Source organism: Williamsia sp. MIQD14 (genome assembly GCF_051025635.1).
Classification (GTDB): Bacteria; Actinomycetota; Actinomycetes; order Mycobacteriales; family Mycobacteriaceae; genus Williamsia_A.
Genome location: NZ_JBPFDG010000001.1, coordinates 1482392 through 1671004, shown reverse-complemented (window position 1 = coordinate 1671004; position 188613 = coordinate 1482392). Strand labels below are relative to the sequence as shown.

Here is a 188613-nt window from a genome sequence, read left to right as displayed (position 1 = left end):
CGGGCAGACCTGCCCGGGGAACACCGGATCGAAATGCCGGTTCCACCACAACCTCAAAACCCACACCGCCTTCCTCGACGACCAGACCACCAGCCGTGACGGCCGAACCGAGCGGGTGATCGTCACTCCCGAAGGCCTCACCGTCGATGGCCCCGCATTCGACGGCACCGACCTGTTCCCCGCGTTGAAAGACATCCGATTCACCGCCCCCGAACACGCCCCACCCACCGACACGACGGCCCCGGGCGACACCGAGCCTGCACCGACCAGACGCCGACCACGCCTGGCCGACAAACACGCCCGCCGACAAGCAGAACGCGAACACAACCGCCGCACCCGCGCCGCCGAACAGCAGGCCGTGCGCGAGGCGGAAGCAGACGACCCACCGCCGTTCTGACAAAGGCCGCCACGATGGTCGCCGACGGTTACCGTCGGGCGATGACCCCTGCCCGCCGTCGCCCACGCCGCGGATGGTGAACGTCGTCGCACTCTCGCGTGCCGGGCACCTGCCGCCGGCGGTCGCGGTCACCGCGTTGTCCACGGTGCTGGCGGCCACCGGTGACGTCGCACCGGCCGTCGTGGTCACCCTCGCGATCGCGGTGTTCACCGGGCAATTGGTGGTGGGGTGGACCAACGATCTGATCGACCGCGACACCGACATCGCCGTGCACCGGACCGACAAGCCGCTCGTGGTGGGCACCGTCACCGACAGGGTCGTCGGTACCGCCACGGTCATCGCGGCCGCGGTGTGCGTCATCGCGTCACTGCTGTGCGGCCTCGCGGCGGGAACCGTGCACCTCGTCGCCGGGGTCGGCGCGGCACTGGCCTACAACCTCGGCGTGAAACGGACCGTCTTCTCGTGGGTGCCCTACCTGCTCGCCTTCGGATCGGTACCGATCGCGGTCGGTCTCGCGTCCCGGTCCGGCGACCTCCCCCCTGCATGGGTGGTGGCGATGGCCGCGCTCCTGGGTGTCGGAGCACACCTGCTCAACGTGTTCCCCGATCTCGACGACGACGCGGTCACCGGGATGCATGGACTTCCGCATCGTTTGGGCCACAACAGGATTCCCGTGGTCGCGGCCGCGCTCCTCGTGGGCGCCACGCTGATCGGGGTGCTCGCCACCCAGCGCGGGGCATGGCAGTGGGTGGCGCTCGTCGTCGTCGTGGTGATGGCGGCGGTCTGCACACGCGCACCCGGCCGCGCGCCGTTCTACGCCACGATGGTGATCGCCGGCATCGACCTGGCGATCATCGTCATCCGCTGACCAGGCGCGACACCAGCAGCTCGACGATCGCCCGTCGACCGGCCTCGTCACCGGGATGGGTGAGCAGCCCCTCCACCACGAAGGCGATGATCGCGCTCGCCGCCTGCGCGTTCTCATCGGGGAGGTCGGCCCGGGTCAGCGCGTCGGCGAGATCGTGGAACGCGGTGTGCCACTGGTCGATCACCGGCGACGACGCCCGCCGCGCATGCACCGTGTCGACCAGGGCGTGCATCGACGACAACTCCGTGACGGCGAACAGAATCTTCTCCGACAACGGCTCGGAGACCACCGACTCGTAACGGGTGAGCGCGTCGGCCAACAACTGCTCGAGTACCGCCACCAGCAGGTGGTCCTTGTCCGCGAAGTACCAGTAGACCGTGTTGGTGGTGACGCCGGCCTCGGCGGCGATCCGGCTCACCGCGGTGACCTCGTAGCCGTCGGCGACGAACAGCGTTCGCGCGGCCGCCACGATCTCGTCGCGCTTCTCCGCACGGGCGCGCGGTCGACGGTTCGCAGGCATCCGGCGACCTTACTTGATCCACGTTCAAGAAACCGGTAGCTTCCCTTGAACTGCACTCAAGAAACGACCGAGAGGCGACGTCGTGCCCACCGAGACCGAGTACACCCGCACCGAGGAGACGTTCGTCTCGGCGGGCGTGACCTGCGCGGCCACCGTCTACCGACCGAACAGGGCCACCCCGGCCGGCCGCGCACCGGTCGTCGTGATGGCCCATGGGTTCGCCGGGGTCCGTGGGCTACGTCTGCCCGCCTACGCCGACGTGTTCGCCGCCGCGGGCTACGTCGTGGTGCTGTTCGACTACCGCTTCTTCGGTGACAGCGAGGGCGAGCCGCGCCAGCTCCTCGACGTCGCCTCGCAACTCGCCGACTGGCGCGCGGCGATCGCGTTCGCGCGCACCGTCGACGTCGCCGACCCCGACACCGTCGTCGCGTGGGGCACCTCGTTCGCCGGCGGTCACGTGATCACCACCGCCGGCTCCGGCGAACGGCTGGCGGCGATCATCGCCCAGGTGCCCCACGTGAGCGGGCCGGCCGCGGTGCGTGCCACCGGGATCCGACGAGCACTGCGGATCGCGCCCAGCGCGCTGGCCGACACCGTCGCCGCCGCGCTCCACCGAGCGCCGCGGTACGTCCCCTCGATCGGGCCGGAGGGTTCGCCCGCGGTGATGTCCGCCCCCGGCGCCGAGGAGGCCTTCGAGCGTCTCGTCACCGAATCGGGGCTGCGTCGCGGCGACCACCCCGAGACGGTGGCCGCCCGGATCGCCCTGCGGATCGGCCTCTACTCGCCGGCCCGCTCGGCGTCGCGTGTCCGATGTCCGGCGCTGATCCAGGTCGCCCTCGGTGACACCATCGCCCCCGCCGCCGCGGCGACGCGAGCCGCCCGCGCGATCCCCGACGCCACCGTGCTGAGCTACGAGGGCGGCCATTTCGACCCGTACGTCGAGCCGCTGTTCAGCTCCGTCGTCGCCGACCAGCTCGCGTTCCTGCGCACCGTCGCCCCTGCCGATTCGAGCGCCCCCGGCGCGTGAGCGCTGTTATATTCGTTCTGCTGAAGCCCCCGGCACCCGCGCACAACGGATTTCGACCCTGCATGATCGAAATCCTTGACCTGCGGTGACGTGCCTCGCGTCCCCGCTGGTGACGACACCGGTTCTCGCACACCACGCCTTGCCGCGCCGCCCTCGACGCGACGCAAGCGGCCCCGCGAACCCGGCGATGTCGGTTACGGTTGCGCAACTCGCCCACGGCACCCCACCGCCGTCCGTCGACCCCTGTCGGACGCGGCACGCGCTGCGGTCGCACGAACGATGGGATGCCAGTGGACCTTTGGGGTTACCTACGAGGCCGGGGTGAGCTCCTCACCTTCCTCACCTATCAACACGCATCACTCGCGTTGCAGACGTTGGTGGTCGGTTCGGTTGTCGCCGTCGTCATCGCGGTGGCCGTCTACCGCCTCCCGTTCGTCTCCGCCCTCACCCTCACCACGAGCCGTGTGGCCCTCACCATCCCGTCGCTGGCGTTGCTCGCACTGCTGATCGTCCCGCTGGGGCTCGGCGTGCTGCCCTCGTTCTTCATGTTGGCGTTCTTCGCCGCGCTGCCCGTCATCGGCAACGCCATCGTCGGGCTGCGGTCGGTGCCAGAGACGGTCATCGAATCCGCGCAGGGAATCGGGTTGTCGCGCTGGCGGATCCTGTTCACCGTCGAACTCCCCATCGCATGGCCGATCATCCTCATCGGCATCCGCGTGTCCACCCAGATGATCGTCGGCGTGGCCGCGATCGTCGCCTACGTACTCGGCCCCGGGCTCGGATCGTTGATCTTCAACGGTCTGGCCCGACTCGGCGGCGCCAACGCCCTCGAGATGGCCCTCACCGGAACGGTTCTCATCGTCGTCATCGCCCTGGTGTTCGACGCCCTGTTGGTGCTCCTCGGGCGCCTCACGATCGCAAAGGGACTCTCATGACAGCACCATCTGCCGGTAGCGAGCCGTCGCGAACGGTCACCGGGGTGCCGATCCGTCTCGACGGTGTCGTCAAGCAGTACCGCGGCACCGCGACCCCCGCGGTGCGCAAGCTCGACCTCGAGATCGCCGCGGGCGACATCGTCGCGTTCGTCGGCCCCTCGGGCTGCGGCAAGACCACCACGCTCAAGATGATCAACCGGCTGATCGAGCCGACCGCCGGCCGGATCCTCCTCGACGGACGCGACGTCACCGGCGAGAACCCCGACAAGCTGCGTCAATCGATCGGCTACGTCATCCAGTCCGGAGGCCTGTTCCCGCACTGGTCGGTGAAGAAGAACGTCGGCGCGCTGCCGCGGGTTCTCGGCTGGGACAAGAAGAAGATCGCCGAGCGCACCGACTACCTGCTCGACCTCGTCGGCCTCGACGCCGACGTGTTCGCCGACCGTCTGCCCAAGGACATGTCCGGTGGACAGCAACAACGTGTGGGTGTCGCCCGCGCGCTGGCCGCCGATCCACCAGTACTGCTGATGGACGAGCCGTTCGGAGCCGTCGACCCCATCACCCGAGTCCGGCTGCAGGACAGCCTCATCGCGATCCAACACGAACTCGGCAAGACCATCGCCATCGTCACGCACGATTTCGAGGAGGCGACCAAGCTGGGGGACAAGGTGTGCATCTTCTCCGAGGGCGGCCGCATCGAGCAGTACGCGACGCCCGAGGAGATCCTGGCCAGCCCCGCGACACCGTTCGTCGAAGAGTTCGTCGGGTCCGGCGCCACTCTCGCCCACCTCACCCTCTCGCGCGTGCGCGACGTCCCGCACAACCCGGTGCTGCGGGCACGGGTCGGCCAGGCGACCCGCGAGGTCGTGAACCAGGCGCGCGCCGAGGGCCACACCTGGGTGGTGGTGGTCAACGACGACGGCACCCCGCGCTCGTGGCCCTCGATCGACGAACTGCTCACCAAGGACGTCGTCTCCGACTACGTCGACCATCGCCTGCCGGTCGTCGCCCGGTCGGCAACCCTGAACGACGCGCTCGACTCTATGCTCGCCGCCAGCCAGGGTGGCGTCCTCGTCACCGACGGGCGCGGGGCGGTGCAGGGGACGCTGACCATCGCGGTGGTGATGGACGTGATCCGCAACCAACTCGCCGACGCCCGCGCGGACACCGACACCGAGAGCTACGTCGATCACGAGGACGGCGCGGCGTCGTGAAACGCCTGCGCCGCATCCCGACCGACGTCTGGTTCGAGCCGCTCATCATCGTCGTGGTGCTGATCGGCTACATCATCTGGTACCGGTCGACGACGTTCAGCACCACCGAGCAGGCATCGCTCGCGTGGTCGACACTGAAGTCGACGATCCTCGACCACATCGAGCTGACGCTCATCTCCACGGCGTGGGTGGTGGTGATCGCCATCCCTCTGGGCATCCTGCTCACCCGCGAGAAGGCCAGGCGTGTCAGCCCGTTCGTCGTCAACATCGCCAACATCGGTCAGGCCGCCCCCGCGGTCGGACTCATCGTCCTGTTCACGTTCTGGCTGGGCACCGGGTTCCGCACCGCGGTCCTGGGACTCGTGGTCTACGCGATCCTGCCGATCCTCCAGAACACGATCATCGGTCTGCGACAGGTCGATCAGCGCACCATCGAGGCCTCGCGCGGGATCGGCTACTCCGGGCTGCGCACCCTCGTACAGGTGGAACTGCCGCTGGCCGTGCCGGTGATCCTCAACGGCGTCCGCACCGCGCTGGTCATCCTCGTGGGTACGGCCACGCTGAGCACGTTCATCGGCGCGCCCAGCCTGGGCACGCTGATCACCACCGGCGTCACCCTCTTCCTGCCGAAACTGCTCGTCTCCGGGGCCATCCTGGTCGGCCTGCTCGCCATCACGATCGATTGGCTCGGCCGCCTCGTCGAGCTCGTCGCGACACCACGAGGACTCGCATGACCCCGACGATCCTGCCGACCCCGAAAACTTCTCTGGCCCAGAGCACACCCCGGGTCACCGGGCCGCGGAGACGGTTCCGCGCCGCGGTCGCCGTCGTCGCGGCGACACTGCTGACGGTCACCGGCTGCGGTCTCGTCAGCTCCTCGGGCACCTTCACCACCGGCAGCCTCGCCGACGGCGCGACGCCACTCGAGGGCGCGAAGCTGACCGTGACGTCGAAGAGCTTCACCGAGGGTGTGCTCCTGGGCAAGATCACCGCGTCGTACCTGTCGTCGGCGGGCGCGAAGGTCACCGACCTCACCGGCGCCCCCGGCTCGGCGTCGTCGCGGCAGGCCCAGCTCAACGGTGACGCCGACATCCTGTGGGAGTACACCGGAACCGGGTGGGTCACCTACCACAATCAGACCGAGACCATCGCCGACCCGACCCTGCTGTGGGAGAAGGTGCGCGACATCGAGAAGTCGACCAACGACCTCGTGTGGTTGCCACCCTCGAACTTCAACGACACCTACGCGTTCGCCGCCTCCGGCCCGACCGCGAAGCGGCTCAACGTGACGTCGCTGTCGGAGGTCGCGAAACTCCCCGTGGCCGACCGCACCTTCTGCGTCGACGACGAGTTCTTCTCGCGCTCCGACGGATTCCTGCCGATGCTCAAGAAGTACGGGATCCCCTACGGCACACCGGACGGCGTGCCGGCGGGCAACGTCACACGTATGGACGCCGGTGTCATCTACACCTCCACCGCCAAGAGCGCGCCCTGCAACTTCGGCGAGGTCTACACCACCGACGGCCGGGTGAAGAACCTCGCTCTCACGGTCCTCACCGACGACCAGAAGTTCTTCCTCCCCTACAGCGGCACCGCCGTGGTGCGCGCGTCGATCAACCGGGAGTACCCGCAGCTCGCGCCGCTGATCGCCGACATCTCGGAGCGTCTCACCGACGATCTGATGCAGGATCTCAACGGTCGCGTCGACATCGACGGCCAGGATCCCGCCGACGTCGCCTGGGAATGGCTGAAGAGCACCGGACTCGTGAAGTGACACAACCCATCACGTGACGAACGGGCGCCGGACGCTGTACGCGTCCGACGCCCGTCTGTGTGAGAGGTGCTGTGTCAGTTGACGAGCGGTCCGCTCTTGGCGCAGACCACCGGGCTCGCGGGGTTGAGTGCGTTCTTGACGATCGAGATCGCCCTCGTCGAGTAGGTCATCGACAGGTGATCGGACAGATCGATCGGGCACCCGTCCTGCAACGTGACGTTCTTGACCGTGGCTCCCGGGCCGGCGGTGAGGAACGTCGACTCCGACGGGGTGGTCACCTCGTCATAGGTGGTGCGGATGATCGTGTAGTCGATCCCCGGGAGGGTGTCGCCGCCGGCGTTGACCTTGTTGATGAAGTCCGATCCGACGACCTGCTGGATGCCGGAGACACCGACGGGGAGCTGCGCGAACCCGAGCACATCGATGCCGAGGTTGTTGATGCTGCGGCCGAGCGACCCGATACCGAGAAGCGTGGTGCCGTGATTGGTTGCGCCGAGGGTGATCAGCTTCTGCACCTTGGTGGCCCCACCGTTGAACTTGAGGTACTGGCGCGCGAGCACACCGCCCTGCGAATGCCCGACGATGTCGACCTTCGATGCGCCCGTGGCCGCGAGGACGCGGTTGACGAAGGTGGCGACCTGTCCGGCCGAGGTCGGGATGTCACCCGTGCCGTTGGCGCCCGGGATCAACGAGATCACGCCGCCGCCGTTGGTGATGTTGAGCTTGCCGTAGTTGAACGTGAAGACGCAGTAGCCCGCTGCCTTCAGATCGGGCGACATCCGCGCGAAGTTGTCGTAGGCGTTCTCCCAGGTCCCGTGCAGCAGGACAACCGGACGCTGCCCCGACTTCGGCTTGCAGCCGAAGTCGTTGGCGCCGGGGGGACCGGCGTTCGGGTTCTGGATGGCGTAGCCGAACGCGTTGCCGAAGTTGGTCTGCTGGGGACCGAAGCCGACGGTGTCCGACGCGGTGCTGGCGGTCCCATCGGGAACCGTGAACGGCCCCGCCACCGCGTTGGTGGTGATCGAGCGGTTCGCGGTCGCGCTCTGCTGCTGGACCTTGGGCGCGGCCTTGGTCGGCTTCTTCGCCCCCTGCTTGATGGTGTCGGTCAGTTGCTGCACCGACGGTGCCGCGGTGGCCGGTCCGGCCAGTCCCGCACCGAGTCCCGCGACGGCGGCGATCGACACGCAGCCGATCGCGAGACGGTGGAGTCCACGAGTGGTCTTCATGTAGAGCCTTTCAGGGAATTCATCCGGCGCCGTGGAAGCCGGGTGCCCCCAGTTCGTACGCCGTGCGAAAGGTATCCACGCCCCCCCGACCCCGCCGTCACATTCGCGAGGGTACGTTCGATCACGGCAACGAGTGAGCTGGCTCACTGTGATGTGTCACCATGGAGGCGTCGGGATCAGGGCATTTTCCTCAACACCGGTTGAGGGCGGTTGTGCGATGTCACCCGAGCCCCATGTCAGTCGAGCCCTATGGTCACCCCGCCGGCGCGAGCACCGTGACGGAGTTGTGGCCGCCCATGCCGAGCGACGGCTTGACCGTGATGCCGTCGACCATCGCCGTCGCACCGTCGAGCAGCTGCGGGTGTGCCGCGGCGACCTGCGGGGGAGCCGGGACCACGCCGTGTTCGGTGCCCAGCGCGGCCGCGGCGATCTCGACCGCTGCCGCCGCTCCCTGGCAATGCCCGGTCAGCGGCTTGATCGAATACACCGCGGGCCGCGACACGGCGAACATCTCGGCGAGGATCGCGGTCTCGGCGGCGTCGCACTGTGCGGTACCCGGACCGTGAGCGTTGAGATAGCGGACGTCGCGTGCAGCGACGCCTGCGTCGCCGAGGGCGTCGGCGACGCAGCGCATGATCTCCCGGTGATCGGGCGCGACCGAGGCGACGTGAAATCCGTCGTGCGACATCGCGCCCCCCAGCACGCTGAGGTACCCGCGCGCCGGACCACGCCTGCTCACGACGAACCCTATCGACGCCTCCCCCATCGCGAATCCCCGGCTGCCCTCCTGGAACGGGCGGCAGGCGTCGAGCGGTTCGGCATCAACGACCCCCGCCCCCAGACGCACGAAATGGTCGACGTTCTCGGGGGTGAGCGACAGATCGGTGGCGACGCACACGACGTCGTCGACGATTCCCGCGTCGAGCCACATCTTCGCGGTGATCAGTGCGACATTGCCCGAGCTGCACGTGGCCGACACATTCATCGCCGGACCGTGGAACCCGAATTCCTGCATGAGCGTCGAGATCGGCGTCGAGGGCAGCAGGCCCATGTAATCGCGGATGCGTCGGTGACCGTGATCGTCGAGGTGGAACGACCGCCAGTCCTCGGTGTCCCCGAGGACCACGCCGTGCAACAACCCCACACGTCGTCCGGGAATCCACCCGCGAGCGTGCGCGTCGTCGATCGCCTCGCGCGCCGCGGCCCGCATGGCCTGGGCGAATCGGCTGCCACCATCGGCCGGATCGCCGCCGTCGGGCACCTTCGCGAGCCAGATCCCGTCGTCGCTGGAGTAGGCGGAACCCTGATGGAGGACCGCGGCCGGCTTGCCGCCCGAGACGCCGTGCCAGAGCGCATCGGTGCCCCACCCGTATCCGGTGACGGCTCCGACGCCGACTATGTCCACATTGTTCGCGCCACTGTTCGTGATCATTTCGGTGACACCTTTCGTCGTCGCGGGTCGGGGAAAGACCTCCCCGACAACCATTGAGATACACAGGGCGCGACAACACAAAAGAAGGCATCAAGAATTCGATATCAACAATGCGCAATTATCCGGACTGCACATTTTTTGAGCACTGTCATCGCCTGTTGACGGTCGGATAGACTCCTCCGGTCGGTGGGACGAGCACCGGCACCAGGTGAGCGTGGCGCGACGGGGGAGACACGAGGGTGACCGATCCGGACCGTCACTACAAGATCCTGATCGACCACAGCCCCGACGCGATCGTCGTGCACGAGGGACGCCGACTGGTGTTCGCAAACCCCGCCGCCCTCCGTCTCGTCGGCGCGCAGTCCCCCGGCCAGGTCGTCGGCCATCTCTTCTCCGAGTTCGTCGACCAGGGGTCATTGGGCGCCCTGCGCGAACGCATCGCCACCCTCGAGGTGGAGGGTGTGCCGTCGACGCCGACCGAGATGACGCTGCGCTGCATCGGAGGCCGACAGACCCCCGTCGAGTCCCGCTCGGTGCTCACCCTGTGGGAGGGCCGACGCGCCTACCTCGCGGTCCTCCGCGACCTCTCCGCCCAACGCGCCGCCGAACGCGCCGCGGCGGCCGCCGAGCACCAGTTCGCCAGTGTCGTCTCCACTCTCGCCGAAGGTGTCGTCGTGCAGGACCCCGACGGCATCGTGCAGTCGATCAACGCGGCCGCGGCACGCGCACTGGGCGTCGACCCGGTCGCGGTGGTGGGTCGCGACCTGCCGCGAGAGTTGGTGGGCGCCATCACCGTCGTCGACGCCGGCGGCCGCCCGGTGTCGCACGCCGACCTGCCCCACGTGATCACCTCACGTACCGGCCGTCCCACGCGGTTCCTCCTGGGCGTCACCCGTCCCGACGGCACCCAGGTGTGGCTGCGCGGCACCTCGGCGCTCATCGACGACCACCCGTTGTCCCACCTGGTCGCCTCGTTCACCGACATCACCGCCGAGCGGACCGCCGCCGCGCAACTCGCCTATCAGGCGACACACGATTCGCTGACCGACCTGCCCAACCGGTTGCACGTGGTGTCGGTGCTGACCGAGACCGTCGCGTCGGCCGAACGCGGGCCGATCGCCGTCCTCTACGTCGATCTCGACAACCTCAAGACCATCAACGACACCTTCGGCCACTCGATCGGCGACGCCGTGCTGCGCGAGGTCGCGAACCGACTTCGTGCGGTGGTTCCCGAGGGATGCCAGGTCGGTCGGGTCGGCGGCGACGAGTTCGTCGTGCTGCTCGCCGGCGCTGCCGCCGACACCGACGTCGTCTCCGACGCCGTCCACGTCGCGCTCTCGCGCCCCCTCGAACTCGACGGATGGACAATGGGTGTTGGTGCGAGCATCGGTCACGTCCTGGTGCCACAGGGTGACGGTCGCACCATCGACGATCTGCTCCGCGACGCCGACCTGGCCATGTACGCCGCGAAGGAGGCGGGCGGGAACAGGACCGTCCGGTTCTCCTCCGAGCGCGCACACTGACGTCGGCTCCTCCCCGAGACGGGTGGTACGGGCGTACCGTCGAGATAGGGGCCACGCACGCAACGGAAGCGCACACCATGACCGACGACCACCGTGCGACCGAGGACCGGATCTCCGCCGCCCTCGCACAGATCACCGTCGACGATCAGGCCATCGGGATCACCATGGCGCGACACCATCTCTCACCGCGACCCGCGCGGGACCACCTCCTCCACCTCGCCGAGGTCGTCGACGTCCCGTTCTCCGTCGCCACGACGATGATCGTGCACACCCAGAGGCGCTGACCCGATCGCGGCGCGTCCTCCCGGTTTCGACGAGCCGCTCCTCGGCTACTCCACGACGACGAGCTCGCACACCGACACGAGGGAGACCGCGATGACCGACGCCGACACGACCGACCCGGGTACGAACCGGCAGGACCCCACGCTGGCCGGGCGGATGGCACAGATCACCTCTCGGTACCCCGACCGACCCGTGCTCGCGTTCGACGCCGACGGGAAGTTGATGGACTGGCGGGAGGACGACGCGTCGGACTGGGCCAACGGCTCCCACGCGGACGAGCGCATCTACGAGATCGACGGGGGCGCCGACGAGCAGGCGGTGAGTGCGGCCATCGCCGCCGCCGACTGACGAGTCGTCGGCGGGCCGGACGTTAGGCTCGGTTCGTGCATCCCGACGAGTCCTCGACCTCATCGCCCGCCGACGGCGACGCCGGCACCGAACCCACGCGGATCGAGGTGTCCCGGGTCATCACCGCGCCGCCTGCCGAGGTGTTCGCGGTGCTCAGCGATCCGCAGGGGCATGTCGCCATCGACGGTTCGGGCATGTTGATGGGCGCCGACGGAGACCGTGTTCGGGCGGCGGGTGACACGTTCGTCGTGCACATGGACCGCGAGGCCCTCGGCGACATCCCGATGGGTGAGTACGACGTCACCGTCACCATCGCGTCGTTCGAGCGCGACCGCGAGATCTCGTGGACGATCCTCGGCCGGATGCGCCCGCCCATCGGCCACGTGTACGGCTACCGCCTGAGCCCCGAGGGCGACGGCACGCGGGTCACGTCGTTCTACGACTGGTCCGACATCCACCCGGACTGGCGCGCGAAGGGCATATTCCCCGTGATCCGTCCCGACTCACTGACCGCGACCCTGGGCATCCTCGCGCGCACGGTTCTGCGCGGGTACCCCTGTGCGACCCCGCTGAGCTGATCTCAGCGCTCGAGGCGATCGCGATCGGTCGGGTCGAGTGCGCGTCGGGTGACCGACGTCGACCGACCGTAGATCGCCTCGTACGCGTCGCGGTCGGCGACGGCCTGTCGGCGACGGCTCTCCGGCAGCAGGTCGGGGTCGAGTCCGTGCTTGCCGAGACGGTGCCTGCGGTTCTGGTCCATGTAGGCCGCGCAGTAGATCAGCCCGAGAACCGCTGCGAGCGCGACCATCTGCGCGCGCAACCACCACGGTCCCGGGAACATCATGAACACCGCGAAGATGGGCAGGAACGGCACCATCCCCCGCACGAGGTGTCGGATGTAGAAGTTGCGCCCCAACAGGTCCCGCCGCACCCAGTCGCGGAGATCGTCGTCGAGGGTGCGTCCGAACGCATAGCCGATCCACTGCCACACCGTCGGTCGTGTCCGTGCGCGCGTCGACCCGCTCATCGGCCCATCCCCTTGTCACCGGTCGTCTTGTCGCCGGTCGTCTTGTCACCGGCCGCCTTGGCCGCGGTGTTGATCCGCCAGAGCACCTCGCGGAGATCCTCGAGGTCGGCCAGGGACACCCCGAGGGTGTCGACGACGGCCGGCGGGATGGCGAGCGCCTGCGTACGCAGTTCCGCGCCGGCGGTGGTGAGTGTGACGTCGAGTTGACGCTCGTCGGCGCTCGAACGCTCGCGGGTGAGGAGCCCGGCGGCCTCGAGGCGTTTGAGGAGGGGCGACAGCGTCGCGGAATCGAGCATGAGCACCTCACCGATGGCGCGCACACTCCGCGGCGACGACTCCCAGAGAGCCAGCATCACCAGGTACTGGGGATGGGTCAGCCCCAGCGGTTCGAGCAGGGGCCTATAGATGGTCAGCACGGTGCGGTTGGTGACGGCGAGGGCGAAACACACCTGCCGGTCGAGCTGCAGGAGGTCGTCGGTGGTGGCCACATCGGTCATGACGAAGATCGTACGCTATTGAATAGTGCACGATCTATATTCCTCGTCACACGACGACAGATCCCGCCGTCGGGGTCGACGGCGGGATCTGTGGTGCGATCGGTGATCGCGGGTGATCTACGGGTTCTACGAGCGGGTGCGGGCGCTGAAATCGAGGTCGTTGCCGCCCCACAGCAGGATTCCCGAGACCGCGACGGTGCCGAGCACGAACATGGTGATGAGCATGGCCTCTCCTTTTCTCGTCGGCGAACGCCTGGACTGGCACGTTCGTTCTGCTTCCCAGAATAGGAACGAAAAGGCCCCGTGCACAGGGAAAGTCGGCGACGACTCGTCAGGAGGCCCGAAGTGACGTGCGTCGCTGCGACTGCCGGCACGCGGCGCGCATCACCGGCGTCGACAGGTGGGCGAGTCGACGTCAGTCGCCGGAGCGGAAGATCCGACGACGACGCGCCCGCGCCGTCTGCCGCAGTTCGGTCTCGCTGGTGAGCTTCACGCGGGGACGGCCCGTGGGCGCCCCACGGCGCCGTTCGACGCGATCGATGGTGGCGATCCCGCGAGCCCTGACCGGCTGCACACCGCGCCGCCGCAGGAACGTGTCGAAGTCGCCCATCGCGTGCGGGCGGGTCTCGAGTCGACCCTCCGCGGCGTCGGAGATGAAGGCCTGCACCGTCTCCTCGGCGTCGGCGCGGTTGGCGCCGATCCCGCCGGTGGGTCCACGTTTGGCCCATCCGACCACGTACGAACCGGCGACCGCGACCGAGGCGTCCGATATCCGACCGGCCTCGTTGGGGACACGGCCCGCGACGTCGTCGAACGGGAGTCCGGGGATGGGTCGGGTGCGGTAGCCGATGGAGGAGATGAGGTTGTCGGCGGGGATGTCGCGCACCACGTCACCGGTGCGCACCCGGACGGCGCGCACGCGGTCATCGCCCTCCACACCGCTGCCCAGCACCTCGAGCGGTGTGGAGTCGTAGAGGAACACGATGCGTTTCGCCGTGCCGTCGACCTCGGCGGTGACGGTGATCGAATCCTGCACCGACGCATCGACGGTGACGATCTCGACCCCGGGGGTGTTCACCAGGGCGGTGTACTCCGCGGGGGTGTGGGCGCCGGTGTCGCGACCGCGGCGGCCGAGCAGCACCACCTCACGCGTGCGGTTGGCCTCGAAGAAGTCCAGGGCGCGGTCGGCGATGTCGGTGCGGGCGAGGTCGGCGAGATCGGTGTGGAACAGACGCACGATGTCGAGCGCCACGTTGCCGGTCCCGACGATGACCGTGCGACCGACGGTCGCCGGCTGCAACGGGTTCGGGGCGTCGGGGATGCCGTTGTACCAGGCGACCGCAGCGCTCGCCGACGTGCTGCCGGGCAGGTCCTCACCGGGGATGCCGAGACGACGGGGCTCCGACGCCCCGATGGCGTAGAACACCGCATCGAAGTGGTCGGCGAGATCCTGGGGCGAGACGTCGCGACCGACCTCGACACCGCCGAGGACGGTCACCCGGGGATCACGCAGGTGCAGATCGAATCCGCGCGTGATGTTCTTCGTCGCAGGGTGATCCGGGGCCACACCCGATCGGACGAGTCCGCCCGGCGTCGGGAGCTTGTCGATGACCGTCACCTGCACGTCGGTGCGCATCAACAGCGTCCGCAGGGCGTACCCCGCGGACGGTCCGGTGCCGACCAGCGCCACCCGCATGCCCTCGGGCAGGCGCAGCAGCGGAACGTATTCGGTGGGCTTCTGGTCCTGGGAGACCTCACGGTCGCGGTAGTACGCCGCGTTCACCTCGGCGAAGTGCAGATCCCGCGGACCGAGGCGGTCGACGGGGAAGATCGCGTCGACCGGGCAGGCGTCCGAGCACGCGCCGCAGTCGATGCAGGTGTCGGGGTCGATGTGCAGGATGTCCGCGGTCCCGAACCCCGGCTCGCCGGGCGCGGGATGGATGCAGTTGACCGGGCACACCGACACGCACCCGGCGTCGCTGCAGCAGGACTGCGTGATGGCGAAAGCCATGAGATGACCGTTGTTTCGATTGAGGCCGCCCGCGTTCACGGGCGGGTGACGTCAGAGGAGGTTGGCCTTGCGGTACCACCGCGCGGCCGGACGCGTCAGCAGGCCGACGCTGTCGAGGAACTCCATCAGGTGGACGCAGCTCTCGCGCATCATCGACTTGAAGTGGCTGTTGTTCTTCTTCGCCGCCATCGCACGCTTGCTGTCCAGTCCGGCGTTCGTGTAGAGGTGCGGCGAGTGGAGGCTGGTGACGATGAGGAAACCCGCGATCGCGATGATGAGAGCGCTGAGCTGGCGACGGAACCACCCGACACCCTCCATCGACTCGCGCACCTCCTCGCGGGCGAACTTCATGTGCCGCGACTCCTCGAGCACGTGGATCTCGTTGACGGTGCGCACCAGCGGCAGCACACGGTCGTCGTTCATGCAGCCGCGCTGGAAGACGTCGAGGACCTCCTCGGCGACGAGGATCGCGCTGTAGGCGACCTCGTTCTTCGCCAGCGCCATGAAGGCCTTGCCGGCCCAGCCGACGAACCGCGACGGCCGGTACGACGTCCCCACCATGACGTCGGCTCCCTTGGCGAACATCAGCGAGTGACGGCACTCGTCGGCGATCTCGACCAGCGACCACTGGAACTCGGGCGAGTGGTACTCGCCGAGGTACTGATCGCGGATCACCATCTCCTGCAGGATCATCTCGAACCAGATGCCGTTGGTGGAGATCGAGGCGAACTCGTGCCGGGTCAGCTCGATGCGCTGCTCCTCGGTCAACTCGTCCCACATGTCGGTGCCGTACAGCGACGACCACTCCGGGCTGCAGCCGTACTTGGTCGGGTCGAGCGGCTCGTTCCAGTCGATCTCGGTCATCGCGTTGCGCGACATCCGTGCCGCGGATGCGATCAGACGATCGGAGACCTCGTTGGAGCCCTGATCGCGACGGGTCTCGTCCGTTCCGGTGCTCTCGACGGTGATCGTCATCTCGCGTCCCTTCTCCGTGACAACTGACGTTGTAGTCAATGAGCGTTGTAGTCAACGCTCGTTGTCACGATACGTGTTCGGAGTACACCTGTAAACCCTCCGCCGAGAGCCCCGAAACGCAGAACGCCCCCGTGGGGAGTCACGGCGGACATGGAGTCCACCGCTCCCCTCCACGGGGACGATCTCTGCACTTCAGGCGGGTCCGAGCAGACCCTGCGACGTCAGTCGCGCCGTGTCACTCGCGCGGGGGCATCGAGACGCGCACACCGTTGTCGCCACCGTGCTCCGGACCCGCGTCGGGGTGATCGGCGGGCAGGCGGCCACGGAAGCGAGCGGCCTCCGAGTCGCGGACGTCGGAACCCGAGTGCGCCGGACGGTGGTACGGGCCGGGCTTCGGCCGCACCTTGCCACCGGGGAACGCCAACCGCAGGATGGTGCGCTGCACCTGTCCCCACTGGGAGAAGAACGGACCGGTGTTGTACGGCAGGTCGTAGCGCTCGCAGATGTCCTTCACCTTCGGGGCGATCTGCGAGTACCGCGAGCTCGGCATGTCGGGGTAGAGGTGGTGCTCCACCTGGTAGCTGAGGTTGCCGCTGGCGATGTGGAACAGCGGGCTGCCGTCGATGTTCGCCGCACCCACCAGCTGACGGGCATACCAGGCACCGCGACTCTCGTCCGACGCCTCCTCCTGGCTGAAGGTGTACGCCTGGTCCGGGAAGTGGCCGCAGAAGATGATCGCGTTCGACCACACGTTCCGGATGATGTTGGCGGTGAAGTTCGCCCAGAACGTGGCGACGAAGGTGTCCTCGACGCCCGGGAGCATGCGGTCGGCGACCGAGGCGGCCGACTTCGCCGACCGACCGTTGAGCTTGCGCAGCTGCTTGCCGAGACGGGAGGTCTTGCTCTGCGGCACCCGGCCACCGGTGACGACGGCGGTGAGCGCGAAGGCGCCCGCGCTGATCGCCGGCCAACCGATGTAGTCCTTCACCACCTGACGACGCATCTTGTACGCGCTGCCCTTGAGGTCCTTGAGGACCGCGGCCGGCGACTTGTCGCCCCGACGCATGGCCTCGAGGTCGAGGTCGTGCAACGCCACGCCCCACTCGAAGAATGCGATGAGAAGCAGGTTGTAGAACGGCTGCGCCAGGTAGACGGGGTTCCACTTCTGATGCGGATCGATCCGCATGATCTCGTAACCGAGATCCTTGTCCTTGCCGCGGATGTTGGTGAACGTGTGGTGCACGTAGTTGTGCGAGTGCTTCCACGACTCGGCGGTCGAGGCGGTGTCCCAGTCCCACACCGACGAGTGGATGTTGGGGTCGTTCATCCAATCCCACTGGCCGTGCATGACGTTGTGGCCGATCTCCATGTTCTCGAGGATCTTCGCCGCGCCGAGGGCCGCCGTGCCGACGAACCACGCCGGCTTGGACCGCGAGTTGAGCAGGACGACGCGGCCGAGCGCGGCGAGCTGGCGCTGCGCGGCGATCACGGACTTGATGTAGTTGCGGTCCTTGTCGCCGAGGTCGCTGTAGACCTCGTCGTGGATCGCGTCGAACTCCTTGCCCAGGCGCTCGATCGTCTCGGCGTCGAGATGAGCGATCGGGTTCCCGGTGGGGTTACGTCGTTCGGTGGTGGTCATGCTGGTCCTCCCTGATGGATCGCTGTGGTGCGCTGCGATTCGCTGGTGTTGCCTGCCGCGCGGGCTGTGGTGGTGGAGCCTCTGTCTGTTTACAGATCCACTTCCACGTCGCCCTCGGCGCTGTTCACGCAGATGCGGATCGACTGCCCCTCGGGTGAGGAGACGTCTCCGGTGCGCAGATCACGGATCTGTCCCTTCTTCAATACACCCGTACAGGTGTGACAGATGCCGATGCGGCACCCGTACTTGAGCTCCAGCCCCGCCTCCTCGCCTGCCTGCAAGATGGGAACGCCTGGCTCACACTCGAAGTCGCTGTCACTCTTGAGCATCGTGACGTGGCCACCCTCACCTTCACCGGGGTCTGCACCGAAGGTGGGTTGGAATCGTTCGAGCAGGATCTGGTCGCCGATGTCGTTGGCCTTGTAGTGCTCGACGAGATCGTCGAGCAGTTCGGCCGGTCCCGACGCCATCGTCGTGCGCTCTCGCCAGTCTGGGCACAACTGGTCGAGGTCCTCGGGCTTCATGCGGCCCTCGTCGCCGGTCACCCGCAGGTTCAGCGTGAAGCCGTCGTGCGCCTTGTCGAACCGCTCGAGCTCGGTCAGGAACATCGTCTGCTCGCGGCGATGGATCGAGTGGATGGCGACGACATCGTTCATCTCGTCACGGTGGTCGAGGGCCCGCATCATGCTCATGATCGGGGTGATGCCACTGCCGGCGCTGATGAACAGCATCTTCTCGGGCAGCGGGTCGGGCAGCAGGAACGTACCCTCGACGTCGCTCAGGCGGACGATCTCTCCCGGGCGGATCGCTCGCACCAGATACGGCGAGACGGTCCCCTCCTCCACGAGCTTCGGGGAGACGCTGATGAGCCCGTCACGGGGTTCGGGGTCCGACGTCAGCGAGTAGGCCCGCCAGTGGAACTTGCCGTCGATGACCAGTCCGAGCCGGACGTACTGACCGGGCGCATGACCGGGCCACTCGTAGCCGGGGCGGATCCACACGGTCGAGGCGTCGGTGCCCTCGGGACTGACCTCCTCGACGCGACCGCGCAACTCCTTGGTGGTCCACAAGGGATTGATGAGCTCGATGTAGTCATCGGGCTCGAGCGGGCTGAACAGAGCCCGGATCCCCTTGAGGAACCCCCGCCGCAGAGGCGATACCTGAGGTGTGGCGCCGCGTTCAGCCATCGAGGCGCCCGCCGGGATTCATAGGTGACACGTGACCTCACAAGGTTCTCGATCGAGATGGCTGCTGTCCGCACCCCCGGTTACCCCCACGCCTGGCGTTCAGCGAGTGTGATCCGGGTCTCTCGGGCCAACAGTACGTTGCTGCACGGCACAGCGCGCACGCTTGCGATCACAGAACAGACAATGCAGTCGAGTGCAAGGTCACTGTCAGGTCACGGCCCGCCCGATCCGTGGTGACGCCGCCCAGATCGTCGATCCGCGATGTGTGGTGAGCGACAGCGACCGAACACTCGCTCCGTTTCGTGCCTGGTCAGTCCAGTGCCTTGACCACCTTCATCGTCTGGTGCGACACGATCCGGTGCAGCGCCGGGTGCGCCGCCAGCTTCTCGGTCTGGAAGCGTTCGTAGGCGGCGGCGTCGGCGACCTCGACCCGTATCAGGTAGTCCGGCACCCCGAACAGACGCCGCATCTCGGTCACCTCGTCGTAGCCGGCGACCGTCGACTCGAACTCCTCGACGGTCTGTCTCCGGGTCATGCTGATCTCCACCGACAGCAACACCGTGAGAGGACGGCCGCTCGCCTCGGGATCGATCCGCGCGCGATAACCGGCGATCACCCCGTCGTCCTCGAGTCGCTTCACCCGTCGCAGACACGGGGCCGGCGTCAGCCCCACCCGCCGGGCGAGCTCGACGTTGCTCAGACGGGCGTCCGCGCGCAACTCCAACAATATTGCGCGATCGAGGTCGTCGAGCCGCTTTGCGTTGCGCATGGGGGAACGATACCGCCACGATGCGCAATCCACGGCACCCGGTTGCTCGATATTCTTGCTCCCATGACCGTCCTCGACCGACCACTCACCCGGCGGGCCACCGAGACCGACATCGTCGCCGGTGTGCGCACCGTCGCCCCCGCGGCGGTGTCGGTGCTCCCCATGGGCCTGGCCTTCGGCGTGGTGGTGTCGCAGTCGGTGCTGGCCTGGTGGTGGGCGCCGGTGTTCGCCGGGGTGATCTTCGCCGGGTCGCTGGAGATCCTCCTCGTCGGCATGGTGTCCGCGATGGTGCCGCTCGCCCAGATCGCCGTCGCGGCACTGCTGGTGAACATGCGCCACACCTTCTACTCCCTGTCGTTCCCGCTGCATCGGGTGCACGGCCTGGCAGCGAAGACCTACAGCACCTTCGCGCTCACCGACGAGGCCTGGGCGCTGACGTCGGAACCAGAGGCCCAGACGTGGGGGCGCGGACGGATCCTCACCGTCCAGTCGGTGTTCCACCTGGCGTGGGTCGGATCGGTGACCGTCGGCGCTGCGCTCGGCAGCGTCGTGCCGGCCTCGATCGTCGGTCTCGAGTTCGCCGCCCCCGCCTTCTTCGTGGTACTGGCGATGGAGGCACATCGCACCCGTCGCCGCCTCGCCCTGCCCGCACTCGGTGTCGGATGCGCGGTCGCCGCCTACACCGTGCTCGGCGGCGGCATGCTGATCGCGGCGATGAGCGCCTACGTCGGCATCGTCGTCGCCGGGGGCGTGCTCGCCCGGCGTCGCACCCCCGCCTCACCTCTGCGCCCGGGTGAGCGTTCGCCGGTCTCCGACGAGGTGCACCGCTGATGCCGTCGACGCCGTACCTCCTCGCCGCGATCGCGGTGTCGGCCGCCATCACCTGGACCCTGCGGGCCGCACCCTTCGCCGTCCTCACCCCGCTGCGGAACAGTGCCGTCCTCGCCCACCTCGCCGTCGACCTGCCGGTCGGGATGATGACGATCCTCGCCGCCTACACCGTCGTGCACCAGGCGCCACCCGCCCTCGACAGCCGCACGGTCGCCGCCGCGGTCGCGTTGGCCGCCACCATCGCCGTCCACCGGTGGCGGCACAACGCCATCCTCTCGGTCGTCACCGGCACCGTCATCAACGTGGCGATCGCCAGCCTCGCGCCGGTCGTCCTGTCGTGAGATCACCGTCCCTCGATCCGGTTGCCGCGCAGGCGGAGTCATCGCGCACCGGCTGGTTCGGTCCCGACGGTGTCGGACGCCGGGTGCGATCTGGGGCACACTGAGAGCCATGAGAACCGGGCACCACCGCCGGCGCAGACGCATCGGGGTCGCCCTCGGTGCCGTCGATCGCGCCGTCTACGACGCGGTCGCACGATCGGACAGCCCCCTGCTCGACGCCACGATGCCGCGGCTGACGAACGCGGCCAACTATTCGCGACTGTGGTTCGCGATCGCGGCCGGTCTCGTCGCGTCGCGGTCGGCGTCGGCGCAGCGCGGCGCGGCGCGTGGGGTGACCAGTCTCGCCGTCAGCAGTGTCGTGACCAACCAGATCGCCAAGCGCGTGTGGTCGCGGCGGCGCCCCATCCCCGACGCGGTTCCGCTGGCCCGGGTCGTCCGCACGCCGTCGTCGACGTCGATGCCCTCGGGGCACTCGGCCAGTGCGGCCGCCTTCGCGGTCGGTGTCGGGCTGGAGAACCGGAAGTTCGGTGCCGCGCTCGCCCCGCTGGCCGCGCTGGTCGGCGTCTCCCGGGTCGCCACCGGCGCGCACTACCCCGCAGACGTGGTCGTCGGATTCGGCATGGGCGCCTCCATCGCGCTGCTCATCGGGCGCGTGTTCCCGCCGATGTCGGTGTACCGCCCGGTCGACCATGCACCGCGATGGGTGCCGACCCGTGAGCGCAGCGACGGGGCCGGGGTCGTGCTGGTCATCAACCCCAACTCCGGCAGTGGCAGCGGCGAGCGGATCATCGACGAGATCCGCGCCCACCTGCCCGCCGCGGAGATCGTGACGTGCGGCGAGGGCGACGACACCACCGAGTTGCTGCGTCGCGCCGCCGAGCGCGCCGAGGTCCTCGCCGTCGGTGGCGGCGACGGGACCGTCGCGGCGGCCGCCGACATCGCCCGTACCTCGGGTGTGCCGCTGGCGGTGTTCCCTGCGGGCACCTTCAACCACTTCGCCAAGGACATCGGCTGCGCCACGGTGGCCGACACCGTCGCCGCGATCCGCAAGGGCCGCGTGGCGCGGGTCGACCTCGCCCTGCTCAACGGCGAGACGGCCTTCATCAACAACGCCAACATCGGCGCGTACCCCCAGTTCGTGCGGTTCCGCGAGCGGTACGAGAACACGCTGGGCAAGCCCGTCGCCAGTGTCTACGCCATGCTGCACACCCTGCGCCGGGAACGCCCGGTGCGACTGCGCTACCGGGACACCGGCAACGAGGACACCACCGTCACCACGTCACTGTTCTTCCTGGGGACGTCGGTCTACGAGACACCGGGTTTCGCCCCGGCCCACCGCCCACGGATGGACGACGGTCTCCTCGACGTCCGCATCCTCGAGGTCGACAAGCGGTTCGCGAAGATCCGCATCATGTTCTCCGTCCTCACCGGGCAGCTCGCACGGTCGAAGCTCTATCACGAGATGCGCGTCACCGACTTCACCGTGACCTCGCTCGACGGACCCACGACCATCGCACTCGACGGGGAGATCCGCACCCGCGCCACGACGGCGTCGTTCACCGTCGATCACGAGGGTCTGGCGGTGTTCGGGAGTTTCGAGCGTGAGTGAGAGCCACTCGGTCGTCGCTCGCGACGGTACGCGGCTGGCCGTCTCCGTCCGCGGCAGCGGACCCGCGCTGCTCCTGCTGGCCGGGCAGTCCAACGACCACACCTGGTGGGACGGGGTGCGCGACGACCTCGGCGCCGGTCGCACCACGATCGCCGTGGACTACCGCGGGACCGGCGGCAGCGACTCACCCGAGATGCCCTATTCCACAACGATGTTCGCCGACGACGCGATCGCGGTGCTCGACGACCTCGGGATCGGCGACGCGGCGGTTTACGGCACGTCGATGGGTGGTCGCGTCGCGCAGTGGGTCGGCGCGCTGCACCCCGACCGCGTGACGCACCTGATCCTGGGGTGCACCACACCGGGCGACGCCCACGGCGTGCCCCGCAGCGCCGAGGTCCGACGTGCACTGGCCCACGACCGCTCGCAGGAGGTGCTCACCGACCTCATGTACACACCGCGGTGGCGCGCGAACCATCCCGGCCCGTATCGCACCCTCGGTGACCCGTCGATGACGAACCACGCCCGGCACCGACACCTGCAGGCGAGCAACAACCATGACGCGTGGGATGCGTTGGGCGACATCACCGCACCGACGCTGATCCTCCACGGCGACGACGACCGGATGGCGCCGGTCGGCAACGCCGCACTCCTCGCCGAACGCATCGCCGACGCGACGGTGCGGGTGTTCGCCGGTGCGCGGCACGCCTACTTCGAGGAGTGCCACCGCGAGGCCGGGCCCGCCGTCACCGAGTTCCTCACCCGCTGAGCGATCCCCGGACGCCCGCCGGGGGCGTCAGGGAAAGTCGATGTGGTCCAGGGCGAATCGCCGGACACTGCCCGGGATCGTGGCGTCACACGTGGAGAGCAGCGGCGGCGACGCCGACACCCGCAGCGTCACCTCGGCACGACGACCGTCGCCGGCGTCGAGGACGACGCGCGCGGTCTCCCCGTCGTCGAGCACGTCGATCGGTGCGAACGCCTCGATCCGATCGTCCCCGGTGTGTTCGCGGGCGAAGTGTTGCGCAGCCTGCACCACGTGCGGGACGCAGGTCCTCCCGCGCAGCAGGTCCGGGGCGACGCGACCCCGGGCATGTCGGGCCATGAGGTCGACCACATCCCCGGAGTCGACCCGCCCGTAACTCAACCCGTCGGGCAGCACGATCATCGTCGCCGCGAACCGATCACCTCCCAGATGCGAGCACTCCCAGGTGATGTCGGGGTTCGCGGCGGCCAGATCGGCGGTGGCGGCCCGGCCGCGCACCGCGCAACAGCGGTCGTGTCTGCCGTGGGCGCACACGGCGGCGAGCGGGCCGTCGACGACAAATCCGGCCGAGCCGTCGAGGGGCAGATCGAGATAGTCCTCCGGACCGGAGACCTCGCCGCCGTGCAGAACCGAACCGACGGGCCGGGTCTGCGCGATGAACCACCGCCACCGCGGGGTCGGGGCGCGACGTCCCGGGCGGCGGATGGCCACGATGCGCATCGACGCCGCCTCGGCGCGCCGGACGATCGCCCGCCCCAGTGCGGGCTCCAGGATGCGCGGCGACTGCAGGAAGGCCGAGTGCCCCCACGGTCCGGCCACCTCGAGGAGGAGCCAGTCGTGGCCGAGAGACGCCGTCGCGAAGAGGGGTTCGTCGGCCGCCAACGACCGGTCACTGCACGGCGGCAGCGCCGGGTCCCGTTCGCCGACGGTGACGCTCGATCGGCCGTTGGGCGGGTTCACACCCCCGCCGGGACCACGACGGACTCGCGTAGGAGGCGCCGGATGAGCACGGTGCCGTCGGCGGCGTCGAGTCCGGGAAGTGTTGTCGCCGTGGCCGCAGCGGTGTCTCCGGACCCCTCGGTCGAACGCAGATGCCGCAGCGCCGGCGCGCAGGAGCCGGGGAACGAGATGGTCCGGTCGGGCAGCTGCACGCGGACGCGTCCGGTCGTCGGGTCGTCGACGACGGACCCGAGGAGACCGTGTCGCCAGCGCACGCCCACCGACCCTGCGGCCGCGATGGCATCGAGGGTGGCCAGGGGCCGGACCGCGGCGGGGCGGGTACGGCTCGCGAAACTGCCTGCGAGGTCGTCGGCCACGGCCGATCCCCACTCGTCGGCGCGGTCGCGGATCTCGTCGGCGAAGGCCAGCAACGCCTTCGTCGCGTGTGCGGCGACGGCGTCGTGATCGGTGGGGTCGATGCCGACGGGAAGCGAGGTCCGCAGGTCGGTCACCGCACCGGCGACACGGTCGACCGCGGCCCGCACCACGTCGACGCGCGTCAGCGCGGGCACGCCGATGGTCAGGTGGATGGCGGTCTCGTCGGTGGTCCGTGCGGAGTGCAGCCAGCCGCGCGGCAGGTAGAGCGCATCGCCGGGGGCGAGATCGGTGTCGATGACCGGGGCCTCGGTGACCCGCCGGGCGATCGCGTCGCGGTGACCGGTCCACGCGTCGGTGGGCAGCGGGCTGGTCACCACCGGTTCGTGGACCGTCCAGTGTTTGTGGCCGGCGACCTGCAGCACGAAGACGTCGTGCACGTCGTGGTGGGAGTCGAAACCCTGGCTGCCGGGAGGGGTGATGTAGGCATTGGCCTGGACCGGGTGTCCGAGGTCGTCGACGAGGCGTCGGACGAAATCGATGACCGGGGGCCAGAGGCGATGGAGTCCCTGCAGGACGATCGAGGCGCCGTCGGCGAACTGCGCCAACGCCTTCGCCGAGTCGACCTGGTCGCCGATCTCGGCGCCGACCCCGGCCGGCCCGAGGAACTCGTCACGCGAGAGCAGGGCGCCGTCGCGCGCCATGCGGATGAACGGCGCGCGTACCCCGCGCTCGGCGAGCAGTTCGTCGACCGCGGAGGCCGAGAGCAGATCACCGAAGTCGCGGGGCAGCGTCGTCGAGGTGCTGAGCAGTGGTCCACGACCCCAGTACTCGCGCTGGAAGGTTCCCAGATCGACTGAGATACAACGGCTCAGCATCTTCTGGTGTCGGTCAGGCCGTGCCGTCGGCGCCGCCGTCGTGGCCACCGGGGTTCGAGCCACCGTCGGCCGGGCCCTCGCCCGCACCCGCGGTGCCGTCGGCGCCGCCGTCGTGACCGTCGGGGTTCGAACCACCGTCGGCCGGGCCCTCGCCCGCACCCGCGGTGCCGTCGGCGCCGCCGTCGTGGCCACCGGGATTCGAACCGCCGTCGGCCGGGCCTTCTCCGCCGCCGGTGGAGGTGGTGATGTCATCGTCGTCGAGCGCCATGATCTGCCTTTCGTCGAGCGTGAACGTGCGCGTGATCCAACGTCTCCTGTCTACCACCCGAGCGGTGGTCGTCGTGGGGCTCCCGGCACCTCGGATCACCGCGGTTGCGAAGATGTTTCGGTCGAGGGAGTCGGTGGTATCCGGCTCCGGCGGTCTCCCGACATGTGCGAGTTCTGACCATTCGGCGTCCGACGCGGGATAATCACCCCATGCGGTCGCGACAGAAGGTCATCGACGCGACGCTCGATCTGGTCGCCGAGGGCGGGTTCGCCGCCGCCAGCATCGCAGCCGTGGCGTCGCGGGCAGGCGTGTCCCGTCAGACGGTCTACTCGATCTTCGGCAGCCGCGAGGACATGGTGTCGCAGGCGGTGATCAGCGTGACCATGGAGGCGACCGACGAGATCCGGTCCGGCGTCGACGCCGCCGAGGGTCCCGCGGAGTACCTCGTGGAGTTCGTCATCGCCGGCCGGGCGGTACTGCACCGACACCCGGTGCTCGCCACGTTGCTGCGCGGCGAGGCCCTCAACCCGCTGTTCGACACCGGCATGCTTTCGCGCGCGCGCCCGGTCGCACGGGAGATGCTCGCCCCCATGGCCGTCCGCTTCCCTCAGATCGAGTCCCGGATGGACGACATCGTCGAGATGGCACTGCTCATCGGACTCTCGGTGATCCTGTTCGACGACCCGGCCGACCGTCCCGACGACGAGCTGCGGGCGTTCCTGACGCGATGGATCGCACCCTCCCTCGATTAGTTCTTGACACTTTTCGCAGTCACTGTCTAGTTTCAGAGGGCGTCACCGTCAGCCGGTGGTCGGGGGACCGCGTACCGGCGGTGGCGCATCATCTGTCACCGCGCATCCGTCCGCCCGTCGGCCCACGGATGTGTCCACTCCCCCGGCCACGACCCGTCCTCGTCCACGACCGCTCTCCCGGGGGATCTCTCATGACCGATGTCAGTCGCCGCTCGTTACTCGCGGGCACCGCCGCCGCCGGCGTCGCCGCACTCGCCACACCCGCCCTGGCACAGGCACAGACCGCGGGGTCCCGTCGCTCCCCATCCCCGGCCCGCGTCCGCCTCACCCGGGAGAGCCACCGCGTGGTGGTCGTCGGCTCGGGATTCGGCGGCGGCGTCACCGCGCTGCGGCTGGCGCAGGCAGGCGTCCCGGTGCTGGTGCTCGAACGCGGGAACCGCTGGCCCACCGGTCCGAACGCGAAGACATTCCCTCTCGCGACCTCGCCGGACAAGCGGCTGCTGTGGCATCGCGGTGCCCCGCAACTGTTCGGCAAACCCGTCGCGTTCGATCCGTACACCGGCCTGCTCGACGCCGTCGTCGGGGAGAACATGACCGCGATCTGCGCGGCCGGTGTCGGGGGTGGCTCCCTCATCTACCAGGGCATGACGCTGCAGCCCGCCGAGGACGTCTTCCTCACGCAGTTCCCCGAGCAACTCGACTACGCCCGCCTCGCCCGCACCCACTACCCGCGGGTGGCGCGGATGCTGCAGCTCGAGACCGCGCCCGACGCCCTCGTCGACAGCCCGCAGTATCACGCGCCGCGGGTGTTCGCGAAACGTGCACGGGCGGTGGGACTCCCGGTCTCCAAGATCCCGATGCCGATCGACTGGACCTACGCCTTGCGCGAACTGCGCGGCGAGATGACCCCGTCCTACACGAACAGCGCGGGCAGCATCGGGGTGAACAACGGCGGCAAGCACAGTGTCGACGTCACCTACATCAAGCAGGCCGAGGCGACCGGTCGCGTCACCGTCGCGGTCCGACACGAGGTCCGCGAGGTCTTCCGAACCCGCAACGGGCAGTGGGAGGTCCACGTCGACCGCACCGACACCTCGGGGCGTGTTCTCGAGAACAAGATCATCACGACACCGACGTTGGTGATGGCGGCGGGCACGATGAACACGACACGCCTGCTGATGCGCGCCGCGGCCAAGGACCAGATCACCGACATGCCCGACGGTCTGGGACGCGGGTGGGGAAGCAATGCCGACCGAATCTATTCCTGGACGAGCCTCACCGAGGACTTCGGCGCCGTCCAGGGTGGTCCGGTCGTGTTCGGATCGCTCGACTGGTCACGCCCGACCGAGGCCATCACGGTGATCCAGGCGTCGATCCCGTCGGTGGCGGGTATCGACTCGCGCACGACCATGATGGTGGGCTACGGAGTCAGCGACGGCCGCGGCCACTTCACCTACGACTCCCGCGCCGACGACGCGATCCTGCGATGGCCCACGAACGGCGACGCGCGCATCCAGAACACCCGTATCGGGCCCACCGTGCGCAAGATCGCCGGACCCGACGTCCTCACCGACACCACCGGTGTCTTCCCCAACACGTGGCACCCGCTGGGCGGTGCGTCGATGGGCTCGGTGTGCGACCTCGACGGCCGCGTCCGGGGGCAGAAGGGGCTCTATGTCCTCGACGGCGCGCTGATCCCCGGCAACTGCGCGGCGTGCAATCCGTCGATGACCATCGCCGCGATCGCCGAGCGCGCACTCGACAACCTGGTGGCGAACGACGTCGGGACGATCATCTGACCCGCGGCGTCACCGATCGTCTGCAGGACTCCTCGGATCGGGGTCGCCGCCTCCGGGCCGACTAGTCTGGACGGCGATGAGACCGGGTGCGACGAGTGTGCAGACGACGGGCCGCCGCTATGGCGGCCAGGATCCGGCGGCCCGACAGGCGGCGCGGCGCGAACAGCTCCTCGACGCCGGTCTCGAGTGTTTCGGCACCGATGGCTACCAGCGGACCTCGGTGAAACAGGTCTGCGAACGCGCCGGACTCACCCAGCGGTACTTCTACGAATCCTTCGACGACCGTGAAGGATTGCTGCTCGCGGTCTACGACTCGGTCGTCGAGCTCGTCCGCGGCCGGACCGAGGCGTCGATCGCCGACGGCGGCAGCAGCATCGCCGACCTGGCGCGAGTGGCGCTGAACGAGTTCGTCGACTGCCTCACCGAGGACGCACGCCGCGCCCGCATCATGCTGCTCGAGGTCGTCGGCGTCAGCCCTGCGCTCGAAGCGCGTCGCCACCGGGTCATCCACGATTTCGCCGAGGTCATCGTCGCCGCGGGGGCCGCCCACGCCGGCCTCGCAGAGGTGACCCATGAGTTCCACCTCGTCGCCGTGGGGCTGGTGGGTGCGGTCAACCAGCTGCTCACCGACTGGGTGCTCGGCAACGGGTCGACCGACCCCGATCACATCCTGGCGGTCTGCGTCCGGCTGTTCGCGGCCGCGTTCGACGACTTCGTCCCGGACTGAGCCGCGACCGGGTTACGGCCGGTCAGCATGCGCAGTTCGGCGTGGATACGCGCCGCGTCGGGCCCGCTGGAGAACGGCACCCGATCGAGATGGGCGGTGTCGCGCTGGTTGCGGTAGACCGCGACGAAGGCGATGAAAAGAACCGGTACGAGGATCACTGCGAGAGTCATGTCAGAAAGTGTGTTCTCGCTGATATCGTGCCACCAGCGGCAGAATTGCCGATGTTCACAAAATTTCTGCCACACTGGTCGACATGCTGAGGACTGTCGCCGTGATCGTGCAGGAGCCCGTCGCGCTCTTCGAATACGGCGTGGTGCACGAGGTCTTCGGGCTCGACCGCACCGATGACGGCGTGCCGCCCTTCGAGTTGCTCATCTGCTCGCCGACGCCGAACGTCCCGCTCGCGAGCGGCAGCGGGGCGTCGATCATCGCGCCCCTGCCGCTGTCGGCCGCTCTCGACGCCGACCTCGTCGCCATCCCCGGCGGTCCCAGCGACGGGGATCCGCTGCCCGAGGTGCTCGACGTGCTCCGCACCGTCGCCACCCGTGGTGGCCGCCTGCTGTCGGTGTGCACCGGCGCCTTCACGATCGCGGCCACCGGCCTGCTCGACGGGAAGCGCTGCACCACGCACTGGCGCCACGGCGAGAAGTTGACCGCGCGGTATCCGAACACCGTCGTCGACACCGACGTCCTTTTCGTCGACGAGTTCCCGATCGTCACCAGCGCGGGCACAGCGGCCGGGATCGACGCCTGCCTGCACATCGTGCGGCAGGAACACGGACCCGTCGTGGCCAACGCCATCGCCCGTCGCATGGTGGTGCCGCCGCACCGGGACGGCGGTCAGCGACAGTTCGTGTCGGCGCCCGTCCCGGACTGTTCGGAGGACGGGTTCGGCGCGGTGCTCGCGTGGATGCTCGAGAACCTCGCCGACGACATCTCGGTACCCGCCCTGGCGGCGCGCTCACACATGTCCGCGCGGACGTTCGCCCGGCGATTCGTCGACGAGGTCGGTACCACCCCTCACCGCTGGCTGACCGAGCAGCGGGTGCTGCATGCGCAGAACATGCTGGAGGCCACCGACATCGGGATCGAAGAGGTCGCCGAACGCGCCGGCTTCGGGTCGGCGACGCTGCTGCGCCACCACTTCTCGGCCGTCGTCGGCGTCTCCCCCACCGCCTACCGGCGACGCTTCGGCTGCGTGGTCGCCGCCGAGTGAGGGGGCGGCCCGCCCGTGCTCAGCGCGCGGCGGTGGGCGGATCGGTGTCCGCCGAACCGCTTGTCGCGACAGCGCCTTTCGCGGCAGAGCCTTCCGCGGCATCGTTTGTCGCGGTGTCGGCGAGCGGCTCGTCCCCGTCGTCGAAGGCGATGCGCGGGACCACGGTGGCGGCGAGGGCCGCTCGCACGGCGTGGACGATCAGCGCGACGCCGAATCCCACGGCCGCGGCCAGTGCGAGGTAGTACGCGACGTCGACGAGCGCGCCCGATCCCGGTTCGGTGACGAGGGCGGCGGCGAGGGCCAGGACCAGACCACCCGCGGACCATGCGGTCGCCACCAATCGCGGTGCGGTGGTCGATGCGGCGAACAGTCGGCGGTAGATCGTCGTCTCGAACTCGTCGACGGCCGCCAGTCGCACCGGATCGCCGTCGGCGAGTGTGCGCAGCGACGCCGCGAGTGCCGCGTCGCGACCGAGGTGGTCACCCTCGCGCCGCCGGTGGTGGGCGTAGGCGATGACCACCCCGATCGCCGCCACGAGTCCGAACGCCGCCACCACAGAGCTGTCCACGGCGCTCACGCTACCGCCCGACCACGGCCGCGACGGCCGACAGCGATTTGTCCGTTTGACCGCCCGCCCGCGCGCCGTGCGCCCTACGATTGCCCCGGACATGCGCCCGGCCGTACCGGCCGGAGACGCATCGGGCATCGTCCTCGAGGAGCACCGATGGCTGAACTGGTCGAACACTCCGCGCGCATCGTCGCCGCGCGTCTCGACAACACCTCGGTCCGGGCGATATCGGGATCGATGGTCTCCTACCAGGGCACGGTGGCGTTCAAGTCGGCCGGCTTCGGCGGCGGATCGGGCGTCCTCGCCGGGCTCAAGCAACGCGCCACCGGCGAGAGCCTGTCACTGATGGAGGCCACCGGTACAGGGGTCGTCCACCTCGCCGTCAACGGGCAGTACGTCAGTGTGCTGCAGCTGAACAACGAGACGCTGCAGGTCGAGTCGCAGCAACTGCTCGCGATGGCGGGTGCGCTGCAGACCAACGTCACCTTCGCCGGCCTCGGCGGCATGAGCAGTGGACAGGGACTCTTCACCACCACCGTGACCGGCACCGGTCAGGTCGCACTGCTGTCGTCGGGTGGCCCCCTGATCCACCTCGAGGTCAACCCGAACCTCCCCCTGGTGGTCGACCCCGACGCGTTCGTATCGGCGAAAGGTCAACTGCAGCAGTCGTTCGTCACCGACGTCAGCTGGCGCGACATGGTCGGCGCGGGCGGCGGGGAGGCGTTCTCCCTGCGCTGGCAGGGCCAGGGTGTCGTCTCGATCCAACCCGCGGAACGGTGAGCGCCATGGTCTTCGAGAAGGTCAACAGCAAGGTCGTCTCGGTCGACATCGCCCGAGCCGGCGGGGTGATCGCCCGCAAGGGCGCCATGCTCTTCTACACCGGCCAGGTGATGTTCTCGCCGCACATGATCCCCGGTGCCGTCGGCGCGGGCCTCGGCGCGGTGGCGGGAATGGCAGGTCGGATGATGGCCGGCGAGCACGAGAAGACGATGCTCGCGCAGGGAAACGGTCTGGTGCACTACGGCTTCGCCGGCCTCGCGGTCCACGTCGTCGATCTTCCCCAGGGTGGCACGGTGACCGCGGACGCCTCCCGACTGCTCGGACACACCGCCGGCATGCAGGCATCGGTGGTGATGATGCAGTCCCAGTCCGGCGGTGGGGGTGGCGGACTGCGCAACGCGCTGCGCGGTGCCGCGACCGGAGCCCTCACCGGCAACGGCCTGATGACCACCCAGTTGCAGGGCCAGGGCGCGGTGGTGTTGCTCGCCCACGGCGAGGTGATGGAACTGCGCGTGGGCGGCGAGCCCGTCGTCGTCGACCCGCAGGCGTTCGTCGGGACGTTGGGACACGTTCAGACACAACTGAAATCGGCGCTGAGTTGGCGTGACGCGGTGGGACGCGGCGCAGGCGAGGCCATGCAGTTGCACTGCACGGGCGACGGCATCGTCTTCGTGCAGGCATCGGAGGAGAAGCTGTGAGCGACATCCTGCACCCCGGGGTCCTGGTGGGCGACGACAACGTGCCGCACAACTCCTACGCGTACTACATCACCCTCGACAAGCCCTGGATCATGTCGAGGGGCGCGATGATCGCCTACTACGGGCAGATGCAGTTCCGGACACTGATGCAGGGCCTGCAGTCGGGATTGCTCTCCTCCATCGCCGGCACCATCAGCGCCCCGATGTACATGGGGAACTTCGTCGTCGCCGAGGGCCAGGGGACGTTGATCATCGGCGACCGCGGCTTCGACATCAACTCCTTCGACCTCGACGACGGCAATCTCACCGTGCGCGCGGCGAACCTGCTCGCGTTCGAGCCGGGCCTGCAGCTCAACCAGTCGATCGTGCCTGGCTATCTCACGCTCATCGGGACCGGGAAGTTCCTGGCCTCGTCGAACGGCCCGGTGATGTTCGCCGAGCCCCCGGTGCGCGTCGACCCCCAGTCCCTGGTGGGGTGGGCCGACTGCCCGTCACCGAGTCATCACTACGACCAGAACTGGGTGAACGGCTTCATGGCCGCCGGTGCGGCCATGATGGGCGCGGGCAGTGGCGAAGAGCAACAGTTCGACTTCACCGGCGCCGGAACGGTTCTCATCCAGTCGAGTGAGAAGGTCCGCAACGACGCCGACATCGTGCGCACCATCGAGACCCAGATCCCCGGGTTGTCGCAGGGCGGCATCCGCCGGATCATGGCCACGGCACAGGCACACATCAGCCAGCAGTGACGCCCCCGGCGACCGCGCGCCGTTATCGTTCCGTTACCGACGCCTCGAATGAATACCGATGCGTCCGGGGATTCTCTGTTCGAGCAGGTAACGGTATAGCGTCCTTTTCATAGCGATCAAAGAAATGGGTCGTCGTGTCACACGTGCTTAGCTGCGCGTTGTTCGAAAGGCCCGCCATGGACCAGAACATTCTCGAGCACCACACCCTCGCCCCCGCCGGCGTCGAACCCGCTGCCACCATCTCGGCCGCCCCTCTCGCCGACGCGGACACCACGTCGGATTCCGTTCTCGCCGACGTCGCCGACAAGGCGGAGAACCTGCTCGGCGACATCGCCGACGCACTTCCCGGCGCGCCCGAGAACCTGTTGCTCGGTGAGCACGGCGGCGTGATCATGCTCGCCGCCCTCGTCATCGCGACCATCGTGATCCTGGCCGCCTCCGCGGCCACCGGAGCCCTGTGAGCACGGGCCCCGCACCCATGGGTGTCGGTCCCGACGAGCGCGGCCGTGACTGGCTGACCCTCGCCATCGAAGGTGTCCTCGTCGCCGTCATCCTGGGCACGCTCATCGGCGCGGTCGTGACCGCGCTGCCGCTCATGGGCCTGCTGTCGACGATCGGTGTCGTCGCCGCGCTGGTCGTGATCGTGCTTCTCGTCGCGCTGGCCGCGTTCCTGGGCCGCAGCGCCGACGACGAACCGCTCGAGTCGATCGGCGACGTCGAGAACTTCTGACCACGGTCCCCGACGTTCTCAGCGCAGCGCGGAGACGATCCCGAGCCCGGCGGCGCACGCCGCCAGCGACACGATCAACGACACTGCGGCATAACCGATCCCGGCGCCGGTTCGACCCGCACGCAGCAGCGACACAGTCTCGACGCTCGCCGTGCTGAACGTGGTGTACCCGCCGCAGAACCCGGTACCGATCACGGCCTGCCAGTCGGCGTCGACCCCGGCATCGGTCACCAGCGCGGCGAGCACGCCCAAGGCGAACGATCCGGTGACGTTGATGATCGTGGTCTGCCACGGCGTCGACCACCCGAACCGGTGACGCAGCTCGCCGTCGACGGCGAACCGGGCGACCGCACCAAGCGCCCCGGCCAGGATGACCAGCGCCGCGATCATCGAGTCGCCACCCGTCGTGCACCGATGAATCCCGCTGCAGCGCAGCCGACTCCCGCGACGACGGTCGCCACCACATACGACAAGCCCAGCGCGCGGTGGGTACCGGCGAGCAGACGGTCGGACTCCAGCGCGAACGCGCTGTAGGTCGTCAACGATCCACAGAAGCCGACCCCGACGAACAGCCGGACACGTTGTCGTACACCGACGTCCGGGCCCGACACCGCCAGCCACCCGACGAGTGCGCCGAGGATGGTGGCGCCGACGAGGTTCACGATGAAGGTGGCCCACGGCCACCCGCTCGCCGCGGCCGGATCGACACGCTCGGCGGCGTAGCGGACTGCGGTGCCGACGAGTCCGCCGACGAAGACCGCGAGCATCGCGCGCATCTGGCGATGCAGCGGGACGGGAGCCGGGGTGTCGGGGTCGGTCACCCGCTCACGCTACAACCGGCCCCGAAGACGCCGACAGCGTGCATCTCTCGCTCGTCCCCTCCACGAGGGGCGGGAGTGATGCACGCTGCAGCGCAGTCGATGCCCTGGCGGGCGATCAGACGTGTGCGGTGACCTTCTGGTCGATGTTGCCCTTGGTCGCCTTGGAGTACGGGCAGAACGAGTGCGCGGTCTCGGCGACCTTGTCGGCGGTCTCCTGGTCGAGGCCGGGCAGCGTGACGTCGATCGCGGCGGTCAGGCCGAACCCGCCGTCGGCGGAGTCCTTGCCGATACCGATGGTCACCTTCACCTCGGTGCCCTCCGGCGGCTTCACACCCGACTGCTCGGCGGTCGCGCGCAGGGCGCCGAGGAAGCATGCGGCGTAACCGGCCGAGAACAGCTCCTCGGGGTTGCTGCCCTCACCGCTACCGCCCATCTCCTTCGGCGGGCGCAGATCGAGATCGATCTGACCGGTGTCGGAGTAGACCTGTCCGTCGCGTCCGCCGCCGGTGGCCTTGGACGTGATCGTGTAGACGGTGTCGATGCTCATGAGCTCCTCTTCCTGAAGGGACAGTGGGGTACGCGAACGAACACGTACGCCCAGCACAACGGCCCCGCGGAACGGATTGTTCCGCGGGGCCGTCGGTGACGGTGTCTGCCCAGATCAGCCCTGGGCGCCCTCGCGGACCCCGGCCTCGACCTTCTTGCCCAGGTCGGGATCGACGTTGGTCCAGTACTCGAAGACACGGCTGAGCACGGGCTCGGTCACCCCGTCGAGCACGTGGCCGACGATGTTGTCCACGAGGCGGTCGCGCTGATCGTCGTCCATGACCTCACGGACGAGCTGACCTGCCTGCCCGAAGTCGCCGTCCTCGGGGTGCTCGACGTACCCGGTGCGCAGGGCCTCGCCGTCGAAGTTCCACACCCCCTCGTCGCCGGCGGCGTCCGCCGACGCGTGCGGGCCGCCGTAGGAGTTCGGCGCGTAGACCGGCACCTCGGGTCCGTGAGAGCGGTACGACATCGACCCCTCCTTGGAATAGGTGTTGATCTCGGCGTTCTTCGCGTAGTTGACCGGCAGCTGCGAGTAGTTGGTACCGATGCGGTAGCGGTGGGCGTCGGCGTAGCTGAACACCCGGCCCAGCAGCATCTTGTCGGGCGAGAACCCGATGCCCGGAACGACATTCGACGGTTCGAACGACGACTGCTCGATGTCGTTGAAGAAGTTGCGGGGGTTGCGGTTGAGCGTCAGCCTGCCGACCTCGATCAGCGGATAGTCCTTCTGCGACCAGACCTTGGTGAGATCGAAGGGGTTGACCTTGTATCCCGCGGCCTCGTCGACCGGCATCACCTGGATCTTGAAGGTCCAGCTCGGGAAATCACCGGAGTCGATGGTCTCGTAGAGATCCTTGCGGTGGTGATCGGGGCTGCTGCCGGCGAGCTGGTCGGCCTCGTCCTGGGTGAGGAAGTCGATGCCCTGGTCGGTCTTGAAGTGGAACTTCACCCAGAAGCGTTCTCCCGCTTCGTTCACCGTCTGATAGGTGTGCGAGCCGAAGCCGTCCATGTTGCGCCAGGTCTTGGGGATGCCGCGGTCACCCATCAACCAGGTCACCTGGTGCGCACTCTCGGGGCTCAGGGTCCAGAAGTCCCACTGCATGTTGTGGTCGCGCAGCGCGGAACCGGGGAGGCGTTTCTGCGAGCGGATGAAGTCCTGGAACTTGATGGGGTCCTTCACGAAGAACACCGGGGTGTTGTTGCCGACGAGGTCCCAGTTGCCGTCGGTGGTGTAGAACTTCAGCGCGAAACCACGGGGGTCACGCCACGTGTCGGGGCTGCCCTGCTCCCCGGCGACGGTCGAGAACCGTGCCAGCGCTTCGGTTCTCGCGCCCTGCTGCAGGACCTTGGCCTTGGTGTAGCGCGAGATGTCGTGGGTGATCTCGAGTTCACCGAAGGCGCCACCGCCCTTGGCGTGGACGACCCGCTCCGGCACGCGCTCCCGGTTGAACTGGGCCATCTTCTCGATGAGGTAGTGATCGTGCAGCAGGATCGGTCCCTGCGCACCGGCGGTGAGCGACTGGTCGTCGCTGGCGACGGGGATGCCGGTGTTGGTGGTGGTGTGCGGAATGGAAGCGTGCTGGGTCATCGAAGGTCTCCTTGCGATTGCCGTGCGGCTCGCCAGGGCTCGAAGAGTCGCGCTTGTCGGTCGGGCTGCATTCGTTCACGGCCGGAGATGGGACCAACGGTACGGCATCATCTGGAACGAATCCAGATCTCGCCGACACTCAGCCGCGGCGGGACCGCATCTGTCCCGGACGCAGACGCATCGGCTCGGGCAGCCACTGGTTCACGCTGCGACGCAGAGTGAACAACGCCGAGAGCAGGAGCAACGCGAACTGCACCCACGCGACCACCGTCATGATCGGCGAGACCTGCGGATAGTCGAAAAGGAGGTCGATGCCGACGGGTATGCACAGCAGCATCAGCACGACCGCGGTCACGTAGAAGCTGCGGCAGTTACGGCTGTGGTGGCGCGAGACGGCGATCAGGAGCGGGTACTGGATGGCGAGCAACACCACGATGGCGATCAGCATGATCACCGGATACGTCGACGACAGCGAGTCGACCTGGGTCGCCGGGGCGGATTCACTCGGGTCCGTCGCGATGCCCTCCTCCAGTCGCCCGCGCAGGGCGTCGGAGATGGTGCCGAGGTTGATCAACCCGTACGCCGTGCTGATCAGCGCCGCGACGGCGCCACCCACCCACAGCACGAATGCGTGCTGCAACGCGCGGGGCGGCGGGCCGACGTCGTCGGCGCGCAGATCCTTGTCGGCCGAGGTCCGACCGGCCGCGATCTCGGCCATGTCCATGGCGTCGAGTTCGGCGAGGCTGGGGATGGGCTCGGGATCCGGCGGAGTGCTCACGCACTCCAGTGTGGCACCCGAGGAATCAGACGAGCAGTTCGGCGATCTGGATCGTGTTCAGCGCGGCACCCTTGCGCAGGTTGTCGCCGGCGACGAACAGCGACAGGCCGCGGCCGTCGGGCACACCCTCGTCGACACGGATGCGTCCGACCAACGACTCGTCGATACCGGCCGCGTCACGCGGTGTCGGCACGTCGACCAGCCGCACACCGGCGGCGTCGGCGAGGATCTCGCGTGCCCGCTCGACCGACAGCGGCCGATCGAACTCGGCGTTGATCGACAACGAGTGGCCGGTGAAGACGGGGACCCGCACGCAGGTCCCGCTGACCAGCAGCTCGGGCAGATCGAGGATCTTGCGCGACTCGTTGCGCAACTTCTGGTCCTCGTCGGTCTCGAACGACCCGTCGTCGACGATCGACCCGGCCAGCGGGATCACGTTGTAGGCGATCGGCGCGACGTACTTGACCGGCGCGGGGCCGGTCACCGCCGAGCCGTCGTGGACCAGCTTCTCGACGTCGTCGATGCCCGCGCGCAACTGTCCCGCGAGCTCCTCGACGCCGGCCAGACCGCTGCCCGAGACCGCCTGGTAGCTCGAGATGATCAGCCGACGCAGACCGGCCTCGGCGTGCAACGGTTTGAGCACCGGCATCGCGGCCATCGTGGTGCAGTTCGGGTTGGCGATGATGCCCTTGGGCGGGTTCGCGGCCAGGTGACCGTTGACCTCGGAGACGATCAGCGGGACATCGGGGTCCTTGCGCCAGGCCGACGAGTTGTCGATGACGGTGACCCCGGCGGCGGCGAATCGCGGCGCCTGCTCCCGCGACATCGTCGCGCCCGCGGAGAACAGGGCGATGTCGAGGCCTGCGGGATCGGCGGTCGCCGCGTCCTCCACGGTGATCTCACCGTCGAGCCACGGCAGTTTCTTGCCCGCCGACCGCGACGACGCGAAGAACCGCACGTCGTCGGCGGGGAACTCCCTCTCGGCGAGCAGGGTGCGCATGACGGCACCGACCTGACCGGTCGCGCCGACGACTCCGATGCGTGTCATCGCGTCACCGCCCCGATCCGGCGTGGACGGTCGCGACCTCGTCGCCACCGAGATCGAAGGCGGCGTGGAGCGCGCGGACGGCCTCGTCGAGTTCGGTGTCGCGGCAGAGCACCGAGATGCGGATCTCCGAGGTGGAGATGAGCTCGATGTTGATACCCGCGGTGCTCAGCGCCTCACAGAACGTGGCGGTCACGCCGGGGTGGCTCTTCATGCCCGCACCCACCAGCGACACCTTGCCGATGTGGTCGTCGAACAGGATCTCCGAGAACCCGATCTCGCCCTTGAGCTTCATCAGCTTGTCGACCGCCACCGGGCCGAGTTCCTTCGGCAGCGTGAAGGTGATGTCGGTCTTGCCGGTGTCGACCTTCGAGACGTTCTGCAACACCATGTCGATGTTGATCTCGGCGTCGGCGACGGCACGGAACACCTGCGCCGCGTAGCCCGGCTTGTCGTCGAGCCCGACCACGGTGATCTTGGCCTCGCTGCGATCGTGTGCGACTCCGGTGAGAATTGCGTCTTCCACTGCGATGTCCTCCATCGAGCCGGACACGATGGTGCCGGGCTTGGTCGTGTACGACGAGCGAACGTGTACGGGAACGTTGTAGCGGCGGGCGTATTCCACGCACCGCAGCATGAGGACCTTGGCGCCGCACGCGGCCATCTCGAGCATCTCCTCGAAGGAGACGGTCGCGAGGTGTCGTGCGTCGGGGACGATGCGCGGGTCGGCGGAGTAGATGCCGTCGACGTCGGTGTAGATCTCGCACACGTCGGCGTCGAGCGCCGCGGCCAACGCGACGGCGGTGGTGTCGGAGCCGCCGCGGCCGAGGGTGGTGACGTCCTTGGTGTCCTGCGAGACGCCCTGGAACCCGGCGACCAGGACGATCTTGCCCTCGTCGAGGGCGCTGCGGACGCGGCCGGGGTTGACGTCGATGATCTTGGCCTTGCCGTGGCTGCTGGTGGTGATGACGCCGGCCTGCGACCCGGTGAACGACTGCGCCTGGGCGCCCATCGAGCTGATCGCCATCGCGACGAGCGCGTTGGAGATGCGCTCACCGGAGGTCAGCAGCATGTCCATCTCGCGGGCGGGCGGCGACGGGCACACCTGCTCGGCGAGGTCGAGGAGTTCGTCGGTGGTGTCGCCCATGGCCGAACACACGACGACGACGTCGTTCCCCTGCTTCTTGGTGGCGACGATCCGCTCGGCCACGCGACGGATCCGCTCAGCCGATGCGACCGACGATCCGCCGTACTTCTGCACCACGAGCGCCACGCCGGCCTACCTCCACCTGTCCTGGTCGTCTGAGTACCGCGATCTGAGACTCGCCATACCCTACCGGCCGACCTGCACCATGACCGATTCGAGCGGTGACCTGGCCGGATCAGTTCGATCGCTGGGCTTACGATCTGTAGTCGTGGCAGGAACCCCCTCGGCGAGCACCCCCACCGCGACCGACCGTCCCGGGTCGAGCACCGATGACCGCGATCCCGCGTCGACCGACCCCGCGTCGCCGGTCGAGCCCGGATGGGCCGGGCGTCATCAGGACTGGCTGGCGCCGATCGCGATCTATCTCGCCATCCGCGCGATCGGACTGCTGACGCTCGCGCGCTTCGCCGATCTGCGCGGCGGTTCGGTCGGCTACTTCCTGTCGTCGTGGGACGGCAGGTGGATGCTGGCCATCGCCGAACACGGCTACAACGGTGTGCCCTTCACACAGGCCGACGCGCACGGTTTCCGTGACGCCAACACCCCGTACGCGTTCTTCCCCGGGTACCCGATGCTCGTCGGCGCGGTCGCCAAGCTGCCGGGCGTCACCGCCTTCGGCGCCGCGATGGCGGTCAACATCGTGGTCGGTTGCATCGCCGCGGTCGGCGTCGCGCGCCTCGGCGCACTGTGCTGTCGCCTCATGGGCGAACGGCCGCGTGGCGGGTCGGGGTGGTTCACCGACAATCTGCGGATCACCTCGCGGGTCTCGATGTTCCTCAACTCGACCACCGGCTCGACCGACGCACCGACGTCGCAGGTGGTCCCGCGTCGCGTCGGGCTGATCCTGGTCGTGCTGTTCGCCGCCGCGCCGATGGGGATCGTGCTGTCGATGGCCTACACCGAGGCCCTGTTCTGCGCGCTCGCCGTGTGGGCGCTCGTCGGCGTGCTGGAACATCGCTGGTTGCTCGCCGGGACGATGACGATGCTGGCCGGGCTGACCCGACCCACGGCCGTCGTCCTCGTCGGCGTGGTGATGCTGGCGGCCCTGCTGGCGCGCCGCGACGGGCCCCGGGCGTGGCTCGCGATAGCCCTCAGTCCGCTGGGCTACCTCGGTTACCTCGGGGTGGTGTGGCACCAGACCGGCAGTCCCACCGGATGGTTCACCATCCAGACCCAGGGCTGGGGCACCGAGATCGACTGGGGCAGGGCCGCCTGGCAGTTCGTCAACTACTCGCTGGTCAACGCCGACGAGGTCGCCGTGGTCGCGACGGCGTGGATCATGGTCGCCACCATCGCACTCGTCGCGGTGTGCGTGTGGGAACGACTGCCGTGGCCGGTGCTGCTCTACGGCACCCTGGTGATCGTCTCGATCGTCGCCTCGAGCGGGCTGATGATGAGCCGACCGCGACTGTTGTTGCCCGCCTTCGTGATGCTGATCCCCTCGGCGATAGCGCTCGCCCGCGCCCGCCCCTTCACGCAACTGTGGGTGTTGGCCGCGGTGGTCACGTTGAGCTCGTGGTTCGGCGCCCACATGCTGACGGTGTACCCGCACGCGATCTGAGCGCGCGGGCCCGATCAGGCGCGGACGAGCGCGAGTTTCTCGATGCGTGGCAATGCGATGGCCATGATCGTCAGGTAGGCCGGTGCCCACAGGGGCACACCGAAACTCAGCACACAACGGTCCTCGCCGCGCGGGATCACCTCGTGGCGCGTCGCGGGGATGCCCGCCACCCGCCACGCCCACGCGCGCCCCGGCGTGAACTCGGTGATGGTGAACGGCAACGGCACGCCGACCGGGGTCCACACCTTGCCCTGCGCTCCCGCCGACAACGGGCCGTCGGTGTCGAGCTGCGCCCCCGACACCGAGGGACCCCACTGCGGCCAGGCCGTCAGATCGGTGATCACGTCCCACACCGCGGCGGCGGGTGTGTCGATGGAGAGTTCGACCGAGGGCATCGCGTGTCGCAGTCCCAGACGCATGTCCTCGACAGTAGGTGTCGGAGCCGATCGGTGTCGGGGGCATGACCGTCCGGGTCACATCCGCGGGGCTCACCGCACCCCGAGCCACCGCGGGCCGGGAAACCCGGTGTCGGCGTCGGTCCCCGACCGCTCGTGCGCGGCGAGTCGATCGCGCGCGGCGCGGATGATCACCTCGTCACGGATGCCGTCGGCGTCGGGACCGAGGTCGGTCAGGACACCGGCGTAGGAGTCGAGTGTGGGCAGCCCGGCCTCGCGATGCCGGCGTCGATCGACGACCGACAGCGTCAGGACGAGAGCAGGGGTCAGGATCAGGATCAACGTGAGGGTCATGGCACTGACTCTGCGGGCACAACGATCCTGCCACCAGTGGCAGTCGTGACACTCTTCGCAAAGATCCCGCCAGTCAGCGGGCGGCGGCCTCGAAGCCCACGCAGAGCAGTTCGACACCGTGGTCGAGTCGGCGGCGCGAGTCGGTCAGTCGACGCTCACGGCCGACACCACGCAGCGCGGCCACCCGGGGCGGCGGCTCGTCGGTCTCGTCGCCGTCGAGCACGTCGTCGAGACCACTGCGTGTGGAGACCTGCTCGGCGTTGGTCCGCAGCAGCTGGTCACTGACGTCGGCGAGGGCCACCCCCTGGATGTAGCTCCACAGGGTCAGCGTCATCTCGGCCGACGTCACCCGGTCGACGCCGAGCTGCGAGAAGCCGGCCATCATCCAGTCCAGACATCCCAGACTCGACGCCCCCATGCTGTGCCGGGGTGACGAGTAGGCGAGCACGACCCACGGGTGACGCTGGTAGAGCGCCCAGTCGATCTCGACGGCGACCTGCACGCACTCGCGCCACGTGCGGTGGCCGACCACGGCCAGATCGTCGCTGCGGGTGTCGCCGGCACCGTCGGTGCGCGCCATCTCGTGCGGATACGGGAACCGGCGACCGACCTCCTCGGTCATCGCCATCAGCAGCGCGTCCTTGTCGGCGACGTGGCGGTAGAGCGACATCGCACCCACCCCGAGGCGGTCGGCGATCTTGCGCATGGTGACCGCGGCGAAGCCCTCGGCGTCGGCGAGATCGATCGCCGCCTCGACGATCGCCGACCGGGTCAGGCGCGGCGATCCCGTCGATTCGGTCATCACCCACCACCTCCCGTCGACGGTGGCGCAGAGCACCACGGAATTCATTTGCGTACAGCGTACCCACATGGGTATCTTTGCCGGAGCAAACCATCCGCGTACGCCGTACGCGCCATGGTTGATCACGGCAGTGCCCGCCCATCGAGCCGGCAGAGGAGGACAGCAGCATGAGCACCATCGCGCAGACAACAGGAGGCGCCGACCCGCGAGGGACGCAGCCGCGCACCGACCCCCGCGCCTGGCTGGGCCTCGCGATCATGTCGCTGCCGGTGCTGCTGGTCGCCATGGATTTCTCGGTCCTCTACCTCGCCATCCCGACGATCACCGATCAGCTCGAGCCGACGGCCGCCGAGCAGCTCTGGATCGTCGACATCTACGGCTTCCTCATCGCCGGACTGCTCATCACGATGGGCAACATCGGCGACCGCTTCGGACGCCGCAAGATCCTGCTGACCGGCGCGACGCTGTTCGGTCTGGCGTCGGTGATCGCGGCCTTCGCGCCGAACCCCGAGGTGCTCATCGGCGCACGAGCGCTGATGGGTGTCGGCGGCGCGACGCTGCTGCCGGCGAGCCTGTCGTTGATCAGCAACATGTTCCCCAACCTGCGCCATCGCTCGCTGGCCATCGGCGTGTGGACCGCATGCTTCGCCGGCGGCTCGGCCGTGGGCCCGGTCATCGGCGGTGTGGTCCTGCACCACTTCTGGTGGGGCTCCATCTTCCTGCTCAACGTCCCGATCCTGCTGGTGCTGCTGGCGCTCGCACCGCGGTTCGTACCCGAATACCGTTCGGGCACCACCGATCCCTTCGACGTCGTCGGCGTCGTGCTGTCACTGCTGGGCATCCTGCCGCTGGTCTACGCGATCAAGCACGTCGCGGCCGACGGCGTCGACGCCGTCGGGATCGTCTCCGCCGTGGTCGGCGTGACCGCGATCGTGGCGTTCATCCGGCAGCAGCGGAGCGCGAAACACCCTCTGCTGCAGATCAACCTGTTCCGCCTGCCCGCATTCACCTCGGCCATCCTGGCCGCGTTGACCTGCATGATGACCCTGGGCGCCCTGTCGTATCTCACCGGCATCTACCTGCAGTCGGTGCTGGGTCGCGATGTGCTCGCCGCGGCACTCGCCGGCGTCCCGATGGCGGTCGCCGTCGCGGTGTTCTCGCTGGGGGCCTCACGGATCAGCTCCCTGCTGGGAAATCGCGGCGCCTTCGTGACGGCGTTGTTGTTCGCCGCCGCGGGCAATCTCGGGTTGCTGGCCCTGGGGACCGACACGCCGCTGTGGATCTACCTCGCGGCCACCACCGTCGCCGGCGTCGGCTACGGCATCGTCTTCAGCCTGGTGTCGGAGGTCGCGGTGGCGTCGGCACCGCCCGAGCGTGCGGGCGCGGCGTCGGGGATCTCCGAGACCAGCTTCGAGCTCGGCACCTCGCTGGGGCTCGCGCTGATCGGTTCGCTGGCCACCCTGGTGTTCCGCGGCAATTCCGACGGACGCGACTTTTCCGACACCCTCGGCGAGACCCTGCGTCACGCATCGCAACTGGGGTCGGGCCAGGGTGGTGATCTGGCGCAGACCGCTCGCAATGCGTTCGTCGACGGGCTGCATGTCGCCGTCGGCGCCAGCGCAGGAATACTGGTGGTGATGGCCGTGGTGATCGCGGTCGTGCTGCGCCGCCGGCCGGCGCGCTGACGGTGCCCGCGCTGCGGGTGCAGGAGGGGACGACAACTGTGCACGAGCTCTTCGAGAAGCGCTGGAGCGCGCGAGGCCTCGACGCCTCGGCGACCATTCCCCCCGACGACCTGACCTCGATCCTCGAGGCCGGGCGGTGGGCGCCCACCTGGGGATCGACCCAACCGGTGCGGTTCGTCGTCGGTGTGCGCAATGATGCGACCTTCACCGCACTCACCGAGGTGCTCAGCCGCGGGAACACCTGGGCCACAGCGGCATCGGCGCTGATCCTGCTCACGACCCGCGACGACGCCACCGACGCGAACGCGACCACCTACGGTGCCGTCGATCTCGGACTCGCGACCGCACAGATGATCCTGCAGGCCGTCGATCTCGGTTATGTGGGTCACCCGATGGCCGGATTCGAGGTCCCCGCCACCATCGAGCGTTTCGAGATCCCCGCGGGTGAGCGACCGCTGGTGCTGCTCGCCGTCGGGACCCTCGCCGACGCGGCCACGCTGGAACCGAAGATCGCCGAGAAGGACGCCCGAGAGCGCACGCGACGGCCCCTGGGTGAGATCGCGTTCGCCGATCGCTGGGGCCACCCCTTCGGCGGATGAGCCCGGACGACGGCACCGCGCCACACCCGCCGCCCCCGCGGCCGTCGGTGCGTGCCCTGTTCTTCGGGGTGTCGGGCTTCGGCACGCGCTGGCCGGCCGCGGTGCGCGCCGCAGCCGCGTTCGCCCTGCCCGCGGTGGTGCTGCTCGCCGTCGGGCTCGGACACAACGCCCTGTTCTCCGCGCTGGGTTCGTTCGCGGTGCTCTACGGCGAGAACCGCCCCTTCCGGATCCGATGGCGGGTCATCGGCGTCGCCTCGGCCGCGCTGCTGGCCTCGGTCGCGGTGATGGGTTCCCTCGGCCACCTCGCCGATCTCGACGCCTCGGCGGCGGTGCGCTCGGGACTCGTGATGGCGTCGGTCGCCATCGCCGGTGTCGCGGTGTTCGTGGGCAACGCCCTGCGCATCGGTCCGCCCGGACCGCTGTTCTTCGTGCTTACCGGCGGTATCGCCGCCACGGTGACCCAGCACGGCGTGAACCCGTGGGTCGTCGTAGGGTGCACCGCGGCCGGGACCGTGGGCTCGGTGATCGCGGGGATGACCCCGGCGCTGATACACCGCTCACGACCCGAGGAGTCGTCGGTCACCGCGGCCGTCGCCGCGATCGACGACTACCTCGCCACCGACGCACCACCGGAATCCGCACTGCGCCAGGGCGCGTCCGGCCAACTGCTGCACGCCTGGAGCGTGCTGCACGACGCCGCGCAGACCGACGGCGCACTGGCACAGCGACTCTGGCGCTCACACCACCGGCTGCACGGCGCCGATGACGACGTCGCCCTCGCCACCGCCCCGCTACCGCGCCCCTCGGTGACGCAACGCCTCCGGGCGGCCGCACACCCGCACAGCCACGCGGTGGTCGCCACGACGCGCGTGGTCGTCGCCGCCACCGTCGTCGGGTTGGTCTCGGTCGCGGTCGGGCTGAGCCGACCCGACTGGGCGATCGCCGCGGTCGTCCTGGTCCTGCAGCTCGGGCCCGACCGCATCCGTGGTGTGCTGCGCGGCGCCCATCGACTCGCCGGAACCGTTGTGGGCGTAGGTCTCTTCGCCGTGATCCATCTTCTCGAGCCGGGCAGCGTGGCGCTGGTCGCGATCCTGACCGTCCTCACCTTCACCATCGAGATCAGTGTGGTGAGCAACTACGGGCTGGCCGTTCTCGCCATCACCCCGCTCGCCCTCCTCATGTCGCCGACCACGGCCGGACTCGCGGTGATCGCCGGTGACCGGGTCATCGAGACGGCGCTGGGCGTGGCCGTCGCGGTCGCCTCGTTGTGGGTGGTGAGCCCCGGCGCGCACCGGCGCACCACACGGTGGTCCCGGTCGGCCGCGGTGGGCGACATGCAGCGCCTGCTCGACGACGTCGTCGTCGCCTCACCGCACAGCGACACGGCGCGGGCCGGGCGCCGAGACGTGCAGTGGGCGCTGATGGAGGCCGAGCTCGCCGCGACCGAGAGCGCCGTCGACGAGCCCGGATGGGCCCGCACCGACTGGCCCTCCCACGTGCGACTACGCCACCTCGGCCACGATCTGCTCGCCGCGTGCTGGACCGCGCCGCGTGACCGTCCGCTCGACGCGGACGTCGTCGCCGACCTGCGTGCCCGAGCGACCGCGGTCGGGTGAGTGTTTGGCCCATCACGGGGGCGGGGGTATCGTCTGCCACCATGCGGCGCAGCCTCCTTCTCGGGTGCCGCGGCGGGGTCTGATCAGACCGGCTCCCCGTCGCGGGGGTCGATACTGCGCCGGTCACTTCATCCACGACCACGGAGAAATGACCCTCAATGCCTGCAGCAGACAGTTTTCGTTCCGGAGCCAGCCGCATCGTGTCGCCCGGCGGCCCCGTCCCCTCTGACCAGCCGAGCTGGAACACCCAGCGCGCGTCGGCGATGCCCGCGCACCGGTACAAGCCCTTCGCCGACGAGGTCGAGGCCGTCACGCTGGCCGACCGCACCTGGCCCGACCACGTCATCGACCGCGCACCGGCGTGGTGTGCCGTCGACCTGCGTGACGGCAACCAGGCCCTCATCGACCCGATGAGCCCGGCGCGCAAGCGCCGCATGTTCGACCTGCTTGTCCGCATGGGCTACAAGGAGATCGAGGTCGGTTTCCCCTCGGCCAGCCAGACCGACTACGACTTCGTCCGCGAGATCATCACCGACGGGGCCATCCCCGACGACGTGACCATCCAGGTCCTCACCCAGTGCCGCGACGAGCTCATCGAGCGCACCTTCGACGCCTGCCGCGGTGCGCGGTCGGTCATCGTGCACTTCTACAACTCCACCTCGGTGCTGCAGCGGCGCGTGGTGTTCCGTGCCGACAAAGCCGCGATCACGAAGATCGCCACCGACGCCGCTCACAAGGTGAAGTCGGAGGAGAAGAAGTATCCCGACACCCATTGGCGCTACGAGTACTCGCCGGAGTCCTACACCGGCACCGAACTCAGCTACGCCAAGGAGGTGTGCGACGCGGTCACCGAGATCATCGCGCCCACACCGTCCGACCCGATGATCCTCAACCTGCCGGCCACCGTCGAGATGGCGACACCGAACGTGTACGCCGACTCGATCGAGTGGATGCACCGCAACCTGGCCCGACGCGACTCGGTGATCCTGAGTCTGCACCCGCACAACGATCGCGGAACCGCCGTCGCCGCAGCCGAACTCGGCTACCAGGCGGGCGCCGACCGCATCGAGGGTTGCCTGTTCGGCAACGGTGAGCGCACCGGCAACGTGTGCCTGGTGACCCTGGGCATGAACCTGTTCAGCCGCGGTGTCGACCCACAGATCAGCTTCTCCGACATCGACGAGATCCGCCGCACCGTCGAGTACTGCAACCAGCTCCCGGTCCCCGAGCGGCACCCCTACGGCGGCGACCTGGTCTACACCGCGTTCTCCGGCAGCCACCAGGACGCGATCAACAAGGGTCTCGACCAGATGAAGGTCGACGCCGACGCCGCCGATTCCGACATCGACGACCTCTACTGGCAGGTGCCCTACCTGCCGATCGACCCGAAGGACGTCGGGCGCACCTACGAGGCCGTGATCCGCGTGAACAGCCAGTCGGGCAAGGGCGGTGTCGCCTACATCATGAAGTCCGACCACGGTCTGGCCATGCCGCGTCGACTGCAGATCGAGTTCAGCCGCGAGATCCAGAAGATCACCGACGGCGAGGGCGGCGAGGTCTCGCCCAAGGAGATGTGGGACGTCTTCGCCGACGAGTACCTGCACCCGCTGCGACCGCTCGAGCGCATCAGCCAGCGCGTCGACGCCGCCGAGACCGACGACGGCGAGGACCGCATCAACGCGGTCGTGAAGGTCGACGGTGTCGAGAAGGAGATCGCCGGCCGGGGCAACGGACCGCTCGCGGCGTTCGTCGACGCCCTGGGCACCGTCGGGTTCAACATCCGGATCCTCGACTACAGCGAGCACGCGATGACCGCGGGCTTCGACGCCAGCGCGGCCAGCTACGTGGAGACCGAGATCGACGGCGAGGTCGTCTGGGGTGTCGGCATCGCCACCTCGATCACCACCGCGACGCTGCGCGCGGTCGTCTCGGCGGTCAACCGCAACCACCGCAAGCGCTTCGGAACGGGCACCGGCGACGACGTCGCCGCCGGTCCCGCACCGCGCACCTGGGCCCCCTGACCCGAGGGCGGCGGGTGCTGAGACCTGCTCACGGACCTTGACGGTTCGGCGCCACCGCGCGAGACTCCTCGGGTACGTGTAACTGCGTGTACCACCTACCTGAGGGGTCGACGATGACACCACAGTTCGACGCGATCATTGTCGGCGCGGGCTTCGGCGGCATGGGCGCTGCCATCGCCCTCGCCGAGCTCGGTCTCACGAACGTGACGATCCTCGAACGCGAGGACGACCTGGGCGGGACGTGGCATGTCAACCACTACCCCGGACTCGCGGTCGACATCGCCTCGGTGACCTACTCGTACTCGTTCGCGCCCAACCCGTACTGGTCGCGACTGTTCGCACCGGGTGCCGAGCTGAAGCGCTACGCCGAACACGTCGCCGAGCGCTACGACCTGCGTCGGTCGATGCGGTTCGGGGTCGTGGTGGAGCGCGCCGAGTGGGATGACGCCGCCCAGCAGTGGGTCGTCACCACCGCCGACGGCGAGACGCTGCGCGGTCGATTCCTCGTCACCGCCACCGGCTTCCTGTCGCAGCCGTACACGCCGGACTTCCCCGGTATCGAGGAGTTCGCCGGGAAGATCATCCACACCACACGGTGGGACGACACCCACGATTTCGCCGGCGAACGCGCCGCGATCATCGGCACCGGCGCCACCGCGGTGCAGCTGATACCCGAGATCGCGGCCCGGGCAGACGATCTCACCGTGTTCCAGCGGACGCCGATCTGGGTGGTCCCCAAGATCGACTTCGCGATACCGCGGTTCGTCCAGCGACTGTTCGCCCGCATCCCCCGCACGCAGCGGGCGGCCCGCACGGTGAACAACGCGATTCTCGAGGCCATCATGGTCGTCGGTGTGTTGCACTTCCGTCAGGCCAAGGCGGTCAACCGGATCGCGGCCGCGGTCGCCCGCGCACACCTGCGGGTGTCGGTGCGCGACCGCGCCACCCGCCGCGCCCTCACCCCGCACTACGACTTCGGCTGCAAGCGACCCACGTTCTCCAACAAGTACTTCCGCACTTTCAACCGCCCGAACACCCGGTTGCAGACCTCGTCCATCGAACGCTTCACCACCGACGCGGTCATCACCGCCGACGGCACCCGCACGCCGATCGACACCCTCGTGCTGGCCACCGGATTCAACCTGTGGGATGTCAATTTCCCGGCCCTGCAGATCATCGGCCGCGAGGGCCGTGATCTCGGCGCGTGGTGGCGGACGAACCGTTTCCAGGCCTACGAGGGCATCACCGTGCCGCGGTTCCCGAACCTGTTGAGCCTCAACAGCCCGTACTCCTACAGCGGGCTGTCGTACTTCACCACGATCGAGTCTCAGATGGCCCACATGCAGCGACTGCTGACAGAACTCGAACGTCGTGGCGCGGCCACCTTCGAGGTCACCGACGAGGCGAACTCCACGTTCCTCGACGACGTGACCGAGAAGCTGGGCGACTCGGTCTTCTACGGCGGACAGTGCTCCACCTCGCGCAGCTACTACTTCAACCAGCACGGCGAGGCGGCGCTTCTGCGCCCCACCTCGACGTCGGCGTCGTTCGCGGCCGCCTCGACCTTCCCCGTGAGCGACTACCAGTTCAGCTGACCCACAGGGCATTGTCGACCCGCAGGTCGACGGGCGGAGATTCAGCGCCGGATGAACCGCCGCCACACGAGGCGCGGTGTTGACGACCGCGATCCACGGCGCGTACCCGCCTCGATGCCGACGTTCGCGGAGACATCGGCCGCGGCGGCGAGTATCGCCGCCCGGAGGAGCGACCGCTCGCTGGTGGCGCGCCAGTAGGAGAGGAGACCCGTTCCGCCCCGAGGGGCAACGGGTCCACGCGCACCGGCGGTACGGACTTCGATGGCGTCGGACGGGTGCGGCGCGACCGACACCAGCCGGAGCGCTGTGGGCGGGCGACGTCGGAGATCGGACGCCTCGCCCGCGCCCCTGGTTTGCGCTCCTGCCGAGTAATCCTGTGCCTGCTCCACGCGATGTTCCCCCTGAACCCGATTCTGGACGCGGGAATCTGCCGAGGAAAGGTGATAAACCGCCCCCCGACAGCCGCGCCCACGAATAGAAACACGACAAGTCGAGCACATCAAAATCTACGAACAACGATTGCGCCCGTGTGTGACGAAGAATCATGAATTGCGGCCCTGACAGCACCGTCAGCCCAGGTGAAGAGCACGATTGGTGATGCGGCTCACCGTGCGACAATGCGACGACGCGGCGCAAACAATCGGATATCAGACTACAGCTATGTGCAATAAATCGTGAACAAAGCCACCGTAAATATACGCGGTGGAAAGAATTATTTGACCATTTGTGTCGTCATCGCCCCGAAGTCCGCGCACGCTGCCGACAGCGCGTTCAGCACCGATGCGTTGACACGGCGGTCGAGCGCCGTCGGACGATGGAGGATCTCGTAGACGCGCGCCGCGCGGACGCCCGAAAGCACGAGCCGATGCACCTGCGGATGTCGTACCGCGTGTCGGGACATCAGGGCGATGCCGTGGCCGGCGGCCACCATGGCTTCGATGACCGCGAAGTCGTTGATCCGGTGGATCACTCGCGGCGCGACACCGGTCACCGTCGCGAGCGACAGCAGGACGTCGTCGACGGGGAACCCACCGCGCACGCTGATCCAGTCCTCGTCGTCGAGGTCGTCGAGACTCACCGACGCGCGCTCGGCGAGTCGATGATCCGGCGGGACGACGAGGTCGACGGGCTCACGCATCACCACGGCGGAACGCACGCGGGGCGAGGTGATCGACGGCGCACGTTCGTCGCGGTGGGTGAGCACGAGATCGTGATCGGCGAGGGCGTCGGGCGCCGACGGATAGGGCACGTCGACGTCGGCGGCGACGAGCTCGATCCCCGACGACCCCGTCGCCGACAACAGATCCGGCAGCAGCAGCGCTGCGGCCGAGGGGAACATCGCGAGCCGGACCGTGCCGACGGTGGTGCGTGAGCGGGCCGCCATCTCCTCGGCGGCCCGGTCGACAGCCGCGATCACCTCGTCGGCGCGCAGCACCAGCGCCCGGCCCGCGTCGGTGAGACGCAATCCGCGTCCCTGCTGCTCGAGGAGCTCGATACCCGCCTCCCGGGCGAGGATCTTGAGCTGCTGCGACACCGCCGAGGGCGTGAGACGCATCGCATCGGCGACCGCTCCGACGCTGCCCCGGTCGGCGAACTCCCTGAGCAGGCGGAGTCGGTGCACGTCCATGTAGGAAATCTACATCGTCAATCCATCACAATTCGATTGTTCTGAAGCTGTGCGCCCGCCGACGATGAACCCCATGAGCACTCGCCACCGTCTCATCGGGCTGACCGTCGTGGTCCTCTGGGGACTCAACTTCATCGCCATCCACGCCGGGCTCGAACACTTCCCGCCCTTCTTCTTCGCCGCGCTGCGATTCGCCGTGATGGCGGTCCCGGTGATCCTGTTCGTCCCCTTCCCGAACGTTCCGGTGCGATGGCTGCTGCTCTACGGAACCGGTTTCGGGATCATCCAGTTCGCGTTCCTGTTCCTGGCGCTGGCGAACGGCATGCCCACCGGCCTCGCGTCCCTGGTGCTGCAGTCCTCGGCGCCGTTCACCGTCGTCCTCGGCGTGCTGCTGCTCGGCGAGCGGATGACCCGGCGGCAGGTGCTCGGCATCGGCGTCGCGATCGGGGGCATGGTGCTGATCGGGGTCGACCGGGCCGAGGCCGGCGCGGGGATCGGCGTGCTCCCGATGCTGCTCACCCTTGTCGCCGGCCTGGGTTGGGCCTTCGGCAATCTCGGCAGTCGCCTCGCCAAGCCCGACAACCCCATGCGACTCACGCTGTGGATGTGCGTGATCCCCCCGATCCCCCTGTATCTCGTGAGCCTGGTGATCGAGGGCCCGTCGGCAGGCGTCGATGCTCTGTCGACGGCGTTCACCCACGAAGGTCTCGTCGCCCTCGCCGGACTGGCCTACGTGATCGTGTTGGGGACCGTCGCCGGCTCGGGACTGTGGACCTACCTGATGAGCAAGCATCCCGCCAGCACGGTGGCACCGTTCTCGCTGCTGGTGCCCGTGGTGGGGATCACCGCCTCGTGGTTGGTGCTGGGTGAGAACCCGTCTGCGCTGCAGCTCATCGGGGCCGCCGTGGTCATCGTCGGCTGTCTCGGCGGGATGATGGGCGCCGCGGGCAGAGCGGTCCCTGTGACAGACTCATCGGCATGTCCGACGCCCCCAGAGAACGCCGGGAGCACGCAACTCCCCGGGCGCGCCTCCCGTTCCGTACGCGGACGGCGCTCGCGGCGGCCGCAGGAGCCCGCTGGGCCTCCCAGAGAACCGGTCGCGGCAAAGGCTCCATGATCGGCGGCCTCATCGCCGCGAAGATCGACCCCTCGATCATGGGCCGACTCGCCGGCGGCAAGGCCACCGCTCTCATCACCGGCACCAACGGCAAGTCCACGACGACGAAGATGACCGCGGCCGCACTGGCCTCGCTCGGAAGCGTGATCAGTCAGGCCGACGGCGCGAACATGGACGCCGGCATCATCGCCGCACTCACCCTCGGCCGCGACGCCCCGTACGCGGCGATCGAGGTCGACGAACTGCACGTGCCCCACGTGTCCGACGCCGTCGACCCCGATGTGCTTGTGCTGCTCAACCTCTCACGCGATCAGCTCGACCGTGTGGGCGAGATCAACATCATCGAACGCCGGCTGCGCGAGGGCATCGCACGGCACCCGGACATGACGGTGATCGCCAACTGCGATGACGTGCTCGTCGCGTCCGCGGCGTACGACGCGGAGAACGTGGTGTGGGTCGCCGCCGGCGCCGGATGGGCCAACGACTCGGTCAGCTGCCCCCGCTCGGGCGAGCCGATCATCCGTTCCGGTGACGTGTGGTTCAGCAGCGGCACCGACTTCCGACGTCCCACTCCCGCATGGTGGTTCGACGACCACTCCATCCACGGACCCGACGGGTTCACCGCACCGATGACGCTCACGCTGCCCGGGAAGGCCAACCGCGGCAACGCGACCCAGGCTGTGGCCGCCGCGGTCGCGATGGGTGCCGACCCCTACACCGCCGTCGTCGCGGTGTCCGAGGTCGGTGAGGTCGCCGGACGGTACGGGGTACGGACCGTGGGCCCGCACTCGGTGCGTCTGCTGCTGGCCAAGAACCCCGCGGGATGGCAGGAGGCGCTGTCGATGATCGATCCCGACGCCGCCGGACTCGTGATCGCGGTCAACGGACAGGTCCCCGACGGCGAGGACCTCTCGTGGCTCTGGGACGTGCGTTTCGAGCACTTCGAGAACACGACGGTGGTCGCCGCCGGCGAACGCGCGTCCGATCTCGGGGTGCGACTGCTCTACGCCGGCGCCGAGCACCAGACCATCCCGGATCCGTTGATGGCCATCGCCTCCTGCCCGCCCGGACGGGTCGACGTCCTCGCCAACTACACCGCGTTCCGCGACCTCGGCGTCGCGATCGATCGGATCGACCGCTCAGAGGGGGTGCGACGTGGCTGACTCCACCCTGCGGATCGGTCTTGTCCTGCCCGACGTGATGGGCACCTACGGCGACGGTGGCAACGCGCTGATCCTCCGACAGCGCGCACGAATGCGCGGTGTCGCCGCCGAGATCGTGCAGATCACCCTCGACGACCCCGTGCCCGAGTCGCTCGACGTCTACACACTCGGCGGTGCCGAGGACTACGCGCAGCGTCTCGCCACCCGACACCTGTTGCGCTACCCGGGTCTACAGAAGGCGGCCGAGCGCGGCACACCCGTGCTGGCCATCTGCGCAGCCATCCAGGTGTTGGGCCACTGGTACGAGACCTCGGCGGGCGAGCGGGTCGAGGGCATCTCGATGCTCGACCTCACCACCACGCCGCAGACGACCCGCAGCATCGGCGAACTGGTGACCACCCCGACCGTCGCCGGTCTGACGCAGCAGCTCACCGGCTTCGAGAACCACCGCGGTGGAACCGTTCTCGGCGCGGATTCGGTTCCCCTCGCGCGTGTCGACTCCGGCCACGGCAACCGCGCCGGCGACCGGGCCGACGGCGCCGTCACCGGGTCGGTCATCGGGACCTATCTCCACGGTCCGGTGCTCGCCCGCAACCCCGAACTCGCCGACCACCTGCTGTCGCGGGCCATGGGCGGCGCGGCGCTCACACCACTCGACCTGCCCGAGATCGATCAGCTCCGCCGCGAACGGATCGCCGCGGCGAAGCGGTAGCACCGCCCCGCCACTGTCGGTGTCGCGTGCGACGGTGATCCGATGGTCCCGGGCGTGCGACACCAACTGTTCCTCACCCTCCGCGCCGACAGCGACCGCGACGTGGGCGAACTCGACACCCACGCATGGTCATCGGTGACCGCGCTCAGCCGTGCCCTCGACTGGACCGTTCTGGATCACCGCACCCGGACAGGTCATGCGGGCGTCACCGTCACCTCCGTCGCGACCGACCGGGACTCCGGCCCCATCACCATCACGACTTTCTGGCGTCACGCCTGCGCACTCGTCGACATCCCACCCGCGGCGACATGCGATCCACGAGTGACCGAGGTCGTGGTGGAGAACGAGTTCACGGGACCCGACGACATCACCGTCGTGGCCGGCGCCTCACACCCGGTGGGCGGGCACATGACGTCGGTGTACGAGGTGCTGTGGTGCGAGAACACCCGGCGTCACTGGGAGCGAGCCGACCTCGGGGCGACTCTCGAAGAGCTCGACTGAGTCAGCCGACCACGCGGCACCGTTCGCGGGTGCGGTCGACGGCGAACCAGCCGACCTCGAAGTCCTGCCAGCGTCGAAGGTGCTCGCGGGTGCTCTCACCGTCGCGCGCCACCGCACGCTCGAGGCGCTCGGGCGCATCGGGACCGTCGAGCCACAGCGCGTGATCGGCGCGGTCGGCCATCGCCGTCCGCGCACTGGAGACACCCTCGATGATCAACAGCGGCTCCCACCGGATCCACACGCGCGGACCGGGTTCGGCGACCTCGCCACGCCAGATCCGGGGTCGGTGTCGGTAGTCGTGACGGCGGGTGTACGCCTGCAGCACCTCGTGTTCGAGTTCGGGCCACCAGCCCACCGGGTCGTCCCACGTGGCGAACTCGTCGGTGCGGATGAGGACCGCACCGCGGCGACGATCGTGCAGCGCCGTCATCAACTGATCGGCGAACGACGACTTGCCGGCACCCGACGGTCCGTCGACGACGACGATGCCCGATCGGAGTTCGTCAGCGAGATCCGATGCCACCGAGGCCGACTCGCGATCTGAGGTCATGGTCACGTCAGGACGCGGCGACCCGACATCGCGCGGCCGAGGGTCAGTTCGTCGGCGAACTCGAGATCGCCCCCCATGGGCAGACCGGAGGCGAGTCGGGTGACCGACAGGCCCGGGAAGTCCTTGAGCATCCGCACGAGATAGGTCGCGGTGGCCTCGCCCTCGGTGTTGGGGTCGGTGGCGACGATCACCTCGGTGACGTCGACGCCATCGGCCTGATTACCCAGGCGCCGCAACAGTTCTCGAATACGCAGTTGATCGGGACCGATACCACCGAGGGGGTCGAGGGCACCGCCGAGGACGTGATAGCGGCCCTTGAACTCCTTGGTCCGCTCGATCGCCTGCACGTCCTTCGGTTCCTCGACCACACAGATCTTCGTGGTGTCGCGGCGGGCGTCGGAGCAGATGCGACAGAGCTTGTCGGCGGAGACGTTGCCGCACTCGGCGCAGAACGTCACGTCGTCGCGGACGTGTCCGAGCGCGGCGATCAGCCGGTTGAACTCCTGGTTCTCGGAGCCGAGCAGGTGGAACGCGATACGCTGTGCGCCTTTGGGTCCCAGACCGGGGAGCTTGGCCAGCTCGTCGATCAGATCCTGGATCGGTCCCTCGTACACGGGCCTGTCACTGACCGATGCCGGGGCCGCCGAATCCGGGCAGCCCACCGCCCAGACCGCCGAGGCCACCGGCCAGCGGACCCATGGTCTGCGAGGCCAGGGCGTCGCGCTGGGCCGCGAGATCGGCCAGCGCGCCGACGACGAGATCCTGCAGCGTCTCGACGTCATCGACGTCGACCACCTTCGGGTCGATCGTCACACCGGTCACCTCACCGGTGCCACTACCGGTCACGGTGACCAGGCCGCCGCCGGCCGAGCCGGTCAGCTCGGTCTCCGCGATCTGGTTCTGCGCGGCGAGAAGCTGCTCCTGCATCTTCTGCGCCTGCGCCAACAGTCCTGCCATCGGGTTCTCGGGATCCACGCGCTCCAGAGTAGTGGGCGCGACGGCGTGGTCAGCGCAGCAAACGCTCGACGTGCTCGGCGATCTCGTCGAGGGTCACGCCATCGGCGGCCTCGGCATCGAACGACAGGACGTCGGTGCCCCCGAAGATCCGCGACGCACGGGCGGTGAGCGCGAACTCGAACCGGTCGCCGACGCGACGCCACTGGGTGATGCCATCGGGGACCGGAGCGCTCATACCGGTGCTGACCTGGTACGTCGGCGCCGTCGTGGTGACCTGGGTCAGCAGGTCGCGCTGGATCTGGAAGCAGTCGCTGCTCTCGGTGTCGAGGAAGACGACGGCCTCGAACGCCAGATCGGCGATGCGGTCGTACGACGCGACGATCATCGGACCATGGTCGCACCCACCGCGCCACGACGGCCGACCCGACGCGAACGAGGGCCCGACCGGCGCACATGACGGCCCCACTGCGGGTGGGGCGGGGTCGGTCGGGGTCGGGGGTCAGGGGTCAGGGCCGGCGGTCGGTGGTGAAGGTGCGGGTCCGCCCGGTCAGGGGGTCGTCGAAGGTCAGTTCGGCTGCGACGAGCCGCAGGGGGCGGGAGAAGTCGCCGCGGGTGGGACGGGCGGCGAGGTCGTCGTCGATCTCGGGGTAGAGCGGATCACCGACGATCGGGGTACCCAGACCGGCCATGTGCACCCGGAGTTGGTGGGTGCGGCCGGTGATCGGGGTGAGCCGGTAGTCGACGAGTCCCTCGGCGCTCGCCTCACCGGCCACCTCGATGCGACTGCGTGCGTTCACCTCACCCGCGACCACGCGTGCCCGCAGGTCCGTGGCGTCCTTGACGATGTGGTCGGCGATCTCGACGGGCATCGCCACCCGCGGCGGCGGTGCGACCGCCCGATACACCTTGTGCACGCGTCGTTCGGCGAACAACCGCTGGTAGGCGCCCCGCACCTCGGGTCGCAGGGTGAACAGCAGGACGCCCGCGGTCAGCCGATCGAGTCGATGCGCGGGACTCACCGCGTCGTCGTCGAGGAGACGGCGCAGGCGGACCAGGGCGGTCTCGGTCACATGACCGCCCCGAGGCATGGTCGAAAGGAAGTGCGGCTTGTCGACCACCACGATGTCGTCGTCGAGGTGCAGGATCTCGAGTTCGAACGGAACCGGAACCTCGAGGGGCAGGTCGCGGTACAGATAGAGCGGCAGCAGCGCGGGTACCGTCTCGTCGGCGGCCACCGCCCGACCCGACCGGTCGACCACCTCACCGCCGTCGAATCTGGCCATCAGGGCCGCATCGTCGATCTCCGCCGGCGCGCGAGCGGCGCGCACCGCATCGAAGGCCCGGCCGGCGGTCCGCGGCACCACGCGGGTGGCATCGACACCTGCGCGCGCCGGAAGCGGCCGGGGTCGCCGGCGGGGCATCGGGTACTACGTCTCGAGCCGCGTCTTCAGGTTGCCCAGCAGTGCGGCCTGGATCCGGTTGAGGCCCTTGGGCGCGAACGTCTTCTCGAAGAACCCTCCGATACCGCCGGCGCCCTGCCACTGCGTGGTGGTCGACACCTTGGACCCCGGGCCGGCGGGCGTGACGGTGTAGGTGGTGACCATCGTCGAGTTCGCGTCGGTCTCGGTGATCGAGTTGCCGCCGGTGGTGACGGTCGCCTTCACGTTGCGTGAGCGCTTCTTGGTGGCCTGCAGCGTCCACTGCGCGACGGTCCCGGCGCCGGCCGAACCGCTGACCACCTGGTAGTCGAGGTACTGCTCGGGCAGGATCTGCGGACGGACCACCGTGTAGTCCGACAGCGCCGAGAGCACCGCATCGGGTGCTGCGTTGATGTCGATCGACTGGGTCGCCGAAACCTGTGCCACGAAACTCTCCTCGTTGTCGATGTCCGCGACGATGCGCGGATGGTCACCGGACACGTTACGGACGATCAGCCCCCGCCGGAGGCGGGACCTCATGCCCCTCGCCGGAGGCGGGACCTGTTACCCCCGTCGGATCGCGACCGGCGCGGACCCGGCGAGGGTGCGGGCGACCACGCAGTAGCGCTCGGTGAGTTCGAGCAGCTTCGCGACCTTGGAGTCCTCGGCGTCGGTGTCGAAGGTGAAGGTCAACGCGATGTCGGTCATCCCGACGGGCACGTCGCGGTCGATGCCGAGGGTGCCGCGGGCGTCGAACGCGCCTTCGGCACGCACCTGCGCGTTGCGGATGTCGAGCGACATCGCCGTCGCGACCGAGCGGAACGTCACGCCGGCACAGGCCACGAGGGCCTGCAGCAACATGTCGCCCGAGCAGGCCTCGCTGCCATCGCCGCCGGTCGTGGGGTGCAGACCTGCGGTGATGGGTCCGGCCCAGGTGTCGACGGTGCAGGTGATGTCACCGTCGGTGAACGTCCCGACGGCGTGCAACGGCGCGAGGGCGGCCTCGGGCTGTTCCTTGTACTTGTCCTTCAGCGGCTTCTGCAGTTCGCGCAGTGCGGTGGCATCCATGCACCAATCGTGGCACGCGGCGGATGCGTGTTCACCCACACGCCATGAGCTCGTGTCCGGTGGCTGGTTGGCGGGGCGCAGAGCGGAGTCCTAGTCTCATCGGGATGACTTCAGACACAGCGACGGGTTCGGCCGGGGAGTTGAGGCGACAGCCATCGCGCGCGGGGTCGAACGGCAGCGAGATGGGGCCCGAGGCCTTCGCCCGAGGTGTCGAGACACTTCTCGCGAGCTATCGCGCGATCCCCGACCACGCCACCGTCCGGTTGGCGAAGAAGACCTCCAACCTGTTCCGGCGTCGCGAGAAGAACCCGTACCCGGGGCTCGACGTCTCCGGCCTCGACCGCGTGATCTCGGTCGATCCCGAGGCGATGACCGCCGACGTCGCCGGGATGTGCACCTACGAGGATCTCGTCGACGCGACCCTGCCCTACGGTCTCGCGCCGCTGGTGGTCCCGCAGCTCAAGACCATCACCCTCGGTGGCGCCGTCACCGGTCTCGGCATCGAGAGCACGTCGTTCCGCAACGGGCTGCCGCATGAGTCGGTCCTCGAGATGGACATCCTCACCGGGTCGGGCGAGATCGTCACCGCTACGCCCACCAACGAGAACGCGGATCTCTTCCACGGTTTCCCGAACTCCTACGGGACACTGGGATACAGCACCCGGCTCCGTATCGAACTCGAGCGCGTCGACCCGTTCGTCGAGCTCCGCCACCTGCGGTTCACCGACATCGCGACGCTGCAGGACACGATGGACCGCATCATCACCGACGGCAGTCACGACGGTGAGGTCGTCGACTACCTCGACGGCGTCGTGTTCACGGCGACCGAGGCCTATCTGACACTCGGTCGTCGCAGCGCGGTCGAGGGACCGGTCAGCGACTACACCGGGTCCGACATCTACTACCGCTCGATCCAGCACGCGACCGCCTCGACGCCGATCCACGACCGTCTCACGATCCACGACTACCTGTGGCGGTGGGACACCGACTGGTTCTGGTGCTCACGGGCTTTCGGCGCACAGAACCCGCGGATCCGTCGTCTCTGGCCGAAGAAGCTCTTGCGCAGCAGTTTCTACTGGAAGCTGATCGCCCTCGACCACCGTTACGACATCGCCGACCGGCTCAACGCCCGCAAGGGTGAGCCGCCGAACGAGCGTGTCGTGCAGGACATCGAGGTCCCCATCGAACGCACCACCGAGTTCATCGAGTGGTTCCTGGACACCATCCCGATCGAGCCGATCTGGTTGTGTCCCTTGCGTCTCCGAGCCCAGAGCGCATCGAACGGGTCGGGGTCCGACCGGCCGTGGCCGTTGTACCCGCTGGAGCCCGACCGCACCTACGTCAACGTCGGGTTCTGGTCGGCGGTGCCGATCCAGGAAGGCGCCGTCGAGGGCCGCGCCAACCGGCTCATCGAGGCCAAGGTCTCCGAGCTCGACGGCCACAAATCCCTGTACTCGGACGCGTTCTACGACGAAGAGCAGTTCGACGAGTTGTACGGCGGAGACGCGATGAGGCGTCTGAAGAAACAGTTCGACCCGGGAGCTCGGTTCCTGGATCTCTACGCGAAGGCGGTGAAGCGTCGGTGATGGCGAATCACGGAACATCCACCAGCGGCGGTTCGCCGTCGATCATCTCGGCACCGAAGATGTCGCTGGCCGAGATCGTCGAGGCGATGGCCGGAGGTGACCTGCAGGTGCGGGTCACCGCGTACGACGGCAGCGCCGCCGGACCGGCCGACGCCCGGTACGGCCTCGATCTGGTCACCCCGCGCGGCACCACGTATCTGGTGACCGCCCCGGGCGACCTCGGGATGGCGCGTGCCTACATCTCCGGCGATCTCGATCTGAAGGGGAGTCCGCCCGGCGACCCCTACGACGCCCTGAAGGCGTTGTCGGCCAACGTGAGCTTCTCCCGACCGAGCGCGATCACGCTGGCCAACATCACACGGTCGCTGGGACTCGAGCACTTCAAGCCGATCGCCCCGCCCGTACAGGAGGCGCAGCCGCGGTGGCGTCGTATCGCGGAGGGGTTGCGGCACAGCCGGACTCGTGACGCCGAGGCGATCCATCACCACTACGACGTGTCGAACACGTTCTACGAGTGGGTTCTCGGTCCGTCGATGACGTACACCTGCGCCTGCTTCCCCGAGCGCGACGCGAGCCTGGAGACCGCGCAGGACAACAAGTACCGCCTGGTGTTCGACAAGCTGGGCCTCAAGCCGGGTGACAGGTTGCTCGACATCGGTTGCGGCTGGGGCGGGATGGTTCGTTACGCGGCACGCCAGGGCGTGTACGCGATCGGCGCGACCCTGTCGGCCGAGCAGGCCGACTGGGCGCAGAAGGCCATCGCCGAGGAGGGACTCGCGGAGTTCGCGGAGGTCCGCTTCAGCGATTACCGCGACGTCACCGAGACCGGATTCGACGCGGTGTCGTCGATCGGTCTCACCGAGCACATCGGTGTCCACAACTACCCCTCGTACTTCGGGTTCATGCGCGACAAGTGCAAGCCCGGCGGGTTGATGCTCAACCACTCGATCACCCGCCCCGACAACAAGGGCAAGCACAAGGCGGGCGCGTTCATCGACCGCTACGTGTTCCCCGACGGGGAGCTGACCGGATCGGGCACGATCATCGCCGCCATGCAGGACGCCGGCCTCGAGGTGGTGCACGAGGAGAACCTCCGCGAGCACTACGCGATGACGCTGCGCGACTGGAACCGCAACCTGGTGGCCCACTGGGACGATGCCGTCGCCGAGGTCGGCGAGTCGACCGCACGCCTGTGGGGTCTCTACATGGCCGCGTGCCGAGTCGGCTTCGAGCGCAACATCATCCAGCTGCACCAGGTGCTCGCGGTGAAGCTCGACGAGAACGGCGGCAACGGACTCCCCCTGCGACCCTGGTGGAACGCCTGACCCGACCCCGCGGGTTTAGCAACCGGCGGGTCAGGTGCCGTCGATGGGGCGGGCGCCGAGTTCGGAGACGAGCAGCGCCATGGCGACCTGTTCAGGATCCATGCGCGGGTCCGGTTCGCTGTCGCGGGCGTCGGCGATCATCTCGTCACGATCGGCGTCGGTGAGGTCCTCGTCGGCGACCGGTGGCGCCGGTTCCGGGGATGGTTCCTCGGGCGGCGGTGGCTCGTCGGATGATCCGGCCACCGCGGCGTTCGACCCACTGCGCCCGCCGCGACGCGTGTAGGTCGTCTTGTCCGCGGTGCCGCCCTTGCGGCCGGGACCCGTCGGGTCGTTCACCGTCGCCGCCGACGCCGCGTCGTTCGCCATGTGCACGCAGCGCATCGACCACTCGCCGCCGAACACGTCGCCCATAGCGGCGCTGATCACCGTCTGACCACGCGGTTCGGACAGTCGTGCCACCAGTGGTGCGGCGTCGTGGCTGATCACGAGCGTCGAGCCCTCGACAGCGCGCACCGTCGCGGCCGAGAGCATCACCTGGATGATCTTGTCGCGCTCGCCGATCTTCGCGCGCACGTCGGCCCACCTCGCCCGCACGGTCTCGACATCGACCGCGGCCGCTGCGGGTGCCTCGGCCGCCGCGGGTTCGGGCTCCACCGGCTCGGGCTCGGGCTCCGGCTCGGGTTCGGGTTCGACGGGTTCGGGTTCGAGCAGGGGCGGTTCGGGCTCGAGCTCGGCGGCGGGCTCGTCGACCACCTCGGGCTCGGGCTCCGGTTCCGGTGCGGGCTCGACGACCGCGGGCACGGACACCGGTTCCACCGGTTCCACCGGCTCGGGCGCCGGGGTCAGGTCAGGAACAGCAGGCTCGTCGGGAACGGCCGCGATCGGCTCGGCAGCCGGCGCCGGGTGGGTGACCGGGGGCTCCGGTTCGGGCTCGGGTCGCGCTTCCGGCTCGACCTCCCGACGCTGCGAGGGACGGACGAACTTCGATCCCGCGTCGGTGTCGGCGGGGGCGGCGGGCGGCCCGGCGGGCCCGGGCACCACCGAGGGTGCGGGCGCTCCGACCTGTGCCGCGACCGCGGGTGCGCCGCCGGCGAGCTGCGCCTCGATGCGCTCGATGCGTTGCAGCACAGCCGATTCCGAATCGGACGCAGAGGGCAACAGCATGCGCGCGCACATCACCTCGAGCAGCAGACGCGGCGAGGTGGTCCCGCGCATCTCCCCCAGCGCCGCGTGCACGGTCTCGGCGAAACGGGTCAGCGTGGCCGGGCCGATGCGCTCGACCTCGGTGCGCATGTGTTCCACCTGGTCCTCGGGGACCTCGACGAGCCCGCGCTCCACCGCATCGGGCACGGCCTGCAGCAGGATGAGGTCGCGGAACCGTTCGAGCAGATCGACCGCGAACCGACGCGGATCGTGGCCGGCGTCGACCAGACGCTCGACCGCCCCGAACAGCGCGGCACCGTTCGACTCAGCCAGGGCGTCGACCGAGTCGTCGATCAGGGCGACATCGGTCACGCCGAGCAGCGCCAGTGCGCGCTCGTAGGTCACGCCCTCGGGTCCGGCGCCGGCCAGCAGCTGGTCGAGGACACTCAGCGAGTCACGCGGCGAGCCACCTCCGGCGCGGATCACCAGCGGGAACACCGGCGGCGCGACGGTGACGTCCTCCTTCGCGCAGATGGACTCAAGCAGACCGCGCATCACGGCGGGCGCCAACAGTCGGAAGGGATAGTGGTGGGTGCGCGACCGGATGGTCTGCAGCACCTTCTCGGGTTCGGTGGTCGCGAAGATGAAGATGAGGTGCTCCGGCGGCTCCTCCACCACCTTCAGCAGCGCGTTGAAGCCCGCGCTCGAGACCATGTGCGCCTCGTCGATGATGAACACCCGGTACCGCGACGAGGCCGGGGTGTAGGAGGCGCGGTCGCGCAGCTCGCGGGTGTCGTCGACGTTGCCGTGGCTCGCGGCGTCGAGCTCCATCACATCGAGGTTGCCGGGGCCGCCGGGCGCCAGCGCGACGCAGGAGTCGCACACACCGCACGGTGTCGAGGTGGGACCCTCGACGCAGTTCAGCGACCGGGCGAGGATGCGTGCCGACGACGTCTTGCCGCAGCCGCGCGGACCCGAGAACAGATACGCGTGGTTGATGCGGCCGGAATCGAGTGCCCGACACAGCGGCTCGGTGACATGTTCTTGCCCGACGACGTCGGCAAACGTAGCTGGTCGATACGTCCGGTACAGGGCCACGCGAGAAAGACTACCGGCGCCTACCGACGGGCCGAGCGCCCACCGACAGCACTGTCCACAGGCTCGTCGGCGACGTCACCCGCCGCCCCACGCGTCACGGTCGCGCGCCCACCGATCAGGTACGCGCCGACGGTCGCGATCGCGGTGACCAGCAGGACCCACAGGTAGGGCTGCGCCCCGAACCACCGGAACCAGCCGGGCACGGGGTTCATGAACAGACCGATCCCGTAGAACGGTCGCAAACCCAGGGCGCCCTCGGGCACGAAGAACTTCCACACGAACGTCGAGAGCACGAGAGCCACCGGCAGGACGATCAGCGCCACCGCGCGCACGTACGCCTCCCGCGTCCAGGCCCGCAACACGAGATCGACCGTCACCACCAGCAGGGGCACGAACCACACCCAGTGGTGGCCCCAGGAGAACGGCGACACCGCCGTCGTCGTCATACCCGTCAGCGACAACGCGAGAACGTCGTTGCCGTGGCGATGCGCGAGCGCCGCGGCGCCCAGACCGAGGGCGGCGACGACGACCACCGCGAGCAGCCACAGCGCCGTGTTCGGATCGCGCGTGCCGAACACGTGCGCGATCGCGCCACGCAACGACTGGTTCGCCGGGTTGCGGACGTCACCGACGCGCTGGGAGTCGAAGACCTTGTCGGTCCAGAACATCCACGACTGCCGCGGGATCACCACCACCCCTATGAGAACCGTGAGGATCCCGCTCGCCACGGCCACCGCAACCGCCCGCCACGAGCGGGTGAGCGCCAGGAAGAACACGAAGAACGCGGGGGTCAGCTTGATGCCTGCGGCGAGCCCCACCCCGAACCCGCGGAGTCGACTCCCGCCCGGCCGCAACAGATCCCACATCACGATCGCCATGAGGAAGACATTGATCTGGCCGTACCAGATGGTGGTGCGCACCGGCTCGAGCAGCAGCGCGACCGTCACCAGCGACGCCGCCACCACCACGAGCCGCGCATCGAGACGGTAGCCGAGCGCCCGGAAGCTCGCGACCACCACGTAGAACAGCGCGATCACCACCAGCGCCGACCACGCCGCGACGGCGACGTCCTTGCTCACCCAGGCGAGCGGCTGCATCACCACCGTCGAGAACGGCGTGTAGGTGTAGTCGAAGTGACCGAGCACCGGTCGGTCGTAGATGGGCCGGCCGTGCAGGAGGTGCTGGGCGCCGGCGCGATAGACCCGGAGATCGGCCTGGTTCTGGAAGAGCCCGAAGACGTGGGCGCGGAACGGGATGTAGCGATACTGCAGATACAGCGCGACGGCGGCGACGGCGACAGGTATCGCGTAGAGGGCGGGGTGTCGCGGGAGGGCCCTCCCGGTCACCTCGCGGTCAGACGACATCGCTCGCGCGGCCACATGTACTCCCGAACTCGATCGACACGGGGGTCGTCGATCGTCAGGAATGATATCCATCGTCGGCGAGCGCTCGGGAATCGAACACGGACATCCGAGCCGGTAGCAGGATCACCAGCGTGGTCACCGCGGCGACGACGAACACCCAGTTGTAGGGGTCGAGGGTGAACCACCGGAGCCACTCGACGCCGTGCTTGAAAAACAGTCCCGTGTAGCGGGCGTCGGGGTGGGTGTCGCCGACGAAGGTCATCGGGCCGTCGATCACCGTCCGCCACGCGAAGGTCACCAACAGCAGGGCGACGGCGGCCGCCGTCGCCACGACCGCGATCATCCGGGTTTTCGCCGCGAGCGCGTGATGGACGAGGATGACCCCGAGTGGCACCACCCACACCCAGTGGTGGCCCCACGACATCGGCGACACCGCGCACGACGTCATCCCCACCAGCGTGAGGGCCAGCAGCTCCTGCCCGTGTCGGTGTGCGACCACCGCCGCCCACAACCCGAGGCCCACCGCCAGCAGTGCGAGCACCAGCCACGCGGCGGTCGAGGGACTCTCGGTGCGGAAGTAGTTGGCCAGGGCCCCGCGGATCGACTGGTTGCCGACGGTGTCGGGAACCCCGACGCGATTCGAGTCGAAGAACGTCCCCGTCCAGTACTGCCAGGAATCGCGGGGCATCACCACGAACGCCGCGACGATCGTCCCGACGAACCCGATCATCACACCGATCGCGGCCCGCCACCGACGCTGCACCACCAGGTACACCACGAAGATCAGCGGGGTCAGTTTCACCCCCGCGGCGATGCCGGTGCCGACCCCGTGCAGTCGCGAGCCGTCGGCCCGCAGCAGATCCCACAGGATCACCGCCATCAGGAAGATGTTGACCTGCCCGAACCAGATGGTGCTGCGCACCGGCTCCAGCAGCGCCGCCACCAGCACCAACGACACCGCGATGACCCGCAGGCGCGGCGTGATCGGGCGGCCCAGCACCCGGAACGACAGCGTGATCACGAGGTAGAGCGCGACGAAGATCGCGACGGTCCACACGATGCGGGCGGCGAGGAACGACATCCACGCGAACGGGGTGAACACCACCACCGACACCGGGGCGTAGGTGTAGTCCATCTGCCCCAGCAACTTGGCGTCGTAGAGGCGGCCGCCGTCGAGGACGGTGCGTGCCCCGGCGCGGTAGACGTCGAGGTCGAGCTGGTTGTCGAACAGTCCCCAGAACGGGACGTCGTACCCGATGATCAGGTGCTGGACGTAGACGGCGAAGATGCCGAGGGCACCGAACCCGGCGACGATCAGCGTCCGGCGCGCGACCACCTCAGGACGTCGAGTCGGGAACCGCACCCACCGCGAGCAGCTTGTCGGCCGCGGCGAGCAGCACACACGTCGCGACGCCGTCCATCGCCGTGACCAGTTCCTCGGTGCCGGGGAAGGTGGGCGCCAGGCGGATGTTCCGGTCGTAGGGGTCGCGCTTGTACGGGTAGGTGGAACCGGCCGCGGTCAGAGCGATGCCGGCCTCCTTGGCCAGTTCGATCACACGCGCGGCGGTGCCGTCGATGACGTCGAGGCTGACGAAGTAGCCGCCGTCGGGCTCGGTCCACGACGCGACCTTGGAGTCACCGAGGCGGTCGGACAGGATCTGGGCGACGAGCGCGAACTTGGGCGCCAGCAACTCCCGATGCCGGGCCATGTGGGCGCGGACGCCGTCGGCGTCGCCGAAGAACATGAGGTGGCGGAGCTGGTTGACCTTGTCGGGTCCGATGGAGCTGATGCCGACGTGCTTCTGGTGCCAGGCGATGTTCTGTTGCGACGACCCGAGGAACGACACCCCGCTGCCGGCGAAGGTGATCTTCGAGGTCGAGCCGAGCACGTAGGGACGGTTCGGGTTGCCCTCCTGCTCGGCGATCTCGAGGATCGGCACCGGCGGCGGGAAGTCCTCGGTCAGCGTGTGCACGGCGTACGCGTTGTCCCAGTACACGCGGAAATCCGGTGCCGCTGCGGGCATGGCCATCAATCCGCGGACCACGTCCTCGCTGAAGGTGACCCCGGTCGGGTTGGAGAACGTCGGGACCGCCCAGAGACCCTTGATGGTGGGATCGTCGGCGACCAGGGCGGCGCATGCGTCGACGTCGGGGCCGTTGGGCAGCATCTCGACGGTGACCATCTCTATGCCGAGGCTCTCGCAGATCGCGAAGTGGCGGTCGTAACCGGGTGCGGGGCACAGGAACTTGACCGGATCACGGCCCCACGGACCGTCCGAATCCGGTGTGCCGTGCAGCATCGCGAACACGGTCAGGTCGTACATGATCTCGAGGCTCGAGTTGTTCGCCGCGATCAGCTGCTTCGGCGGGACGGCGAGCAATTCGCCGAAGATCTCGCGCAGGCCCGGCAGGCCGGCGGTGCCGCCGTAGTTGCGGCAGTCGGTCCCCGAGGGATCGGTGTGGGTGTCCCCCGGCAGCGACAGCAACCCGTTGGAGAGGTCGAGTTGATCGGGTGACGGTTTCCCGCGGGTGAGGTCGAGCGTCAGCCCCGCGGCCTGCAGCGTCTCGTAGAGTCCGGCCAGCTCGTCACGGGTGGTACCCAGTTCGGCGGCACTCATCGAGTGGTAGTTCACGCTGGCCTTTCGCTGACGATCTCTTCAGGTCCGACACCACCGCGCCGTGGTGGACACATAAAAAGAGGATCCCGCGCACCCGAGAGAGCCCGTTGACCCTTGCTGCCTTCCGGCCCTGGGGGAGTTCACAGGATGCACGCCGCGCGGGATCCGAGGTCGAGTGTAGACGGTGGGGCACCACCGGCTCCAACCCTCGCGCCGATCGGGCGGCTTTTTGGTGGTCACCGCGCCCACGGCTACTATCGCACCACTGGAGGATTCGCCTAGTGGCCTATGGCGCTCGCCTGGAACGCGGGTTGGGTTAACAGCCCTCAGGGGTTCGAATCCCCTATCCTCCGCCAGTCAGACCAGGTCCCGCCGCCGAGTGCGGCGGGCACACGGGTCAGCTGCTGCCGAACAGGATCAGCGGGCCGAGGGCCGCACTGCCCAACGCGAGTCCGCCGATCGCGAAACTCCCGAGAATGATGGCTGTCGGATCGCCGCCGGATGCGCTCGAACCCGAACCGTTGTCGATACCGCCGTGGTTCGAGCATGCGCCCTGCCGCGTCTCGGCGTGGCTGTATGTACCGTCCTCACAGCGGATGCCGGTCGGCGAGGAATCCGGTTCGGGGATACAGGATCCGCGAGAGTTCTCGTAGTAACCCGACCCGCAGCCGTCGCTGACGGTGTGGGCAGGACCGGGATCGGCGTGGGCCACGGTCGAACCGGTCGCCAACGCCCCGGTGAACATCGCAAGGGTCAGTGTGCCCGTGGCAGCAACTGCGGCGAGGGCTCGCCGCATCGTGATGGTCCGCATCGGGCGATTCTCGAACGTCGCGAGCCACCCGACCGAGATACGCGCCGAACTCATCCGAACAGCCGACGCCCGTACACACACGTCACCACTGGGCGTCGGCGCGGACAATGTGCACGTGCCACCGCTGAGCGGTGACGGTTGTGTACGCGAGCGGGTCAGTCGCCGCCCAGCAACAGCGGGAACACCGCCTGGGTGAGCAGGGGCGCGACATCGGCACGGTCCCCGTCGAACGGCGCGAGCCACCGCACCTCGTCGATCTCCGCGGCCGCACCGGGGATGTCGACCCAGCCGTGGGTGAAGACCGAGGCACGCAGGGTGTGTCCGTCCTCGTTCGCCGCAGGCGTCGCGAAGACGCCGAGATCGGTCAGCCGCGCCGGGTCGAGAACGGCACCGACCTCTTCGTGCACCTCGCGGATCGCCGCCTGCGCCGCCGACTCCCCGGGCTCGGGTTTGCCGCCCGGGAGCATGAACCGCGACGTCCCGCGTTTGCGGACCGTCAGCACACGCCCCGCGGAGTCGCGGATCACCACCGCACTCACCACGATCAGCCGCTCGGTCACACGAACGAGACTAGTTCGATCGCGGAGAAAACCGGAGGTGGCCGGGCGGGCCGGTGCGGCACACTGGCCCGATGTTCCTGACCATCGCGGCGCAACGCTCACCGGCGTTCGACGTCCCGAGCGACCTCGGATACCTGCTGCACAAGCACCCTGACCGGGTGCAGTCGTTCGACGTCTACGGCGGGATGGCGCAGGTCTTCTATCCCGAGGTCACCGCCGAGCGGTGCACCGTCGCGCTGCTGCTCGAGGTCGATCCGGTCGCCCTCGTCCGCGGACGGTCCGGAGCACGAGACGGTTTCGCGCTGGGGCAGTACATCAACGATCGCCCCTACGTGGCGTCGTCGCTCCTCGCCGTGGCGATGGGCAAGGTGTTCCGATCGGCTCTGGGCGGCCGCTGCCCGGGACACGAGGATCTCGTCGACCGTGCCGTCGATCTCGAGATGACCTTGCCCGCGGTCCCGGGGGATCCCGCACTCCTGCAGCAACTGTTCAGCCCACTCGGGTGGACCGTGGCCGCGACGCCGGTCGTGCTCGACACCACGCGACCGGAGTGGGGCGACGCGCCGTTCGTGTCGCTAACCCTGCGCGGGACGCTTCGCCTGACCGACGCGCTGAGCCACCTCTACGTCCTGCTGCCGGTCCTCGACGACGCCAAGCACTACTGGGTCGGCGAGAGCGAGGTCGACAAGCTGATCCGCACGGGTGGTGCGTGGTTGGCGACGCATCCCGAGCGCGACCTCATCACGCATCGCTACCTCGCGCGCCAGCGAGGTCTGAAAGAAGTTGCGATACAACGGCTCGTCGAACTCGACGACCGCCCGGTCGACGACGCTGTCGACGACGAGATGGTCACCTCCACCCGTCCGCTGGTGCGGGCCCGGCACGAGGCCGTACTGCAGGCGGTGCGCGACCTGCAGCCCACGTCGGTCGTCGACCTCGGATGCGGCCAGGGAGCGCTGCTGGCGTCGTTGCTCGAGATCGGTGGCGTGACCACGGTGGTCGGCACCGAGGTGTCGGATTCGGCGTTGTCGACCGCCGCCGTCCGGCTGCACGTCGACCGCATGACCGAACGACAGTCGGAGCGTCTGCGACTCCTGTTGTCGTCGTTGATGTACACCGACGACAGGCTGACCGGGATGGACGTCGCGGTGCTGATGGAGGTGATCGAACACATCGACCCCGAGCGGCTCCCGACCGTCGAGGCCACGGTGTTCGGATCGATGCGCCCGCGCTCGGTCGTGGTCACCACACCCAACGCCGAGTACAACGTCCGCTACCCCGGACTCGCGCCCGGCGCATTCCGTCACACCGATCACCGGTTCGAGTGGACGCGTGCCGAATTCGCCGCATGGGCGGCGTCGGTGGCCGATCGGCATGGCTACGGCGTGGACCTGCGGACGGTCGGCGATGTCGACGACACCGTCGGATCACCCACGCAGATGGCCGTTTTCCGTGTTCGCGAGTCGCCGGAGGAGGTGTCATGACCGAGTTGGCCATCCCGCGCCTGTCGCTCGTGCTGCTCATCGGCACCAGCGGTTCGGGTAAGTCGACCTTCGCCGCCGAACACTTCGCACCCACCGAGGTCATCTCGAGTGACGTCTGCCGGGCGATGGTCTCCGACGACACCAACGATCAGGGCGCCACCGGCGACGCCTTCGACGTGCTGGAGTACATCGCCGGAAAGCGGCTCGCCCGTGGACTGCTCACCGTGATCGATGCGACGAACGTGCAGGCGTCGTCACGGAGGTCACTGCTCGCGTTGGCGAAAGATCACGACGTCCTGCCGGTCGCGATCGTCCTCGACCTCCCCGTGTCCCTCGCCGTCGAGCGCAACGCATCCCGCGCGGACCGGACCTTCGGATCCCATGTGGTCAAGCGTCAGCACGACCAGCTGCGACGCTCACTGCGCAGCCTGAAGCGCGAGGGGTTCCGGACCGTCCACGTGCTCGATTCGGTCGAGGCCGTGGCACAGGCGTCGTTCACACGGACCCGTCTGTTCAACGACCGCAGCGATGACCACGGCCCGTTCGATGTGATCGGTGACGTCCACGGATGTCTCGGCGAGCTCCGAGAACTGCTGGTGCGCCTCGGTTACACGGTCACCGAGAACGCCGTCGGGCAGCCGGCCGGCGCCTCCCACGCCGACGGGCGTCGCGTGGTGTTCGTCGGTGACCTCGTCGACCGCGGTCCCGATTCCGTCGGGGTGTTGCGTCTGGCGATGGGGATGGTCGCGGCGGGTGACGCTCTGTGTGTGTCGGGTAACCACGAGGCCAAACTCGTTCGTGCGCTGGGCCGCCGGGACGTCACCCCCAGTCACGGACTGCAGGGCACGCTGGACGAGTTGTCGGCGGTCGGACCCGAGTTCACCGCCGCGGTGCGGGAGTTCTGCGACGGTCTCGTCGCCCACTACGTCCTCGACGAGGGCCGACTCGTCGTCGCACACGCCGGGCTGAAGGAGAAGTACCACGGACGTGCGTCGGGCCGGGTTCGCGCCTTCGCCCTCTACGGCGACACCAGCGGTGAGACCGACGAGTTCGGATTGCCGGTCCGCTACCCGTGGGCCGACGACTACCGCGGCGCGGCCACGGTTCTCTACGGCCACACACCGGTTCCGAGCACTGAGTGGGTGAACAACACACTGTGTCTCGACACCGGATGTGTCTTCGGCGGCAGCCTCACGGCTCTGCGCTACCCCGAGCGGGAGGTCGTCTCGGTACCCGCAGCGTCGACCTACTACGAGCCGGTACGCCCGCTCGCCCCACCCGAGCGCGACCCGCGGGTCCTGGCGCTCACCGACGTCCTGGGTCCGCGCGTCATCGAGACGCAGCACATGGGTCGGGTCTCGCTGCGCGCGGAGAACGCGGCCGGCGCGTTGGAGGTGATGAGCCGCTTCGCCGTCGCGCCGGCCGATCTCGTCTATCTCCCGCCGACGATGTCACCGGTGGACAGCTCGTCGCGGGACGGACTGCTGGAGCATCCCGACGAGGCGTTCGACTTCTTCGTGAAGAACGCGGTGTCGCAGGTGATCTGCGAGGAGAAGCACATGGGTTCGCGCGCGGTGGTGCGGGTGTCGGCCGAGGGAACCGGAGTCGTCCACACCCGGACCGGCCGCGCGTTCTTCGACGCCGGCACCCAGACCGAGGTGCTCGCGGCGGTCGCGCGCGCACTCGTCGCGGCCGGTGTGTTCGCCGAGCTGGGTGCCTCATGGGTCCTGCTCGACACCGAGATATTGCCGTGGACGGTGAAGGCCGAGGCCCTGGTCCGTGACCAGTACGCCCGCGTCGGTGCCGCGGCGACGACGGCGCTGCCCGCTGCGGTCACCGTCCTCGAGGCGGCTGCCGATCGCGGACTCGAGGTCGGCGACCTGCTGGCACGGACGCGTTCGCGCGCCGCCGACGCCGAGCGGTTCGTCGACGCCTACCGCCGTCACGTCGCACCGATCGACTCCCCACTGGGTATCGCCATCGCGCCGTTCCAGGTCCTCGCGAGCGACGGCGCCACCTACGAAACCCGTGATCACCGGTGGCATCTCGCGATCGCCGACCGTCTCGTCGAGGCGGCCCCGGAACTGTTCCGGACCACGCGTCGATGCGTGGTGGACACCAGCGACGCATCGTCGCGCGCGCAGGGGATCGCGTGGTGGACCGACCTCACCGGAGCCGGTGGCGAGGGGATGGTGGTCAAGCCGCTCGCCAACGTCGGACGCGGCCCGAAGGGGCTGGTGCAGCCCGGACTGAAGGTGCGCGGGCGCGAGTACCTGCGCATCATCTACGGCGCCGACTACACGACCCCGTCGACCCTCGAGGGCCTGCGTCGGCGCAACCTCGGGCAGAAGCGGTCGATGGCGTTGCGCGAGTACGCCCTCGGACTGGAGGCCCTCCGCCGCGCGACCGAGGGCGACCCGTTGTGGCGCGTGCACCAGTGCGTGTTCGGGCTCCTCGCCATGGAATCGGAGCCCGTCGACCCGCGACTGTGAGACCCCCGCACCACGCCCGCTCGTGGTGTGTGCACAGTCATGCGGTTGACTGGGCTCTCCTGACGTCGTTGCCGCCACCCGAGGAGTTCTGCCATGCCTGATCGGTCCGTCACCGCTGCCACCGTCGTCGGCGCAGGCCTCGCCGCCACCGGCGTGGCCCACTTCGTCGTGCCGCAGGCCTTCGCCGGGATCACCGCGCAGGCTTTTCCCGATGACACCGACACCTGGATCACCCGCAACGGCATCACCGAGACCGTGGTGGGGACGGCCATCGCCATCCCGGCAACCCGCAGACTCGGCTGGATCGGGCTCGGCGCCTACGTCGCGTTCCTCGGCGTGCAGGCCGTCCGGTCCGGGACACGCTGAGAACTGCTCCCTCACCGAGATCCTGCCGATCTCCGCACAGTTCGTGCCACGACCGTCCCGCCGGACCCTGGCGATGACGGGCTCTCGCTACCGTTCGATCATGCCGATCGAACGCGACACCGCGAACTGGACCTGGGTGCTGGAGAGACCCTGCCCGGCCTGCGGACTCGACGCGTCGCGAATCCCGTTCGACGCCATCGCCGACCTCACCGAGGACAACGTCACCCGATGGCCGCGGGCGCTCGACGTGGGCGATCCCGCGCTACGCCCGAACGATCACACGTGGTCGCCGGTGGAGTACGCCGCCCATGTCCGCGACGTCTTCGGTGTGTTCGCCCTCCGTCTCGAACTGATGCTGACACAGCAGGACCCGTTGTTCGACAACTGGGATCAGGACGCGACGGCGATCGCCGAGCGCTACAGCGAGCAGGATCCGGCCGTGGTCCTGGGCGAGCTCCGAGACGCCGGTCTCGCCCTGGCGAAGGACTTCCGAGCGGTCCCCGCCGACGCACTCCACCGCACCGGTCGGCGCAGTGACGGCAGCACGTTCACGGTCGAGACCCTCGGACGCTACTTCCTCCACGACCCGGTGCATCACCTCGTCGACGTCACCGGCGAACGGTTCACCGCCCGGTAGCCACCCGTCGGCGGGCGGCGATCTCGAGGGACATGGTGAGGACCGCGCCGTCGGGTGAGTCGAGCCGGCCGATCAGCGCGACCTTCGCCCGGTCGGGTCGGTGCAGTTCCACCGCGTCGACGGTGATCGATCCCGTCAACTCCACGTCGGGTCGCACCGGCCGCAACAACCGCACGTCCTCCATCCCCCGGCCCGCGATCGTGGCCCATCGATCGAACACCGCCGGCACCGCGAGACGTTGGAAGATCGCCATCGTGTGGATGCCGCTGGCGATGATGCCCCCGAAGAAGTGGTCGGCGGCGTAGGCCGGATCGGTGTGGAATCGCTGCGGATCCCACTGCCGCGCGAACTCGATGATCTCGACCTCGGTCGGCGTGTGGCTGCCCAGCGGCCACACCGAGCCGACCTCGAGGTCGTCGGCGTGGATCAATGCACTCATCGTCCCGATACTGCCAAGGCGTGTCCGAAACCGATCATCCGGCCGATCACCGCAGGTCACGACGTCGTGAAAAAACTTTCCCCTCGCCGGGAACATTCCCCCGATCCCGCCGCATCCAATGCTGTGACCGACAAGAACAGCCACAACGAGCATCGAGGAGAACATCATGAAGGTCAGCCAGAGCGACACCAACCACGACGGCACGAACGAGGTCTACCTCGTCGACACCGACGGGGACGGCCGCGCCGACGTCGAGGAGAAGGACACCGACTTCGACGGCCGCGCCGACGTCCGTCTCGTCGACAACAACGGCGACGGACGTTCCGACGTCACCGACACCGACACCAACGGGGACGGCCGCTACGACGCCCGCTCGATCGACACCGACCACGACGGCTACGCCGATGCCTCCGGGACCCCGTCGGGCGCGGCCACCGCGCACGCGTTCTCCGGGTCGACGGCCGGCTCGTCCTCGTCGGAGGGCACCACCCACCCCTACAGCTCGTCGGGTTCCGACAGCTCCTCCTCGTACGGGAGCTCGAGCAGCGAGTCGTCGACGAGCCCCTACTCGAGCACGAGCTCGTCGAGCCGGTACTCCGACCAGGACAGCTCCTCGGGCAGCAGCGACACCTACGGCTCGAGCCCCTCGGGGGTCGCCGGCAGCGACAGCTCCTACGGATCGGACTCGTCGGCGGGTTCGTCGGCGACATCGGGCATGCGGTGGAGCACCGACTCCCACGGCGCCGACGTGATGCTGGCCGACACCGACGGTGACGGCAAGATCGACATGGGGCAGAAGGACACCGACCACGACGGCAAGGTCGACGTGCTCGCCTTCGACACCAACCACGACGGCCGGATCGACATGATCATGCGCGACACCGACCACGACGGCACGCTCGACACCAGCGAGATCGACTCCGACTACGACGGCCACGTCGACTCGACGAGCGCGATGCACACCTCGGTGCCGTTCATCGAGGACCCGTCGTCGCACTCGGGCGCGGACACCTCGTATCACGGGCACTGACGACGAGACCGGCTGCAGGGCAGATGCTCTGCAGCCGGGGCCGGGTCGATCAGTTGGCGGTCTGGTCGGCCCGGGTGAGGATGAGGTACTGCGCGGAGATCTTCTGCGCGACGACGGCCGGATCACGATCGTCGGCCTCGCCGACATACCGCCCCACCGTCACGAAACAGGTGTTCTCCGCGCCGTTGTCGGTGTCGCGCGAGACGCACGACGCGATCGGCAGTCCCCTAGGGGAATCGACCTCGGTCGCGCCGTTCTGCACATCGGCGTTGACGAGATCGTTCATGATCGATGTCGCACCGGCCCCGGTCGCCGCACGGTAGACCGTGGTGTCCCACACCGCGTTGTGCGTCGACTTCGCCGCCGTGAGCGTCGAGAGCATCGTCGACGGCGACGACGCGATGTGCGCCATCCCCCGCGGACCGTAGACCGCACGGTCAGAACCGTTGACCGCGTTCTCATCCTTGTTCGGCAGGGCATAGAGAAGGATCTGATCTTGATCGACAGCGACCTCGACCGGCTTCCCCCCGTTCTGCGCCTTCGTGGGCGTGGCAGGGAACCCGTTCAGCAGACCCGGCTCGCGGGCGATCACCGCCCGAACGGTGTCCTCACTCCGCTTCTCCTGTCCTGCAGGGGCATCGGCCCACGCGTAGATCACGTAGTCCTTGAAGGGCGTGAAGGTCGCCAGCGTCGGCGCGATCGGTACCGCGGCGCTGCCGCCCAGATTCGTGCGGGCCGCCAGGGTGGTGCCGAGGCCGGCCAGCGGCACGGGGATCGACCTGTTCTGTCGCACCATGGCGTCGAACATCGACCGCGCCGCGCCCGTCGCCGTCGCGGAGTCGGTGTAGCGCACCACCATCAGGTTCATCCCGCGCGTCGGATCGCTCAGCCGCAGCTGCGGGGTACCGGCCGAGGTGACGAACCCGGCCACCAGTCTGTCGTTCGCGGGAACGAACGCCGCATCGCGGCCCACCACGTTGGTGAGGTTCGCGCGACTGCGGATGATGGACGTCGGGTTCTTGACGTCGGTGAACTCGGGATCGATCTCCGAGGGCGTGTAGACGAACTCCGCCATCCGCTGGCCCTCGTACTCGACGATCTGCGCGCCGGTGGCCATGCCGAACGCCGGCGACGGGGTCGTCTGATAGGTGCCCGGGTCGAGGGCGGCGAGATCGACCTCGCCCGGCGACAACGTCTGCGAGGCGGGGGTGGCCTGTCCGTCGACCGAGGTCGTGCACCCCGTCACCGTGGTCGCGATGAGCACGGCGGCAGCGCCGGCGAGAACTATTCTCGACCGCATGTGGTCTCCTCCTGCTGGGATCGGGCCCAGTTAACCAGATTCGGAAACGTGGTCATGAGCGATACAGATGCACGATCGACGCAGGTGACGCCCTCTGACCTGCGTGCCCAGACCGACTCGGTGCTCGCCGCCGCGGCCACCGTGCTGCGCGCCTACAAGATGGACGACGTCGCCGACCTCGCGGCCCGCAAGGCCGCGCGTGACGGCCAGGCCCGCACGGTGGTGGTCGTCGGGGAGGTCAAGCGCGGCAAGAGTTCGCTGGTCAACGCGCTGGTGGGCCGACGCGATCTGTCCCCGGTGGGTGTCGATGTCACGACCACGGTCGCGATCGGTGTCGCCCCCACCGACGATCCGCCGCTCGACGGCACCGCGACGCTGCTGTTCCCGGACCGCTCGGAGCAGATCCCGCTGACCGCGCTGCCCGACTGGGTGACGGTCGGGGGGCGTCAGGTGCGTGATCCGCATGTCGAGTCGCTTCCCACCCGCGCGAGCATCCCGGTCACCGAGACCGCGATGCCCGGGGTCACCATCGTCGACACCCCCGGCGTCGGCGGTCTCGACCCGGCCATGGCCGCACTCGCGGTCCAGAGCGCTCAGCAGGCGTGCGTGGTGGTGATCGTGTGTGACGCGTCGAGTCCGTTGACCGCGCCGGAGATGGACTTCATCCGCGAGGCCGGCGCCTCGGTCGACGCCCTCGTGGTGGCCGTGACCAAGACCGACAAGAACATTCGGCGCTGGAAGGCCATCGTGGCTGACAACCGTCGCCTGCTCACCACTCACCTGCAACGCGACATCCCGGTGATCGGCGTGTCGAGCCTGCGGGCGGTGCTCGCCGCCGATCTGCCGCCCGGATCCGATCGCGATCGTGCCGAGATGACCAGCGGTATCACCGATCTGCGCGCCGAGATCACCCGACGTCTCGATGCGGCGCAGGGCCTCCCCGCCGCGGATGCGTTGCGCACCACGCGGGAAGGGTTGCTCGCCGTCCGGCGGCGCGTCGACGCCGAACACGCCGCGGTCGCCGGCCGCGGGACCACCCTGCCCGACCTCACCGCGCAGCTCGACGCCCTCGAGGCGCTCAAGGACCGCAGCCGCGAGTGGGAGCAGTACCTCGCACGGGATCTCACCCAGCTGCGCCAGCAGGCCATCGACGACAGCGATCGGCGCCTCGACGAGATCCGGGCCCGCTGGACCACCCGCATCAACAAGAGCGGCATGGAGGTGTTGCGACGCAGCCCCCAGAAGTTCACCGCCGACATGCAGGACGAACTCGAGCGGGCCCTCGCGGTCACCGTGTCGCAGTTCCTCGAACAGCTCTACTCGACGATCGTCGCCCCCCGGTTCGACTCCGACGTGGTGTGGGAGCAGATCTGCGGCCGCATCGTCGAATCCCTGCAGGGGCCGCGCATCGAGGCCCAGCCGGTCGGCAGCCGCCGGCACGGTCTGTTCGATCCGACGTTGCTCAACATGGGCATCATGGGCTCGTCGATGATCGGCGGGGTGATCGGACTGTCGACCGCACTCGGCGTGGGCGCGGTCGTCGGAACCGTCTGGGTGGGGGTCAATCTCGGCTTCCGCGCCATGCGCACCGGCAAGACGAACCTGCTGTCGTGGCTGCGGGAGACGTTGGCCACCACCAAGACCGTCACCGCCCGACTGCTCGAACTCGCCATCGCCCAGGCCCGGCCCGAGATCGTGATCCGGTATCGCGAACACCTGCGCACCGCGATCGACGACCTCCAACGACAGATCGGTGTCGCACGCGACGCCGCCACCTCCGACGCCTCACGGCGCGAGAAGGACCTCGCCCGCCTCGACACCAATCGCTCGGTCATCGCCAAACGACTGGCCGAGACCGAGGCGATGCTCGCCCGCGTGTCCGTCCCGGTGACGCCGTGAACACGCCCTTGCCCTACCCGGACCCGGTCCACGTCGTGCTCGACAACGGACTCCGTGCCCTCGCCGCCCTCGGTGGTGACCTCGTCGCCCACGCCAACCAGATCGGCGCGACGTTGTGGGCGCCGCCGCGCCTGGTCGTCGTCGGACGCCTCAAGGCCGGCAAGTCCACGCTCGTCAACGCGCTCATCGGTGCGCCCGTCGCGGAGACCGCGGCCCTCGAGGCGACGCGCGTGGTCACCGTCTACTCCGACGGCGCACCCTCGCGCGCCGAGGTGGTGGCGCTCGACGGCGCGCGACACCCCGTGGCACTCGACAGTGGAACGGCGGCCGCTCCCGCGACCCTCCCACTGCCCGACGAGCAGATCGCCTACCTGCATCGATGGCTGCCGTCGGCGGCGATCCGCGATCTCACGTTCATCGACACCCCCGGACTCGCGACACTGACCGCGGGCAACGAGACCGCGACGCGCAGAGTCCTCATTGACGGGTTCGAGCAGACCCGGACCGCGTCGGTCGACGCCGACGCCGCGGTGTTCCTGTTCGACTCCGCGCCCCGCGCCGACGAACTGGCGTTCCTGCGCCAACTGCCGCTGTCGCCGCTGAACACCCTCGGAGTGCTGTCGCGAGCCGACGGGTTCGGTGAGGGCGCGCTGGGTCGGCGCGACCCGCTCGAACACGCCGCCGACCATGCACGCACGCTGGCGCGAGCGCTGGCCGACACCGTCTCGACGGTGGTACCGATCTCCGGCCTGATGGCGCAGACCAGCCACACCGGCGCGCTGGTGGAGGCCGACGCGCGCGCGCTCGCGTCACTGGCGTCGTGGGGACCACTCGATCTCGTCGACCACCTCGAGTCCGACGCGCCGGGCGCCATCGCCGCCGCGACCCGCGACCGACTGCTCGACCTGCTCGGTGAATACGGGGTGATCAACGGCCGCACGGTGGCCGCGCGCGGCGCGGCCGCTCTCAACGAGTGGCTCGTGGCGCACTCGGGGATCGCGCTCCTGCAACAGGTTCTGCGGACGTCACTCGGCGAGTTCGCATCGTTGAACCGCGCCCGACGCGTACTCGACCGCATCGACGCGCTCGCCTACAGCCACCCGGCGCGAGACCACATCCGCGCGATCGCCTACGGCGTCCGCAGCGACCCGGCGATGTTGCGGGTCGCGCTGCTCGCCGATCTGCAACGGCTGTTGGCCGCCGACCCGTTCGCCGCGATCGCCGAGGACCTGCGCACGCTGTTGACGGGGCGTACCGGCGCCCAGTGCGTGGGCCTCCCCCTCGATGCGACGCTCGACGAGGTGCGTGAGCAGGCGCGCGTCCGGCTCGCCGGCACGCAGGCGCACGCCCTGTCGACCGCGACCGCCGCCGAGGACGCCGCGGTCGTCGACGTGGTGCGGGCGTACTCCGCGCTGGCCTCGACCGGGCGGTGGGCGCCGTGACCGCACCGCGAGCAGGCGGCGGGATGACGCAGGGACGACCGGTCGGGGATGATCCCTCCATGGCACCGGCGGAGTGGATCCTCAGCGTCGACTTCGGCACGTCGAACACCGCCGCGGCGCACTCGGCCGCGGTGAGCGGCGCGATCGAGTCGCTGGCGCTGTCGCACGCGGGCAACCTGATGTCGTCGGGGGTGTTCGTCGACGCACCCGACCGCATCGCGGTGGGCGACCACGCCGTCAACGAGGCCCAGCGCAACCCGGCCGCGTTCATCCCCGCACCGAAACGCCTCGTGGGCCAGGACTCGATCGCGGTCAACGGCCACCTGGTCGGCACCTCTCTGCCCATCGGGGCGGTGTTACGCACCGTGTTCTCGCGAGCGGCCGCCGCCCATGCGGGACGGATGCCGTCGCACCTGGTGCTCACCCATCCCGAGGCGTGGTCGCCGGCGCAGGTCCGCGTCCTGCTCGATGCAGCGGGGTGGGCCGGGATGAACCCCGCGGCCATCACGACAATCTCCGAGCCCCGTGCCGCCGCAGCGCATTACGCGCGCGGTACCGATCTCGCGGTGGGCGCCACGATCGCGGTCTTCGACTTCGGCGGCGGCACCCTCGATGTCGCGGTCCTCATCCGCGACACCGACGGCGGGTTCTCGGTGATCGCCGCGCGGGGCGACAACGGGTTGGGCGGCAAGAACTTCGACGCGCTGATCCGGCGCTGGGTCGACCACCAGCTCGAGGCCCGCAACCCCGACCTCGCGCATTATCTGCGGCGCACGGCGCCGGCCGGCGTCCGACACCAGCTCGACGAGTCGATCCGTCGCGCGAAAGAACTGCTGTCCGAGGCGCCGTCGGCCACCATCACCGCCGCCGGGGGCGGATTCCACGAGACACTGCAGATCACCCGCGACGAGTTCGACGAGCTCATCGCCGCCCCTCTGGACGCGGCCGCGGCGCTCACGCGCGCGGTGCTCCACGACGCCGGCATCCGGTCGCGTGACCAGCTGACCGCGCTCTATCTCACCGGCGGCACCTCACGTATCCCGCTCGTGCAGCGCACGCTGCAGACCCTGGGTCCCGTGGCGACCCTCGACGATCCCAAAACCGTGGTGGCGCAGGGCGCTCTGGCCGCGGTGATCTCCGACCGGCCCCGGCAGGCCGTGCTCCCCGACGCCGCCGACCTCATGTCGCAGTGGAAGGCGGTTCCCACCGGCCCCACCGCAGCGATCGCCGCCGACACCGCGCGCACCGGACCGACGCCGACACCGGGCCGCACCGAGACGGCGGGCGGGAGCTCCCCCCGTCGCGGCCGACGTGCCCTGCTGGCCGGTGCCGCGTCGGTGGTGGTGGTCGCCGCCGTGGTGGCGGCCGTCGTGGTCCTCACCTCGGGTGGCTCCGACGACCCCGCACCGAATCCCTCCGCCGAGTCGACGGGGTCGGTGGCCATGACCGGACTGCGCGAGACCACACCGGAGGGGATCGTGGCGCGGCTACCGCAGAAGCTGGCGAGTGCCCTGACCGGGTGCGAACAGGCCAACGACGGCCCGTCGGGGATCCCTCAGATCACCTGCGCCATCTCGACCGACAGCGGACTGGTGACCGGACTGCTGACCCCCGGCGCCCGTATCACCGTCTCCGCCGACCGGACGCAGGCGCGGACCGACGTGGTCCGCATCCGGCGTGGCGACTCCGGTGGCACCACCACGGTGGTCGAGAACACCGCGCGCACCGCGGCCGCCGGCGTCGACCAGTCACCCGGCGGTACCGCCGACATCACCTACGCCAACTCGGGTTCGTACATCCGGGCCTTCGTCTCGGGGGTGGTCGGCACGAACGAGGCGAAGACCTTCCTGACCCGATCGGAGTTGATCTCATGACCGATGATCTCGGACGCGATGTGGGGGAGGACCATTCGGTGCTGACCGCACTGGGACTCGACGCGGACACCGATTATGCGGTGCCCGAGCATCTCTGGACGACCGCCCTGTCGGTGGCACTGGACCCCGACACCCCCGCCGTCGACACGTCGAACGTACCGATCATGGACGACCACGGCACCGTTCCCGACACCGACGACGCCCATGTCACGGATCACACCGTCCATCACGAGGTACCCGACCACGACACCGGACTCCACGATCCCGCAGCCCACGACGCCGATCACATCCACCTCGACACCGATCACGACATGGGTGGGCACGACGGAACAGGGCACGACGGTGGCGCGCACGACCCCGGAGGCCACGACCCCGGGCCGCACGGCACCGACTGGCACGTGTAGACCGTGACCGAATCCGGAGCGGCCGAGGCCGAGCTGCTGTTGCGCGCACGCGGCGGCGACCAGCAGGCGTTCGGCGAACTCATGTCGTTGCACCGCAACCGGGTGTGGGCGGTGTGCCTCAACGTCACCGGCAACAACCACGACGCCGAGGACGCCTTCCAGGAGACGCTGATCTCGACGTGGCAACACCTCGACCGATTCCGTGGTGAGGCCAAGTTCACCACCTGGCTGCATCGTGTCACGGCGAATTGCGCACTTGCCGTGGTTCGTCGACGCAAACCCCGCACCGACACCGTCGATTTCACCGACACCGATCAGCCCGTGGTCCTCACCGACGACACCGCGTCGCGTTTCGACGACCACGTCGCCGAGCGGGATCAGCTGCGCTCGGCTCTCGCCGAGCTGCCCGAGGACTTCCGCACCGCGATCGTGCTCAGGGAGTTCGGTGATCTGAGTTATGCCGACATCGCCGAGCACACCGGCGTGGGCGTACAGACGGTGAAATCGCGACTCAACCGCGCACGCAGCCACCTCGCCACGACCTTGCGCGGCTACGACCTCGTCGCCGACTGACGCGGCCCCACCGGTGTCGGCGACCGCTGCGAGGCGACGTCGCCGCACGTGGCGGCCGGCCCTGTGAGCAGACCTCCCCGGGTCGACACCGCTCCGTGTTCGCCTCGTGACCCGATCGACACCATGACGCGCCGTACACGTTTCCGGGGACGGTGACCATCGGTGGGACCGCCACCGAAGGAGACACCATGTCGACCACCGCCATCCGCCGCTTCAGCGCTCTCGGAGCCTTCACCCTGCTCGCCGGCGCCGGCATCGCCCTCGGCGCCGCTCCCGCCGCCGCAGCGCCGCTGGCCTGCCCGGCACTGCCCGGTCAGACCGCGACCACCCCCGACTGCACGGCGACATCGACCGGTACCGGCACCTCGGCCGCCATCGGCGACACCCCGGGCGCGGCCAGTGCGAACGGTGGCCGCAACGGGCTGTCGCTGGGTATCGGCCTCGGAGGCGGGAAGGCCACCTCGCAGGCGCAGAACCTCAACGCCGCGGCCGCCATCGCCAGCGGACGCGGCGCCGTCGCCGATCTCACCGGCATCAAGCCCGGCCTCTCGATCGGTATCGCGGGACCCGGCGCGACCGTCACGGTGAACGGCCGCACCGGTGCGACCTGCACCGGCGGGATCGGGTTCGCCGGCGACTTCCAGACGTTCTCGGGCTGCATCAACTTCGGCAACGGCGAGATCCCGCTCGGCAACCGCTGACCTCGGCGACACCCGTTCGCACTGGACACCACCTCGGCCGACCCGTACGCTCCGAACTGAGTTAGTCGTCATTAACCCAGTTGCCTCCGGAGTGTGTGCTGATGGTGTTCGATCGAGCGCGTAACCGGGCCGATCACGAGAGCCTCGTGGCCGACCTGTCCGAGCGCGTGTCCACCGCAGCGCTCGGCGGGTCGGCCTCGTCGCGTGAACGCCACATCGCACGCGGCAAGCTGCTCCCGCGCGATCGCGTCGACACCCTCCTCGACCCCGGCAGCCCCTTTCTCGAGTTGTCGGCGCTGGCCGGGACGGGCATGTATCTCGACGCCGGCGGGCGCGACGAATGCCCGGGCGCGGGCGTCATCACCGGCATCGGCCGGGTCTCGGGACGCGAATGTGTCGTGGTGGCCAACGACGCCACGGTCAAGGGCGGCACCTACTACCCGATGAGCGTGAAGAAGCACCTCCGTGCGCAGGAGGTGGCCCTGCACAACAACCTCCCGTGCATCTACCTCGTCGACTCCGGCGGCGCCTTCCTGCCAAAACAGGACGAGGTGTTCCCCGACCGCGAACACTTCGGTCGCATCTTCTTCAACCAGGCCACCATGAGTGCCCGCGGGATCGCGCAGATCGCGGCCGTGCTCGGGTCGTGCACCGCCGGTGGCGCGTACGTCCCGGCGATGAGCGACGAGTGCGTGATCGTCCGCGATCAGGGCACCATCTTCCTGGGGGGCCCGCCGCTGGTGAAGGCGGCGACCGGCGAGGTCGTCACCGCCGAGGAACTCGGCGGAGGAGTCCTGCACTCGACGGTGTCGGGCGTGACCGATCACCTCGCCGACGACGACACCGACGCGCTACACCGGGTGCGGCGCATCGTCTCGACCCTCGGCCCACGCACCGACACCCCGTGGCCGGTGCGCGAACCCCGTCCTGCCGCAGTCGACCAGACCGAGCTGTACGACGTCGTCCCCACCGATCTGCGCACACCGTACGACGTGCGCGAGGTGATCTCGCGGCTCGTCGACGTCGGTGACACCGCCGACGGAACCGACTCCACGACAGGTGAGTTCGACGAGTTCAAGGCCGGTTACGGCACCACCCTGGTCACCGGCTTCGCCCACATCGAGGGTCACCCGGTGGGCATCGTCGCGAACAACGGCGTGCTGTTCGGCGAGTCGGCGATGAAGGGCGCCCACTTCATCGAACTGTGCGACAAACGCAGCATCCCCCTGTTGTTCCTGCAGAACATCTCGGGATTCATGGTGGGTCGCGACTACGAGGCGGGCGGCATCGCCAAACACGGCGCGAAGATGGTCACCGCCGTCGCCTGCGCCCGCGTCCCGAAGCTCACCGTGGTGATCGGCGGGTCCTACGGCGCCGGCAACTACTCGATGTGCGGGCGAGCGTATTCGCCGCGCTTCCTGTGGATGTGGCCGAACGCGCGCATCTCGGTGATGGGCGGTGAGCAGGCGGCAGCGGTGTTGTCGACGGTGCGCGGCGACCAGGCCGACGCCGCGGGCAAGCCCTGGTCGGAGGAGGACGTCGAGGCGTTCAAGGCGCCCATCCGCGAGCAGTACGAGCACCAGGGCAACCCCTACTACTCCACCGCCCGGCTGTGGGACGACGGCATCATCGATCCCGCCGACACCCGCAGCATCCTCGGACTGGCCCTCGGTGCGTGCGCGAACGCACCCCTGGAGCCGGTCTCCTACGGCGTCTTCCGGATGTGACATCGATGACGGACAACACGATCGAGATCTCGTCGGTGCTCGTCGCCAATCGCGGCGAGATCGCCGTGCGCGTGATGCGGACCCTGCGCGACATGGGCATCCGGTCCATCGCGGTGTTCAGCGACGCTGACGCCGACGCACTGCACGTGACCGTCGCCGACGACGCGGTGGGCATCGGCCCCGCACCCGCCCGGGAGAGCTACCTCGACATCGACAGGGTCATCGCCGCGGCGATCGCCACCGGTGCCGACGCGATCCACCCAGGATACGGATTCCTCTCGGAGAACAGTGCTTTCGCCGCCGCATGCGAGGCGGCCGGCATCGTCTTCATCGGCCCCACGCCCGAGGCCATGACGGTGATGAGCGACAAGATCACCGCCAAGAACACCGTGTCCGCGCACGACGTCCCCGTCGTACCCGGCATCGCGCGTCCCGGTCTCACCGACGACGACCTCGTCGCGGCGGCGCAGGACATCGGGTATCCGGTGCTCGTCAAGCCGTCCGCCGGTGGCGGCGGCAAGGGCATGCGTGTCGTGACCGAACCGTCGGCGCTGTCCGCCGCCCTCGCCGGTGCACGCCGCGAGGCCGCGTCGTCCTTCGGCGACGACACCCTGTTCCTCGAGCGATTCGTGTTGTCGCCGAGGCACATCGAGGTACAGGTGCTCGCCGACGCGCACGGCGGCGTCATCCACCTCGGCGAGCGGGAGTGCAGCCTGCAGCGTCGACACCAGAAGGTGATCGAGGAGGCGCCCTCGCCGCTGCTCGACGAGGCGACCCGCGCACGCATCGGGGCGGCGGCGTGCGACACCGCGCGCAGCGTCGGCTACCGCGGCGCGGGCACGGTCGAGTTCATCGTCTCCGCCGACCGGCCCGACGAGTTCTTCTTCATGGAGATGAACACCCGCCTGCAGGTCGAGCACCCGGTGACCGAACTCGTCACCGGGATCGATCTGGTGGAGTGGCAGATCCGCGTCGCGCGCGGCGAGACGCTCACGATCGCCCAGGACGACGTGACGATGATCGGACACGCTGTGGAGGCCCGCGTCTACGCCGAGGACCCCGCCCGGGGCTTCATCCCGACCGGCGGCACGGTCATCGACCTCGTCGAGCCGCAGGGCACCGGCATCCGGGTCGATTCCGGCCTCGTCACCGGCACCGTGATCAGCAGTCACTACGACCCGATGCTGTCGAAGGTGATCGCCCGCGGCCCCGACCGCGGCACCGCGCTGGCCCGACTCGACACCGCACTCGCCACGACCGGCGTCCTCGGCGTCGGCACCAACATCGACTTCCTGCGCACCGTTCTCGCCGAGGACGACGTCCGCGCCGGGCGCCTCGACACCGGTTTCCTCGACCGCCTCGTCGAGACCGTCGAACCCCCCACGATCCCCGACGACGCGGTCATCGCCGCCGCGGTCTCCGGGTGGGCGGCGAGCTGGCGCGACGCCGGATCCGACCCCTGGTCACGACCCGGCGGCTGGCGAGCCTCACGACCCGATGCACCGACCGTCTTCCGCCTGCAGGCCGGCTCCGACGTCCGCGTGGTGTCGGTGACGGGGACACCGGACGCCACGCGTGTGTCGCTCGACCCCGGTGACGCCGTGGTGACCGCACCGCTGGGTGTGTCGGCGACCCTGTCGGGCGCCGACGTCGTGGTCACCACTGACGGGACACGGCGACGCTACCGAGTTGCTCGGAGCGGCAACGACATCTGGGTCCACCGCGCCGGGGGCACCTGGCTGGTGTCGACGATCCCTGCGGGCGCCGCACGCGGCGGGGCCGATGCGGCGACCGACGCGGACCTTCGCTCCCCCATGCCCGGATCGGTGATCGCGGTCGGCGTCGCCGACGGTGACGCGGTGACCGCGGGGACGGTCGTTGTCATCGTGGAGGCCATGAAGATGGAGCACGCACTGAGCGCTTCGGTCGACGGTCGCGTCGAACTGTCGGCCGCGGTCGGTGACCAGGTGGGCGTCGGTCAGCTCCTCGCCCGCGTGATCCCCACCGACGCCGAGACCCCAGACACCGAGACCGCAGACGCCACCGAGACATCCCCGGCTACGAAACCAGAGGAAACCGCATGACCATGACCAGTTCGGAAGCGATCTCGACGGCGAACCTGCCGGAGGACTACCGCGACCTCAAGGCCTCGGTGGCCGATTTCGCCCGGTCGGTGGTGGCGCCGGTGTCGGCGAAACACGATGCGGAGAAGTCGTTCCCGTACGAGGTCGTCGCGGGGATGGCGGAGATGGGTCTCTTCGGGCTCCCGTTCCCCGAGGAGTACGGCGGCATGGGCGGTGACTACTTCGCGCTGTGCCTCGCGCTCGAGGAGTTGGGCAAGGTCGACCAGAGTGTCGCGATCACCCTCGAGGCCGGGGTGTCGTTGGGCGCCATGCCCATCTACAGCTTCGGCAGCGAGGACCAGAAGCAGGAGTGGTTGCCGCGGCTGACCAGCGGACGCGCGCTGGGTGCCTTCGGGCTCACCGAGGCGGGCGGCGGCAGCGACGCCGGCGCCACCAAGACCACCGCCGTCCTCGACGGTGACGAATGGGTCATCAACGGCTCCAAGCAGTTCATCACCAACTCCGGCACCGACATCACCGAGCTCGTCACCGTGGCCGCGGTGACCGGAGCCGATGCGAACGGGCACAAGCAGATCTCGTCGATCATCGTCCCCACGTCGTCGACCGGTTTCGCCGCCGGCCCGTCCTACGACAAGGTCGGATGGAACGCGTCGGACACCCATCCGCTCACCTTCGACGACGTGCGTGTCCCGCGCTCGAACCTGCTGGGCGAGCAGGGTCGGGGCTACGCCAACTTCCTCCGCATCCTCGACGAGGGCCGGATCGCGATCGCCGCGCTGGCGGTCGGCGTCGCGCAGGGTTGTGTCGACGAGTGCGTGAGGTACGCGAAGGAACGGTCGGCCTTCGGGCGACCCATCGGCGACAACCAGTCCATCGCGTTCACCATCGCCCGCATGGAGGCCCGCGCCTACGCCGCGCGCACTGCCTACTACGACGCTGCGGCGTTGATGCTGGCGGGCAAGCCGTTCAAGACCCAGGCGTCGATCGCGAAGATGATCGCCTCGGAGGCGGCCATGGACAACTCGCGCGACGGCACACAGGTACACGGTGGCTACGGATACATGAACGAGTACACCGTCGCGCGGCACTACCGCGACAGCAAGATCCTCGAGATCGGCGAGGGCACCACCGAGGTGCAGCTCATGCTCATCGCCCGCAGCCTCGGGCTGTAGGAGACCCGGCGCTCGGGCCGATGTCGCACCACTCCCGTGCGCGTCCGGCACACTCATCGGGTGCTGAACTGGTTGGCGGTCGGGGTCCTGCTGGTGGTGGTGACGGCCGTGGTCGTCATCAAGTTGCTGGCGCGTCGGCGCGCACCTGACCCGGGCTGGTTCATCGACAGCACGCGGGCGGCGGGCGCCCTGACCGTGATCGGCACGATGTTCGCGGTCCTGTTGGCGTTCACCATCTTCTACGCGCTGCAGAACTACCAGAAGGCGCGTGACGGCGGCAGCATGGAGGCCATCGCGGTCACCGAACTGCACACCGTCGCCGACGTGCTCGAAGGGCACGACGGGACCCGCCTCCACGGCGACCTGATCTGCTACTCCCGGGCCGTCGTCTCCGACGAGTGGCCTGCGATGCGTCGCGGCGAGTCGTCGGCGACGGTGCAGCACTGGGTCGACGCGATGGGACGTGACTTCGCGGCGACGAACCCGACGAACGCCCGCCAGGAGGCGGCGTACAGCCAGTGGTTCGACCAGCAGGCCGAGCGTCGCGACGGTCGGCGCGCCCGCGCCGCGGAGGCAGCACCCTCGGTACCCGTACCCCTGTGGATCGTTCTCGGTATCGGGGCGAGCGCGATCCTCGCGTACATGTGTGTCCAGGCCGATCGACGCGAGAGCGCGGTGATCCAGGCCGTGCCCATCGCCTTCGTCTCGGCGCTGGTCACCTCGGCACTGCTCGTCGTCGCCTTCCTCGACCACCCGTACGACGACTGGTCGGGGAGCCTCCAACCCGGTCAGATGCGCGTGACCCTCTCGCTCATCGACGACGGACATCCCGTTCCCTGCGATCGACAGGGCGACCCGACCTGAGTGCAGGTTCTACCGCTGGCGGAGAACGCACGTTCTCAGGATGTGGGACGGACGGAAATAGACTCCGACCGACGACGTTGACGCTGGCATGACGAACCTGAGCAGCAAGGCCACGACCCTTCTCGAACTGCACAAGCCCGGTGACCCGGTGATCCTCCCGACCGTGTGGGACGCCTGGTCGGCGAACCTCGCCGTCGCCGCGGGCTTCACCGCCCTCACCGTGGGCAGCCATCCGATCTCCGACTCGATCGGCAAGTCCGACAACGAGGGGCTCACCTTCGACGAGGTGCTGACCCGCATCAAGCAGATCACCGCCGCGGTCGACGTGCCGATCTCGGTCGACATCGAGTCCGGCTACGGCGAGGACCCCCAGCGCCTGATCGAGGGCCTGATCGACGCCGGGGCCGTGGGCCTCAACATCGAGGACACCGTGCACAGCGAGGGTGGCCGGCTACGCGAGGCGCAGGAGCACGCAGACTTCGTCGGAGCGCTGCGTGCCGCGTCCGACGCCACCGACGTCCACGTCGTGGTCAACGCCCGCACCGATCTGTTCCTGAAGGAGGTCGGCGACGAGTCCGACCGTGTCGATCGCGCGATCGCCCGCCTGAAGCTCGCGGCCGAGGCAGGCGCCGACGTGCTGTACCCGGTCGGCTTCCACAGCGATGACGTACAGAAGCGCCTCACCTCGGAGCTGCCGCTCCCCGTCAACGCCATCGGCCACCCGGTCAACAGCGACAAGGCGACGCTGGCCGGTCTCGGTGTGGGACGGGTCAGCTTCGGTCCGATCTGGCAGATGGTGCTCGCCGAGCGGTCGAACGAGATCCTCGCGCGCTGGAAGTGAGATCCGACGCGTGAGGGTGGGGTCGGCGGGCGAGTTACCACGCGCTCGCCGACCCTGCTCGTCAGCACAGTGTGGCTTTTCTGACATGTATTTCACGACGCCCAACATCCCCCGCGCGAGTGGAGAGCCGTAACCTCTCGCGAAAGTAGCTCTTCAGTTCAGCAAAGAATCTCGGGGATTCGTGTGTTCAGAAAAGCTGTCATCGTCATCATCACGCTCGTTGCCGCTGTCGTGGCGTCCTCCGCGACGACCGCGTCGGGCAGCGCTGCACCCGACGTCGCGACACCGGCGCCGTCCGTCGGTGCGGTACCCGACCTCGACGTCCCCGGCCCGTACCGCGTGACCGCGTCCGCGCCGGTGTCGCCGTGTCGCGGCCCGGGAGCGGCCGAGCAGATCAGGAGTGTTCGCGAGCAGGGTGCGCGTTCACCGCTGCTGTGCACCGACGCCGCCCCCATCGGCCGCGGACCCGACCGCGGGGTCGATCTCTACCTCCCCGAAGGCGCTCCCGGCGCTCGCCCGCTCATCGTGTTCGTTGCCGGGAGCGGTGCCAACCCCGGCTACTTCGTCCGCACGGTGACCCACTGGGCAAGTCACGGGTTCGTCGTCGCCGTCGCATACGACGCCCGCGAGATCGCACCGGAGAGCACGTTCGCCGGCATCCGTCGCGCCGTCGCCGCCGACGCCGATCCGACCTCGCCCGCGCACGGGCGCATCGACACGGGTCGAGTCGTCCTCGCGGGGCATTCCGCCGGCGCCGCCAAGGCACTCGAGGCCGCGAGCCTCGTCGCCGCGCCGCCGCCGACGGCGATCACCGACCGCATCCCGCTCACCGTCCCCGCCGGTGTCCGGGTGGTCGGTGTGCTCGCGGTCGCTCCCGACATCTACACCGTGGTCGGACGATTCCACGTCCCCACCCTCGTCACCTCCGGTTCCGAGGACCGGACCGCGCGACCCGAGGTGCTGCGTCCCCTCCTCATCGACCGTCTCGCCGCCCCGACGTGGTTTGTCGTCGCCCGCGGGAACCAGCACCTCGTCGCGATCGATCCCGTCTCGGACTATCCGCTGACGCGCATCCAGCTCGCGTTCCTGGAGTTCGTGACGGGCGACAGCACCCGCTGTCCCGACTTCGTCGGCGATGCTCCCACCGTGCTCACCGACCCCGCTCTGACCCTGTCCGTCCGCACCGCCGCGGCACGTTCCCTGTCCTGCGCACGCTGAACGTCGATCGGAGACACCGTGTCCCGCATCCTGGTCATGACCTCACCCGCGCGCGGAGTGATGTATCCGATCGTCGAGACACTGCTGGAGCTGTGTGACCGCGGCCACGACATCCGCGTCATCACCCTCGCTGACGAGGTCGCGATGCTGCGGGGGCTGGGATTGTCGGCCTCGCCGCTGCCTGCCGAGATCGATGCCGCGCTGCCCGGTGACTGGCGGGGCGACGGCACACGAACGCCGGGGGCGCTCACCGACCGACTACTGGGCCGCATCGACGCCGAGTTCGCACACCTCACGTCGGTGATCGCCGACCACCGCCCGGACATGATCCTCACCGATGTGGTCGCCACCGGCGCGCAGTGCGCGGCCGAGGCGTCCGGTCTGCCGTGGGCGATCTTCAGCGCCACCTTCCTTCCCCTGTTCAGCACCGACGGACCTCCGATCGGCCTCGGACTCACACCCCGCGAGGGCCGTCTCGCCCACATGCGTGACACCGCCATCGCCCATGCTGCGCAGAGCCTCTGGGATCTCACGTTCCTGCGGAAGTTCAACCGCGCCCGCACCCGGTACGGGCTGTCGCCGCTACGCCACTGCGACGAGGTGCTGCGGCGGGCACCACTGCTGCTGAGCTTGTGCGGCGCACCGCTGGAGCGGGCACGCACCGACTGGCCGCCCACGGTCGAGATGGTCGGACCGTCGCTGTGGGCCCCGCCCGGCGATCGGGATCCCCGGATCGACGCGATCACCGCGCCCATCGCCCTGGTCACCTGTTCCACCGAACTGCAGGCCGACGAAACGCTCGCCGCGACCGCGCTCGAGGCGCTGGCCGGGACCGGCCTCCACGCCGTGGTCACCACGGGCGCGCTCGATCCCGACCGGTTCGTCGCCGGCCGCGACTCCACCGTCGCACGATTCCTGCCGCACGAGCAGGTGCTCGCGCGGACGTCGGTGGTGATCAGCCACGGCGGGATGGGCATCACGCACAAGGCCCTGGCACGCGGGATCCCGATGGTCGTGGTGCCGTTCGGGCGCGATCAGCGCGACATCGCCGCCCGCGTCGCCGCCGCGGGATGCGGGGTCCGCCTCGACCCCCGCCGCATGACCGCGACGTCGCTGCGGACCGCGGTGTCGACCGCCCTCGACCGGAGCGATCGGGCCCGATGTGTCGCCGATCTCGTACCGGCCGAGGGCTCTGCCGAGCGCGCAGCGGCCTACATGGAGAAGATCCTGGTCAACGGGGCAGGAGGTGGTACCAAAGGATTCGACCCGATCTGAGCGCACCACATCCGCAGGGACCACAGCGTCGAATATGCTGTGAACGGCAACTGCGGTTGTGGCCGCCCGGAATCTCCCGGCGGGCGCAGGCGTGTATCCCCCACGACCACACGATCCCGACCCAGGAGCGGCCGATGTCCGGTGAGCGGCGATCCGACGCCCGGCGTGCGATGCGCCGCGCAAACGCCCGACACCACCGTGGCGCGAACCCGCTCGAACGCGAGATCGACATCACCGAACGTCGCATGCACCGGCTGCTGGTACTCGTGGGCATGATCCTGCTGCCGCTGGCGATCGTGCCCGGCATCCTCATCTGGAGTTCCCACTCCGATGATCCGCCGCAGAAGCGCATCGACACCGTGAGCGCGACGACCGACCTCGGGTCGGCGGCCGTCACCCCGATCACCTCGACCATCGGGTCCGACGAGTCGAACAAGGTGCCCGCGCACTGGACCTACAAGGGCGCCGCCAAATCCGGCGTCATCTCCGTCCCGCCCGGTACCGCTGCGGGCAGCTCGCTGCTGCTCACCGTCGATCAGGACGGCCGCCCCACTCCGCCGATACCGTTGCGTGCCGACGCCGGCGTGACCGCGGTCGCGGTGGTGATCGTGCTCATCGGCCTGGTGATCGCCACGCTGCTGGCCCTGCAGAACTGGATCCGCACCCACTGTGATCGCAAACGCGACATCATGTGGGACAAGGCGATCCGGGAGTTCTTCGCCCCGGAGTGATCGACCTGCCGCGCGGCAGCCGTGAGCGCCGCCCGCGATCAGCTCAGCTCATTCGACCCTGTTGCCGTCGGAGTCCCAGTGCGACTCCACCTTCTTGCTCGGCTGCACCCGCGGGGGCTCACCCTTCTGTTTGGGGTAGTCCGGCGGGAAGTTGAGTTCGCCGCCGGGCAACGTCTCCCACAGCTCGAGAAGCGGTTCGATCGAGTGGGCCTGCGCGTCGATGTCGGCCCATGGATCACCGTCGGCGAGGTAATCGGGGATGGTCGTCAGGTTGAAGTCCCTCGGATCGGTGACCTCGGCGAGCCGCTCCCAGGTGACCGGTGTGCTCACCGGTGCCCCGGGCTGCGCGCGCAGACTCCACGCGCTGGCGATGGTCCGGTCACGGAGGTTCTGGTTGTAGTCGAGGAACAGGCGGGTGCCCCGTTCCTCCTTCCACCATGCGGTCGTCACGCCGTCGTCGCGACGTTCGAGTTCCCGACCGAGTCCGATCGCGGCGTGACGGACCTCGTCGAAGGTCCAACGCGGCTCGATACGCACGTAGATGTGGACACCCCGGTTGCCGCTCGTCTTGGGGAAGCCCCGCAGACCGTGCTCGGCCAACAGCTCTCTCAACACACCGGCGACCCGCTGCGCATCGGAGAACGACGTTCCGGGCTGCGGATCGAGATCGATGCGGAGTTCATCGGGGTGATCGACGTCGGGCCGCCGCACCGGCCAGGGATGGAACGTCAGTGCACCCATCTGGGCGGCCCACACCATCGACGCGGGCTCGGTCGGGCACAGCTCGTCGGCCTTACGTCCGCTCGGGAAGGCGATCGACACGGTGTCGACGAAATCGGGCGCTCCCTTGGGAAGTCGCTTCTGGTAGAAGCCGTCGCCCTCGCGGTCCTGCGGTCCGGTGGCCAGGCGCATGCCCTCGCGCCATCCATCGGGCCACCGCTCCATGGCGGTGGGCCGCTCGCCGATCGCCGCCATGAGGACGTCGCCGACGGTCGCGAAGTACTCACACACCTCGAGTTTGGTGATGTCGGGTGTCCGGTCGGTCGCCTCGTAGACGACGCGGTCGGGACTCGAGACGCGGACCTCCCGGTCGCCCACCGCCACCATCGCCGCCGGAGTCTTCGCCATCAGTCGCACCCTTCCAGCACATCGTGCAGGTCGTAGGTGAGCGGGACCTCGAGCTGGTCGTAGCCGCAGCTCTCGGGATCACGGTCGGGGCGCCACCGTTGGAACTTCACCGTGTGCCGGAACCGCTCCTTCTCCATCTGGTCGTAGCCGACCTCGACCACCAGCTCGGGACGGATCGGGATCCACTCGCCGGTGCCGGCGGAGTTCCACCGGTTGGGCTCGCCCGCGGCGGTGTGGTCGGGATCGAGACGCATGGGTTCGAACTGCTGCTGCAACTCGATGCGCTTGGCGTCGGTGAAAGCACTCGATCCGCCGACGCTGCGCAGCTGCCCGTCCCGGTAGAGGCCGAGCAGCATCGACCCGACACCGGTGCCGCTCTTGTGCACCCGGTAGCCGATCACCACGCAGTCGGCGGTGCGTTTGTGCTTGACCTTCAGCATCTCTCGTTTACCGCCGATGTAGGCGCCCTCGATGCGCTTGCTCACGACGCCGTCGAGTCCGGCGCCCTCGAAGGCGCTGAACCAGTCGATGGCGGTCTGCGAGTCGGTGGTCACGCGACTCACCCGTAGGAAACCGGTACCTCCGATCGCCTCGGTGAGCGCATCGCGGCGCACACGGAAGGGTTCGCCGGTGAGGTCGCGATCGCCGAGGGCGAGGGCGTCGAAACCGATGAACATGGCCGGCGTGCTCTCGGCCAGCATCTGCACCCGCGAGTCGGCGGGGTGGATGCGTTGGCTGAGCGAATCCCAGTCGAGGCGGCGGACGCCGCCGATCTCGGCCTGCACGCCGATCTCGCCGTCGACCACCACACGATCGGGCAGCTCCGCTCGTGCCGCCTCGACGAGTTCGGGGAAGTAGCGGGCCAGATCCTTGCCGCTCCGCGACCCCATCACGACCTCGTCACCGTCGCGAAAGATCAGCGCCCGGAACCCGTCCCACTTCGGCTCGTGCGACCAGGCGACGCCGTCGTCGGGCTGGGCGGGCACCGCGGTGACCGCCTTGGCGAGCATCGGCGCGACAGGTGGCATGACGGGGAGGTCCACCCCGCCATGGTCTCACCAACCCCACCCCACCGCCGCAGAAGCCCCGCAAACCGACGGGTCCAGTTGTGCTGACTGTGCGGAAACGGCCGGGCGAGGTTGTGCTGGTTGTGCTGACTGTGTGGAAACGCTCGTCGAGTGTGCTCACCACCTGGCGTGACCCGGCAGCGAGACAACGCACACTCGACGACCGGCTTCCGCACCGTCAGCGGTAGTAAACCGCAACCAGAACCCGAAATGCACCAGCGTTCAACGCTATTCACTGAAAACAACCTCCCAACCTTCGAACATCCGTGCTGACCTGGATGTACAGAACCACCTGGGGAGGGGGCAGGACGATGAATGACATCGAATCGGATTACGCTGCCCTGGAACAGATTGTGAGCAGAATCCTTTCTGCCGACTCCACCTCGTGCACTGACGAGGAGGTCGCGGATCTCGCCATCCGCAACGAACGCATCACCCGCCAATTGGAAGCCGCCGGCAATCAGCGCATCCTCGAGGTCTCCGACCGCGACGCGTACCGCGCCGTCGGGTGCGTGACCCTGACCGAGTTCCTACAGACGAAACTGCGCGTCACGCAACCGAAGAAGCGTCTCAAAGAAGTGCAGGCACTCGAGTCGATGCATGCGATGACCGGCGAGAAGCTACCGCCGGTATGCCCGAACACCGCCCGCGAACTCGCCGCCGGAACGATCGGCCCCGACCACGTCCACGCAGTGTTGGACGTGATGGCCAAGATCCCCACCGCGGTCGAGCCCGAGCACCGCGCCTTCGCCGAGCAGACCCTGGCCGAGTTCGCGACCACACTGACGCCGAAAGAGATCGCCGCCGCGGGCGTGCGGATCCTCGCTCACCTCGATCCCGACGGCCGGTTGACCGACGATCGAGATCGCGCACGGAACCGGAAACTGAACCTCGGCTGCCAGGACTCGCAGCTGATGTCGAAGTTGACCGCCACGTTGGATCCGATCACGCGAGCGCTGTTCGATGTGGTGCTCGCCAAGTGGGCGGCACCGGGAATGAACAACCCCGACGACGACCAGTCACCCACAGGCGATGGAAGCGAGATCAACACCGACCTGCTGCGTGAAGCGGCTGACCGTGATTGCCGCTCGCAGTCCCAGCGCAACCACGATGCCCTGAAAGCCCTGCTCGACGCCGCGGTCAACGGCGGACTGCTCGGTCAGTCGCATCGCGGACTGCCGCCGCAGATCATCGTGTCCATCACCGACGCCCAATTACGTGAACACGCCGGCGTCGCACGCACCGCCACCGGCAGCGACCTACCGATCTCGGACGTGGTGACACTGGCCGCGAACGCCCGGACACACCTCGCCGTGTTCAGCGACGTCACCAACGAGCCGCTGTTCTTCGGCCGGTCCCGCCGCCTCGCCTCACAGGCACAACGCTTGATGGCTTTCGCAAAGTATCGGGGCTGCAGCAAAGACACCTGCCACGTCCCGTTCGCGCACACCGAAATGCACCATGCCGAACGAGATTGGGCCGACGGCGGACTCACCGACGCCGCCGATCTGGCACCGGCCTGCGGACGCCACAACCGGGCCGTCGGCACCGAACCGCACCAGTGGACCACCGAGAAGATCACCGACGGCCCCGACAAAGGCCGCTACGGCTGGCGACGCAACACCGACCCACCCGATGCTCTGCGCGCCAACCAGCTACACCGGATCGACGAAATCTTCGAGCGATACCGGAACCTGCCTGACGCCGACCCTGCGTCGAGTTGGCGGTTCGATATTGCGTGGCCTCGGCATCCGCTTTATCCGGCGGCGTAGTGGTGGTTGCCTTATACCGCCGCTGACTGTGCGGAAAGTCGTCGCCGAGTGTGCGTTGTCTGATTGTCGGCTCGCGTGGAGTGCTCAGCACACTCGGCTTGGCTTTCCACACACTCAGCAGGACCGGCTTTCCACACACTCAGCCGTACCGGCTTTCCACACCTCAGCCGTACCGACAGCCGCGGTTAGGCTCGGGTGCATGGCAAACTCGATCCGGCCGATCGTGCTGGCACTGATCCGGCGACCGGTCGACGGCGCCCTCCTCGTCACCGGCCACGGCATCGGGACCGACGATCCGCGCGTCCGCCCGCTCGGCGGAGGCATCGAGTTCGGTGAATCCGCGCGTACCGCACTCGACCGGGAGATCACCGAGGAGCTGGGCATCACCGTCGCGTCCGCGACGTTGCTGGGGGTGTTCGAGAACCTCTTCACCGCCGACGGCGAGACAGGCCACGAGATCGTGTTCGCGTTCGACACCGACGTCCACGACTCCCCCGTCGACCGCGACCGGTTCCCCGTCCTCGACGCACCCCACGAGATCGCATTCTGGTGGCATCCCTCCGACACCACCGCCCGACTCGTCCCCGCCGAACTCGGCCAGTACATCCAGGAAACACCTCGATGATCCAGACACCCGGTGCGGGCCGGTACGCGCCGTCACCCTCGGGCGACCTCCACATCGGCAACCTCCGCACAGCGCTCCTCGCGTGGCTGTTCGCGCGCAGTACCGAACGCCGCTTCGTCCTCCGCATCGAGGATCTCGACGACCGCTCCCGCGACGGCGTCGCCGAGACCCAACTCGACGACCTCCGCGCACTCGGCATCGAATGGGACGACGAACCGACGGTCCAATCTCGACGCACCCACATCTACGACGCCGTGATCGATGACCTGACCGCCGCCGGCCGGACCTTCGAATGCTTCTGCAGCCGCCGCGAGATACACGCCGCGACCACCGCGCCCCATGCACCGCCGGGTTCCTATCCCGGAACCTGCCGCGATCTCGACAACACTCAACGCGCGGCCCGACGGGCCGCGGGTCGCGAACCCGCCCTCCGATTGCGGAGCGACACACACTCTTTCACCATCACCGACACCCTGTGCGGCGAGTTCTCCGGCGCCGTGGACGACTTCGTGCTCCGACGCGGCGACGGGACCGCCGCCTACAATCTCGCTGTCGTGATCGACGACGGCGCCGAAGGCGTCGACCAGGTGGTCCGCGCCGACGACCTGCTGACCTCCGCCCCGCGCCAGGCGTATCTGGCCACGTTGATCGGGGTGCCCGTCCCTCAGTACGCGCACGTGCCGCTGGTGCTCAACACCTCCGGCGTGCGACTGGCCAAGCGCGACGGCGCGGTCACGCGTGCTGACCTCGCCATGGTCGGCGTCGACGACACACGTCTGCTGTCGCTGCTGGCGTCGTCGCTCGGCCTCGGGACAGTTGGCGAAAACCTCACCGCCGCCGACGTTCTCCGTCGATTCGACCCCGCCGCCCTTCCGAACGGACCGTGGATTCTCGACCCCGACGATCTCTGGTGATCACCGATCATCGACCTGCGATCACGAACCCCCACGTCGTCGGTGATTCCACCGGTGTCCGATTGGTTCTGATTTAGACTGGCGGCCACGCGGACCATCCCCCGGCACGCGCCGAAACGAGAGGACGTCACATGACCGGACCCCAGTACCCGGGCCAGAATCCGGAGGGTCAGGATCCCCAGTACGGGCAGCCCCAACCCGGGCAACCCCAGTACGGACAACCTCAGTACGGCCAGCCCCAGTACGGACAACCCCAGTACGGGCAGCCGCAGTACCCGGCCCCCGACCTGTCGAAGGGCGGAGCCCAGGGCTCCTACCCGCCGCCCGGGCAGTACCCGCCGCCACCGCCGGTGGGCCAGCAGCAGTACGGCGAGCAGGGCATCTACTCGACGTCGGGCCAGCCGGCGGGCGCCGGAGTCCGACTCGGCGCGCGCATCATCGACGGCATCATCGTCGCCATCCCGGTCGCGATCATCGAGGCGATCGTCGGCGTGGCCGCCGGCAATGCCGCGTACTACATCGTGTCGGTGATCCTCAGCTTCGCTGCGATCATCTACTTCACGTACTTCGAGTCCCGCAAGGGCGCGACCCTCGGCAAGCAGTTGCTGAAGCTGCGCACCGTCGGACCCGACGGCAACATCCCCGCCCAGGACGTCGCGTTCAAGCGCAACATCTGGATGCTGCTGTCCGTGCTGACAGCGTTGCTCAATTTCCTGTTCATCCTTCCCGCGCTCGTCGGGCTGGTGACACTCGGAATCGTGATCGCGATCGGCGTGACCATCAGCAACGACCCCAACAAGCAGGGCCTGCACGACAAGTTCGCGGGCGGCACCCGCGTCGTGCGCGTCTGACGTTCTCCGCCCCTCACGCCCCGTAGGTGGTCACATCGACCACGTACGGGGCGTGTTGCGTCCGCGGAGCCGAACGGGCACAACCGTTGTGCCCGTCAGTCTCCGAGAACCCGCGGGTCCGGGCCCAGGCCCCGGGTCACCGACTGCCGGCGTAGTAGCGGGCGAGGAACGCATCGCGGTACTCGGCGTAGTTGCCGTCCTCGATGGCCTGTCGCGCCCGGTCCACCAGCGTCACGATGAAGTGTTCGTTGTGGATGGTGCACAGGGTCGCGGCCAGTCCCTCCTTGGCCTTGAAGAGATGGTGGATGTAGGCGCGGCTGTACTGCGTCGAGTAGTTCTCGAGCTCCGGTTCCATGGGCGAGAAATCGGCGCGGAACCGGCTGTTGGTGATGTTGTAGCGCCCATCGAACGAGTAGATCGCGCCGTTGCGCGCCACCCGCGACGGGGACACGCAGTCGAAGGTGTCGATGCCGTTCTCGATGGCGGTGAAGATGTCGTCGGGCTCGCTGATCCCCAACAGGTGCTTGGCCGTATCCCTCGGGAGCTCCTCGTTGACCCATCCGACGATCTGCCCGAGATTCTCCTTCTCGAGCGCCCCGCCGATGCCGTACCCACCGAATCCGCGGCCGCCGGCATCCTGGTCACGGCGGCTCGCCTCCATCAGTCCGCGTGCGGCCGCACGCCGCAGATCCTCGTACTGCGCGCCCTGCACCACACCCCACAGCGACTGCAGCGGCCGGTCGTGACGCTCGCGGGTCAAGCGATTGTGCTCGTCGAGACACCGGATGGCCCACAGCCGGGTGCGTTCGAGCGAATCCACCTGATACGCACGCGTGTTCATCAACGTGGTCAGTTCGTCGAAGGCGAAGATGATGTCGGCACCGAGCTGGTGCTGGATCTGCATCGACACCTCCGGACTGAACCGGTGGGTCGTGCCGTCGAGGTGGGACTTGAAGGTGACGCCGTCGTCGTCGACACGGGCCAGCCGCTCCTTGCCCGGCGCGATGACGTCGTCGTTCTCGGTCTCGCGCACCTCCATCGAGATGACCTTCTTGAACCCCACCCCGAGCGACATCACCTGGAAGCCACCGCTGTCGGTGTAGGTGGGCCCGGGCCAGTTCATGAACCGCCCCAGTCCCCCTGCGGCGTCGACGATCTCGGGACCGGGCTGCAGATAGAGGTGGTAGGCGTTGGCCAGCACCGCCTGCGCGCCGAGGTCGGCCACCGCCTCGGGCACCACGGTCTTCACCGTCGCCTTGGTGCCGACCGGGATGAACGCCGGCGTACGGATGTCACCGTGCGGGGTGCGGATGACCCCCGTGCGCCCCAGGGTCCCGGCGAGCTCGGTGCCGAACGCGAAGCTGTGGTCGGGGGTCGTGGCGGGGGTGTCTGCGTGGTCGGTGGTGTCGGGGTCGGTCACGACTCCCGATCATCCCAGACCGCGTAGATCTCAGACCTCCTCCTACCGCGGGGCGTCACACGGCGGCGCGGGGGCGTCCTCGAAGAACGGCTTGCCCGCGGGCAGCAGGTAGAGCACGTCGAGCACCACCGGCGACGAGGTGAGGTTGCGACCCACGTGGGTGTTCGTCTCGCCCTCGGGTTCGACGATCAACTGGCCCTGGCGGTAGACGACCGGCTTGCAGTCGGCGCCGGGGTGGGTGAGCGTCCCCTGCTTCACGATCCCGATGAGTCGGCCGTCGTGGAAATGCCACCCCGTGGTGCCGCCCGGGGCGATCGTGATCTCGCGGACCGTCGCCTTCCCCGGTCCTGTGATGAACGGCAGGAGCCCGGCAGGGATGTCGGCGCGGGCGAGTTCGACCGCACTGATGCCCGAGCTGGGTGTCGCGTGCGCCGTAGTCACGGGCACACCGAGCGCGACCAGGGCGACCGCAGCCGCCAGAGCGAGTCGCCGGGACGCAGATGTGATGCGGGTCACTGTCATCGGGTCAGACTAAACGCCGCAGCAACGACAACGGCGACGATCGCCGCGATCTCTCGCCGCAATCGTCGCCGTCCCCCGAGCTCACCGCGAGGGCAAGTCCACGTCTGGGGTCAGACGCCGACCTTCTCGCGATGCCGTCCGCCGTCCGGTGTCGTCTCGGCGAGGTACTGGCCCAGCTTCTCGCCCTCGACGTCGACGTTCGGCAGGATCCGGTCGAGCCACTTCGGCAGCCACCACGCCTTGTCGCCGAGCAGCGCGAGCGCCGCCGGGATCACGATCATGCGGATGATGAAGGCGTCGAAGAAGACCGCCGCCGCGAGGGCGAAGCCCATCGACTTGATCAGCGAGTTGTCCTGCAGCATGAAGGCCGCGAACACCGAGATCATGATCGTCGCCGCTGCGGCGACCACACGGGCGCTGTGCCCGAAGCCCTTCTTGATCGCATCCTTCGCCGAGGCTCCGTGGACGTACTCCTCGCGCATCCGGGTCACCAGGAACACCTGGTAGTCCATCGCGAGGCCGAACACGATGCCGATGAGGAAGATCGGCAGGAAGCTCACGATCGGTTGCGGGTTGCCGATGAGGCCCAGGTCGCCGTTCTGGAAGATGGCGACCGTGGCGCCGAAGGTGGCGATGATGCTGAGCAGGAACCCGAGCGCCGCGGTGAGCGGGACCAGGATCGAGCGGAACACCAGCATCAGCAGGATGAACGCGAGGCCGACGACCACCGCGAGATACGGGATGAGCGACTGCGAGAGTCGATCGGACACGTCGCTCTCGATGGCGGTCTGACCCGTCACGCCATAGGTCACACCGTCGGCACGGGTGATGCCCGACTCCGCCGAACGCAGGTCCTTCACCAGCTGCTGGGTGTCGCTCGAACTCGGGCCGCTGTTGGGCAGCACCGTGATCACCGCGGCGTCGCCGGCCTTGTTCACATCGCCCGGGCTCACGAGCGCGGTCTTCACGTCGGGGAGCTGCTTGATCTTCGCGACGACACTGCTGAACGCGGCGTTGCGCGCGTTCGGATCGGAGACCCCCGAGGCGTTCGCGACAACGATCAGCGGACCGTTCTGGCCCGGACCGAAGCCCTCGGCCACGAGGTCGTAGGCCTTGCGCGGCGATGTCGACGGATCGGAGGTGCCGTCGTTGGGCAGGGCCAGCTTCAGGCCGACCATCGGCGCGGCGAGCACGCCGAGAACCACGACGCCGAGCACGAGGGCCACGGCCGGGTGCTTCACGATCTGGTTCACGAACCGCGAACCGTTCGAGACGCGCGGCGTCGTAGAGCCCGCCGACTTCGGGGTGTCGGGTGCGTTGAGGAATCCGACCGAACCGGCGAACGCCTTCCCACCGAACAGTCCGAGCACCGCGGGCAGCAGTGTGAGCGCGACGAGGACGGCCACGAGCACCGTGACCGCGGCCGCGAGGCCCATCGCGGTGAGGAACGGGATGTTGACGATCGACAGCGCCGACAGGGCGATGATCACCGTCAACCCGGCGAACACGACCGCGGAACCCGCCGTGCCGACGGCACGGCCCGCCGCCTCGGCTCGCGTCTTCGACTCGAGGAGCTCGTGTCGGTAGCGGGAGACGATGAACAACGCGTAGTCGATGCCGACCGCGAGACCGATCATCGTCGCCAGGATGGGGGTCTCCTCGCTGAGGCTGAAGAAGCCCGACGCGGCGCTGACGCCCATCAGCCCGATGATCAGTCCGACCAGCGCGGTGAGGATCGGCATGCCCCAGGCGACGAACGAACCGAACGTGATGATCAGGACGACGACCGCGACACCGACACCGATGAGCTCGGAGGTGACACCGATGGCCGGCTGCGGGAGCGCGGTACCGCTCATCTCGACGGTCAGGCCGGCACTGCGGGCCGCGTCGGCGACGGCGGTCTGCTGGTCGTGCGCCTTGTCGGAGACGTCGGTGGCCTGCGTCGCCGTGTAGGACGCGCCGAGTTGGGCGACGGTCGCGTTCGCGTTGATCGGCGACGAGACCGCGGCGTCGGCACGCGCGGCGGCCTCGGACTTGCCGAACGTGTCCTTCTGGAAGTCGACCGAGGTCTGCACGACCTTGCCGGGGTCGCTCGGCGTGCCGAAGGCCTCCGGGCTGAACGGGTTGACGATGGAGTCCGGTGCCTTGACGCCGTCGAACTGCTTCATCGAGGTGACCATCGCGTCGATGGCGGGCTGGTAGTCCAGCAGGGTCTTGCCCTCGGGCGCCTTCAGCACGTACTTGATGCTGATGTCCTGCGAGAACTTCGGCTTCTCGGGGAAGCTCGAGACGAGGCTGTCCTGCGCCTTCTCCGACGGGATGCCGGGGATGGAGAAGCTCGAACTCGACGGACCGGCGAGGGTCGAGCCCGCGACGCCCATGCCGACCAGGATCAGCATCCAGATGCCGATGACCTTGAATTTGTTCGTGAACGCCCACTTGCCGATGCGGTACAAGTATGTGGCCATGGATTCTTTCCTGTTCGACGACGAATGCCGTTGGTGGTGACTCTGTTTCGGATGTGGGGGTCGGGACTCAGGGGTCGGGCGGTGAGTCAGGGATCGGGCAGCGGTACGGCCATCCCGTTCCGCATCTGCTCGAAGGTGCGGTGCAGCGTGGAACGCAGTGCGTCCGGCGACACCTCGCCGTCGAGGTGGTCCTCGAGGGCGACCCGGATGCCGACGGCGGCACATCCCAGGACGAGTCGGGCGTAGGTCAACCCGTCGCGACCGATGGACCGCTGCTCGCACAGCGCCTCGAAGCGGGCCACGATCGGATCGCTGTCACCCTCGCGACTCTTCTTCATCGCGATGGACGGTTCGGTGTCCATCAGCGTCATCAGGTGGGCCAGCGCCCGGGCGTCACCGTCGCGGTCGCAGATCACCTCGATGAACGCGGCGGTGGTCGAGTCCCAGAACCCCTCGTCTCCGGGACGCGCCTCCAGCGCGGTGAAGATGCGATCGATGATCTCCGTCAGATAGAAGCGCAGTGCGTCTTCCTTGCCGGCGAAGTAGTTGTGGAAGGTGCGCGGCGAGACGCCGACCTCGGCGGCGACCGCCTCCACCGAGACGTTGTCGAAGCCCTCCGTCTCGGACAGACGCAGGACGGCGGCGGCGAGCGCCTGCCGCGTCGCCGCCTTCTTCGTCTCCCGAAGTCCCGAGGTCATGCCATCGATCATGATCGAACTTGCGTCATCGCGCAATTTTTCCTACCCGCGCATTTTTGCGTGATCGCTCACTGTGGCCCCAGGTTGTGACCGGTGTCTCATCGGTCACGTTCGCTACGGTGACCGCATGCGAATCCACCGCGTCCGCGCCGCCGTCGTCACCGTCGCCGCGGCAGCCGTCACCCTGGGCCTCGCCGCATGTGGCGACGGGGACACGACCTCATCGGGCAGTTCGTCGGTCGCCGCGAACTCGGCATCGAACCCGTCCGCCGGGACGTCCGGGGGGTCCGACTCATCGGCGGCCATCGACCCGAACGCACCCGCCACCACCGATCCGAGCGCAACCGCGGTGCCTGGCCCCCGACTGCCCGCGGCCACCTCGATCCCGCCGTCCAAGGCGGCGCCCTCCATCGAGGGCACCCGCTGCGACACCGCCAACGGACCCGAGGGCGCGCTGCGGGTCGTCATCTTCCCGGGCGGCTCGGTCGACTGCGGCACGGTGATGCCCGTCGCCCGTGCCTACGGGCCCACCATCTCCACCGGACGCAACCGCACCGTCGACGGGTGGTCCTGCGGGCCGTCGCAGACCACCGGCGTCCTCGCGCGCTGCACCCGGGGCGAGTCGTCGTTCGGCTTCATCCCCCAGTGACCTGAGACGCCGGCCGACAACCAGAACGGGGTCGATCACCCCTCCCACGACAGATCCCCCGCCCGCGCAGTGCGCGAACGGGGGATCTGTTGGCGGTGGCGGGGGGATTTGAACCCCCGGTACGGGGTTACCGCACACAGCATTTCGAGTGCTGCACCTTCGGCCGCTCGGACACGCCACCGCCGAAGACACTACCGCAGGACCCCGGTGAGCCTAAATCCGCTGCTCAGGGGCCATTGGGCGCTGACCGGGTCACTTGCCGGTCAGCTTGTCCTTCACGTCGTCGATCTTGCCCTTGACCGCATCTGCGGCGTCGGCGATCTTCTGCTTGGTGTCAGCGGAGGCCTGGTCGCCCTTGCCCTCGGCCTTCAGCTCGTCGTCGCCGGCCACGCTGCCGGCGGCCTCCTTGCCGCGTCCCTTGAGTTCTTCGGCCTTGTTCTTGGCGTCGTCGGTGATGCCCATGGTTCATCCCTTCGTCGAGCGTGCGAGGACCTCTTCTTCGGCGGTTCTCCTACCGCCACAACCCTCGGGGTCGACGCGCGACCCGCCTCCACCGTGCCACGGCGCCGGACACGCGGCCACGAATGCGGTCATTCGGATCGGTGCGCTCGGAAGAACTCGTGCAGGAGATGGGCGCACTCGGACTCGCGGACACCCGCCCGGACCTGCGGTCGGTGGGTGAGACGGCGATCGCGGACGAGATCCCAGAGCGAACCGACCGCGCCGGTCTTCGGTTCCCACGCACCGAACACGAGACGACCGATCCGTGCCGAGGTGATCGCGCCGGCACACATCACGCACGGTTCGAGGGTGACGACGAGCGTGCAGTCCTCGAGGCGCCACCCGTCCCCGTGGACGGCCGCCGCGGCGCGCAACGCGCGGATCTCGGCGTGCGCGGTCGGGTCGCCGTCGTGTTCGCGCAGATTTCCGCTGCGGGCGATCTCGCGGAGTTCGGCGTCGAACACCACTGCACCCACCGGGACATCCTGTGCACCAGACGATCTCGCGGCGTCGAGCGCCACGCCCATGAGGTCGGCATCTGTCGGCGTCACGGCGCGGTCATCGCCGGCGGTCAGTGACCGAGCGAGTCGAGGACGCGGCCGAGTTCGTCGGCGAAGCCGAGACGGGCGGCGATCATCCCGATCTGCTCGTCGGCGTAGAGGTCGGTGTCGCCGACGATCACGCTCATCACCGAATCGGGCAACCCGAGGTCGGCGAGCACACCGAGGTCGCCCTCCTCCCACGGTTCCACGTCGTCGAGGTCGTCGGAGTCGATGTCGGGGACGTCGATGTTGATGGCGTCGAGGACGTCGGCGGCGATGTCGTAGTCGATGGCGGCGGTCGCGTCGGAGACCAGCAGCCGCGAACCCGAGGGGGCCGGCCGGATAACCACGAAGAACTCGTCGTCGACATCGAGCAGACCGAAGACCGCTCCCGCGCTGCGCATCTGCTTCAGCGACTTCTCGGCGTCGTCGAGGCTGCTCAGTGCTGCGTTGTCCATCGCGGAGACGGTCCACTTGCCCTCTTCGCGAACGACCGCGACGGCGAAGCCATCCAGATCGTCCGAACTCGCAGCAGCCATGTGCGACACCGTAGTCGCACCGTCGGAGTTATCCCAAGCGATGACCCCACCTGCGCCGAGGCGACTCTTTTCGCAGGTGCGACACGATGTGCCACGCTGAGGGCATGTCGGCCGACACCCCAGCACACGACACCTCGCCTGCCGATCCGCCGGCCACGACCGGGCCGGTGTGTGTGCTCGGCCTGGGCCTCATCGGCGGTTCGCTGCTGCGCGCGGTGGCCGACTCCGGACGCGTCGCGTTCGGGTACAACCGGTCCGCGGCGACCGTCTCCGAGGCCACCGCCGCGGGTCACGACGCCGACGACGACCTCGAGCGCACGTTGCGCCGCGCCGCGGAGACCGGTGCGCTGATCGTGGTGGCGGTCCCCGTCACCGCGCTCGACCCCGTCCTCGACGCCATCGCCCGCTGGGCCCCGAATTGTGCGGTCACCGACGTGATCAGCGTCAAACAGGCCGTGGCACAGTCGATGTCGCGCACAGGCTTGTCGACACGGTGGGTGGGTGGCCACCCGATGGCGGGCACGTCGCAGTCGGGGTGGGCGGCCACGGATCCCACCCTGTTCGCCGGGGCGAGCTGGGTCGTCGGCGCCGACGACGGAGTCGACCCGGACATCTGGAGCGCCGTCGCCGACCTCGCCCTGTCGGTGGGTGCGGTGGTGGTGCCGGTGGCGTCCGACGAACACGACCGCGTCGTCGCGGCCATCTCTCATCTCCCGCATGTCACCGCGGCGATCACCGCGGCGGTCGCCGGCGGCGACGGCCGCCTGGCCCTGCGCCTGGCCGCGGGCAGCTTCCGCGACGGCACCCGCGTCGCCGGGACCGCGGTGCCGTTGCAGCGCGCGATGCTCGAGGCGAACACGACCGCGCTGCTGGGCGCGATGGACGAGGCACTCGACCGGTTGACCCGCGCCCGCGACGATCTGCGGGACAACGGTTCGGTCGAGGTCGTCGTCGATGACGGCCACCGCGTCCGCACCCGCTGGGAGGCGATGACCTCGACGACGGCGCCACCGATCACCGGAGTGAGCATCGGCGCGACGGGCTGGGCGGCGGAACTACGCCGTCAGGCCCACCTCGGTCGCGTGTGGACGAACGAGTCGCGGACTCAGATCCGCTCGGCGAGTCCCTCGTAGTCGCGGACGAAACCGGTGTCGTCGGTGGTGACGGTCGACGAACCGACCGGTGACCGGACGGCGATCGAGTCGGCGCCCGAGTCGTAACTCACCGTGGCCGGGGCGACCGTCCCCTCGGGGAGGTAGAGGTAGACGACCGGGACCTGGGTCTGTGTGGGATCGCGGTGCAGGTCGAGGCGACGGATCGGCAGGGCGTTGAAGAACGGGCTCAGCACCAGGTCGACGTCCTGCGCTCCACCGAAGTCGCTGCGCTCGGTGCCCTGAGGGGTCTGCACCAGCCAGTTGTTCTCGCCGTCGCGGGTGATCGAGATCTGCGTCTCGCCGCCCGCCCTGGCCAGATGCACCGACAACCGCCGGGTGACACCCGCGTCGTTGGTGAGCAGATCGTAGGTGGCCGAGAACGCCTCGTGGGTGTCGGTGGCCGCGCCGATGATCTGTCCGAACGCCTTGATGCGCAGACCGGTCACCTGGACGCGGACCTGCTCGAGTCGGGTCGCGTCGACCCCGCGCCAGGTGAAGACCTTCTTGAAGTCGTCGCCGGAGGACGACACCTCGGTCACGTCACGGTCGGACACATCGCGGTCGGTCGCACCCGGGGCTGCAGGCGCGGATCCCGGCGTCGGGGAAACCTGTGGAGAACTCACCCCTCTACGGTAGGCGACCGAGGCCGCTCACGAACAACCGTCGGGCGAACCCATCCGACCGGGCGTGCCCCTCAGCGGCGACGTGCGGTGACCACCACGTAGGGCGAGTCGAAGGCGATGACGCCGTCGGTGTCGGTGTGCGGCGCGAGCGCCACCTCGAACGCCGACAGCAACCGGTCGTGCTGAATCTCGCTGACCCGGTGCAGCACGTCGACGTGCATCGGCGACTCCTCGGAGATGAAGTGCATCGCGGTCTCGAGGCTGCCGAACCGCCACGTGTGGACGCGGTGGTCGATCTCGACGGTGTCGAAGTCGCCGGCGAGGCGGGCACGGATGGTGTCGGGCACGCCCCAGTCGTCGGGCGAGTGGTCTCCGCCCGCGGGCGCGTCGGCGGGTCGCGGCGGTCCGAGCACCGAGACGATCGGGTCGTAGAACGGGTTGTGCGTCGCGCGCACCCACGAGGTGAAGCCCAGGGTTCCGTCGGAGCGCAGGAGTCGGGCGATCTCGGCGACCTGCGCCCGCGGCTCGACGAAGATGATGCCCATGCTCGAGAGGACGACGTCGGCGGAGTCGTCGGGCAGTCCGGTCGCCGACGCGTCGGCTCGCACCCAGGTGATCGGTTCCGATTGCGCGGCATCGGCTTTCGCCGCGGCCAGGCCGAGAAGGTCGGCGGTGATGTCGACACCGGTCACGCGGGCACCGGCCCGTGCCGCGGCCAGCGCGACCGATCCGGTGCCGCACGCGAGATCGACGACCTCGCGGCCCTGCAGCGGACGGAGATCGTCGACGGTCGCGACGAGTTCGGCGGCGACACCGGCTATCCGTTCACCGACCGCCTCGTATCGTCCCCGCGCCCACATCTGCTGCGTCACTCCATCGGCCGCCATGGGCCCACCCTAGTCGCGCGGTTCGATCGGTATGCGCACCTCGAAGGTGGTGGCACCGGGCTCGGATTCGACCCGGAGGCTGCCCCTGTGCTTCTTCACCACGATGCGCCAGGAGATGTCGAGGCCGAGCCCGGTGCCCTGCCCGACCGGCTTGGTGGTGAAGAACGGTTCGAAGATGCGGTCGCGGATGTCGGCGTCGATACCCGGCCCGGTGTCGCCGATCTGGATGAGAGCGGTGTCGCCCTCACGGCGCGTGCGGATGGTGAGGGTGCCCGCGCCGTCCATCGCGGCCACCGCGTTGTCGATGAGGTTGGTCCACACCTGGTTCAGCTCGGCGGCGTACATGGGGATCGCCGGGAGCGCGGGGTCGTACTCCTTCACGACCGTGAGGTCGCCGATCTTGCGGCCCAGCATCACCAACGTGCTGTCGAGCAGCTCCCGGAGATCGGCCCGCTGGTAGGGGGCGCGATCCATCTGCGAGTACTGCTTGGCCGCGTCGACCAGTGTCGACACCCGGGTCGTGGAGTCGGCGATCTCGTTCATGAGCAGCTCGGTCTCGATGGTGTAGTTCAGCCATCGGATGGCGCTGTCGAGCAGCGCGTCGTCGTCGACGCCGGCACGGACCTTGTCGAGCCACCCGACGTCCATCCCGGCGGCGACGAAGGTCGGCGCGAGGTCCCAGCCCCCGGCCACGCCACGGGCGTCGAACCAGTCGGCGAGCTCGTCCTCGCGGTCGGCGGCCTCCATCGGTGACAGCGTGGGCGCCTTGGCGACGAGCTCGGCCGCCTCGTCCTGCAGCCGGATGAGGCTGGTCATCGTCTCGTGGTCGTAGGTGCCCGACGCGATCATGCCGAGCTTGCGGCGCATGTGCGACACCCGGTCGCGCAGACTCGCCGTCGCGCGGACCGCGGCCGCTGCGGGGTTGTTCAGTTCGTGGGTCAGGCCCGCCGACAGCGATCCGAGCGCGAGGAGTCGCTCGCGCTGATCCATGATCTGCCGCGAGCTCTGGTTCCCGAAGAACAGGCCCTCCAACAGGTGGACGGCCATGGGGAACCACTCGCGGATCAGTCGACCGAACACGTCGGCGTCGAGGACGAAGAACCTCGACGGCACCAGCACCCGCGCCGACGCGGGGTAGGTCTGCGACGCGCGCTCCCCCAGATACGCCTGCCACGCACCGGAATACACGCCCGGCTGCGAGGTACGGCTGATCTCGATGTCCTCCCCGCCGGACAACTTGCTCATCACCATCTCGCCCTCGATGAGCACGTAGAAGCAGGTGGCGTCATCGCCCTCGGCGTACACCGGTCCCGGTTCGATGAGCTCGACATGACCGTTCTCGCACAGTGTCTGCAGCTGCGCCTCGTCGAGCTTCTCGAAGAGGAAGAGCATGCGGAGTTCGTCGGGGCTGCACGTGGTGGATGTCATGGTCGTCTGATTTCTGCTGTGTCGGTGGGTGTGATGATCGGATGGTGTTGTTGTGAAACGCTTTTCGTGGTCAGGGGTTGGCGATGTATCGGTGCACCAGCATGACCGCCATCGCTCCCTCGCCCACCGCCGAGGCGACGCGTTTGGCCGACTGCGACCGCACGTCGCCGGCGGCGTAGACCCCGGGAACGCTGGTCTCGAGATGGTGCGGCATGCGGTCGAGCGGCCACCGTCCGACACCGCTGTCGAGCAGATCGGGACCCGAGAGGATGAACCCGTGCTGATCGCGCGCGAGCAGGCCGTCGAGCCAGTCGGTGCGCGGCGCGGCCCCGATGAACAGGAACAGGAATCCCGCGTCGACCGAGTCGATGTCGCCGGTGGTGTTGTCACGCAGACGGATCGACTCCAGGTGGTCGGTCCCGTCGACCCCCACGACCTCGGTGCAGGTGCGCACGTGGACGTTGGGCGTCTTCTCGATCTGCGCGACGAGGTAGTGCGACATCGACGCCGCCAGCGACGGCGCCCGCACCACGATGGTGACCGACCGCGCGCCACGGGCGAGGAACAGCGCACCCTGGCCGGCCGAGTTGGCGCCGCCCACGATGTAGACGTCCTGATCGGCGCAGCGCGCCGCCTCGGTCACCGCCGATCCGTAGTAGACGCCGCGCCCGGTGAGTGCCTCGAGTCCGTCGGCGTCGTGCTGCCGGTACGAGACCCCGGTCGCGAGGATGACGGTGTGGGCGTCGACGCTGGTCCCGTCGTCGAAGCGGACGGTGCGCGCAGATCCGTTGGTCTCCAACGCCACGACGTCGCGGGTGGTGATGAGCTCGGCACCGAACCGTGTGGCCTGACGACGGGCCCGGTCGGCTAGCTGCGCCCCGGACACGCCGTCGGGGAACCCGAGGTAGTTCTCGATCCGTGAGCTCTGGCCGGCCTGGCCGCCGGTGGCGGTGCGTTCGACGAGGACCGTCCGCAGGCCCTCCGACGCCCCGTACAACGCGGCACCGAGGCCGGCGGGTCCGCCGCCGACGACCACGAGGTCGTAGAACTCGCCGGACGGGGATGTCTGCAGCCCCAGGTGGGTGGCGAGTTCGGAGTCGGTCGGCGTGACCAGGGCGGTGCCGTCGGCGCAGATCACCGTCGGCAGCGCGGTGGCGTCGAGACCGGCCGCACCGAGCAACCGTGCACCCTCGGGCTCGTCGGCCATGAACCACCGGTAGGAGAGCTGGTTGCGCGCCAGGAACTCCCGCACCTCCGACGACCGCGGGTCCCAGCGGTGCCCGATGACGCGGGTGTCGGTGGCGGGCCGGTTGTCGGTCTGCGACCACGCCTCGAGGAGCGCGTCGACGACGGGATAGAGCTTCTCCTCCGGCGGATCCCACGGCTTGAGCAGGTAGTGGTCGAGATCGACGAGGTTGATCGCGTCGATCGCCGCACCGGTGTCGGCGTAGGCGGTCAACAGCACCCGACGCGCCATCGGGAACAGGTCCATCGCCTGTTCGAGGAACTCGATGCCGCTCATCATCGGCATCCGGTAGTCGGCGAGGATCAGCGCGACCGCCTCACCGCGCAACGTCATCTCCCGCAACGCATCGAGCGCCGACCCCGGCGACTCGGCGCGGATGATGCGGTAGCGCTCGCCGTAGCGTCGACGCAGATCCCGTGCGACGGCACGCGACACCGACGGGTCGTCGTCGACGGTGAGGATGGACGGCTTCGCCGGAACGGCGTTCGGGACGGGTGCAGACACTGCGGACCTCTCGAGGGTCGGTTGCCGCGCATCCTCTGACACCGCGCGCGACGCAACGTCGCTCATTGTGCGCCGATCCTGCCCCCGATGGGGGGTCACCGACCGGTCTTCGCGCAGGGCGAACACGGTCCTCGCGGGGTGGCCGAACGCACATCCGGTGCCCGCCGGGGGCGTGCCACGATGGATTCATGAGCACGCTCGAGGGCTACCCGGTGACCGCACCCGACCTGCGGCGACCGGTGTTCCTCGACCAGCGCTGGGACGACCTCACCTTCGTGCACTGGCCGGTCGCCCCGGAGAACGTGGCGCACCTGTTCCCCGAGGGCACCCGCCCGGACGTGTTCGACGGCGTCACGTGGGTGGCCCTGGTGCCGTTCGTGATGAACTCGATCGCGCTGGGCCCGTCGACACCACCCGTGCCTTACCTCGGTTCGTTCCTCGAGACGAACATCCGCCTGTACTCCGTCGACGACGCCGGGCGGCACGGCGTTCTGTTCCGGTCGCTGGAGACCGAACGCCTCGCAGTGGTCCCCGCGACCCGCATCGGTCTCGGTATCCCCTACACCTGGGCGAAGATGCGAATGACCCGCGACGGCGACCGCATCACCTACGACAGCACCCGTCGATGGCCTCGGCGCGGTCTGCGCAGTCGACTCACCATCGACGTCGGCGAGCAGGTGACGCCGACCGATCTCGAGATGTGGCTCACCGCCCGATGGGGCGCACACACCCGCGTCGCCGGACACACCTGGTGGGTACCGAACGAACACGAGGCATGGCCCCTGCACGCCGCCGACGTGGTGGAACTCGACGACGACCTGCTCGGCGCGTCGGGGGTCATGCCCGCCGGTGACCGCCTGCGCGCGTTGTGGTCACCCGGCGTGCGGACCCGCTTCGGACGTCCGTCCCTCGTGGTCTGACCGCGACCCGTGCCGGATGGCGTGGTCGACGAGATCGCGCGCGGGCCCGCGTAACCCGCGATCGCGACCCCAGATCGCCCGCAGCGCCCGCGGCATCGTGACACCGTCGATCGCGACCGCGACCAGCGTCCCGCGGCGGAGGTCGTCGCGCACCGACAGCGACGACAACACCGCCGGTGACCCCGAGCTCAGCATGGCCGCACGGACCGCCGAGACCGAGTTCAGTTCGAGCATCGGTTCCTCCGGAGCGTGCCCGGCCGCGATCATCGCGTCGGTGAACACCACCCGCGTCCCCGAGCCGGATTCGCGCTGCACCAACGCCGTACGCGCGACGGTCGACGGCGCCACGCGACCTCGGCGCGTCCAGGGGTGGTCCGGTGGCACCACGAGCACGAGCTCGTCATGGTCGACGACCCGCGACGTCACGCCGTCGGCGGGGCCGGTGGTCTCGGCGGCGTCCTCCACGAAACCCACCGCACACTCCCCGGCCGCCACGCGGGCACGGACCTCGGTGCTGTTCACCGGCGACACGCGGACCTTCACCTCGGGGTGCGAATCACGCAGCCCCACCACCCATTCGGGCATGAGGTACTCGGCGATCGTCATCGATGCCGCGACGGTGAGGGTCGCCGACCGCTGACCCAGCAGACTGTCGACGCCGGCCGAGAAGCGTTGTGCCTGTTCGAGGATGGCCGCGGCCCACTCGAGCATCACGACCCCCTCGGTGGTGGGCTCCACCCCGGTCGTCGAGCGTCGGAAGACCGCCATCCCGGTCTCGCGCTCGGCGGCGTGCACGCGGGCGCTCACGGCCTGCTGACTCATCCCCAGTTCGCGCGCCGCGGCGTTCATGCTCCCGGCGCGGGCGACGGCGACGAGGACGTCGAGGGTCGCCAGCTCCGGGACGTGCGCGGGCACCACCATGTGCGCCGACGCTACAACCCCGGTTCGGTGGGTACAAGCTGCGTTTGTATCCCTACAAGATCGCACCGTCTACCCGCGGACCCCGTGCTGGGTGATCGTGAGGACATGACCGCACCGCTGATCACGTTCCCCACCCCGTCGACGGCGGTCGCATCGACCACGGCACGGCTCGCACACATCACCCCGAACTGGTTCACGACGGTGATGGGGACCGGCATCGTCGCGGTGGCGGCCGCCGAACTGCCGATCGACGGCCCCGGTATCCGCGTGCTCGGCACCGCGATGTGGTTGCTGTCGGTGGTGGTGTTCCTCGCGGTCTCGACGGCGTTCGCGCTGCACTGGTCGCGCCACCGCGGCTGTGCGCGTGCCTACGCCCGTCACGAGACCCTGGCGCACTTCTACGGTGCGCCGGCCATGGCGGCGATGACGGTCGGCGCGGGAACCCTCCTCCACGCCGCACCGATCATGGGCTCGACCGGCGCACTCCTCGCCGACGCCGTGCTGTGGACGGCGGGGACGGCCGCGGGAGTGGTGACGCTGCTCGTCGTCGGTGCCGGCTCACTACGGCGCCCCGGCCGGGGTGGGCCGGCCGCGCCGACCCGGATGATGTCGGTGGTCGCGCCCATGGTCTCGGCCTCGACCGGCGCGCTCCTCGCCGCGCACATCGCCGACGCCGCGGCGGCACACCTGATCCTCGTGATCTCCGTGATCATGTTCGCCGCTTCCCTCGTCGCCGGCGGGGCCACCGCCGTCGCCGTGGTCGGACGGATGGTGCGCGTCGGTGGGCCACGGGGTGCCGCGGCACCGACCGTGTGGATCCCGCTCGGGATGATGGGCCAGTCGGTCACCGCCGCGGTGGCCCTGGGCGCGGCATACGACACCTCGGCCGTGCACGCCCTCGCCCTCGGCGCCGGGGGCGTGTTCGCCGGTCTGGCCGCCGTCACCATCGCCGTCGCGATCACGGTCACCGCAGGTGCCGCACGGCGCGGACTGCCGTTCTCGATGACCTGGTGGAGCTTCACCTTCCCGGTCGGCACCTGTGTCACCGGCGCGAGTGCGCTCGGGAAGGCCACCGGATTCCGAGCCCTCGACGACATCGCCGTCATCGGGTTCGTGATCCTGTTCGCGGCGTGGGCCGTGGTCGCGACGCGGACCATCACTGCGGTGTCGCGCGGCGACCTGCCCGCCGCACCCTGACGTCCGCGCTCGCGGCATCGTCGGTCGACCGGCCGCATCTGCACGGGTTCCCGCGCGCGCCGTACGCACCTGCCCATAGAGTCGCCACGTGCCGATCGCCGCGACAAGTCCCCACACCGCGGCGCGGGCACTCGCCCTGCTCCTGATCTGCGTCGGCGTCGTCGGACTGGCCGGATGCGGTGACGACACGGCACCGGCTCCCACCGCGTCGAGCAGCTCGTCGGCCGCCCCGAGTGACCCCGCAGGCTTCAGCGGCGTCTACGAGGCACTGCTCACCACCTACCGGATCAACGGTCGACGTCCCGCCGCCGGCGAGCCCGAGTCGCAACCCACCACCCGCCGATGGATCGTGCAGACCCGGTGCGACGGCCCCGGCGACGGCTGTGTCAGCGTCGCCGCGGCGACCGCGCCCACGGCCAGCAACCTCAATCGACGGCGGATGGTCTTCGTCCACGAGGGCGAGAAGTGGACGCGGGTGACCGAGACCGTCACCCGCACATGCCGACCGACGGGAACCGACTCGGTGGTGAACGAACCGTGGGTGGGCATGCAGGAGAGCGAGTTCCGTGCGACGGGCTCGTCGGCGACGGGCTCGTCCCAGCCCCAGCAGATCACCGACCTCGACGGTGTCGTCGACACCTATCAGGGCGGCAGTTGCGCCCAACTCGTCCGGTCCCGTATCCGTCTGCACCGCGTCGGCGACCTGCCGGCAGGAACCGCGCCGCTGCCGAGAACCCCTGTCGTGGCCGCGCGCACCGACGTCCCGGGGGCCGGCCTCCGCGGGCGTTACGAGGTGGCGCAGACGACGGTCTCGGCGCGCCCGGCGAGTCTGGCCCGCCGGTTCCCCGCGACCAGCGGCGAGGCGAGACTCGCGCCGGTCTGCCTGCGTGACGGCAGCCGCTGCATCACCGCCCTCTACTCGACCGAGGGTCAGTACCTCTCCGCATTGTCTTTCCGCTCGAGGGGTTTCGAGCGCACCACGACCGGGGTGCCGGTCACGTGTACGAACGGTGCCTCCGGTGTCGCCCGGGCCAACGAACGTGTCGTGCCGCCCGCGAACGCGTCCCTCCCCCTGCAGTCGGTGGGCGGACCGGGCACCACCACCTACCTGACCGGATGCACCGGCTCGGTGTCCCGCCGCACCACGCTCACCCGCCTCGGCGACTGATCACGTCCGCACTCCGTCGGCGGCCGCACCACACACCGGCCCCGGAATATCGGGGGACGCGCGATGGCTGCACCTACCGGCCCGGCGCGACGCCCGGCCTCGCAGAACGAGGAGAACGCACATGAAGATCGGCATCATCGGCGCAGGACTCATCGGGGGAACGCTCACCCGCCGTCTGCGTGAACTGGGCCATCAGGTCAAGGTCGCCAACTCCCGCGATCCCCAGACGCTCACCGAACTGGCCTCCGAGACCGGTGCGCACGCCGTGTGGGCGCGTGACGCCGCCGAGGACGCCGACCTGGTGATCCTGTCGATCCCGCAGAAGAACGTCCCCGACCTCGCCGACGACCTGTTCGCGGCACGCAAGCCGGGCGCCCCCATCATCGAGACCAACAACTACTACCCGCAGCAGCGCGACGGATTGATCGCCGCGATCGAGGACGGGCAGCCCGAGAGCGCCTGGGTCGCCGAACACATCGGCGAGCCGGTGGTGAAGGTGTTCAACGGTATCTACTGGAAACACCTGCTCAGCAAGGGTGTCCCGGCCGGAACCGAGGGCCGTATCGCCCTGCCGATCGCCGGTGACGACGCCGATGCGAAGAAGATCGTGTCCGAACTGGTCGACGATCTCGGTTTCGATCCCGTCGACGCGGGCAGCATCGCCGAGTCGTGGCGTCAGCAGCCCGGCCAACCGGTCTACGGCAAGGACTTCGGCCCCGACGACGCGCGGAAGGCACTCGCCGAGGCGAGCCCCGAGCGCACCGATGAGTGGAAGGCGACGTAACCGGCTGTCGTGGAGCACAGTTGACGGCCGGGCCGCCGTCACCGAGGTGGGCCCGGCCGGCGGCAGATCGCCATCTGTACCGTTGACGACGATCATCCGACCGTTCGACGCGAAGGAAGGATCTACATGTCGCAGCCCACAAAGCTGCCGAAAGACCCCGACAAGGGGTACGTGGCACTCCTCGGATGGAGTCTCGCCGCCGTCGAAGCCCTCGAGGGATTCGATCGCCGATACGTCGTCGTCGCCCCGGAATGGGCGCAGGAGTACTGCACCACCCACGACATCCCGTTCCTTCCCTGGAACTTCGAACGACTCAACGACCGCTCGCTCGAGATCGCGGAGACGTTGCGCGACATGGGCGTCGACGTCGCGATCCCGCTCTACGAGGAGACCGTCGAGTGGGCCGGCGCCATCAATTCCGTTCTGCTGGACAACCCTCGCCTGTTCGGTCAGGCGATGCTGTTGCGCGACAAGGCCTTGATGAAGCGACGCGCCCAGCTCGGCGGTATCCGTGTCGGCATCTTCGAGGAGGCGCACGACCGCGAGGACGTCATCCGCTTCCTCCGGCGGGTCAACCAGACGCTGCTCAAGCTCGACGGCGACCCGAACGACCCGATCCACCTCAAGGCCTTCGACAAGGCCGGCTGCCTCGGGCACCGGGTGATCCGGACCCCCGACGAGGTCGACTCCATCCCCGACGAAGAGTTCCCGGTGCTGATGGAATCCCACCTCGACGGCTGGGAGTTCGCGGTCGAGGCGTGGATCCACAACGGCAAGATCAAGTTCCTCAACATCTCCGAGTACGTCACGCTGGGCTACTCGGTGTTCGTGCCGGCCACCCCCGAGTTGGAGAAGTACCGGCCTGCGATCACCGCGCAGATCGAGAAGCTCATCAAGACCTTCGACATCGAGTTCGGGTTCATCCACCCGGAGTACTTCGTGACCAGCGACGGCGAGATGTACTTCGGCGAGGTCGCCTACCGGCCGCCGGGCTTCAAGGTGTTCGAGCTGCTCGAGCGCGCCTACGGTTTCAACGCCTATCAGGGCCTCGCTCTCGCGTTCGACCCGAAGACCACCGAGGAGGAGATCGACGCCTTCTTCCCGAAGGAGGTCGTCGACGCATCCGGTGTCGCGGGATGTTTCGGCGTGTACCCACGCCGCCGCGTGGTCAGCAATCTGCAGATCCCCGAGATCACCGCCGAGGACGATTACTACGAGACGAACGACCTCGCGCCGCCCCTGGAGGAGACCGTCACCAAGCGCACCGCGTTCGGGACACACTGGGGTCTGCTGTACTTCTTCGGTGAGGACCCGTACCGGATGCGGGACCTGCTCAAACAACAGGAAGAACTGGACTTCTACGTGTGAGGCAGGAACTCGGGAGCGACCGCAGCGGACCGACGCAGTCGATGGACCCCCATCCCGACGCCGCCGGTGACGGGTCGGGTTCGGTCGACGTCGAGGCACCAGTCGACCCGGCGCTGACGTCGCGGCTCGCGCAGCTCGATCACGCGACCGCGGCTCTGCGCGACGCCCCGGAGTTCACCAAGAACACCAAGGTCCGTCGCGTCCTCGACGGGCTGCATCGCGTACTCGGCCAAAAGGGTGGCTGCGCGGCCATCCGTGACCGGGCGGGTGCGCTCGACGAGGCCGGGCTGTTCGCCGGGACCGATTGGGCCCACCCGGACATCCTGGTCCCAGGCTTCGTGGGCACCAGTCTGCGCAGCGGCCACGCCGACACCGTCACCCTCGAGGCGACGAGCGAGCTGCGGCTGGTCGCGATCGCGGCCGGGGAGTACACCCATCCCGCCGTCGACGCCGGAGACGCGAAACGGTTCCTGTCGCAGGTGTTGGCGATGAACCTCGAGGTGCTCTTCTCGCCGCCGTCGGAGGCCGAGCGGGTTCGACTGGGCAAGACGGCGTACGTGATCCGCGATCTGTTCGGCTACGTCGCCGAGCAGATCGGTTACGACAGCGTGCTCGACGAACTCGTCGACGAGATCTGGCGGATCCTTCGTCAGCGGCCGATCCAGGTCGACCAGGTGAAGGCGATCGTGACCCGCATCGCGATCTATCGCGACGACCCGTCGGTCGACCTCGGGGCGTCGGGGCAGGGACTCGACCGGTTGATCACCGCACTGTTCGGCACCACCGACGCGTGCCGCGAGGATCCGGGCGTCGAGGTGTACCGCTCACGACTCGAGGTGATGGACGCCGGCGGATTGCAGTTCGAGGCAGGTGGTTTCGCGCGCGCCATGCACGACACCGGCCTGGTGTCGCCGTACCACGCGACCCTCGTCCGCCACCTCACCGAGACCAACGCCCACCTGCTGCCCGAGGCGTTGGGGTTGTCGGAGGTGGGTCGCACCTCGCTGCAGCGACACCCGGAACTGGTGTCGCGGTTGATTATCGAGGCCGTGCACCCGGAGACCGCGCAATGCCTCTACGGCCTGGCGCTGATGCTCGACCGCGGCATCCTGCACCAGCCGCCGATCGTTCCCTCACTGTGGCGGCAGCTCGCACTCACGTTGTCGGACAAGGCATCCGCACGACTGCACGCGGCGTTCGGCTCGAACCCGAGCCCCGAGTCGCGCCTGTTGGGCGGGTTGCTGTCGATGCTGGGTCAGCCGCTCGGCGTCGGGCAGGGTGACAACCCGACGTGTCAGTCGGCCCGCGCACTGTCGATGTGGGCCTACAACGATCCCGACTACCTGTTGCAGATGGTGGTGTGGGCCGCCCGCGACGACGAGATCGTGATGCACTTCGAGGGCAAGGCGCTGTCGTCGACCGACAGTGTCAGCGGGGTCGCCACCAGCGACCCCATCGATCTCGACCCCGTGTCGCTGCTGCTGGTGCCCTACCTCGACCGCATCTACGCCGAGATGGTCCGCCAGTGCGCCGGCCGCCCGGGCGATCCGCACCGCTGGGTGAACCCGGAGTTCCACGGATGGTGGTCGGCCCGCGACTTCCACATCGATGTCGACGTCGAGACCGGCAAGCTCGTCGACCTCGACGGGTTCCTGCGGCAGTTCCACGCGTCGTACCACCCGGCCTACAACGGCGATCAGCCGCTGATCCACCCCCAGCCGGCCGGTGTCGCGGTGACCGACAGCGCCGCCCGCTACGTCGGCTGGCACGCGATCACCATCCTGCGCGTGGCCGCCGACCCCGACGGCGTCATGCGGGTGTACTTCTTCAACCCCAACAACGACAGTGGCCAGGACTGGGGCGACGGTGTCGTGGTGGGCACCGCGGGCAACGGCGAACGCCACGGCGAGGGGTCGCTCCCGTTCGACCAGTTCGCCTCGCGGCTCTACATCTTCCACGCCGACCCGCTGGAGAACGGCGAGCCGCAGAACGTCCCCGCCGAGGACATCGACCGCATCGTCGGCTTCATCGAACGCAGCTGGGGCGCCGACCGCATGCCCGACGACCACCCCGCGAGCACATGACCCGCCCGTGGGGCACGTGACACCCGCGGTTGAGCACGTGACTGCCTCAGTGGGGCACCCTCTGATCGCATGAATCTGGTCCCGAAGACCGGCGCCGGTACATCTGTTCGGGTAGACGTCGGTCCATGCACGCGATCGACACGAAGACACGTACCCGTGGCGTCGGGACAGGCGATCGCCTCGCCCGGATAGTCGTCGCGGCCGGTGTCGTCCTGTTCGTGGGCCGCGGCATCGACCGCGTCGTCCATCCGGCGTTCTGGGCAGAGGACGGGGCACAGTTCTTCTCCGAGCAGATCAGCCGCGGCGGCCTCGACGCCCTGACCATCCCCTACGCGGGCTATCTCCACGTCATCCCCAGGCTCACCGCCCTGGTGTTTTCGCCCGTCCCCTTCACGCTGGCGCCACTGCTGTACGCGGTCACCGCGGTGGTCGTGGCACTCGGACTCTTCTCGATCGTCCTGTCACCCCGCCTCGCGTGGCTCCTCCCGACTCCCCGGGCAAGAGCGGTCGCGTTCACCCTCCTGTGCGTATCGCCGGTCCTCAGCGAGGTGTACGGCAACATAGCCAACCTCATCTTCGTGGGCGGTGTGGGTCTGTTCCTCATCGCGATGTGCGACGACCCGACATCGCGCGGGGGGAGGGCGGCCGAGGTCGTCGTCGTCGCACTGTTGGCGACGAGCGGTCCTGTCGTCGTGCTGTTGCTCCCGGTGCTGATCTACCGGTGGTGGCGGGTGGGTCGGTCGGCCCAGTCCGCGGTCGTCGCTGCGGTGGCCATCGCGGGAGCGGTGATGCAGACGATCATCTACGCGTCGTCGTCGCGGACGACCCCCGGTGGTGGTTCCGTGGAGGTGGCCGTACGTGCGGTGATCGAACGGGTTGCCGGTGGTTGGCTTTTCGGGTTCAGCAGCCTGTTCCATCCCGATGGCGGACCACTGCTCCCCACGGTGGTCGCCACGGCGTGGATCGTCGCGGCGTTCGCCGTGACCGTGGTCGTGCTGCGCCGCGATGCCGTGGCACCGTGGTTCTCGCTCCTGGCGCTGACCGGCGCGGCGAGCTACGCCTACGGCGCGATCTTCGTGTCCGGCGCGCTCGCCGGTCAACGTCATCTGGTGACACCCGTGGCCATCGTGATCGTCCTGCTCGTCGCCGCGGCGAGCCGATCGGGCAGCCGAGCCGGTCGCGGTGTCGCCGTCGTGTGCCTGGTCCTCGGGGTGCTGGGCGTCGTGGCCTCGCTCTACCTGTCCGCGCATCCCGACCCTGCCGACCTGAGAGGTCTGACCAACTGTCGTGAGACCGCGGCCCGTCTGTGTTCGACGCCGATCGCGCCGTCGGGCTGGGGGGTCTACCTGAGTCGGTGAGCGGCGATCACCGGCTCGCACCCCACCCTTCGCCCCGCCCGGTGCGGCAGCCGATAGTGGGGACATGAAGTACCTCGACATCGCCACCGTTCCCGAGCCCGCGTCGAGCATCGTGCTGGGCCTGATGCGCATCGAATCCCTCGACGACGAACAGATCCGCACCCTCGTGGAGACGGCGCTCGACGCAGGCGTCACCGTGTTCGACCACGCCGACATCTACGGCAGCGAACGCCATGCCTGCGAACGCAGGTTCGGGACGGCGGTGTCGTTCACGGCCGCGCAGCGCGAACGGATGCTGCTGCAGAGCAAGGTGGGTATCCGCGACGGGTTCTACGACTTCTCGACGCGGCACATCCTCGACACTGTCGACGAGTCCCTCGACGCCCTGCGCACCGATCATCTCGATCTGTTGCTCCTGCATCGTCCCGACACCCTCGTGGAACCCGACGAGGTCGCCGCCGCCTTCGATGCCCTGCAGTCGGCGGGCAAGGTCCGCGCGTTCGGCGTCTCCAACCACACACCCGGCCAGATCGCGCTCCTGCAGACGGCGGTGACACAACCTCTGGTGGTGAATCAGGTGCAGCTGAGCGTCACCCATGCGCCCCTCATCGCCGCCGGCGTCGCTGCCAACGTCGGCGGCCTCGATCAGTCGGTGAGCCGCGACAACGGGCTGCTCGACCACGCGCGCGTCCACGGCATCACGCTGCAGGCGTGGTCGCCGTTCCAGTCCGGTGTCGACGGGCGCGGTGTGTTCGTCGGCGACCGCGAGAACTACGCCGAAGTCAACGACGTCCTCGACGACCTCGCGGCCGAGTACGGCGTGGCACCGACGGGCATCGCAACGGCCTGGATCACGCGACATCCGGCGAACATCCAGGTGGTGCTCGGCACGACCACGCCGTCTCGGGTGCGTGAGGCCGCGGCGGGCGCGGACATCACCCTCACCCGCGAGCAGTGGTACCGCCTCCTCCGCGCGGCCGGACACACGCTGCCCTGACCGAGTGCGCGCCGCCCGTTCACACACACGGCCACCACGGCGCGCGGGCGAACGGTGGGCGCGCGCAGGCGTCGACAGAGCCCCGAGAACGAACGAACCCGCCGACGCGAGTGCGTCGGCGGGTTCATCGTGGGAGTGCGCCCGAAGGGATTCGAACCCCTAACCTCTTGATCCGTAGTCAAGTGCTCTATCCGTTGAGCTACGGGCGCGTGCTTTTCAGTTGTGGCGGTCCGACCCCGCGAGGGACCGATGCCGTGGCGGAGGCGAGAGGATTTGAACCTCCGGTCCCGTTTTAGCGGGACAATTCATTAGCAGTGAATCCCATTCGGCCGCTCTGGCACGCCTCCAGCGAGTCCTTGCGAACTGCCGAACGCAAAGGTTACACACGGGTTGACTTGCGGAGCAAACCGGTTGGTGACGTGGCGATATGCCGCCTAGATTTGAGCACGTGACACCACGAATCCGTCCCGATCTGGCCACCGTGCCCGCCTACGTGCCGGGCAAGACGTTCCCCGGATCGGTGAAGCTCGCCAGCAACGAGGTCACCTTCGGGCCGCTGCCCAGCGTCGCCGCGGCGATCGCCGACGCCGCCACCTCGCTCAACCGCTACCCCGACAACGGCATGGTCGAGCTGACCGAGACGCTGGCCAAGAAGCTCGGTGTGACGCCCGACAACATCCAGACCGGCTGCGGCTCGGTCAGCCTGTGTCAGAACCTGATCACCATCACCACGACACCCGGCGACGAGGTGCTGTTCGGTTGGCGGTCGTTCGAGACCTACCCACTCGCGACCCGGGTGGCCGGCGCGACACCGGTCCAGATCCCGCTCACCGGCGACCACAGCTACGACCTGGCGGCGATGGCCGAGGCGATCACCGACCGCACCCGTCTGATCTTCGTCTGCAATCCCAACAACCCGACCGGCACCGTCGTGACCGCCGACGACCTCGTCGACTTCCTCGACCGCGTGCCGCCGGAGATCGTCGTCGCGCTCGACGAGGCCTACATCGAGTACGTGCGGCCGTCGGAGGCGCAGAGCTACGACGCGATCGAGCTGCACCGCCGATACCCGAATCTGGTCGTGCTGCGGACGTTCTCGAAGGCGTACGGGCTCGCGGGCCTGCGCGTCGGCTACGCCATCGCCGACCCCACGGTGATCGACGGCCTCCGTCGCGTGCACGTGCCGTTCAGCGTCAACACCCTGGCGCAGGCCGCGGCCGTCGCCTGCCTGGCCGCCGACGACGAGCTGCTCGCCCGGACCGAGGCGGTGGTCGCCGAACGCGACCGCGTGACCGTCCGACTCCGTGAACTGGGCTACCGCGTCGCCGATTCGCAGGCCAACTTCGTGTGGATCGACCTCGGCGAGGACGCCCTCGACTTCGCCGCCGCGAGCATCGAGAACGGCGTCGTGATCCGCCCCTTCGCCGGCGACGGTGTGCGGGTGACGGTCACCGAATCCGCCGAGACCGACACCTTCCTCACGTTCGCCGAGACCTGGGCCCGCGAGCACGGGATGAGCGGGCATCGCTGACGCACCGGGGACGCGAGGCCTCGGATTCGCCGAGTGTGCCCGGACCCGTGGCTGCGACATGTTCCCGCACTACCTCGAGGTCGCCGGCTGGCTGGCGCTCGCGGCGGTGACGCTCGCCTGGATCGCCATGGCCGTCGTCGTCACGGTCGACCTCGTGACCCGCGAGCCCGCACCGCGATCACGAGGGCGCCGGCTCGCCGCGATCTGGTTGCTGCCCATCATCGGGGTGGCCGTCCACCTGGTGGTCACGCGGCGCCGCACCCTCACCTGAGCGAGTCGTCGACGATCACGACGATCTTGCCGGAGATCGCGCCCTGCGCCGAGCGGGTGTGGACGTCCGCCAAGTCCGTGAGCGAGACACGTTCTGCGACATCGACGGTCAGCTCCCTGCGGTCGACCCGAGACACGAGTTCGGCGAGCTGGTCGGCATCGCTGCGCACGTACATGTCGACGCCGCGGACACCCCGGGCGGGATCGGTCGGCGCCGGCATCCACACGGTCGCGTTGACCACGACACCGCCGTCACCGACGAGGCCGGCGAGCACGTCGAAACGCTCGGGATCGATGGATGCCAGGTTGAACAGCACGTCGACCGGCTCGGTCACCGCGTCGAGGAGATCGGTCGAGGTGTGGTCGACGATCTCGTGGGCGCCGGCGGCCGCGACGCGCGCACGGCTCGACGGACCTGCGGTGGCGATGACGTGCGCGCCCGCGGCCGCGGCCAGCTGCACCGCGTAGCCGCCGACCGCACCTCCTGCGCCGTTGACGAGGATGCGTTGTCCTGCCTGCAGTTCGGCGTGCTCGAACAACGCCTGCCACGCCGTGAGGCCCACCGCCGGCAACGCCGCGGCGTCGGTGAGCGGGATGGATGTCGGCGCAAGCGCGAGGCCCTCGACCCGGGCGACGACGTACTGCGCCGATGCTCCGTCGGGGGCGAACGGCAGGAAGCCGATCACGCGGTCACCGGCGGCGAACCGTTCCACGCCCTCCCCGAGGGCGTCGACCACGCCGGCGACATCGACCCCCGGAACGTGCGGGAGCTCGACCGGGATGGGCCCCTGCATGGCGCCCGCGCGGATGGTCCCGTCGACGCTGTTGAACGACGTCGCGGCGACGCGGATCCGTACCTCACCCGCGGCGGGCTCCGGCAGGGCGACGTCCTCGTACCGCAGGACGTCGGGTGTTCCGTACTCGTGGAATCGCAGTGCCTTCATGGTCTCGGCCTCTCGTGGTGGCTATGTACTCCGAATTCGAAGTACATCGCCACCATAGCTCTGCTGCGAATTCGAAGCAAGTGTTTCGAATGCGAAGCAGGTCGTAGGCTCGGACCATGACCGACCACCCCGCACCCCTCGACGGCATCCAGCTCGAGGCGTACTTCGCGCTGATGGATGTGGCCGGGCTGCTCCGGCACGCGGTGGAGCAGCAGCTCCGCGAGGCGGGCGACCTCAGTTACGTGCAGTTCCAGCTGCTGGCACGTCTGGGGTTGAACTCACCGACGGGCAGCGAGCGGATGACCGATCTCGCCGACGGCGTCGTCTACAGCCGCAGCGGGTTGACCTACCAGGCGGGACTGCTGGACAAGGCGGGCCTCGTGACCCGTGCCCCCTCGACCGACGACGAACGCGGTGTGACGGTCTCCATCACCGACAGCGGCCGGGAGCGGCTGGCCGCGGTACTACCCGGGCACACCGCGGTCGTCCGCGGGCAGCTCTTCGGCCCGATGTCGGAGGGCGACCCCGAAGCGCTGGCCGGTCTGCTGTCACCGGTACGGGAACACATGCGTGCCGCACCGCCACGATCGGCCGCGCGCCGGCGCTGACCGGACATGCTCCGGGCTACAGCCCCCGGGCGATGGTGGGCCACAGTTCGGGCAGGTCACGCGACCAGTAGGCCCACGAATGGGTGCCGATCAGCGGGAAGCTCTCGGTGGCCGGGACGTTGTTGGCACGCAGCGTGACCGCGAACTCCAGCGAGCACCGGTAGGCGCCGCTCTCGAGGCCCGACGCCGCGAACAACTGCTGCTGACGCGACATCCCCGGATCCAACGGCGCGGTGAAATCGAGCGGCCCGATGGCCCCCGACCCGGCCGAGATGTAGAGGTTCTTCCCCCGCAGCTTGTCCAGGTGCAGGCTGGGATCGTGCGCGGCCCAGTTCGGTCCCTGGATCGGGCCCCACATGTTGGTGGCGTCGCCGCCGTCGCGCGCGACCGTCGCACGGACGTAGGCCTCGTTGAGCAGACCGCTGACCGGCGGGCACCCGCTCAGCGACGCCGCACCCGTGTAGAGCTTCGGATGCCGGAAGGTGAGCGCGAGCGCGGCCTGGCCGCCCATCGACAGACCCACGATCGCGTTGCGGCCGTTGCCGTTGTAGTACCGGTCGATCAGCGGGGGCAGTTCCTCGGTCAGGAACGTCTCCCACATCGGCTGGCCGACCACGGGGTCCTTGCGGTCCCAGTCTGTGTAGAACGAGCCCTTGCCGCCCGACGGGAGCACGACGTTGACGTTCTTGTCCTCGAAGAACTTCACCGCGTCGCCCTTGGTGATCCAGTCGCTGACCGCGCCGGTCGCGCCGGCACCGTCGAGCATGTAGACCGTCGAGCGCGACGCCGAGGTGTCGCGGGGCAGCAGGACCGAGACGCTGACCTTGCCGCGCATCGCCGGGGAGTCGATGGTGAGGTCGAGGTGGCGGGGCGTGACCTTGGTGACGGTGTCGAGCGTCGCGGCCTTCGGGGCGGGGGCGGCCGACGCGACCGGCGCGACGAGCGCTCCGGACCCGGCGACGACCCCGGCCGCGACGAGGATCGGGACGGCTGCACGGAGCAATCCCCGCGCACGCACACCCGCACCACGTCGTGACATCTGAGAACCCCTCACGGCCGAACACCTCCCCCACGCGACCTCGAGCCGCACTTCACTACAGCGAGAGTACCGAGCGATCCGATGCGCAAGAGCGATCTATCGTGGATCGGCATACTTCGGGTCGGTCACGATTGGGCCACCACCACGCAACGAGAGGCGGCCGGCGTGCTCGAACCCGACGCGTTCGCCTTCGAGGCCACCGTCGCGGTCCGGTGGTCCGACGCCGACAGCACGGGCGCGATCAACGACGCCCGACTGGTCACCCTCATGGAGGAGGCGCGGGTGGCGTGGCTGCTCAGCGTCGGCGCGCAGTACCGGCCGCTCATCACCAGCGCGATGATCGTGACCGTCGGCATCCGGTTCCGGCGTCGCCTCACACACCGTGACGGCCCGGTGCGCATCGGCATGTGGATCGACGGGCACCGGTCGGTCGACTTCGTGATCGGTTACGAGATCCGTGCGGGCGGCGATCCCGCCGGATCCGCGCCGGCCGCCACCGCAACGACGCAGATGGCCGTAGTCGACATCGAGAAGCACACCCTGCGACGCCTCACGTCCGAGGAGAAGGGGCACCTCGCGGCGTGGTCGCGCTCCGGCTGAAGCGCCCTCCACGCACGTCGCTTCGCCCGTTTCCGCCGTTCCGTCCGCTTTCGGTTCCCAGGAGACTCACAGTCCCACAACCGATTACGCGGGCACAATCGGTGTCGTGCCTGTGTCGCCACACCAGGGTGTCTCCCTGCTCGACGGGTGGTTCCCGCTCACGTTGCAGATCGTCGCCGTTGTCGCCCTCCTCGCCGCCGTCGGGTGGCGGACCCGCCGATGGCGCCTCGTCTGGTTCCCGATCGCCGTCGTGATGGCCGTCGCCGGAGCGTGGGGGGTCCACCTCTACTTCGACTCCGAGGGACTGGCAACCGACCCCGCCCCCTGGCAGCTGTGGGTCTGGGTGGGCCTGAGCATCGGTGCAATTGCCGTTCTCGTCCTCGGCTTCACGACCGCGCGGTGGTGGCGGCGCGGCGTGACGGTGGTGGCGATGCTGCTCACCGTCGCGACCACCTCGGTCATCCTCAACCAGTGGGTGGGCTACTACCCGACGCTGTCGGCCGCCTGGGGTGCGATCACCGCCGGACCGCTCCCCGATCAGGTGTCGGCATCGACGCTGCCGTCGCTGCGCGACACCACACGCACGAAGGGTGCGGTCGTCCCGATGACGACGACCGACTCGATCAGCCACTTCGCGCATCGCACCGAGTACGTCTATCTCCCGCCCGCGTGGTTCCGCGGCGCCACCCCGCCGACACTGCCCGTGGTGATGATGATCGCCGGTGAGTTCAACACCCCGTCGGACTGGATCCGCACCGGCAACGCCATCTCGATCGCCGACGCCTACGCCGCGCAGCACGGCGGTGAGGCGCCCGTGCTCGCGTTCGTCGACGCCGGCGGATCGTTCAACAACGACACCGAGTGCGTCAACGGTCCCCGCGGCAACGTCGCGACCCACCTCACCGACGAGGTCCGCCCCGCCGTCATCTCCCGGTTCCATACCGCGTCGGCAGCGGCGCAGTGGGGCATCGTCGGATGGTCGATGGGTGGGACCTGCTCGGTCGATCTCACCGTGATGCACCCCGATCTGTTCTCGAGCTACGTCGACATCGCAGGCGACGCCGCCCCCGTGGCGGGTACGGCGACCCAGAGCGTCCAGCGACTCTTCGGCGGAAACGCCTCGGCGGCAGCCTCGTTCGACCCGGCCACCGTGATGAAGCGTCACGGACCGTACGTGGGGGTCTCGGCGCGCTACGAGGAGGCCGATCAGAAGGGGATGTCGCAGTGGCGCGGCAACGGTCACGCGTTCCACGGGGGCGGGAAACACCCTCCCGGCGGATGGCAGGGCAGCGGTGCGGGCGCCGGACTCGGCGGTCGCGGCGACGGCGGGACGAACGACCAGTCGCAGGCCGCGGTCGCGCTGTGCGCCGACAACCGCGCGGTCGACATCGCCTGCACCATCGACAGCCGACCCGGCCGACATTCGTGGCAGTTCGCCTCGGGTGCACTGGAGAACACGTTGCCGTGGCTGTCCCACCAGATCGGTGTCGCGGGCGCCTGACGCGCCGGGTGGATCAGCGGGGCTTGGGCCCCTCGGTCGAGGACAGTCGAAGGATGTTGCCCTGCAGCACATCCCGATAGATGCGCAGCTGCTCCTCGCCGGAGCGGACCTGCTCGGTGAGCCGCTTGGTGTTGTCGGCGGATATCTCGCGATCACCGGAGCGGGCGACGAGACGGTCGATGCGGTCGTCGATGGTGGCGGTGTGCGCGAACTCGGCCAGCACCCGCAGTTCCACCGCCGCCGATTCGACCACCTCGGCCACCGACGCCAGCGCGGCGACGCGCTCGACGAGTTCACCCCACACCGGCCGCAGCGCGCCCTCGCGTCCCTCGATGTGGGAGGTGAAGTCGGCGTCGAACCCTGCGGCGCGACGGCTCGCGTCGAGATCGATGCGGATGGTGCGCAGTGCGATCACGTCGGCGGCGATGTCGGCGAGTTCCGCGTGGAGGTCGACCGCGGTGCGTTGGATCTCGAAGTGTTCAGAATGCCATGCCGGGCAGCGCATCACCCGGTCGTAGAACGACCCCGCGGCGAACAGGATCGTCTCGTACCCGTCGACGAAGCGGGCGTCGTCGGACGTGGTGAAGGTGTCGGTGTCGCCGACGAGCTCGGCGACCCACCGGTGGCCGCGCTCGAGTCCCGCTTTGGCGGCGGCGGATCCGACCATCCCGGCGACGCGATCGATCGCCGCGGTACCGGCGCGACGCACGTACCCGCCGGAATCGACGTTGGGTGTCGGGGTGTAGGTGAGACCGAGGAACAACCGCTCACGATCGGCGAGTTCGAGGTGCACACCCTCGCGACGTTCACGCCGGATCCCGCGGATGCTGGTCGAGAAGATGCCCTTGCCGTTCACCAGCGACTTGCGGGCGTCGTCGAGCCGGCGGACGAAGGTGTTGCGACGGCTCCGCAGCACCGGCGCGACCATACCCGGGATCATCGGGTTGTCGAGCTGGGCCTCGATGGCGTTGACGGTGCGGTGCATCCGGCGCAGCTCGCCGAAGCCGCCGCGGTCGCCACCGAGCACGGCGTGCGCCGTGGGGATCGGCAGCCCGGAGGACATGCGCCGGATCATGATCGCCCGGGCGGGTTCGGTCAGGTGGCCCGACGCGATGATGACGGCCGCCTCGTCGGACAGTTCGGGATGCGCGCCAGGGATGATCGAGCGCTCGGACCACCGGCGGATCGCGGCGGCGTCGATAACGGCGACCTCGGGCCGGTCCGGGGTGGAGCGATCGGGGCTGGTCACACAGACGATGGTACGGATCGGACGCGCCACCGACCGCTCGGACGACGCCAGATGACCGACGTCACGCGGTGCAGTGCCCACGCGATCGGGGCGGTGATGACCGTCGTCACCACGAACACGCCGACGGTCGACCCGGTGAAGGTGCGGTAGTCGAGGACGTCCATCACGATCTCCAGCACGAGGAGGTGGGTGAGGAAGAACTCGTAGGAGATCTCACCGAGCCAGACGATCATCGGCCGCGACAGCAACCGGTCGAACCACGAACCCGGCGGGCCGAGGACCAGCGCGCCGACGAGACACATCGACGCCCCCAGATAGAGCATCAGCTTGATGACGGTGGCCGACATCGTCGTCGGGGTGATGGTCGGTTCGCCGGCGAACCCGGCGCAGCTGAGCTGGAAGAGCAGGACGGCGATCAGCACGAGCAGCGTCGTGTTGGCCCGCACCGACACCTGCACCGCGACGGCCAGGATCATCCCGCCGACGAACCAGCTGAGGAACGCCGGCGGCCACAGCCGCGCGGTCGGGTCGATGCCCGAACCGCTGTGCGTGGCCAGCGCCCACAGCGGCGAGATCGCCAACAGCGCCACCAGACTGATGAGCACCAGGTCCGGCCGCCATCGACGTCGGCAGACGGCCGCGGTGACGACCCAGCCGATGGCGGGCAGCGCGAGGTAGAACACGACCTCCACGGCGAGACTCCACATCTGCGTCAGCGCGGTGTGGAGATGCCCGAAACCGTAGATCTGGGTGAGGGTGAGGTTGCGGAGCAGACCGCCGACGCCGTGGCCGAGGTCGGAGTCGTCGGTGCGGAACCACGCGTAGACGGCGTAGACCACCAGCACCGTGACCCAGTAGGCGGGCAGGATCCGGCGCACCCGGTGCCCGGCGTAGCGCCGCAGCGACGGTGACCCCGTGCCGTCGGCGAGACCCGAGACCCACGGGCGGAACAGCAGGAACCCCGAGAGCGTGAAGAAGATCGGCACACCGATCTCCAGTCGCGCGAGGACCCGCCCCGGCAGGTCGTCGGTGTAGTGGCCGGTCCAGAAGGCCGCATGCGACGCGCACACCAGGAGCGCCGCGACACCGCGTATGCCGGTCAGCGACGCCGAGACGCGCAGTGCGGGTGCGGCAGTCGCCGTCTCGCTCAGTGCGCGCCCGTGGTCGTGAGCAGTGCCTGCGCCACCCGTTCGAGCGCGGCGACCCGGCTCCCCTTCACCAGGACCGCGTCGCCGTCGCCGAGGTCTCCGAGGGCCAGCACGGCGTCGTCGATGTCGGCGACGTGGGTCGCGCGCGGTCCGTAATCCGGTGCGTCGACGGCGATCACGTCGATGCCGAGCTCGGCGGCCCGGTCGCTGATGGCCAGGTGTTCGGCGCGTGCGGTCGCTCCGATCTCGCCCATGACCCCCAGCACGGCGAGCTTGCGATTGCCCTCGAGACCGACAAGTGCCTCCAGGGCCGCCTTCATCGACGTCGGGTTCGCGTTGTAGGAGTCGTTGAGAACCAGCACGCCGGAGTCGGTGCGCGACAGTTCCATTCGCAGACCGGAGATCGCGGCCCCCGACAGGCCCTCGGCGATGCGGTCGACACCCAGCCCGATGCCGCCGGCGACCGACGCCGCGGCGAGGGCGTTGTGGACCTGGTGGCGGCCGCGCGCCTGCATGGACACCTCGATCGACCCCCACGGCGTGTGGAGCACGAAGGTGGGCCGCAGCTCGGCGTCGATGCGGATGTCGGTGGCGCGGACGTCGGCGGTGGGCGCCGACCCGTAGGCGATGACGCGCGCCGAGGTGCGCGCCGCCATCGACACCACCTCCGCCTGATCGGCGTTGAGCACGGCGAGACCGTCGTCGGGCAGCGACGCGATGAGCTCCCCCTTGGCCTGGACGATCGAGGCGATGTCGCCGAACAGTTCGAGGTGCACACCGTCGACACGGGTCACGACACCGATCGTCGGGTGGGCGATGTCGCACAGCGTGGCGATGTGCCCGACACCGCGCGCACCCATCTCCACCACGACGGCCTCGGTGTCGTCGGGGGCGTTGAACAGGGTCAGCGGCAGGCCGAGTTCGTTGTTGAAGGAGCGCTCGTTGGCCGCGGTCCGGAAACCGGTGGACAGGACCCGGGCCAGCAGGTCCTTCGTCGAGGTCTTGCCGACCGAACCGGTGACGCCGATGACGGGGCCGGTGATGCGGGCGCGGGCCGCCGTGCCGAGGCGAGCGAGCGCCGTCGCGGTGTCGTCGACCTCGACAACGGTCACGCCCGGGTCGGTGACCGGCGCCGACGCCAGGGTCGCGCTCGCACCCGACGCCACCGCGGTGGGGATGAACTCGTGGCCGTCACGTGCGGCGACGATGGGCACGAACAGCTGCCCGGCAGTGATGGTGCGCGAGTCGATACCGGCGCCCGACACCGTCGTGTCGGGGCCGATCAGCCGACCACCGGTCGCCGCGGCCACCTCCGTTGCTGTGAATTGCACGCATCGAAACTACTCCGCGGTAGCCGTCTCCCCTGCCGAACCCGTGTGGCGGGGGACGGGCACGTCTCTCGCGACCGACGGGACGCAACCGTATGGTGAGGGCATGTTGACCCCCGCCACCACCGGCGGATCGCCTGATCGCCACCGCCTGGTGGTCCTGTTCGGCGGAGTCTCGGCCGAACACGACGTGTCGTGTGTCACCGCCGCGCACGTCCTCGCCGCCGCCGATCGCGACCGCTTCGACATCGTTCCCGTCGGGATCACCCGCGAGGGGGTCTGGACCCGCAACGACGCCGCCATCACCGCCATGGCCGAGCAGCGGGCGCTGCCGGCGAGCCTCGAGCCCGTCGGCACCGCGCTGCAACCGCTGGCCGCCGTGAGCGAGGGTGACCTGCCGGTGGTCGTGCTGCCGCTGCTGCACGGACCGCACGGCGAGGACGGCACCGTGCAGGGCATGTTGGAGCTCGCCGGCGTCCCCTATGTCGGCAGCGGGGTGCTCTCGTCGGCGGTGTGCATGGACAAGGCGATGGCCAAGGTCGTCACGGCGCAGGCGGGGATCCCGCAGTGCCGGTGGCTGGAATATCGCGACGGCATCGGCGACCGGGCCGAGCTCGAGGCCCGCGCGATCGCCGAGCTGGGCGTGCCGCTGTTCGTCAAACCCGCCAATCTCGGTTCCTCGGTGGGCATCTCGAAGGCGCACGACGCCGCCGAACTCACCGCCGCCATCGACCTGGCCCTGACCTACGACGAGGTGATCGTCCTCGAGGAGGCGGTCACCGGTCGTGAGATCGAGGTCGCGGTGCTGGGCAACGAGGCACCCGAGGCGTCGCTCCCCGGCGAGGTGCTGCCCGGGGCGGAATTCTACGACTACGCCGACAAGTACCTCAACGGCACTGCGGGACTGCAGATCCCGGCGAAGCTGACCGACGACGAGATCGCGCAGGTGCGCGAGCTCGCGGTCTCGGCGTTCACCGCGATGCGCTGCTCGGGCATGGCGCGGGCCGATTTCTTCTACGAGGAGGACGGGCGCGGCTGGCTCCTCAACGAGGTCAACACCATCCCCGGCTTCACGCCGTCGTCGATGTACCCCAAGATGTGGGAGGCCACCGACCTCCCCTACCGCGACCTCATCGACCGACTGGTCGACCTGGCGCTGTCCCGCCACCGCCGCCGGTCGAGCTTCTCGACCTCGCACTAGGCGCGGGACGCCGTGGAGGACAACAAGGTACGCGGACAGATCTGGCGCGACGGGAAGCCCGTCGACGGTTTCGAGCTGGAGAAGGTGTCGGACTGCATCGACGACCCCTCCACCATGGTCTGGGCCGACCTGGTCGACCCCTCCCACGAGACGCTGAGCAAGCTCGCCGGCGAACTCGACCTCAACCGTTGGGCGGTGGAGGACGCGTTGGCGGCGTCGGAACGGGTGAAGGCGACGGGGTACGCGCACCACACGTTCATCACCGTCTACGCGGTGGCGTTCGACCGCGCGGCCGCCACGCCGGAGTCCGGGCTCGACGTCGAGTTCGCAGAGAACGCCCTGAAACTGCAGCGGATCTCGCTGTTCCTCGTCGGCAACGCGCTCATCACTGTCCGCCTCACGGCAGGTGTCGACGCGAGCGACGACAGGTCATCGGTGTTCGACATGGACGACGTGGTGGCGCGGTGGAACGAGATCGGCGGACTCGAGCGCGGGGTCGGGTCACTGCTGCACGGGTTGCTCGACGTCGTCGTCGACGGACACTTCGAGGCCGTGCAGGAACTCGACGACGCGATCGAGGACCTCGAGAGCATGTTGTTCGACGACTCGACGGGGTCGCGGTCGCTGCAGCGCCGCACCTACCTGCTGCGCAAGAACCTGGTGGCGCTGCGCCGGGTGGTGCTGCCGATGCGCGAGGTGGTGTCGCTGATCCAGCGCCGACGCGACGCCCTCGGCTCCTCGGACCGCCTCGACCCGGAGTTCACCGATCTCTACGACCACGTGCTGCGCGCGACGGAGTGGACCGAGTCGTTGCGCGACATGGTGACCACCGTGTTCGAGACGAACCTGTCGCTGCAGGACGCGCGGCTCAACACGGTGATGAAGAAGCTCACCGGCTGGGCGGCGATCATCGCCGTGCCGACCGCCATCACCGGTTTCTACGGCCAGAACGTGCCGTTCCCCGGGTTCGACCACACCGCCGGGTTCGTCACGAGCGTCGTGCTGTTGCTGACCGCGATGGTGGTCCTCTACGTGTTGTTCAAGCGTCGCGACTGGCTCTGATCCGCACGTCACAGCGGACATTCCGCCCGCAGCGGAGCGGTATCTCACACTGAACCCGGGCGTACCGGTCCGTACCGTGGGGGTATGCGAGTACTGGTCACCGGTGCAACCGGCTACGTGGGGTCACGACTGATCACCGAACTGCTCTCCGCAGGGCACGAGGTGGTGGCCGCGTCCCGCAAGCCCGACGGTCTCGCCGCGTTCGGCTGGTACGACGACGTGCTGCCGGTCGCCCTCGACGCGACCGACCGCACCGCCGCGGCCACCGCCTTCGGCGCCATCGGTCACGTCGACGTCGTCTACTACCTCGTCCATGCGATCGGCCAGTCCGGATTCCGCAGCACCGACAACGCCTCGGCGCGCAACGTCGCCGAGGCCGCCCGCGACGCAGGCGTCTCGCGCATCGTCTACCTCGGCGGTTTCGTGCCCGACGGCGAGAAACTCTCCGAGCACCTCGAGAGCAGGGCCGAGGTCGCCGATCACCTGCGCGTCGACGGTGGCCCCGAGTTGGTGTGGCTGCGCGCAGCGGTCGTGGTGGGCGCCGGGTCGACCTCGTTCGAGCTCGTCCGCTACCTCGCCGACCGCCTGCCCGTCATCCCGCTGCCGGCGTGGGCCGACAACAAGATGGACCCGATCTCGGTGCGCGACATCTGCTATTACCTCGTCGCCGCAGCCGACCCCGACACCCTGCCCGTCGGCGACTACGACGTCGCCGGCGCCAACAAGTCCAGCTACCGCGAGCTGCTGTTCGCCTACCTGGACGCGGCGCACCGCCGCCGTATCCCGTTGCCGCTGCGGGGTTTCGGCACCGGACTGGCGTCGGTCGTCAGCAGTTCGCTGGTACCCGTGCCGAGTGGTCTGACCGCCGACCTCGTGGCGTCGCTCGACTACCCGATGTACGCCTCCGAGGACCGGATCCGGTCGCTCGTCCCCGACCCGCCGGGCGGGCTGCTCACGGTGCAGGAGGCGGTGTCGCGGTCGCTGGACAGCGGACCGGCGTTGCCCGTCAACCAGCTCACCGACATCCACCACCTCGCCGACTCCGACCCCGTGTGGGCCGGCGGCGATCTCCTGCGGGTGCGCCGGGTCGCCTCGAGCCTGTTCACCCCGGGCGGCTGGAACCACGTGGAGCGTCTCGGTGCAGGGCTCGTCCTGGCCAACGGCACGGCGGCCGGCGCGGTCCGTACCGGTGTCGACTTCGCGCTGTCGTCCTTCAACAAGATCGCACCGCGCGCGGGACGGTGACACGATGACGACGATGGTCACTCAGGGTTGGGACGAGTTGCGCGAAGCGGTGCTGCACCGCGAGCCGAGTCACCCCGGCGAGGATCCGAAGGTGATCCGCCGGCGACGGATCGTGGTCGTGGTGTTCCTGCTGATCGGCAGCGTGTTCCTGGCGTTGTCGCTCTCGACCGAACCCGGCGCGTCGATCTTCTACGTCTACACCCTCGCCCTGGCCACCACCTGGGTCGTCGGCGCGGCGTTGTCGCGGCCACTGCACCTCGGTCGCATCACCTGGCGGGGTCATCGACGACGTCCGGTGCTGACCGGACTCGGCGTCGGACTCGGGCTCGGCCTGTTCTTCGTGCTGGGTGGACTCGTGGTCCGTCTCATCCCGCCGATCCACGACCTCATCGCCAACGTCTTCGAGCACGCCACGAAGGGCAATCTGACCGTCGTCGTGGTCATCGCCATGGTCAACGGCATCGCCGAGGAGATGTTCTTCCGCGGCGCGCTGTACTCGGCGCTGGGGCGGCATTACCCGGTCATCTTCTCGACCCTGATCTACATCGTGGTCACCCTGGCCAGCGGCAACCCGATGCTCGGGTTCGCCGCGATCCTGCTGGGACTCGTCGCCGCCATCGAACGCCGCGCGACCGACGGCATCCTCGCGCCCATGCTCACCCACGTCGCGTGGACCGCGGTGATCCTTCTGGCGTTGCCACCGATGTTCGGGGTCTGAATCCGGCGTACCCGGCAGACCCGTTCATTCGGTCGTAAACTGCGTCCGTATGAATGCATCGGTGTCCGATGACACCACCCTCTCGGTGATCGTGGCGGCCAAGGACGCCGAGGCCCTCATCGAGGACTGCCTGACATCGGTTCTGCCACAACTGCGTCCCGGAGACGACATCGTCGTCATCGACGACCGCTCGTGCGACACCACCGCCGAGATCTGCGCCCGTCTCGGAGTCCGGCTGCTGCTCAACTCCCATGCCCCCGGCCCCTACGGCGCGCGCAACCTCGGTGCCGCGCTCGCCACGACCAGCGCGCTCGTCTTCTTCGACACCCGGTGTCGTGCGCTCGACGGCTGGCTCGAATCGCACCGCGAGGCGCTACGCGACGTCGACCGCCCGGTCATCTCCTACTCCGACATCGAGGTCGAGCAGACATCCGACATCGCCGGTGCCGTCGCGCGCCACCTCAACCCGTTCAGCGCCCGCACCTACGCCCGCGTCGGCTTCTACCCCGCCTGCAACCTCGGCATCGGGCGCGAACTGTTCTGGCGAGCAGGCGGATTCGAGGAGATCCGGGGCGGCGCCGACGCCGGGCTGTGCTTCCGCGCGACGGCGCTGGGCGCCCGGTTCGTGGTCGACCCGCGCACGCGCGTCCGCTGGCGTCCCCGCGCGACGTTCCGTGCGTTGCAGGGGCAGTACCGCCGGTACGGCACCTCGAAATACCGACTCCGGGCCGACCGGGTCCCGCTGCTGCTCCTCGACACCGCGATGTTCCTGCCCCTGCGCACCCTGGGGACGGCCATCGGGAAGCCGTCGTCGCGGGCGTCGCTGCGCGCCCGGATCGGGGCGGGCATCGTCCAGGCGAACTTCGAGTCGGCGATCCTGCGGGCCGCCGTCGCCGACGCCGCGTCGGCGGTGCGTGGCTCGTCGATGACACGACGTGCCCGATGGTCCGCGCATGGCGGAAGTGGAGGGATTTGAACCCCCGGTCAGGGTTAACTGACGCTCGCTTTCAAGGCGAGTGCATTCGGCCGCTCTGCCACACTTCCTTCGCCGAGAAGGGTACGTCAGCCCCACATCGGACTCGTCGAGGGTGATGCGCCGGGCACCCTCGATCGACGACTGTGAGGGGTCACCGACGCGTCGACCGGGAAGGGCTACTCGGGATCGAGACCGTCGCGCACGCGGGTGAAGATGCCGCCGAGCTCGTCGAGCTGCTCGGAGCTGATGTGGGCGAGCAGATGTTTGCGCACACGACGGGAGTGATCGACCTCGGCGGTGCGCAGGTGCTCGCGGCCGCGATCGGTGATGCTGACCAGGCGGTTGCGGGCGTCGGTGGAATCGGGCAGCCGGGCGATGTCGCCGATGCCGACCAGCCGCGACACCTGCCGCGAGATGGTGCTGCGCGACCCGAGACCGCTGCTCGACAGGTCCGACATGCGCATGGCGTCGCTCTCCGACAGCGCCGTCAACAGCAGGAACTCACCCAGCGCGAGGTCGGCGTCGCAGACCAGCGCCTTGTCGAGGGTGACGAGCAGCGCGTGCGTGCCGTCGACGAAGGCTCGCCAGGCACGCTGCTCCTCCGGCGACATCGACTCGGCATCGGACGGCGCATCGTCGGAACGGTCGTCGGCGACCGAGTGCAGGTTCGAGGAGACAGGTGTGCCCGACCAGGCGTCGGAGTCGACCCCGTTCGGGGCCGCGTCCGTCTGCTGACCGATGCTGAACATGTGACCCCCGAGTCGACGGTGTCGCGCGACAAAACAGTTCGCGACGTCATCGAACGATACGACTCACCGGGCCGGAAAACAGTCGGACGAACGCTCTACTTTGCACGGCTAACTCTGTGTCGCGGCACGTGCCGGACCGTCTGACGCGGGCCCACGTGTGCGCGCCCGTGGCACGGGGTAGAGATGACGGGGTGACCTCCATGCGCACGATCGCCGTCCGCGGCGACGGATCCGACGCCGTCCTCGAACCCTCCGAAGCCCCGAAACCCTCCGCCGGGCCCGGTGAGGTCCTCATCGCGGTCGCCGCCGCCGGGGTGAACCGGGCCGACCTCATGCAACGCCAGGGCCTGTATCCACCGCCGCCGGGCGCCAGCGAGATCCTCGGCCTCGAGGTGTCGGGCACGATCGCCGAACTCGGCGAGGGCGTGACCGATCTCGCCGTCGGCGACGAGGTGTGTGCCCTGCTCGCCGGCGGCGGGTACGCCGAGTTCGTCGCGGTGCCGGCCGGTCAGGTGCTCCCGGTCCCCGGGTCTGTCGATCTCGTCTCGGCCGCAGCGCTGCCCGAGGTGGCGGCCACGGTGTGGTCGAACCTGTCGATGACCGCCGGTCTCGCCGCCGACGACCTGCTGCTCATCCAGGGCGGTGCGAGCGGCATCGGCACCCACGCGATCCAATTCGCCCGCGCACACGGCGCCCGGGTCGCGGTGACCGCGGGGTCGCAGCGCAAGCTCGACTTCTGCGCCGACCTCGGCGCCACCACCTTGATCAACTATCGCGACGACGACTTCGTGGAGGTCGTGTCGAACCTCGGCGGCGCGGACGTCATCCTCGACATCATGGGCGCGAAGTACCTGCAGCAGAACGTCTCCGCCCTCGCCGACAGCGGCCGACTCGTCATCATCGGTCTGCAGGGCGGCGCGACCGCGGAACTGAACCTGGGCGCGATGCTCACCAAACGCGCCACGGTCGCCGCGACGAACCTGCGCGGGCGTCCGGTCGAGGGCCCGACAGGCAAGATCGCGGTGATGCGCGGCGTGCGTGAGACCACGTGGCCGAGGGTCGCCGACGGTTCGATCCGTCCGATCATCGACCGCACGTTCCCCCTCGACGAGGCCGACGCCGCGCACCGACACCTCGACGGCGGCGACGCCATCGGCAAGGTGCTGCTCACGATCTGACCGGCGGGGACCAATGCACGGTCGGCGGGGTGAGGAGCGGCGTCAGGCGAGGGAGCCGAGGCAGCGGACGAGCTGGTCGACCTCGTAGGGCGTCGAGTACTGGCCGAGACCGAGGGTGACCGCACCACCGACGTCACCGGTACCGATGCCGTCGAGCGCGCGACTGGGCTGATCGGCCAGCGCGCAGATGCCGTTGTCGGCCAGGCGCCGCACCACCTTGTCGGCCGACACCCCGCTGACGGTGAAGCTGACCGTCGGTACGCGGGGATCGCTGGTCCCGACCACGCGAACTGTGTTGAGCTGCTCGAGAGAGTTCACGAGATAGGCGAGCAGGCGCTGCAGGTATCCCGACAGGCTCGTCATCGAGGTGACGATCCGTTCGCGACGGGTTCCGGTCGCCGCCTCGCCGAGGCCCGCGAGGTGCTCGATCGACGCCACGAGTCCGGCCAGCATGGCGTGCTGGTGACCGTCGACCTCCAGCCGCTCCGGGCCGACCGCACGCGGTGACAGGCTCGCCGCGCGCACACGCTCGAGCTGGTCGGGGTCGCGGAACACCATGGCCGCGGCCTGCGGGCCGCCCCATCGTTCCGCGGAGACCACCAGGACGTCGGCCTGCAGCTCGGTGATGTCGAGTGGCATGTAGGGCGCCGCGCTCGTGGCGTCGACGACGAGCATCGCGCCCACCGACCGGGCGACCTCGGCGACGGAACGGACGTCGGTGACGGTGCCGATGGTCGACGACGCGGCCGTCATCGCGATGACGCTGGTCGACTCACCGGCGAGGTCGCGGTACTGCCAGGGCGGCAGTGCACCGTTCTCGATGTCCACCTCGGCCCACGACACCTTCGCGCCGAACCGATCGGCGGCCCGGATCCACGGCACGAGGTTGGCCTCGTCGTCGAGACGGCTGACGATCACCGTCGACCCCAGCCAGACGCGGGGGTTCATCGCTTCGGCGAGGGTGTTGAGCAGGGCGCCGCGGCTCGGTCCGAGGACGACCCCGCGCGACTGGCCGCCGACGAGGTCGGCGACCGCACCGCGGGCGGCGTCGATGATCGCGCGTGACTGCAACGCTGCGGGGTAGACACCACCGGGCGCGGAGACCAGGGCCCGGAACGCCTTCGACACCGTCGAGGCCACCGAGTCCGGGATCTGCATCCCGACCTGCGGATCGAGGTGGATCCACCCGTCGCCGAGGGACGGGAACAGCCCGCGCACCCGTGCGACGTCGTAGGTCATGGCAGACACGATAGACCGTTCGCTTAGGTGATCCATACCAGCTCGTCGCCGCAGGTGGGGGCGGTGGCCACATGTCCGGCGACGCATATCGCACAATGGGTACATGACATCCCCAGTCTTCGGTTCAGGGTCGGACTCCTCGGACTCCGACGACCGCATCGTGGTGGTCGGGCCCGGCGGCTCGGCCGGTGGTGACGGCTCCGGTCGCGGCGACGACCACGAGGGGTCGGGTGGCCTCACCGACATGGTGGAGCAGCCGGCCAAGGTCATGCGGATCGGCACGATGATCAAGCAGCTCCTCGAGGAGGTGCGTGCGGCTCCTCTCGACGACGCCAGCCGCACCCGACTCAAGGAGATCCACCAGTCGTCGATCCGCGAGCTCGAGGACGGCCTCGCACCGGAACTGCGCGAGGAGCTCGAACGGTTGGCACTGCCGTTCACCGACGAGTCGACACCGTCGGACGCCGAGCTGCGCATCGCGCAGGCCCAGCTCGTCGGCTGGCTCGAGGGACTGTTCCACGGCATCCAGACGGCGTTGTTCGCCCAGCAGATGGCCGCCCGGGCGCAGCTCGAGCAGATGCGCCAGGGACAGCTTCCAGGTCCCGGGGGCGGTCCGATGCCCGGCGGACACGGCGTGACCGGCACCGGGCAGTACCTCTGACCTGCCGCGAGACCGTCGTCGCGGGGTGAGGCCGGTAGGCTCGTGCACCGTGTCCACTGTTCTGCACGATGACGACGTCTCGCCGGCCGCGCCGGTCGCATCGGACTCGAGGACGTTCCGACGCGCGTGGGCGGACCTCCACACCGGCTTCGCCCAGCGCGAACTGTGGGCGCTGCTCGGGTGGCAGGACATCAAGCAGCGCTACCGCCGTTCCCTGCTCGGCCCGCTGTGGATCACCGTCGCGACCGGCGTCACCGCCGTCGCGATGGGCCTTCTCTACGGCGAGCTGTTCGGCATCGACATCAAGACCTTCCTGCCGCACGTCACCCTCGGGCTGATCTTCTGGAACTTCATCTCCCAGTCGATCCTCGAGGGCTCGGTGGTGTTCTCCAGCAACGAGGGTCTGCTCAAGCAGATCCCGTCGGCGCTGAGCGTGCACGTCTACCGGCTGGTGTGGCGGCAGTCGATCATCTTCGCCCACAACATCGTCATCTACGCCGTGGTGATGGCGGTGTTCCCGCAGCCGGTGAACTGGACGATCTTCCTGATCATCCCGGCGCTGTTCCTGTTCGCGCTCAACGCGATCTGGGTGACGATCGTCTTCGGGATCCTCTCGACCCGGTTCCGCGACATCGGCCAGCTGCTCGCGACGGTGGTTCAGCTCGTGTTCTTCATGACGCCGATCATCTGGACGACCGACAACCTCGGCCAGAACGCGAAGAACTCGGAACGACTCAAGCTGGTGGAGCTCAACCCGATGTTCCACTACCTCGAGATCTCCCGCGGGCCGCTCGTCGGCGAGCACGTGCAGGCCTACCACTGGTTCATCGTGATCGGCTGCACGGCGGTGGGCTGGGCGGCCGCGCTCCTCGTGCTCCGCAACTACCGGGCCCGCGTGGCCTACTGGGTCTGAGGGGGAACGCGATGAGCACAGTGCGGTTGGACACCTGGGGTGCATGCGTCGACTTCCCCATCTTCGACGCGAAGACACGGTCGTTCAAGAAGTCGGTCCTCGGCCGCGCCGGTGGCGTGATCGGCTCGAACGAGTCGAACGTCGTCGTGGTCGAGGCGCTCAAGAACGTCGATCTACATCTCTCGCACGGCGACCGGATCGGTCTCGTCGGCCACAACGGCGCCGGCAAGTCGACGCTGCTGCGGCTGCTGTCGGGTATCTACGAACCCACCCGTGGCGCCTGCAAGATCCAAGGTCGCGTGGCGCCGGTGTTCGATCTCGGCGTCGGCATGGACCCGGAGATCTCGGGCTACGAGAACATAATCATCCGCGGCATGTTCCTCGGCATGAGCCGCCGGGAGATGCTGAAGAAGACCGACGAGATCGCCGAGTTCACCGAGCTGGGCGACTATCTGAAGATGCCGCTGCGCACCTACTCGACCGGTATGCGGGTGCGGGTGTCGCTCGGCGTGGTCACCTCCATCGATCCCGAGATCCTGATCCTCGACGAGGGCATCGGAGCGGTCGACGCCGACTTCATGCGCAAGGCCCGTGTACGCCTGCAGGATCTGGTGAAGCGCTCGGGAATCCTGGTGTTCGCCAGTCACTCCAACGAGTTCCTGGCCCAGCTGTGCGACCGGGCGCTGTGGATCGACCACGGTCAGGTGCGCATGGACGGTGGCATCGAGGAGGTCGTCGGCGCCTACGAGGGCCCCGACGCCGCGCGCCACGTGCGCGACGTGATCGCCGACGTCGCCCGCGACGATCAGGCACGCGACGATGCCGCGCGCGCCGGGTCGGCCGATCCGGCGTGACGGAGCGCGTCGTCGCGGTCGTGGTCACCCACCGCCGCGTCGAGTTGCTGCGACAGTCCCTCGCGGTGCTCACCGGCCAGAGCCGACCCATCGACCACCTCGTGGTGGTCGACAACGGTGACGAGACCGACGTCGCCGACCTCGTGACCGGGCTCGACGTGCCGACCACGTACATCGGTTCGGCCCACAACCTCGGCGGTGCAGGCGGTTTCGCACTCGGCATGCTGCACGCCCTCGCGCTCGGCGCCGACTGGGTGTGGTGTGCCGACGACGACGGTCGACCCGAGGGACCCGAGGTGCTCGCCACGCTGCTGCGCTGCGCGACCGAGGGCGGTTACGACGAACTGTCACCCGTGGTCTGCAACATCGACGACCCCGACACCCTCGCCTTCCCGTTGCGACGCGGTGTCGTGTGGCGGCGCAAACGTTCCGAGTTGTTCGCCGGGCCCGAGGAGACCGAGGAGGTCCTCGACGGGATCGCGTCGTTGATGAACGGTGCGCTGTTCTCCGCGCGCGCCATCGACGCCGTCGGCGTACCCGATCTGCGCCTGTTCGTCCGCGGTGACGAGGTGGAGATGCATCGTCGACTCGTGCGTTCGGGCATGCGGTTCGGCACCTGCCTCATCACGGCCTACCTCCATCCCGACGGCACCGCGGAGTTCCGGCCGATCCTCGGTGGGCGGATGCACACCCAGTACCCCGATGACGCCACCAAACGGTTCTTCACTTACCGCAACCGCGGCTACCTGCTCCACCAGCCGGGCCTGCGGAAACTGATCCCGCAGGAGTACGCGCGGTTCGGGTGGTACTTCCTCGTGCAGCGCCGCGACGTCGCGGGCTTCCGGGAGTGGGTACGCCTGCGCGGCCAGGGCCGGCGTGAACATTTCACGCGACCCTGACCGACGAGCGATGAACCGGAGAGATCAGGCCGCATAGGCGATCTCGGCGTCGACGGCGGTGCCGCCATCGGCGTGACGGGCCTGCACCGCGGCCACGTAGCGCTTCGTGAACACGATCGGGGCGATGAACGCGATCGCGGTCGCGATGCCGCGCACCATGCCCGAGGAGTCCACGAGCAGCACCGAGGCCACGGCCGAGACGGTGAACGCGCCGGCCCAGACCGAGGTGATCACCACGTTGAGGTTCCGGAACATCGGCAGGTCCCAGACCTCCTCGGGTGCCTCGCGCTTGGCGATGCCGAGCGTGAACGGTGCGCCGAGGAGGATGCCGGCCCAGGCGACCACGGCCAGCCAGCCGTCGGCCATCGCGCCGCAGTAGGCGGCGAGCGCTGCGTGCGGTGCCGCGAAGGCGACCGGGGTGAGCGCGGCGAAGAAGGCGAGCGCCCCGATCGCGAGGATCTGGCCGTCCCACGACGTCCCGGCGCGCCGGTCGGCCACCAGTGTCGCGGCGGCGATCACTGCGGCGGCCAGAGCCCCCCACTGCCATCCGACCTGCGAAAAGACGAGGAATCCGATCCAGGGGAGGAAGCCTCTGAGGTAGGACATGATGTTCTCCTTTGCGCCAATGGCAACCGGTGAGTTGCCCATGTACCGACGGTAGGAATTCGCGGTCGCGGAGTCATGGACCCACGGGACCGGTCCGGGTGGAGATCGATCTCCACCCGACGGTCGAGTGCGGCATCCCTGGCACGGTCTGTGCAGGTCGCACCAGGTTTCGTTGTAGATACCGGTATGGTTTCCATACCGTCACCCCCATGAACGCACCTCATCGCACCTTTCGTCGCCGCTCCGCCACGGGAATGCTGACCCTCGCGCTCATCGCACTGCTCACCGTCACCACGGCGGCGTGCACCGACAGCAACGAGGACCGCGCCTCCGCCGCACCGGAATCGGCGGTCGACCGGACGCCCGGGCTAGTGGTGCCCGAGGCCGTCCATCTGGCGTCGGCTCCGACCGAACGCGACCGACGGGTCGTCGCGGTTGCGCAGAAGCTCTACACGTTCTGGAACAGCGGGGACACCACCTTCCTCCGCGCCGCGGTGGCGCCGGCGTTCCGTGACAACACGCTGCCCGCGGGCCGCCCCCAGGGCCCTGCCGGACCCGTCGCGGCGTCGGCGATGTTTCGGAAGGCCATTCCCGATCTCACGTGTCGCCTCGCCGATCTGTACGTCACGGGCGACACCTTCACCGCGCGTCTCGTGTTCGCCGGGCACTTCACCGGCGTGTACGACGGTGTGCGCGGTGCCGGTCAACCCATCGAGTTCGGCGCCATCGACATCCAGCACACCGGTTCTGCCTCGACGATCGTCGAGGACTGGCACCTCGAGGACAACCTGACGTTCCTGCAGCAGGCCGGCCTGGTCCGAGTTGGCGATGACGAGAACTAGAACATGTTCTAATCGAGGTCGTTGGCGAGGAACGACCCGAGGAGACCGATCATGCGATTCACCTATGCCGAGGCCATGACCGATCCCCGTTTCTATCCCGATCTCGCGGTGGCCGCCGAGGAGGCGGGATACGAGGGGTTCACCATCCCCGACTCGCTGGCCTACCCCGAGGAATCGGACTCCACCTACCCCTACACCGAGGACGGGAACCGCGAGTTCCTCGACGGCAAGGCCTTCATCGAGACCTTCATCCAGGCCATGGCGATGGGGGCGGTCACCACGTCCATCCGCTTCAACCCGTTCGTGCTCAAGCTGCCGGTGCGCCCGCCGGTACTGGTGGCCAAGCAGGCGATGTCGGTGGCGTTCATGACGAACAACCGTCTCGCACTGGGCGTCGGCACCAGTCCGTGGCCCGAGGACTACGACATCATGGGCGTCGACTACGCGCGGCGCGGCAAGCGGATGAACGAGTGCATGGACATCATCCGCGGCCTGTCGACCGGGGAGTACTTCGAGTTCCACGGAGAGTTCTACGATTTCCCGCGCATCAAGATGACCCCCGCACCCACGCAACCGATCCCGCTGCTGGTGGGCGGCCACGCCGATCTCGCGTTGAAGCGTGCGGTGATCCGCGGCGACGGCTGGATGCACGGCGGCGGTCAACCCGAGGAACTCGACACACTGCTGGCGAAGCTCCACGACATCCGCAAGGGTGAGGGAAAGCTGAACGACCCCTTCGAGATCCACGTGATCTCGCTCGACGCCTACACCCCCGACGGGTGCAAGCGACTCGAGGACAAGGGCATCACCGACGTCATCGTCGGCTTCCGCATCCCGTACATCACCGGCCCCGACACCGAGCCGCTGCAGAACAAGATCGACAACCTGCGGATGTTCGCCGACAACGTGATCAGCAAGGTCAACGGCTGACCGACGCTACGAACCGACCTTCGGGGTCGCGCGGTCGATGATGGCCGCGGTGTCGACACCCACGGGCAGGGTCCCGAATACACTGCCCCAGTCACCACCGAGTCGGCTGCTGCAGAACGCATCCGACACCGACGGGTGGCCGTGACGGATCAGCAGTGACCCCTGCAGCGCGAGCGCCATGTCGCCGACCACGCGGCGCGCGCGGTGCTGCATGGTGTCGAAGTCACCGAACTCGGCCTTCAGTCGCGTGACCGCGGCGTCATAGCTGTCGTCGGATCCGGTCGCGGTGTCGAGCTCGTCGAAGAAGACCTCGAGGGTCTCGGGCTGCTTCACCATCGCACGCAAGGTGTCGAGAGCGGCGACGTTGCCCGAGCCCTCCCACACCGAGACCAGCGGGGCCTCGCGGTAGATCCGCGGCATCCGCGATTCCTCGACGTATCCGTTGCCGCCCAGGCACTCCAGCGCCTCGGCCGCGTGGATCGGGTTGCGCTTGCACACGAAGTACTTGGTGACCGCCAGCGAGATGCGCCGTAGCGAGGTGGCGCGCTCGTCACCCGACGTGGCGCGGTCGGTGAGCGCGGCCAACCACATCGCGACCGTCGTGGACGCCTCGGCCTCCACGGCGAGGTCGGCGAGGACGTTGCGCATCAGCGGCTGATCGACGAGGGCGGCGCCGAATGCGCTGCGGTGCACGGCGTGGTGGGTCGCCTGATGCGTGCCGGCGCGCATGCCGGTCGACGCCCCGATGATGCAGTCGAGTCGGGTCATGTTCACCATCTCGACGATGGTCGGGACGCCACGTCCCTCCTCGCCGACGAGCCATGCGGTCGCCTCGTCGTACTCGATCTCGCTGCTCGCGTTGGAGTGGTTGCCCAGCTTGTCCTTCAGGCGCTGCAGGAACATCCGGTTGCGGGTGCCGTCGGGCAGTACGCGCGGCAGGAAGAAACACGACAGGCCGCCGGGGGCCTGCGCCAGTACGAGGAACACATCCGACATCGGCGCGGAGGTGAACCACTTGTGACCGGTGAGCAGGTAACTGCCGTCGGCCTGCGGGACCGCGCGCGTGGTCCCCGACCGGACGTCGGAGCCGCCCTGCTTCTCGGTCATCGACATGCCGGCGATCAGTCCCGGCTTGGTCAGCGGCGCAGCGGTTCTCGGGTCGTAGACCGTGGCCGCCAGCAGCGGTTCGTACTGCGCGGCGAGTTCCGCGTTGTGCCGGAGTGCCGGCACCATCGCGTAGGTCATCGAGATGGGGCACTGATGGCCGGCGTCGGTCTGGCCCCAGACGTTGAGCTTCGCGGCACGGTGCAGATGGGCGTGCGGATCGGGGTCGGCCCACGGCGCGGCGTGCAGACCCATCTCGACCGCGGTCGTCATGAGGTGGTGGTAGGCGGGGTCGTAGCGCACCTCGTCGACACGGTGGCCGTAGCGATCGTGGGTGTGCAGCACCGGGGGGTGGTCCTCGGCGAGGTCACCCCACTCGATGGCCTCGGCGCTGCCCGCGCGACGACCGACCTCGTGGATGGTCTCCAACGCCGAGTCGGCACCCTCGCGGCTGAGCGCCTCGAGGATCGGCGGGTACTCAGCCGCGTCGTAGTCCACCAGCGGCGGAACCTGATTGGTGACCTCGTGTGTGCTGTGCATCGGTGCTCCCCAGTGCTCGAAGGGTGAAGGTGGTGATGTCGGTGGTGAGGGTGGTCGGATCGGGTGTCTCGTGGTCGCGACTGCTGCGGGCCAGTGGGGTCACCAGCGCTTCACCGATCGCCCCGACGATGCAGGCCGCGGTGAACTCGCTGTTCTGGTGCGGGATCTCGCCCGCGTCGGCGGCGGCGTCGATCGCCACCGACAGGGTGTCGCGGAACGACGCGCGGAACGCCAGGCGCTCGGTGTCGATGGTCTGGTCGACCGGCTCGACGAGGAGGGCGTGGGCGAGGGTCGGCGTGCGCAACGCACGGTCGGCGAAGGCGCACACCGAGGCCACGACGGCATCGACCGCGCGGCCGTCGGTGGCGCGGGCCATCTCGCCGATCTCGACCATCGCCTGTACCTCGCGGCCGCACACGATGCGGAAGACCTCGGCGAACAGTTCGCTCTTGGACTCGAAGTGGCGGTACACCGTGCCGGTGCCGACACCGGCGGCCGCGGCGACCGACGCCACCGAGCACCCCGCGTACCCGTTCTCGGCCACCTGCGCGATCGCCGCGTCGATCAGCCGCGCCCGGAGTTCATCCAGACGCCGCTGCACGGCGGGGGTGCGTCGGTAGGCCACACGAAGGAGTGAACACCGATTCCGTTCTTGAGTCAACGGGTACGGCGCAACCCGCCGCGACGACGGGCTGATCCGGTTCGGACACCGTCGGTCAGGACCCGCCCGGCAGGGTGTCGACCCCCGGCACCGCCGGCATGGCCTCGCGCTGGACGCCGGCGGCCTGCACATAGGACAGGTGACCCCCGAGCGCGCCGGAGATCCCGGTGACCGCGAGGCCCGCCAGGGTCAGCGCCACCGCCTGGCCTCGTCGGCCCGCGCGCCGCGCCGCCATCGACGCGACCAGTGCGGTCATCGCGACGCTGTTGCTGCCCGCGTGCACCAGCGCGACCCGGCGCTGCGGGACGTCGAGGGTCGTGTACTCCGCGAGCCCCGCGACGGCCGCGGGCACCGCGGCGGCGAGCCCGAGGGCGATGAGCGTCTGGGCCGCCTCGGGCTGATCGGTCAGATCGAGGACCGGCGCCGCGGTCCACGCGCCGATCGGCACGGTGACCAGCACCGGGTGGATCGGGTGCCCCAGCCACGATCCGCGCAGCACGTTGCCCGGTCCGCCGCTCAACGCCGGCCCCAGCACGCGGGCGGTCATCGCGGCGACGCCGTCGAGGGCAGACACCTTCTCGACGGCCTCGAGGGCGCGTCGGATCGGTGAGCGGGTCTCGCTGAACGCGTTGTCGTGGGACATGCCCACCGACGTACCCGGGGTCGTCCTGGATCAAACCCAGATGACCCCGTCGGGGTCGCGGGGCGTGTCACCGCATCAGGTGAACGACGCCCGGAACGAGGCGAAGCCCTGCAGGCAGTTGTTGGTCAGCGGCTGCGGATCGGACACCTCGATGGCGGTGACGCGCGTGATCATGACCTCGAGCAGTGTCTGCATCTCGAGCTTCGACAGCTGCATGCCGACGCAGGTGTGCATCCCGTGACCCCACCCGAGATTGCTCCCCCTGCGGTGCAGCGAGAACGTCTCGGGTCGGTCGAAATGCCGCTCGTCGCCGTTGGCCGCGGCGTAGAGCAGGACGACGCGCTCACCGGCGGGGAGACGGACCCCACCGATCTCGGTGTCGTGGGCCACCGTCCGGGTGAAGCCGCGGATCGGTGAGGCCATACGCACGGCCTCCACCACCGCGGTCGGGATCAGCTCCGGTTCGGCGCGCAGCTGGGCGTAGAGCTGCGGGTCGCGGCCGAGGCTCCACAGCAGCTGTCCGGTCGCGAGGATGGTGGTGTCGAGGCTCGGGGCGACGAAGTCGATGACCATGGTGCGCGCCTCGGACCGGGTGAGCTCCCCGCGATCGGCCGCGTCGAAGACCGTTGCCGCCCAGCCGTCGGGTGTGACCTGGGAGCGACGCAGCCGCATCGAGTAGAGGTACAGCCCGAGTGCCGTGGCTGTGGCGTCGAGCGTCCGCCGGTTCAGCGGTCCGAGGATGTCGAAGGTGCTCGCACCCCACGTGAGGAGCTGATCGTGGTCGACCCGCACGCCGACGAGGTCGGCCACGGCAGAGATCGGCAGTCGCGACGCGAAATCGGCGATGCCGTCGAAGGACTCCCGATGCAGCAGTCGGGTCACGGTGGCCTCGGCCTCGTCGCGCAGCACCGGCAATGACGGCCGTATCGCGCGGGACATCAACGACTGCATGAGGACTCGACGTCGGGTCGAGTGGGTCTCGTCGTCGCTGGAGAGCACCGTCTTGCGGCCCAGGAGGTTGGCGACCGGGTTGGCGGCGACGCCGCGTCCGCTGCGGAAGGTCGTGTCGTCGCGCAGAGCGCTGCGCACGTCGTCGAATCGACCCATCGCCCACACCCGGTGGCGCGGCAACCAGACCACCGGACCGGCGTCGCGGATACGTCGGTACACCGGGTGCGGGTCGACCAGCGCCGACCGGGCGTACAAGTCCACATCGACCGACGGTGCGGCGCGACGCGCGGTGCGCCTCGACACCGTCGCCGTCCCGGCGGTCACGTGAACGCCTCGGTGGGCCGCGTTGCCGGGGAACGCATCTCGTGCAGCATGACGAGGAGGTCGTCGATGCCGTCGGGGTCGGTGGCGGTCGCGGCGACCACGCGGTCGGGACGCACCAGCACCGCGGTCGCGTGATGTCGACGCAGCCATCGCGCCGGTGACGCGACACCCGCAGGTTGGGTGGCGAGGCGATCGGCGTCGACGTGCACCGCCCCGGAGTCCGCGACGCGATCGGCGAGGGTCGCCGGGACGTGGCCGCGCGTTACCAGCGCCCACCGTGGCCCGATCAGCTCGTCGAGCCGCGCGGCGTCGGAGGCGAATCCGACGGTCGGCTGCGGCAGTGCCGAGCCGTTCACCCGGCGCCGCAGCACCCGCCGCAGCAACGGCGTCGGCATGACGAGCGGTCCCGGCCGCAGCGGCGGCATGCCCACGGTCGGCATCACCGCGGCGAATCCCGGGATCCGACACACGGCGGCCATCCCGAGGCGGCGCACCCCGGCGAAGCGATCCTGCCCACCGGTCAACGCCATCCCCACCGCCAACGCCATCCGGATCACCGCGATCGCGTGGGGACGCCGCTCCACCTCGTAGGTGTCGAGCAGGTCGCCGCGCGCAGTCCCGTCGAGCACGTCGGCGAGCTTCCACGTCAGGTTCGCCACGTCGCGCAGTCCCGAGCCGAGCCCCTGACCGACGAACGGCGGGGTCTGGTGCGCGGCGTCGCCGGCGAGGAAGATGCCGCCGGAGCGCCAGCGGTCGGCGACCCGCGCACCGAAGGTGTAGAACGCCCGGCGAAGGATCTCCGACTCGTCGATCTCGGCGGCGGACATCCACGGCGACAACAGCTCCCGCAGACCGTCGACCGACACCAGGGCGTCGAGGTCGTCGGTGTCGTGGACCCGGAACTCCCAGCGATAACGGCTACCCGTGACCGGCATGAAGGTGGCGGCCCGGGCCGGGTCGCAGATCTGGTGCACCCCGTCCCAGACGTCGAGCGGGCGTGGGGTGTTCACGTCGATCACGAGCCACTTCTCGGCGAATCGCAGATCGGTCGAGGTGATCCCGAGCGCGGTGCGCACGAGGCTGTTCGCGCCGTCGCAGGCGATGACGGCCGCACCGGCCACGGACATCGCGACCCCGTCGGCGTCGGTGTAGTGGACCGCCGGTGTCGGACCCTCGACCACGTCGACCACCTCGCAGCCGCGACGCAGGTCGACGAGCGGCTCACGCTCGGCCGCCTCGTGCAGGATCTGCTCGAGGTCGGGTTGGTCGAACATGCTGTCCGGCGGGAAGCCCTGGGGGCCGTCGGCGGTGTCACGCCCGAACTCGGCCATCACGCGACGTCGTCGGTCGACGAGTCGCATCCCGGGCATCGGTCTGCTCACGGCACGGAACGACTCGTCGACCCCCGCGGCCTGCAGGATCCGGAACACGTCGTCGTCGAGGTGCACGGCCCGCGGCAACGCGTAGGGCTCCGGGTGCCGTTCCAGGACGACCGTCGCGACACCGCGTCGGGCGAGCAGCAGGGCCGCGGTCACCCCGACCGGGCCGGCACCGACGACGACCACCGTCGTCGGCACTCGCAGGCCCGTCATGCGTACCGCACCGTGCACCGTTGCCTGCCCAGGTCGATCGACCCGTCGTCGGTCGCGATGCGCACCTCGACGACGTCGCCGTCGCGCAGGTACTTCGGGTTCGACGCCTGCCGGGCGAAGAACTGCTTCCACTTCACGTGCGGCGGGATCAACGCCCCGATCATCTCGATGGGCTTGGGCGGCGCCGACAGGGCGGTGCCGCCGGGCGTCCCGGTGAGCAGGACGTCACCGGGGGCGAGTCGCTGGAAACCGGCGAGCACGTTGAGCGCGCTGACCGGGTCGACGATCATGTCGCCGCCGACGTGGCCGTCCTGCCTGCGCTCGCCGTTGACCCAGAGCTGCAGCCGCAACTGGTCGAAGCGACGCCACTCCTCGTGGTCGAGCAGCACCAGCCGCGGACCGATGGGGGTGAACGTGGGGTACGACTTCGCCTCGTAGAACTGGGTCTTGGGCAGCTGGACGTCGCGGGCGCTGACGTCGTTGGTGATCACGACACCGGCGATGACATCACCGAGGTCGTCCGCGGTCACCGTCGCGCCGACCGTCAACTCGCCTCCGGCGACGAGTCCGATCTCGACCTCGTAGTCGAGAAGGCGGACGTGTGTGGGCTTCACGATGTCGTCGAAGGGGCCGACGACCGATCCCGACGCCTTCCGGAAGAACGTGGCCTGCACCCGACCCGGGTCGATGTTGGAGTCGCGGGCGTGACTGGCGTAGTTGACCATCTGCGCCACCACCCGACACGGCGTGGTGATCGGCGAGATCAGCTCGAGGTCGCCGATCGCGGTGCCCTGCGTCCCTTCGGCCGCGGCGGCCTCGGCGACGGCGGCCGTGTCGGCGAGGAGGTCACCGGTGGTGACCGCGTCGGTGTCGATCGCGACGGCGGTGTCGTCGGCACGCAGCAGCCACCAGCGGTCGGCGGTTCGAAGGATGGTCGTCGTCATGAGCGGGCTACTTTCAGGAGGCCGATGAGGCGATGGATGTCGAACTCGTTGGTGTCGCGCAGGCCGGCGAGGATCCCGCGGACCACGTCGGGGTCGGGGTTGGCGCCGAGGAAGTCGCGGGTGACCGGCGGGCCCCACTGCGACAGGCCGCTGGCGGTCATGGCCGCCCAGCCCGCGGTGACGCTGTTGTCGAAGACGTCGCCGTCGGCGTAGTGCTCGACCATGAACTTGTCGGGGTCGCGCCAGTAGTCGAAGATCTGGCTGCCCTGGATGTGACGTCCCATCCCCCACGCGTGGTGGTACCCGCGGTCGGCGAGGTACGCACCGCCCGCGGCGACGGCGTCGAGATCGGCGACCTGATAGGCGCTGTGCACGTAGCGCGCTCGCGGTCCGAGCGTCATGGCCAGGGTGTGGTGATCGGCGGCGTCGGCGCCCCGATCGCAGCGCATGAACGCCATCGTCGGTCCGCGGTCACGCTGGCCGGGGAAGAACTGGAAGTCGCTCACGATGAACCCGAGCATCGACTGGTACCAGTGCAGTGCCTCACGGAAGCGGGGCGACTCGATCACCACATGCCCGAGGCGCTGCACCCGCGCCGGGGCCCGCGGCGGACGCTGGATCGCGTTGAACCGCGCCACCTTCCCGCCCGCGTTGATGGTGAGCGGTTCCTGATCCGGCAGTGACGGCAGGTCGACCATGTCGGCCACCACGCGCAGCGGTTGCCCGGACGGGTCGACGAGATCGACCACGTTGCCGCCGAGGTCGCCGAGCGGGTGCACGCGTGTCCCCGTCGCCTCGGCGAGGGTCGTCAGGTCGGCGGTGCTCTCGGCGCGATAGGCCGGACCGACGAAGCGGGATCGCCGTCCGCGGCGGATCAGCACGCACGGCGCGCCCGCCCACGTCCCCCGTAACTCGAGACGATCGGCCGTGCGGTTCGCCACCGCGAACCCGAAGTCGCGGGCGAATCGCTCCGCATCGGCGAGGTTCTGCTTCTCGAACTCCAACCAGGCGATGTCGGCGACCTTGATGACCGGTGACCGGTGACGGTCGTCGGGGTCACCGGGTCGAGCGCCGAACTCACTGTGCAGTTCGGCGTGCGCCGATGCCGCAGGGACGGTTCCTGTCAGCTGTGTCATGATCGTCTCCCATTCAACTGATGAAATCCTCACTTTTGATGGACAGCTCAGTCAAGTGCCTTCACACTTGGAATCATCGTCAGAAGTGAGGTGAGATCACCGGTGGACGCCACCCCCGACACCCCGGCCAACCGACTCGATCGGCGCAAGGCCCGCACGCGGGCGGCCTTGATCGACGCGGCCTGCCGGATCCTCGAGAGCCCCCGCGGGACCGACGCGAGCATCTCCGAGATCACCGAACTCGCCGACGTCGGACTCGGATCGTTCTACAACCACTTCGCCGGCAAGGCCGAGCTGTTCGACGCCGCCATCGCCACCACCCTCGACACCTACGGGCGGCTGTTCGATAGCGCCACCGAGGGCCTGACCGATCCCGCCGAGGTCTTCGCCGCGGGTGTCCGCATGACGTTGCGGCTCAATCGGTCCCACGCGCAGGTAGCGAGGACGATGGCGGGGGTCGGGATGAGCTACCTCGATCGCGACGACGGGCTCGCGCCCCGCGCCCTGCGTGATCTCGACGCCGCACGCGCCTGCGGACGATTCGACATCGACGACCTGTCCGCGGCGCTCGCGTGTACCGCCGGCTCCCTCCTGGGGTGCCTGCATCTGGTCACCCGCGATCCCGATCTCGACACCGACCGCATCGCCGACGAGCTCGCCGCGAACCTGCTGCGGATGTTCGGGCTGTCGAAGGCCGACGCCCAGGAGGTCGCGCACCGACCGCTGCGGACACCGACGCCCGAGCGGTCGTGAGAGGAGCGTCGCGCCGGGTCAGCCGTCGCCGCGCAGCGTGCGCTGGTAGCGCTGCATGCCCGAGATCCAGCGGTCGTAGTCCGACCCCTTGCGCTGGTACATCGTCAACACCTCGGGGTGCGGCAGGATCAGGAAACGCTCGTCGCGCAGGGCCTCGATGACCACCGCGGCGACGTCGTCGGGTTCCAGCACGGCGCCGGCACCGGTCACCGCGCTCGCGGCGACCGATCCACCCTCCCGATCGCCGGAGAAACCGGAGTTGAGCAACTCGGTGTTGACCCCCATCGGGCACAGGCAGCTCACCCCGACACCGGAGTCGCCGTAGGTGACGCGCAACCACTCGGCGAACCCGACCGCGGCGTGCTTGCTCACCGAGTAGGTCACCGACCCGATCTGCGTGAGCAGTCCCGCCGCCGATGCGGTCGACAGGAAGTACCCGCGTCCGCGTTCGACCCAACCGGGCACGAGGGCGCGTGCGGCGCGCACGTGTGCGAGGACGTTGACGTCGAGGGCGGTCTGCCAGGCGGCGTCGTCGGAGTCGAGTCCGAGGCCCGCGGTGGTGCCCGCGTTCGCGACGTAGAGGTCGACGGGTCCGAACTCGCGCTCGGCGGTGGCGACGAGTTCGGCGATCACGGCGTCGTCGGAGACGTCACCGGCGACCGACGCGGCGCGGTTCTGACCGGTGTCGGTGTTGATCTGCTCCGCCACGGCGGCGACCCGCTCTGCGTTCAGGTCGGCGACGACGACCGATCCGCCCTGGTCCACGATGGCCCGGGCGATCGCGGCGCCGATACCGGCGCCCCCTCCGGTGACGACTGCGACAGCGCCTGCGAGTTCCATCAGGCGATGCTAGCCATCACCGGATCTTGAAGATGACGGCGCGCTGCACCGCGAAGTTGATGACCGTCGCCGTGCCCTGGGCGACGACGTACGCCATGAGGCTGTAGATGAAGGTGTCCTCCCACGCGTGAGACAAGGCCGTGTAGATGCCGACCTGCACACCGAAGGTGACGAGGTAGAGCAGGGCGACGGCGACGAAGCGGGCGCGACTCGGCTCGGCGCGAAAGGTCCAGCGACGGTTGATGAGGTACGCGGTGGTCGTACCGCACAAGAAGCCGAAAGCCTTGGAAAGCCACGGCGGCAGACCGAAAACGAACTGCAACAAATAGGTGATCCCGTAGTCGAGGACCCCCGACCCGGCACCGGTGACGACGAACCGCACGAGCTGCGTCGTCAGCGGGACGTCGGTCGAGGCCTCCTGGTCGTCGAGCGGCAGCTCGATCGGCATCGGGGCGTGCGGGGTGCGGAACTCCTCGTGCGAGGGGTGCTCTCCGTGGGCGAGCTGGTCATCGGACACGCCGATCAGACTAAACCTCGTCGGTTCTCCGCCTCCGCGTCGATTCGCCGTCCGCGCCCGACCGACGAACTAGGGTCGGCGTCGTGAAGATCAGAGCCGCCGTCGTCGGCAGTGTCGTCGCCCTGTCCTCCGTCGCCGCGCTGCTCGTCGGCGCCTCGCCCGCGCTCGCCGACGAGCTGCCGCCGACCGGCGCGCCGAACTGGTCGGGGCTCGACGTGCGGGACTACACCGGCCCCGTCCCGACGCGCCCCGGCACGCTGATCGACCGGGTGCCGCTCGCACCCTCGCTTTCGATCCCCGGCGCCGGCACGGCGTCACGGATCCTCTACTCCACGATCGACCAGCACGACCGCGCCGCGGTGAGCACCGGCGCGGTGTTCCTCCCGAAGGGCACCGCGCCGCGCGGCGGGTGGCCGGTGTTGGCGTGGGCGCACGGCACCGTGGGCATCGGCGACGACTGCACCCCCTCGGCGCAGCCACGCGCACAACGCGACAGCGACTACCTGTCGCACTGGTTGAACCGCGGGTACGCGATCGTCGCCACCGACTACGCCGGACTCGGCACGCCGGGTCTGATGAGCTACCTCAACGGTGTCGCCGAGGCGCACTCGATCGTCGACTCCGTGAAAGCCCTCGAGCAGGCCGATCTCCCGACAGCCCCACGGTGGGCGATCATCGGGCAGTCGCAGGGAGCGGGTGCGGCGATGAACGCAGCGCGTCTGGCGACGTCGTTCACCCGCGGCACCGATCTCGACTACCGCGGCGTGGTGGCGACCGGCACCCCCGCGAACATCGAGTCGCTCATCCAGTTCGGCGGCCCCACCTTCCCGCCGTTCCCGCTGCCGACCGGGTTGACCACCTACACCACCTACATCCTCGCGGCGATCCGTGAGGCGCGCCCCGACCTGCGCATCGACTCGTTGCTCACCCCGCGGGGCCGCGCGGCGGCCGACCGCGCCGAGGTCAGCTGCTATCCGGAACTGCGGAAACAGTTGACCGGGGCCGACATCCGCACGTTCTTCCGCCGTCCGATCTCCTCGGTCCCCGACGCCTACGGTGTGCTGCACCGGTTCATCGGGACGCCCGACAGCGGGTACGACCGACCGATCTTCCTGGGCCAGGGGCTCACCGACACCGACGTCCCCGCGCCGTCGGCGCTGTCGTTGGCGGCGCAACTCACCGCGAACCGTCAGCCCGTCGAACTGCACGTCTACCCGACCGACCACTCCGGCACGGTCTACGCATCGGTGAAGGACTCGACGCCCTTCCTGGCCCGGATCCTGCGATGAGGCGCCTGCCCGTCATCGCGACGCTGGTGGCGGCGGTGGCAGCCCTGAGCGTGTCCACCGCGGCCGCGGTGCCGCCGCCGGGCACTCCCCTCACCCCCGAACCGGCGCCGATCTGGTCGGGCCTCGACGTGCGGGACTACTCCGGTCCGATCCCCGACCGCGACGGCGCGGTGATCGCCGAACGCCCCCTCGACCGACGGGTGACGTTGAGCGGTGCCGCGCAGGCCTATCGGGTGCTCTACTCCACCACCGACGCGCGCGGCCGACGAGCGGTCAGCACCGGCGCGGTGTTCGTCCCCCGCGGGCAGGCACCGGCGGGCGGGTGGCCCGTGATGGCCTGGGCGCACGGCACCGTCGGCATGGGCGACGACTGCGCACCCTCGGCACAGGTGCGCTCGGAATCCGACGCGACCTACCTGAACCACTGGCTCGCACGGGGTTACGTGATCACCGCGACCGACTACACCGGGATGGGGACCCCGGGACTGCTCGGCTACCTCAACGGCGTCGAGTCGGCCCACTCGGTCGCCGACTCGGTGCGCGCGGTCCACCAGCTGCCGATCCCCCTGTCTCGCAAGTGGGTTGCGGTGGGTCACTCCGAAGGCGCCGGCGCGGCACTGAACACCGCTCGGCGCGCCGACGAGTTCACCGCGGGCGCCGGCCTGGACTATCGCGGAGTCGTGGCGACCGGCGCACCGGCCAACATCGAATCGGCCCTCGTCCTCGGCGGCCCCCGGTTCCCTCCGGTGACGCTGCCGCGATCTCTGAACGGCTACGTGCTCTACATCCTGGCCGGGTTCCGCGACGCCCGACCCGACCTGCGCATCGACAGCCTGCTCACCCCGCTGGGACGTCGGCTCGCCGACATCGCCGGGATCACCTGCGGCATACAGCTTCGCCCGTACGCACGCGATCTCGACCTGCGCACGCTGTTCACGCGGCCGCTGTCGTCGATCCCGAACATCTACGGCGCGCTGCGGACGTACCTCGGCACCCCCGACAGCGGCTATCGCGAACCGATCTTCCTCGCCCAGGGACTGCTCGACGTCAACGTCCCGGCGCCGTCGGCGTTGTCGTTGGCCGCGCAGCTGACCGCGAACCGCCAGCCGCTCGAACTGCGGGTGTACCCGGGCGCCGATCACCCCGGCGTCCTCGTCGCCGCGCGCCCCGACGCCGACCGGTTCCTCGATCGCGTCATCGGGCGCTGAGGGTGTCGGGCACGGTGCCGACTCCCTCGGGGCGAATCACTCGGCGCGACTCCCGTGGGGCCGGCTCCCGTAGGTTGGGTTTCATCCGACCGCGAGGGAGTTCGATCCGATGAACCGTGAGACCGTCCGCTACGAGGTCACCGACGGTGTTCTCGTCCTCACCCTGACCCGACCCGAGAACCTCAACGCGTTCACGGTGCAGATGGCCGACGATCTCGAGGCCGCGTTCGACGAGGCGTCGGCCGATCCCGAGGTGGCCGCGATCGTGGTGACGGGCGAGGGCAAGGCCTTCTGCGCCGGGATGGACCTGAGCAGCGAGGGCAACGTCTTCGGGCTCGACGAGGATCTGCAGCCGACGCTCGCCGATCTGTACGACCGTTTCGAGGACCCCGCCATCGTCAGCGGCGTGCGCGACACCGGTGGTCGCGTGTCCCTCGCCATCTACCGCTGCCCGAAGCCGGTCATCGGCGCGATCAACGGTGCAGCCGTCGGCATCGGTGCCACGATGACGCTCCCCATGGATTTCCGACTGGCGTCGGAGAAAGCTCGCATCGGGTTCGTCTTCGGACGGCTCGGCATCGTGCTGGAGGCGTGTTCGAGCTGGTTCCTGCCGCGCGTGGTGGGGATGCAGAACGCCCTCGAACTGATCTACACCGCCGACATCGTCGACGCCGAGCGCGCGAAGGAACTGGGACTCGTGCGATCGGTACATCCGCCCGAGGAACTCCTCGACGCGGCGATCGCGTTGGCGCACAAGTTCGTCGACGGACGATCACCGGTCGCCACGGCCCTCATGCGCCACATGCTCTACCGCAACAGTGCGTTCGCGTCCCCGGTCGACGCCCACCGGGTGGACTCGCTGGCGATGTATTACACGTCCATCGCCGACGGCAAGGAAGGCGTCGCGGCGTTCCTGGAGAAGCGGCCGGCGCAGTTCACCTCGACGCTGCCCGCCGACCTCCCCGACTTCCTCGCCGAGACCGACTCCATCCGGTAGCGGCCCACCCCACGTCTGCTGACAACGTCCCCCTGACGGGTCGCCGACGGCAATATGCCCTCGGACGCCGCTCAGGGGGACGTTGTCGGCAGCGCGTCGTCAGTTGCGACGCAGCCCCAGCACCGACAGCAGCTGTGGGCGGCGCAGGATCATCGCGATCCACAGCGCCACACCGAAGTACACGGCGAACAGTGTCGTGCTCACCAGGGGCGCGTCGTCGTTCCAGTTCGCGGTGACCGCGCCGCCGAGGTAGGCGGTGATCCCGATCGCCCCGAGCACCGCGGTCCGCGGGACGGCCCACACCACGAGGCACAGGGCGAGCACGATGCCCATCACCGTCGCCTGGGTGGTGGTGAAGCCGAGCTTCTCGGTGCCCTCGACGACGGAGTCGGGCTGGACGAGCTTGCCGATCACGTCGAACAGGAGAAATGCCCCGAGCAGTGCGCTGAGCACCACCCCGACGGTGTGGGTGCGCGATCGGCGGGCCGCGGTGGTCGGGGCGGTGGCGGTGCTGGTGGTGGTGGTCATGAGAAGTCCTGTCGTGGTCGTGGTGGTGTCGGTGGTGTTGACCCTCGTCGCCGCGTGAACTCATCGGTTGTCGCCGGAACCGGTCCCCACCTGCACGTCGGCTTGTACCGTCGGTCCGGTGAGAGAGTCCCTGGAGTTCACCGACTCCCAACGCCACACGCTTCCCGTGTACCGGTGGGCGCCCGACGACGACCCCCGCGCGATCGTGATGATCGTCCACGGCATGGGCGAACACGTGCTCCGTTACGGCCATCTCGCCGCTGCCCTCACCGACGCCGGCGTCGCCGTCTACGGGTACGACCAGCGTGGCCACGGCGCCGGCATCGGTGACGGCGTGCCCGGCGAGATCGGTGAGTCGGGATGGGCCGCGCTCGTCGCCGACATCGCCGAGATGGCCCGGTGGATCCGGCAGCGCGAGCCCGGGCTGCCGATCGGCGTGTTCGCGCACAGCATGGGGTCGTTCGCGACCCAGCAGGTGCTCCCCGACCACAGCGACGCGTTCGATGCCGTCGCCCTTTCGGGCACAGCCGCTCTCGATGTCCTCGAACCCGCTCTCGACCTCGACACCCCCCTCGACCTGGCCGCCTTCAACGCACCCTTCGAGCCGAGAACCGGGTTCGAGTGGCTCAGCCGCGACGAGGCCGCGGTCGACGCCTACGTCGCGGATCCGTTGTGCGGCTTCGGACTCGACGGCGACGCGAGCCGCGCGATGTTCGTCGGGGCACGTCCGCTCACCGACCCCTCGGTGCTCGCCCGGATACGGACCGACCTGCCGCTGTACATCGCGGTCGGCGATCAGGACCCGGTCAACGGCGCACTGGCGTTGTTCACCCCGCTCGTCGACCGACTCGCTGCCGCGGGCGTGGCGGACGTGACCACCCACGTGTACCCCGGCGCCCGCCACGAGATCGTGAACGAGACCAACCGAGCCGAGGTCATCGGTGACCTCGTCGAGTGGTTGCGCGACAGGCTGATCCCGGAGGCGGACGCCTCGGCACACTGATCGCGGATCGGCGTCACCGGCCGGTCGGCTATACCTATGCTGAGCCGATGGACACCATCAACGGCATCCCGGCCCATCCGCTGTTCGTACATCTCACCGTGGTCGCGATCCCGCTGGCGGCGGTTCTCGGCATCCTCGCGGTGGTGTGGCCGGCGGCCCGACGCAAGATCGGCATCATCGCGCCGATCGTCGGTCTCGTCGCGGTGATCATGACGCCGCTGACCACGAGTGCCGGTGAGTCACTGGAGAAGAAGGTCGGCCCGAACGAGTACCTCGCCGATCACACCGAACTCGGCGACACGATGATCATCGTCGTCGCACCGCTGTTCGTGTTCATCGTCGTGTTCTGGGCCCTCACCAGCGACTGGGTCATGGGCAAGGTGGCGTCGCGGGTGTCGGTACCCGCTCGCGCGGTGACGATCTCTTCGATCGTCGCGGCGGTGATCGTCGTCGGCTTCGCCGTCGCCGCGATCGTGATGGTGTACCTCGTGGGCGAGAGCGGTGCCCGGTCGGTCTGGCTGGGGTAGCCCGGACGGTCCGCTCAGAGTCCGCGGGATTCCCGGCGGCGACGTTCGATCTCGGCGACCTGTCGCTGGTGCTCGGCCCGCTCACGGCACTGCTGCAGGAAGGCGGCGTCGGCCTCGGGATCAGCCGGCACGAAGCGACCTTTCCGGTCGTACTCGGGGAACGCGCTCACCACGGGATCGGTCCGTGTGCGACGGGGACGACGTCTCCGTCGCCGGCCGACGAGCAACCAGGCGAGCAGTCCGATGACGGGGAACGCCACCACGATCAGCAGCCACGCCCACTGCGGGAGCCCGCGGATGTAGACGGTGTCGCGACCGAGCACGTCGATCGCCCCGACCACCGCCAGCACGATGAGCAGCCCCGAGAGCAGCGCGGAGTACGGCAGGGCCGAGGTCCCGATCATCTCGACGTACGGCATGACACCTCCTCGAACCGGTCAGACGACGATCACTATCGCACAGGTGAACGGTCGGCGCGGAGGTCAGTGCCGACCCATGGCCCGCAGGGCGTCGGGGGTGAGCGAGGCGACGTCGGTGTGCCCGGAGAGTCCCAGCGTCAGGTCGAGTTCGGCGATGATGTTCGCGACGGCGTCGCGGGCGCCGTCGCGACCGTTGATCGCCAGGCCGTACATGTGAGGCCGCCCGATGCAGACGGCGTCGGCGCCGAGCGCGAGTGCCTTGAACGCGTCGGCGCCGGTGTAGACGCCGGAGTCGATGAGGACCTTCGCCCGCCCGTCCACGGCGGCCACCACGTCGGGCAGCGCGTGCAGGGAACTGATGGAGCCGTCGACCTGACGGCCACCATGATTCGAGACGATGATGCCGTCGATCCCCATCTCCACCGCCGTGCGGGCGTCGTCGGGATGCAGGATGCCCTTCAACACCACCGGCAGCGACGTCCGCTTCTGCAACCCCGCGATGTCCTCCCAGGTGAGCGACGGCCGCGAGTAGATGTCGAGGAAGGTCTGCACCGACTGCTTCGGCACCGGCGACGTCAGGTTCTTCAGGAAGGGTCCGGGCAGGTGGCGGGCCATCGAGAACAGGGCCGACACCGCCGCACGGGTGATCTCGACCTTGGGTCCGGCGTCGCCCGAAGGATTCGCGATGCGCTCGGCGACGATGTCGCGGAACCGCGGGTCGGAGGTGTACTGCGCGATGCCCTCGGCGCGCGCGAACGGCAACGACCCGATGTTCAGATCCTGCGGCCGCCACCCCAGCATCGTGGTGTCGAGCGTGACCACGATGGCCTCGGCACCCATCGCCTCGGCGCGACGCACGAGGGACTCGACGAGCGCGTCGTCGGTCGACCAGTAGAGCTGGAACCAGCGGGGGGCGCCCGGCGTGATCGCCTCCATCGCGGTCGCGGTGTCCTCCATCGGCGAGCAGCCCTGGTTCGAGAAGATGTACGGGACACCGAGTTCTGCTGCGGCCGAGCCGATGTGGATGTCGGAATCGGAGTGGGCGAGTTCGCCGGCGCCCACCGGCGAGAACAGCACCGGGGCGGGCAGGGTGGTGCCGAACAGGTCGATCGACAGGTCGCGCCGCGAGACGTCGCGCAGGACGCGGGGCACGATCGCCCAGTCGTCGAACGCGGCACGGTTGGCGCGCATCGTCGCACCCTCGCCCGCTCCGCCCCCGATGTAGGCCCACGCGCGCGGCCCCATCGCCCTCTTCGCGCGACGTTCCAGTTCGGCGAAATCAGCCGGTACGGAGGGGGTGTGGCCGAACACACCTGCCGAGTAGATGGCGTTCTGGCGGGCGCGTCCCGGCGACGGCGGCGTCGCGGTCGGCCGGTCGATCTGGTCGGTCATGATCTCCCTTTCACGGCGTCGGCCACGCTCTGTAGCCGGGCCACGTACTCGTCGCGGGCGTGCCGATCGGCATGCGACAGGTTGTCGTTCGTCTCGTACATGCCTGCGGCGCCGTCGATCTCCTCGCGGAGGATGTCCATCTGTCCGACGTGCCGCGCGGTCTCGGTGATCATGTGCACCAGCACGAGACCGAGAGTGACGTCGCGCTTCCCCGGCGGCCACCACGGCACCGTCCCGGTGGTCGTCAGCGTCGACGCGTCGAAGGTCTCCTGCGCGTGCGCCCACGACTGCCGGTACAGCGCGACGATGTCGTCGACGGATTCATCGGCGGTGGCCCACATGTCCGCGTTGTCGTCGCTGTCCCGCCACGGTGTGGCGATGTCCGTGGGGCGGCCGAAGGTGTCACCGAAATAGTCGAACTCGACCCCGGCGAGGTGCTTGACGAGACCCAGCAGGTTCGTACCCGTCGGCGTCAGTGGACGACGCAGGTCGTACTCGTCGACGCCTTCGAGCTTCCACAGCGCCGCGTCACGCAGGAGTTGCAGGCGGGCCCGCAGCTGGTCGGCGAGCACGGTCAGGGCATCGGCGCTCATGACTGCGAGCCTAATCGCGCGTCCACGGCGGCGGGCTGCCTAGGGTTGGGCGGGTGAAGACGGTGTCGCGACCGCGATCGACCCTGATCGGGTGCCTGCTGAGTGCGGCATCGGGCGCCGTCGACGTCGTCGTGTTCACCGGTCTCGGACACGTCTTCGCGAGCGTGATCACCGGGAACGTGGTCGTGATCGGTGTCGGTCTCGGTTCGGGTGACCTCACGGTGATGTCGCACGCGGCGGTCGCCGTCGTCGCCTACGCGGTCGGGGTGGCGTCGGCGGCGGGATTCACGCGGTCGACCAGGTCCGCCACGCGCCGTCTGGTGTGGCTGTACACGGTCGAGCTCGTGGCGCTGGCCTGCGTGGCCGCGCTGTGGATCGCCGCGGACGCTCATCCGGGCGGCGCGTCGAGATATGTGGCGTTGATCCTCGCCGCGGGCGCGATGGGGGTGCAGACCCGCGCGTTCGCGCTCGTCGGTGTGCCGGGGCTGTCGAGCACGTACTTCACCGGCACCCTCACCGGACTGCTCACCGATCTCGTCGTCGACGGTCATCTCCGCCGCTCGGCCGCGATCGGGTTGGTGTCGCTTCTCGCCGGCGCGTCGGCCTCGGGTGCGCTGGTGTCGCACCTGGCCGTCGCCGCACCGCTGCTGCCCCTGGCCCTCGTCGCCGCGGTCCTGATCCTCACCCTCTCCCGACCCCGTCGACCGGGCACGTAAACGCATCGATCGGGCAGTTGTTCGCATCGAGCGTGCAGACGTGTGCAGGACGGCGAGCTTGTGCCCGATGGGTGCGACCACCTGCCCGATCGACGCGGACAAGTGCACGGTCGACGCGATCATGTGCACGATCGATGGGCACGGTCGACTGTGGGTCAGAGGAGGCCGCGTTCGTAGGCGACGCGGACCGCGGCGGCGCGGTCACGCACGCCGAGCTTCGAATAGATGTGCAACAGATGGGTTTTGACTGTCGCCTCGCTGATCACCAGCCCCTGCGCGACCGTGCGGTTGGTCCCTCCACCGGCGATGCGCGCCAACACCTCGATCTCACGGTCGGTCAACTCCTCGTGGTGTCGTCGCGCCATCAGGCTCTGTGCGGCGCTGGGCGCCAACACGCTTCGTCCGGCCGCGGCGTCGACGACGGCCGCGATCAGTTCGTCGCGACCGAGAGCCTTGAGCAGATATCCGTCGGCGCCGGCGTCGATCGCGCCCGCGATGTCGCGGTCGGTGTCGAAGGTGGTCAGCACCAGGATCCGAGGTCGGTTGCGGTCGCGGCGGCGCAGCTCCGCGATCGCGGGCACGCCGTCACCGCCGGGCATCCGGAGGTCCATCAGCACGACGTCGGGGTCGAGATCGGCGACCTGCGCGACCGCCTCGGGCCCCGAGGACGCCGCACCGACGACCTCGATCCGCTCGTCGCCGGCGAGCATGCCGGTCACGCCGTCGCGCACGATCGGGTGGTCGTCGGCGATCACCAGTCGAATGGTCACGCGGGTACCACCGCGCTGACCAGGCACCCCTCGCCGATCTTGGTGGCGATGTCGACCGTGCCACCCGACGACGACACCCGCTCGCGCATGCCACGCAGTCCGTTGCCCTCACGGATCCGTCGCGGGTCGAAGCCGTCGCCGTCGTCCTTGATGTCGAGCAGAACGCCCTCCTCGACGTAGGACAGGCTGACATCGACGACCTGCGCGTGCGCGTGCCTCGACACGTTCGACAACGCCTCCTGGCAGATCCGCAGGAGGTCCTGATCGGCGTCGGTGGGGACGGGGTCCCCGGCGATCTCGACGTGCGCGGCGAGCCGGTGCACCGTCGCCCACGCGTTCACCAGTTCGGTCACCGCGACGGGCAGCGGTTGCGCGTCGAGCATCGGCGACCGCAGTGCGTACACGGCACGTCGGGCCTCGCCGAGCCCGGAGCGGGCGAGATCCTTCGCGGTGTCGACCCGGGCCTCCCAGTCGGTGCCGTCGATGGCCTCGAGCTGACTCACGATGGCGACGAGGTCCTGGGCGACGGTGTCGTGGATCTCCCGCGACAGTCGGGCGCGTTCCTCGAGGACACCCTGTTCCCGTGCCCGGAGCAGGAGTTGTTCCTGCAGTACAACATTGCGCTTCTGCGCCTGCTCGAGCTCGTGCACCGCCTCCTCGCGGCGGGCGACCTCCTCGTCGCGACGCGACCCCACCCAGCTGAACAGGACGACCAGCCCGGTGTTGATCAGCACGAGAACACAGAACGCCGGCCACGACCGCCCGAGCTGATCGAACCCACCGATCTGCGACACCGCCGCCAGCACGGCGTTCGCGCCCATCGCGATCCAGAGACCGGCGCCGGTGAACATCATCAAAGCGGTGAGGTACCCCATGAACGCGTAGATGCCGTAGAACGGGCTCAGGTAGATCAGCGACGCGGTGAGCGCGAGCTGCGCGACCACGATCACCACGCGCATCGGGCCCGACACCGTCGCGCGTCGCACCCACGCACACTGCAGCGCGAAGGCCACTGCCGACAGGACGATCAGGGCGACGAAGGAATCGGTGTCGCCGGGCAGTCCGACGAGCGCACTGATCGCGAGCGACGCGAGGATGAGCCCACCGGGGATCACCGTCAGCCAGACCGGCGCGATGTCGAACCGCTGCCAGTTCAGGGGCTCCGGTGTGCGCTGCTGGGCACGCATGGGCTGATCCTGCCACGCCGTGGGCCCCGACACCCCGGAGCTCACTCCCACCGGAAGACCCGCACCGACACCGCCGCCAGGACGACGGTCCACGCCGCGAGGACCCCGAGATGCGCCAGGCTCGGCCACCCACCGTCGATGGCACTGGTCAGCGCACCGACCGCCGACCCGCTGGGCGTCCCGTCGGAGATCCCCCGTAGCCAGCCCGGCATCGACGCACGCGGTATCCACAGTCCGGCGAAGAACTGCAGCGCGAAGAACAGCACGGTGCCCACGGCCGCCGCGATCTTGTTGCTGCGGAATGCACTCGCGAGCATCATCCCGATCGACAGCATGGCCGCTACGGCGAAGGCGAGGGCGATCACGAACCCGATCCCGTTGCGCGGCAGCGGCGCGCCGAACGCGGCAGGGACGGCCACTATCGCCGCGACCACGACGACCTCGACGACGAGACACAGGATCACCTGCGCCGCCAGCAGCGCCGCCGGTGACGCCGGTGTGGTCCGCAGGCGCCGCAGGATCCCCATCTCCCGGTAGCGCGTGAGCACGTCGGGCAGGATCTGCACGCTCAGCAGCACCGCCGAGAACATCACCAGGATCGGCTGATAGGCGGTGAACCAGCTCGACCCGTCGAGGCCGGCGACCGGTCGGGTGGTGGCGGGGATGGCCCCCAGGACGATCGACGCGATCAGCGGTAGGGCGGCGACCCACGCCACCAGCGCCGGGTTGCGGGCCATGAGGCGCGCCTCGGAGCGGAGGATGCCGGACAGCCCATGGGGCAGTGCGACTCCGGATGTTCGTGACGAGAGCGTGGTGGTCATGACCGCAGTTCCTTTCCGTGGGTGACGAGCGAGACGAAAGCGTCGTCGAGGGTGGGTTGGTCGACGCGGAGGTGCCCGGCGGACACCCCCTGCGTGCGCAGCGCGGCGAGGACGTCGGCGACCATCTCGGCGTCGCCGGTGACGTGCACCACCTCGCCACGGGTCTCGGTGTCGGACACCGAGGTCAGCGAGCGGATCGGGGCGAGATCGATGGGCGCGGACGGCACGAAGGTCATCACCTGCGCTCCGCCCACACGGTCGGCGAGTTCGGCCGGCGTCCCGAGGGCGACGACCCGTCCGCGGTCGATGACGGCGACCCGATCGCACAGGCGCTGAGCCTCTTCCATGAAATGCGACACCAGCAACAGCGTGACGCCGGTGGACCGCAGGTCCTCGAGCAGCCCCCACACCTCCCGTCGCGCCTGCGGGTCGAGGCCGGTGGTGAGTTCGTCGAGGATCGCGACGCGGGGACGACCGACGAGCGCGAGCGCCACCGACAGTCGCTGCTTCTGCCCGCCGGACAGACGGGAGAACGCGACGTCGCGGTGCGGCCCCAGCCCGAGCCGTTCGCCGAGCTCGCCGATGTCGAAGGGGTTGCGGTAGAAGCTCGCGTAGAGCGCGAGCGCCTCGCCGACACGAATCTTGTCCGGCAGCAACGACTCCTGCAGTTGGATCCCCACCACTTCGCGGAGTTCGGGTGACTCGTCGGCCGGGTCGTGTCCGGCCACCTCCACGACCCCGCCGTCGCGGGCGCGCAGCCCACCGATGCACTCGACGCTCGTCGTCTTGCCCGCGCCGTTGGGGCCGAGAATCCCGAAGATCTCGCCCTCGGCCACCTCGAATCCGACATCGACGACGCCGCGACCACCGGGGTAGCCCTTGCTCAGATGTTCCACTCGGATGATTGCCATGTGATCAGCGTCGCCGCGAGAACGGTTCGCGGCATCGACCGTCCGGTTACACCACGATCCACCGATCGGTGGATCCGTCTACCGGCCGCGACCAGGATGGCGGATCGCGTCTTCACGGCACCACAGCGTGTTCGGTGTGTGCGTTACGCTTTCCCCACGACAGGCCTCGGGGGGCGGTGCCGCGGTGGTGGGGGGAACTACCAGCGCGATCAGCACTTCTCATGCGATGTGACATTTCGATCCGACGTATCCACGGTCGGATCACCAGACGTGAGCAGGGTGTTCGTTGGCGCCGATCAGACGTGGGATCACCCACATACTCGACCACCCCTCGCGGGTGGCGCCGGTCTTCCAACCCATCGTGCGGCTCGACAGCCGTGACGTCATCGGGTTCGAGGCGTTGGCACGGTGGCCGGAGTCACCCGGAGTCAACCCGGTGGAGGCGTTCGACGTCGCCCGCGCCCGCGGTGAGGTGGCACGCCTCGACTGGTGGTGCCGGCGCCGCGCGTTCGAGACCGCCGTGGTCGACGAGATGGACCGCAGCCAGTACCTGTTCATGAACGTCGAACCGGACACCCTGGCCTCGCCGCCGCCGTGGCAGGACGACCGGTTGCTCGCCGATGTCGCCGAGTCGGGTATCCAGATCGTCCTCGAACTCACCGAGCGCACCCTGCTCAGCGATCCGTCGAGCGTTCTGCGCACGGTCGAGCAGTCGCGGCGGTCGGGATACGGCATCGCGCTCGACGACGTCGGTGCGCGGGTCGACGGCCTCGCCCTGCTCGATGTCATCGCCCCCGACGTGGTGAAGTTCGACCGCGGGCTCACCCACATGGACGAGTCGACCATCGAGATCGCGCTGGCGATCACCATCGCCGGCGAGTACGCCCGCCGCCACGACGTCGCGATCATCGCCGAGGGGGTCGAGACCACCGCCCACGAGCGGTGCGCCGAGCAACTGGGCGCGACCCTCGGCCAGGGATTCCGGTACGGCCGCCCCGGCCCACTGTCGGATGTCGCGCCTCTGGTGGGACCGCGACCCCGCCTGGTCGACCCGACGCGCGGACGCGTCGATCCGCTGCGCGCGATCTCCGACCGGGTGCCCACGGCGGTCGGTTCTCTGGCCGATGTGTTGTCGATGTGCGATGCGGTCGAGACCGCAGCACTGGCCGAGACCACCCCCGGGTGTGTGGTCGCCTCCCTCCAGGGCGCACGTCACATCTCCGCGGAGATCGCCGCCCGGTACCGCGATCTCGCCCAGCGGCAACTGCTCGTCGGTCTCACCGGCCCGGGGCTCGGTCGCGCGCCGCAGCCGGGCGTACTGGGACCCATCACCCCGGACACCGCACCCGACGACACGTTCGCCGTCGCGGTGATCGCCGCCGGTCATGCCGTCGCCGTCATCGCGACCGCGATCGGTGGGCCGGGCTCGGGAGATTACCGCTGGTGCATCACGACCGACCGCACCGTGGTCGCCGAGATCGCGCGGTCGATCATCGTGGACCTCGCCCCGCGCTGAGACGTCTACAGCGACGCGAGCAGCGTCGCCCCGACGGCCAGCATCACGACGGCGACGAACGCGTCGAGGATCTGCCAGGCGCGCGGGCGGGTGAAGAGCGGCGCGAGCTTGCCCGCGGCGAAACCCAGGGCGCAGAACCACAGGATGCTGGCCGCGCACGCCCCGATCGCGAACGCCCACTTGCCGTTCGGACCGTGGCTGTTGGCGATCGCCCCGAGGGTCAGCACGGTGTCGAGGTAGACGTGCGGGTTGAGCCAGGTGAGGGCGAGGGCGGCACCGACGGCCGCCCACCTCGACCGGCTTCCGCCTCGTGAGGTGACCTCGTCGCTCGAGATGGCCGCCGGCGACAGACTGCGACGAGCTGCCATGAGTCCCAACACGATCACGTAGCCGGCGCCGAGCACGGTCGCCACCGTCACGATCCCCGGGTGCCCGGACACGACGGCGCCGAGTCCCACCACGCCGGCGAGGATCAGCACGAGATCGGACACGGCACACACCGCGACGATGGGGACGACGTGGGTCCGTGCGACGCCGTTGCGCAGCACCATGACGTTCTGCGGGCCGATCGCGATGATCAGTCCGGCGCCGGTGGCGAGACCGGTCAGCGCGATGGGCACGGGGTTCATGCCGACGACGTTAGGGCTCCGTCCGTCATCATTCCAGCGAATGTTTTTCACGAATCATTAGAATCGCTTCATGATCAGCAGTGACGGACTCGCGACCCTTGCCGCGGTGGTGCGCGAGGGAACCTTCGACGCCGCCGCCCGCGCACTGCACGTGACGCCGTCCGCGGTCAGTCAGCGCATCAAGGCCCTTGAGTCCGACGTCGGGCGGGTGGTGGTGCGCCGCAGCAAACCCTGCGTCGCGACCACCGACGGCGAGGTGCTCCTACGGCTGGCCAAGCAGTGGGACCTGTTGACCTCCAGTGCCTTCGCGGAGCTGACCGGTGCCGTCGATCAGGAACCCGACGATCCGCGCGACCGCGCTCGGGTGCACCTGCCCATCGCCAGCAACGCCGATTCGCTGGCCATCTGGCTGCTCCCGGTGATCGTCGACATGCAGAACCGGTTCGACGTCGCCATCGAGGTGATGCGCGACGACGAGAGTCACAACACCGAGTACCTGCGGTCGGGACAGGTGCTCGGCGCCCTCACCTCGGATCCCACCCCCATCCGCGGGTGCACCGGGCGCCGCCTCGGTGCCACGCGCTACCTCCCCGTGGCGAGTGCCGAGTTCGCCGACCGGTGGTTCCCCGACGGGCTGAACGCCCGGGATCTCGCGCGGGCGCCCATGGTGGCGTTCGACCGTAAGGACACGATCATGGCTGCACTCATCCGTCGCCACACACGCACGCGACTGTCGCCACCGACCACCTACATCCCGGCGTCGACCGAGTACCACCGCGCCGTCGAACTCGGCGCCGGCTGGGGCACGGTGCCGCAGGCCCAGATCGCCGACGCCCTCGCCGACGGGTCGGTGGTGACTCTTTCCGATGACCATGTCGACATCGAGTTGTACTGGCAGTACTGGACGGTCAACTCACCGCTGATCGCCGAGCTGACCGACCTCGTGGTCGCGGCGAGTCGCGACTACCTCGTGTGACACCGTCGCGGAGTCACCGGAGGGGATGCGCGATCTCGTCGCGGTCGAGTCGCGCTGCGACGTAGGCGATCACGGCGACCGGGATCGGGATGACCGCGGCCAGGAGGAAGGTCGTGGTGAGACCGAGAGCGCCCGCGACCGGCGCGGCGAGCGCCATCGACACCGGCATGAAGGCGACCGAGACGAAGAAGTCCAGACTCGAGACACGGCCCAGCAGTTCCGGCGGCACCCGACGTTGCAGCAACGTGCCCCACAGCACCATCGGCGCGTCGAACGTGATGCCCATGACGAACGCGGCCACGACGAACATCACGACCCGGTCGGCGAACGCGAAGGCGATCAACGGCAACCCGCTGAGCCCCCACACCACGAACATGATCGTCAGGTAGCGACGCGGCATGGGTCGCGACGCCATGAACAGCGAACCCAGCGCACCGCCGACACCGAAGGCGGCCAACACCATGGCGTGCGATCCGGCGTCCCCGCCCGCGCGGTCCTTGATCGCGAACGGGACCAACACCTCGAGCGGACCCGCGGTCATCATCACCAGGATGAGTGCGAACAGCAGCGTCGCCGACAGCCACAGGGTGCGCCACATGTAGCCGAAGCCCTCGGCGATCTCGGCCACGGTGCGGCGCAGCGGATGCCGGTCGTCTGCCTCGCGGTCGACGGTCACACCATCGACCGGGACCGGTCGCATCCGGAGGTAGAAGACCGCCGACAGCGCGCTCGCGACCGCCGAGCCGAGAATGGCCGCCGGCGGTGCGGAGATGGCGATGAGCCCGCCCGCCAGCGCCGGCCCCGCGGCCTGGAAGACGACCGGACGCAGCGTCCCCTCGAACCCGTTGACCGCCAGCAGTTCCGCCGACGGCACCACGCGGGGCACCAACGCCGAGTACGCCGGGTAGTAGATGCCCGTGGTGACGCCACCGATCAGCCCGACGACCGCGAGCGCCCCGACGCCGAGGTTCCCGGTGACGCCGAGGAGTCCGACGCCGCCGATGGCGACGAGCTTGACCACCTCGAGCGCGATGAGGATGGTGCGCTGCGACATCCGGTCGGCCAGCACCCCGCCGAACAGGGTGGACACGACCATCCCGACCGCGGCCAGCGTGGTGATCGCCGACAGCGCACCGGGACCGCCGCCGAGGGCGATGACCTGCCAGACGACGCCGACGGTCCAGATGCCGTCGGCGAACGTCGCCAGCACCAGCCCCATCGCCAGCAACCGGTATTGGCGACGCGCCAACGGCACCAGAGCACGCGGCAACCGCGATCGCTCGGCGCCGGTCGACTTCTCCGCCACGCTCACGCCGTCCAGGATGCCCGTTTCGGGGGCTCTGTCGCCATGGAATTGTTGTCCGGCGCGCACCGAGACGGTTGCTCAGTCGCTCCGAGAGGTGGGTCTCCGCCGATCATGCGGCCGCGATCCTCGACCGGCGAGCACACCGCGCAGAGCGACGTCGGCGATGAGGTCGGCCTCGTCAGGACTCAGGGGCGCATGTCCGGAGACGAGACGAAAGATGATGGGACCGAACAGGACATCGTTGACGGCCTGGAAGTCCAGCGTGGGGTCCACATCTCCACGATCGAGACCCCGGCGCCACGTCGCGAGAACCACCTCACGGCGGTGGTCGAGAAACCGGGTACGCAGCAGATCCGCAGCCACCGGATCGGTGACCGCCGCCGCCAGCAACTCGGCGTAGATGCGGCCCTGTGCCGTCGCGTAGAACTCGGCGACCATCCGCATGTGGGCGCGCAGATCCCCCTCCGTGCTGCCTGTGTCGGGGGGCGCGACGGTGTCGGTCATGTGCGCAGCGAACGCCTCGACCGCGAGCGTCAATCTGTTGGGCCAGTGCTTGTACAGCGTCGTCTTGCTCGCTCCCGACCGTGCGCTCACGGCATCTGTCGTCGCCGCTGCCAACCCTCCCTCGGCCAAGAGGTCGGCCGTGGCGTCGAGTACGGCCTCGTGCACACGTCGCGACCGCGGACGGTCGAGCCGCGTCTGCGGCTGCCGCGGTGTGCCGCTCACGAGAACGCCGTGGCCGTCGCAACGGCGCGGGTCGCATCCAGATCGGCCGAGACGGCGACCATCTTGGCCTCCATCGCCGCCACCGCGTCGGCGCCGAGAGGCAGGCGCAACGGTGCGTCCGGCCGGCCTGCGACGTCGATGATCGCTGCCGCCGCCTTCGCCGGGTCACCCTGCTGAGTCCGGTTGCGCGCCACGGCGCCGTCTCTGGTGCGTCCCGCGGTGTCGGCGTAGTCGGCGATGACCTCACGTGCCGTGTCGAGCGAGCTCCCGTCGAGGAAATCGGTCCTGAACACCCCCGGTTCGACCAGGGTGACCGCGATCCCCAGAGGGGACACCTCGTTTCGTAGGGCCTCGCTGAAGCCCTCGACGGCGAACTTCGACGCGCCGTAGATGCCCCAACCGGCGCCAGGCTGGCTGAAACCCCCCATCGAACTCATCATGATCACGTGTCCGGAGCGCTGTCGGCGCAGCACCGGGAGTACCGCACGCGTCACCGTCAACACGCCGAAGACGTTGACGTCGAACAGAGCTCGGGCCTCGCCGTCGGTCACCTCCTCCACCGCACCGACCATGCCGCGGCCGGCGTTGTTCACCACGATGTCGATGCGTCCGAACCGTGCGACCGCCGACTCCACCGCCGCCTCGACCTGGGCCGTGTCGGTCACATCGAGCACCGCGGTCATCAGGCGATCAGCGGCCCCGGTGGCATCGACGTTGTCGACGATCTCCTCCGGGCGCCGCGCGCACGCGACCACAGCGTCACCACCATCCAGCGCTCGCCGCACGATCTCGAGGCCGAACCCTCGCGAAGCACCGGTCACCATCCACACCCGCATCGTGTTCCTTTCGTGGGTAAAAATGTACTGTACTTACAGTACACCTAGCCCGAAGCGGGCTGTGCCGCGACATACCCTGCGGGCATCACAGGCGACCGACGAGGTATTGGACGTCGGTGCGACATCGCGGCACGGTGAAGTGGAACCAATTGCGATGGAAAGGAATTGACATGAAGGTGCTTCTCACCGGAGGCTCCGGCTACATCGGGCAGTCGATCATCGGCGAGCTCGTCCGGCAGGGCCACAGCGTGGAGGCGCTGGCCCGAAGCGAGCGCGCCGAAGGCGTCGTAAAGGCGCTCGGCGCCACCAGTGTCCGCGGCGGACTCGGCGACCTGGAGGTACTCAACCAGGCCGCGGCACGCGCCGAGGCGGTCATCCATCTGGCCCAGGCGACCGGCGGCGACGAGGATCTTGCCGCGGCGACGGCGATGCAGGACGGGATCGGCGCGGGGGTCTACATGCACACCGGCGGGAGCTGGGTCTACGGGAACACCGATGGCGTCGCGGACGAGACCGCGCCATGGAACCCGCCCGGCCTGGTCGCGTGGCGACGGCCCGTGGAGGACGCGGTGCTCGCCCGTGCGGCAACCGGCGGGCGGCCGGTCGTCGTCCGACCCGGTTTGCTCTACGGGGGCGACAACCGTCTGATCGAGGAGTTCTTCATCCGTCCGGGCAAGGCCGGCGGCGCACTCCCCTACATCGGTGACGGAGCCAACCACTGGGCGCTGATCCACGTCGACGATCTCGCGCGGCTCTACGTCGCCGCCCTGTCGGCGCCGGCAGCTTCGGTGTACCTCGGCGTCGGGGACGTCGCTCCGACCGCGAAGGAGGTCGTCGAGGCCTGCGCACGGGGAGTGGGACTGACAGACCAGACCGCCTCGATCACTCTCGACCAGGCCCGCACCGCCATGGGACCGGTTGCCGACGCCTTCGTCCTCGACCAGCAGTTCACCGCGGCCAGGGCGAAGACCGATCTCGGTTGGGCTCCCCGGCACAACGATCCCCTGGGAGAGTTCGCACGCGGTTGAGACAATGACGCCGGAGAAGGGGATGAGGTGAGCGATGGACGTCGATCTGCGCAAGCTCCGCTACTTCGTCGCGGTCGCCGACGAGCTCCATTTCGGCCGCGCTGCCGACCGTCTGCACATCGCACAACCGGTGTTGTCCCGCCAGATCCGCGCACTCGAGGACGAGTTACGTGTGGCGCTGTTCGACCGCGATCGTCGCGGGACCGCTCTCACACCGGCAGGTCGGCAACTTCTCATCGAGGCGCGCCCGCTGCTGACGTCGGCCGAGGCACTCACCCGCCGGGTGCGGGCCGCCGCCGACGGTGGCATCACCTTCACCATCGGTTTCATGCCGGGCATCACGCTCACAACGGTCGTGCAGGCGATGCGTGCCGAGCATTCGGACCTGACCACGAGGTTGCTCCGAACCGGGTGGGACGACCAGGTGGAGGTCCTGCACGACGGTCGCGCCGACGTCAGCATCGTGCGCCTGCCGATCGATCAGACGGGCCTCGAAATCCACCACCTGTTCACCGAGCCGAGAGTTGCCGTGGTGGCGGCGGATCATCCGCTGGCCGACCGTGACTCCGTGTCCATCGCCGACCTGGCGGACGAGCACCTCCTACAAGATCCCGACGCCGTCCCGGAGTGGCGAGAGGTGGCGGTCGAGATCCGAACGGGCTCGCGGCCTGCGATTCCGGCCATTCACAGCGTGGAGGAGAAGCTCGAACTCGTCGCCGACGGCACCGGCATCGCGGTACTCCCGGCGTCGACTGCCGGCTTCTACACGCGGCGCGGTGTGGTCGCACTCGCGGTCGACGACCTCGGGCCGAACCTCGTGGCACTCGCCTGTCCGACCGGGAGGCGCACACCGCTGGTCGACGACGTCATCGAGGTCGCGCGAGCTCTGCTTCCCGAATGAGACACCGTTGCGGTCGGCTGGCTTCGGAGTCGGTCAGGCTCCGCGACGTCCCGCCGCGGCCGGTTGGCGCGCGGTCCCGAACGTCATCGACTCGGTGATCTTGTCGCGCTTGGCGTCGATCGCGTCGAGGACCACGTTCGCGCGGACCGTCCACGGCTTGGCCGCGCTGGCCTTGGGCAGGGCACCCGCCGACCGGGCGACATAACCGCTCGACAGATCGACCATCGGGACGTCGGGGAGTTCCTTGCCACCCCGGTCGGGGTAGGCGTGGGTGTAGCCGTGGGAGTCCATGTAGTGCAGCAGATCTGCAACGGCCTTCGACGTGAGGTCGGCGCGCAGGGTCCACGAGGCGTTGGTGTAGCCGAACGTCCACGCGAAGTTGGGGACGCCTTCGAGCATCCGGCCCCGGTAGAGGAAACGCTCACCCGGGGTGACCTTCTCGCCGTCGACGGCCAAGCTGATCCCGCCGAACACCTGTAACTGCAGACCTGTGGCGGTGACGACGATGTCGGCGTCGAGGTGGTCGCCCGACGACAGCCGGATGCCGGTCTCGTCGAAGCTGTCGATCGTGTCGGTGACGATCCCGGCCTTGCCGGACTTGATGGCGCGGAACAGGTCTGCGTCGGGGACGACGCACAGCCGCTGATCCCACGGGTCGTAGGTCGGGTTGAAGTGCGTGTCGACGTCGAAGCCGTCGGGCAGGATCCGCTTGGCCAGCCCGCGCAGGCGCGCCCGCGCCGAGCCGGGGTAGCGGCGGCAGTAGAGGTAGAACGCCAGTGAGATACCCGCGTTCTTCCCGCGGATGATCTTGCTCGCGAGCGGCGCGGGCAGGCGCTTCTGCAGTGCGTGCGCGACCTTGTCGACCGAGGGCAACACGGTGATGTAGGTGGGCGACCGCTGCAGCATCGTCACGTGCTCGGCGTCGCGGGACATGCTGGGGATCAACGTGATCGCGGTGGCGCCGCTGCCGATCACGACGACCTTCTTGCCGGAGTAGTCGAGATCCTCGGGCCACTTCTGCGGGTGCACGACCTGACCGGCGAAGCGGTCGAGCCCCGCGAAGTCAGGCGTATAGCCGCCGTCGTAGTCGTAGTAGCCGGTGCACAGGTGGAAGAACCGCGCCTGGTAGGTGACGGGCTTGCCGTCGATCTCGGTCTCCACCGTCCACCGGTCGACGGTGGTGTCGAAATCGGCGGAGAGCACATGGACGCCGTAGCGGATCTTCTCGTCGATGCCGTAGTCGGCGGCGGCGTCGACGAGGTACTGCCGGATGTCGTCGCCGTCGGCGATGGACTTCTCGCCGTCCCACGGGCGGAACGGGTAGCTCAGCGTGTAGATGTCGCTGTCGGAGCGGACACCGGGATAGCGGAAGAGATCCCAGGTGCCGCCGATCGCCTCGCGGCGCTCGAGGATCGCGTAGCTCAGACCGGGGTTGCGTTCCTGCAGTCGGTACGCGGCGTCGATGCCCGAGAGTCCCGCACCGACGATCAGCACGTCACGGAACTCGACTGCTGAATCCGACCGGGTCTCGGACGTGCCTGCCTGGGTCATGATGATCCTCTCCGCATCGGAGCCGATCCGGCTGACGAGCCCACCGGACGCTTATTGACTCATCGACAATAACGCTCTTATTGACGAACCGTCAATAGCGGCGCAGCCGTTGATCTCAGCCTACGACGATCGCCGCGACCACCACCGCGGCGACGAACACGATGGCGACCACGTCGGCGATCCCCGGGCGACGATCGGCACGGGCCACCGACCCGATCCCCCCGCGGTTGTCCATCGCGGTGGCCACCTCGCGCGCACTCTGCACCGCCAGCGAACACGCGATGGGCATGCATGCCGACCACTGCTCGACCCGCTGCTGGGCCGACCGCTTCCCGGGCGTACGACGCTGACCGACCGTCTGCAGCAGCACCCGGAAGTCGGAGATCATGAACGGCAACAGCCGCAGCGCGACGGTCACCGCGACCGCCACGGGCTGCAGCGGGATACGCACCCGCCGCCCCCAGCCGACCAGCCGCTGCCCGAACGCGGGCACCTCGGCCATCGGTGTGGTCCAGCAGAAGACCAGCGACAGGTAGAACGACACGATCGTGATGGAGATCAGCACTCCCCATGTGCTGGCGCCGCCGAGGCCGAGCCGGACGTCGAACACCGTCACGAACGGGCGCCCACCGCCCATCGCCGTCACGAACCCGCCCAGACCCATCAGCACGAAGATCCACCACGGCAGCCGCGGCAGGGCGGCGACGGGGATCCGACCGGCGAGGGTCCACACCGCGGCGATGAGCACCGAGGCACCGACGGTGATCCAGCCCGGGTCGATCGCGAACATCAGCGCCGTCGCGACGATGGCGAACACCTTGCTGCCCACCCACAGTCGATGTGCCGGTGACGATCGGGGCAGGACGCGTCCCACCACACCCGCCATCGACGCCCGCGAGGGGCGCTTCTCCACCGTCGGTGGGCGCGGCGGCAGGACGGCGACGTCGATCGCACGGTCGGCGATCGCGCGCAGCTCGTTCAGGTCGTGGGTGACGATCACGAGCGTGGTGCCCGACGCACGCACTCGCTGCAGTGCCGCCACCATCGCGATCCTCGAGGCGTCGTCGAGTCCGGCGAGCGGCTCGTCGAGCACCAGCACACGGGGGCGGGCGGCGAGGAGCCCGGCCAGTGCGACCCGCCGCTGCTGTCCGACGCTGAGGTGGTCGACGCGCATCTCGGCCACCACCGACGGATCGAGACCCAACTCGCGCAACGACTCCCACACCAGTCGCCCGTTCGAGCGGTCGACACCGGCCGCGTCGCAGATGTCGTCGCGCACCCGTGAGCGCACCAGCGACAGTCGTGCGTACTGGTGGCCGAACAGTGCGCCGTCGCGGGTGTTGCGGACCGGCTCACCGTCGAGGAGGACCTCACCGGCGTCGGGCCGCTCGATCCCGGCGAGCAGGCGGGCCAGCGTCGACTTGCCTGCGCCGTTGGCGCCGGTGACGAGGACGGTCTGGCCGGGCGCGATGGTCATGTCGATGTCGGCCAGGACCTCACGATGCCACGGGGTACCGCTGTCGTGGGCGAATCGCAGGCCGGTTACGTCGAGGCGCCCGCCGCGAATCCAGTTGCGCCGGTTGCCCACAGGCGGTGTCGCGGGTTCGGTGTCGCCGCCGGGCACCACGATCGTCGAGTCGGCGGTCGCGATCTCGCGCAGATCGTGGGTCACATGCACCACCGCGGTGCCGCGCTCGGCGAGCGCGCGGTAGGTGGTCATCAACGCCTCACGCCCGGGGGCGTCGATCATCGCGGTGCTCTCGTCGCTCACCAGCAGCTGCGGGTCGCGGGCCAGGGCTCCGGCGATCGCGAGTCGTTGCAGCTGTCCCCCGGACAGCCGGGAGGTCTCGGCGTCGAGCGGAACATCGAGGCCCACGCGCTCGAGCAGGACGCGGGAGCGTTCGGAGGTCATGTCGGGTTCGCCCCAGGCGAGGTCGTCTCCGACCTGGAGCCCGAGCACGCTGGTCTCGGGCCGCTGACCGATGACGGCGGTGCCGCCGGGCGCACCGAGGCCGGGGTTGCCCGGGCGGATCACGACACCGGTCGTGGGCGCCCGGCCCGAGATGACGCGCGCAAGCGTCGATTTACCCGCTCCGTTGCGTCCGGCCACCGCGGTCATGCGGCCGGGCGGGATGTCGGCGTTCATGCCCCACACGGTGGGGGTGGTGGCGCCGGGGTGGGTGACCGACACGTCCCGCAGTTCCATCGGGACCGGTGCGATCCGGCCGGTCTCCTCCACCAGCACGTCGGCCGACGGCGGGCCCAGACGGCGGGCCAGCGATTCCGCGGGACGTTTGACGAAGAGATAGGTGAACAGTGCGGTGAAGACAACACCGACCAGTGTCGCCACGGGGATGGTGATCGGCCAGAACCGCAGGGCGTTCACCACCGCGCGGTCGACCTGCTCGACCTGGGTGGCGCCGGCGTTGCCGATGAGCCGTGCCGCACCGCCGACGCCGTTGCGGATGTTGTCGAAGACGAACTCGCGGTAGCTGGAGAACACCGCCAGGCCGGCGGTGGTCAGCGCCGCAGACGGGACGCCGAGCCCGACGATCGCCCCGACGACCACTGTCGGCGGCGACCACCGACGCCGCAGGGCGATGCCGGAGAAACATCCCGACAACGCGGCCGCGGCCACCATGTTCGCCGTGCCGTACCCACCGAAGAGCAACGCCACGATCCATCCGGTGACCCCGGCGAGGACACAGACCGACAGACGGCGTCGGAGACCGAGGACGGCGAACGGGATCGACGACACGAGGATCGCGGCACCCGCGATCGGCAGCACCCGGCTCAGCACGCAGATAGCGGCGGCCACGTCGGCGAGTGCCGCGGCCTCGGCGGCCTCGATCGCACTGATCCGCAACCGCCGGCGGTCGGTCGCGGGCTTGCCGCGCACCCGCGTCTTCTCCAGGACGGAACTCACGCCCACCGCCCTCTCATCGCTCACTCGTCATGTCCGTATCCAGGGTGCCAGAGCAGCGAAGCCCCACGTCGCGGACCGGGACGATGCCTGAGAGATCGGCCAGAGTCGGCGCGACGGCGCGACGCCCCCACCACGTCGAAGAACACGTTTCTGAGGAAATGCTGCGAGTTCGCGCACGCCGGCGACCACGACGTCGTCGGACGAGTACCTAGGCTGAGGGCGTGTCAGCCTCGATGTCCCCCATGCCCCGATGGGTCCCGGTCCTCCTCGGCGTGGTGACGGTGTCGGCCATCGTCGGCGGGGCGGTGTTCGCCGTCGGCGCACCGTCGCGTCCGATCGCGGCGCCGCAGGCCGCCGACCCCCGACCGGAGAAGGTGCAGTCCGCCCGCGATTCGCTGTCGGAGGCCAAACTGCTGTTCGGCTTCCTCACCGCGGCGGTGTCGGGCGGATCGGCGACGGTGACCACCCTGACCGACGGTGTCGGGCAGATCTTCGACGCGGTCGACACCGCCGGACGCGGATCGCAGCAGCTGGTGTCTGCGCTGGAGCAGGCGCCGTCGTTGGCGGCCGCCGGCGGGCAGGTGTCCCAGCTGACCGCGCGGGCATCGGGTGCCCTCGGCGAGGTGTCGCGGCTGTCCGACGCCGCGGCGCCGGTCGACGCGCTCGTCGACCGCATCGTCGCCGCGGTCGAGTCGAACGCCATCCCCGGAGCGCGGAGCAGCCTGCCCGCGTTGCGATCGCTGCAGAAGGCCACCGGCGATCTCACGTCGCAGTCGTCCGCGATCGCCGGACTGCAGCGGGCGTTGGCGGGGTTGGGGCCGGCCGCACGGTCGTCGGCGGGAACCGTCGATGCGAGCATCTCCTCCGCTCGTGCGTCGGCCGATCAACTCAGTGAGGGCTTCGCGACGCTGTCGGCCGCACGACCCCGCGTGGTCGAGGCGGCGGACTCGTTCACCAAGACCTTCGGGCAGCTGACCACCGTCCTGCAGACCATCGACAGCCGGATCGGTGCGGCGCAGGCCGATCTGGGGCCGAACGCCGCCATCACCCCACCGGAGTCGGTGCGGCAGACGCAGGTGGTCCTCGCACGCGACAACGCACCGCTGGTGGCGCGGTCGCTGCTGTGGGCCGGTGTCGCGGGTCTGATCACCCTGGTGGTGCTGGGCGGCGTCCCGACCGTTCTCGGATATCGGTCTCGCCGACGCGCGAAGGTCGTGGCGACCACCGAGGCCTGACCCCGCCGGCGACACGGGTGGGGGCCCACATCCGACCGCCTAGTGCGAGGCGGCATCCTCGCCGCCCGTGCCCGCGGAGTCGAAGGTGCCGTGCCGACCCGCGCCGGACACGAACCGACCCGCGCCCTGCGCCGTTCCGTTGACCAGCGACGTCGCGCCGTGGCGGGTTTCGTTGAGCAGTGCCTGGTCGAGCGAGAGTCCGTCCTGTTCGAGCATCGACATCCGATCCTCCCGCAGACAGGTCTGCGGGAACGCCGCGAGATCGCGTGCCAGCGACATCGCCGCGTCGAGCGCGGTGCCTGCCGGGGCCACGCGGTTGACCAGTCCGATGGCGTGGGCCTCGGCGGCGTCGACCGGACGGCCGGTGAGGATGAGGTCCATCGCGCGGCTCTCGCCGATGAGACGGGGCAGTCGAACGGTCCCGCCGTCGATCAGCGGCACCCCCCACCGTCGGCAGAAGACCCCGAGGGTCGCGTTCTCGTCGGCCACGCGGAGATCGGCCCAGAGGGCGAGTTCGAGGCCTCCGGCGACGGCGTATCCCTCGATCGCGGCGATCACCGGTTTGCCCAGCCGCATCCGTGAGACCCCCATCGGGGCGTCGCCGTCGGGCGCGAACCGGTTGATGCGCTCCGGGTCGCCGGCGGCGATGGCGCCGAGATCGGCTCCCGCACAGAACGTGCCGCCCAGACCGTGCAGGATCGCGACGGCGGCGGACTCGTCGGCGTCGAACTCACGGAACGCCGCCGCGAGGGCCTCGGCGGTCGGACGGTCGACCGCATTGCGCACCTCGGGGCGGTCGATGGCGATGACGGTCACCGGACCGTCGCGACGCACCTGCACCAGCTCGGACATGGGTCGACCCTAGACCTGCGCGGTCCGGGCCCGGCCCGGTCAGGCCCGGCGATAGTGTTGCGACGATGAGCGACCGTGAGAACAGTGACGGGGCGAACCTGACGACCCCGACCGAGGGCGGCGACCGTCCCGCCGGATGGCGTGACGACTGGGCCGCCGGCCCACCGATGTCGGCGGTCGGCAACCGCACCCCGCCCGACGCGCTCGACTACCCGACGCTGACCTACGAGGTCACCGGCCGCGTCGCGCGGATCACCTTCAACCGACCCGCACACGGCAACGCGATCACCTCCGACACCCCGCGCGACATCGCCGCGGCCGTCGAGCACGCCGATCTCGACCCCCGCGTGCACGTGATCCTGCTGTCGGGGCGCGGCAAGGGATTCTGCGGTGGCTACGACCTCGGCATGTTCGCCGAGCGCTGGCAGGACCCCGGCGCCGACGAGTCGCGGACGTCGGTGCACGAGGTGGGCGTCGACGGCACCGTCCTCGACCCGCTGGTGCAGGCGACCAACCACAACCCGGCCGGTCAGTGGGACCCGATGGTGGACTTCGCCATGATGAGTCGCAACGGCCGCGGGTTCTCCAGCCTGCTGCACGCGAACAAGCCGGTGGTGGCCAAGCTGCACGGCTTCTGCATCGCGGGCGGCACCGACATCGCCCTGCACTGCGACCAGATCATCACCGCCGACGACGTCCGCATCGGATACCCGCCGGTGCGCGTATGGGGTGTGCCCTCGACGGGCCTGTGGGCCCATCGGATCGGTGACCAACGCGCCAAGCGGATGCTGTTCACCGGCGACAGCATCGACGGGAAGACCGCGCTCGACTGGGGTCTCGCGGTGGAATCGGCACCGGCCGACCGTCTCGACGAGGTGGTCGAGGACTACGTCGCCCGCATCGCACAGATGCCGATCAACCAGTTGATGATGGTCAAGCTCGCCCTCAACAGCGCACTGCTGTCGCAGGGAGTGACCAACTCGGCCATGATCAGCACCGTCTTCGACGGGGTGTCGCGACACACGCGCGAGGGATATGCATTCCAGACCCGTTCGGCGACATCGGGGTTCAAACAAGCAGTGCGGGAGCGCGACGAGCCGTTCGGCGATCACAAGAAGGGGTGACGTGAGCATCGTGCGGGAGGGGGGCCGCAGCTACGGGGGCGAGACGCCGGTGGCGCGGGATGAACGACGGCGGCGACAGCTGCTCGATGCGGGCCTGTCGATCTTCGGTTCGGTGGGCTTCCGCGCGGCCACCGTGCGGGGACTGTGCCGCGAGGCCCGCGTGGCCGATCGCTATTTCTACGAACAGTTCCCGTCCCTCGAGGACCTGTTGCTCGCGGTGTACGCGGAGTGCGTCGACCGGATGATGACCGCGGTCGTCGACCAGCTCGCCGCCCTGCCCGCCGACGCCCACACCGTCACCCGGGCCAGCCACGGCCTCGACGCGTTCTTCCGCGTCACCCAGAACCCGTTGCTCGCGCGCGTGGTGTGGCTCGAGGTCCTCGGGGTGAGTCCGCGGGTCGACCGCCTCTACCTCGACACCCTCCACCGGTTCGGCGACCTGTTGCTGTCGCAGATGCGCGCCGACCAGCAACCTCCCATCGACGACGCCGAGCGCCGCGTGCTCGCGACCGCGGCCGTCGGCGGCATCCGACAGACGGGCACCGCCTGGTTGATCGACGGGTACACGACCGACCGACAGGTGCTGGTGGCGGCCTCGACCCGCTTCCTGGTCGCCATCGCGGAGTCGGATCGCTGATCGACATCTTCTTCGCCCGCGGAGCGCCGATGCGCTAATCTGATGACGCTTGTCATCGGATGAAGGGCGTGCGACATGGCGGGGATCGACCACGACTGGGTCGTCATCGGATCGGGGTTCGGCGGCAGCGTCGCAGCCCTGCGGCTGGTGGAGAAGGGCTACGACGTGACCGTCCTGGAGAAGGGGCGACGGTACGCCGACGCCGATTTCGCCACGAGCGCCTGGCAGGTCGGCAAACTGCTGTGGGCACCGTTCGCGGGCCTGCGCGGCATCATGGCGATGACCCCGTTCTCGCACGTCACCGTCATCAGCGGGGTGGGTGTGGGCGGCGGTTCGCTGGTCTACGGCAACACCCTCTATGTCCCGCACTCCGACGATTTCTACCGGCATCCGCAGTGGTCGGATCTCGCCGACTGGCGGACCGCGCTCGCCCCGCACTTCGCGACCGCCCAGCGGATGCTCGGCGTCACGACGTTCGTCGGCGACGGCCCCAGCGAAAGCCTCATGCGCGACATCGCCGCCGACCTCGGCGCGAGCGACCGCATCCACACCACCGAGGTCGGCGTGTTCCTCGGTGAACCCGGTGTCCGCGTCCCCGACCCCTACTTCGACGGCGCCGGCCCTGATCGCGACGGATGCATCCGGTGCGGCCAGTGCATGCTCGGCTGCCGCCACAACGCCAAGAACACCCTGGTGAAGAACTACCTGTATCTGGCCGAGCGTCTCGGGGCCCGGGTGGAGCCCGAGCGCACCGTCGTCGACATCCGTCCGATCGGCGCCGCCGACGGATCCGACGGCTACGAGGTCACCACCGTCCGTTCGGGCGGCATCGCGCGTCGCGACCGACAGACCATCCGCACGCGGGGTGTGGTGATGGCGGGCGGCGCGCTGGGCACCAACCTGCTGCTGCGCACCCT

The 188613-nt window shown here is 69.1% G+C and carries 187 protein-coding genes, 5 tRNA genes, 1 other RNA gene and 1 pseudogene (1 of these 194 running past the window's edge); 102 read left to right on the top strand and 92 right to left on the bottom strand.

The window, feature by feature from the left end; translation table 11 throughout:
• Both ACQ7HM_RS07540 and ACQ7HM_RS07535 read left to right on the top strand, forming a co-directional pair.
• A pseudogene (locus ACQ7HM_RS07540) lies at positions 1-397 on the top strand (HNH endonuclease); the annotation flags it as partial.
• A 73-nt stretch (positions 398-470) separates the two neighbouring features.
• Positions 471-1265, top strand: coding sequence for a UbiA family prenyltransferase (locus tag ACQ7HM_RS07535; protein ID WP_434215576.1), 795 nt, complete (start codon positions 471-473; stop codon positions 1263-1265).
• On the opposite strand, the gene ACQ7HM_RS07530 is transcribed toward ACQ7HM_RS07535, so the two are convergent.
• Positions 1255-1785 carry a TetR/AcrR family transcriptional regulator gene (locus ACQ7HM_RS07530; RefSeq protein ID WP_434215575.1) on the bottom strand — a complete coding sequence of 177 codons (531 nt, stop codon included), beginning with the start codon at positions 1783-1785 and terminating at the stop codon, positions 1255-1257. The genes ACQ7HM_RS07535 and ACQ7HM_RS07530 overlap by 11 nt on opposite strands.
• A gap of 82 nt (positions 1786-1867) precedes the next feature.
• Between ACQ7HM_RS07530 and ACQ7HM_RS07525 the strand changes: the two genes are divergently transcribed.
• From ACQ7HM_RS07525 to ACQ7HM_RS07505, 5 genes are all read left to right on the top strand, one after another.
• On the top strand, positions 1868-2812 hold the full coding sequence (locus ACQ7HM_RS07525) for an alpha/beta hydrolase (protein WP_434215574.1): 945 nt from the start codon (positions 1868-1870) through the stop codon (positions 2810-2812).
• Positions 2813-3096: 284 nt separating this feature from the next.
• Entirely contained in the window at positions 3097-3747 is a 651-nt protein-coding gene (locus ACQ7HM_RS07520) for an ABC transporter permease (RefSeq protein ID WP_434215573.1), read from the top strand.
• On the top strand, positions 3744-4961 hold the full coding sequence (locus ACQ7HM_RS07515; protein ID WP_434215572.1) for an ATP-binding cassette domain-containing protein: 1218 nt from the start codon (positions 3744-3746) through the stop codon (positions 4959-4961). The genes ACQ7HM_RS07520 and ACQ7HM_RS07515 overlap by 4 nt, the downstream gene beginning before the upstream one ends.
• The gene (locus ACQ7HM_RS07510; protein ID WP_434215571.1) at positions 4958-5695 is read left to right on the top strand and encodes an ABC transporter permease; all 738 of its coding nucleotides are present in this window, start codon (positions 4958-4960) and stop codon (positions 5693-5695) included. The genes ACQ7HM_RS07515 and ACQ7HM_RS07510 overlap by 4 nt, the downstream gene beginning before the upstream one ends.
• A complete protein-coding gene (locus tag ACQ7HM_RS07505; protein WP_434215570.1) occupies positions 5692-6735 on the top strand; it encodes a glycine betaine ABC transporter substrate-binding protein in 1044 nt (347 codons plus the stop codon). The genes ACQ7HM_RS07510 and ACQ7HM_RS07505 overlap by 4 nt, the downstream gene beginning before the upstream one ends.
• Before the next feature lie 74 nt (positions 6736-6809).
• Here ACQ7HM_RS07505 and ACQ7HM_RS07500 read toward each other — a convergent pair whose 3' ends face one another.
• Both ACQ7HM_RS07500 and ACQ7HM_RS07495 read right to left on the bottom strand, forming a co-directional pair.
• Positions 6810-7961 carry an esterase/lipase family protein gene (locus tag ACQ7HM_RS07500; protein ID WP_434215569.1) on the bottom strand — a complete coding sequence of 384 codons (1152 nt, stop codon included), beginning with the start codon at positions 7959-7961 and terminating at the stop codon, positions 6810-6812.
• Between the two features lie 253 nt (positions 7962-8214).
• Positions 8215-9393: a beta-ketoacyl synthase N-terminal-like domain-containing protein gene (locus ACQ7HM_RS07495; protein ID WP_434215568.1), complete on the bottom strand. Its 1179-nt coding sequence runs from the start codon at positions 9391-9393 to the stop codon at positions 8215-8217.
• Between the two features lie 239 nt (positions 9394-9632).
• Between ACQ7HM_RS07495 and ACQ7HM_RS07490 the strand changes: the two genes are divergently transcribed.
• The 4 genes from ACQ7HM_RS07490 to ACQ7HM_RS07475 all read left to right on the top strand — a co-directional run bounded on the left by ACQ7HM_RS07490 (position 9633) and on the right by ACQ7HM_RS07475 (position 12124).
• Positions 9633-10916: a diguanylate cyclase domain-containing protein gene (locus ACQ7HM_RS07490; RefSeq protein ID WP_434215567.1), complete on the top strand. Its 1284-nt coding sequence runs from the start codon at positions 9633-9635 to the stop codon at positions 10914-10916.
• Positions 10917-10993: 77 nt separating this feature from the next.
• Complete coding sequence (locus ACQ7HM_RS07485; protein ID WP_434215566.1) at positions 10994-11200, top strand: hypothetical protein; 207 nt, start codon at positions 10994-10996, stop codon at positions 11198-11200.
• Between the two features lie 91 nt (positions 11201-11291).
• Positions 11292-11546, top strand: coding sequence for a hypothetical protein (locus tag ACQ7HM_RS07480; RefSeq protein WP_434215565.1), 255 nt, complete (start codon positions 11292-11294; stop codon positions 11544-11546).
• A gap of 101 nt (positions 11547-11647) precedes the next feature.
• Positions 11648-12124, top strand: a complete 477-nt coding sequence (locus ACQ7HM_RS07475) for an SRPBCC family protein (RefSeq protein ID WP_434215657.1) — start codon at positions 11648-11650, stop codon at positions 12122-12124.
• Positions 12125-12126: 2 nt separating this feature from the next.
• Here ACQ7HM_RS07475 and ACQ7HM_RS07470 read toward each other — a convergent pair whose 3' ends face one another.
• The 7 genes from ACQ7HM_RS07470 to ACQ7HM_RS07440 form a co-directional block, all read right to left on the bottom strand.
• The gene (locus ACQ7HM_RS07470; protein WP_434215564.1) at positions 12127-12573 is read right to left on the bottom strand and encodes a DUF5313 family protein; all 447 of its coding nucleotides are present in this window, start codon (positions 12571-12573) and stop codon (positions 12127-12129) included.
• The gene (locus ACQ7HM_RS07465; protein WP_434215563.1) at positions 12570-13070 is read right to left on the bottom strand and encodes a MarR family winged helix-turn-helix transcriptional regulator; all 501 of its coding nucleotides are present in this window, start codon (positions 13068-13070) and stop codon (positions 12570-12572) included. The genes ACQ7HM_RS07470 and ACQ7HM_RS07465 overlap by 4 nt, the downstream gene beginning before the upstream one ends.
• 415 nt (positions 13071-13485) lie before the next feature.
• Complete coding sequence (locus ACQ7HM_RS07460; protein WP_434215562.1) at positions 13486-15081, bottom strand: 4Fe-4S binding protein; 1596 nt, start codon at positions 15079-15081, stop codon at positions 13486-13488.
• 51 nt (positions 15082-15132) lie between these two features.
• Positions 15133-16056: an AurF N-oxygenase family protein gene (locus tag ACQ7HM_RS07455; protein WP_434215561.1), complete on the bottom strand. Its 924-nt coding sequence runs from the start codon at positions 16054-16056 to the stop codon at positions 15133-15135.
• Positions 16057-16291: 235 nt separating this feature from the next.
• The gene (locus ACQ7HM_RS07450) at positions 16292-17695 is read right to left on the bottom strand and encodes a fatty acid desaturase family protein (RefSeq protein ID WP_434215560.1); all 1404 of its coding nucleotides are present in this window, start codon (positions 17693-17695) and stop codon (positions 16292-16294) included.
• Between the two features lie 89 nt (positions 17696-17784).
• A complete protein-coding gene (locus ACQ7HM_RS07445) occupies positions 17785-18882 on the bottom strand; it encodes a ferredoxin reductase (protein WP_434215559.1) in 1098 nt (365 codons plus the stop codon).
• Between the two features lie 310 nt (positions 18883-19192).
• Positions 19193-19651, bottom strand: coding sequence for an Lrp/AsnC family transcriptional regulator (locus ACQ7HM_RS07440; RefSeq protein WP_434215558.1), 459 nt, complete (start codon positions 19649-19651; stop codon positions 19193-19195).
• Between the two features lie 63 nt (positions 19652-19714).
• On the opposite strand from ACQ7HM_RS07440, the gene ACQ7HM_RS07435 reads away from it, so the two are divergent.
• The 4 genes from ACQ7HM_RS07435 (at position 19715) to ACQ7HM_RS07420 (ending at position 23201) form a co-directional block, all read left to right on the top strand.
• Positions 19715-20482 (top strand): AzlC family ABC transporter permease, encoded by a 768-nt coding sequence (locus ACQ7HM_RS07435; protein ID WP_434215557.1) that lies wholly within the window; start codon positions 19715-19717, stop codon positions 20480-20482.
• Positions 20482-20823, top strand: coding sequence for an AzlD domain-containing protein (locus ACQ7HM_RS07430; RefSeq protein ID WP_434215556.1), 342 nt, complete (start codon positions 20482-20484; stop codon positions 20821-20823). The genes ACQ7HM_RS07435 and ACQ7HM_RS07430 overlap by 1 nt, the downstream gene beginning before the upstream one ends.
• A 109-nt stretch (positions 20824-20932) precedes the next feature.
• Entirely contained in the window at positions 20933-22432 is a 1500-nt protein-coding gene (locus tag ACQ7HM_RS07425; RefSeq protein ID WP_434215555.1) for a bifunctional phosphatase PAP2/diacylglycerol kinase family protein, read from the top strand.
• A complete protein-coding gene (locus ACQ7HM_RS07420; protein ID WP_434215554.1) occupies positions 22425-23201 on the top strand; it encodes an alpha/beta fold hydrolase in 777 nt (258 codons plus the stop codon). The genes ACQ7HM_RS07425 and ACQ7HM_RS07420 overlap by 8 nt, the downstream gene beginning before the upstream one ends.
• A gap of 27 nt (positions 23202-23228) precedes the next feature.
• On the opposite strand, the gene ACQ7HM_RS07415 is transcribed toward ACQ7HM_RS07420, so the two are convergent.
• The 3 genes from ACQ7HM_RS07415 to ACQ7HM_RS07405 are packed head-to-tail and all read right to left on the bottom strand — an operon-like array spanning position 23229 to position 25658.
• Entirely contained in the window at positions 23229-24158 is a 930-nt protein-coding gene (locus ACQ7HM_RS07415; RefSeq protein ID WP_434215553.1) for a sucrase ferredoxin, read from the bottom strand.
• Positions 24155-25390, bottom strand: a complete 1236-nt coding sequence (locus ACQ7HM_RS07410) for a cupin domain-containing protein (RefSeq protein ID WP_434215552.1) — start codon at positions 25388-25390, stop codon at positions 24155-24157. Before ACQ7HM_RS07410 ends, ACQ7HM_RS07415 begins: the two co-directional genes overlap by 4 nt.
• A gap of 13 nt (positions 25391-25403) precedes the next feature.
• Positions 25404-25658 (bottom strand): hypothetical protein, encoded by a 255-nt coding sequence (locus tag ACQ7HM_RS07405; RefSeq protein WP_045824669.1) that lies wholly within the window; start codon positions 25656-25658, stop codon positions 25404-25406.
• A 209-nt stretch (positions 25659-25867) separates the two neighbouring features.
• On the opposite strand from ACQ7HM_RS07405, the gene ACQ7HM_RS07400 reads away from it, so the two are divergent.
• The 3 genes from ACQ7HM_RS07400 (at position 25868) to ACQ7HM_RS07390 (ending at position 28936) form a co-directional block, all read left to right on the top strand.
• Entirely contained in the window at positions 25868-26410 is a 543-nt protein-coding gene (locus tag ACQ7HM_RS07400; RefSeq protein ID WP_434215551.1) for a TetR/AcrR family transcriptional regulator, read from the top strand.
• 191 nt (positions 26411-26601) lie between these two features.
• Positions 26602-28209, top strand: coding sequence for a GMC oxidoreductase (locus ACQ7HM_RS07395; RefSeq protein WP_434215550.1), 1608 nt, complete (start codon positions 26602-26604; stop codon positions 28207-28209).
• A 76-nt stretch (positions 28210-28285) separates the two neighbouring features.
• Positions 28286-28936 (top strand): TetR/AcrR family transcriptional regulator, encoded by a 651-nt coding sequence (locus ACQ7HM_RS07390; protein WP_434215549.1) that lies wholly within the window; start codon positions 28286-28288, stop codon positions 28934-28936.
• Here the strand turns inward: ACQ7HM_RS07390 and ACQ7HM_RS07385 are convergent.
• Complete coding sequence (locus tag ACQ7HM_RS07385; protein WP_434215548.1) at positions 28873-29106, bottom strand: hypothetical protein; 234 nt, start codon at positions 29104-29106, stop codon at positions 28873-28875. The genes ACQ7HM_RS07390 and ACQ7HM_RS07385 overlap by 64 nt on opposite strands.
• Before the next feature lie 83 nt (positions 29107-29189).
• On the opposite strand from ACQ7HM_RS07385, the gene ACQ7HM_RS07380 reads away from it, so the two are divergent.
• Complete coding sequence (locus ACQ7HM_RS07380) at positions 29190-30152, top strand: GlxA family transcriptional regulator (RefSeq protein ID WP_434215547.1); 963 nt, start codon at positions 29190-29192, stop codon at positions 30150-30152.
• 19 nt (positions 30153-30171) lie between these two features.
• Here ACQ7HM_RS07380 and ACQ7HM_RS07375 read toward each other — a convergent pair whose 3' ends face one another.
• Entirely contained in the window at positions 30172-30720 is a 549-nt protein-coding gene (locus tag ACQ7HM_RS07375; RefSeq protein WP_434215546.1) for a hypothetical protein, read from the bottom strand.
• Positions 30721-30876: 156 nt separating this feature from the next.
• Between ACQ7HM_RS07375 and ACQ7HM_RS07370 the strand changes: the two genes are divergently transcribed.
• The 5 genes from ACQ7HM_RS07370 (at position 30877) to ACQ7HM_RS07350 (ending at position 33674) form a co-directional block, all read left to right on the top strand.
• A complete protein-coding gene (locus ACQ7HM_RS07370) occupies positions 30877-31500 on the top strand; it encodes an AIM24 family protein (RefSeq protein ID WP_434215545.1) in 624 nt (207 codons plus the stop codon).
• 5 nt (positions 31501-31505) lie between these two features.
• Positions 31506-32198 carry an AIM24 family protein gene (locus tag ACQ7HM_RS07365; protein ID WP_434215544.1) on the top strand — a complete coding sequence of 231 codons (693 nt, stop codon included), beginning with the start codon at positions 31506-31508 and terminating at the stop codon, positions 32196-32198.
• Positions 32195-32944 carry an AIM24 family protein gene (locus ACQ7HM_RS07360; protein WP_434215543.1) on the top strand — a complete coding sequence of 250 codons (750 nt, stop codon included), beginning with the start codon at positions 32195-32197 and terminating at the stop codon, positions 32942-32944. The genes ACQ7HM_RS07365 and ACQ7HM_RS07360 overlap by 4 nt, the downstream gene beginning before the upstream one ends.
• A gap of 176 nt (positions 32945-33120) precedes the next feature.
• A complete protein-coding gene (locus tag ACQ7HM_RS07355) occupies positions 33121-33405 on the top strand; it encodes a hypothetical protein (RefSeq protein WP_434215542.1) in 285 nt (94 codons plus the stop codon).
• Entirely contained in the window at positions 33402-33674 is a 273-nt protein-coding gene (locus tag ACQ7HM_RS07350; RefSeq protein WP_434215541.1) for a hypothetical protein, read from the top strand. Before ACQ7HM_RS07355 ends, ACQ7HM_RS07350 begins: the two co-directional genes overlap by 4 nt.
• An 18-nt stretch (positions 33675-33692) precedes the next feature.
• On the opposite strand, the gene crcB is transcribed toward ACQ7HM_RS07350, so the two are convergent.
• The 7 genes from crcB to ACQ7HM_RS07315 form a co-directional block, all read right to left on the bottom strand.
• A complete protein-coding gene (gene crcB, locus ACQ7HM_RS07345; RefSeq protein WP_434215540.1) occupies positions 33693-34064 on the bottom strand; it encodes a fluoride efflux transporter CrcB in 372 nt (123 codons plus the stop codon).
• Positions 34061-34450: a fluoride efflux transporter FluC gene (locus tag ACQ7HM_RS07340; protein ID WP_434215656.1), complete on the bottom strand. Its 390-nt coding sequence runs from the start codon at positions 34448-34450 to the stop codon at positions 34061-34063. Before ACQ7HM_RS07340 ends, crcB begins: the two co-directional genes overlap by 4 nt.
• A gap of 160 nt (positions 34451-34610) precedes the next feature.
• On the bottom strand, positions 34611-35042 hold the full coding sequence (locus tag ACQ7HM_RS07335) for an organic hydroperoxide resistance protein (RefSeq protein WP_434215539.1): 432 nt from the start codon (positions 35040-35042) through the stop codon (positions 34611-34613).
• A gap of 114 nt (positions 35043-35156) precedes the next feature.
• The gene (locus tag ACQ7HM_RS07330; protein ID WP_434215538.1) at positions 35157-36632 is read right to left on the bottom strand and encodes a catalase; all 1476 of its coding nucleotides are present in this window, start codon (positions 36630-36632) and stop codon (positions 35157-35159) included.
• A gap of 139 nt (positions 36633-36771) precedes the next feature.
• The gene (locus ACQ7HM_RS07325) at positions 36772-37410 is read right to left on the bottom strand and encodes a hypothetical protein (RefSeq protein WP_434215537.1); all 639 of its coding nucleotides are present in this window, start codon (positions 37408-37410) and stop codon (positions 36772-36774) included.
• 25 nt (positions 37411-37435) lie between these two features.
• A complete protein-coding gene (locus ACQ7HM_RS07320) occupies positions 37436-38458 on the bottom strand; it encodes an aspartate-semialdehyde dehydrogenase (protein WP_434215536.1) in 1023 nt (340 codons plus the stop codon).
• Between the two features lie 4 nt (positions 38459-38462).
• Positions 38463-39728: an aspartate kinase gene (locus ACQ7HM_RS07315; RefSeq protein ID WP_434215535.1), complete on the bottom strand. Its 1266-nt coding sequence runs from the start codon at positions 39726-39728 to the stop codon at positions 38463-38465.
• A gap of 142 nt (positions 39729-39870) precedes the next feature.
• On the opposite strand from ACQ7HM_RS07315, the gene ACQ7HM_RS07310 reads away from it, so the two are divergent.
• Positions 39871-41223, top strand: a complete 1353-nt coding sequence (locus ACQ7HM_RS07310; RefSeq protein ID WP_434215534.1) for a hypothetical protein — start codon at positions 39871-39873, stop codon at positions 41221-41223.
• Positions 41224-41237: 14 nt separating this feature from the next.
• Here ACQ7HM_RS07310 and ACQ7HM_RS07305 read toward each other — a convergent pair whose 3' ends face one another.
• The 3 genes from ACQ7HM_RS07305 to ACQ7HM_RS07295 all read right to left on the bottom strand — a co-directional run bounded on the left by ACQ7HM_RS07305 (position 41238) and on the right by ACQ7HM_RS07295 (position 42774).
• Positions 41238-41642, bottom strand: coding sequence for an SRPBCC family protein (locus ACQ7HM_RS07305; protein WP_434215533.1), 405 nt, complete (start codon positions 41640-41642; stop codon positions 41238-41240).
• A gap of 69 nt (positions 41643-41711) precedes the next feature.
• Positions 41712-41972 (bottom strand): hypothetical protein, encoded by a 261-nt coding sequence (locus tag ACQ7HM_RS07300; protein ID WP_434215532.1) that lies wholly within the window; start codon positions 41970-41972, stop codon positions 41712-41714.
• 73 nt (positions 41973-42045) lie between these two features.
• Entirely contained in the window at positions 42046-42774 is a 729-nt protein-coding gene (locus ACQ7HM_RS07295; RefSeq protein ID WP_434215531.1) for a TetR/AcrR family transcriptional regulator, read from the bottom strand.
• A gap of 167 nt (positions 42775-42941) precedes the next feature.
• Between ACQ7HM_RS07295 and ACQ7HM_RS07290 the strand changes: the two genes are divergently transcribed.
• The 5 genes from ACQ7HM_RS07290 to ACQ7HM_RS07270 all read left to right on the top strand — a co-directional run bounded on the left by ACQ7HM_RS07290 (position 42942) and on the right by ACQ7HM_RS07270 (position 50290).
• Complete coding sequence (locus ACQ7HM_RS07290; RefSeq protein ID WP_434215530.1) at positions 42942-44459, top strand: MFS transporter; 1518 nt, start codon at positions 42942-42944, stop codon at positions 44457-44459.
• Positions 44460-44497: 38 nt separating this feature from the next.
• Entirely contained in the window at positions 44498-45058 is a 561-nt protein-coding gene (locus ACQ7HM_RS07285) for a nitroreductase family protein (protein WP_434215529.1), read from the top strand.
• Positions 45055-46674: an FUSC family protein gene (locus tag ACQ7HM_RS07280; RefSeq protein WP_434215528.1), complete on the top strand. Its 1620-nt coding sequence runs from the start codon at positions 45055-45057 to the stop codon at positions 46672-46674. The genes ACQ7HM_RS07285 and ACQ7HM_RS07280 overlap by 4 nt, the downstream gene beginning before the upstream one ends.
• Positions 46675-46832: 158 nt before the next feature.
• Complete coding sequence (gene leuA / locus ACQ7HM_RS07275; RefSeq protein WP_434215527.1) at positions 46833-48695, top strand: 2-isopropylmalate synthase; 1863 nt, start codon at positions 46833-46835, stop codon at positions 48693-48695.
• 113 nt (positions 48696-48808) lie between these two features.
• Positions 48809-50290, top strand: coding sequence for a flavin-containing monooxygenase (locus ACQ7HM_RS07270; protein ID WP_434215526.1), 1482 nt, complete (start codon positions 48809-48811; stop codon positions 50288-50290).
• A 712-nt stretch (positions 50291-51002) separates the two neighbouring features.
• On the opposite strand, the gene ACQ7HM_RS07265 is transcribed toward ACQ7HM_RS07270, so the two are convergent.
• On the bottom strand, positions 51003-51917 hold the full coding sequence (locus ACQ7HM_RS07265; protein ID WP_434215525.1) for a LysR family transcriptional regulator: 915 nt from the start codon (positions 51915-51917) through the stop codon (positions 51003-51005).
• A gap of 73 nt (positions 51918-51990) precedes the next feature.
• On the opposite strand from ACQ7HM_RS07265, the gene ACQ7HM_RS07260 reads away from it, so the two are divergent.
• The 4 genes from ACQ7HM_RS07260 to ACQ7HM_RS07245 are packed head-to-tail and all read left to right on the top strand — an operon-like array spanning position 51991 to position 55410.
• Complete coding sequence (locus ACQ7HM_RS07260) at positions 51991-53034, top strand: EamA family transporter (RefSeq protein ID WP_434215524.1); 1044 nt, start codon at positions 51991-51993, stop codon at positions 53032-53034.
• Entirely contained in the window at positions 53031-54197 is a 1167-nt protein-coding gene (locus ACQ7HM_RS07255; RefSeq protein WP_434215523.1) for a MurT ligase domain-containing protein, read from the top strand. Before ACQ7HM_RS07260 ends, ACQ7HM_RS07255 begins: the two co-directional genes overlap by 4 nt.
• A complete protein-coding gene (locus ACQ7HM_RS07250; RefSeq protein ID WP_434215522.1) occupies positions 54190-54909 on the top strand; it encodes a type 1 glutamine amidotransferase in 720 nt (239 codons plus the stop codon). Before ACQ7HM_RS07255 ends, ACQ7HM_RS07250 begins: the two co-directional genes overlap by 8 nt.
• 54 nt (positions 54910-54963) lie before the next feature.
• Positions 54964-55410 carry a hypothetical protein gene (locus tag ACQ7HM_RS07245; RefSeq protein ID WP_434215521.1) on the top strand — a complete coding sequence of 149 codons (447 nt, stop codon included), beginning with the start codon at positions 54964-54966 and terminating at the stop codon, positions 55408-55410.
• A 1-nt stretch (position 55411) separates the two neighbouring features.
• On the opposite strand, the gene ACQ7HM_RS07240 is transcribed toward ACQ7HM_RS07245, so the two are convergent.
• From ACQ7HM_RS07240 to ACQ7HM_RS07210, 7 genes are all read right to left on the bottom strand, one after another.
• Positions 55412-55960: a uridine kinase family protein gene (locus tag ACQ7HM_RS07240; protein WP_434215520.1), complete on the bottom strand. Its 549-nt coding sequence runs from the start codon at positions 55958-55960 to the stop codon at positions 55412-55414.
• Between the two features lie 2 nt (positions 55961-55962).
• Complete coding sequence (recR, locus tag ACQ7HM_RS07235) at positions 55963-56574, bottom strand: recombination mediator RecR (protein WP_434215519.1); 612 nt, start codon at positions 56572-56574, stop codon at positions 55963-55965.
• A 7-nt stretch (positions 56575-56581) separates the two neighbouring features.
• Positions 56582-56917, bottom strand: a complete 336-nt coding sequence (locus ACQ7HM_RS07230) for a YbaB/EbfC family nucleoid-associated protein (RefSeq protein ID WP_434215655.1) — start codon at positions 56915-56917, stop codon at positions 56582-56584.
• Positions 56918-56966: 49 nt separating this feature from the next.
• Complete coding sequence (locus ACQ7HM_RS07225) at positions 56967-57302, bottom strand: hypothetical protein (protein ID WP_434215518.1); 336 nt, start codon at positions 57300-57302, stop codon at positions 56967-56969.
• Positions 57303-57423: 121 nt separating this feature from the next.
• Positions 57424-58338: a pseudouridine synthase gene (locus tag ACQ7HM_RS07220; protein ID WP_434215517.1), complete on the bottom strand. Its 915-nt coding sequence runs from the start codon at positions 58336-58338 to the stop codon at positions 57424-57426.
• 6 nt (positions 58339-58344) lie between these two features.
• Entirely contained in the window at positions 58345-58782 is a 438-nt protein-coding gene (locus ACQ7HM_RS07215) for an SRPBCC family protein (RefSeq protein WP_434215654.1), read from the bottom strand.
• A 117-nt stretch (positions 58783-58899) separates the two neighbouring features.
• On the bottom strand, positions 58900-59403 hold the full coding sequence (locus ACQ7HM_RS07210) for an OsmC family protein (RefSeq protein ID WP_434215516.1): 504 nt from the start codon (positions 59401-59403) through the stop codon (positions 58900-58902).
• A gap of 182 nt (positions 59404-59585) precedes the next feature.
• On the opposite strand from ACQ7HM_RS07210, the gene ACQ7HM_RS07205 reads away from it, so the two are divergent.
• Together ACQ7HM_RS07205 and ACQ7HM_RS07200 are read left to right on the top strand one after the other, a co-directional pair.
• The gene (locus tag ACQ7HM_RS07205; RefSeq protein ID WP_434215653.1) at positions 59586-60989 is read left to right on the top strand and encodes an FAD-binding oxidoreductase; all 1404 of its coding nucleotides are present in this window, start codon (positions 59586-59588) and stop codon (positions 60987-60989) included.
• Positions 60989-62314 carry a class I SAM-dependent methyltransferase gene (locus ACQ7HM_RS07200; protein WP_434215515.1) on the top strand — a complete coding sequence of 442 codons (1326 nt, stop codon included), beginning with the start codon at positions 60989-60991 and terminating at the stop codon, positions 62312-62314. Before ACQ7HM_RS07205 ends, ACQ7HM_RS07200 begins: the two co-directional genes overlap by 1 nt.
• A 30-nt stretch (positions 62315-62344) precedes the next feature.
• Here the strand turns inward: ACQ7HM_RS07200 and ACQ7HM_RS07195 are convergent, their stop codons facing one another.
• The 5 genes from ACQ7HM_RS07195 to ffs all read right to left on the bottom strand — a co-directional run bounded on the left by ACQ7HM_RS07195 (position 62345) and on the right by ffs (position 68707).
• Entirely contained in the window at positions 62345-64555 is a 2211-nt protein-coding gene (locus ACQ7HM_RS07195; RefSeq protein WP_434215514.1) for a DNA polymerase III subunit gamma and tau, read from the bottom strand.
• A 20-nt stretch (positions 64556-64575) separates the two neighbouring features.
• On the bottom strand, positions 64576-65919 hold the full coding sequence (locus ACQ7HM_RS07190) for a glycosyltransferase 87 family protein (RefSeq protein WP_434215513.1): 1344 nt from the start codon (positions 65917-65919) through the stop codon (positions 64576-64578).
• 55 nt (positions 65920-65974) lie between these two features.
• Positions 65975-67255 carry a glycosyltransferase 87 family protein gene (locus ACQ7HM_RS07185; protein WP_434215512.1) on the bottom strand — a complete coding sequence of 427 codons (1281 nt, stop codon included), beginning with the start codon at positions 67253-67255 and terminating at the stop codon, positions 65975-65977.
• Between the two features lies 1 nt (position 67256).
• Positions 67257-68552, bottom strand: a complete 1296-nt coding sequence (locus ACQ7HM_RS07180) for an aminotransferase class I/II-fold pyridoxal phosphate-dependent enzyme (RefSeq protein ID WP_434215511.1) — start codon at positions 68550-68552, stop codon at positions 67257-67259.
• 60 nt (positions 68553-68612) lie between these two features.
• Positions 68613-68707: signal recognition particle sRNA small type (ffs, locus tag ACQ7HM_RS07175), an RNA gene on the bottom strand.
• A 97-nt stretch (positions 68708-68804) separates the two neighbouring features.
• On the opposite strand from ffs, the gene ACQ7HM_RS07170 reads away from it, so the two are divergent.
• Positions 68805-68893 (top strand) — tRNA-Ser (locus tag ACQ7HM_RS07170).
• A 41-nt stretch (positions 68894-68934) separates the two neighbouring features.
• Here ACQ7HM_RS07170 and ACQ7HM_RS07165 read toward each other — a convergent pair.
• A complete protein-coding gene (locus ACQ7HM_RS07165) occupies positions 68935-69348 on the bottom strand; it encodes a DUF3761 domain-containing protein (RefSeq protein ID WP_434215510.1) in 414 nt (137 codons plus the stop codon).
• A 155-nt stretch (positions 69349-69503) separates the two neighbouring features.
• A complete protein-coding gene (locus tag ACQ7HM_RS07160) occupies positions 69504-69908 on the bottom strand; it encodes an NUDIX hydrolase (RefSeq protein ID WP_434215509.1) in 405 nt (134 codons plus the stop codon).
• 71 nt (positions 69909-69979) lie between these two features.
• On the opposite strand from ACQ7HM_RS07160, the gene ACQ7HM_RS07155 reads away from it, so the two are divergent.
• From ACQ7HM_RS07155 to ACQ7HM_RS07140, 4 genes are all read left to right on the top strand, one after another.
• Positions 69980-71392: a 3' terminal RNA ribose 2'-O-methyltransferase Hen1 gene (locus tag ACQ7HM_RS07155; protein WP_434215508.1), complete on the top strand. Its 1413-nt coding sequence runs from the start codon at positions 69980-69982 to the stop codon at positions 71390-71392.
• Positions 71389-73884: a polynucleotide kinase-phosphatase gene (locus tag ACQ7HM_RS07150; protein WP_434215507.1), complete on the top strand. Its 2496-nt coding sequence runs from the start codon at positions 71389-71391 to the stop codon at positions 73882-73884. The genes ACQ7HM_RS07155 and ACQ7HM_RS07150 overlap by 4 nt, the downstream gene beginning before the upstream one ends.
• A gap of 93 nt (positions 73885-73977) precedes the next feature.
• On the top strand, positions 73978-74250 hold the full coding sequence (locus tag ACQ7HM_RS07145) for a hypothetical protein (protein WP_434215506.1): 273 nt from the start codon (positions 73978-73980) through the stop codon (positions 74248-74250).
• 100 nt (positions 74251-74350) lie between these two features.
• Complete coding sequence (locus ACQ7HM_RS07140) at positions 74351-74887, top strand: DinB family protein (RefSeq protein ID WP_434215505.1); 537 nt, start codon at positions 74351-74353, stop codon at positions 74885-74887.
• Here ACQ7HM_RS07140 and ACQ7HM_RS07135 read toward each other — a convergent pair.
• On the bottom strand, positions 74874-75326 hold the full coding sequence (locus ACQ7HM_RS07135) for a MaoC/PaaZ C-terminal domain-containing protein (protein WP_434215504.1): 453 nt from the start codon (positions 75324-75326) through the stop codon (positions 74874-74876). The genes ACQ7HM_RS07140 and ACQ7HM_RS07135 overlap by 14 nt on opposite strands.
• Before the next feature lie 166 nt (positions 75327-75492).
• Here ACQ7HM_RS07135 and ACQ7HM_RS07130 point away from each other — a divergent pair, with 166 nt between their 5' ends.
• On the top strand, positions 75493-76356 hold the full coding sequence (locus ACQ7HM_RS07130; protein WP_434215503.1) for a hypothetical protein: 864 nt from the start codon (positions 75493-75495) through the stop codon (positions 76354-76356).
• Positions 76357-76405: 49 nt separating this feature from the next.
• Here the strand turns inward: ACQ7HM_RS07130 and ACQ7HM_RS07125 are convergent, their stop codons facing one another.
• The gene (locus ACQ7HM_RS07125; RefSeq protein WP_434215502.1) at positions 76406-77656 is read right to left on the bottom strand and encodes a DUF7373 family lipoprotein; all 1251 of its coding nucleotides are present in this window, start codon (positions 77654-77656) and stop codon (positions 76406-76408) included.
• A gap of 84 nt (positions 77657-77740) precedes the next feature.
• On the opposite strand from ACQ7HM_RS07125, the gene ACQ7HM_RS07120 reads away from it, so the two are divergent.
• The 14 genes from ACQ7HM_RS07120 to ACQ7HM_RS07055 all read left to right on the top strand — a co-directional run bounded on the left by ACQ7HM_RS07120 (position 77741) and on the right by ACQ7HM_RS07055 (position 94461).
• Positions 77741-79555: a dynamin family protein gene (locus tag ACQ7HM_RS07120; protein WP_434215501.1), complete on the top strand. Its 1815-nt coding sequence runs from the start codon at positions 77741-77743 to the stop codon at positions 79553-79555.
• On the top strand, positions 79552-80997 hold the full coding sequence (locus ACQ7HM_RS07115) for a dynamin family protein (RefSeq protein WP_434215500.1): 1446 nt from the start codon (positions 79552-79554) through the stop codon (positions 80995-80997). The genes ACQ7HM_RS07120 and ACQ7HM_RS07115 overlap by 4 nt, the downstream gene beginning before the upstream one ends.
• A 59-nt stretch (positions 80998-81056) precedes the next feature.
• A complete protein-coding gene (locus tag ACQ7HM_RS07110) occupies positions 81057-82871 on the top strand; it encodes an Hsp70 family protein (RefSeq protein WP_434215499.1) in 1815 nt (604 codons plus the stop codon).
• Positions 82868-83275, top strand: a complete 408-nt coding sequence (locus tag ACQ7HM_RS07105) for a hypothetical protein (RefSeq protein ID WP_434215498.1) — start codon at positions 82868-82870, stop codon at positions 83273-83275. Before ACQ7HM_RS07110 ends, ACQ7HM_RS07105 begins: the two co-directional genes overlap by 4 nt.
• A gap of 3 nt (positions 83276-83278) precedes the next feature.
• Positions 83279-83848, top strand: a complete 570-nt coding sequence (locus tag ACQ7HM_RS07100; protein WP_434215497.1) for an RNA polymerase sigma factor — start codon at positions 83279-83281, stop codon at positions 83846-83848.
• A gap of 188 nt (positions 83849-84036) precedes the next feature.
• A complete protein-coding gene (locus ACQ7HM_RS07095) occupies positions 84037-84549 on the top strand; it encodes a DUF6764 family protein (RefSeq protein WP_434215496.1) in 513 nt (170 codons plus the stop codon).
• A 101-nt stretch (positions 84550-84650) separates the two neighbouring features.
• A complete protein-coding gene (locus ACQ7HM_RS07090; RefSeq protein ID WP_434215495.1) occupies positions 84651-86276 on the top strand; it encodes a carboxyl transferase domain-containing protein in 1626 nt (541 codons plus the stop codon).
• 5 nt (positions 86277-86281) lie between these two features.
• Positions 86282-88360: an acetyl/propionyl/methylcrotonyl-CoA carboxylase subunit alpha gene (locus tag ACQ7HM_RS07085; protein WP_434215494.1), complete on the top strand. Its 2079-nt coding sequence runs from the start codon at positions 86282-86284 to the stop codon at positions 88358-88360.
• 2 nt (positions 88361-88362) lie between these two features.
• A complete protein-coding gene (locus ACQ7HM_RS07080; protein ID WP_434215652.1) occupies positions 88363-89532 on the top strand; it encodes an acyl-CoA dehydrogenase family protein in 1170 nt (389 codons plus the stop codon).
• Positions 89533-89592: 60 nt separating this feature from the next.
• Positions 89593-90396, top strand: coding sequence for a hypothetical protein (locus ACQ7HM_RS07075; protein WP_434215493.1), 804 nt, complete (start codon positions 89593-89595; stop codon positions 90394-90396).
• A gap of 88 nt (positions 90397-90484) precedes the next feature.
• Positions 90485-91237, top strand: a complete 753-nt coding sequence (locus tag ACQ7HM_RS07070; RefSeq protein ID WP_434215492.1) for an isocitrate lyase/PEP mutase family protein — start codon at positions 90485-90487, stop codon at positions 91235-91237.
• Positions 91238-91420: 183 nt separating this feature from the next.
• Positions 91421-92455: an alpha/beta fold hydrolase gene (locus tag ACQ7HM_RS07065; RefSeq protein WP_434215491.1), complete on the top strand. Its 1035-nt coding sequence runs from the start codon at positions 91421-91423 to the stop codon at positions 92453-92455.
• Positions 92456-92491: 36 nt separating this feature from the next.
• Positions 92492-93730 carry a nucleotide disphospho-sugar-binding domain-containing protein gene (locus ACQ7HM_RS07060; protein ID WP_434215490.1) on the top strand — a complete coding sequence of 413 codons (1239 nt, stop codon included), beginning with the start codon at positions 92492-92494 and terminating at the stop codon, positions 93728-93730.
• Between the two features lie 134 nt (positions 93731-93864).
• On the top strand, positions 93865-94461 hold the full coding sequence (locus tag ACQ7HM_RS07055) for an Rv1733c family protein (RefSeq protein ID WP_434215489.1): 597 nt from the start codon (positions 93865-93867) through the stop codon (positions 94459-94461).
• Positions 94462-94509: 48 nt separating this feature from the next.
• Here ACQ7HM_RS07055 and ACQ7HM_RS07050 read toward each other — a convergent pair whose 3' ends face one another.
• Both ACQ7HM_RS07050 and ACQ7HM_RS07045 read right to left on the bottom strand, forming a co-directional pair.
• Positions 94510-95589, bottom strand: a complete 1080-nt coding sequence (locus tag ACQ7HM_RS07050) for a DNA polymerase domain-containing protein (RefSeq protein ID WP_434215488.1) — start codon at positions 95587-95589, stop codon at positions 94510-94512.
• Positions 95589-96632 (bottom strand): ATP-dependent DNA ligase, encoded by a 1044-nt coding sequence (locus ACQ7HM_RS07045; RefSeq protein ID WP_434215487.1) that lies wholly within the window; start codon positions 96630-96632, stop codon positions 95589-95591. Before ACQ7HM_RS07045 ends, ACQ7HM_RS07050 begins: the two co-directional genes overlap by 1 nt.
• A gap of 377 nt (positions 96633-97009) precedes the next feature.
• Between ACQ7HM_RS07045 and ACQ7HM_RS07040 the strand changes: the two genes are divergently transcribed.
• From ACQ7HM_RS07040 to ACQ7HM_RS07025, 4 genes are all read left to right on the top strand, one after another.
• Positions 97010-98428 (top strand): DUF222 domain-containing protein, encoded by a 1419-nt coding sequence (locus ACQ7HM_RS07040; protein WP_434215486.1) that lies wholly within the window; start codon positions 97010-97012, stop codon positions 98426-98428.
• A gap of 199 nt (positions 98429-98627) precedes the next feature.
• On the top strand, positions 98628-99053 hold the full coding sequence (locus ACQ7HM_RS07035) for an NUDIX hydrolase (protein WP_434215485.1): 426 nt from the start codon (positions 98628-98630) through the stop codon (positions 99051-99053).
• A complete protein-coding gene (gene gluQRS / locus ACQ7HM_RS07030; RefSeq protein WP_434215484.1) occupies positions 99050-99967 on the top strand; it encodes a tRNA glutamyl-Q(34) synthetase GluQRS in 918 nt (305 codons plus the stop codon). Before ACQ7HM_RS07035 ends, gluQRS begins: the two co-directional genes overlap by 4 nt.
• A 131-nt stretch (positions 99968-100098) precedes the next feature.
• Positions 100099-100818 carry an RDD family protein gene (locus tag ACQ7HM_RS07025; protein ID WP_434215483.1) on the top strand — a complete coding sequence of 240 codons (720 nt, stop codon included), beginning with the start codon at positions 100099-100101 and terminating at the stop codon, positions 100816-100818.
• A 136-nt stretch (positions 100819-100954) separates the two neighbouring features.
• Here the strand turns inward: ACQ7HM_RS07025 and tgt are convergent, their stop codons facing one another.
• The 4 genes from tgt to ACQ7HM_RS07005 all read right to left on the bottom strand — a co-directional run bounded on the left by tgt (position 100955) and on the right by ACQ7HM_RS07005 (position 105926).
• Positions 100955-102238: a tRNA guanosine(34) transglycosylase Tgt gene (tgt, locus tag ACQ7HM_RS07020; RefSeq protein WP_434215482.1), complete on the bottom strand. Its 1284-nt coding sequence runs from the start codon at positions 102236-102238 to the stop codon at positions 100955-100957.
• Positions 102239-102280: 42 nt separating this feature from the next.
• Positions 102281-102760 carry a cupin domain-containing protein gene (locus ACQ7HM_RS07015; RefSeq protein WP_434215481.1) on the bottom strand — a complete coding sequence of 160 codons (480 nt, stop codon included), beginning with the start codon at positions 102758-102760 and terminating at the stop codon, positions 102281-102283.
• A 110-nt stretch (positions 102761-102870) separates the two neighbouring features.
• Positions 102871-105228, bottom strand: a complete 2358-nt coding sequence (locus tag ACQ7HM_RS07010; protein WP_434215480.1) for an MMPL family transporter — start codon at positions 105226-105228, stop codon at positions 102871-102873.
• Positions 105229-105314: 86 nt separating this feature from the next.
• A complete protein-coding gene (locus ACQ7HM_RS07005; protein ID WP_434215479.1) occupies positions 105315-105926 on the bottom strand; it encodes a TetR/AcrR family transcriptional regulator in 612 nt (203 codons plus the stop codon).
• A 127-nt stretch (positions 105927-106053) separates the two neighbouring features.
• Between ACQ7HM_RS07005 and ACQ7HM_RS07000 the strand changes: the two genes are divergently transcribed.
• On the top strand, positions 106054-106575 hold the full coding sequence (locus ACQ7HM_RS07000) for a hypothetical protein (protein WP_434215478.1): 522 nt from the start codon (positions 106054-106056) through the stop codon (positions 106573-106575).
• A gap of 90 nt (positions 106576-106665) precedes the next feature.
• Here the strand turns inward: ACQ7HM_RS07000 and ACQ7HM_RS06995 are convergent.
• From ACQ7HM_RS06995 to ACQ7HM_RS06980, 4 genes are all read right to left on the bottom strand, one after another.
• A tRNA-Ser gene (locus ACQ7HM_RS06995) sits at positions 106666-106756 on the bottom strand.
• 71 nt (positions 106757-106827) lie between these two features.
• On the bottom strand, positions 106828-107037 hold the full coding sequence (locus ACQ7HM_RS06990; protein WP_434215477.1) for a CsbD family protein: 210 nt from the start codon (positions 107035-107037) through the stop codon (positions 106828-106830).
• Positions 107038-107165: 128 nt separating this feature from the next.
• Positions 107166-107603 (bottom strand): nucleoside deaminase, encoded by a 438-nt coding sequence (locus tag ACQ7HM_RS06985; protein WP_434215651.1) that lies wholly within the window; start codon positions 107601-107603, stop codon positions 107166-107168.
• 44 nt (positions 107604-107647) lie between these two features.
• On the bottom strand, positions 107648-108157 hold the full coding sequence (locus tag ACQ7HM_RS06980) for a tRNA adenosine deaminase-associated protein (protein WP_434215476.1): 510 nt from the start codon (positions 108155-108157) through the stop codon (positions 107648-107650).
• Between the two features lie 104 nt (positions 108158-108261).
• Here ACQ7HM_RS06980 and ACQ7HM_RS06975 point away from each other — a divergent pair, with 104 nt between their 5' ends.
• A complete protein-coding gene (locus tag ACQ7HM_RS06975) occupies positions 108262-109290 on the top strand; it encodes a prephenate dehydrogenase (protein ID WP_434215475.1) in 1029 nt (342 codons plus the stop codon).
• On the opposite strand, the gene ACQ7HM_RS06970 is transcribed toward ACQ7HM_RS06975, so the two are convergent.
• The 4 genes from ACQ7HM_RS06970 to ACQ7HM_RS06955 all read right to left on the bottom strand — a co-directional run bounded on the left by ACQ7HM_RS06970 (position 109263) and on the right by ACQ7HM_RS06955 (position 114065).
• Positions 109263-109934: a putative glycolipid-binding domain-containing protein gene (locus ACQ7HM_RS06970; RefSeq protein WP_434215474.1), complete on the bottom strand. Its 672-nt coding sequence runs from the start codon at positions 109932-109934 to the stop codon at positions 109263-109265. The genes ACQ7HM_RS06975 and ACQ7HM_RS06970 overlap by 28 nt on opposite strands.
• Positions 109935-110005: 71 nt before the next feature.
• Positions 110006-110821, bottom strand: coding sequence for a class I SAM-dependent methyltransferase (locus tag ACQ7HM_RS06965; RefSeq protein WP_434215473.1), 816 nt, complete (start codon positions 110819-110821; stop codon positions 110006-110008).
• A 9-nt stretch (positions 110822-110830) separates the two neighbouring features.
• Positions 110831-112249, bottom strand: coding sequence for an ATP-binding protein (locus ACQ7HM_RS06960; RefSeq protein ID WP_434215472.1), 1419 nt, complete (start codon positions 112247-112249; stop codon positions 110831-110833).
• Between the two features lie 70 nt (positions 112250-112319).
• A complete protein-coding gene (locus tag ACQ7HM_RS06955; protein WP_434215471.1) occupies positions 112320-114065 on the bottom strand; it encodes an FAD-dependent oxidoreductase in 1746 nt (581 codons plus the stop codon).
• 122 nt (positions 114066-114187) lie between these two features.
• Between ACQ7HM_RS06955 and ACQ7HM_RS06950 the strand changes: the two genes are divergently transcribed.
• The gene (locus ACQ7HM_RS06950) at positions 114188-114919 is read left to right on the top strand and encodes a YqjF family protein (protein WP_434215470.1); all 732 of its coding nucleotides are present in this window, start codon (positions 114188-114190) and stop codon (positions 114917-114919) included.
• On the opposite strand, the gene ACQ7HM_RS06945 is transcribed toward ACQ7HM_RS06950, so the two are convergent.
• Positions 114872-115840 (bottom strand): LysR family transcriptional regulator, encoded by a 969-nt coding sequence (locus tag ACQ7HM_RS06945; protein ID WP_434215469.1) that lies wholly within the window; start codon positions 115838-115840, stop codon positions 114872-114874. The genes ACQ7HM_RS06950 and ACQ7HM_RS06945 overlap by 48 nt on opposite strands.
• Before the next feature lie 105 nt (positions 115841-115945).
• Between ACQ7HM_RS06945 and ACQ7HM_RS06940 the strand changes: the two genes are divergently transcribed.
• From ACQ7HM_RS06940 to ACQ7HM_RS06910, 7 genes are all read left to right on the top strand, one after another.
• Positions 115946-117037, top strand: a complete 1092-nt coding sequence (locus tag ACQ7HM_RS06940; RefSeq protein WP_434215468.1) for a C4-dicarboxylate ABC transporter — start codon at positions 115946-115948, stop codon at positions 117035-117037.
• Positions 117038-117125: 88 nt separating this feature from the next.
• Positions 117126-118205 (top strand): hypothetical protein, encoded by a 1080-nt coding sequence (locus ACQ7HM_RS06935; protein ID WP_434215467.1) that lies wholly within the window; start codon positions 117126-117128, stop codon positions 118203-118205.
• 67 nt (positions 118206-118272) lie between these two features.
• Positions 118273-118989, top strand: a complete 717-nt coding sequence (locus tag ACQ7HM_RS06930) for an NADPH-dependent F420 reductase (protein ID WP_434215650.1) — start codon at positions 118273-118275, stop codon at positions 118987-118989.
• A 126-nt stretch (positions 118990-119115) separates the two neighbouring features.
• Positions 119116-120357, top strand: coding sequence for an ATP-grasp domain-containing protein (locus ACQ7HM_RS06925; protein ID WP_434215466.1), 1242 nt, complete (start codon positions 119116-119118; stop codon positions 120355-120357).
• A gap of 41 nt (positions 120358-120398) precedes the next feature.
• Positions 120399-122441: a hypothetical protein gene (locus ACQ7HM_RS06920; protein ID WP_434215649.1), complete on the top strand. Its 2043-nt coding sequence runs from the start codon at positions 120399-120401 to the stop codon at positions 122439-122441.
• Positions 122442-122566: 125 nt separating this feature from the next.
• On the top strand, positions 122567-123799 hold the full coding sequence (locus ACQ7HM_RS06915) for a hypothetical protein (protein WP_434215465.1): 1233 nt from the start codon (positions 122567-122569) through the stop codon (positions 123797-123799).
• A gap of 64 nt (positions 123800-123863) precedes the next feature.
• On the top strand, positions 123864-124796 hold the full coding sequence (locus ACQ7HM_RS06910; protein WP_434215464.1) for an aldo/keto reductase: 933 nt from the start codon (positions 123864-123866) through the stop codon (positions 124794-124796).
• Positions 124797-124932: 136 nt separating this feature from the next.
• Here ACQ7HM_RS06910 and ACQ7HM_RS06905 read toward each other — a convergent pair.
• Both ACQ7HM_RS06905 and ACQ7HM_RS06900 read right to left on the bottom strand, forming a co-directional pair.
• Positions 124933-125005 (bottom strand) — tRNA-Arg (locus ACQ7HM_RS06905).
• A gap of 46 nt (positions 125006-125051) precedes the next feature.
• A tRNA-Ser gene (locus tag ACQ7HM_RS06900) sits at positions 125052-125143 on the bottom strand.
• A gap of 101 nt (positions 125144-125244) precedes the next feature.
• On the opposite strand from ACQ7HM_RS06900, the gene hisC reads away from it, so the two are divergent.
• Both hisC and ACQ7HM_RS06890 read left to right on the top strand, forming a co-directional pair.
• The gene (hisC, locus tag ACQ7HM_RS06895; protein ID WP_434215463.1) at positions 125245-126327 is read left to right on the top strand and encodes a histidinol-phosphate transaminase; all 1083 of its coding nucleotides are present in this window, start codon (positions 125245-125247) and stop codon (positions 126325-126327) included.
• A gap of 58 nt (positions 126328-126385) precedes the next feature.
• Complete coding sequence (locus tag ACQ7HM_RS06890; protein WP_434215462.1) at positions 126386-126598, top strand: hypothetical protein; 213 nt, start codon at positions 126386-126388, stop codon at positions 126596-126598.
• Here ACQ7HM_RS06890 and ACQ7HM_RS06885 read toward each other — a convergent pair.
• Positions 126591-127541, bottom strand: a complete 951-nt coding sequence (locus ACQ7HM_RS06885; RefSeq protein WP_434215461.1) for an NADP-dependent oxidoreductase — start codon at positions 127539-127541, stop codon at positions 126591-126593. The two genes, ACQ7HM_RS06890 and ACQ7HM_RS06885, sit on opposite strands and share 8 nt — an antisense overlap.
• Positions 127542-127657: 116 nt before the next feature.
• On the opposite strand from ACQ7HM_RS06885, the gene ACQ7HM_RS06880 reads away from it, so the two are divergent.
• Positions 127658-128149: a MarR family winged helix-turn-helix transcriptional regulator gene (locus ACQ7HM_RS06880; protein ID WP_434215460.1), complete on the top strand. Its 492-nt coding sequence runs from the start codon at positions 127658-127660 to the stop codon at positions 128147-128149.
• A 16-nt stretch (positions 128150-128165) separates the two neighbouring features.
• Here the strand turns inward: ACQ7HM_RS06880 and ACQ7HM_RS06875 are convergent, their stop codons facing one another.
• Positions 128166-129188: an alpha/beta hydrolase gene (locus tag ACQ7HM_RS06875; protein WP_434215459.1), complete on the bottom strand. Its 1023-nt coding sequence runs from the start codon at positions 129186-129188 to the stop codon at positions 128166-128168.
• Positions 129189-129269: 81 nt separating this feature from the next.
• Between ACQ7HM_RS06875 and ACQ7HM_RS06870 the strand changes: the two genes are divergently transcribed.
• Both ACQ7HM_RS06870 and ACQ7HM_RS06865 read left to right on the top strand, forming a co-directional pair.
• Positions 129270-129788: an acyl-CoA thioesterase gene (locus ACQ7HM_RS06870; RefSeq protein ID WP_434215458.1), complete on the top strand. Its 519-nt coding sequence runs from the start codon at positions 129270-129272 to the stop codon at positions 129786-129788.
• Between the two features lie 106 nt (positions 129789-129894).
• Positions 129895-131289, top strand: a complete 1395-nt coding sequence (locus ACQ7HM_RS06865; RefSeq protein WP_434215457.1) for an alpha/beta hydrolase-fold protein — start codon at positions 129895-129897, stop codon at positions 131287-131289.
• 13 nt (positions 131290-131302) lie between these two features.
• Here ACQ7HM_RS06865 and ACQ7HM_RS06860 read toward each other — a convergent pair whose 3' ends face one another.
• The 3 genes from ACQ7HM_RS06860 to ACQ7HM_RS06850 all read right to left on the bottom strand — a co-directional run bounded on the left by ACQ7HM_RS06860 (position 131303) and on the right by ACQ7HM_RS06850 (position 135017).
• Positions 131303-132538, bottom strand: coding sequence for a hypothetical protein (locus ACQ7HM_RS06860; RefSeq protein ID WP_434215456.1), 1236 nt, complete (start codon positions 132536-132538; stop codon positions 131303-131305).
• Positions 132535-133611, bottom strand: coding sequence for an acyltransferase family protein (locus ACQ7HM_RS06855; RefSeq protein ID WP_434215648.1), 1077 nt, complete (start codon positions 133609-133611; stop codon positions 132535-132537). Before ACQ7HM_RS06855 ends, ACQ7HM_RS06860 begins: the two co-directional genes overlap by 4 nt.
• A gap of 74 nt (positions 133612-133685) precedes the next feature.
• Positions 133686-135017, bottom strand: coding sequence for a UDP-N-acetylmuramoyl-tripeptide--D-alanyl-D-alanine ligase (locus tag ACQ7HM_RS06850; protein WP_434215455.1), 1332 nt, complete (start codon positions 135015-135017; stop codon positions 133686-133688).
• Between the two features lie 103 nt (positions 135018-135120).
• Here ACQ7HM_RS06850 and ACQ7HM_RS06845 point away from each other — a divergent pair, with 103 nt between their 5' ends.
• The 5 genes from ACQ7HM_RS06845 (at position 135121) to ACQ7HM_RS06825 (ending at position 140216) form a co-directional block, all read left to right on the top strand.
• On the top strand, positions 135121-136215 hold the full coding sequence (locus tag ACQ7HM_RS06845; RefSeq protein WP_434215454.1) for a D-alanine--D-alanine ligase family protein: 1095 nt from the start codon (positions 135121-135123) through the stop codon (positions 136213-136215).
• Between the two features lie 12 nt (positions 136216-136227).
• A complete protein-coding gene (locus ACQ7HM_RS06840; protein WP_434215453.1) occupies positions 136228-137277 on the top strand; it encodes a magnesium transporter CorA family protein in 1050 nt (349 codons plus the stop codon).
• A gap of 84 nt (positions 137278-137361) precedes the next feature.
• Entirely contained in the window at positions 137362-138522 is a 1161-nt protein-coding gene (locus ACQ7HM_RS06835) for an NAD(P)H-binding protein (protein WP_434215452.1), read from the top strand.
• Between the two features lie 4 nt (positions 138523-138526).
• Positions 138527-139240, top strand: a complete 714-nt coding sequence (locus ACQ7HM_RS06830; RefSeq protein ID WP_434215451.1) for a lysostaphin resistance A-like protein — start codon at positions 138527-138529, stop codon at positions 139238-139240.
• A 61-nt stretch (positions 139241-139301) separates the two neighbouring features.
• Positions 139302-140216, top strand: a complete 915-nt coding sequence (locus ACQ7HM_RS06825) for a glycosyltransferase (RefSeq protein WP_434215450.1) — start codon at positions 139302-139304, stop codon at positions 140214-140216.
• Here ACQ7HM_RS06825 and ACQ7HM_RS06820 read toward each other — a convergent pair.
• Positions 140195-140284: transfer RNA gene (locus tag ACQ7HM_RS06820), tRNA-Ser, on the bottom strand. The two genes, ACQ7HM_RS06825 and ACQ7HM_RS06820, sit on opposite strands and share 22 nt — an antisense overlap.
• Before the next feature lie 108 nt (positions 140285-140392).
• Positions 140393-140965, bottom strand: coding sequence for a MarR family winged helix-turn-helix transcriptional regulator (locus ACQ7HM_RS06815; RefSeq protein ID WP_434215449.1), 573 nt, complete (start codon positions 140963-140965; stop codon positions 140393-140395).
• A 200-nt stretch (positions 140966-141165) separates the two neighbouring features.
• Between ACQ7HM_RS06815 and ACQ7HM_RS06810 the strand changes: the two genes are divergently transcribed.
• Positions 141166-142143 carry an NAD(P)H-quinone oxidoreductase gene (locus ACQ7HM_RS06810; RefSeq protein ID WP_434215647.1) on the top strand — a complete coding sequence of 326 codons (978 nt, stop codon included), beginning with the start codon at positions 141166-141168 and terminating at the stop codon, positions 142141-142143.
• 42 nt (positions 142144-142185) lie between these two features.
• Here the strand turns inward: ACQ7HM_RS06810 and ACQ7HM_RS06805 are convergent, their stop codons facing one another.
• Positions 142186-143382 carry a cysteine desulfurase-like protein gene (locus tag ACQ7HM_RS06805; RefSeq protein ID WP_434215448.1) on the bottom strand — a complete coding sequence of 399 codons (1197 nt, stop codon included), beginning with the start codon at positions 143380-143382 and terminating at the stop codon, positions 142186-142188.
• A gap of 103 nt (positions 143383-143485) precedes the next feature.
• Here ACQ7HM_RS06805 and ACQ7HM_RS06800 point away from each other — a divergent pair, with 103 nt between their 5' ends.
• Genes ACQ7HM_RS06800 through glfT1 form a run of 4 tightly spaced genes read left to right on the top strand, consistent with a single transcriptional unit; the run spans position 143486 to position 146709 of the window.
• On the top strand, positions 143486-144043 hold the full coding sequence (locus ACQ7HM_RS06800) for a bacterial proteasome activator family protein (RefSeq protein WP_434215447.1): 558 nt from the start codon (positions 143486-143488) through the stop codon (positions 144041-144043).
• A 49-nt stretch (positions 144044-144092) separates the two neighbouring features.
• A complete protein-coding gene (gene wzm / locus ACQ7HM_RS06795) occupies positions 144093-144956 on the top strand; it encodes a galactan export ABC transporter permease subunit Wzm/RfbD (RefSeq protein WP_434215446.1) in 864 nt (287 codons plus the stop codon).
• Between the two features lie 11 nt (positions 144957-144967).
• Positions 144968-145810, top strand: coding sequence for a galactan export ABC transporter ATP-binding subunit Wzt/RfbE (wzt, locus tag ACQ7HM_RS06790; protein ID WP_434215445.1), 843 nt, complete (start codon positions 144968-144970; stop codon positions 145808-145810).
• The gene (gene glfT1 / locus ACQ7HM_RS06785) at positions 145807-146709 is read left to right on the top strand and encodes a galactofuranosyltransferase GlfT1 (RefSeq protein WP_434215444.1); all 903 of its coding nucleotides are present in this window, start codon (positions 145807-145809) and stop codon (positions 146707-146709) included. The genes wzt and glfT1 overlap by 4 nt, the downstream gene beginning before the upstream one ends.
• Before the next feature lie 24 nt (positions 146710-146733).
• On the opposite strand, the gene ACQ7HM_RS06780 is transcribed toward glfT1, so the two are convergent.
• The gene (locus ACQ7HM_RS06780) at positions 146734-147315 is read right to left on the bottom strand and encodes a hypothetical protein (RefSeq protein WP_434215443.1); all 582 of its coding nucleotides are present in this window, start codon (positions 147313-147315) and stop codon (positions 146734-146736) included.
• Between the two features lie 209 nt (positions 147316-147524).
• Between ACQ7HM_RS06780 and ACQ7HM_RS06775 the strand changes: the two genes are divergently transcribed.
• Entirely contained in the window at positions 147525-148157 is a 633-nt protein-coding gene (locus ACQ7HM_RS06775; RefSeq protein ID WP_434215442.1) for an ester cyclase, read from the top strand.
• Positions 148158-148208: 51 nt separating this feature from the next.
• A complete protein-coding gene (locus ACQ7HM_RS06770) occupies positions 148209-149087 on the top strand; it encodes an LLM class flavin-dependent oxidoreductase (protein ID WP_434215441.1) in 879 nt (292 codons plus the stop codon).
• Positions 149088-149093: 6 nt separating this feature from the next.
• Here the strand turns inward: ACQ7HM_RS06770 and ACQ7HM_RS06765 are convergent, their stop codons facing one another.
• From ACQ7HM_RS06765 to ACQ7HM_RS06735, 7 genes are all read right to left on the bottom strand, one after another.
• On the bottom strand, positions 149094-150731 hold the full coding sequence (locus tag ACQ7HM_RS06765) for an acyl-CoA dehydrogenase family protein (RefSeq protein ID WP_434215440.1): 1638 nt from the start codon (positions 150729-150731) through the stop codon (positions 149094-149096).
• Positions 150670-151356: a TetR/AcrR family transcriptional regulator gene (locus tag ACQ7HM_RS06760; protein WP_434215439.1), complete on the bottom strand. Its 687-nt coding sequence runs from the start codon at positions 151354-151356 to the stop codon at positions 150670-150672. The genes ACQ7HM_RS06765 and ACQ7HM_RS06760 overlap by 62 nt, the downstream gene beginning before the upstream one ends.
• A gap of 91 nt (positions 151357-151447) precedes the next feature.
• Positions 151448-152035, bottom strand: coding sequence for a DUF2231 domain-containing protein (locus ACQ7HM_RS06755; RefSeq protein WP_434215438.1), 588 nt, complete (start codon positions 152033-152035; stop codon positions 151448-151450).
• Between the two features lie 75 nt (positions 152036-152110).
• Positions 152111-153310, bottom strand: a complete 1200-nt coding sequence (locus ACQ7HM_RS06750; protein WP_434215437.1) for a cytochrome P450 — start codon at positions 153308-153310, stop codon at positions 152111-152113.
• Complete coding sequence (locus ACQ7HM_RS06745) at positions 153307-154902, bottom strand: bifunctional 3-(3-hydroxy-phenyl)propionate/3-hydroxycinnamic acid hydroxylase (RefSeq protein ID WP_434215436.1); 1596 nt, start codon at positions 154900-154902, stop codon at positions 153307-153309. The genes ACQ7HM_RS06750 and ACQ7HM_RS06745 overlap by 4 nt, the downstream gene beginning before the upstream one ends.
• Positions 154899-155846, bottom strand: coding sequence for a fumarylacetoacetate hydrolase family protein (locus ACQ7HM_RS06740; protein ID WP_434215435.1), 948 nt, complete (start codon positions 155844-155846; stop codon positions 154899-154901). Before ACQ7HM_RS06740 ends, ACQ7HM_RS06745 begins: the two co-directional genes overlap by 4 nt.
• The gene (locus tag ACQ7HM_RS06735; RefSeq protein ID WP_434215434.1) at positions 155843-156982 is read right to left on the bottom strand and encodes a VOC family protein; all 1140 of its coding nucleotides are present in this window, start codon (positions 156980-156982) and stop codon (positions 155843-155845) included. The genes ACQ7HM_RS06740 and ACQ7HM_RS06735 overlap by 4 nt, the downstream gene beginning before the upstream one ends.
• A 102-nt stretch (positions 156983-157084) precedes the next feature.
• Between ACQ7HM_RS06735 and ACQ7HM_RS06730 the strand changes: the two genes are divergently transcribed.
• Positions 157085-157735 (top strand): TetR/AcrR family transcriptional regulator, encoded by a 651-nt coding sequence (locus tag ACQ7HM_RS06730; RefSeq protein ID WP_434215433.1) that lies wholly within the window; start codon positions 157085-157087, stop codon positions 157733-157735.
• Between the two features lie 18 nt (positions 157736-157753).
• Here the strand turns inward: ACQ7HM_RS06730 and ACQ7HM_RS06725 are convergent, their stop codons facing one another.
• Together ACQ7HM_RS06725 and ACQ7HM_RS06720 are read right to left on the bottom strand one after the other, a co-directional pair.
• On the bottom strand, positions 157754-158575 hold the full coding sequence (locus ACQ7HM_RS06725; RefSeq protein WP_434215432.1) for an SDR family oxidoreductase: 822 nt from the start codon (positions 158573-158575) through the stop codon (positions 157754-157756).
• A 16-nt stretch (positions 158576-158591) separates the two neighbouring features.
• A complete protein-coding gene (locus ACQ7HM_RS06720; RefSeq protein ID WP_434215646.1) occupies positions 158592-159023 on the bottom strand; it encodes a GtrA family protein in 432 nt (143 codons plus the stop codon).
• 152 nt (positions 159024-159175) lie between these two features.
• On the opposite strand from ACQ7HM_RS06720, the gene ACQ7HM_RS06715 reads away from it, so the two are divergent.
• The 3 genes from ACQ7HM_RS06715 (at position 159176) to ACQ7HM_RS06705 (ending at position 162586) form a co-directional block, all read left to right on the top strand.
• Positions 159176-160381: an alpha/beta hydrolase family protein gene (locus ACQ7HM_RS06715; protein WP_434215431.1), complete on the top strand. Its 1206-nt coding sequence runs from the start codon at positions 159176-159178 to the stop codon at positions 160379-160381.
• Positions 160378-161589, top strand: coding sequence for an alpha/beta hydrolase family protein (locus ACQ7HM_RS06710; protein WP_434215430.1), 1212 nt, complete (start codon positions 160378-160380; stop codon positions 161587-161589). The genes ACQ7HM_RS06715 and ACQ7HM_RS06710 overlap by 4 nt, the downstream gene beginning before the upstream one ends.
• A 109-nt stretch (positions 161590-161698) precedes the next feature.
• Positions 161699-162586 carry a crotonase/enoyl-CoA hydratase family protein gene (locus tag ACQ7HM_RS06705; protein ID WP_434215429.1) on the top strand — a complete coding sequence of 296 codons (888 nt, stop codon included), beginning with the start codon at positions 161699-161701 and terminating at the stop codon, positions 162584-162586.
• Between the two features lie 99 nt (positions 162587-162685).
• Here the strand turns inward: ACQ7HM_RS06705 and ACQ7HM_RS06700 are convergent, their stop codons facing one another.
• Complete coding sequence (locus ACQ7HM_RS06700) at positions 162686-163114, bottom strand: DoxX family protein (protein ID WP_434215428.1); 429 nt, start codon at positions 163112-163114, stop codon at positions 162686-162688.
• A 118-nt stretch (positions 163115-163232) separates the two neighbouring features.
• Here ACQ7HM_RS06700 and ACQ7HM_RS06695 point away from each other — a divergent pair, with 118 nt between their 5' ends.
• Both ACQ7HM_RS06695 and ACQ7HM_RS06690 read left to right on the top strand, forming a co-directional pair.
• The gene (locus tag ACQ7HM_RS06695) at positions 163233-164117 is read left to right on the top strand and encodes an alpha/beta fold hydrolase (protein ID WP_434215427.1); all 885 of its coding nucleotides are present in this window, start codon (positions 163233-163235) and stop codon (positions 164115-164117) included.
• A 47-nt stretch (positions 164118-164164) separates the two neighbouring features.
• Positions 164165-164644, top strand: coding sequence for a DUF2231 domain-containing protein (locus ACQ7HM_RS06690; RefSeq protein WP_434215426.1), 480 nt, complete (start codon positions 164165-164167; stop codon positions 164642-164644).
• 14 nt (positions 164645-164658) lie between these two features.
• Here ACQ7HM_RS06690 and ACQ7HM_RS06685 read toward each other — a convergent pair whose 3' ends face one another.
• The 3 genes from ACQ7HM_RS06685 to ACQ7HM_RS06675 form a co-directional block, all read right to left on the bottom strand.
• The gene (locus ACQ7HM_RS06685; protein ID WP_434215425.1) at positions 164659-165063 is read right to left on the bottom strand and encodes a PLD nuclease N-terminal domain-containing protein; all 405 of its coding nucleotides are present in this window, start codon (positions 165061-165063) and stop codon (positions 164659-164661) included.
• Positions 165064-165126: 63 nt separating this feature from the next.
• Positions 165127-166455, bottom strand: coding sequence for an alpha-hydroxy-acid oxidizing protein (locus tag ACQ7HM_RS06680; protein ID WP_434215424.1), 1329 nt, complete (start codon positions 166453-166455; stop codon positions 165127-165129).
• Positions 166452-167048, bottom strand: a complete 597-nt coding sequence (locus tag ACQ7HM_RS06675) for a DinB family protein (protein ID WP_434215423.1) — start codon at positions 167046-167048, stop codon at positions 166452-166454. Before ACQ7HM_RS06675 ends, ACQ7HM_RS06680 begins: the two co-directional genes overlap by 4 nt.
• A 53-nt stretch (positions 167049-167101) precedes the next feature.
• Here ACQ7HM_RS06675 and ACQ7HM_RS06670 point away from each other — a divergent pair, with 53 nt between their 5' ends.
• Positions 167102-167764 (top strand): YoaK family protein, encoded by a 663-nt coding sequence (locus tag ACQ7HM_RS06670; RefSeq protein WP_434215422.1) that lies wholly within the window; start codon positions 167102-167104, stop codon positions 167762-167764.
• Positions 167765-167919: 155 nt separating this feature from the next.
• Here ACQ7HM_RS06670 and ACQ7HM_RS06665 read toward each other — a convergent pair whose 3' ends face one another.
• The 4 genes from ACQ7HM_RS06665 to ACQ7HM_RS06650 are packed head-to-tail and all read right to left on the bottom strand — an operon-like array spanning position 167920 to position 171453.
• Complete coding sequence (locus tag ACQ7HM_RS06665; protein ID WP_434215421.1) at positions 167920-168534, bottom strand: response regulator; 615 nt, start codon at positions 168532-168534, stop codon at positions 167920-167922.
• Positions 168531-169721, bottom strand: a complete 1191-nt coding sequence (locus ACQ7HM_RS06660; RefSeq protein ID WP_434215420.1) for a sensor histidine kinase — start codon at positions 169719-169721, stop codon at positions 168531-168533. Before ACQ7HM_RS06660 ends, ACQ7HM_RS06665 begins: the two co-directional genes overlap by 4 nt.
• A 41-nt stretch (positions 169722-169762) precedes the next feature.
• Positions 169763-170542, bottom strand: coding sequence for an ABC transporter permease (locus tag ACQ7HM_RS06655; RefSeq protein WP_434215419.1), 780 nt, complete (start codon positions 170540-170542; stop codon positions 169763-169765).
• Positions 170539-171453: an ABC transporter ATP-binding protein gene (locus ACQ7HM_RS06650; protein ID WP_434215418.1), complete on the bottom strand. Its 915-nt coding sequence runs from the start codon at positions 171451-171453 to the stop codon at positions 170539-170541. The genes ACQ7HM_RS06655 and ACQ7HM_RS06650 overlap by 4 nt, the downstream gene beginning before the upstream one ends.
• 337 nt (positions 171454-171790) lie before the next feature.
• On the opposite strand from ACQ7HM_RS06650, the gene ACQ7HM_RS06645 reads away from it, so the two are divergent.
• On the top strand, positions 171791-172969 hold the full coding sequence (locus tag ACQ7HM_RS06645; RefSeq protein WP_434215417.1) for a sensor domain-containing phosphodiesterase: 1179 nt from the start codon (positions 171791-171793) through the stop codon (positions 172967-172969).
• Positions 172970-172974: 5 nt separating this feature from the next.
• Here ACQ7HM_RS06645 and ACQ7HM_RS06640 read toward each other — a convergent pair whose 3' ends face one another.
• Positions 172975-173598, bottom strand: coding sequence for a LysE/ArgO family amino acid transporter (locus tag ACQ7HM_RS06640; RefSeq protein WP_434215416.1), 624 nt, complete (start codon positions 173596-173598; stop codon positions 172975-172977).
• 70 nt (positions 173599-173668) lie between these two features.
• Here ACQ7HM_RS06640 and ACQ7HM_RS06635 point away from each other — a divergent pair, with 70 nt between their 5' ends.
• Positions 173669-174574 carry a LysR family transcriptional regulator ArgP gene (locus tag ACQ7HM_RS06635; RefSeq protein WP_434215415.1) on the top strand — a complete coding sequence of 302 codons (906 nt, stop codon included), beginning with the start codon at positions 173669-173671 and terminating at the stop codon, positions 174572-174574.
• Between the two features lie 13 nt (positions 174575-174587).
• On the opposite strand, the gene ACQ7HM_RS06630 is transcribed toward ACQ7HM_RS06635, so the two are convergent.
• From ACQ7HM_RS06630 to ACQ7HM_RS06620, 3 genes are all read right to left on the bottom strand, one after another.
• Positions 174588-175886 (bottom strand): MFS transporter, encoded by a 1299-nt coding sequence (locus ACQ7HM_RS06630; protein WP_434215414.1) that lies wholly within the window; start codon positions 175884-175886, stop codon positions 174588-174590.
• Positions 175887-175958: 72 nt separating this feature from the next.
• Positions 175959-176606, bottom strand: a complete 648-nt coding sequence (locus ACQ7HM_RS06625; protein ID WP_434215413.1) for a TetR/AcrR family transcriptional regulator — start codon at positions 176604-176606, stop codon at positions 175959-175961.
• Positions 176603-177430: an SDR family NAD(P)-dependent oxidoreductase gene (locus ACQ7HM_RS06620; RefSeq protein WP_434215412.1), complete on the bottom strand. Its 828-nt coding sequence runs from the start codon at positions 177428-177430 to the stop codon at positions 176603-176605. Before ACQ7HM_RS06620 ends, ACQ7HM_RS06625 begins: the two co-directional genes overlap by 4 nt.
• Positions 177431-177612: 182 nt before the next feature.
• On the opposite strand from ACQ7HM_RS06620, the gene ACQ7HM_RS06615 reads away from it, so the two are divergent.
• Both ACQ7HM_RS06615 and ACQ7HM_RS06610 read left to right on the top strand, forming a co-directional pair.
• Positions 177613-178470, top strand: coding sequence for an NAD-dependent epimerase/dehydratase family protein (locus ACQ7HM_RS06615; protein WP_434215411.1), 858 nt, complete (start codon positions 177613-177615; stop codon positions 178468-178470).
• A gap of 34 nt (positions 178471-178504) precedes the next feature.
• The gene (locus ACQ7HM_RS06610) at positions 178505-179371 is read left to right on the top strand and encodes a LysR family transcriptional regulator (protein WP_434215410.1); all 867 of its coding nucleotides are present in this window, start codon (positions 178505-178507) and stop codon (positions 179369-179371) included.
• Between the two features lie 33 nt (positions 179372-179404).
• Here the strand turns inward: ACQ7HM_RS06610 and ACQ7HM_RS06605 are convergent, their stop codons facing one another.
• Together ACQ7HM_RS06605 and ACQ7HM_RS06600 are read right to left on the bottom strand one after the other, a co-directional pair.
• A complete protein-coding gene (locus tag ACQ7HM_RS06605; protein WP_434215409.1) occupies positions 179405-180922 on the bottom strand; it encodes a flavin-containing monooxygenase in 1518 nt (505 codons plus the stop codon).
• A 115-nt stretch (positions 180923-181037) separates the two neighbouring features.
• A complete protein-coding gene (locus ACQ7HM_RS06600; protein WP_434215408.1) occupies positions 181038-183848 on the bottom strand; it encodes a DUF2232 domain-containing protein in 2811 nt (936 codons plus the stop codon).
• Between the two features lie 221 nt (positions 183849-184069).
• Here ACQ7HM_RS06600 and ACQ7HM_RS06595 point away from each other — a divergent pair, with 221 nt between their 5' ends.
• Positions 184070-185083, top strand: coding sequence for a hypothetical protein (locus ACQ7HM_RS06595; RefSeq protein ID WP_434215407.1), 1014 nt, complete (start codon positions 184070-184072; stop codon positions 185081-185083).
• A gap of 39 nt (positions 185084-185122) precedes the next feature.
• On the opposite strand, the gene ACQ7HM_RS06590 is transcribed toward ACQ7HM_RS06595, so the two are convergent.
• Positions 185123-185935, bottom strand: a complete 813-nt coding sequence (locus ACQ7HM_RS06590; RefSeq protein ID WP_434215406.1) for a crotonase/enoyl-CoA hydratase family protein — start codon at positions 185933-185935, stop codon at positions 185123-185125.
• A 65-nt stretch (positions 185936-186000) separates the two neighbouring features.
• Here ACQ7HM_RS06590 and ACQ7HM_RS06585 point away from each other — a divergent pair, with 65 nt between their 5' ends.
• The 3 genes from ACQ7HM_RS06585 to ACQ7HM_RS06575 all read left to right on the top strand — a co-directional run.
• The gene (locus ACQ7HM_RS06585; RefSeq protein WP_434215405.1) at positions 186001-187059 is read left to right on the top strand and encodes a crotonase/enoyl-CoA hydratase family protein; all 1059 of its coding nucleotides are present in this window, start codon (positions 186001-186003) and stop codon (positions 187057-187059) included.
• 1 nt (position 187060) lies between these two features.
• Positions 187061-187696, top strand: a complete 636-nt coding sequence (locus ACQ7HM_RS06580; protein ID WP_434215404.1) for a TetR/AcrR family transcriptional regulator — start codon at positions 187061-187063, stop codon at positions 187694-187696.
• Between the two features lie 75 nt (positions 187697-187771).
• On the top strand, positions 187772-188613 hold the 5' portion of the coding sequence (locus ACQ7HM_RS06575; protein WP_434215403.1) for an FAD-dependent oxidoreductase. The gene runs 781 nt beyond the window's last position; 842 of the gene's 1623 nt are visible here — the first part of the coding sequence; the start codon lies at positions 187772-187774; its stop codon lies off the right edge, out of view.

Coding starts and splice junctions, on each gene's coding strand:
- ACQ7HM_RS07535 (WP_434215576.1), top strand. CDS start 471: ATGGTGAACGTCGTCGCACTCTCGCGTGCCGGGCACCTGCCGCCGGCG.
- ACQ7HM_RS07530 (WP_434215575.1), bottom strand. CDS start 1,785: ATGCCTGCGAACCGTCGACCGCGCGCCCGTGCGGAGAAGCGCGACGAG.
- ACQ7HM_RS07520 (WP_434215573.1), top strand. CDS start 3,097: ATGCCAGTGGACCTTTGGGGTTACCTACGAGGCCGGGGTGAGCTCCTC.
- ACQ7HM_RS07515 (WP_434215572.1), top strand. CDS start 3,744: ATGACAGCACCATCTGCCGGTAGCGAGCCGTCGCGAACGGTCACCGGG.
- ACQ7HM_RS07505 (WP_434215570.1), top strand. CDS start 5,692: ATGACCCCGACGATCCTGCCGACCCCGAAAACTTCTCTGGCCCAGAGC.
- ACQ7HM_RS07500 (WP_434215569.1), bottom strand. CDS start 7,961: ATGAAGACCACTCGTGGACTCCACCGTCTCGCGATCGGCTGCGTGTCG.
- ACQ7HM_RS07495 (WP_434215568.1), bottom strand. CDS start 9,393: ATGATCACGAACAGTGGCGCGAACAATGTGGACATAGTCGGCGTCGGA.
- ACQ7HM_RS07485 (WP_434215566.1), top strand. CDS start 10,994: ATGACCGACGACCACCGTGCGACCGAGGACCGGATCTCCGCCGCCCTC.
- ACQ7HM_RS07480 (WP_434215565.1), top strand. CDS start 11,292: ATGACCGACGCCGACACGACCGACCCGGGTACGAACCGGCAGGACCCC.
- ACQ7HM_RS07470 (WP_434215564.1), bottom strand. CDS start 12,573: ATGAGCGGGTCGACGCGCGCACGGACACGACCGACGGTGTGGCAGTGG.
- ACQ7HM_RS07465 (WP_434215563.1), bottom strand. CDS start 13,070: ATGACCGATGTGGCCACCACCGACGACCTCCTGCAGCTCGACCGGCAG.
- ACQ7HM_RS07460 (WP_434215562.1), bottom strand. CDS start 15,081: ATGGCTTTCGCCATCACGCAGTCCTGCTGCAGCGACGCCGGGTGCGTG.
- ACQ7HM_RS07455 (WP_434215561.1), bottom strand. CDS start 16,056: ATGACGATCACCGTCGAGAGCACCGGAACGGACGAGACCCGTCGCGAT.
- ACQ7HM_RS07450 (WP_434215560.1), bottom strand. CDS start 17,695: ATGACCACCACCGAACGACGTAACCCCACCGGGAACCCGATCGCTCAT.
- ACQ7HM_RS07445 (WP_434215559.1), bottom strand. CDS start 18,882: ATGGCTGAACGCGGCGCCACACCTCAGGTATCGCCTCTGCGGCGGGGG.
- ACQ7HM_RS07440 (WP_434215558.1), bottom strand. CDS start 19,651: ATGCGCAACGCAAAGCGGCTCGACGACCTCGATCGCGCAATATTGTTG.
- ACQ7HM_RS07435 (WP_434215557.1), top strand. CDS start 19,715: ATGACCGTCCTCGACCGACCACTCACCCGGCGGGCCACCGAGACCGAC.
- ACQ7HM_RS07430 (WP_434215556.1), top strand. CDS start 20,482: ATGCCGTCGACGCCGTACCTCCTCGCCGCGATCGCGGTGTCGGCCGCC.
- ACQ7HM_RS07425 (WP_434215555.1), top strand. CDS start 20,933: ATGAGAACCGGGCACCACCGCCGGCGCAGACGCATCGGGGTCGCCCTC.
- ACQ7HM_RS07410 (WP_434215552.1), bottom strand. CDS start 25,390: ATGCTGAGCCGTTGTATCTCAGTCGATCTGGGAACCTTCCAGCGCGAG.
- ACQ7HM_RS07405 (WP_045824669.1), bottom strand. CDS start 25,658: ATGGCGCTCGACGACGATGACATCACCACCTCCACCGGCGGCGGAGAA.
- ACQ7HM_RS07400 (WP_434215551.1), top strand. CDS start 25,868: ATGCGGTCGCGACAGAAGGTCATCGACGCGACGCTCGATCTGGTCGCC.
- ACQ7HM_RS07395 (WP_434215550.1), top strand. CDS start 26,602: ATGACCGATGTCAGTCGCCGCTCGTTACTCGCGGGCACCGCCGCCGCC.
- ACQ7HM_RS07390 (WP_434215549.1), top strand. CDS start 28,286: ATGAGACCGGGTGCGACGAGTGTGCAGACGACGGGCCGCCGCTATGGC.
- ACQ7HM_RS07385 (WP_434215548.1), bottom strand. CDS start 29,106: ATGACTCTCGCAGTGATCCTCGTACCGGTTCTTTTCATCGCCTTCGTC.
- ACQ7HM_RS07380 (WP_434215547.1), top strand. CDS start 29,190: ATGCTGAGGACTGTCGCCGTGATCGTGCAGGAGCCCGTCGCGCTCTTC.
- ACQ7HM_RS07370 (WP_434215545.1), top strand. CDS start 30,877: ATGGCTGAACTGGTCGAACACTCCGCGCGCATCGTCGCCGCGCGTCTC.
- ACQ7HM_RS07365 (WP_434215544.1), top strand. CDS start 31,506: ATGGTCTTCGAGAAGGTCAACAGCAAGGTCGTCTCGGTCGACATCGCC.
- ACQ7HM_RS07355 (WP_434215542.1), top strand. CDS start 33,121: ATGGACCAGAACATTCTCGAGCACCACACCCTCGCCCCCGCCGGCGTC.
- crcB (WP_434215540.1), bottom strand. CDS start 34,064: ATGATCGCGGCGCTGGTCATCCTGGCCGGGGCGCTTGGTGCGGTCGCC.
- ACQ7HM_RS07340 (WP_434215656.1), bottom strand. CDS start 34,450: ATGCGCGCGATGCTCGCGGTCTTCGTCGGCGGACTCGTCGGCACCGCA.
- ACQ7HM_RS07335 (WP_434215539.1), bottom strand. CDS start 35,042: ATGAGCATCGACACCGTCTACACGATCACGTCCAAGGCCACCGGCGGC.
- ACQ7HM_RS07330 (WP_434215538.1), bottom strand. CDS start 36,632: ATGACCCAGCACGCTTCCATTCCGCACACCACCACCAACACCGGCATC.
- ACQ7HM_RS07320 (WP_434215536.1), bottom strand. CDS start 38,458: ATGACACGCATCGGAGTCGTCGGCGCGACCGGTCAGGTCGGTGCCGTC.
- ACQ7HM_RS07305 (WP_434215533.1), bottom strand. CDS start 41,642: ATGCGTCTGGGACTGCGACACGCGATGCCCTCGGTCGAACTCTCCATC.
- ACQ7HM_RS07300 (WP_434215532.1), bottom strand. CDS start 41,972: ATGACCCTCACGTTGATCCTGATCCTGACCCCTGCTCTCGTCCTGACG.
- ACQ7HM_RS07295 (WP_434215531.1), bottom strand. CDS start 42,774: ATGACCGAATCGACGGGATCGCCGCGCCTGACCCGGTCGGCGATCGTC.
- ACQ7HM_RS07290 (WP_434215530.1), top strand. CDS start 42,942: ATGAGCACCATCGCGCAGACAACAGGAGGCGCCGACCCGCGAGGGACG.
- ACQ7HM_RS07280 (WP_434215528.1), top strand. CDS start 45,055: ATGAGCCCGGACGACGGCACCGCGCCACACCCGCCGCCCCCGCGGCCG.
- leuA (WP_434215527.1), top strand. CDS start 46,833: ATGCCTGCAGCAGACAGTTTTCGTTCCGGAGCCAGCCGCATCGTGTCG.
- ACQ7HM_RS07270 (WP_434215526.1), top strand. CDS start 48,809: ATGACACCACAGTTCGACGCGATCATTGTCGGCGCGGGCTTCGGCGGC.
- ACQ7HM_RS07265 (WP_434215525.1), bottom strand. CDS start 51,917: ATGGACGTGCACCGACTCCGCCTGCTCAGGGAGTTCGCCGACCGGGGC.
- ACQ7HM_RS07260 (WP_434215524.1), top strand. CDS start 51,991: ATGAGCACTCGCCACCGTCTCATCGGGCTGACCGTCGTGGTCCTCTGG.
- ACQ7HM_RS07255 (WP_434215523.1), top strand. CDS start 53,031: ATGATCGGCGGCCTCATCGCCGCGAAGATCGACCCCTCGATCATGGGC.
- ACQ7HM_RS07240 (WP_434215520.1), bottom strand. CDS start 55,960: ATGACCTCAGATCGCGAGTCGGCCTCGGTGGCATCGGATCTCGCTGAC.
- ACQ7HM_RS07230 (WP_434215655.1), bottom strand. CDS start 56,917: ATGGCAGGACTGTTGGCGCAGGCGCAGAAGATGCAGGAGCAGCTTCTC.
- ACQ7HM_RS07225 (WP_434215518.1), bottom strand. CDS start 57,302: ATGATCGTCGCGTCGTACGACCGCATCGCCGATCTGGCGTTCGAGGCC.
- ACQ7HM_RS07220 (WP_434215517.1), bottom strand. CDS start 58,338: ATGCCCCGCCGGCGACCCCGGCCGCTTCCGGCGCGCGCAGGTGTCGAT.
- ACQ7HM_RS07210 (WP_434215516.1), bottom strand. CDS start 59,403: ATGGATGCCACCGCACTGCGCGAACTGCAGAAGCCGCTGAAGGACAAG.
- ACQ7HM_RS07205 (WP_434215653.1), top strand. CDS start 59,586: ATGGGGCCCGAGGCCTTCGCCCGAGGTGTCGAGACACTTCTCGCGAGC.
- ACQ7HM_RS07200 (WP_434215515.1), top strand. CDS start 60,989: ATGGCGAATCACGGAACATCCACCAGCGGCGGTTCGCCGTCGATCATC.
- ACQ7HM_RS07190 (WP_434215513.1), bottom strand. CDS start 65,919: ATGTCGTCTGACCGCGAGGTGACCGGGAGGGCCCTCCCGCGACACCCC.
- ACQ7HM_RS07165 (WP_434215510.1), bottom strand. CDS start 69,348: ATGCGGACCATCACGATGCGGCGAGCCCTCGCCGCAGTTGCTGCCACG.
- ACQ7HM_RS07155 (WP_434215508.1), top strand. CDS start 69,980: ATGTTCCTGACCATCGCGGCGCAACGCTCACCGGCGTTCGACGTCCCG.
- ACQ7HM_RS07150 (WP_434215507.1), top strand. CDS start 71,389: ATGACCGAGTTGGCCATCCCGCGCCTGTCGCTCGTGCTGCTCATCGGC.
- ACQ7HM_RS07145 (WP_434215506.1), top strand. CDS start 73,978: ATGCCTGATCGGTCCGTCACCGCTGCCACCGTCGTCGGCGCAGGCCTC.
- ACQ7HM_RS07140 (WP_434215505.1), top strand. CDS start 74,351: ATGCCGATCGAACGCGACACCGCGAACTGGACCTGGGTGCTGGAGAGA.
- ACQ7HM_RS07135 (WP_434215504.1), bottom strand. CDS start 75,326: ATGAGTGCATTGATCCACGCCGACGACCTCGAGGTCGGCTCGGTGTGG.
- ACQ7HM_RS07130 (WP_434215503.1), top strand. CDS start 75,493: ATGAAGGTCAGCCAGAGCGACACCAACCACGACGGCACGAACGAGGTC.
- ACQ7HM_RS07125 (WP_434215502.1), bottom strand. CDS start 77,656: ATGCGGTCGAGAATAGTTCTCGCCGGCGCTGCCGCCGTGCTCATCGCG.
- ACQ7HM_RS07110 (WP_434215499.1), top strand. CDS start 81,057: ATGGCACCGGCGGAGTGGATCCTCAGCGTCGACTTCGGCACGTCGAAC.
- ACQ7HM_RS07105 (WP_434215498.1), top strand. CDS start 82,868: ATGACCGATGATCTCGGACGCGATGTGGGGGAGGACCATTCGGTGCTG.
- ACQ7HM_RS07095 (WP_434215496.1), top strand. CDS start 84,037: ATGTCGACCACCGCCATCCGCCGCTTCAGCGCTCTCGGAGCCTTCACC.
- ACQ7HM_RS07090 (WP_434215495.1), top strand. CDS start 84,651: ATGGTGTTCGATCGAGCGCGTAACCGGGCCGATCACGAGAGCCTCGTG.
- ACQ7HM_RS07085 (WP_434215494.1), top strand. CDS start 86,282: ATGACGGACAACACGATCGAGATCTCGTCGGTGCTCGTCGCCAATCGC.
- ACQ7HM_RS07080 (WP_434215652.1), top strand. CDS start 88,363: ATGACCAGTTCGGAAGCGATCTCGACGGCGAACCTGCCGGAGGACTAC.
- ACQ7HM_RS07070 (WP_434215492.1), top strand. CDS start 90,485: ATGACGAACCTGAGCAGCAAGGCCACGACCCTTCTCGAACTGCACAAG.
- ACQ7HM_RS07060 (WP_434215490.1), top strand. CDS start 92,492: ATGACCTCACCCGCGCGCGGAGTGATGTATCCGATCGTCGAGACACTG.
- ACQ7HM_RS07055 (WP_434215489.1), top strand. CDS start 93,865: ATGTCCGGTGAGCGGCGATCCGACGCCCGGCGTGCGATGCGCCGCGCA.
- ACQ7HM_RS07050 (WP_434215488.1), bottom strand. CDS start 95,589: ATGGCGAAGACTCCGGCGGCGATGGTGGCGGTGGGCGACCGGGAGGTC.
- ACQ7HM_RS07035 (WP_434215485.1), top strand. CDS start 98,628: ATGGCAAACTCGATCCGGCCGATCGTGCTGGCACTGATCCGGCGACCG.
- gluQRS (WP_434215484.1), top strand. CDS start 99,050: ATGATCCAGACACCCGGTGCGGGCCGGTACGCGCCGTCACCCTCGGGC.
- ACQ7HM_RS07025 (WP_434215483.1), top strand. CDS start 100,099: ATGACCGGACCCCAGTACCCGGGCCAGAATCCGGAGGGTCAGGATCCC.
- ACQ7HM_RS07015 (WP_434215481.1), bottom strand. CDS start 102,760: ATGACAGTGACCCGCATCACATCTGCGTCCCGGCGACTCGCTCTGGCG.
- ACQ7HM_RS07010 (WP_434215480.1), bottom strand. CDS start 105,228: ATGGCCACATACTTGTACCGCATCGGCAAGTGGGCGTTCACGAACAAA.
- ACQ7HM_RS07005 (WP_434215479.1), bottom strand. CDS start 105,926: ATGACCTCGGGACTTCGGGAGACGAAGAAGGCGGCGACGCGGCAGGCG.
- ACQ7HM_RS07000 (WP_434215478.1), top strand. CDS start 106,054: ATGCGAATCCACCGCGTCCGCGCCGCCGTCGTCACCGTCGCCGCGGCA.
- ACQ7HM_RS06990 (WP_434215477.1), bottom strand. CDS start 107,037: ATGGGCATCACCGACGACGCCAAGAACAAGGCCGAAGAACTCAAGGGA.
- ACQ7HM_RS06985 (WP_434215651.1), bottom strand. CDS start 107,603: ATGGGCGTGGCGCTCGACGCCGCGAGATCGTCTGGTGCACAGGATGTC.
- ACQ7HM_RS06980 (WP_434215476.1), bottom strand. CDS start 108,157: ATGGCTGCTGCGAGTTCGGACGATCTGGATGGCTTCGCCGTCGCGGTC.
- ACQ7HM_RS06975 (WP_434215475.1), top strand. CDS start 108,262: ATGTCGGCCGACACCCCAGCACACGACACCTCGCCTGCCGATCCGCCG.
- ACQ7HM_RS06965 (WP_434215473.1), bottom strand. CDS start 110,821: ATGGCGGCCGATGGAGTGACGCAGCAGATGTGGGCGCGGGGACGATAC.
- ACQ7HM_RS06960 (WP_434215472.1), bottom strand. CDS start 112,249: ATGACATCCACCACGTGCAGCCCCGACGAACTCCGCATGCTCTTCCTC.
- ACQ7HM_RS06955 (WP_434215471.1), bottom strand. CDS start 114,065: ATGAGCGACGTTGCGTCGCGCGCGGTGTCAGAGGATGCGCGGCAACCG.
- ACQ7HM_RS06950 (WP_434215470.1), top strand. CDS start 114,188: ATGAGCACGCTCGAGGGCTACCCGGTGACCGCACCCGACCTGCGGCGA.
- ACQ7HM_RS06945 (WP_434215469.1), bottom strand. CDS start 115,840: ATGGTGGTGCCCGCGCACGTCCCGGAGCTGGCGACCCTCGACGTCCTC.
- ACQ7HM_RS06940 (WP_434215468.1), top strand. CDS start 115,946: ATGACCGCACCGCTGATCACGTTCCCCACCCCGTCGACGGCGGTCGCA.
- ACQ7HM_RS06925 (WP_434215466.1), top strand. CDS start 119,116: ATGTCGCAGCCCACAAAGCTGCCGAAAGACCCCGACAAGGGGTACGTG.
- ACQ7HM_RS06920 (WP_434215649.1), top strand. CDS start 120,399: ATGGACCCCCATCCCGACGCCGCCGGTGACGGGTCGGGTTCGGTCGAC.
- ACQ7HM_RS06915 (WP_434215465.1), top strand. CDS start 122,567: ATGCACGCGATCGACACGAAGACACGTACCCGTGGCGTCGGGACAGGC.
- ACQ7HM_RS06910 (WP_434215464.1), top strand. CDS start 123,864: ATGAAGTACCTCGACATCGCCACCGTTCCCGAGCCCGCGTCGAGCATC.
- ACQ7HM_RS06890 (WP_434215462.1), top strand. CDS start 126,386: ATGTTCCCGCACTACCTCGAGGTCGCCGGCTGGCTGGCGCTCGCGGCG.
- ACQ7HM_RS06885 (WP_434215461.1), bottom strand. CDS start 127,541: ATGAAGGCACTGCGATTCCACGAGTACGGAACACCCGACGTCCTGCGG.
- ACQ7HM_RS06880 (WP_434215460.1), top strand. CDS start 127,658: ATGACCGACCACCCCGCACCCCTCGACGGCATCCAGCTCGAGGCGTAC.
- ACQ7HM_RS06875 (WP_434215459.1), bottom strand. CDS start 129,188: ATGTCACGACGTGGTGCGGGTGTGCGTGCGCGGGGATTGCTCCGTGCA.
- ACQ7HM_RS06870 (WP_434215458.1), top strand. CDS start 129,270: ATGCGCAAGAGCGATCTATCGTGGATCGGCATACTTCGGGTCGGTCAC.
- ACQ7HM_RS06845 (WP_434215454.1), top strand. CDS start 135,121: ATGTTGACCCCCGCCACCACCGGCGGATCGCCTGATCGCCACCGCCTG.
- ACQ7HM_RS06835 (WP_434215452.1), top strand. CDS start 137,362: ATGCGAGTACTGGTCACCGGTGCAACCGGCTACGTGGGGTCACGACTG.
- ACQ7HM_RS06830 (WP_434215451.1), top strand. CDS start 138,527: ATGACGACGATGGTCACTCAGGGTTGGGACGAGTTGCGCGAAGCGGTG.
- ACQ7HM_RS06815 (WP_434215449.1), bottom strand. CDS start 140,965: ATGTTCAGCATCGGTCAGCAGACGGACGCGGCCCCGAACGGGGTCGAC.
- ACQ7HM_RS06810 (WP_434215647.1), top strand. CDS start 141,166: ATGCGCACGATCGCCGTCCGCGGCGACGGATCCGACGCCGTCCTCGAA.
- ACQ7HM_RS06805 (WP_434215448.1), bottom strand. CDS start 143,382: ATGACCTACGACGTCGCACGGGTGCGCGGGCTGTTCCCGTCCCTCGGC.
- ACQ7HM_RS06800 (WP_434215447.1), top strand. CDS start 143,486: ATGACATCCCCAGTCTTCGGTTCAGGGTCGGACTCCTCGGACTCCGAC.
- wzt (WP_434215445.1), top strand. CDS start 144,968: ATGAGCACAGTGCGGTTGGACACCTGGGGTGCATGCGTCGACTTCCCC.
- ACQ7HM_RS06780 (WP_434215443.1), bottom strand. CDS start 147,315: ATGTCCTACCTCAGAGGCTTCCTCCCCTGGATCGGATTCCTCGTCTTT.
- ACQ7HM_RS06775 (WP_434215442.1), top strand. CDS start 147,525: ATGAACGCACCTCATCGCACCTTTCGTCGCCGCTCCGCCACGGGAATG.
- ACQ7HM_RS06770 (WP_434215441.1), top strand. CDS start 148,209: ATGCGATTCACCTATGCCGAGGCCATGACCGATCCCCGTTTCTATCCC.
- ACQ7HM_RS06765 (WP_434215440.1), bottom strand. CDS start 150,731: ATGCACAGCACACACGAGGTCACCAATCAGGTTCCGCCGCTGGTGGAC.
- ACQ7HM_RS06755 (WP_434215438.1), bottom strand. CDS start 152,035: ATGTCCCACGACAACGCGTTCAGCGAGACCCGCTCACCGATCCGACGC.
- ACQ7HM_RS06745 (WP_434215436.1), bottom strand. CDS start 154,902: ATGACGGGCCTGCGAGTGCCGACGACGGTGGTCGTCGTCGGTGCCGGC.
- ACQ7HM_RS06740 (WP_434215435.1), bottom strand. CDS start 155,846: ATGACGACGACCATCCTTCGAACCGCCGACCGCTGGTGGCTGCTGCGT.
- ACQ7HM_RS06735 (WP_434215434.1), bottom strand. CDS start 156,982: ATGACACAGCTGACAGGAACCGTCCCTGCGGCATCGGCGCACGCCGAA.
- ACQ7HM_RS06725 (WP_434215432.1), bottom strand. CDS start 158,575: ATGGAACTCGCAGGCGCTGTCGCAGTCGTCACCGGAGGGGGCGCCGGT.
- ACQ7HM_RS06720 (WP_434215646.1), bottom strand. CDS start 159,023: ATGCCGATCGAGCTGCCGCTCGACGACCAGGAGGCCTCGACCGACGTC.
- ACQ7HM_RS06710 (WP_434215430.1), top strand. CDS start 160,378: ATGAGGCGCCTGCCCGTCATCGCGACGCTGGTGGCGGCGGTGGCAGCC.
- ACQ7HM_RS06705 (WP_434215429.1), top strand. CDS start 161,699: ATGAACCGTGAGACCGTCCGCTACGAGGTCACCGACGGTGTTCTCGTC.
- ACQ7HM_RS06700 (WP_434215428.1), bottom strand. CDS start 163,114: ATGACCACCACCACCAGCACCGCCACCGCCCCGACCACCGCGGCCCGC.
- ACQ7HM_RS06690 (WP_434215426.1), top strand. CDS start 164,165: ATGGACACCATCAACGGCATCCCGGCCCATCCGCTGTTCGTACATCTC.
- ACQ7HM_RS06685 (WP_434215425.1), bottom strand. CDS start 165,063: ATGCCGTACGTCGAGATGATCGGGACCTCGGCCCTGCCGTACTCCGCG.
- ACQ7HM_RS06680 (WP_434215424.1), bottom strand. CDS start 166,455: ATGACCGACCAGATCGACCGGCCGACCGCGACGCCGCCGTCGCCGGGA.
- ACQ7HM_RS06675 (WP_434215423.1), bottom strand. CDS start 167,048: ATGAGCGCCGATGCCCTGACCGTGCTCGCCGACCAGCTGCGGGCCCGC.
- ACQ7HM_RS06660 (WP_434215420.1), bottom strand. CDS start 169,721: ATGCGTGCCCAGCAGCGCACACCGGAGCCCCTGAACTGGCAGCGGTTC.
- ACQ7HM_RS06655 (WP_434215419.1), bottom strand. CDS start 170,542: ATGACCACCACGCTCTCGTCACGAACATCCGGAGTCGCACTGCCCCAT.
- ACQ7HM_RS06650 (WP_434215418.1), bottom strand. CDS start 171,453: ATGGCAATCATCCGAGTGGAACATCTGAGCAAGGGCTACCCCGGTGGT.
- ACQ7HM_RS06640 (WP_434215416.1), bottom strand. CDS start 173,598: ATGAACCCCGTGCCCATCGCGCTGACCGGTCTCGCCACCGGCGCCGGA.
- ACQ7HM_RS06635 (WP_434215415.1), top strand. CDS start 173,669: ATGATCAGCAGTGACGGACTCGCGACCCTTGCCGCGGTGGTGCGCGAG.
- ACQ7HM_RS06620 (WP_434215412.1), bottom strand. CDS start 177,430: ATGGTGACCGGTGCTTCGCGAGGGTTCGGCCTCGAGATCGTGCGGCGA.
- ACQ7HM_RS06615 (WP_434215411.1), top strand. CDS start 177,613: ATGAAGGTGCTTCTCACCGGAGGCTCCGGCTACATCGGGCAGTCGATC.
- ACQ7HM_RS06610 (WP_434215410.1), top strand. CDS start 178,505: ATGGACGTCGATCTGCGCAAGCTCCGCTACTTCGTCGCGGTCGCCGAC.
- ACQ7HM_RS06605 (WP_434215409.1), bottom strand. CDS start 180,922: ATGACCCAGGCAGGCACGTCCGAGACCCGGTCGGATTCAGCAGTCGAG.
- ACQ7HM_RS06590 (WP_434215406.1), bottom strand. CDS start 185,935: ATGTCCGAGCTGGTGCAGGTGCGTCGCGACGGTCCGGTGACCGTCATC.
- ACQ7HM_RS06585 (WP_434215405.1), top strand. CDS start 186,001: ATGAGCGACCGTGAGAACAGTGACGGGGCGAACCTGACGACCCCGACC.